The organism is Hymenobacter sp. UYAg731 (assembly GCF_054061335.1).
On record NZ_JBSSEC010000002.1, the window covers coordinates 1 to 230686 of the forward strand.

A 230686-nucleotide genomic window follows, 5' to 3' on the forward strand; every position below is an offset into this window, starting at 1 on the left:
GTTTCTTTCCTTTATTTCCCGTTCCTGCGATTGGGAGTGCAAAGGTAAGCAAAAGTTTTGAACTGACAAGCAAACAAGGAAAGTTTTTATTTTTCGTTCGTTTCACTTTTCAAGTCTTTCCGGCCTCCTATCGAAGCGGGGTGCAAAGGTAAGGTACTTTTTTCGACTTTCACAAGGGCTTCCGAAAGTTAATTTTCGAGGGCTTTGTGAAGCGGGCTCGGGGTGCCATCTTGGGAGGGCGGCCGGGCAGTTCCTCGTTTTCAATTTGCTGCTAGAGCAGTTGCTTTGGCAGAACCCGGCGTCCGGTTGACGTTTTGGGACTGCAAAAGTAGGAGGATTTTCTGGGCTTACAAGGGGTGGCGGGAAGATTAGAGCTTGGGCGCAGTTAGGTGAAGGGCGTTTGGGGGAATGGACTTTTAGGAATCAGGGACTTAGCGGGAGGAGTAATTTTAATAAAATTCAGCGGATGGGCTCAGGGGCGAAGAATTCGGTGAGGTTGGGGCGGTATTGGCGGGGGCGTTGGGCTTCGTATTGCTGGATTTGGCGGCCTAATTGGGCGAGGAAGGGCTGGCCGATGGTGTCGTATTCGTAGGCACCATCGTTGATGATGCCGTCCTGGTTGACGTAGAGGACGGCACTGAGGAGGAATTCGGACTGATGGAGGGAGTCGGCAAAGTAGGCGATATCGGCGAGAAAGCCGTGGGACATTCCGACGATGTTGTAGATACGGAGGGTGGATTGCTGGGGGATTTCAAGGTTGCGGCCGTAGTAGAGGTATTTTTTGTAGGCATCGAAGTAGCGGGCAGGTGCGTAGGCATGGAAGCCAGACTCGTGGGGGGTGGCGTGGAGGTAGCGCCGGAGGAAGGCGTAATCTGGGGGGGTGAGGCGGAAGCGTTGGTTGGCGGGGACGGATTCGGGGAAGATGATGCTTTGGAGAAGGGCGGTGATGTCGGGGAGCGGGAGGTGGTTGGCGGTGGTGAAATCGTAGGGTTCGGGGATGACGCGGCTGCCGGCCTGGTGGGCGCGGCCTTTGAGGACGCGGCCGAGGGGGCTGGTATAAGGCGTGGGGTTAAACTTGGCGGGCTCTTTATATAGGGTGTCGCCCTGGGGAGTGTGGAAGCTGATGGGGTTGGTGTGGCGGTTGGCGGCGGTGTCGCAGGGGGCGAAGCGGCGGGTGATGCGGGCGTTGGGGTAGCCTAATTCATGGAGGCGCTGGTTGAGGGGGCGCTGACCGAGGAATTCGTAGAGGCGGTTGTAGGCGAGGTTGTCGCTGACGAGGAGCATGCGCTTGACGTAGTTGCCGACGGTGGCGGTGCGGTCGGAATCGGCGGGGGCGGCGAAGGGAACGGGGGTTTGGCAGCGCCAGGCGGTGCCGGTGGCCATGATGATACGGCGGGTGAGGGCGGGGTTGTGGAGGTCGTTGAGCTTTTCGAGGGAGAGAGCGACGACTGGGAGTTTGACCAGGCTGGCTGGGTTGAAGTACTGGCGGGGGTTGAGGTGGTAGGTGTGGGGGGTGAAGGTGGGGTGGTTATGGGCGTCGCGGTTGATTTGGGTGTAGATAATTTGGAGCTCGTATTGGGGGTTATTGGCGACGCGCTTTAGTAGGGGGTTGGCGTTTAGGAGGGAATCTAGTAGTGGGGAGTCTGCGGGCGTTGACCTCACCCCACGGCCCCCGAAAAATGCTTGGTCGCATTTCCAAAAAAGAGGGGGAGCCAGACGAACTGCTTCAGCGGCTATGGTTATTGTCAATAAAAATGCTACTCCTATTATATAGTATAAGGAGGGGCGGGGTTTGGGAGGCGTTTTCATAGGATATCGAAATAAAAAGGGCCGTGATGTTGCCACCACGGCCCTGTGGGGCTGGTTTTATACGGGGTTAGTCGGCCAAGGGGACCTGGCGCTTGGCTAGGAGGAGGTTGGAGTCGGTTTGACGCCAGTTGTAGCCGGTGCCGAACGGGAGGGCTTTGGGTTTGTGGAGGGTGTCGCGGTAGGCGGCGGTGAGCTCGGGCTGGTATTGCTTGGCGAAGAGGTTGATGGGGCGGCGGTAGGTACCGTAGTAGTTGAACTGCCAAGCACCTTTCTGGAAGTACTTCATGGCGATACCGGAATCGTCTTGCAGGATGTAGCGGCTGCGGCGGAGGACGGTGCGACGGACCTGGTTGAAGTAGGATTTGTGCATGAGGTAGGTGGCCGACTTCACGTAGGTAGTGAGGGGGCCGAGGTGGCGCACAAATTCGAGGGGAGCTTTTTTGGCATTCAGCTTCCAGTCGCTGAGGTCGGCGGAGAAGTAGTAGACGGTTTTGGGCTGGCCGTCGGGGCTGCGCAGTTTCATTTCGACGCCGGGGATAGATTTCGGGTCGGGGGTTTGGGTGGTGTCTTTGGGAGCATCCTGGAGTGTGCCAGTAGCATCGAGCTGCACGGGGCGGATGGCGGTGATTTGGTTGCCGGTGCGGGCGGCGAAGAGCATCATGAGTGGCAGGGCACCATCGAGTTCCACGGATTTCAGGTCCACGGCCATGTCGTTGGTGCGGAAGAAGCTAAAATTGAGCACCGACCAGAGCGAGGTTTTGACGGCGGGCAGCAGTTTGGGGTTTTCGAGGGTGGTGCGGGCGGGGATGCTGCCGACGGGTTCGAGGCCCATCAGGACGTAGGTTTGGCTGGTGGGGAACATCGTGACGACGTTCAGGAAATCGGGGCCGCTGAAGGGGTAGAAGATGGTAGGGCTGTTGGCGTGGACTGAATCGAGCTCGGTGTTGGCCCACTGGGTCATGCGGGTGGTGTGGGTGGCGCGGTATTTCTCCCAGCTTTTGTCTTGGTCTTTGGCGAAGGCTTGCCAGGCGGGCGTGGCGGCCAGGGTGGCAAGGTCGCTGTGCTGGCTGGGCTGCTGACCGCCAAGGAACAGGGCCACGTCCTGGGCGTAGGCGGTATCGGGGGCGGTAAGGCGGTTGGGGCGCGGAGTGGCTTTATTACCGGCGGCGACTGGCGGTGCTGATTTGGTGGAATCGAGGGCATCGGCCGTGGTGGCCATGGTTTCTTCCTTAGCGGAAGTAGGGGTTTCGGTTTTAGTGTTCGACTCGGAGCAAGCGGAGAGCAAGAGCAGAGCAGCGGGCAGCAGCCGGAGCGCAGCGGTGCGGAGGGACATTATATATAGGAGTGATTGAAGGTGCAAGTTACGGAGGGGCTCGTTCGCCTGTAGCACATGCTTCAGCTTGTGCGTCGTCCGGCGGTTTTGTGCCAACGGGCACAAACTGAAGCATGTGCTATAAGCTGCTGCTGCGGCTCGAAGCTTCTGCAGAAACTGGACGGCCGATGCGCGTGGTAATGAAGTAGACCAATGCGCCTACGGCCAACGTAGCCAGTCCATATAGAGACTCCCAAGGCTTATCGCGCAGGATGAAGGCCAGGGTCCAGCCACTCAACCCCAGAAAAAGGAGCGGAGTGAAAGGATATCCCCACGCTTTATAAGGACGCGGCAAATCGGGCCGGCGGAAGCGCAAGACGAACAAGCCGAGCACTGTAAGAAAGGTGAACAGGTTCAGCACAAAGCCGGCGTAGACCAAGACTTCCTTGAACTTCGGCTTACTAATAAATACTAGCGTAATAGCCGTTTGCAGCAAAAGTGCCCGCACGGGGATACCAGCGCGGCTTTTGGGGGCGAGGAAGCGCAGGGCGGGCAGGTCCTCCCCCATCGTCTGGACGATGCGGGGGCCGGCGAAAATCATCGAGCTGATGGTGGAAACCAGTAGGGCAGCGATGACACCGCCCACCAGCCGGCCGCCGAGGGAGCCGAAAAGGGAAGTGGCAGCTACGAAGCCGACTTCGACTTGGCCTTTCAAGCCGGCTATGGAGGTGGAGCGAAGGAATACGAAGTTCAACCCTACATATAATAGGAGTACAATGGCGGTGCCGGCCAGCAGGATGCGTGAGAGGTTGCGCTTGGGGTTTTCGATTTCGCCGGTGACGTACACGGCGGCGTTCCAGCCGGAGTAGGCGTAGCTCACATACACGAGGCTCACGGCGAAAGCGGGACTGAGCAGGGCGCGCCAGCCGGCGGCATCGGGCAGGAAGCTGATAGGCTGCTCCTCCCCTACTACCATGCCCGCGCCGATAAAAATGACCAGCACGGCTACTTTAAGAGCAGTAATGATGATTTGGAGACGGCTGCCGACGCGGGTGCTGCTGCCGTGTACTACCGTGAGGGCCAGCACCACGGCCACCGACAGCCATTGCGGCTCCAGACCCGGCCACACGCTTTTGGCATATTGGCCCAGCGCCAGCGCGGCCAGCGCCGTGGGAGCCGCAAAGCCCACCGTGGCCGAAACCCAACCCGAAAGGAAGCCCAGCGCGGGGTGGTAAATCTGGCTCAGGTAATGGTATTCGCCACCGGAACGGGGCATGGCCGAAGCCAGCTCGGCGTAGCTTACGGCCCCGCAGAGGGCAATAAGGCCGCCCACCAGCCACAGCATCAGCAGCGCGAAACCACTTTCTATATCCATCACCTGGAAGCCGAGGCTGGTGAAGACGCCCGTGCCCACCATGTTGGCGATGACGATGGCCGCGCCGGTGAGGAAGGTTATTTTATATGGGGTATGGGTATTCTCTGGCATGGTGCAAAGATGCGAAGCATTATTGCGGCCATCTGTCATGCTGAACGCAGTGAAGCACCTTGCCGCGTCCGAACGACTTGTTCAAACGTGATAAGGTGCTTCACTGCGTTCAGCATGACAGGTGGAATCCTTGCTACTCCACGGTGCTCGCGGCTTTCGGTTTTTTGTAGAGCGGCACGGTGCTGCACGGCTCACCGTACATGATGCTGCTAGTGACGGGGAGCAGCTTTTGCATGATGGCCACGTAAGCGAAGGTGGGCACAGGCTTGTCGCCGCAGCCTTTCACCACCACTTTGCCATCGCGGTATTCTTCGATATCAATCGCGGCGATGGCTTCTTCGAACAGCGACTGCTCCAGGGCATCGAGGTTGCCGAAGACGTAGCGGTGGGCGTGGTTCTGGAGCTTAGTGGCGAGTAACATGTAGGCCCAGGTGGGCACAATGGCATCGGCCGAGCAGGTGATAGCGACATTTTTCTGGTCGTATTGCGTCCAGTCGTGGGTCTTTACGAACTCGCGGAAGTCCTTTTCGCGCAGCATGAGGCCGTGGAAAAGGTTATCCTTAATGTCATACACCACGCGCTCGCCGGGGTGCTGCAGTTCTTCCAGGTTGAGGGTAACGAGGCCAGAGTTGGCGACACGGTTGACGAACAGGGGTTCCATAGGATTCTATTTTTAGTTACCAGAACGTCATGCAGAGCGCAGCAAAGCATCTTTACCGCTGAAGTAATCATTTACTATTGCAGTAAAGATGCTTTGCTGCGCTCTGCATGACGTTTTACTACTTTGCTTTCGGCGTGGTCGTGTACACTTCTTTCAGATAAAATGGCTCGTAATACGCCACGTCCTGAAATTCCTGCCGATGATAAGCGGCGACGGCCAGCGCCCCCACTGCTACCGCCGATGGCTCGATGCCCGCTAGGAAACCGGCCTGCGCCGAATCCCCCAACAGCACCTGAAACTTCGCCGCGCCATTGCCGAAGAATAACACGAAGTGGTGGGCCAATTGTTCGGCCAGCGTATCGGCGTCGAGGAGGAGGGGCGTGGGCACGAGCAACTCCTGCCCATCGTGGGTATACAGCGCGGCGTACACCTCCTGCCGCCGGGCATCCAGCATGGGGCAAAACAGGAAATTCTCCGGCCGGGCAGTACCGGCCGCCACCTGCGCGGCCAGCGCCCGCAGCGTGCTTACGGCCACCAGCGGAATATCCAATGCGAAGCACAGACCCTTAGCCGCAGCGGCCCCGATGCGCAGGCCAGTGTAGGAACCGGGACCGTCGCTCACGGCCACAGCGGCGAGGTAGGCGAGCGCATGGCCGGTGTTGGCCAGCAGCTGCTCGATGAGGATGGTGAGGTGGGTGGAGTGCGACTTATCGAGCCGCAACTCGGATTGGCCGACTAAGGAGCCGTCTTCGAGGCGGTGCAGGGCCACCGAGCAGACGGGGGACGAGGTTTCGAGGGAGAGGAGAAGCTTAGGCACCTTTTTTTAACAGACTAGAAACCGAGTTGCCCCTGCGTTCCTCGTGGAATGTGCTCATGCACTTTGACCACTGTGTAAGATTTATTAATCCATGTGTTGGCAGCCTCATCGAAAATTTTGAGCGTTTGCAGTTCCACAATAAGAACGTCACCATTTGCAAACCGCTCCCCATTCTTGACTTTGGCTAGAAAATCTGAATCATTGACTTTAGCAGAAATCTTAATCCCTTTGTAGTAAAAAGACCAACCTGTCTTGTCCTCAAAAGAAAGCTTGTTGATATTGAGCCGGGCTTTTGTCAAATCAAAATTCTGATTCGAGCCGTTTGCAGGTAATGTAACTGGTTCGGCTAATTCAGCAAAGTCCTCCTTCTTAACTTCAACAAGTGCTTTGCCTTTAGAATCCGTAATCTCGAAGGCTTCGATTGAATCATCAGATGCTAGTGCGTCAAACTGCTTCTCCAATGCACTCGTGACAATAGGGTTTTGATAAACCCTGTACACAGTTTGGCTAATGGTTACCGTCCCACCGCTTATTTCCAGTTTGACACTACCATCTCCTTGAGAAATTTCTTTAACAGGTACAGTATCAATTTTATCGCCCTCCTTCTTTTTGGTTTTTACAAGCTTAACTAGCCCTATCACACCTGCAAGAGTAGCGACAACTTCTTTAGCTAAATCAACATTATCCTTAGTGAAAATTTGACTTATCTTTTCAAGTAACGAGAAATCCAATTCAAGATGAATCAGGAAGCTGCCTTTCTCCAACGCATTGATTTTAATATCTATTTTATGCTGAGGATTAAGCTCTTTATTAATTTCTTGGATGACAGGAGTCATCTGCATTAAGCTATTGAGAAGCGTTATAGCATCGATTTGATGCTGTTGCCCATCGTACTTGATTTTAAAATCGTTTTCGTACGAGTTTTCCATGAAATCTGCGGTAGAATCGGTATAAAAGAAATAGCCTAGCATAAGCTCAGAACGCCTTTAGTTTTACTAAAGTTTGTTCTGAGCTTATGCTAGGCAAAGCTAGCTTAATGCAAGCTACTTCGTCCCGGCCGACTTGCGGGCGCTGGCGGCCTGACCCGTGGGCTTCAGCAGGGCGGCGTAGCGGTTTGGGTCGTTCAAAACAGCGACGGCAGCAATGATATTGGGGTCGTCGTCAAAGCCGGCTTCGGTGCGGCCCTTCTCGAAATAGTAACGTGACACGATTTCCTGCTCCAGTAGCTCCTTGATTTCGGGCTTGAAGCGTTGCAGGTCGTTGGCCTTGTTCACGGTCACTTTCTTGCGGATGGCTTCGAGTTCCAGCTTCACGTCGTCGTAGTGCTTTTCCTCTTTCACCTTCTTGCTGAGGTCGGTGAGGGCCTTTTCGGCGTCGGTGCTGTAACTGATATTCTTGCCCTGCAGGTAGGCCACGAACTTCTGGTAGTCCACATCCGAGAGCTTGAACTGGCGGGCGGGCACGATGGTGGCGTGCTCGGCGCGGTAGCGGGTAGCGTAGTCGAAGAGGTAGCTTTTCTGGAGCAGGATGCGGGTGATGTCGGCGATTTCGCGGTCATTCACCTCCACGTCGGGGGCCACGCCGCCACCGTCGTACACGGTGCGGCCGGCAGTGGTTTTGAAGGCCGTGCGCAGCGAATCGGGGAATTTGCCCAGCGTGCCGTCTTCGCTGCGGTGGGCGTAGTCGATTTCCTGGATGCAGCGGCCGCTCGGGATGTAATACTTGGCGGTGGTCACCTTCAGCTGCGAGTTGTAGCTCAGCGGCCGGGTGGCCTGCACGAGGCCCTTGCCGAAGGTGCGCTCGCCCACCACCACAGCGCGGTCGTAGTCCTGCAACACGCCCGACACGATTTCCGAGGCCGACGCCGAGCGGCTGCTCGTGATAATGGCCACCGGAATCTGGGTATCGAGCGGTACGTCGAGGGCTTTATAGGTTTTGTTCCACTCCGTCACCTTGCCCTTGGTGCTCACCACGTCAAGACCCTTGTCGATGAAGAGGTTGGAGATATTCACAGCTTCATTCAGCAGGCCGCCGGGGTTGTCGCGGATATCGAACACGATTTTCTTCGCGCCCTGCTCCTTGAGCTTGCTCACGGCGGCGCGCACTTCCTTGCCCGCATCCACCGTGAAGCTGCCGAGCTGGAAGTACCCTACATCACCGGAAATCATGCCGGTATAAGGCACATTGTCGACCTGAATTTTATCGCGGGTGATGTCGATTTGCACCGGCTTGTCCTGGCCGTAGCGCGTCACCAAGAGCTTCACTACCGAATTGGCCTGGCCCTTGAGGAGCTTGCTAATGTCGCCGTTCGACTTTTTATCGACCACCACGCCGTTGATGTCGAGGATTTCATCGCCGGGGAGCAGGCCGGCTTTCTGGGCCGGGTAGCCTTCGTAGGCGCTTTGAACTACGGTTTTGCCATTGCGCTTCACCACCGAGGCTCCGATGCCGCCGTACTGCCCGGTGGTCATGGTGCGGAAGTCCTCGATATCGTCCTCCGGAATGTAGTTGGTATATGGGTCGAGCGAGCGCAGCATAGCGTCGATGCCCGTTTTCACCAGCTTGGCGGGCGTTATCTCGTCGACGTAATACGTGTTGACCTCCTTGAAGAGTGTAGCGAAAATGTCCAAGTTCTTGGCAATCTCGAAGTACCGCTCATTGTCGGAAGCGGCGCGGAACGATACCAAACCCAGCGTGCTCAGGGCCAGCGCGGCGAGTAGCTTTTTGCGGATAGTCATACGGAATACGGGTAGCGGGTCATCACGAATCTACGGGGCCGGCGGCGAAGCAGATGCTGCCTCAGGCGTCGTGCCCAGCAAACGATGGAAAGCGGAAATTAATTTTCTTTCCACCAAAGCCAAGGGACTTTTTTCCTTCCCCGTGAAGATAATACCCAGCAGAGCGATTTCGTGCCCGTTAGGTTGCTCCGTGAGCCGATATTTATTGAGCCGATACGCCTCGCGGATGAGGCGTTTGAGCCGGTTGCGGTCGACGGCCCGCTTGAAAGTGCGCTTGCTCACGCTGATGAGCACCTGCGGTGGAGCCGTGGTGGGCGCGGCCGCTTTTATGCAAACGATGCGCAGCGGGTAAACGCCAAAAGAGGAACTCTGTTTGCTGAACAGCTCTTCGATGAGCTTCTTGCGGCACAGGTGCTCCTCTTTCGGGAAGGTATATTTTCTCTTTGCCGTGGGCAGAGAGTCATTAGCAGTTAGCTCGTTCACAATGCGTACTTGTCGGCTGCCGCTTCAGCAGCAACAGCATCTTTGGGAAGGCCAAAAATAGCGAAGCCGCATTGCAGCGACAGAAATAAACCTGTCTCAGCAATGCGGCACTCGGCCAGCTAATAGCCAGAAGCTCTCAGCTAACGGCTAGTGAATACTAGCGCTTGTGCTTGCCTTCGTCGGATACGGTGAGGCGCTTGCGGCCTTTGGCACGACGACGGGCCAGCACGTTGCGGCCATTGGCGGATTCCATGCGGAGACGGAAGCCGTGCTTGTTCACGCGCTTGCGCTTCGAAGGTTGATAGGTGCGTTTCATCTTATGTGTAGTTTCAAGTTGGGCCGGCAAAGGTACGGAATCGGTCTGGAAAAGGCAAGGCCCTCAGCCACTTTTACGCGGGGGACGTTAGCGGGCAGTAGCTTTAGTCCCGTTTAACCCCGTTTTGGCAATGATTCACTACCACGTTTCCTACGAAAACCCGCTCACGTTTTACCTCCAAATCCAGTTCACGCTGGATGTAGCCACCGATGCGACTGCCCCGCTGGAACTCCAGCTACCCGCCTGGCGCCCCGGCCGCTACGAGCTGCAAAACTTCGCCCAAAAGATTCAACGCGTGGTGGTTGAAGATGCCGCTACCAACCAGCCCCTCCCCTATCGCAAGCTCACGAAGGACCGGTGGGCAGTGCCCAACGCCACCGGCCGCACCATCCGGGTGCGCTACAATTTCTACGCCCACCAGATGGATGCCGGCGGCTCCTGGCTCGATGAGTCGCAGCTGTACCTGAACCCCGTGCAGGCGCTGATGTATGCCGAAGGCCGGCAGCTTGAGGAATGCGAACTGACGTTGGCATTGCCGGAGGGTTGGCAGGTGGCTTGTGGGTTGCCGCAAACCGCACCGAATGTGCTTTCCGCGCAGAATTTTGACCAACTGGCCGACTCGCCGCTGATTGCCAGTCCCACACTCACGCACCAGCAATATGAGGCGGGCGGGCTACCTTTCCACGTCTGGGTGCAGGGCGAGGCGCTGGTGAACTGGCCGAAGCTGCTGGCCGATTTTAAGGCATTTTCGGAGGAGCAGCTGACAATGTTTGGCGGTTTTCCGGTGGCGGATTACCACTTCCTGAACCAGTTTCTGCCCTACAAGCACTACCACGGCGTGGAGCACAACAATTCCACGGTGATTACGCTGGGGCCGGCCGAGCTGATTATGAGCGAAGGACTCTATAAGGAGCTGCTGGGCGTGAGTTGCCACGAGCTGTTCCATACCTGGAATATCAAGAGCATCCGGCCGGCCGAGATGCAGCCCTACGACTACAGCCGCGAGAACTACTTCCGCACCTGCTTCATCGCCGAGGGAATCACGACCTATTACGGCGAGTACCTGCTGGCCCGCAGCCACGTCCGTACGCCCGCGCAGTATTTCGAGGAATTGAACATCGTGCTGCGCAAGCATTACGACGATGCGGGCGGCGACAACCTCTCGCTGGCCGATGCCAGCATGGACCTCTGGCTCGATGGCTACAAGCCCGGCGTGCCCGACCGCAAGGTGTCGGTGTATCACAAAGGCGCCTTGGTGGCCATGCTGCTGGATTTGACTATTCGGCAGCTTTCCGGCCACGCCCGCAGCCTGGATGACGTGATGCGGCGGCTGTACGAGGAATTCGGCAAGACTGGCATCGGCTACACCGAGGCCGACTACGTGCGTCTCGTGAACGAAGTGGCCGGGCGCGACATGCATGCCTATTTCGACAAGTTCATCTACGGCACCGCGCCGCTGCTGGAGCCGCTCAACCGGGTACTGCACACCGTGGGCTGCCAACTGCTGGTGGGCGAAAATGCTTCGGCGTCGGAAGGGCACTTCGGTTTCCGCACGGTGGTGAAGAATGAGCGCACGGAGGTAACGGCCATCTGGCCCAACTCGCCCGCCGCTGCGGCCCTGACCGTGGACGATGAAATAGTAGCCGTGAACGGCCGCCGAGTGGATATGAATCTGCAAAGCCTGCTAAGCAGCGGCGCGCCGGCCTACGAGGTGAGCGTGTTCCGCCAGAACCGGCTGCTGACGGTAACGCTGGCCGCCACGCCGGACATCAGCTTCGGGCAGCGTTATGCGATTGACAGATTGGAAACGGCCGATGCGGCGCAGCAGCGCGGGTTTCAGCAGTGGCTGGGGTGGGAATTCTAGCGGTTCAGGCCGGCACCATCAATTGCCACCGGCCTGAACCGGCCTATCGCTGAAACAGCGATACCCTATCGGTGGTCACCAGCCGTTTCTTGGCGGCTTGGCCCGTATACACGGCATTGTCTTCGGTATCTTGGGTGATGAGCGCGCACGACCCGATGATATTATGCTGGCCAATGGTGGTTTTTTCATGGATAATGGCCCCCATACCGATGAATGTGCTGTTGCCAACCGTCACACTGCCCCCCAGAATAGCCCCGCTAATGAGAACATGACTGCCAACAACGCTGTGATGGCCCACGATACAGCCAATAACCATCACATTGTCCCCAAGGGTTACGTATGGATGCACCATGGCGCTGGGGTCAATAAATGCATTTTCCCCAACCACCAAATCCGGCCAGATATCGGCTCTGGTTGAAATGTAGCTGGCAAACCGGTAGCCCCGGGCTTTGGTCGATTCAAAGATTTGCTGCCGGGCCTGAACTTGCCCAAGCGCAACATGCAAGTGGTAGTCCGATGGCGGGTAGCAGTTGCTCATCTCTTCAAAAGCTACCAGTGGCAATCCCATGAAAGTGGCGTTGGCAGACGGCAGATAGGCCGCATCTACACAAAAAGCGACGACCTCGTGGGGACTGTCGTGCGTAAAAAAATAATGCGTCAACTCGGCGTGTCTGCCGGCTCCGTAAATAACAATTTTCATAGGGCAGGGCTGTATAAACCGGGATTAAATGGGTCTCTGGCGAGGACTCCGGACCCAGCGGGCTACGACGCCAACGAAGCTTTTGAAATTCCGGGGAGTGTAGGAGCGCCACATCAGAGCGACTCTTTTGAGCGTGGTAGTGGCTTCCTGCGGGAGGCCGTGCTTCACGTAGCCATCGGCAGCGTCCAGGTATTGCTTATAGAATTTCCTTCGCAGCGTGGCCGCGTGGCGGGTGGGGGCATAATGCACCACCAGCCGCCGGTACATGGCCAGAAAGCGCTTTTGTTTCCATACGTGCGCGGCACTGCTCCAGCTGCCTCCCGGATGCACCCGGTAGCAACTCATGGTGTCGGGCAGCAGCTTGGCCTTGCCCTTCTCGGCATAGAGAGAAAAAAAGGGGAAATCCAATGGGTAAGTCCCAAATAACCAACCCGGAACCGGCCGAAGCACGTTACGCAGCATTACCGAGCTTGTTTGAAGAATGGTACGACCCAGAAAATCCTCAAAATCATAGACTTCCTTGGCGTGGCTGGTCACCGCATCCGCTACCGATGGGTCGGTATGAATAATTTTGACGGGGTGAAAGCAGATGCTGAAGTCCGGGTGAGCATCCAGCCATTGCACCTGTTTGGCTAGCTTCCGGGCGTCGGTCCAGTAGTCATCGCCCTCCACCAGCGCAATGTATTCACCGTGGCATTCCGCGAGGCAGGCCTGGAGATTGGCTCCGGGCCCCACGTTGCGCGCTTGGTAAATGGGTTTGATGCAGGCCGGAAACCGAAGGCGGTAAGCTTCTACCAAAGTGCGCGTTTGGTCAGTCGAGCAGTCTTCGCCCACAATAACCTCGTACGAAAACGCAACCTCTTGCCGCAGAATGCCTTCCAGGGCCTGCTCGACGAAGGCTTCGTGGTTGTACGTTAGCAACACAATGCTGACTTTGGGGCGCGGCACCGGCATTAGTTGGCATGCATGAAGGTTGGAACAGAGTCGGGGCGGGCCTGGGGTGCCAGTGCGGTCCGAATAACAGCGGCTATTTGCCAAACTTCCTCTACCGGCAAATCGACATAAAAGGGTAGGCATAGCACCTGCGTAACCAGCTTCTCTGAAATGGGGCAGTGGGCTCCCGTGTGGTAAGGAAGACGATTCAGGGAAGGAAAGAAATACCGACGGCTGCCAATGCCCGCCGCTTCCAGCTGCGCCTGCACCCCCACCATCTGAGCTTCGGTGGAGAATATAACCGGGAAATAGGCGTGGTTGTAATCCGTTCCGGGGGCTGAAGCCGGACAGTAAAGCGGCAAGCCTTCCAATGCCTCGCGGTAGGCCTCCCCTAGCGCGGCCCGCAGCCGGATAAACTCCGGCACCTGTGGCAGCAGGCAGAGCCCCATCGCCGCATGCAACTCCGAGAGCTTCGCGTTGGTACCCAGCACCTGTGGCTGGCCATCGACCAGGCCGGCAGCCTTCAACAGCCCTATTGCCTGATGCAGCGCTGGGTCATGGGTAATCAAGGCGCCGCCCTCGCCCGTATGAAATAGCTTGGTGGCGTGGAAGCTACAAGCCGTCACGTCGCCATACGCCAGTACCGAACGGCCATTCACCCGCGTGCCAAAAGCATGGGCACCATCGTAAATAACCTTGAGATTGTGTCGCCGGGCAATGGCTTCAATCTGCACAACGTCGCACGGATGGCCATACACATGTGTGGCCAGAATAGCCTGCGTACGTGGCGTAATGGCGGCCTCAATCTTGCTAGCATCCAGGCAAAAAGTATCGGTTTCTACATCCACAAATACCGGCTGGCAGCGTTCCCATAGAATGGCTGCCGTGGTGGCCACAAACGAAAAAGGAGTAGTGATGACTTCACCAGTCAAATTCAACGCCCGAATTGCCAGTTGCAAGGCAATTGTGCCGTTGGTAGTCAGCTGCAAATGCGCTACGTCCAGAAAATCACACAATTCCCTTTCTAATTGCTGCACCAGCGGTCCATTGTTGGTCAATTGGTGCCGCTCCCATATTCCGGTCAGGTAATGCGTGTATTCTGCTAGCGCTGGCAGTGCAGGCTGCGTAACGGGAATGGTGATGGTAGTAGAAACGTGAAGCATATATAAAAGCACGAGGTGATGAAAAAATAAAAAGTATTATATATAAATAATATATTTTTATTGCAACTCAAAAGGGTGTCAATAATCCCTTAGCAAAATTTATTCATTTTTTATTCTATTTTTTCAACGGTAAATATACGGCCGATGTAATGGTTTCAATCTCTATTTTCACGTTGCAACCAACGCCAAAATTATTAGCCCAAATAATTCGGCGGTATCGCATAAACATGTGATGTTTGACTAAAGCCGGGCATATATAACTCATAGAAAAGACCCCGCCGGACGAATCCGACGGGGCCTTTTCTATCAATTTCGCCGCAGCTAATTCCCTTTCTTGCCGGGGCCTTTGCCGCCGCTTACCGACATGGGCCGGTTACCGTTCGGGTTGCTGCGGATGTTGTCGACGCCATGGCCGGCGCTGTTGCCATCGGTAGTGTTGCCGTGAGCGGAAACGTCCATCGTGTTTGGGCTTTGCACCTGGGTGCTTTTCTTTTTGGTGTTGGCCGCAGGGTTAACGGACGTTTTTTCGTTCTGAAGGTCAGTGTCTTTCTTAGCGTGTCCCATGGCGGTATTTGGTTAGGTGGTGGATAAGAAGTTGTACCCATCCGCCGCCAAAAGGTTGCTTGGAAAAATGTTAAGCCGGCACATTGGCAATGGCCGAAACCGGCATCACTTTTACCAACTCGGCAAACTGGGCTTCGCGGGCTTCCACTTCCTCAGCTGAGAGGTTGAGCAAACGCTCGGTGCCGAACTTCTCGACGCAGAACGAGGCCATGGCCGAGCCGTGAATCACGGCGCGCTTCATATTTTCAAAGCTGATGTCGTCCGTGGCAGCGAGGTGGCCGATGAAGCCGCCCGCGAACGTGTCGCCGGCACCGGTGGGGTCGAATACTTCTTCCAACGGCAAGGCCGGAGCGAAGAAAATCTTGTTTTTGTGGAAGAGCAGGGCACCGTGCTCACCTTTCTTGATGATGAGGAATTTTGGCCCCATGGCCATAATTTTCTTGGCGGCTTTCACCAGCGAGTATTCGCCGGAAAGCTGGCGGGCTTCTTCGTCGTTGATGCTCAGCACGTCCACCATTTCGATGGTGGCGATGAGTTCTTCGAGGGCAATGTCCATCCAGAAGTTCATCGTGTCCATCACAATCAGCTTGGGGCGGTTCACGAGGCGCTGGATGACGAGGCGCTGTACCTGCGGGGCCAGGTTGCCCAGCATCAGGTACTTGCAGTCCTGGTAGGCGTCCGGGATAATGGGGTCGAAATCGGCCAGCACGTTGAGCTCGGTAACGAGGGTTTCGCGCGAGTTCAGGTCCTTGGAATAGATGCCCGACCAGAAAAACGACTTCTCGCCCTGCTTGATTTGCAGGCCTTCCACGTCTACGCCGTGCTCTTCGAGCAGCAGAATATCGGACTGCGGGAAATCATCGCCCACTACGGCCACCAGTTTCACGGGCTTCAGCGAATAGGACGCCGAGAGGCTAATGTAGGTGGCGGCGCCACCGATGATTTTATCGGTTTTGCCAAAAGGCGTTTCCAGGGCGTCGAATGCGACGCTACCGATGACGAGCAGGCTCATGCAGGTAAAGTGTGGTGAATAAAGCGGTTCGATTGGACCCGTATTAAAACGGAATTAAAACTAGCAACAAAAAAGTCCCCGGATAATTCCGGGGACTTTTCTGAGAGGGTAAATAATGGGGCTCGAACCCACGACCTTCGGAATCACAATCCGACGCTCTAACCAGCTGAGCTATATCTACCAGGTGTGTTTTGGTGGTGCAAAGATAGAAAAAGAAGCCGGAATGCGCAAAAAAAGTTCTGGGCAGGGGTTGTCGCATACACGAGGAACGTCCTGCTCATCTGGCGTTCTTTCATTGCAGAGAAAGGAAACGCGACGCAAAATCCCGACCTTTGCCGAATGGAACCCAATACCACCCCATCGTTTAACGATTTCAAGCTCAACAAACAATTCCTAACGGCCGTGGCCGATGCGGGCTTCACCGTGCCCACGCCGGTACAGATTCAGACTATCCCGTTATTGATGGCCGGGCACGACGTGCTGGGCATCGCCCAGACCGGTACCGGCAAAACCGCCGCCTTCGGCCTGCCGCTGCTCATGAAGGTGAAATATGCCCAAGGCAACAATCCACGGGCGCTGGTACTGGCTCCCACGCGGGAGCTAGCCATTCAGATTGAGAAGCACCTGAAGGCGCTGGCGGTGAATACGGACCTGCGCATTTTCGCCATTTACGGCGGCCTGGGACCAAAAACCCAGATTGAAACCATCTCCGCCGGCCTCGACGTGCTGATTGCTACGCCGGGCCGGCTGCTGGAAATCTACCTGAAGGGCGCGGTGCGGCTCACCGACCTGAAAACGCTGGTGATGGACGAAGCCGACAAGATGATGGACATGGGCTTCATGCCCCAGATTCGGCGCATCCTGGAAATTATCCCGCGCAAGCGGCAGAATGCGCTGTTTTCGGCCACCATGCCTGAACGCGTGACCACACTGAGTGAGGAATTCCTGGAATTCCCAGTGCGGGTGGAGGTGAGTCCGCCGGCCAAAACGGCCTCCACGGTATCGCAGGTAATGTATGAGGCCCCCAACCTGCTCACCAAAATCAACCTGCTGCACTTCCTGCTGCACCGCGACATTGATACGATGACGCGGGTGCTGCTCTTCTGCCGCACCAAGCAGCACGCCGACCAAGTGGCCCACTTCCTGGAGCGCAAGGCCCCAGCCGGCGAGGTGCGCGTGATTCACGGCAACAAGGGCCAGAACGCGCGCATGAACAGCATGGACTCGTTCAAGGCCGGCGAAGTGCGCTACATGGTGGCCACCGACGTGGCCGCTCGCGGCATCGATGTGCCGCAGGTGACGCACGTTATCAATTTCGATGTGCCCATTGTGCATGACGACTACGTGCATCGGATAGGTCGCACAGGTCGGGCGCTGCACACTGGTGCGGCCATCACCTTCGCCAACGAGGCCGAGATGGTACATGTAGCCGAAATCGAGTTGCTTATCAACCAGAAAATTGAACTGCTGCCGCTGCCCGAAGAAGTGGTAGTGGAGGAAACTCCCTTTGAGGAGCAGCAGAAAATGGGCCGCGAGCTAGACGAGCGCCGCAAGAAGCTGGACCCCACTTTCAAAGGCGCATTCCACGAGAAAAAGGAGTGGATTAAGCCCGGCGTGACGATTGACAAGCGCACCGGCAAACCCTTTGCCGAAGGCCAGAAAAAGAGCACCAAGGGCTCGAAGGCATTTGTGGGCAAAAAGGGTGGCTCGAACCCCGGTGTGAAGGCGCTAAAGCGGCGCGGGCGGTAGTCTTTAGTGGTTAGTAATTAACGGTTAGTGATTAGTGCCGTTCAGATAGAACAACACTAACCGTTAATTACTAACCACTATTTCCCGTGGTGGATGAGGTGCCCGAAGTGGATGCTGGCGAAGGTGAGGGCCGCGCCCCAGAATACCGCGCTCAAAAACATGTGCAGCATGATGCGCTGCCGGGGCACGCCCAGCAGCGTAGCGATGACCGTGCCACCGATGGGCGAGAGCAGAATAGGCGTGAGAAAGGCGATGCCGCCCATCCCAAACTTGCGGAACACCTTGATGATGTTGCGCGATTTCCTGGAAAATATGGGTTCGCGGCGCAGGCGGCGCTGCTTCTGGCGGTGCTGCATCCAGACGCGGCCCACGCCCGAGAAGATGAATACGCTCGTCATCATGCCCGCCACGGTGAGGCCCAGCGTGGGCCAGAAGCGCAGGCCCATGGAGGTGCCGGCCAGCGGACCGCCCAAAAACTTGACCGTGCTCAACAGGAACACGGACGCGCATTTAAGGGCGGGATGGAGCACGACGAAACGAAAAGGCAGGCAGCAGGTGAGAGGGAGACTACAACGCGGGGTGGGCGCATGGCAAAGATACCCCGTTTGGTGGGGCAGGGTTCCATTTTCGGTACCCGCAAATAGGGTACTACAGCTTGCTGCCGTAAGACAGGTCGCCGGCATCGCCCAGGCCGGGAATGATGTAGGCGTGCTCGTTCAGTTTTTCGTCGATGGCCGCCACCCAGAGCGTGGCTTCGGGGATTTCGCGGGCCACGTAGGCCAAGCCCTCGGGCGAGGCGATGACGGCCGCGATGTGAACCTGACGCGGCATCCCGAAGCGCAGCATGGCGCGGTAGGTTTGCACCAAGCTTTTGCCGGTGGCCAGCATAGGGTCGGCCAAAATGAGAACCCGCTCATCGAGGCTGGGGGCTGAGAGGTAATCGACCTGCACCTGCACCTGGGCCGTGCCCTCGATGCGGTAGGCGGCCACGAAGGCGCTGGGCGACTGGTCGAAATAATTCAGGAAACCTTGATGAAACGGCAACCCGGCGCGCAGCACGGTGGCCAGGATGGGGAAGTCGTGGAGCAGCTTGCCGGTGGTTTCGGCCAGGGGCGTCTGGATGGTTTTGTCGGTGTAGCTGAGGTGGGCGCTGATGCGGTAGGCAATAATTTCGCCCAGGCGCTGGAGGTTGCGGCGGAAGCGCAGGCTGTCCTTCTGCACGTCTTTGTCGCGCAGCTCGGCCAGGAAATGGTTGGCAATACTGGGCTCGGCGCAGACGACGTGGATGTTGGCCACAGCTTCGGCAGCATCGGGAGTGGCGGAGGCCGGAGCGGCGGAGGAAGAAAGCGGCGTGGCCATACGAACAGGATTTTGATGAAGGCGGCCAAGCAAAGTGCTCGGCCGGCACCCCGAAGTTGGCACAAAAACGGGCAGCAGGCAAGGAAACGGAGTGGAATTCGTCTTCGTGCCTGCGGTTCTGTGGCGGATTCGGGTGCAGTTCGATGCGGAGCAAAGGCGGCCCTCTCTCACCCGCCAACGGCTTGCTGCGTAGGTTTGTTAAAAAATGGTGATGCCTGGCTTTTGTCACGGAAGCAAAGCGTTGGTTTTATTCGGATTATCTGATTCTATGCATAAATCTCTGCTACTAACGGCTATTATGGCACTGCTGACCGGCGCGGCTGCGGCCCAAACACCGGCTGCTCCCCCAGCTGGTACGCCCACGCCCGCCGCTACCGAAAAGTCGCCCTGGTTAATTTTCGACCAGCCGCTGGATACGGTAGCCGCCCCGCGCGCCAAGCGCCAGCCCCGGGAAAAAGCCATGCGCCGCGCCGCAACGCCCCGCGCCCCGCGCACTACCGCACCACGCCCAGCCCAAGTTTCGCGCAACGGCTTTGAGGCCACGCAGGGCACAACTTACGTCCCGCTTGACCAGGACATTTACCGGCTGATTGACCGCTACGCCATCAAATTCGGTTCCGATTCGCTGCGCGACCCGCACACCAGCGTGCGGCCCTACACCCGCGCCGGCGTGGCCCACCTCGGCGAGCGCGTGCTGAGCCCGGACAGCGCCCAGGCCTACCGCGCCGGCAGCCTCTCCCGCGCCGACCGTTTCAACGCCCAGTACCTGCTGAAAGACAACTGGGCCAACTCGGCTCAGGGCACCGACCTGAACCAGAGCGCCCGGCCGTTCCTCAACTACTTCTACCGCGACCAGACCGATTTTTACCACGTCGATAACCCCGATTTCACGCTGCGCGTGAACCCGGTGGCGCTGCTGGCCGTCGGCAAAGACAGTAAGAACACCGACGGGGCCACCTACGTGAATACTCGTGGCGTGCAGATTGAGGGCACCATCGACCAGCGCCTGGGCTTTTATGCGTTCCTGGCCGATAACCAGGAAGGCGTGCCGCAGTACGTGCGCAACCGCGTGGAGCGCGATACCATTGTGCCCCACGAGGGCTACTTCAAGCCCTACAAAGTGGCCGTGCTGGGCCAGAACAACCAGTATGACTTCTTTTCGGCGCGGGGATACGTTACGTATGCGGCCACCAAGCATATCAACGTGCAGCTGGGGCACGACCGAAACTTCATCGGCAACGGCTACCGCTCGCTGATTCTGTCAGATTACAGCGCGCCGTATTTCTTTCTGAAGCTGAATACGCGCATCTGGAAATTCAACTACCAGAACCTGTTTGCGGAGCTGGCGGCCGAGAAGCGCAACGCCGACCAGGTGTACCCCAAGAAATACCTGGCGCTGCACCACCTAAGCCTGGATGTGACTGATAACTTCAACATCGGCGTGTTTGAGTCGGTGATAGCCGGCTCGGCCAGCAACCGTTTTGAGCTGCAATACCTGAACCCAGTCATCTTCTACCGGGCCATCGAGCAGAACGTGGGCTCGCCTGACAACGCCATGCTGGGCCTCGATTTCAAGTGGAACATTCTGCACACCGCGCAGCTCTACGGGCAGGTAGTGCTGGATGAGTTCAAGCTGAGTGAAATCCGCGCCGGCAACGGCTGGTGGAGCAACAAGCAGGCCGTGCAGATAGGGGCCAAGTACATCGACGTAGCCGGCATCCGCAACCTTGATTTGCAGGCGGAAGTCAACTACATTCGGCCTTATACCTACCAGCACGTTTCGTACTACACGGCTTACACCAACTACCAGCAGCCCCTGGCCCACCCCATGGGGGCCAACCTGACCGAGGTGCTGGGCGTGCTCAGCTACCAGCCGCTGCCCCGCCTGAACCTGGTGGCCAAGGCCATCTATACCGAGCAAGGGCTGGATTTTGGCTTGGATGCCGCCGGCAAGGTTATCACAACCGGCCCGCTGAGTAATGATGTTCCCGGAGCCGGAGTCACGCCCGGCAGCCTGGCCAACTACGGCGGCAACCCGCTGGTGCCCTACAACTCCCACCCGATGGACTTCGGCAACCGCACCGGCCAGGGCAACAAAAGCCGCCTGCTACACACCGATTTCACGGCCACCTACCAACCCCGCCTAAACCTGTTTCTGGACGCCAAGCTCATTGCCCGGCACCAGACCTACTCCCTTACGCCCGCGCTCAACGGCAACGAGGTGTACGCCTCGCTGGCCGTGCGCTGGAACATTGCCCAGCGCCTGCACGAGTTTTAGGCCATGCCTGCCACCACCCTCCTATACCGCCCCGTTAATCAGCAGGAGTTGGACCTGATTGCGGCCAGCAACTGGCGCAGCTTCCCGCCGCGCCTGCCGGAACAGCCCATTTTCTACCCAGTGCTAAACCAGGAATACGCCGTGCAAATCAGCCGCGACTGGAACGTGCCGTACTACGGCGTGGGCTATGTGGTGCGGTTCGCGGTTGATACCGAATACTTGGCGCAGTTTGCCGTGCAGAACGTGGGCGACCCGCTACACAACGAGCTTTGGGTACCAGCCGAACAGCTGGTTGAGTTCAACCAGCATATTGATGGGCCGATTGAAGTAATTGCCGAGTTCCGGCGTTCTTAACTGCGCCCGCCACCCTTGCTTATGAAAACGTATTTAAGAATCCTCAGCTACGCCCGGCCTTACGCCGATTTCGTGCCGCTGTACCTGTTGTACACCGTGCTGGGCATCTTTTTCAGCATTGGCAACTTTGCGCTCATCATTCCTTTGCTCAATGTACTGTTTGATAAAACCGGACAAATGCAGGCAAAGGCCCCCACCGCGCTGCCGCACTTCGCGGTGTCGCTGGATTATGTGACGCAGGCTTTCAACTACTACTTCTCCCAGATGATTACCGACCAGGGCAAGCTGGGTGCGTTGCTTTTTGCGTGCATCGTGCTGGTGGCCTCGGTATTTTTCAGCAACGTATTCCGGTACCTGAGCCTGCGGCTGGTGGCGCGGGTGCGGGCCCGCGTTATCCGCAACATGCGGCGCGACCTGTACCACCGCATCATCGGCCTGCAGCTGGGCTACTTTGCCAACGAGCGCAAGGGCGACCTCATGTCGCGCTTCACCAACGATGTGCAGGAGGTGGAGGCGTCGGTAGTGAACACGCTCCAGGCCGTGGTGCGAGAGCCGCTCACCATTGTGGGGTATTTCGCGGTGCTGTTTTACATGTCGGTGCCGCTCACGCTATTTACGCTGGTGCTGCTGCCGCTGTCGGGCGGCATCATTGCCACGCTGGCCAAGCGGCTGCGGCGGCAGGCCAAGCTGAGCCAGGGCACGCTGGGCTCCATGCTTTCGGTGATTGAGGAAACGCTGGGCGGCATCCGCGTCATCAAGGCGTTTAATGCGCAGGACTACATCAAGGGCAAGTTTGAGGAGCAGAACGACCAGTACGCCCGCACCGCCCGCCGCATCGACAACACGCGGGACTTGGCCTCGCCGTTTTCGGAATTTGCCGGGGTTTCGGTGGTGGCCGGGCTGCTGTATTTCGGCGGCTCACTCATTTTGAGCGGGCAGTCGACGCTGGAAGGGGCCTCGTTTATCACCTATATCGTCCTGTTTTCGCAGGTGCTCACGCCGGCCAAAGCCCTGTCCAGCTCCTTCGGCAACATCCAGCGTGGGCTGGTGGCCGGCGAGCGGGTGCTGAGCATCATCGATACCAAGCCCGCCATTCGCGACCGGCCCGATGCCACGGTGCTGCCGCCCTTCGAGCGCGAAATCGAGTTCCACAACCTGAATTTCAGCTACGGCGAAACGCCCGTGCTCTACGACATCAACCTGACCATCAAGAAAGGCCAGACCGTGGCCTTGGTGGGCGGCAGCGGCGGCGGCAAAAGCACCCTGGCCGACCTCCTCCCCCGCTTCTACGACCCCAGCGCCGGCCAGATTCTCATCGACGGCCACGACCTGCGCGCCTGCTCCCTGCACTCGGTGCGCGACCAGATGGGCATCGTGACCCAGGAAAGCATCCTGTTCAACGACACCATTTTCAACAACATCCGCTTCAATACCGCCGCCACCGAGGCCGAGGTGATGGAAGCCGCCCGCATTGCCAACGCCCACGAATTCATCATCGCCAGCCCCGACGGCTACCAGAGCGTCATCGGCGACCGGGGTAGCCGCCTGTCTGGTGGGCAGCGGCAGCGCCTGAGCATTGCCCGCGCCATCCTGCGCAACCCGCCCATCCTGATTCTCGATGAAGCCACCTCGGCGCTCGACACCGAGAGCGAAAAACTCGTACAAGAAGCCTTGCAGCGCCTGATGCAGAACCGTACCTCACTCGTCATCGCCCACCGCCTAAGCACCGTGCAGCACGCCGATGAAATTGTGGTGCTCCAGCACGGCCGCATCGTGGAGCGCGGCACGCACGACGAGCTGCTGCGCCGCGAGGGCGGCGTATACCAGCGCCTCAGCTCGATGCAGACCAACGCCGCACTGGTCTAAGAAACCTCTATCTTTCGCCCCAAACCAACTTTTTCCGCCATGCTCGCCCTCAAACGCATTGTCACCGTCGCCGTCATGATTTACCTGCTGCTGGCGCTGCTGTTCATCCTCGTTCCCGCCGTGCGCTCATCGGTGATGGGCATGGGTTCGGGCCTGTCGGCCATTGAGCAGGAACGGCAGTTTTTCTACGTCATGTTCGTGATTGGGGCCGTGGTAATGGCTTTGCAGCTCCTTACCGAAAACCTTGACAGCGTGTTGCTGCGCCGGGCAGTCAACCAGCACGAAGGCAAAATTAACGAGTTGAAAGCCAAGCTGTACGATTCGCAGCAGCGTAGCACGACTCCCGTGGGCGTGCCCGGCAGCCGCACCATCGACGGCCGACTGACCGAAGCCCCTGTGGCCCCGCGCCCCGTGGCTCCCAGCAACACCGAAAACCGCACGGCCGACCACCTGCCCCAGCCCACTTTCCCGCAGAACGACCCCAGCCTGAGCAACACCCCGCCCGCCGACCGGCCGCCGCTGGCTTAATGCTTCTGACTACCGAATACCACAAAAGTGCCTGACGCCACCCTCCCCGACCTCATCCGCGCCGAGCTGACTGAAGCCCGCGCCGTGCTCGACCGTTTCCTGGCCGACCCGGCCCACATTGCCAGCATCGCCGCCGCTGCCGAGCTCATTGCGGCCAGCCTCAAAGCTGGCGGCAAAGTTCTCACCTGCGGCAACGGCGGCAGCCTCTGCGACGCCCAGCACTTCGCCGAAGAGCTCAGCGGGAGATACCGCCAGAACCGCCGCGCCCTGGCCGCCATCGCCATCACCGAAGCCTCGCACATGACCTGCGTGGCCAACGATTTCGGCTTCGAGTTCGTGTTCAGCCGCTTCGTGGAGGCCCTGGGCCGGCCCGGCGACGTGCTGCTGGCCATCAGCACCAGCGGCAACTCGCCCAACATCCTCCGCGCCGCTGAGGCCGCCCACGAGCTGGGCATGACCGTGGTTTCCCTCACCGGCAAGGACGGCGGGCTATTGGCGGGATTGAGCGACGTGGAGATTCGCGCGCCACACTCCGGCTACGCCGATAGAATTCAGGAAATCCACATCAAGGCGATTCACATCATGATTCTGATGATTGAAAAGCTGGTGATTGGCTAGGCGTTGTTTCACGCAGTGCCCCGCAGGGTCGTTCAACGAAAACCCTGCGGGACACTGCGTGAAATCTTTTTAGCTTTACGGTCCCATCTCCTTCAATTCTACCATGCTTACCAAAACCTTCGGCTCGGCCGTGCAGGGCGTCAATGCCTACACCATCATCATCGAAGTGGTGGTTTCGGCGGGGACAGGGTTCAATGTAGTGGGCTTGCCGGATAACGCCATTAAGGAGAGCCAGCAGCGCATTGAGGCGGCGCTGAAGTTTCGGGGATACCGCATGCCGCGCACCAAAACGGTGGTGAACATGGCCCCGGCCGACATCCGCAAAGAAGGCGCAGCCTACGACCTGCCCATTGCGCTGGGCATCCTACACGCCTCGCAGCAACTGATGACGGAGCGCCTGCCGGAGTACGTAATTATGGGCGAAATGGCACTCGATGGCGAGCTCCGACCCATTCGAGGCGTGCTGCCCATTGCCATTCAGGCCCGCAAGGAAGGCTTCAAAGGCATCATCCTGCCGAAGGAGAATGCCGAGGAAGCCGCCATCGTCAACAACCTTGACGTGATTGCCGTGGCCAGCATGCAGGAGGCCATCGACTTCTTCGAGGGCCGGCTGGAAATTACGCCCACCACGGTTGATACCCGCGACCTGTTTCAGCACGCGGTGAACAAGTATACGGCTGACTTTGCCGACGTGCAGGGCCAGGAAAACATCAAGCGGGCGCTGGAAATCGCGGCGGCCGGCGGCCACAACGTCATCATGATTGGCCCACCCGGCGCGGGCAAAACCATGCTGGCCAAGCGCCTGCCCAGCATCCTACCGCCCCTGAGCATGCAGGAGGCGCTGGAAACCACCAAAATCCATTCCGTAGCCGGCAAGCTAGCCGGCGGCGGTCTGCTGAGCACACGGCCCTTCCGCGCCCCGCACCACACCATTTCGGACGTGGCGCTGGTAGGCGGGGGCAGCAACCCGCAGCCGGGCGAAATCTCGCTCTCGCACAACGGCGTGCTGTTTCTGGACGAGCTGCCCGAGTTCAAGCGCACCGTGCTGGAGGTGATGCGCCAGCCGCTGGAGGAGCGCCGCGTGACCATTGCGCGGGCCAAGCTCAGTATTGAGTTTCCAGCCAATTTCATGCTCATAGCCAGCATGAACCCCTGTCCCTGTGGCTATTACAATCATCCGGAGAAGGAATGCGTGTGCGGCCCTGGCGTGGTGCAGAAGTACTTGAACAAGGTTTCCGGCCCGCTGCTCGACCGGATTGATTTGCACGTCGAAGTCACGCCCGTGACGTTTGACCAGATGACGGAATCGCGCAGGTCCGAGACCAGCGCCGAAATCCAGGTGCGGGTGGATGATGCCCGGCAGGTGCAGGAAAAGCGGTTTACCGACTACACCGATATCCATTCCAACGCCATGATGCCGCCGCAGATGGTGAAGGACATTTGCCAAATCAGCGAAGACGGCCGCCAGCTGCTGAAAACGGCCATGGAACGCCTCGGCCTGAGTGCCCGCGCCTACGACCGCATCCTGAAAGTTGCCCGCACCATTGCCGACCTAGCTGGCACCGACGATATTGAGATTAACCATCTGGCCGAAGCCATTCAATACCGCAGCCTGGACCGGGAGGGCTGGGCGGGATAAATTGTCATGTATAAAGCTCTCGTCAAACCCCTCCTATTCAACCTCGACGCCGAGCGCGCCCACCACCTCGTTTTCGACAATCTGCGCCGGGCGGCCCTGGTACCGGGCACCAAAGCCCTGTTACGCAGCCTCTACAATTTCCAGCATCCCAGCCTGGAGCGTGAGGTTTTCGGGCTGAAATTCCCGAACCCCGTGGGGCTGGCGGCGGGGTTCGACAAGAACGCGGCGCTGACTGATGAGCTGGCCACGCTGGGCTTCGGCTTCGTGGAAATCGGGACCGTCACGCCCCGGCCCCAACCCGGCAACCCCGCGCCGCGCCTGTTCCGGCTGCCGCAGGACGAGGCGCTGATAAACCGCATGGGCTTCAACAACGACGGGGCAGCCGTGGTAGCGGCCCGGCTGGCCCGGCGGGCGAACCGCCAGCTCATCATCGGCGGCAACATTGGGAAGAACAAGGATACGCCCAACGAGCGCGCCGCAGAGGATTACGTGGCCGGCTTCGAGGCCCTGGCCGAGGTAGTCGACTATTTCGTGGTTAATGTATCGTCGCCCAACACGCCCAACCTGCGTCAGCTTCAGGAGAAAAAGCCGCTGATTGAGTTGCTCCAACAGGTGCAGCAGCGCAACCTGGCCCGCGCCATACCACGCCCGCTACTCCTAAAGATTGCGCCCGACCTGACGGATTCGCAGCTCGACGACATCCTGGAAATAGCACGCGAAACCAAGTTGAGCGGTTTGGTGGCGACCAATACCACCATCAGCCGCGATAACCTAAGCACCGAACCCGGTTATGTGGCCAGCCTGGGCGCGGGCGGCCTGAGCGGCCGGCCCCTGCGGGCGCGGGCCACGGAAGTCATCCGCTACCTGCACCGCAATTCTGATGGCGGGCTACCCATCATTGGCTCCGGCGGCATTCACTCGGCGGCCGATGCGCGGGAGAAGCTGGACGCGGGCGCGGCGCTTATCCAGCTCTACACCGGCTTTATTTATGAAGGGCCGGCGCTGGTGAGCCGGATAAACCGGAGCCTGGTGCGAGGTTAGCCCGCTGCGCCCGCACCCGCGCATGCCAATAGCGGATAAGTGGCACCCCCAGCACCGTGGGCCACAGAAAGTTGTAGGGGAAAGGAATGAAGTGCAGGCTGGTGACCGAAAACGCCGACACAGCCGCGATGTACGAGGCTAGGAAACCGGAAATGTGGTTCAGCAGCCATTGGTTTTTGGTCCAGTGCCCAGCGTTGGCATAGCCGCGCAGCTGGCGGAAGGCCGTCATCGCGCCCAGTGCGCCGAACACGCCGACCGGAATATTGCGGGCGAAAAACGCGAACCCCACCGTGCCAAGGAACACGGCCAGTCCCGCCCCGGCTACGGTCCAGTCGAACGGTGCTACGCGCGCATTCCAGGCCAGCTTTTTCAGAAACATGGAGCGGTAGCCGAAGCCTGCCATGTACAGGCTAAACACCGCCGTGAGAAGCAGAAAAGTGCTTTTAATGTGCTGTGAGCCCACAATGGCCGTAGTTCCGGCCACCACCATCGCCCAGAAAAATACTAATCCCCAGCGCCGGTGCGCCTCTCCGCCCTTGCGCACCGCCAGCGCCACCGGGGCCATAAAAAAGCCCGTGAAACCGGCGGCAATGTGTACCCAGCGGTTGATTTCGAAGAAGGTTTCCATGGCGCAGTCGGCAGGTGATGAATACGGCCGAAAGATGGCGTAATTCAGCAGCTTCGCCACGCAGGAATTACCCGAAGCATCGCCAACAGCTGTCGAAGCGACGAAATACCTTTCCGAAGGCGTTACCGCGTTAGCGTAAATCGGCGGCCGGCTCGGGCCGATGGCCGGGTAGCCGGGCTCCGACCTTGAACTCGATGACATCGGCCGCGCCGCGGTGGATTTTCAGGTCGATGGCCCCGAACACCACGTCGGTGAAGTGGTATTTCAGGCCTAGACGCTCGTAGTAGGCCGTGCTCGATTTGTAGGGCGCGTACACGTAGAAGCCCAGGTGCGACACAAACGCCAGCCGACCAAACAGCAACTCGTGGCCCACGAATACGCCCACTTTCTTCACGTCGGGCTGCGGGCCGCCAGCGCGGGTGGTGTCTTCCAGGGTAGCTTTTAGGCTGCGGTCGTTGAAGCCTTCCACGCCCAGCAGCAGGTTGGATTTGCGGTTGATGCGGCGGCCCACGGCCAGCGTCAGCGAGTTCACGAGGTACTTCTGCTTGTCGCCCTCGGTGCGCTGCTTGAAGCCCAGGCTGGTACTCACGTTGATGAAATTGGTCCCGATTTCGGCCGGCAGCGGCCCGCCCGCATTGAACGTGGGGGCCGGGCGCAGCTCGTGGTAGTTCAGGCCTAGCACCACCGAGGGCAGGTTTACGCCGAAGTTGGGCTTGGTGGTGGCCCCGTTGGAATAGTGGTTCAGGCCCGCGCCCACCAGCAGGCCCAAGTGCGGCGTGAGTGCATAGTCGTACTCGAACCGGAACTGCAGCGTGGCATTGAGGGCCGAGCTGGCGATGGTGTTTTTGTGGTTGGTTTCCTGGTTGTAAGGGTTGGTGAGGTAGGCCAGGCCCGCGCCCAGCCGGAAGCTAAAATCGTGCTTCGGCCCGCGCGAAAACGTCTTGCTGATGTAGGGGCTGGCCGCGAAAACATAGCCCAGCACCGGGTTATGAAAGTCGTAGTACGTGAGCGCCAGCCCCACTTTCGGGTACTTGTACCAGGCGTGCCACGGGGCCGCGCCGGTGGTCTGGCGCTGCAGGTTCACCTCGAAGCCCGTGGGATGGGAGGCCACCAGGTGCCGGATGGCGTAGGTGTGCGCCATGATGATGCTACCCTGCGCATACACGCCCACTATGAGCGGGGCGCGGGGTGCCACCTGCGCAACGGTATCCGGGGCCTGAGCCAGCACCCGAGCGGCCGTCAAGCCCCATAGCAGCACCGGCATTATGGTCTTCCTTACCTTCAAAATAGTATCACCCTTCATAATCATATCCTGGACCGACGTCAAAAATAAGCCCCTGTCATGCTGATTGATAGATTCGGCCCGAAAAAATAACGGTCCTTTTTCACAACCACCCATCCACTCCCGCCGATATACGCCTTGGTTTTGAGACAAAAACACAGATTGTCTTTAGAATTCAATTTATTATTCCCCCACTTATTGTAATGAAAAAAGTCATTTTATCTCTGGCCCTGCTTGCGGGCCTTACCAGTACTGCCCAGGCTCAGACCGGTCTCAAACTGGGCCTCAAAGGCGGTTTTAACGGCGCCACCTTCTCTGGCAACAACTCGAAAGGCAACCAATATAAGGCGGGCTTCGCGGCTGGTGGCCTTATCAACTACGGCTTTTCGGACCTGATTTCGGTGCAGGGCGAACTGCTGTATTCGCAGAAAGGCGCTTCCATCGACGGCATCAATTACGCTGCCAATTCGGCCAGCACCACCGACGGCACGTTCAAATCAACCATTGGCTACATCGATGTGCCGATTTTGCTGAAAACGACCATTGGGGAAGATGGCAAGGGTTTGTTCTTCGAGCTTGGCCCGCAGGGCAGCTTTGCCATCAGCAACCGTGACTTCATCGAAGATGGCGGCGGCAAGCAAATCAGCTCCTCCAACACCAGCACCGACGACCTCAACAAGGTGGTGATTGGCTACGTGGGTGGCATCGGCTATCAGCTCACCAGCGGCCTGGGCATCGGTATCCGTTACACCGGCGGCATCTCGCAGGTTTACAAGGACGGGGCTTCTAAAAACCTCTTCTCCTCGGCGGCCAGCGGTTTCAATGGCAACAACCCCAGTGTTCGCAACTCGGTGTTTCAGTTTCAGGCACATTATATGTTCGGCGGCAAATAGCCGGAGAGCATCCTGTAAAAAAGCCCGGCTCTGCCAAGAGGCGGGCTTTTTTATATTCGGGCGATGGCTGAATCAGCAACCTATTTCCGGCGCAGGCGGTATACGCCCCATCCCTATTTATGCAGCGCCTTAACGCTGAATATCAATATTTTCATCGTTTCTTCATCATGAAAAAGCTCATTCTTCCCATCGCGTTGCTGGCCAGCACCATTGGCGTGGCGCAGGCGCAGCAGCCCGCCAACAGCATCGGCATCAAGGCCGGCTACGGCATCACCAGCCTGTCGGGCAGCAGCGCCGGCTACTCGTCGGTGAATCACTCGGCCTACCAGGCTGGCCTCATGGGCGATGTGTATTTTGGCGAAGCCATCTCCTTCCACCCCGAAGCGCTGTACACCAAGCAATATTTTGACGCCACCGACTTGGTGAACCTGAGCCGCGACGTGGACTATATCAACGTGCCGCTGCTGGCCCGCTACCACGCCGATGGCCTGTTTTTTGAAGCCGGCCCGGAGGTCAATTTTGCCTTGGCGGGCAAAGACGAGGGCGGCGCGGACATCAAAAGCCGCGACGTGACGCCGGTGGCCATCGACTACGTGGTGGGCCTGGGCTACCAGCTCCCGGTGGGCCTCTCGCTGGGCGTGCGCTACGACGGCGGCATCAGCCACACCTACAAGGACACGGCGGGCAATGGCCTGGGCACCGGCAACCTGCGTTCCAGCACGTTTTGGTTCAACCTGGGCTACGCCTTCGGGGGCAGTAAGTAAGTCACCCTTTGATAACACAAAAAGCCCGGTTTCCGCAATGGAAACCGGGCTTTTGCGTTGCGGGAAGTGTAGCGCACTAACCGGACGGCTGGCAGGTTCACGCCCGGCCAATCGTAGCTTTGCGGCATCACCTATCTACTTCGCTTATGAAAAAGACTCTTTTCACCCTCGCGCTGCTGGCAGGGCTCACGGGCGCGGCGCAGGCGCAACGCAGCAACGTGTCGCTGGGCCTGAAGGCGGGCGCTACGTATTCTAACTTTGTGGGCAAGCAGGCGTTCAGCGAGGAAAGCATTTTTGGCTTTCACGCGGGGGTATTTGCCAATATTGGGCTTACCGACCTGTTTGCCTTTCAGCCGGAAATCATCTACTCCCAGAAAGGCTCCAACCCCAACATCACCGATTTTAAAAACCGCCTGCACTACGTGGATGTGCCCCTCGCCTTCCATGTGAACGCCGACGGCTTGTTTTTTGAAGCCGGGCCGCAGGTTGGGTTTCTGGTAGCGGCGCAGCAAAAAACGGGCAACACGTCCACCGACATCAAGGCGCGGTACAATACGATTGATTTCGGCTACCTGGCCGGCTTGGGCTACCAGCGCAAAACCGGCCTGGGCATTGGCCTGCGCTACAACGGGGGCTTCATCAACGTGCCCAAATCCTACACGGTAGGCAATGTGACGGTGCAGGACAACGTGCGCAACAGCGCGTTCCAGCTGTATCTGACGTATTCCTTCGGCGGATAATTGCCCGGGGGTAATCAGCAAAAGCCCGGCTTCCGTTGTGGAAGCCGGGCTTTTGCGTTTGATTTGTAGCCGCTTCCCTTATCCTCCTTTTCTTATGCCCAACGCCCGGCTTCTGATTGCTTTGTTCGTACTACTGGCCGGTGTGCCCGCTTGGGCACAGCGCACGGGCAGGGTGGGCCTCAAGCTGGGGGGCAGCCTGACGCGCTACCGGGGCGATGACACGTACGCGGGCGGTAGCAACCGGGGCGGCTTTTGCGGCGGGGGCGTGCTACACTTGCCCATAAGCCGGGTTTTTTCGGTGCAGCCCGAGTTTCTGTATTCGCAGAAGGGGGCCAGCAGCCAGGCTTTTGTGTTGCCGAATAACATGGCCGTGACGGGCAACCAGCGGCTGTCTTACGTGGAAGTGCCGGTGCTGGCCAAGCTGCGCAGCCATGCGGGCCTTTTCGTCGAAGCGGGGCCCACCCTATCCTACCTGCTGAGCGCCAGCGCCGAACTGAGCGGGCAGAACAATTACGACAACCGCGCTAATTTTAAAGACCTGGAGGTGGGCTACGCGGCTGGCGTCGGATATCAGGGCCAGGGGACCAAGGCCCTCCTGCTGGGCGTGCGCTACACTCGGGGGCTGACGCCGGTGTTTAAAGCCGGAGCTTACCGGGGCATCGGCGGCGAACCCGACATTTACAACCAGGCGTTTCAACTGTACGCCGGGTTCATTTTCTTTGGCCGGCCCCCGGCTGACTTCCCGCAGTAAAGCCCCGCTTTCGGGCGAAAACGGGGCTTTACTGCGGGAAATGGTGGGTTGCCGCTACTCGGCCATCGCGTAGTTGCGGTAGAAGTGCGGGATGGTTTCGATGCCTTTGAGGAAGTTGAACACCCCAAAATGCTCGTTGGGCGAGTGGATGGCGTCCGAATCGAGCCCGAAGCCGAGCAGGACGGTATCGAGGCCCAGTTCCGACTTGAACATGGCCACGATGGGGATGGAGCCGCCGCCGCGCGTGGGCACCGGGCGCTTGCCGAAAGTGGTTTCCATGGCATCGGCCGCCGCTTTATAGGCCACCGAATTGGTGGGCGTGACCACGGGCTCACCGCCGTGGTGGGGGCGTACTTCGACGGTGACGCCAGCCGGCGCGATGCGGGCGAAATGCGCCTGGAACAGGGCCGTAATTTCGGCCGAAGTCTGGTGGGGCACTAGGCGCATCGAGATTTTGGCGTGGGCCTGCGAGGCGATGACGGTTTTGGCCCCCTCGCCGGTGTAGCCGCCCCAGATGCCGTTCACGTCGAGCGTGGGCCGGATGCTGGTGCGCTCCATGCTGGAGTAGCCTTTTTCGCCATAACTATCGGGCAGGCCGATGCTCTTTTTGAATTCGTCCTCTGAAAATGGCGCTTTAGCCATTTCGGCGCGCTCGTCGGCGCTCAGCTCGTCCACGTTGTCGTAGAAGCCAGGGATGGTGATGTGGCCGTTGGCGTCGTGCAGGCTGGCAATCATCTCGCACAGGGCGTTGATGGGGTTTTGCACCGCGCCGCCGTAGAGGCCGGAGTGCAGGTCGCGGTTGGGGCCGGTCACGGTGACTTCGTGGTAGCTCAGGCCGCGCAGGCCCACTTCGATGCTGGGCGCATCGTTGGCCAGAATGCCGGTGTCGGAGATGAGGATGACGTCGGCTTTCAGCTTCTCCTTATTCGCTTTCACGAAGATTTCGAGGTTATTGGAGCCGATTTCCTCCTCGCCCTCAAACATGAACTTTATGTTGCAGGGCACGCCGCCCTGGCCGTCGCGCATCATCATCTCGAAGGCTTTGACGTGCATGTACACCTGGCCTTTGTCGTCGCAGGCCCCACGGGCGTAGATGTTGCCATCTTTGATGACGGGTTCAAAAGGAGGCGAGGTCCACAGCTCGTAGGGGTCGGCGGGCTGCACGTCGTAGTGGCCGTAAACGAGGACGGTTTTGGCCCCGGGGCTCACCATGTAGTCGCCGTACACGATGGGATTGCCGGCCGTGGGGCAGATTTCGAGGTTCTGCACGCCGGCTTCTTCGAGGCGCATTTTCAGGTAATCGGCCGCCTTCAGGATGTCGGCGTGGAACTTGGGGTCGGCCGACACGGACGGGATGCGGAGCCAGTCCATCAGCTCATCGAGAAAGCGGGTTTGGTTATCGGCGAGGTAATTGGCCATGCGGAACGGGATTTGGGATAGGTTGGGAATGCGGGGCAAAAGTAGCAGCCCGCCGCCTCAAAACTCCTTCTGGTAGAAATGCTCTTTGTCCAGGATGGCGCTGATGGCTTGCACGGCCGCGCGCACCTCGGCCACGGGCAGGCCGGCGTGGCCGGCAATGGTGCCGTTGGGCAGCACCACCAAGGCTTTGCTCACCTGGAAATCGTCCGAGGTGGCATTATTGGCGCAATTGGTCAGGCCCTGCTTTTCGGCCTCGGCAAAACCCGCCAAATCGAAGCGGTTGAGGTAGAGCACCACCTCCTGGCCCTGATGGAACTCGGGGCTTTCGGAAACGTGCAGCCGGTAGGTGCCAGTGGGGCCGTTCATGGTTTTCACCGTCACGGTCCCGGGGCTAAGCTGGCCCTGCCACACCTCGGTTACCTTCACTTGGTAAGTAGTGTGAAAGCACACGCGCCGGCTGGAATCGCCGGTTTCCTCGGTCACGATGCCCCGCACCACCCAGTCGGCAAACAGGGTTTCTTCCCGGTAGCCATACGAGCCGTCGATGAGGAGGCTGCGGTCCATTTTCTGCATGTCGACCCCCACGCGCCGCAATTCCCGGGTTTTGGTCACGTCGAGGCGGTTGCGGTAGAAGAAGGCGGGCCGCGAGGTATAGCCCTGCTTTCGGGCCGCCGCCAGGAAACTGGCCTGGTGCCGCACCGCTTCCGCTTCGGTGCGAAACGGCCCCACGGGCGCGGTCTGGGCCAGCACGGAAGTAGCCAGGAGGATGGGTAAGGCTAGGCCAGCGGCCAGCGGCAGGCAGGTTTTTAGCAGCATATAGATTTGGTAGGGCAGTGGCCCCAATGATGCTTCGGCCGGCACTATTGCACACGCGGGCCGGCTCACTGCCGCGCATCCAGCACCAATTCCCGCACCATCACCGCCCCCAGCGCCCAGGCAGCGGGCCAGTCTTTCTCGGGGCTTTCGAAGGTGAGCAGGTAAAGGGTATCGGTTTTGGCGTTGGCCAGGGCCAGCTGGTACACGATGCGCGGGTCGGCATCGGGCGGGGCATCGCGGTAGCGCACGGTCCACTTGTGCCAGTTGCCGTCCACGGAGGCTACCTTTTCCAACTGCTGCTGGCCCCGGCCGAAGCCCGTGCGCAGCATCAGCAGCTCGGCGTACTCGGCGGCGGGGTGCCGGGTGTGGGCCGTGGCCTTGCGCACCAGTTGCAGCGAGAGGCCCGTCTGAAACTCCCCGCTTTCCCCGATTTGGTCCTGGGTGAGGTAGTAGGTGGGCGCGCCCTGCTGGCCCTCGGCACGGTAGTACCAGCCGGCGGGGAGCAGCGCGGCGGCCTTGCCATCGGGCAGGGCCTGCCAGGCAAAGCCAGCGGGCGGGGCGGCCAGCGGCACGTTGTAGCGCTGGGCGGCGGCGGGCCAAGCCAGCAATAGCAAACCCAACAGCAAGCCAGTAGTGAACAAACGGTACATGGTCTAAAGGCAATCCGGCCCACGCCTACTCAGGGGGCGGCGCGGCGGCCAGCGCCTGCTCCAGTAGGGCGGCCTCTTGCTCCAGACCGGCAATGCGGGCGCGTAACAGCAATTGGGGGCCGGGGCCGCAGTTGTATTACAGCTCGCTCAAGGCTTCCTGTTCGAACCGGTCAATCCAGTCGCTGGCCTAGGCGGCATCCGGGTCGGGGCCGGTCCAACTCCGCAGGATGGGCACAGCCGCCAATCGTGCCTCGAAAGGTGGGGTACGCGCACACAGCGGCTCCAGCTCGTGCCGCAAGCGGCCAACATGGTAGCGGCACTGGCGCAGCTGCCGCTGCACCAGTGGCAAGGGGCAGGGTGGCAACGGCAGGGGCGGCGGCAACGGCAGCACCTGCCCGCTGGCATCTATCGCCCGGCTCAGGGCCGCCATATCCAGCCGCAACCCGCGCAGGTGCAGCTGCAAGGGCATACTGCGGTGCCCTCGCTCGGCGGTGGCAATGCTGCCACGCGGAATTCGCAGCCAAGCCGCCAACTGTTCCTGCGTCAGGCGGAAGTAGGTGCGGGTGCTGTTGGCCATGCGACGAATTTGCAACATTTTTTTTGCAACTATTTAAATTGTTGCAGGATTTTTGTTGCATTTGCGTAGCACGAAAGATTAGAGATACGCTGACATCAGCAAGAACTTGAATTTGGGTCTGCTCCCCGGCTGGCGTGCGTCTGTGACGCGCTGCCGAATGGGTTCGAGCCTGTGGCTCGGACATTAAGCAGTTGCGGGCTTTCGTTCAGCGGTCGAGTCAGAGACTCGAAGCCATTCGGCAGCGCGTCGCAGCCGCACGCCAGCCGGGGAAGCTGCGCAGGCGCTAGCAAAGCCACGCGCTATATATTCTTTGGCTTGGTCGTATCATACCTTGTCTCGTCCTCGTCATTCTCCTTTCCATCTAAACCGTTTCGCGGTGGGTTTGCAGGAAATGGCATATTTATTTCCAGCGGTTTTGGGTTAGCAAGGGGTTGTAATGGAACCCGGCCAACGAGGTCCTGCTGATTGCCGCCCCCGAAACTGATGCCTCCCAAGGAAGTTTCGCAATTGTACATCTCCCTGGCCAATTCTGTAATGCTGATTTCATTGATTAAATAAAGGTGCTTAGCGTAAAGCAGTTTGCGCCAAGCGAACCGGAAATTGTTTGCTCTTTCTACCAGCCTGAACGCAGTCAGGGACGTAATGGAAGCCGCTGACAAAAATGACACCCCTTTTATTATAAAATCGCCATAAGGAGCAGCCAAGCTCCCAGCGAAACTGGTAACAAACAAGGAAGAAAGGATTGATAAAATTCCGAGAGACACGACCCACCTCATGTCGCGCGAGGCCATCTTGTCCCATTTAATGACTCGGAGTTCTACGTCATTGAGCACTTTTTCGGGGTCGGGTGTAACTACGTTCATGGCAAGCAAAGGTCACGGCCTACTAATGTCGTTACATATGACCGCCAGCCTATTCATTTACATATGCAACTGCGCCATACTCTTAGCAATAATACTTTGGGGGACTTGGCAGGGTATCAGTGCTAGCACTGATTTTTGATTGGTCGTAGCGCTGCTTCACAAGCAGGCTCGAAGTTCAGTGGTCAAGTCAGAGACTCGAAATTAGGCAGCCGCGCGGCTGGGCTACTTGGCAAATACAGAATCAATGATTTCCCCAGTTTCAGGGTCGAGCGTGCAGCAAAAACAGTCCCAGGTAGTTGCCCGCAAGAGCCTACTGTCGTCCACAAAGCCGGTAAAGAAATCCCCAGCGCGCCGAGCTTGCGCTATCCAAATTCTTTCTCCTCCCAAGTCGTAAGCGTACAGATTGCGCACTGCTTTAGAATCCGGGAACTCCATCCAGTCATAAATCACCAGTAGAAGGTCGCCAAATCGTTGCGTTTCGAATACTTTGAACCCCATTTATTCACCTATCTACTTCGCCCATGGCAGCGGCACGCGGCTCTCGGTGCCGCTCCGCAACCTCCCGATGTTGGCCCGGTGGGTGTAGATGAGTAGCGCGGCCAGCAAAAACCCCACGTACACCAGAAACGGCTGTGCCGGCCGGAACTGGGGCAGCAGCTGGAGCAGCGCGAAGGTGACGCCCGCCGTCATGCTGGCCAGGCTCACGTAGCGGAACAGCAGCAGCATCACGATAAACACCAGCATGCACACGCCCACCGTGGCCGGGGCCACGCCCAGCATCATGCCCAGGATGGTGGCCACGCCCTTGCCGCCCCGGAACTGCGCGAATACCGGATAGATGTGCCCCACCACGGCCAGCGCGCCGCAGGCCAGCCGGTAGTACAATTCGTGTTCCGGCGCGATGGCACCCTGCGCCACCAGCCACTGCGGCAGGAAATAGGCGGCTACGAAACCCTTCAAGGCATCAACCAGCAGCACGAAGGAGCCGGCCTTGGGGCCGAGGACGCGGAAGGTATTGGTGGCCCCGGCGTTGCCCGAGCCATGTTCGCGGATATCGGCCAGGTGGAAGAAGCGCCGGCCCACCCACAGGGCCGTGGGAATAGAGCCCAGCAGATAGGCGGCCAGCAGGGCCAAGGCAATGTAGAGGATGGTCATGGGAGCGGGATAGGTGAGAAGAACGCAAAATAACAGAACGCCCGGCTGCGCGCAGCCGGGCGTTCTGGTTTCGGACTGAATAGCCTGACGGCTTTAGCTGTCGCCGAAGGGGTCATCCCCTTTTTTCTTCTTCTGCTTCTCGTCCTCCTTCTTCTTTTTCTCCTCCTCTTTTTTCGCCTTCTCCTCGTCCTTTTTCAGCTTGTCGGCTTCCTTGGCTTGGCGGTCGGCTTCCTTTTTAGCGGCGGCGGGGTCGGGTGTGGCATCTGCATCGGCGGGTGCGGTGGCGGCCGGGGCGGTAGTGGCGGCCGGCGTGGCAGTGCCCGGAGTGGCGGCAGCGGCGGCCGGAGCGGTAGTGGCCGGAGCCGGGGCATCGGCCGCTTTATCCCTCGCCTTCACCTTCTCTTTCACCACGGCCGGAGCCGGCGTGGGGTCGTCCATCACGCCATCGCCGAAGGGGTCGTTGGCCTTGGCCTTTTTCTTCTTCTTGGAAGCGGGCTCGGGGGCGGTGTCGGCATCGGCGGTGCCGGGGTTGGCGTTGGGGTCGGTGCCGAAGGCGTCATCGGCCTTGCCCTTTTTCTTCTTTTTGCCGCCGGTGTCTTCGGCGGGCTCGGCGAGGCCGGTGGGGGCCACGGTGCGGGTAATCTGCTTGCCGGTTTTGCCCAGGTAGTCCTTCTGGAAGTGCGTGCGGAAGGCGTCCACATCGGTCAGCGCCCCCAGAAACACGCCGTAACTGGTGGCGGTTTCGTAGTCGTACTTGGCCTTGCTGCTGATTTCGTAGTTGAAATTGTCGCTGGCCGAAGTTGTGAGCATCAGGTTGTTGGCATACTTGAAGTAGTACCAGCTTTGCGGCTCGGCTTCGAGGTAAATCTCGACCGTTTCGGCCCCTTGCTCGCGGCGAATTTCGACGCTGCCCGTCACCAGGGCGTTGAGCGACTGCTTGCCCACGCCGGCTATGCCAATCGGCCCCACCGAGTACCAGGCGTGCCGCTTCTCGTTCCACCGCAGGTTTACCTGGCTCAGCAGCAGGGTGTGGCCCGTGAGCTTGGGCGAGAGCTGCGCGATGGAGCCGGCACCTCCGCTGCGTGCGGCGTAGCTCTGCGTGGCCTTGTCGCCGATGAACTGGGCCAGCTTGTAGAGCTCGTTGGTAGCGCCGGTCTGGGCCTCGGGGCCATTCTTGGTGATTTTGGCCATCTCGCTCCCCATCACATCAATGGCCTTGGGGGGCATGGTGAAATCGATGCCCAGCAGGGCATCCACGGCGTAGCGGGCGCTGTCGGGGTTGGCCGAGCCCACGCCGCTGGCAATCATCTTGTAGTCCTTATTGGAGGCGATGAAGGACAGCGGCCCGCGAAAGGTGATGCGGTTGGTGGAGTCGCTATACGTGAGGGCCGCGCCCTCGTAGGCGTTCACGTCGCTGGGGTCGCTGCGCGAAATGGTGTACGTGGCCTTCTTATCGTCGTAGCGCAGGTCACCGTCCACCTTGAGCATGGTCAGGTCTTCGGGCGGAGGCGCAAGGGCCCCGTAGAGCGGGTAGAGCTTGCCGCTCTGCTCGGCCCGAAACAGGCCGATAACGAGCGGGGTATTATCGGGGGCCTTGAGGTCGCGGAGGTTGATGCGGACGTTTTTCGGGTCGATGGAGTCCTTCAGCGCTACCCAGGAAGAGTTGGTGTGGTCGTTGCCGAACTGTAGCTGCGCTTCGCCGGTGAAGGCGAAGCCACGCCGCCGGGAGTTCAGCTGCACATTGCCCCGGTAGCCGATGCGGTGCAGCAGCTGCACCTTGTTGCTCACGTTCACGGCGGCCGTGGCCACGGTGGCGGGGCCCTGCGCGGTGCCCTCGAAGGCGCCGTTGGCCGTTTTGGTACGGCGGAAGGGGTTGATGCCTCCGCCGCCGCTCACGTCGGTGCTGGCCATGAGGAAGGCCGGGTCGGGCTCGAAGTTATTGAAGCGCAGCGACACCGAGTCGTTGGCGGTTTTGATGACGTAGTCGGCGCTGCCGGTGAAGGCCGCCTTCGACACCACTTCGATGCTGCCCTTGGTGAGGCGGTGGAGCCGGGCCAGCGAGTCGAGCAGCACGACGGAGTTCTTGAGGCGCTGGATTTTGCCGTTCACTCCCACGTTCACGCGGCCCGAATCGGGCACAATCCAGGCATCGGCGGCGGCAATGTGGGGCACGCCGCTTATCTGCATCTGGTACTTGGCCAGGTCGTAGAGGCCGCTGGTGGCCTTAAACTTCAGGCCAAGCTGCACGGGGTTGGTCGAGTAAAAGAACGACTTAGTAGAGTCGGCCCCGTGGGCCATGCGCAGCTGCACCTGCTTCTTTTTGAAGTCCCAGTGCCCGTTGCTGAGCGTGGTACCGAACGTGGAGTACGGCAGCTCGACGCTGGCCTTGCTGCCCTCCTCCCGGGTAAAGTCGGCCGTGCCCTTCTTCATGTTATACTCGAAGGCCACGTCGTTGGCGGTGAGGGCGGGCTTGTTGGCTTCGGTCGATTTCACGCTCAGCGTGGCGTGCTTGCCGGAGTAGTGGTCGGAATTGAAGACAAAATCGTGCGACTTGATGAGCGACTGCGGGCCATCGAGGCGGCCGTCGCCGCCGGTGCCTTTGGGGGTGAGCAGCGCCGTGCCCGTGAAGTTGTAGCTGACCACGGTTTTCGCCTTGCGGTCGGCATTGGCGTAGAGGCGGGCCGGGCCGCCGCCGGGTGGCGTGGCCAGGAACATGGAGTCCTGCTTCACATTCCAGTGCATGAGGTAGTTGGGCGGCATGCTGATGCGCGGGATATCGACGGCGCCCTCGGTGCGGGCCGCGATAACGCCCGTGCGGCCCACGGCCACCACCGAGTCGCGATAGAACACGAAGGCATCAGAAGCAAAAGTGCCCGACTGGTACGTGATGCTGCCATCGGCCTGCAAGCCCCGGCCGTTCATCTTCACTTTATTGAACACCCGGCCCTTGCCCTTATAAAGCGGAAATCCATCCTTCGGCACGTCGTACACAAAGCCCAGCGAGCCATCTTCCTGTACCGTGAGCTTGGTTTTGAGGTCGGGCAGAATGCCGCCGCTGCGGAACGTGCCCGCGAAGCCCGCGCTCGATTTGCCGATGCCGTTGAGGGAATCGAGCCGGAAGGGCGGAATGTCGAACACCAGCGTGGAGTCGTACACCCCGCCGAGCACGTCCTGCTTGCCAAAATACACGTTGGCCCCGCTCTTGGAGTCGAAGGCCGGGTACTGGCCTTTTTTCTTGCGCCCCGATTTGTTCATGGGGTCGTTGAGGAAGAGGCGGCCGGTCGAGACGCTGCCCTTGTTGGTGAGGGCAAAGTCGGCGTGCTTGCCGGTGGCCTTGCCCTTGGCATTCTTGGTTTCGCTGCGAATGACGATGGAGTCAATCTTGGCCATGTCGATGTAGAAGCCGTCGTAGTCGAACGTAAAATCGCGCCCCTTGAAGCGCATGGCCGAGGCCACCACCGCGCCCCGGAAATTGATGGTGCGGTTTTTACCGATGCGGATAATGGCGCTGTCGGGCTTCACGTACACCGTGGCCGAGTCGTCGGAAAAGTTGAAGCGCTGCACGCCGCGCACCAGCAGCTCGTTGGTGTTCAGGTTGAGCGTGGCGTTGCGGCCCGAGCCCGACAGGGACTTGATGGCAATGTGGTCGTAGTCCTTTTTGTCGCGGGCCGAGGCCACGTAGTGCGCGCCCTTGGGCAGGATGGTGACGTCGCCGGTCTGGGGGTTCCAGGCCACGTAGCCGTCGCGGGCCAGGCCGGCCATGTCGGAGCGCATGTTGGGCACCGAGGTTTTCAGGTTCTCGGCCAGTTCGGTTACGTTGATGGTTTTGGCGTCGCCGTGAGACTGGCTGTAGCCCACCAGCATTTGCAGCGGGTGCAGCCGGTTGATGCTTTTGAGCTGCTGGTAGCGGTTGTTGGTGAAGTACTCCTTGCTCTCGAAATCGGCCGAGCTCTGGTTTTTCGACGACAGCACCGCGAAGTCGATAATGGGCTGGCGCAGGTTCCAGGTCAGGGCCTCCGTGCGGATGTCCATCTGGTGGTAGGAGTCGCTGTAGGGCGTATTTTTATACAGGCCTTCCTCGCGGGAGAGCTTCAGCTGCTGCTTGCCTTTCGAGTATTTGAGCTGCGCGCCGGGGTGCGTCAGCGAGTCCTTGGCCCCTTCGTAAATGGTAACCGAAGCCCGACTGGCCGTAATTACCGAGTCGCCGAGGACGTAGGCCCGCGAGGCGGCCTTGAACTTGGGCTTGCCGTCGAGGCTCACCATAAGGTTGGACAGCGAGCCATCGAGCGCCGCGCTGAGCACCCTGCCGCCGGCCATCGAAATACCGCCCTGGTACTTGATGTTGTCGCCCAGGTTCTTAATGCGGGCATCGTTGGTGAGGGAGATGAAGCGCGGGTAGCCGGTGTCGGGCGCGCCAGGCTTGCGCCGCACGCTCTTGTAGCTGAGGGCGCCTTTCACGGGGGCTTCCAGCACGGCCGGGTAGCTCAGCGTCACGGGCTGGGCCGTGAACTCGGGCTTGGTCATGTCGAAGTCGAAGCCTGCCAGCTCGGCCGTCACCAGGTTGGTTTTAATGGACCACACCAGCTGCCCACCCGTGGCAATGAAGCGGTTGGTGCCGGGCACGGCCATGCCGCTCACCTTCTTCACAAACACCGAGTCGCCGCCAGTGGCCATAAACAGGTCGGCATCCTTCACCACAATCACCGCGCCCCGGGCGGGCGGCGGCGCGTAGGCATCGTACACCGCCGAGGGCGTGAACGACGGAGCCGGCGCGTCAAAATTAGAAGATGCCGGGGTAGCTGCGGCGGATTTGGCGGCCGTGGCCGGGGTGGCTTTGGTGGCCGGCTTGGCGGCGGTGGCTTTTTTGACGGGCGCTTTCTTTACGGGCGCGCCCCAGCCGTCGTCATCGCCCCAGCCGCCGCCGGTGGGCGACGACCACACATCGGCCGTGTCCCAGCCGCTGCTGGATTTTTTCTTGGGCGCGGGCTTGGCCACTGCCTTTGCCACCGGCTTGGCGGTGGTTTTTTTGGCTACCGGTTTGGCGGCGGGTAGCGGCTCATCCTTGGGAGCGGGCGTGGGCGCGCCAAATTCCAGGTTCGACTCAGGCGCTGCGATGGGCGAGTAGACGAACGAAACGGTGCCGCCCACGGCGCGCAGCGTGTTGTAGCCGGAGCGGTAGAGATAGCCGCCGGTGAAGAAGCGGTTGGTGCTGACGAGGAATTTCTCGGTTTCCTGCGGGGCTTCCTTGTCCAAGGTCTGGTTCAGCACGTCGAGGTACTGGTCCATCTGCGGGTCCTTGAGCTTGGCCAGGTTTTTTCCGTTCACAATGCTGCCAAACAGCATCTCGAAGTGCGGCCGGGGCTTGAATTTCTTGGCCAGCATGGTTTGCGAAATCGCCACGATGCGCGCCTGCTGCGAGCTGGTGAGGCTGTTGGAGGCCCACAGCTCCTTCAACCGGGCGGCCGTTACACGGGCCACGGCGTTGTTGGTGCTGGCCATCATGGCCTGCACGTCGTTGATGTACTGCGCGGGGTCAGTGGAGAGCTTGCCTACCTGGTAGCGCGGTGTGGTCGCCGCCGGGGCCGCGCCGGTGGGTGGAGCCGGTTTGGTTTGCGCCAGCGCGGGCGTGGCAAAACCCAGCCACAGCCCCAGCCACGCGATAAAAATACCAATTACTTGCTTCATAAAGTCTGCATAGTTCAGTAACAATGACCCGTTGGTCCGGCTTTAAGCGGCGGCGAGCGGGCAGTGTCGCCCGGCGTCGCCCCGCCTGCTGCCCGCCCAGCCGCACGCTCAACCCAACGAGTGGTTTTTCCAACGCAAACGCCTGGCCCGAAGGATAGTGCCCGGCGCGGCGCATAAAAACCCGGTACAAGTTAGGCACAATCAAAAAAGCAATTCGCCAACGGCCGGGCTTAAAGCGTCTTGCCTTTTGATTATCCCGTTTTTTCCCAATTGCATCCTTTTTATTTTCCTTGGTCTGGCCCGGCCAGGTTATACATTTGACGCATGACTTCCCCCTCCCCTATTCGCACCGCGCTACTGGCCTACGGCATGTCGGGCAAACTTTTTCAGGCCCCCTTTCTGGCTGCCCACCCCGGCTTCGAGCTCTACGGCGTGGCCGAGCGTACCGAGCGGCGCATGCACCTCGATTATCCCACCATTCATAGCTACCCTAGCGTAGCTGAAGTGCTGGCCGACCCCACCATCGAGCTGGTGGTGGTGAACACGCCCAGCAACACCCACTTCGACCTGGCTAGCCAAGCCCTGCGCGCCGGCAAGCACGTCCTGCTCGAAAAGCCCGTAGCCACGTCCGTGGCGCAACTGCACGAACTGCTGGCGCTGGCCAAGCAGCAGGGCCGCTACCTGCTGGCCTACCAGAACCGCCGCTGGGACAGCGACTTCCAGGCCGTGCGGCGCGTGGTGGAAAGCGGCCAGCTGGGCCAGCTCTTCGAAGTGCATATCCGCTATGACCGGTATAAGCCGGCGCTGCATTTCAAGAAATTTAAGGAGGAGCCCGGCCCCGGCGCGGGCCTGCTCTACGACCTTGGCCCGCACATCATCGACCAGGCTCTGAGCCTATTCGGCCAGCCCCTGAGCGCGCACAAAACCTTGGGCAGCTACCGTCCTGGCACCCAGGTCGACGATTTTTTCTCGCTGCACCTGCGCTACCCCGCCGGCCTCAACGTGTGGGTAAGCTCGGGCCTGCTCATCGCCGACCCCGTGCCGGCCTACGTGCTGCACGGCACCCAGGGCAGCTACCAAAAAGGCCGCACCGATGGCCAGGAAGCGCAATTGCTGGCCGGCATATCGCCCCAAGCCCCCGAGTATGGCCACGAAAAGCCCGGCCAGGAAGGCCGTCTCACCCTGGCCGCGCCCGACGGCACCCTCACCGCCACGCCCGACCCCGCCACCCCCGGCGACTACATGGACTTGTTTGAGGCCGTGTTCCAAGCCATTCGCCACAATGTCCCCTACCCTATCAGCAACGAGCAGCTGCTGTGGCAAAATGAATTGCTGGAGCAGCCCGCCATGCTGTAGAGCTTATTTGCGTCTCGTCGTCAGGTGCCGTTGGACCAATCACTGTTCAACGACGAGACGCAAACATGCGTCTCTACGGTTTTTTCCCTACCACCAACTTATCCCCCAGCGCCCGCTGCAAGTCCGGCAAATCGTAGTGCCGCAGCACGCCGGGCAGCACTTCCGAATACACGTTTTTGGTAGTCGGCTGCGCCAGGAGTTCTCGGTAAGAGGGCGGCATTTTATCCACCATCAGGCGCGTTATTTCGGACCAGAGCACGGCCGCGTGCAGTACTGGCACCACGGCTCGGCCGCTGGCGCGCAACTCCACGGACGCGCTGGCCAGCGGGTCAGTGTTGCGCACGAATACCCGCAGCATGTCGATATCGGCCACGCGCTGGATGGGCAGCGGGCGGCCTTCGTGCAGGGCCAACAGGGCGTTGCGGTATTCGCGGTTGTAGTATTTGGGGTCGATGGCAGCGGTGGGGTCGGCGGTTTCGCCCAAGCCGCGCAGGTCGGCCAGCACCACGGCGGTGCCCTGCCGGAGGTAGGCCTGCATCTCTGCCGCGCTACTATCGAGAACGGCCGATTTGCCGCCTTCGGCCAGCCAGATGAGTACGCGGGCGGGCCGCGCCGGGCCGGCGGGCAGGGCCAGTAACAGGGGCAGCGGCGGTTCGCCTGGCCGGCGCAGCACGAATTTTTGCAGGGCAAAGCCCGCACGGCGCAGGGTATCCAAAGCCCTTATTTCTACCCGCGTGGGCTGGTGGTCGTTGGTTATTGCCGAGGCAAAGCTGCGTTGCTGCTGGCGCACCGATGCCACGATTTCGGCGAGCGTGGCCGGGCGGCGGGCGGCCAGCCGTTGAGCTTCGGCCAGATGCTGACTACTCAGCGTGGCCTCGTTCCGAAACGCAGTATTGACCTGGCCGGTAGCCGTGCATTGCAGCTCTTTGGTAGTTGAAACAGGCAAGTGTTCCTCTCGCACCGGCGCGGCATCGCCATAAAACCAGCGCCGAAACCACGCCACGGCCACCTCCCGCTTGGGCTGCGAAATGCCGTGGCCATCATCATAAGTGAATAAATCCAACTGCTCCGGCTTGCCTAGGGCGCGGTAGATGCGGCCGGTTTCGGCCGTGGCGGCTTCAATTTGGGTGTAGTCCACGAAATCGTAGCGCCCGGCCAGTATGAGCAGCGGCTTGGGCGCAAACATGATGGGCCAGTCGGCGAGGTCGAGGCGGGCGCGGCCGGCGCCGGGCAGCTGCACGCAGCCATCGGCGGGGCCGGTCAGCTCCAGGTTTTTCTCGCCGCTGGCCACGTAGCTGCACAGGGCAGCCACCTTCATGCGCGGCTCCAGAGTCATGAAGTAGGCCGTTTGGGTAGCGCCACCCGAGTTGCCGAGGCAGCCCAGCCGGGCGGTATCTACCTCCGGGCGGGTGAGCAGGTAGTCGAGGCTGCGGGCATTATCCCAGAACTCTTCGCCGGGCGTGGTCTGGCCCAGCAGGGCCGCGTCGGCGCTGAGAAGCGTGTGCTCGGTAGTGCCGCCCCGCGCCAGGGGCTTGCCGGCCGCATCGGTCAGCTGCATCCGCTCGCCCTGCGAGATGGGGTCAATCACCAGCACCACAAACCCGTGCTGCGCGAGCAGAATCGCCGTTTTCTGGTACGAAACCGTGGCTTTCGATTCCTGCTCGTGCCCGCAGAACAGCAGCACGCCGGGCTTCTTCCCCTTGCCTCCCGGCACGTACAGATTAGCCGTGACGTGGTGACGCGGCGTGCTTTCGTAGATGATTTTTTCAATATGAAAGCCCGGCCGTTGCAACTTGCCCGTCACCTGCGCCCGTAGCGGCGTGCGGGCTGGCAGCGGCCCCAGCACCCGCCGGAACCGCGCCCGCACGCTGTCGCGGTAGGCCGCCGCCACGGTGGCCGACTGCCCGGCGAGGTCCAGTTCGGCGGCGCGGGGCGCGTACTGCGCATGCAGCTGTTGCAGCAAGTAGGTAGTGAGGGTGGTTGGGGCTTTCCAGTCGAGCACGTTGGGGCCGGACTGCTGGGCGTGCGCCGAGCGCCCGATTAGCAGTGCCATCAACCAAACCAGCAGCCCGGTTTTTGCCCGCGTAGCCATGCTATCAGGACGCGGCAATGGCTTGCAGCTCCTTCACCAAATCGGCGGAGCCCACAAAGAGTGGCGCGCGCTGGTGCAGGTCGGCGGTGGGCGGCACGTCGAGGACGACATCGGCCCCGGTCACGGCCATGCCGCCGGCCTGCTCAATCAGGAAAGCCAGCGGGTAGCATTCGTAGAGTAGGCGCAGCTTGCCACCGGGCTTATCGACGGTGGGCGGGTAGAGGTAGATGCCACCTGTGAAGAGGTTGCGGTGGTAATCGGCTACCAGCGAACCCACGTAGCGGGCCGTGAGGCGACGCTCTTTGCAAGTGGTGAGATAGGTCCGCACGAACTCGGGGTAGTCGAACCAGTTGCCCTCGTTGCAGCTGAACACCGGACCGTGCTGCGGAATCCGGATATCGGGGTGCGAGAGGAAGAATTCGCCCAGCGAGTTTTCGTAGGTGAAGCCCGTCACGCCGTGGCCGGTGGTGTACACCAGCATGGTGCTGGAGCCGTACAGAACGTAGCCGGCCGCGATTTGCGCCCGCCCACCCTGCAAAAAGTCTTCCTTGCGCGCCGGCCCACCAATGCGCGACACCCGGCGATAAATGCCGAAAATGGTGCCGATACTCACGTTCACATCAATGTTGGACGAACCGTCGAGCGGGTCGATGGCCACCACGTACTTGCCGTTATCGTTGCCGGTCTGGATGATTTCCTCGTTTTCCTCCGAGAGCACCGCGCAGGCCTCGCCGCCATTGGTGAGGGCGCGAATGAAGCGGATATTGGCTTCCACATCGAGCTTTTGCTGGGCCTCGCCCTGCACGTTTTGCTCGCCCATGGCCCCGGTGATGCGCGAAAGGCCGGCCCGGTTTACCTCGCGGTTCACAATTTTACCGGCCAGGGCAATGTCGCGTAGCAACTGCGACAACTCGCCGGTGGCGTACGGGAACTCGGCCTGCTTGCGCATAATGTAGCGCTCCAGCGTGGTGCCCACGGGCGTAGCGAGGGCATTTTCGGTAGTTTGGGACATTGGGTGGGTCATGTAGCGCGGACTCTGTGAGTCCGCGTGTGGGCGGTTCGGATGGGGCAACACTTGGGCGAGGCACGGACTCGCAGAGTCCACGCTACAATTTCTACGAGGCTTGTTTCTGGGCTTGCCACAGCACTACCTGCCAGCCTTTCTTCTTGTCCTTTATCTGCACTACCACGTACTTGATGCGGACCACGCTGGTGCTGCCATCGGGCTTGGGCGGCGAGGTGATGCGGATAGTGCCGTTCACGACGGCCGTTTTGTCATCGTTGTAGGCGCGCACGTTCAGAGCGTCTATTTCGATGTTGCCGTACTGGCTTTTGCCGTCGCGGATGCTCTGGATGTATTCGGCTTTGGTGTTTTCATGGCCGTCACCGTGGGTGTACACGAGGTCATCACCCAGCACTTTTTCGAGCACGGCGTAGTCCTTTTTCACCTGGGCCTCGAAGCGCTGACGCTCCAGTGCTTCTACTTCTTTTTCGGCAGTCATTTTCCGGGAGCCAGAGGCCAGAGCGAAGACAAATAAGGGCAATACCAGCAACAGCGCCAGCAGTAACGGCCGCGTTTTCATATCCTTAAACAAACGTTGGAGAGAAGCCAAAACGGCGCGGCACTCGTGGCCACTGGCCCGAAAAAAGTACCGTGCCGTTTCGGGGGAATGGTTATTCGTCGTCGAGCTTGATGGGCTCCATCTTCGGCACCAGCGTAAACATCAGCACCCAGGCCAGCAGGTACGCCGCGCCACAGATGAAGAACATGATGTAGTACGCTTTGTCGATTTGGCCAATGCTTTCGTAGTGGACAAACATGCGCTTCTGCACCAGGGCCGTGAGGGCAATGCCACCCAAACCACCCGCCATGCCGCCAATGCCCGTGACCGAGCCCACCGCCCGCTTCGGAAACATGTCCGACACGGTGGTGAAAATATTGGCGCTCCAGGCCTGGTGAGCCGCCGCCGCAATACCGATGACCAGCACCGCCAGCCACATATTCAGCCCGCCAAGCCACTGCGCGAACACAATCGGAAACACGCAGCAGGCAATGAGCAGCATGGACGTTTTGCGGGCTTGAAACGCGGGCATGCCACGCTTCATAAAGCCCAGCGGCAGGTAGCCGCCACCCACACTACCGATGCTCGACAGGATGTACACGGCCGCTACCGGCAGGGCAATGGCCGTGCCCTTGAGGTGGTACTGCTTGCCCAGAAAGTCGGGCAACCAAAACAGGTAGAACCACCAGATGGGGTCGGTCAGAAACTTGCCCACCACGAAAGCCCAGGTTTGGCGAAAGGTCAACAGCTTGCCCCAGGAGGCTTTGGGCTTTTCTTCCGTTACGCCCTCGGCGGGCAGGCCCGCGGGAATGTCAGCGTTGATAAAGTCAAACTCGGCTTTGCTCAGGCGGGCGTGCCGGGCGGGCGTTTCGTAATACACCATCCAGAGCACCAGCCAGATAAAGCCTAGCGCGCCCGTGATAATGAAGGCCCATTTCCAGCCAATGGTTTCGGCAATGAGCGGCACCGTAAGCGGAGCCACGATGGCACCCACGTTGGAGCCCGAATTGAAGATGCCCGTGGCCAGTGCCCGCTCCCGCTGCGGAAACCACTCGGCCGTGGTTTTGATAGCGGCCGGGAAATTACCGGCTTCCGTGAGGCCCAGAAAGCCGCGCGCAATGCCGAAGCCAAACGTGCTGCTGACCAGTGCGTGGCCCATGGCCGCCACGCTCCACAGGGCCGTCGAAATGGCATAGCCCATCTTCGTACCCAGCTTGTCGATGATGCGGCCGGCACCCACCATGCCCACCGCATAGGCCAGCTTGAAGGCGATTTCAATGTTGGCATAGTCGCCCGAATTCCAGTGGAACTCTGTTTCCAGGTAGGGCTTCAGCAGCGAAATAACCGCCCGGTCGAGGTAGTTAATCGTGGTGGCAAAGAACACCAGGGCACAAATGGTCCAGCGGAATTTGCCCATCACGGCATTGGCCGTGGCCAGCGGAGAATCAGGCGGGGCCTGAGCGGAAGATGTCATCATCGAGTTCGGGAATTTGAAACCAGGGCACTACTCGGAATCAACTCAATGGCGCGCATGGCGCACCATCGGGCACTACTTTTTCAGGGTTTCGACCACCTGCATCAGTTGGCCGATGCTGGCGGCCAGGGCGTCGGTATCATCGGCATTTTTGAAGAGCTGTGAGCCCATGCCCACGGCATTCACGCCCGCGCCAAACCAGGCGCTGAGGCTGGCCTCGGTGGGCTCCACGCCGCCGGTCACCATGAGCTTGGTGTGGGGCATGGGGCCGCGCAGGGCCTTCACATAGTCGGGGCCGACGAGATTGCCGGGGAAGATTTTTACCACGGCCGCACCCAGCTCGCTGGCGTTGTAAATCTCGGTGGGCGTCATCGCGCCGGGCAGCCACGGAATGTCGTGGGCGCGGCACACCTCGGCTACCTCGGCGGTGGCCAGGGGCTGCACCACAAACTCGGCTCCGGCGGCAATGAACTGCTCGGCCTCCGCAACCTTATAAATGGTGCCGATGCCCAGAATCATATCCGGATACTGGTCGCGCACGAAATCCTGGAGCTCGGTGAAAACCGACAGCGCTTTTTCGCCCCGGTTCACAAACTCGAACACGCGGATACCGCCCGTGTAGCAGGCCTGCAAAATGCGTTGCGTGTAGGCCGCATCGGCGTGGTAAAACACCGGCACCACCGGGTAGCGGAGCAGCGTGGCAAGGGTTTCGGCGGGGGTATGGCGGGGCATGGTTGGTTGAATTTAGCGCAGCAAGCGGCCGCTGGTGTTGCCCTTCATGATTTCTTCCACCTCGGCCACGGTCACTAAGTTAACGTCGCCGTGGATGGTATGCTTGAGGGCCGAAGCCGCCACGCCGAAGGTGAGGGCCTGCTGCGGATTGTTGTAGGCCAGCGAACCGTAGATGAAGCCGGCCATGAAGGCATCGCCGCCGCCAATGCGGTCCACGATGGGGTTGATGTCGTAGGTGACGGTTTCGAGGAACTGCTGGCCGTCGTAGAAAATGCCTTTCAGGCCGTTGTGCGAGGCGCTGTGGGTTTTGCGGCGGGTGGTGATGACCTGCTTGATTTGCGGGAACCGCGCCATCACCTGCCGGGCGACGGATACAAACTTGTTATCGGTTCCGGGCTCGGGCACGATGTCGAACAGGTCCTCTGCGTCGTTCTCGGAGCAGACCACCACGTCGCAGCCGGCCACCAATTCCGCCATCACGCTCTGGGCGGTCTGGCCGTACTGCCACAGGTTGCGGCGGTAGTTCACATCGGCCGATACGGTGATGCCCAGACGGCGCGCGGCGGCAATGGCCTGGCGCGTGGCTTCAGCCGTGGTGGCCGAAATGGCGGGCGTGATGCCCGTCCAGTGCAGCCAGCCGGCGTTTTTCAGGATTTCATCCCAATTGAATCTGGCCGGGTCGAGGTGGGCGAAGGCCGAGTTGGCACGGTCGTACACCACTTTGCTGGGGCGCATTCCCGCGCCCACTTCCAGGAAATACAGGCCGAGGCGGTCGCCTTCGTACACGGTGGCGTCCATGTTCACGCCGAGGGCGCGGAACTGCTGGGCAGCGGCGTGGCCGAAATCAGTGGCCGGGAAGCAGGTGACGTGGGCGACGGGCACGCCCAGCCCGGCCAGCGAAGCGCCCACGTTGGCATCGCCGCCGCCGTAGGTGATTTCGAGGTGCTGGGTTTGCGCGAACCGGTAATTCAGCGGCGGCGAGAGCCGCATCATGATTTCGCCGAACGTGACAACTTGCTTCATTCTTTGGGGACTTATGTGTAGAAAAACGGTCATGCTGAGCGCAGCCGAAGCATCTCTACCGTTTAACTAATTCAATTTCGATTCAACGAAGCGGTAGAGATGCTTCGGCTGCGCTCAGCATGACGTCCTTATATCGTTAATTAAGCAGTTACGGCAGCAGCTTCCGCCACTTTGCCAAAGCCGAAATACTCCCTGGCGTTGCCGTAGCAGATGTTCTGCACGGTGCGGCCCAGCAATTCCATATCCGCCGGCAGCTCACCATTTTCCACGTCGTTGCCGAGCAGGTTGCAGAGCACACGGCGGAAATACTCGTGGCGCGGGTACGAAAGGAAGCTGCGCGAATCCGTGAGCATCCCCACGAAACGCGGCAGCAGGCCCATGTTACTCAGCGCGTTGAGCTGCTTCTCCATGCCGTCTTTCTGGTCGAGGAACCACCAGCCGGAGCCGAACTGCATCTTGCCGGCCACTGAGCCATCATTGAAGTTGCCAATCGTCGTCGCCATCAAGTCATTGTCGGCCGGGTTGAGGTTGTAGATGATGGTTTTCGCCAGCTTGTCCTGGCCGTCGAGCCGGTCGAGGAACGTGGAAAGGGCGCGGCCCTGTGGGAAGTCGCCGATGGAATCCCAGCCCGTATCGGGGCCGAGCGCGCGGAGCATCCTCGAGTTGTTGTTGCGCAACGCGCCGATGTGGTACTGCTGCGTCCAGCCCTTCTCCCAGTCCATTTCGGCCAGCAAAACCAGCATGGCGGCCTTGAACTGGTGGTTTTCAGCGTGAGTCAACTCGCTGCCGCTCCGGATTTTCAAGAAGATAGCAGCGGCTTCCTCAGCCGTGTACTCGGCAGCGTAGATGTGCTCCAGGCCGTGGTCCGACAGGCGGCAGCCCACGCTGGCGAAGAAATCATGGCGGCGGCGCAGGGCCGTTTCGAGGTCGGCGAAGGTGTTGATTTCCACTTCGGCGGCGGTGGCCAGCTTGTCGAGGTAGGCATTGTAGCTGCGGGCATCGTCCACCGCCATCGCCTTGTCGGCGCGGAAGGTGGGCAGCACGTTCACGCCGAAGCCGGCAACGGCAATGGCCTGGTGGTATTCCAGCGAATCGGCCGGGTCGTCGGTGGTGCAGAGGGTTTCGACCTGCATCTTTTTGAGCAGGCTTTGCACCGAGTATTCGGGGGTTTGGAGCTTGGCGCTGCACTCGTCGTAGATGCGGCGGGCGCTGTCTTTGTTAAGCAGCTCGGTGATGCCGAAGTAGCGCTGCAACTCTAGGTGCGTCCAGTGATACAGCGGGTTGCGTAGCGTGTATGGCACGGTTTCGGCCCATTTCTCAAACTTCTCCCAGTCCGAAGCATCGCCGGTAATGTAGCGTTCGGGCACACCGTTGGCCCGCATGGCACGCCACTTGTAATGGTCGCCGTAGAGCCAGATTTGGGTGATGTTCTCGAACTGCTTGTCCTCGGCAATCTGGTCGGGCAGCAGGTGGTTGTGGTAGTCGATGATGGGCATCTGCTTCGCATACTCGTGGTAGAGCGTGCGGGCCGTGGCGGTCTGGAGCAGGAAATCGTCGTTGAGAAAAGGCTTCATAATCAATCAGGAAGACAGAATCAGGGTTCTGATAAATTCTATAATCTCAGGAGTCGAAGGTAGGCCGGGGCGGGTGGCGTAGCCCTCATGGACTGTCCTGATTCCGGTATTTATTAGCGAAAACGGTTGCGTAAATAGTTTGGCAGGCTACAGCGACACGCCGCGTTTCCACGGAATGAAGTCGGTCTGGTCGTGGCGCACGGCGGCCACTTCCTCCCCGCTGGCCACCCGGATAACGTAGTCTAAAATGCGTTCGCCGGCCTGCTCGATGGTTTCCTCACCGTCAATCACGGTGCCCGTATTCACGTCGATGATGTCGGGCATGCGCCGGGCCAGGGCCGTGTTGCTGGAGACTTTGATAACCGGCGCGATGGGGTTGCCAGTCGGCGTGCCCAGGCCGGTGGTAAAGAGGACGATGTTAGCGCCCGAGCCCACTTCGGCCGTCGTGGATTCCACGTCATTACCAGGCGTACAAAGCAGGTTCAAACCCGGCTTGGTTACCAACTCGGGGTAATCGAGTACGGCCACCACGGGCGAAGAACCGCCCTTGCGGGCCGCGCCAGCCGATTTCATAGCATCGGTAATCAAGCCGTCGCGGATGTTGCCGGGCGAGGGATTCATGTCGAACCCCGAGCCGACGGCCACGGCGCTGTCCCCGTATGCCTTCATCAGGCTGCTGAAACGTTCGGCAGTTTCCTGGTTCACGCTGCGGTCTACCAGTTCCTGCTCCACGCCGCACAGTTCCGGGAATTCGGCCAGGATGACCGAGCCGCCCAGGGCCACCAGCATATCAGAAACGTGGCCCAAGGCAGGATTGGCCGAGATGCCGGAGAAGCCGTCGGAGCCACCGCATTCCAGGCCGATATTCAGGGCTTTGAGTGGCGCAGGTTCGCGGCGGGCCTGGTTGGCAATCATCAGACCGGCGAAAGTTTGGCGCAGAGCGGTACTGATGAGGGTTTCCTCGGTGCCAAGCTTCTGCTGGTCGAGGATATATAAGGGCTTGCTGAAGTTGGGGTCGCGCTTGGCGATTTCCTCCTGCAGCATGCTGGCCTGCGCGTTCTGGCAGCCCAGGCTGAGAACGGTAGCACCGGCCACGTTGGGGTGCGTGATGTAGCCGGCCAGCAGGCCGCACAGCGTCTGAGCATCCTGGCGGATGCCGCCGCAGCCGCCCTCGTGCGAGAGGAAGCGGATGCCGTCCACGTTCGGGAAAGGTCGGTTTTTTTGCGCTAAATCGGCGCTGGCTTCGAGGTCGGCGCTGAGGATTTCCTCCACCGTTTTGCCGGCTTGCATGAGCTCCACCAACTTGCGGGTTTCGGGCTGGTAGGTTTTGCGACGGGCATAGCCGAGGTCGGTAATCAGGGCATCCTGCAACACCTGGATGTTGCGGTTTTCGCAGAATACCAGCGGAATAACGAGCCAGTAGTTGGCAGTGCCCACGCGGCCATCGGCGCGGTGGTAGCCCTGGAAAGTACGGTCCTGCCAAGCGCTTACGTCGGGGGCCTGCCAGGCGGCGCGCTGGTGGGCGTGTTCGTCGTAGCTATTGGTAGCGTGCTGAATATTGGCCGTGGTGAGGCGGCCACCGGGGCGGATGGCCTCACGGGCGGTGCCCACGAGTACGCCGTACATGGTCACGGGCTGGCCCTGCGTCAGGCCCAGTGTGGCGAGCTTGTGCTTGGCCGGAATAGCTTCAGCAGTGGTAATAAAGCCATTTTCCCACGGCACTTCGGTACCGATGGGCAGGTCGGCAAGGGCGACGAGCACGTTATCGGCGGGGTGGATGCGGGCAACTTGGTGTTTCATATAAACGGATAATTATCGGGAATTGGTCGGGCCGAGAGCAGCCGCAGCATCTCTACCGCTTCGTTGCAGCGAAGGAGTTAATCTCGGGGCAGAGATACTTTGGCTCACTCACTCAGCATAATGTTCTTTTTGGGCTCCATCAGGAAGTAACAGCTGCGGCTTTGCGGGCGAAAAACGCGACCAGCGCAGCCGGCGCGCCCTCTTCTACTAGCTGCGTCAGGTAGTAGCTCACCTTATCGGCGAAGCCGGGCAGGCGGGTGAGGTCGTGGCCCCAGAGGGCGGTGTTGCGCAACGCAGCGGTGGTCAGTTCCTCGGGCGAGGATTTGGCCCAAAGCTCAGCGAAGTAGCCGGCGCGGTCGTCCTGAATGGTATAGGCTGCGCCATTGGCTTCGCCCTGGCCGGTGCTGGCCCCGGTGGCAGTATTGCGCATAAACAGCAGGTAGGCCGCGAAGCCCAGCGCCATGTAGTGCGGCACGGCATTGTGCGTCTGATAGTAGTGCAGCAGCGTGGGCACGTTGCGCATCTGCATTTTGGCGGTGCCCTGCATGGCAATGGCCAGCCAGCGGTGCTCCAGGTAGGGGTTGCGGAAACGGTCGAGGACCTGCATGCCGAAGCGCTGGCCCACTTTCTCATCTACCGCGAAGGGAATGCCGGGCAGCAAATCGGCCAGCATCAGGTTGTGGATGAAGCGCGCCAGGTCTTCGTTTTCCAACGACTCGCGCACGGTGGCGCAGCCGGCCAGGTGGGCCAGGCCGTAGCTGAGCGTGTGCGTGCCATTCAGCAAACGCAGCTTCAACTCACGAAACAGGGTAATGTCGGGCCGAATGACCACGCCCGTGGCCGCCGAGTGGAATGACAGTACCTCGCGCACCCGCTCGCCGCCCTCGATGGCCCAGAGCGAATAGGCTTCGGCCATCGTCAGCAGGTCGTCGCGGTAGCCCAGGTCGGCCTCCAGCGCTTCGTAGGCAGTGGGCTCGGGGCGGCCGGGTACGATGCGGTCGACCAGCGTATTGCAGAAATCGTTGGCTGCTTCAAGCCAGTCGATGAAGGCGCTGCCGAGGTCGTTGCGGTGCGCCAGCTCCAGCACAATGGCTTCGAGCTTGCGACCATTGTCGGGAATCAACTCGGTGGGCACAATGACCAGGCCCCGGTTTACATCGCCCTCAAAAGCCACGAAACGGGCATATAGTACGGCCAGCAGCTTACCCGGAAACGAAGAAGGCGGCGTGAGGTGAATGTCCTCATTCACTAGTTGAATGCCGACTTCGGTGGTATTCGAAATCACCACTTGCAGGTCGGGACTAGCCGCGAATTTCAGCACCTCCGCCCACTGGCTTTTGGCCGAGAGCACGCGGCTGATGCTGGCGCACACCACGTTTTCTTCCACGGGATGGCCGTCGTCGACGCCGCGCACGCACACGGTGTAGAGGTTGTTCTGGCGCTCGAAGGCCGAGGCGTCGCCGCCGTCGGTGCTTTTCACTACTACGATGCGGCCGTTGAATACGCCTTTCCGATTGGCCTCGTCAATCATGAAATCGGGGAGGCCGCGCAGCAGCACGCCGGTCCCGAACTGGAGCACCTTTTCGGGCAGCGCAAACAGCGCCGATGTGGGCCAGGACACGGCGGCCGAAGTGTGAGGGGTGGCCAGGGCCAGTTGGTGGGTGAGCGTGTCCATGTGAATGGGGCTGAAAATAGAATTGGTGGCGGAGCGAAGCTAGAATTTGGGACGGCTAGCGCCTTCCCGTACTCACCCGCTTCTGCCAAGCCGGATATTCTTTGGTTAATAGTTTTTCGGGCCAAACCCCGGCGTAGAGGTAGCCAGCGCGGCGCTCGTTTTCAATCTCGGTGAGCTGGTAATGAACCTGGCTGTCGCGCCCCACATAGATGGGGCGGTCGGTATCAAGCTCGTAGAAACGCGCCCAGAGGTCGGCCCCAGGCGTGGGCACGATGACACGGTCCAGCACTTTTTTGGACGGTGGCAGCGTCACCTCCTGCACGGCGTAGCCGTCCATTTTCACTTTCTCAAACCACGCCACGGCGCTGTCAATGGCCTTGCGCACGTCGGCCGAGGGCTTTTCAATGCCCATCAGAAACCGGACGATGTCCACCGACTCATCCCCGCTCAGCGAGGCCAACTCGAAGGCGCGGGCTTTGGCGGGCTGCAGGGTTTTCTCGTCGTACTGGGCGCACCAAGCCGTGGGCTGGCCCTTGCGCACATACTGCGTTTTCAGAATGCAGTTGATACCGCGCTCTTCCGCCTTCGCAGCCTGCGCCGTCAGCTTGGCATCGAAACCGGTGAAGGGCGGCTGCTGACGGGCCACTTTGCGCAACACCTCCAGCACCCGCACCATGGCGTTGTCGTTGTAGGTAATCTGGTGGCGGTAGATGTTGACGTCGGGGTAATACTGGGGAAAGCCGCCGTTGGCGTACTGCATTTTCAGCAGGTAGCGAATGCCGTTTTCGGCCCCGGCGCGGTAAGTCGGGTTGTTGGTTTGGTGATATGCCTCGGCCAGATAATTGATTTCGCGTGTTGTGGCGTTGTTATCAATCGTAGCGTCGCTGCGGTTTTTGTCCTTCAGGGTGCTAGCCCGCTCGGCGGCACTGAGCGGGTAGCGGTAGTCCACCTTGTGGGTGCCCACGGCTTTGGGCCAGCCGCCCACGGCCCGCTGAAACACCAGCATCTTTTCGGCGGTGCTGTCCTGCACCGGCGCTGCCTGGGCAGCCCGGAAATGCTCCGGACCACCCGTGGCTACTACTTCCTGTTGGGTCGGCGTAGTTCCAAGTCCCACCTTGCCCAGCCCTGCCAGCAGGAGCAGTATTTGCAGCGTCATCATGCGTTAGAATGTGAAGGCAGGGCCTTCGTTGAGTTGTCCTTAAGGATTGGGCCGCAGGCTAGTTGTAGCCGGGGTTTTGCGTCAGGTTTGGGTCGTTGTCGCGGGCAATCTGCGGAATGGGCAGCAGCTGCTTCGTGGGCGTGTAGCCGGCGGCCCAGTTGGTGGTCACGAAAGCCGTCGTGATGCTGGCCCGCCAGTCAATCGAAGTAGTGCCGGGGGGCACAGTGCTCGTGGATGGCCGATAGAACGACCGGGCCCAGCGCAGGCCCGTGGTGGAGCCCGGCACGGTGGTGAAATACATCTTCAGGGGCACGTTGGGGAAGCGGCTGGCTGCCGTCTGGTCGGCCATGGATAGCACGTCCAGCCGGGTCTGGACGATTTTGGCGGTCAGCAAATTCCAACGCACCAGGTCGAACTTACGGATGCCTTCACCGCCGAATTCCAACAGCCGCTCATTCACAATGGCATCAAAAAACACTTGCTTTGATGCCGCCGACACCGCCGGAAGGTTCGCGTTGTTGTAGCCGCGGCGGCGCACTTCCATCAGGGCATTCACGGCGGTGCTGGTGGGGCCGTTCAGCTCGTTTTCAGTTTCGGCATACATCAACAGCACGTCGGCGAAGCGCATCAGCACCCAGTCGAAGCTCAGGGACTGGAGCGTGACGCTGGACAGGGCCGGCGAGCGCCAGTCGCGGCGATACTTGCCATCGGTGGTGGCCGAGAGCTTGGCCCCACTTTGCGTGTCAGTGGCGTCGATGACGTAGGGTGTGATGGTCACGTCGCGGCGGGTATCCGTCGAATCGAAGGCGTAGAAGTAGGTGGGCACAATGGTGATGGCCCCGCTCGACTGCCCGTAGGTGGGCGAGCCCGTCAGGCGCGGGCCGTTGTAGTAGCCCAGCTTGGTGTCGGCGGCGCTGGCACCACCGGCACCCACGGCAAACATGATTTCCCGGTTGGCATCGGCGGCGTTCACGGCGGCCCCGTCCACGTTGGCGAGGCTGCGGAAGGTGGCGTCGAACTTGGGGTTGAGGTTGTGCTGGGTGCGGTTGCCCATCAAATCCAGGCACTCGGTACGCGCAATACGGTAGTAGTCGAGGTAGTCGGCGGCGCGGCGCTCCTGGCCGTTCATGCCCACCGACCAGCCGCCCCGGAACAGCGCGGCCTTGGCCCGCAGCCCCTTCACGGCTCCTTTGGTGATGCGCTCGTTGCTCGGCGTCACTTCGGTACGCCAGGGCACCAGGTTTTCGGCCACGGCCAAATCCTTGATGATGTGGGTATAAACCGAGTCGCGGTCGGTGCGGTAAAGCTTAAAGTCTTGGCCGGTGACCGAGGCCGTGCGGGGCTCGGGCACATCGCCCCAGTTGCGCACCAGCTCGAAGTAGTACTGCGCCCGTAGCGTCAGCGCTTCGCCATAAAGACGTTTCAGCGAGGTCTGCTCGGCGGCGGTGCCGCCGGTGTACTGCTTCATTTGGGGAATGAATTTGAGGCAGATATTGGCCCGCTCAATGCCTTGGTACAGGTTCACCCAGGGGGTGTACACTTCCTGGTTGGAGGGAATGGCCGCGTAGCGGGTCACGCCGCGCCGGGTGGCATCGGCCGCGCCAATGGCGCCCACCATTTCGTCGGTGTCGTAGGGATAGTAGCAGCTCAGGCGGTTGCCGTAGCCGGCATCGCCGGCCAGCATGCTATAGGCCCCCAGCACGGCGCTGGTGGCCCCGTCCACGGTGCTAAAAACCTCGTCTGACGTGTTGTAGGCCGTGGGGGTAACTTCGAGATAGTTGTTGCACGAGAGCAGGCTGGCACCGCTGGCGAGCAGCAAGGCGGCGGTCAGCGGCCGGATAATTGCGTTTTTCATCGGATAAGGCGGTGGGAATTAGAAGGAAAGGTTAACGCCGAGCAGGTAAGCCTTGCTGCGCGGGTAGCCGGCGTAGTCCACGCCGGGCGTGAGGGCGGTGCCGCGGCGGGTGTTCACCTCGGGGTCGAAGCCCGTGTATTTGGTCCAGGTATAGATGTTGTTCAGCGTGGCATAAATGCGGAACTGGCTCAGTTTGGCGCGCTGAATCAGGGCCTTGGGCAGGGAGTAGCCTAGGGTGACGTTGCTCAGGCGCAGGAAAGAGCCATCTTCCACGGCCCACGAGTGCGGCACGAGCTGGCGCGGGGCGGCCCAGATATTGGCATCCTTGTTCAGCGCATCCAGCGTGGCCACGTCGGTGATGGGTTGGCCCGTGTTCAGGTCGATGGTGCGGTAGCGGTTCTTCATCAGCTCCAGGCCGTTGGCAAACTGCCCGTTGGTGAGGTAGGTGGTGTACTCGATTTTGTTGTCGTTCCAGATTTTGTTGCCGTAGCTCCAGTTCATGAAGATGCTGGCATCAAAGCCCTTGTAGGAAAACTGCTGGTTGATGCCGCCCGTGTTCTGGGGGTTGGCATTGCCGATAACCTGGCGGTCGGCGTCGTTCACCGAGCCGCTGCCGTCCACGTCCTTCAGCTTCAGCTGGCCCGGCGATACGGCCGTGCCGATGATGGTGGCATCGGAAGCCACGCCGTCCTTCAGTATCCAAGTTTTGGTGGTGGTGTCGTAGCCCTTGAAGTCGGCAGTGGTGTAGAAGCCTTCGGTCACGTAGCCATACATCAGGCCCACGGGCTGGCCCACCAGCAGGGCGTAGTCGGCCGAGATGGCCGTGCTGGCCCAGCCGGAGTATTGCAGCGGGAACACCGCGCCGCCCAGGCTCTCCACCCGGTTGCGGTTGAAGGCGATGTTGGCGTTGGCCGTCCAGGAGAAATCGGGGGTGCGAATCACCGTACCCGACACCTGCAGCTCAATGCCGCGGTTGGAAGTGGAACCCACGTTGGCCAGCTGCCGGGTGTAGCCCGAAGTGGACGGAATAGCCAGCGGCAGCAACAGGTCAGTGGTCTTGTTGTAATAAGCATCGGCAGTCACCTGCAGGCGGTTGTCAAATAGGCTCACGTCGAGGCCTACGTTGGTCGAAGCCGTGGTTTCCCACTTCAGGTCCGGGTTGGCCAGGGCCACGGCCGAGGTGGCATTGGTCACCACGTGGTTCAGCGCGTACTGCGCGCCCGAGCCGAAATAGGTGTCGTACTGGAAGTCGTCGATGCGGTTGTTGCCCGACAGGCCGTAGCTGGCGCGCAGCTTCAGGTCCGTGATTTTGGTGAACTGCTTCATGAACGGCTCGCTCGAAATGCGCCAAGCCACCGAGGCGGCCGGGAAGTAGCCCCACTGCTTGCCGGGGGCAAACTTGGAGGAGCCGTCGGCCCGGAACGTGGCCGTCAGCAGGTACTTATCGCTGTAGGCGTAGTTCAGGCGGCCAAAGCCGGAGAGTAGGCGCGAGTCGACGGGCCGCCCGGTGGTGGATGCCGGCTGGATGGCCGTGGCCGAGGGCAATACGCCCTGGTTAATGTTGTTGAGTGCTTTTTCGGCCGTAATGGCGTCGGGCAGGAAGTTGGTCTGGATAGTCAGCGACTGCGTGTTCTGAATGTAGAGCTCGTGGCCAATCACGCCGTCGATTTTGTGTTCGCCCTTCTTAAAGGTGTAGGTCAGCACGTTCGAGTTGTTGAACGTGATGGGCTGGGCCGTGGCGATGGCTGCAGAGGGCTTGCCGGCCAAGGCACCGCGCACGTTGGGCGACTGCAGGCCGTAGAAGGTTTCGACGCGGTTGTTGTTGTTGTCGAAGCCCACCGTGGAGCGGAAGGTCAGGTTTTTGGTGAAGCTGTAGCTGCCGTAGCCGCTGATGTTGAACAGGCGGCGACGGTCGCGCTTGTACTCGTTCTCAATGGCAACCAGCGGGTTGATGAGCTGCGTGCTGGTGAAGAACGTTTCGTCCACAATTTCATCGCCGGGGGCAATGCCGTTGGCCAGCACGGCATCGATGGGCAGGTACTGGATGGCGCTACGCAGGCGTGAGGTGGTAGTGGAACCCACGCTGGACGTGCCGTTACCACTGATGACCTGGTCGTTAAAGCGCGTATTGAAGCCGAACCGGAAATTGTCCGTGGCCTTGGTGTCGAAGCGGAAGCTCACCAGATTACGCACGTAGGCCGAGCCCACCTGAATGCCATTTTCCTGGTTATTGGTCAGGCTCAAGTTGTAAGTCGTGCCCTTGCTGCCGCCCGATACCGACACGTTGTGGGTCTGGTAGAGCGCGTTGCGGCCAAACACCCGGTCCTGCCAGTCAATAAACGGCGCGTTCTTGTACTGAGTCAGCGTATCGCTGTTGTAGCGCGAGCTGCCGTAGCGCGACTTAAACGAGCTGAGGCCCGCGCTGCCCGCCTGGGCCGAACGCTCGAAGGAATATTCCAGGTAGTCGGCCGGCTTGAGCACGTCCAGCGTCCGCGTGATTTGGCGGATGCCCATGAAGCCATTGTAAGCCACCGAGGTTTTGCCTTCGCGGCCGTTTTTGGTGGTGATGATAACCACGCCGTTGGCCCCGCGTGCGCCGTAGATGGCCGTTGAGGAAGCATCCTTCAGCACGTCAATCGACTGAATATCCTGCGGCGAAAGCACCGACAGGGCATTTTCCACCTGCACCCCGTCCACTACATACAGCGGCGAATTGTCCTGCGTAACCGAACCACCGCCCCGCACCCGGATGCGGATATCGGCCCCGGGCGCGCCTTCCGAAGCCGTTACCTGCACGCCGGCCAGGCGGCCAGCCAGGGCCTCGGCGGCCGAGTTCACCGGTACGTCCTTGATTTGCTGGGCATTCACCGACGATACCGAACCGGTAACATCCTTACGGTCAATTGCCTGAAAACCAATAACTACTACGTCATCCAACTGCTTGCTATCAGCCGCCAGCGCCACGTTGATGGTCGACTGGTCGCCCACGGTCACCTGCTTCGATACATAGCCCACGTAGCTGAACCGCAGCTTGGTGCTGCCCTTGGGCAGGCTGATGGTATAGTCGCCGTTAACGCCCGTCGAAGCGCCGTTGGTGGTGCCTTCTACCAGCACCGTCACGCCCGGCAAAGTTTCGCCCTCGGCCGATTTCACAACGCCCTGAATCTGGCGGCTTTGCGCCGCCGCCAGCCCGATGCTCCCCAGGAGCAGCAGCCAGAGCAGGAGAAGATGTTTTTTCATCAGATAAATAAATTTGGGTGGGAGTTTTTGTTAATCAGTTGGTTAGCGCAGCGTGTCAAGGGGCACGGCGTCCATATCGGTGTATTCGCGGTTTTCGCCGGCCATGCCCCAGATGAAGGCATAGTTGCTGGTGCCACAGCCGGTGTGGATGGACCACGGCGGCGAGAGAATGGCCTGCTCGTTGCTCACCCAAAGCGGGCGGGTTTCGGTGGGCTCGCCCAGCAGGTGCAGCACGCGCTGGCCCTGGGGCATGTTGAAGTAGAGGTAAACCTCCATGCGCCGGTCGTGGGTGTGGCTGGGCATGGTGTTCCACACATTGCCGGCTTTGAGCTGCGTCAGGCCCATCACCAGCTGGCAGCTCTGGATGCCTTCGGCGTATATGTATTTGTAGATGGTGCGCTCGTTAGCGGTTTCCAGCGCACCCATTTGCACGGGCGTGGCTTCGGCCTGGGTGCGACGGGCGGTGGGATGCACCGCGTGGGCCGGGGCCGAAAGCAGATAGAACTTGGCCGGATTAGCCGCATCGGCACTGGCGAAGCTTACTTCCTGGCTGCCCATGCCCACATATAGGCAGTCCTGATTGCCCAGCTCGTACACCGTGCCATCCACCGTGATGGTGCCGGCCCCGCCCACGTTGAGCGCGCCCAGTTCGCGGCGCTCCAGGAAGAAGTTGGCCTTCAGCGACTCCGGGCAGGGCAGCGGCAGGGCCGCCGTGGTAGGCTGCGCGCCGCCCACCACCATGCGGTCGTAGTGCGTGTAGGTCAGCTCGATTTCGCCGGCCGTAAAGATGTTTTCAATCAGGAAATGCTCCCGGATTCCGCTCGTGTTGAGGGTAGCAGTTTCGCGGGGGCCAATGGCAAAGCGCTGAGTCATCAGGGTAATTATGAGTTATGAATTATGAGTTATGAATTGCTGCGGGAGTCGTTAAATCCGAGTGTAAAACTCATAATTCATAACTCACAATTCATAATTCTCTACCGCCCCATCCAACCGCCATCGACGGTGAGGATGGTGCCATGCACGTAGTCGGAAGCGGCCGAGGCCAGGAACACGGCCGGACCCTGGTAGTCGGTGGGCAGGGCCCAGCGGCCGGCCGGGATGCGCGAGAGGATGGCGGCGCTGCGCTCCTCGTCCTGGCGCAGGGCGGCGGTGTTGTCGGTGGCCACGTAACCGGGCGCAATGGCGTTCACGTTCACCCCTTGGCCGGCCCACTCGTTGGCGAGGGCTTTCACCAGGCTGCCCACGCCGCCTTTGCTGGCCGCGTAGCTGGGCACGTTGATGCCGCCTTGGAAGGTGAGCAGCGAGGCCGTGAAGATGATTTTGCCGCTGCCGTTTTTCAGCATCTGGCCGCCAATGGCGCGGGCGAGGCGGAACGGTGCGTCGAGGTTGATGCTGAGCACGGCATCCCAGTCCTCATCGGAATGCTCGACGGCGGGGGCGCGGCGGATGATGCCGGCATTGTTGAACAGAATGTCGATGACCGGAAAATCGGCCTGCACTTCCTTGATGAAGCCCTGCAGCTCGTCCAGCTTGCCGAAATCTGCCTGGTAGCCCCGATACTCGCGGCCCAGCGCCTGCACGGCCACTTCGGTTTCGCCGCCGGCGGGCATGTGCATGGATACGCCGATGATGTCGGCGCCCGCCTCGGCCAAGCCGAGGGCGATGGCCTGTCCGATACCCCGGTCGCAACCCGTGACGAGGGCACGCTTGCCGGCTAAGCTAAATGCAGAAGAGAATGCAGTCATAAAAAGGACGATGTTGAGACGATAAAGCAGCACCAACTCGCCTAAAAAAGCAACCGGGGCCGGTCCTGCTTCTTAAAGGTTTGGCGAAATCTCCGCGAAAAGCAAGAGTTGGACAATATTTTTTCGTGCAATCGTTGCCGGGAACGATGCCATGTGCCATAACCCACCCTATACTGTCGCTCAAAAAGGCCTTGCGACCTAAAAAATCAACAAACCGACACCAACTCAACTACCCGGCTCCGACACCAGCAATTATTGAACTTTACCAATAAATCAGCCTTTTGAACAGGCTGCCTACCCTTGCCGTAAATTACCGGCTTTATCAATCCAAAGCCCAAAAAAAGCCCCGGAAGCAGGCGCTTTGGAACAGCCAGACTCCCGGGGCTACCGGCAAATAATTGCAGAAATCAGCTTACTGCGGCACGCCCGGCACCCAGCCGCTCAGTACGGTTTCGCGGGTGTAGAAGGCGGCTTGCTGCGGCGTGAGCTGGTGCGACCAGAGGATGCGCGCCTTGGGCGCAGCCCCGGGGCCGATGGACTTAAACTCGCCGAAAAAAGCGTCCTGCTTATTACTTTCCTTGCCCCAATGGTCCCAGCCCTTGGGCGTGATGAGGTTGCTCAGCTCGCAATTGAGCAGCACGGTTTTGGCGGCGGGCTTCCAGGGGCGGGCCAGAAAAAGGGTGGCGGGAGCAGCCTCGCCCACAATCTTGCAGCGCTGGAGCACGAAGCCGTAGCGAATGCTGTCGGGCGTAGACGGGGCCATGATGACGGTGCCACCCGCCTTGCAAAACAGCGTGCAATCCTCGAACCACGCCGTGGCCGAACCCAGAATAAAATCGGTAGTGCCCTCGATGTAGCAGCTCTTATAATACTGCCGGCTGCCGTAGCCGTAGGGGTATAGTGTGTCGCGGGAGCCCAGGAAACGGCAGTTCTCGAACTGCGCTTTATCGCCGTATACCCACATGGCCGGCCCCTGGCCCACGGTGCCGGCGGTGTTTTCGAAGGTGAGGTTGGCGGCCGAAAAATCGTTGCCGAACACCCGGAAGCTGGCGGCCTCGGAGGTGCCCAAGGGTTCGCCGTTGGCGGGGGTGCGGCCGTTGTAGTCGTCATAGGTGAGCACGGTGGTGTTCACTTCCTCGCCCACCAGCCGCACGAAATTCTGCTTTTTGGCCAGGTTCAGCTTCTCTTTGTACACGCCCTTGCGGATGAAGATGGTGATGGGCGTGGTGCTGTTTTTGGGTACTGCATCGATGGCAGCCTGCACGGTGCGGTAGGCCTCGCTACCATCCTGGGCCACTACGAATTGCTTGGTTTGGGCAAAGCCGGAGCAGCTGAGCGATAACAGGAACAAGAGGAAAAGTGCGCGCATGGGTAGGGGTGGGATTGGGGAGGAGAAAGGCCGGCACGGGCAGCGCGTCCGGGCACTGCTAATTTATGACCTTATTCTCCACCAGTCCAAATCAACATTGCCCGAATCATTGTTCTTGCCTATTCGACCAAAAAATAAGTCAATTTTAGGGTTAAGACATTTCTCTTCCCGCACCCGAAAGCTGGTACTGATGGGCTTATGCTTCAGTCCGACGAGGCCAGGCATCGTTCCCAGTGCAGACTCCCGCATACTTCACGCAAGGTCACGCAGGGTTAAAAACACGAGGTCCCGCAGTGGCCCAATGGAAGGACAACACTGCGGGACCCTGCGTTTATTAACCCTGCGTGAAACCGCTCAGGCTCGGCCCTACCAGTAAATGGTATACAGCGTGGTGAGGATGACCAGAATAACGGCCGTGCCGATGGCAAAGCTGGGCTGCGGCTTGAACATGCTGCTGTCGATTTCCAGGCCGTTGGTTTTCACGCCGCGGCTCTTTTCGTACAGGCTGATGATAATCATCCCTATCACGCAGAAAATGAACACGAAACCCATCCGATCGAGGAAGGGAATTTCGTAGATGCCAGCGGAATTTTTGACGGCGAAACCGAACGGCGAGAGGAACGACAGGTTCATCAGGCCGGGCAGGAACTTGAGGAAAATCGAGAGCAGGAAGCCGCCGATGGTGGCAAAAAGCGCCGCGCTCGACGTCGTTTTCTTCCAGAAGAAGCCCAGGATGAACATGGCAAAAATGCCCGGCGACACGAAGCCCGTGTACTCCTGAATGTACTGGAAACCGCCTTTTTTATCGATGCCGAGGTGCGGCGCGATAAGCACGCCCAGAATCATGGCCACGACTACGGCGATTTTGCCGGTGCTCACCAGCGTCTTTTCGGAGGCAGTGGGATTGATGACTTTCTTGTAAACGTCGAGCGTAAAGATGGTGGCAATGGAGTTGGCTTTGCCGGCCAGCGACGCCACTACGGCGGCCGTAAGTGCGGCGAAGGACAGACCCTTCAAACCCACGGGCAGGATGTTGAGCAGCACCGGGTAGGCGCGGTCGGGGTTCAGCTCGCCGCCCGAAACCATGGCCTTGCCGAACTCGCCAAAAATATCCTGCTTATACAGCACGTAGGCCGCGATGCCGGGCAGCACCACAATCACGGGCATCAGCAGCTTAAGGAAGGCAGCGAATAGGATACCGGCGCGGGCGGTGGGCAAATCGGCCCCGAGGGCGCGCTGGGTAATGTATTGGTTGCAGCCCCAGTAGTTCAGGTTCACAATCCACATACCCCCGATTAGCACCGTGAGCCCCGGCAGGTCGATGTAGTTTTCGTTGTCGCGCTTGAAAATCATCTGGAAGTGGTCGCCGGCGTGCGTGGTCATCAGGTTGAAGCCGTTGAGGACGCCCGAGGAGCCGTAGTGCTCGGCTACCAGATTCAGGGCCAGGTAAGTAGTGGCCAGACCGCCGAGAATCAGGAAGAACACCTGAATAACGTCGGTAAAGCCAATCACCTTCATGCCGCCCAGCGTGATTACGACCGCGAAACCGGCCAGCATGTACATGCAGAACGTGAGGTTCAGGCCCGCAATGCTGCTGATGGCAATGGCCCCGAGGTAGAGAATCGAGGTCAGGTTGACCACAATGTAGAGCGCCAGCCAGAACAGGGCCATAATCATGGCCACCGTGCTGTTGTAGCGCTGGCTCAGGAACTGCGGCATGGTGGCGATGTTGTTCTTCAGGTACACCGGGATGAAGAACACGGCTACCACGACCAGCGTGATGGCGGCCATCCACTCATAAGTGGCAATGGCGAGGCCCATTTTGAATCCCGAACCAGACATGCCCACGAACTGCTCGGCCGAGATGTTGGAGGCGATGAGCGAGGAGCCGATGGCCCACCACGTCAGCGAGCCTTCGGCGAGGAAGTAGTCCTTGGAATCGCCTTCGAGGGTGCCGTCATGGCCGGTTTTGCGCCGGTAAATCCAGATGCCGTAGCTGGACACGATGATGAAGTAGACGAAGAAAACGATGTAGTCAATCGTGGCGAGCTGGTTCATTGAACGAGGAATGGGAATTTGGAGCGGCGCGACTGCCCGCACCGGCGGGCGCAGCGTGGCGAGGCTATGGTAAAGTAATGTTCCGGCAAAAAAACCGTTTCTGAAAGGAAAATCTTTGTTTTACCTGCGTAATCGTTTCCGAAACCGTTACCGATAGGCACTTGGCAAGTGAGCACTCACCAGCCTTCACCGCCCAAAACAAATCCGGCCGGGAAATTCCCGGCCGGCTTTAGTCGTCGCAATTATCATTCTGCTCTACTTGCCCAGCAGCCAGGTGGCCAAATCTTTGCCGGCTTGAAAATTCTCGAACGAAGCCGGGATTTTGCGGCCGTCGGTGTACTCATTATATAGCCACGGGTCGCCGAGGATAAATACCTTGCCCTTGCCCAGGCGGGCCGTAGCCATAATCACCTTGCCATTGTTAGTAACCAGCGGCTGGGCCGGTGCGGCCACCGACAGCACGGCCAGTTCCTTAACGTAGGCCGTAGTAGCGTTTTTGAACACGGCTTTGCCGGAAGTCAAATCCACTTTGCCCTGCTCGAACTGGGAGCCCTGCACCATGTTCACGCTCTGGTCGGTGAACTGCACGCCGAAGTTTTTGGCCAGCTCGTTGAAGTGCTTGATTTCGCAGTTGGCCGTGTCGTTGGCGAGGAGCACGAGGGTGCCGCCGCCCTTCACCCATTCGGTGATAACCTTGCTATCGGCGGGCTGCACGTAGTTGGGTTTGGGCGACTCTTTGCGCGAGTCCGGGTCGACGATGACGTACACGCTCAGGGACTTGAGGCTGGCAGCGGTGGGGGCCGTAGGCACGGCTACGGTTTTGGCGCCCAGCTCGCGGAACTGGTTGCCCCACAGCCAGAAGCCGCCGTGGGTGCGCTCCTCCCAGGTGTAGTGCCACTGCTCGGGCTCGCCGCTGACGGGGCTTTTGCGCATCTCGTGGTTGAAGAAATAGTCCAGGCCCACGGTTTTGCCCTGGCCGATGGCGTTTTCGGCGGCAATTTCCATCTCCGTGCTGGCCAGGATGAACGGGCCGACGCCCTTCAAGTCGTTTTTGCGCAGCGGCTCGGTGAGGTAGTACTCAAACGAGCCGTCGCGGTAGGGCTTGCCGCCCAGGCCGCCCACGCTCACGGTGCCGTTGAAGGCCAGCGCGCCGGTGGGCTCCGTGCTCACGAAGGTTTTCAGCAGGCCGTCGTAGCCTTTGCGGGCCACTTCGGCGTATTTTTTATCGAGGTAGCCCATTCGCACGCCCTTGGCCAGGGCGTACACGAACATGCTACTGCCGGAGGCTTCGGCGTAGTTGCCTTTGCGGCCTTCCTGGCCCATTACGAGACTCCAGGTGCCAGTTTTGGCGTCCTGGTACTTGGCCAGCGCGGGGGCCAGGCGTTGCAGGGCCTTGATGAGGGCGGGCCGCTGCGGGTGGTTGGCGGGGAAATAATCGAGCACATCCACCAGTGCCATGCTGTACCAACCAATGCCCCGGTCCCAGAAATTGGGGCTCTGGCCGGTGGTTTTATTGGCCCAGGCCTGCTCCTTGCTTTCGTCGTAGCCGTGGTAAAGCAGGCCGGTTTTGGCATCAACCAGATGATTTTCAATCAGCGCAAACTGCTTGGCCACGTCGTCAAGCCCGGCGGGCTGGTTGAACAGGCGGCTGTACTCGGCGTAGAATGGCTCGGCCATGTACAGGCCATCGAGCCACATCTGGTTGGGGTAGGTTTTCTTGTGCCAGAAGCCGCCTTCCTTGGTGCGCGGCTGGGTATCGAGCTGCTTGCGCAACACTTGGGCAGCCTTCACATACTTGTCGTTGCCGGGCACCGACATCTGGCTCAGCAGCAACAAAGCGTGGCCCGTGGTCACATTGTCAAGCTGAAATTCATCGGCCTTATAGGTGCGGATGCTGCCATCCTTCTGCACAAACTGGTCGAGGTCTTTCTGAATGTAGGTGAAGTATTTCGCGTCGCCGGTGCGCTGCCACACGCGCTCCAACGCCTTCAGCATCAGCCCCTGCTCGTAGTCCCAGCGGGCCGTTTTGCGATTGCCGATAACGATGGAATCGGGACTCCAACTGATGAAGGCATCGGCCATACGCTGGGAATACGGCACCGTTTGGGCCTCCGCCGTTGGGGATAGAAGTGGAAGAGCTAGGAATGGCAGCAGGAATCTTTTCATGTAATTCAAATTTTGTTTCACGCAGTGTCTCGGGGTGTTAAACCGCAGGGTTTCGCAGTGTCGTTCGTGAGGTGGGAGCACTGCGAAACACTGCGTGAAAATAGAACTAACGATTAGCGACGCTGACCGTTTTCTTGGACACTTTGTCGCCCAACTGCACGTCTTTCTTGGCCAGTTTAGTGTTTGTATTCACCAGGCGAATATCCTTGCTGCGGTCGCCGGTTACCCGGAGCAGCAGCTCCGCGCCGTTGGCGTATCGGATGCCGTCGAGCGTGATGTTGCGGCTGTTCTGCACCTCCATCACGGGCATGGTTTCGGTCGAGAGCAGAGTCACGTTTTTGAGGCGAATGTTCTCCGCTTCCTGGCACAGCAGGCCTTTTTTGCTTTCGAGCACCGCGTTTTCGATGCTGATGTCCTTGATGCTCATCTCGGGCAAACCCCGCACCAGAATTCCCGTGGTGGCCCCCTTGCAGGTAATGTTGCGAATGCGGAAGTTCTGGAACTGCGGCGTACCCGCGTTCAGCGGCTGCGCGGCAATGACGGGCGGCGCGGTGCTTTCGCCGGCCAGCGGCACGGGGTCCTTAGCCGCGTAGTACATGTCGAACAGCACAGCCTCGCCGGCAATGTCGGTCATGTCCACGCCGTCCACGAAGATGTTCTCGACCACGCCGCCGCGGCCCCGAGCCGTTTTGAAGCGCAGACCTACGTCGGTGCCGATGAAGGTGCAGTTGCTCACGTACATATTGCGCACGCCGCCCGACATCTCGGAGCCAATCACGAAGCCGCCGTGGGCGTGGTACACCCGGCAGTCGCGGATGATGAAGTTTTCGGTGGGCACGCCGCGCTTGCGGCCTTCCTCGTCGCGGCCCGACTTGATGCACAGGCCGTCGTCGCCCACATCAAACGTGCAGCCTTCCACCAGGCCGTTGCGGCACGATTCGAGGTCGATGGCATCGGTGTTCTGGCCGTACCAGGGGTTACGGGCTGTCACGTTGCGCACGGTGATGTCCTCGCACAGCAGCGGATGAATGGTCCAGGCCGGCGAATTCTGAATAACGAAGCTTTCCAGCAGCACCTGCTTGCAGCGCGTGAGGCTGAGCATGTTGGGCCGCAGGAAATCCCGGATGTCGTCAAAATCGGCGGGGTTGAGGCTCTTGCGCGGGGTGCCGGCCGCCGCCAGCATGTTGCCCTTCAGCGAGGCGGCCGAGGGATACCAGTAGTCCTTCTTCTCGCTGAGCACGCCGCCCGAGGCCACCAGCTTCTGCCACTGGCTTTCGTTGAGCTTATTCTTTTTCACGGGCCGCCAGGCATCGCCCGCGCCGTCAAACGTGCCGTTGCCGGTGACGGCGATATTGGTCAAATCCACGCCTGAAATCGGGGCCTGGCTGCGGATGGCCTCCTCCCCTTCCCAGGTCGTTTTGATGAGCGGGTACAGGCTGCGGTCGGCCGTGAACTGCACGAGTGCGCCGGTGGCCAAGTGCAGGTTCACATTGCTTTTCAGTACGATGGGGCCGGTGAGCCACAGGCCGCGCGGCACCAGCACGGTGCCGCCACTCACGGCGCAGGCCTCAATGGCCTTGCGAAAAGCCTCGGTATTGAGCGCCTGCCCGTCGGCCACGGCCCCGTATTTGACCAGGTTGAAGGTGTCCTTTTTGAACATGGTTTGCAGTACCACGGGCAGGTCGGCGGTGAGCTTGCCGTCATACACGGTGCGGCTGAGGTGGCTGGCCAGCGCGAGGTGCTGGGCCTGCACGTCCTCGGCCACCAGCTGGGCTACGCGGGTGGCGCCGTACTCCGAGAAGTGGGTGTTGTCGTTCTTGGCCGGGGCCACGGGGTTGGGCTGGTAGTAGCCGTTGAGGTAGCTCCAGAACAGCGGGCGGGTGCCGGTTTCGCCCATCGCCGAGTACATGGCCCAGCTTTTTTCGTGCAGGTCGATGAGCGGCACTTTCTGGGCTTTGGCTACTTCGCGCACCACGCCGGGGTACTCGCCGTGGTCGTCCTTGCGCTTGCCATTGTCATCAAAATAGCGGCGGCCCACCGGCGTGAGCAGCACGGGGTTCGCGCCTTTGGCTTTGGCTTCCTGCACAAATTTGGTCAGGAGCTGGCGGTACAGCGTCTGGGCCGGGGCTGAGCGGACGCTGTCTTCCACCTTCGAGTCGTTGTGGCCGAACTGGATGAACACCCAGTCGCCGGGCTTGAGGTCCTGCAGCACCTTGGTCCAGCGGCCTTCGCGCAGGAAGCTTTTGGTGCTGCGCCCGTTCACGGCGGTGTTGCGGATGACCACGCCGCCGTCGAAATACTGGCCGAATTCCATGCCCCAGCCGCGCTCTGGCTTGGTGAGGTCGGGCTTGTCGGCCATGGTGGAATCGCCGACCAGGAAAATCTGGGTTTTCGGGGCATCGGCCGGGCGAAAGGCTGCCGTGAGGCAAGTGGCCAGCCCTGCCAGCAACGCGACCAAGGTTGATTTCATCGGAGAGAAGAAAGAGTGACACGGACCCCAAACGGGCCACGCAGGCAGTATCGCCCTATACAATATTAGGCCGCTTCCGGACCGTTGCCCCCCTGTTCTCACCCGCTGAGGCGCTTTTTTTTGCGCAATCGTTGCCGGGAACGTTCTCGCATGGGCCAATGACGGCGGGCGAAAAGCTCAAAGTCCGGTTCTGGTGCGCAAAATCCGGCCGCGCCTCATCGGCAACCATCGGTTGATAACGTTCCCGGCAACGATTGCGCAACTAAAGTCGTCCTAATCCTTTGTTTTTGGTGATTGAAGCCACAGATTGCAGGAGTAATATCCCGCTTTAACTGTTTAAATTTACCCCAACGCAACGCTTCAACCTTCCATTTCAATCCCCAATCCCAAACCAATGAAAAAGAATCTACTTTCCACACTATTGCTATTAGGCGGCCTGGGCCTGGCCGAAAAGGCGGCGGCCCAAACCCCAGTGTTCGTGCAGTGGCCGCTGAAGCGTAATGCCAGCGACAGCGCGGCCGTGCGCTCGGCCGGTGTTACGGCGGGCACGCCCACCTTCAAGCGTTACGTCATCTCCAACGGGCAGGTACCCACCGGGGCAGCGGCATTTGCCCCTTACTCCAGTGTTGGGCAGGCATTTGGGGTTCAGGCCGATGGTAGCGGCTGGAGTTCAACGGCCCCGTCGACTGGTCCTGGCAGTGCTCCTAAGCGTATTTATTACGAGCAGTTCACGTTCACGGCCACGGCGGCGGCGCAAGTAGACTCGGTCATCTTCAGTGCCGCAGTAGCTAGCTCCGCCAATGGAAAAGTAGCCGTTGTGTATTCCCGCAGCAACTTCGCTACTGATTCGGCGGATGTAACGGGTGGCAAAGGCCCCAACGGGGCGCTGCCGAGCACCGCCAATGCTACGTTCGGATTGAGTTCCACTGGCGGAGGCGTCAATACAGCCGTCAACGGGGCTTTGCTTCCGCAGTACGTCATCGGCGCTCCAAACTCAGCCACGACTTTCCGCCTGGCGCTCAATGGTGCCACTGGCTTGGCCGTGCCTTCGGGACAAACCCTGTCTTTGCGCATCTATTTCGGCGTAGGGAGCACCGGCATTGGTCGTTACGTGCTACTGCGCAACTTTACGGTTAAGAGCAAGCAGGCGATACTGGCTACCCGTGCAGGCCTGACCAACACCAGCCTGGCCGCCTACCCCAACCCCGTACAAAACCGCCTGAGCGTGCCCCACACCGCCGCCAGCCGCGATGCCCGCGTGACGGTATTCAGCACCACCGGTGCCCGCGTGGCCAGCTTCAGTGCCCAGCCCGGCACTACTGAGACGGCCGTGGACCTGAGCAGCCTGAGCAGCGGCCTCTACTTGGTAGAGTACGCCGACGGCGGCCAGCGCAGCAGCGCCCGCATCACCAAAGAGTAGCACCCTACTGCTTAGTTATGGCAAGGCGTCTCCGGTTTGACCGGGGGCGCTTTTGCTTTTTGGGGCAGGCAGCGGCCTCATCGCCAACAGTTACCGTACCGCCAATAACCGGCCGCCCGCGCTACACTAAAACGGACTGATGCTCCCCGGCATCGTTGCCGGGAACGATTGCATAAGTATAAGTCCTGGCTTTCTTTTTTTACGGCCTGATAATTTGATACTTCGCTGCAACTTGACCTTTTCACTTCATTTCAACCCGTCAATTCCCACCCCATATGCTACAAAAAATACCCGTTTCCGTTGGAGCCAAAGCGCCCGGCCGGTCTGGCTTTTTTCGGCGAGCTACTCCCCGGCTGCTCACCTGCCTTTCGCTGCTTCTGCCCGGGCTGGCCTGGGGTCAGGTTCAAACCCCCACTACCATCACGCCCATTAGCCTGGGCACCACGGCGTACACGCAGGATTTGAACACGCTGGCCAACACGGCCACCAGCTCGACGCTGCCAACGGGCTTCGGCTTTGCGGAAACCAACGTTGGCACCGGCAACACGGCCAACACCACCTATACCGCCATCACCATCAGCGCCACGGGCTCGGGCAGCTCCGGCACCGGCGATACGTACAGCTACGGGAGCGGCACCACGGCCACCACCGACCGGGCTTTTGGCAGCGTGCGCAGCGGCACCCTGGCCCCGCAGTTTGGCTTTGGGTTCACTAATACCACCGGGGCCACCATCACCAGTCTGGTGGTGAGCTACACCGGCGAAACGTACCGCCTGGCGGGCTCGGCTACTCCCCGGGGCCTTTCCGACCGCCTGGATTTCCAATACAGCACCGATGCCACGTCCCTCACCACCGGCACTTTTACGGATGTGAACGCCTTGGATTACGTGGGCCCGGTGAATAACGTGACCACCAGCACGGGCTACGACGGCAACGACCCGGCCAACCGCACGGCGGTGACCGGTAGCATTACCGGGCTGAGCATTGCGGCGGGTGCCACCTTCTACATCCGCTACGTTGATTTCGACGTGTCCGGGGCCGATGATGGCCTGGCCATTGACGATTTTTCGATAACAGCGTCTTCCGCCGTGGCGTGTAACGCCGCGTTCAGCTACAGCAACGCTTCGTACTGCGCCAGTGGCACCAACCCCGTGCCGACGGTAACGGGTACGGCCGGCGGCACCTTCACCTCCACTACGGGCCTGACCCTTGATGCCACCACCGGCGCTATCACGCTCAGCAGCACTACGCCCGGCACCTACACCGTGACGTACACCGTAAGCCCGACTTGCAGCAGCACGGCTACCGTTTCGGTATCGGGCTCGCAGTCGGCCACCTTCAGCTACGGGGCTACGGCCTATTGCCGCACGGTGACGGCCAGCCAGCCGGTGGTATTGGCCACGGGCAGCAGCGCCGGCACCTTCACCTCCACCACCGGCCTGACCCTTGATGCCACTACCGGGGCCATTACCCCCTCGACTTCCACGGCCGGCACCTACACGGTGACCAACACCGTGGCGGCTTCGGGAAGCTGCGCGGCGGCTACGTCTACCACCACGGTAACCATCACGGCGCAGCCTACGGCCAACATTGGCTACGGGGCCAGCAGCTACTGCACCACCACCACGGGCAGCGTGGCGCTGGGCCTGGGCACGGGCAGCACGCGCGGCACCATCACGACGAACCCCACCACAGGCCTCATCATTGATGCCACCGGGGCCATCACGCCCTCGACTTCTACGCCGGGCACCTACTTCATCACCAACACGGTGGCGGCCAGCGGTGGCTGCGCGGCCGTAACGGGCGGCACCACCGTAACCATCACCGCACCGCAGACGGCCGGCTTCAGCTACGGCGCATCGGGCTACTGCACCAGCGTGACGGGCACGGCCACGGCCACACTGGCGACGGGCGCAACGGCCGGCACGTTTACCTCGACCACGGGCCTGACGCTGAATGCCAGCAATGGCACTATCACGCCCTCCACTTCCACGCCCGGCACCTACACCGTGACCAACACCGTGGCCGCCAGCGGCGGCTGTGCCGCTACTACCGGCACGGCTACGGTTGTCATCAACGCGGGTACGACGGCCGCATTCGCCTACTCGGGCGCAACGTTCTGCCTGAGCGGCACCGACCCTACGCCCACCGTTACGGGCACCACGGGCGGCACGTTCTCCTCCACCGCCGGCCTGAGCATTAACGGCACAACCGGCGCTATCAGCCTAGCCAGCAGCACAACCGGCACTTACACCGTGACTTACAGCGTGGCCGGTGCCTGCGCCAGCAGCAGCACCGCCACCGTTACGCTGAGCACAGCGCCGTCGGCCAGCTTCAGCTACGGCGCGGCTTCGTACTGCACTTCCGGCACTACGGCCCCGGCCCCGGCTTTCGCCACGGGCAGCAGCGCCGGTACGTTCTCCTCTACCACCGGCCTGAGCATTGATGCTACTACCGGCGTGATTACCCTCGCCAGCAGCACGCCGGGCACCTACACCGTGACCAATACCATTGCGGCGGCCGGCGGTTGCGCAGCGGCTACGGCCACGGCCAGTGTGACCATCGTGGCTCCGGCTACGGCGGGCATCAGCTACGCGGCGGCGGGCTACTGCACCACGACCACCGGTGCGGTGGCCGTGAGCCTGGGCACGGGCGCTACGAGTGGCGCATTCACGTCGACCACCGGCCTGACGTTGAACGCCACGACGGGCGCGATTACGCCTTCGACTTCTACGCCCGGCACTTACACCGTGACCAATACCGTAGCCGCTAATGGCGGCTGCGCCGCCGTAACCGGCACTACCACGGTCACCATCACGGCCGCGCCGCTGGCCAACATTGGCTACGGGGCCAGCAGCTACTGCACCACCACCACGGGCAGCGTGGCACTGGGCATTGGCACGGGCAGCACCCTGGGCACCATCACGGTGAACCCCACCACGGGCCTGACCATTGATGCCACCGGGGCTATTACACCCTCAACTTCTACGCCCGGCACCTACTTCATCACCAACACGGTGGCGGCCAGCGGTGGCTGCGCGGCCGTAACGGGCGGCACCACCGTAACCATCACCGCGCCGCAGACGGCCGGTTTCAGCTACGGTACTGCGCCCACCTTCTGCGTGAGCAGCGGCACCAACCCCAGCCCCACGCTAGGCACGGGCGCGACGGCCGGCACGTTTAGCTCCACCACGGGCCTGAGCATCGCCGCCAACGGTACCATCACGCTCTCGTCCTCCACGCCCGGCACCTACACCGTGACCAATACGGTGGCCGCCAGCGGCGGCTGCGCAGCCGTGACGAGCACCGCCACCGTAACCATTGCCCCCGTGCCTTCGGCCGCCTTCAGCTACGCCAACGCGGCCTACTGTGCCAACGCGGCGGCCGCCGCAGCTACCGTGACGGGCGCTACGGGTGGTACGTTCAGCTCCGCCACGGGCCTGACGCTGAATGCCAGCACCGGGGCCATCACGCCCTCCACTTCCATGCCCGGCACCTACACCGTGACCTACAGCGTGGCCGGTACCTGCACGGCCAGCAGCACCCGTTCGGTGGTGATAAACGCGGTGCCGGCTACGCCGACCATCACGGTTTCGGGCACGCCGGGCACGGGGCTGCTGCTCACCTCCAGCGCGACTACGGGCAACCAGTTCTACCTCAACAACGTGCTGGTACCTGGTGCCACGGGCCAGACGTACCTCGTGAACTCCGGCACGCGCAACGGCTCTTACACCGTGACGACGACCAATGCCGCCGGCTGCACCTCGGCGGCCTCGGTTGCAACATCGGTCGTAGTGACGGCCGCCCGCTCGGCCGCCAACGGCCCGGAGCTCAGCCTCTACCCCAACCCCACCACCGGCCTGCTCCAGGTAGCCCTGACGGCTCCTACCAAGGCGCTGGAGCTGTCGGTGCTCAATGCGCTGGGGCAGCGGGTGCTGGTGCGGAACATGGCCGCCGGCGACCAGCACCTCGTGCTCGACCTGTCGGCGCTGCCAGCGGGCGTGTATGTGCTGCAAGGCCGCACGGCTGATGGTGCCACGGTGCGGCGCTTCGTGCGGGAGTAACTGCTCCTGACCGGTTAAGAAAGGCCTGCCTGCGCGGCGGGCCCTTACCCAAAACTCAAACGCCCTTTCGGCCATGCGGCTGGAAGGGCGTTCTTGCGCGGTTGCTTATCCGGCTTGCTGCTTTTCAAACAGGCTAAGCCCGCGAGAAAGGACCTTGGCATTGTCCGGGGAAAGCCGGAAAAGTTCTTAAGCAAAAAGCCAAGCCAGGGGTTCCGGCTTGGCTTTTTGCTTAAATTGATGACAACGTGCGTGGGCAACCACAACCCAGCGCGGGGCATCCTTCGCCGAATTACTTCCCTTTCACCGTTAGGGTTCCGCTGCCCATGGCCGGCACGCCGTCCAGGCTCAGGCCCTCGGCCACGGCCTGGAAGGTGCCGCTGCCATCGGCGGTGAAGAAGTGCAGCTCGGCTTCGCCCTTGGCATTGGTCCGCACGATGGGGTTCCAGTACAGGGTGCTAATGCGTGGGTCGGCGGGCGGGTTGGTGAGCAGGGCATTGTAGCGGGGCTGGTAGAACTCGCGGGTTTCGGCGAAGCCAGCCATTTTCACAATGGCGATGCCCGGCGCGGGACCTTTGTCGGCCCCTTTGTAATTGGGGTCGGCGCGCTTGGTGTAGATGGCAATGGCCCCGCCCCCGCCGCTGCCGCCAAAAATAGCAGCCTCGGTGCCCTTGAATACTTCCACCGACTCAACATCGTTGGCCGGCATGTTGGCAATGAAGTCGATGTCGACCTTTTGCCCATCCAGGATAAAGAGCGGTGTGCCCGAGTTCCGAATCTGGACCGACAGGTTAGGAGCCTGGCCCGTAATCACGAGGCCGGCCACGCGGCCTTGCAGCAGCTGCAGCACGCTCAGTCCCGACTGTGCGGACGGAATATCGGTGAAGTCGATGACTGTGCCGCCCGTGGCCCCATAGAGACGACGGGGGTCGTCGACCGGGATTTTTATGCGCTTGGCTGTCACGGACACGTTGCCCAGGTTCACGGTGCGCATAGCGGCGCGTTCGGGGTGCAGGTCCAGCTCGGCGGACTGGGCCTGGCGGCTGCGGCGCACGAAGGCCGCCACCCCGGCCGGGGCCGCCGCCAGCGAGGGCAGCGGCGGCAGTATCTGGGCGGGCACCGCAGGGCCTTCATCGGGCCGAATGAGCACGTTGCTGCCGCCCTGCGACCGCCGCGCCTGGAGCGTGATAACGGCCGTATCGACCACCGGAATGCCCACGAAGCTAAAGTGGCCGGTGGCGTTGGTGGTGCCGGTGGTGATGTTCTTGGAAGGCCGCGTTTGCAGGAAGGTCAGCTGGCTATTGGGGATGGGGCGGTTGCCGTGCTCGCTCACCACCTGGCCCACCAGGCTGAGGTCGTGCTCAGGACTGAAGCGCACTACCGGGGCCTGGCCAGCCAGCACCTGCTTCCACACAAAGCGCCGCCAGCCCTGGGTGAGCAGCAGGTCGTCGAGGGTCAGCAGGGTGCCGGCCGAGGGATTGCGGAAGTAGTAGCCTGGGTTCTCCACGTAGCCCACCAGGTCGGAGGTCAGCAGCAGGTTCGAGGCGATGGTTTCGGCATTGGGGTCGAGGGCGCTGAGGCCGGCATCGCTCACGCCGAGCGAGAAATTGGTGGCCACCGGCTGGCCGGCGGCATCGGTCACGCGCACGGCCAGCTGCACCGGCATGTGCGGCCCGTAGCTGGGCTGGTCGGGCGTGATGCTGATGCGCAGCCCGACCGGGCCGTTCTGGGCAAACGCCAGCCGCTCGCACTGCGGCGTGCCCTCCGCATCGAACAAGGTGAAATGCACGATGCCGTTCGGGTAGTTTTTCTTGGGCATGCGCCACGCGGCGGGCACATCGCCGGCCAGGGTGCGGGAGCCCGGGTAGGCCACTACGCCGCGCACCTGCGTCATCAGTTGCACGGGGCCGGGTGCGGGCGCGCCGCCCACGCCCCGGTAGCGGGCCTCAACCAGAAAATTCTCGCCCCCGTCCACTACGTGCAGGGTGTAACCGCTGGGCTGCACGGCGGGCAGCGGGTAGTCGGTGGTGCTGCCGTCGGGCAGGGTGAAGTGGGCGTGGTAGCGCTGGCCGCTGCCGGGCACGAAGGCAAAGCGCCCCATGCCCGCGTGCCGGCTGCTAAAGGCGGGCACCACCACGGCATTCTTGTCATTGAGAATCTGGCCGCGCACGTCGAGGCTCCGGCCGCTGGCATCGGTGGCTTTGCAGGCCACCACGGCGGGCAGGCCCTCCACGAGGTAGCCGCCTTCGGGAAAAAACTGCACATCGGGGCGGGCGGCGGCGGCGGCCCGGGCGCGGGCAAAGGCCGTGGCGGGCACGGCCGCCACCCGCGGCTCCGGGCCAATGGGCGAAGCCGGCCACACGCTCAGCCGGCGGCTGTACACGAACTCGTCGCCGGCGTTGCGCATCCAGTTGGTGTAGGCGCGCAGCACGTAGGTGCCGGCGGCGAGGGTATCGGCAATGGTGAGGTCGCCGCTGGCGCGGCCGCCCTGCAGGCGCAGGGTGCGGCGGGCCACCACCTGGCGCTCGGGCGAGAGCAAATCGACGTGCAGCACTTGGTTGAGCGAATCCAGCTCGTGGCGGGAGGCATCCACCACGTAGGCGCTGAACCAGATGGTTTCACCAGTGCCATACACCGGCCGGTCGAGGTGCAGGTATACCTTTTCCTGCCGGGCGGCGGTGTAGAACTCGGCCACCTGCCGGGCAATGCGCGGCAGCAGCCCATCCTCGGGCGGGCGCAGCCGAAACGCGGTGAGACCAATGGCAACGGCGAGCCCGGCGGCCAGCATTCCTTTTTGCGCACGCACTACTTTCATGGTTGAATTCAGTCGAAAACCGCCGGCCCATACGCACGGGCCGGCCGCTAGATTACCGCACAAAGATGGCGACGGCATGAAGCGCCAGCCCGCACGAGTGCCCCGTTTGGGGGCAGCAAGCTACTCGCCAGCGCGCTACCGCCGGGATTTTAGCGGCCTGTTGGGCAAAAAATCGGTACTCTTGTAATAGATTTGGCCTGCTGAAGATTCCCCGGCGGCTCCGGTGGCCACGGCGGTAGCGCCCCCGCGCCGCCCGCATGGCCAACGCCGCGCCGCGCCGGGGAACCATTCAGCCCGATAATCCGGTAGTTAGCCGGGAGCCAGTGGCTCCGGCGGCGGCCGCCGATACTTGTACTTCCTTACCCTACGCGCTTGGACCCCGTCACCATCAAGGATATCGCGCACGCCCTGAACCTGTCGACCTCGACCGTGTCGCGGGCCTTGCGCGACAGCTACGAAATCAGCCCCGAAACCAAGCGGCTGGTGATGGAATATGCCGAGCGCCTCAACTACCGCCCCAACCCTATTGCCCTCAGCCTGAAGGGCAGCAGCAGCAAGGCCATTGCCGTCATCGTGCCCCAAATTGCGAATAACTTCTTTTCGCAGGCCATCAACGGCATCGAGGCCATTGCCTACAACCGGGGCTACCACGTCATCATCTTCCAGACCCATGAGAGCTATGAGCGTGAAATAGCCAACGTGCAGCAGGCCGTGTCGCGCCGCGTGGATGGCCTGCTGCTCTCGCTTTCCAGCGAAACCTCCGATGTGGCCCACCTCAAGGCGCTGGTCGACCAGGGCATGCCGCTGGTGCTGTTCGACCGCGTGGCGGCCGGGCTGGACGTGACCCAGGTGGTGGCCGACAACTTTGGCGGAGCCTACGCCGCCACTTCGCACCTGCTGCAAACCGGCCGGCGGCGCATTGCCCACCTCACCATTCCGCTCTACCTCAGCATTGCGCAGGAGCGGCTGGCCGGCTACCGCGCCGCGCTGGAGCAATACGGCGTGCCCTTCGATGAGAACCTGGTGCGCTACGGCACCTTCGGCCCCGACGAGGCCGGCACCCTCGTGGACGAGCTGCTGGCCCTGTCATCGCCGCCCGACGCGTTCTTCACGGCTAGCGACCGGCTGGCCCTGGGCTGCCTCGGCGCGCTGCGCCAGCGGGGCATCGACGTGCCCGGCGAAGTGGCCCTGCTCAGCTTCACCAACTCGCAGTCGGCCCACTTGCTGAACCCGCCGCTGAGCACCGTGACCCAGCCGGCCCAGGAAATCGGCCAGCTTGCCGCCGAGCGCCTCATCGAGCTCATCGAGCGCAAGCACAAGAGCACCGGCCCCAGCGTGATGAAGCTGCCCACCACCCTGGTCGTGCGCGAGTCATCAAACCCGCTCCCCAAGCTTGTTTGAGTTAAGAGTTAAAAGGGAAGAGTTGAAAAGGCCCACTGGTATCACCATACGGGCCTTTTCAACTCTTCCCTTTTAACTCTTAACTCAGTTATTCGTGCGCGCACTTGGCGGTCAGGCTCACGTTGGCATCAGTGTACACCAGCAGGTAGTTGCCCTTTGCCAAGTTGCCGAGGTTAACCGGCGTGGAAACGCCGCCCACTGCGGGCGTGAGCGTGGCCACGCGCTGGCCCACGAAGTTGTAGACCGTGAGGCGGGCTTCGGGGCCGGAGCGCGGGTGTTCCACAGTCAGCAGTTCGGCGGCGGGGTTCGGAAACAGGTGCAGGGGCTCCAGCACCGCACCGGTGGGCTTGGTGGACGTTGCCACGGCCACGATGCCGTTGAGGTAGTTTTCGAGGTTGGTATAGCCGTTGGCGGCAATGGCCTGGCGGTCGGCGGCGCTGTTGGGGTTGAGGCCGTTGGCCAGTTCGTAGGTGTCAGTCATGCCATCGTGGTCCGAGTCGGCGGGCGCGGGGCCGCAGCTGAGCGTGGGCCACGCGCCCTGCGAGGTGGCGATGGGCGTGTGGGCCGGAAAGCCGCCCTGCACGTCGATGAGGCCGCCGGTACGGTTCTGCACTTCGGTGATAATGCGCTGGTCAATGGCATCGCGCACGGGCAGAGTGCAGCCCACGCCTTGCAGCACCGAAGCATAGGCATCGGCGGCGGTCTGAGTGTTCAGCGGGGCAATGTTGAAGGGCGTCAGGGCTTTCGACTGCACGGTATCGGCCAGGGTGCCGCCCTGCATGGTGGCTCCTTTCCAGTTGGCATTCGTGACAATCGGGTTGCCGTCCACGTAGTTGCCGGCCAAGTAAATCTGGGCGTAGGGCAGCAGCGGCGCGGTAGTTTGCTTGTAGGGGTTCACCACTTTGGAGCGGGAACTGGTGCTGGTACCCGATGACGGCCCCCACTTGTAGTAGTTATTCACCATGTTATAGTTGCCACCCTCGCCGCCATACGCGTTGTTCGAGCCCCAGTCGTACAGCACGTTATTGCGAAAATCACAGTTTTCCGAGCCGATGGCCGCGCCGTAGCGGGTGCCGTTCCAGCGCGGGGCGCGGCTGTTGACGTGGGCAAACAGGTTGTGGTGAAACGAGGCCCGCCGGCCGCCCCAGATACCGCCGTAGCCATGGCGCTCGTAGTCGGGGTCGCCCGTTTCGAAGTGGTAGGAGTAGTTCAGCGGCTCCGAGATGAGGTTCCATTGTAGGGTCATCGAGTCGGTGGCCGCGCCGTAGAAGGTGAAGGCTTCGTCCTCGCTCCAGCTCATGGTGCAGTGGTCCACCACAATGTTCTTGTGGTCGATGCCATCGAACGCATCCTCGTCGCCGTTGCCATTCACTTTCCCGATGCCGGTTTGCTGCGGGTACCGGTCGCCGAGGCGGAAGCGCACAAAGCGCACGATGACGTTGTCGCCGGTTACCTGCACCTGGCGGTCGGCCAGGCAAATGCCGTCGCCGGGGGCGGTCTGCCCCGCGATGGTGGTATTGCGCGGAATGCTCAGGCGCGCCGTGAGGTGAATGGTGCCGCACACCCGAAACACGATAGTGCGGTACGCCGCCGTAGTAGCCGACTGGCTCAGCGCGTAACGCAGCGTGCCCTGCGTGTTGGTATCGGCAAGGCTGGTAACCTCATACACCGTGGTGGGCGTGGCCGCCCGGCCCCGGCCACCGCTCGTAAACCGCCCCGCCCCTTCCACACCGGGAAAGGACAGTTGCTGGGCCTGCACCGGCGCGCTGGCGGCCAGCCCGGCTACCACGGCCACGAGGCCCAAGCTAACCCGCGCCGCCGACCGGCCGGATGCAAAACGAAGCGAAGAAAATCGGGCGGAGAATAAAGTCATTGCGGGATATTTGGGAGTCCGATGGAGAATAGCCGAAGCAGCGCCGCTTTTCACTAGGCACGGCCGCCCGACAATTCGGTATAATAATATTACGTCCGCAATGGCCCGCAATATGCTTGCAAGGCCCTTTTTATTCGCGCAATCGTTGCCGGGAACGATGTCACCCGGCACGCCTCTACGCAAAACGTCCTGCTTCGGGGCCGAAGCAGGACGCTCTGTGCAACTGCGCGTTGCGCTATTCTTTCTCGAACACCGCCGACACCCAGCTGCGTAGCGTGCGGTGGCGCTGGTAGCGCAGGCCGTGCTTGCTGGCCTCGGCCTGAATTTTGGGCAGGTCTTCCTCGTAGAAGCCGCTGAACAGGATGGGCCGGCCGCTGGGCAGCAGACGGGCGTACTCGTGCATATCCTCCAGCAGCACGTTGCGGTTGATGTTGGCCAGAATCAGGTCGAAAGGTTCTTCATTGGCAAGGGTTTCCACGCCACCCAGGCGGCACTCGATGCCGTGGCACTGGTTTTCGGCGGCGTTGTCGCGGGCGTTTTCCACGGTCCAGGGCTCGGTGTCCACGGCCAGCACCTGGCGGGCCCCCAGCATTTCGGCCATAATGGCCAGGATGCCGGTACCGGTGCCCATGTCCAGCACGCGCAGGCCTTTATGGCTCACATCAAGCTGGTTTTCAATCATCAGGGCCGTGGTCTCGTGGTGGCCCGTGCCGAAGGACATGCGCGGCATTATCACAATGTCGTAGTCTACGCCGGCCGGCTCGGGGTGGAACGGGGCGCGCACCGACACCCGCTCGGCAATGATGAGTGGCTGGAAGTTCTTCTCCCACTCGGCATTCCAGTTCTGGCGGGTAATGACGCGGTGCGAATGGCTCAATTCGCCCTGGCCCTCGTAGCGGCTCATGATTTCGGCCACCGCGTCGGGGTTGAATACGTCTTCGGTGGTGTAGGCCTGAAAGCCCGCGTCGGTGTCCTCAAAGGTGTCGAAGCCTACTTCGGCCAGCTCGGCCACCAGAATGTCGGCCAGCTCGCGCGGGGCTTCGACGGTCAGTTCAATAAAATCCACTTGGTTGGGTTATGAGTTAAGAGTTAGAAGTTAAGAGTTGAAGGTTGGTTGTCGTGAATCGAAGCCAAATGGCAGCTCAACTCCTAACTCTTAACTCCCTCAATTGGTCTTGCAGCCGGCGAAGGAGCGCACCGTGGTGTAATGAATGCTGAAATCGGCGCGGCTGCGGTCGGTCACCACTAGCAGCACATAGTCGGCGAAGTCGCGGGCCGGCGCATCGGCCCACAGACCCGGCTTATCGGCAAACAGCTTGTTGTTTTCCTTGAAAATCAGCACATCGGCAAAGGCTTCTTCCGGCTCTACGTACACCGTGCCGTAGCAGTAGCTGCGCCGGCCGGGGTCGGTTTCGAGGTACACCGAACCGTAGATTTTGCACGGCTCCAGCGGGCCGGTGGCCGGACTTTTGGCGGGCAGCAGTGCCAGCAGGAACGTGAGGATGAAGGAGAGCATTCGGGAAGGGTTGGGTTTTGAACGTTGCGGGTTGAGGGTAGGATGTCAAATGCAATGCCGCGTTGCGCGTTCAACTCAACACTCAACCCTAAAAATTCAACCCTTCTTTAAAACGACTGGATAATCGTCATGAAATCGGCCGCTTTCAGGGCCGCGCCGCCGATGAGGCCGCCGTCCACGTCGGGCTGTGCGAACAGCTCCTTGGCGTTCTGCGCGTTGGCCGAGCCGCCGTAGAGAATGGTGGTATTGAGGGCGGCCTGCGCGTCGTAGGCGCGGGCAATCTGCTCGCGGATGAAGGAGTGGACTTCCTGCGCCTGGGCGCTGGTGGCAGTGCGGCCCGTGCCAATGGCCCAGATGGGCTCGTAGGCAATCACGACCTGCGCAAACTCCTCGTTGCTGAGGTGGAACAGGCCGTCGGTGAGCTGCTTGCCGATGTAGCTGAACGTCTCGTCGGCCTCGCGGGTATCCAGCGACTCGCCCACGCAGAAGATGGGCTTGAGGCCGGCGGCCAGGGCGGCTTTCAGCTTCTGGCCCAGCAGCTCATCGTCTTCGCGGAAATACTGGCGGCGCTCCGAGTGGCCCAGAATCACGTATTCGCAGCCCACCGAAGCCAGCATTTTGGCCGAAACTTCGCCGGTGAAGGCCCCGCTTTCTTTCTGGTGGCAGTTCTGGGCACCGAGGTGGAAATTGGAGGACTTGGACAACTGCTGGCCCACGCCGTGCAGGAACGGGAACGGCGGGCAAATCACGACGATGGGCGCGGAGGCCGAGCCCGCTTCGCCGGCGAGGCCCGTGATTTCGCCTACCAGGGCCAAGGCCTCGGGGTAGGTCAGGTTCATTTTCCAGTTGCCGGCAACAAGTTTTTGGCGCATAATCGGGCGGGTCAGGTATGGGGGTTGGGACTACCCGCAAAGCTACGGGCCAAACTGCCGGCTGCGCACCCACGCAGCGCCACGCGGCTACTCGGTGGCGCGCATGGCGTTGCGGGCGGCAATTTCGGCCTCAGCGGCGGCAGCGGCTTCGTCGCGCACCTGCCAGGGCGTTTTGCGGCCGCCCAGCCGCGAGAGCACCACGCCCGCAATGGCCACCACCGTCGCGCCAATCAGCGCGGCCCAGCCCAACTCGGGCACTTCGCGCAGCCGCACCACCCACACGGCCACCAGCGCCCAGGCCACCACCAGCGGAAACACCATGTCGCGGAACACGCGGCTCATAATCAGCCCTAGGGCGACCACCACAAAAATCAGCCCCAGCGTGAGGGTCACCGAAGCGCCTTCGGCCGTTTGCCAGCCCAACTGCCGCAGCCCGATGGTGATATTGATGACCGAAGCCACCGAAATCCAGCCCAGGTACAGCGACAGCGGCACGCCCGCCAGCGCCGGGGCAGCATCAGCAAAAATGCGCCGCCGCGCCCGTCCGTAGGCCACCACCAGACAGCCGAGGATGAGCAGCATCACGCCCACACTGGGCAGAATCATTTCGTTGGCAAACAGTACCACCCAGGCCCCCGTAGCCAGGCTGGCCAATGTGAGGGGCTTGGCCAGGGCATCGGGCAGCGAGATGCGCCGCTGGGCTGGCAGCAGCTGCCACACCGCATAAATGGTCAGGGCCAGGAAAATCAGCCCCCAGATGCTGAACGCGTAGCCCGCCGGCGTGAGCAGCGTGGGGTACTTCGCCGAAACCATGCCCATCGTTTGCCCGGCAAAGGGATGGGTGTTCGAATAATAGTTGAGGGCAATGTTGCCGACGATGGCCAGAGCCGTTAGCCAGCGCCAGAGTCGGCCCGTGCCCGACCGGTTAGCGGCAGCGTAGTGGTCCGGAGGCGTTGTAGCGGTGGACATAGTCGCGGGGGTGGGGTGAGAGGGGCGGCGAACTTACGTATTAATCTTTATGGATGGTTCTACGTTTTTTAGTCGGTCCTGATCCAGGCTTCGCGTTCCGCACCCACTGTTCTACAGACCAACGCCTTGGCCGGTATTCGGCTCACCAAACTGCCTTGGCGGACCCTGGCTGTATCAGGCCGCAAAGTATTGTTCAACTAACTCATCGGTCAATTCCCGTTTCAGCGTTTGCCCGTTGCGGGCTGGCGGGAATGCATTCCGACAAAAGCCCGCCATGCGCTGAAAGTCATACAGCGCATGGCAGTAACCATTGATGAGCAGGGCCGCCGCCGTACCGGCCACGTCCCAAAACACCTGTACCATCACCGGCACCTGCCGGTCCGCTACGTTGGCTACATCGTAGATATGCAGCGCATCGAGCAAATCCATTGGGCTGCCCGGACGGACGGCATATAAGTAGCCCGTCGTGCCATCATCCTCAAACACCACACCTATCGAGCCGGCCGCCGATGTGCTATCGATAAAGGTATCGGGCGTACCAATCGTAATTTTTGCTTCGGCACCGAGTTGCATGTCAGTAAAGCTTAGGAAACCTTTTCCGCCAGGAAGCGGGCCGTATGGTTGGTGTCTTTCAGCTTCACCATGTCTTCGGGCGTGCCTTCGAAGAGCAGGTGGCCGCCATTCAAACCGCCTTCGGGGCCGAGGTCGATAATCCAGTCGGCGCACTTAATGATGTCCACGTTGTGCTCGATGATGAGCACGGAATTGCCCTGCTCGATGAGTGCATTTAGTGCGCCCAGCAGCTTGGCAATGTCGTGGAAGTGAAGGCCGGTGCTGGGCTCGTCGAAGATGAACAGAATTTTATCGTGTTGAAGGGTAGCGCCTTTGGTGAGGAAGCTGGCCAGCTTCACGCGCTGGGCCTCGCCGCCGCTCAGCGTATTGGCCGACTGCCCGAGGCGGATGTAGCCCAGGCCCACATCCTCCAGCGGCTTGAGGCGCTCGGCCACTTTGGGCTGGCTTTTGAAGAACTGGACGGCATCCGAAACCGTCATTTCCAGCACGTCGTCAATGCCCTTATCCTGGAATTTGATTTCCAGAATGTCCTGCTTGAATTTGTGGCCGCCGCAGCCCTCGCAGGTCAGGTAAATGTCGGCCATGAACTGCATTTCGATTTTCACCTGGCCTTCGCCTTGGCACACTTCGCAGCGCCCGCCGTCCACGTTGAAGCTGAAGTGCGACGGTTTCAGCCCCCGCGCCTTGGCCAACGGCTGCTCCGAAAACAGCGTCCGGATGGCATCGTAGGCCTTCACATACGTCACCGGATTCGAGCGCGACGACTTGCCGATGGGGTTCTGGTCCACGAACTCGACGTGCGACACCTGCCCGTTCACGCCGGTAAGGCGGTCGAACTTGCCGGTGCTTTCGCCCACGCCGCCGCCCAGCATCTTCATCAGGGCCGGGGCCAGAATACGCTTGATGAGCGTGGATTTGCCCGAGCCCGATACGCCGGTTACCACCGTCATCACGCCCAGCGGCAGCTTCACGCTCACGTTTTTGAGGTTGTTCTCGCGGGCGCCGGTCAGCTCCAGGGCGTTGCGCCAAGGGCGGCGCACTTTGGGCACCGCCACTTCCATTTTGCCGCTCAGATAGAGGCCGGTGTAGGTTTCGGTGTCTTGCAGCAGCTCCGCCATGGTACCCTGAAACATGAGGTTGCCGCCGCCGCTGCCGGCTTCGGGACCAATGTCGATAATCTGGTCGGCGGCATCCATCATCTTCTCCTCGTGCTCCACCACCACCACGGTATTGCCGAGCTGCTGCAAGGAGCGCAGCACGCCGATGAGCTGCTCCGCATCCTTCGGGTGCAGGCCGATGCTGGGCTCATCCAGCACATACATGGAGCCCACCAGCGCCGAGCCCAGCGACGTGGCCAGCGAAATGCGCTGGCTCTCGCCGCCACTCAGCGTATTGCTCAAGCGATTCAAGGTCAGGTAGCCCAGACCCACGCGGTTGAGGTAGCCGAGGCGGTTGGTGATTTCCGTCACGAGGCGTTCGGCCACTTTGGCGTCGTGCTCGTTCAGGCTCATGTTCTCGAAGAACGTCAGCGCGTCGGAGATGGGCAGCAGCACGATATCGGCAATGCTGCGGCCGTCGATACGCACGTATTGCGCGTCTTTGCGGAGGCGGGTGCCCCGGCAGTCGGGGCAGGTGGTGCGGCCCCGGTAGCGGCTTTGCAGCACGCGGTACTGGATTTTGTGGGTCTGCTCGCTCACCCACTTGAAGTAGGAATCGAGGCCCTGGAAGTGCTTGTTGCCGGTCCAGAGCAGGCGCTGCTCGGCCTGGCTGAGGTCGTTGTAGGGGCGGTGAATGGGGAAGTCGAAGCGGATGCCATTTTTCAGCAGCGGCTTCAGCCACTCGCCCTGCTTCTCGGTGCGCCAAGGCGCAATGGCCCCTTCGTACACCGTCAGGCTCTTGTCGGGAATCACCAAATCTTCGTCAATCCCCAGCACCGAGCCGAAACCCTCGCAGGTCTGGCACGCGCCGTAGGGGTTGTTGAAGGAGAAAAAATTGACGCTGGGCTCCTCGAAGGTGAGCCCGTCGAGCTCGAATTTATCGGAGAAAGTGCGGGTTTCGTCCCCGTTCAGATGCAGCACGCAGGTACCGTGGCCCTCAAAAAACGCGGTTTGCACCGAGTCCGACAGGCGGAACAACAGGTCCTCATCATCGGGGCGCAGCACGGCGCGGTCCACCATAATGTAGACGTCGCCCTTCACTTCGGGCTGGCCCTCGCCTATCAGGTCCTCAATCTGGGAAGTCACGCCACCCACCACCACGCGGCTGTAGCCTTTTTGCAGCAGCAAATCCAGCTCCTTGCTCATGGCGCGCGTCTTATCGGCGCGGTGCAGCGGGGCCAGAATCATGGCCTTCGTGCCTTCGGGCCGGGTGGCCAGAAAATCGACCACGTCGGCCACGTTATCCTTGCGCACCTGCTCGCCGCTGACGGGCGAAAACGTGCGGCCCACCCGCGCAAACAGCAGCTTGAGGTAGTCGTAAATCTCGGTGCTGGTGCCCACCGTCGAGCGGTTGTTCTTGATGCTGACCTTCTGCTCGATGGCGATGGCCGGCGAAATGCCCCGGATGTAATCCACGTCAGGCTTGTCCATGCGGCCCAGAAACTGGCGAGCGTAGCTACTCAGGCTTTCCACGTACATGCGCTGGCCTTCAGCATACAAGGTATCGAAGGCGAGACTGGATTTGCCTGAGCCCGAGAGGCCCGTGACGACAATGAACTGGTTGCGCGGCAGGGCCACGCTGAGGTTTTTGAGGTTGTGAACCCGGGCGTTTTTGATGAGGATGAATTCGCGGGGGTCGAGATTATCAATGGCGTTGTCGGCGGGGGCCGAAACCTGCAAAGCGTCTTTTTTGGGCATAAACGAACTAACAGCGGAGAGGGGCCGGAAGGTTTCGGCCAAGGACATTTGCTGCGGGTACGAAGATACGGCCGGGGCGCAGGGGGATGGATACATCTTAATCCTGACTGAGTGCCTAACATTGCAGCCCACTTCGACCCGACTACTAATGTCTCCTTCCAGTCCGATTGCTGCCATCTACCAGGTTTTGCAGCATGTACAAGCCACTGCGCAAATCAATGCCAGCATTTTTCGCAAAAACGAAGCCGCTACCCGAGCCGCACTTATTGACCCCGTACTGCGGGCATTGGGTTGGGACACAGCCAATGTGCAGATGGTAGAGCCCGAGAAAACCCTCAGTAACGAATTGCGAATAGACTACTTATTGAATGACCCCACGGGAAAGCCTTGGGTAGTTGTCGAAGCCAAATGCCTCGATAGTAGCCTCGACAAATACGGCTATGTAGGCAAAATCCTGGGATATGCCCTGACGCTGAACGTTCAAACCGTTTGCATTACCGATGGCATTACTTGGCATCTGCACACTCATTTGCAGCACGGTAAATCTGAACCCATCGTATTCTCACTATCGGAAGATGACTTGCTGCCGGCAGCCAATGAGCTTATTCGTTGGCTCGATGCGGCTCAGAGTGGCCACGGGATTTCAACCCAGCAAATTGCTCAAGCCGCTCTGACGAGCCCTGAACCAGCCGCCGCTCCAAATAAAGTTGCCAAGCCGCTGCCGAAACTTAAGAAGCTAAAATCCGAATCGGCTAATTTTGTAGAAGTGAGTCAGTTGAAGTCGCTGGATTTACCCGCTGGTCAGAAACCCAAACTGTTGCGGCTGCCCAATGGAAGCGTCAAGCCAATAACTGTTTGGAAGGATATTCTACTGGAAGTTTGCCGGCTGGTGCTGAAAACTAATCCAAATTTGTCGATTCCTTTTCCAGATAAGGCAGGCAAATCCCGCTTCATGTTTTCGAACAATAAGCCCGAAAAAGGCTCTAGTTCGCTAAGCACTTATAAAGGCAAAGCTGTTTTTATTGGCACCCACTATAATGCATCGGATTGCCTTGCTAATGCGCTTTACGCATTGCAACAACTGCCCCCAAACCAAAAAACGACTACGCTTGCCGTGAGTTTCTAGGTGCGATAAATTGGAAAGTAAAATCTTTTATTTTTCATCATTTAGAAATTTGTCTAATTATCTTCGTACACTTGTAATGTCATTCACCTCGCCCCTATGAACCCGCTGACCTGCGCCCTCCTCACCGCCGCCGCGCTGCTGAGTTTTCCCAGCCTCGCCCAAAATGCACAGGCCAGCCTTACCGGCGACTGGGCGGGCACGCTCGGGCCGCTGGAGTTTACCGCCCACCTCACGGACCCGGCCGGCGGACCTCGCACCGCCACGCTGGATATTCCGGCCCAGCACGCCAATGGACTGGTCATGCAGTTCACCGCCCCCACCGACAGCGTGTACCTGCGCCTGCGCCAGCCAGCCGCACAATTCGCCGGCCGTCGCTCGGCCGATGGGCAGCAATTGACTGGCGAGTGGCAGCAGGGCCTGCGCTCGTTCCCGCTCACGCTCACCCGCGCTGCGGCCGGCGCTACCAAACCCGCCGCCGCGCCGCGCCCCCAGACGCCGCAGCCGCCCTTCCCCTACCAGTCGGCTGATATCACCTTTAAAAACGAGAAGGCCGGCATCACGCTGGCTGGCACCTACACCGTGCCCGCCGACATGGGTCCGTTTCCGGCCGTGGTGCTGCTCACCGGCTCGGGGCCGGAGGACCGCAACGAAACCATCCTCGGCCACCAGCCCTTCGCCGTGCTGGCCGACTACCTCACCCGCCACGGCATTGCCGTGCTCCGCTTTGATGACCGCGGCGTGGGCCAGAGCGGCGGCACGCTGGCCGGCACCACCAGCGCCGATTATACCACTGATGCCCAGGCCGCGCTGGCATGGCTGCGCGCCCAGCCCGGCATTCGCAAAAACCAGGTGGGCCTGCTGGGCCACAGTCAGGGCGGCACGGCGGCCATTGGGGCGGCTATTCAGCCGGCGGGGCCGGATTTCCTGGTGCTGCTGGCCTCCCCGGCCCTGCCCGGCGATGAGTTGATTGTGCAACAGTCGCTGGCCCTAGCCCGGCTGCAAACTTCAGATGCCGCCCAGCTGGCAACTACCGAGAAAATGCAGCGCGCCATGACGCAGATTGTGCAGCAGAACCCCGACAACGCCCAAGCCCGCACCAAGCTGCTGGCATACTATAACGGGATTAATCCGCAGCTAGCCGCCCAAATGGAACCGCAATTAGCTATGGCTACCTCGCCCGACTACCGCCACCTGCTGGCCGACCGCCCCGCCCAAACGCTGGCCAAAGTGAAGTGCCCGGTGCTGGCCCTCGGCGGCAGCAAGGACCGGCAGGTGCCCGCCACCGCCAATCTGGCCGCCACCACCGCCGGCCTGAAAACCGCCGGCAACCGCGACGTAGCCGTGCGGGAATTGCCCGGCCTCAATCACCTCTTTCAGACGGCCCCCACCGGCAGTCCGGCCGAGTATGGCACCATCGAAGAGACGTTTGCGCCAAGCACATTGGCCATCATTGGCGACTGGATTACCCTGCACACCAAAAAATAACGCCCCCCTACCTTCTGCTTATTGCTTGCTCAATGGCCGCTCCGCAAGGGCGGCCGTTTGCATTAGGAAGCAAGCCAATAAGCAGAAACCTGCAATTGAAGTAAAAAACATTTGTTGTACTTTTCGACCCCCATTTAGCTCCAAATCCCGTTATCTACTCGTTTTATATTTTGATTCCATGATAAGATTATTACTTGCCATCCTGATTTTTCTGGGTTTTACAGCCCAAATAACGGTTACGGCCATGGCCGCGCCGCCCGCATCCGCCCCGCTCAACGGCCAGTGGAAAGGCCCACTGAAGCTACTCGGCGGTGAAATCACCCTCATCATTACCATCGTGCCGCTCACCAACGGCACGTACTACGCCGCCTTGGATGCGCCCCAGCAGCGCATCAGCCGCATGCCGGTGGATGTGGTGCTGAAAGACGACAACCTGACCCTGCGCATCGAGCAGGCCGGCAGCAGCTTCGTGGGCAAGGTGCTGGAGGACGGTGCCACGCTCAGCGGGACTTGGAAGCAGCCCGGCGTGACGGCCCCCATGGTGCTCACGCGGGCAGTAGCCTCTGCCCAGGCCGTCACCAAGTTCAAGGCCACGCCGCCCTACCGCGAGTCCGACGTCACGTTCACCAACCCCGCCACCAAGAACCGGCTGGGCGGCACGCTTACCATCCCAGCCGGAGAGGGGCCGTTTGCGGGCGTGGTGCTGCTGTCCGATTCCGGCCCGCAAACCCGTGACGTGGACGTGAACGGCTACCGCATGTTTGGCCAGTTGGCCGACTACCTCACCCGCCACGGCATTGCCGTGCTACGCTTCGATGACCGGGGCGTGGGCAAATCGACCGGCAGCTACGCCAGCGCCACCACCGCCGATTTCGTGACCGATGCCCAGGCCGCCATGAGCTTTTTGCGAACCCAGCCGCTGGTGGCGGCCCACCGCGTGGGCCTGCTCGGGCACGGCGAAGGGGCCAACGTGGCGCTACTGGCCGCCGCAGCGCCGGGTCGGGCGCCGGCTTTTGTGGTGTCACTGGCCGGCTACGGGCAGTTGGGCAATGAGGTACTGCGCCGCCAGCAGGGCGAAATCATGCGCCTGATTGGGGCCGACCCCTCGCAGGTGAAAGCCGCCCAGGACGTGTACCAGCGCACGGTGGACGTCATTCGCCAAACGCCCGACAACGGGGTGGCCCGGCCCAAAGTGGCCTCGCTGCTGCTGGGGGCCAACATGGGCATCGACGCGCTGATGGCCCGCGCCCGCGCCGTGCAGCTCACCTCGCCGTGGTCGCGCTATTTCTTCGATTTCGACCCGCAAGCCAAGCTGCCCAACGTGCAATGCGCGGTGCTGCTGCTCAATGGCACGTCCGATTTGCAGGTATCGGCCAAGCGCAATATGACGCCCCTCTACAAAGCCCTACGCCACGCCAAGCGCACGGCCGATGAATACAAGCTCGACGGCATCAACCACTTATTCCAGCCCGCACCCAACCAGTGGCCCATGATAAACGGCACCCAGCAGGCAATTTTCTCGCCCGAGGGGCTGAAGCTGATTCATTCCTGGGTGGCCCAGGAAACCCGCCCGCCCGGCGACCCGCTGCCCGTGACGGTGAAGCGCCCCGCCGCCCAGCGCAAGGCCAGCCGCACACCCAGCATCAGCAAGGCCCGCAGCTAACGGACTCGGTAATTTGGCATTGCCGCCATTTTGCCTATACTTGTTTTTGCAAACCGCGCGGTCTTTCCGTTTCCGGCGGTTTGCGGCTACTTCCCTACGCTCTCCTACCCGATGGCTGCTCTACCCCCGCCGCGCCCAGGCTGGTCCTGGCTCAATTCCCGTCCTATCCGCTGGGTTCGTCATTATTTTGGCTATTCGCGGGGCGAAGCGCGGGGCATGATGGGCATTTTGCTGCTGATGCTGGGCTTCATCATCGCGCCCATGCTCCTGCGCCCGGAGCTACCAAAGTATCTGCCCGCTGCCGACCAGAAAGGCCTGAACGAGTTGGCCGCGCAGCTCAAAGAGCACCGCGCCACCGACCAAACCTACGCCAGCCGCTACCCCAAGCGGGAATACAAAAAGTTTGAGCGCAGCGGCTCGCGCTACCCTGCCGTGCCCCAGGTACGCCTCACGCCCTTCGACCCCAACGCCCTCACGGCCGAAGGCTGGGAGGCGCGGGGCGTGCCGCACTTCGTGGCCGCCCGAATTGAAAAATACCGCACGGCATCCGGCGGCTTCAAGGCCAAAGCCCAAATCAAGAAAATGTATGGGCTGGAAGATTCCGTATACCAGCGGCTGGCCCCGTTCATGCAGTTGCCCGATGAGGCACTCAAGCGCGACTATGCCGCCAACCGGCCCGGCCCCGATGGCAAGTTTCCGCCCTTCGCCAGCGCCGACGGCGCGCCCGCCAAATTCCCCCGCAAGCCCCGCAACCTCCAGCCCTTCGACCTGAACCTGGCCGATACCACGCAGTTGATGCAGATTCGCGGCATCGGCTCGGGCCGGGCCCGGTGGGTGGTGAAGTACCGCAACCAGCTCGGCGGCTACTTGCGCGAGGACCAACTGGACGAAATATTCGTGCTAAAAGACGCGCCCGACCTGCGCGACAGCCTGCGGAAATACACCTTCGTGGCGGTCAATTACGCCCCCAAAACGGTGAACGTGAACACCGCCAGCTTCGACGAAATGTACCTCCAGCCCTACATCGGCAAGCCCCGGGCGCGCATCATCGTGGCCTACCGGCAGCAGCATGGTCCCTTCAAAACGGTGGAGGATTTGAAGCAGATTCCCATCCTCAAGCCGGCTGATTGGGAAAAGATGCGGCCCTACGTGCGCTGCGAGTAGCGGGCTGCTTTGGAATATTTTCTCAAAAAAGAGGGGGCAGTAAGTAACTATTAGGAATGGTAGTATCGTAGTAAGTGGTTGAACTTAGTGAGCCTCAACGGCCGCGCTGGCTCAACCTATTGGGACCCGCACGGTTACCCCATAGCCACCTCCTACTCTCTTACCATGACGGATAACTTCACGCCCGATTCGGCCGCGCTGCCCGACGGCCCAGTTCCCAGCGACGGCCGCCGCTCGTTTATCAAACAAGCTGGTGGTCTGCTGGGCCTCGCTTTGGCTCCGCCGCTCATTAGCCAGGCCGAGCGCCTCACCGCCATGTCGCGCAAAGTGGAGGGCGTGAGCGAGATGCGCCTGAAGGTGAACGGCACCCTGCGCACCATCCAGGCCGAGCCCCGGGTGACGCTGCTCGACGCCCTGCGCGAGCGCCTCGACCTCACCGGCTCGAAAAAAGGCTGCGACCACGGCCAGTGCGGCGCCTGCACCGTGCTGGTGGACGGCCGCCGCGTGAACAGCTGCCTAACCCTGGCCGTGATGGCGCAGGGCAAGGAAATCACCACCGTGGAAGGCCTCGCCAAGGGCGAAGAGCTGCACCCGCTGCAAGCCGCCTTCATCGAGCACGACGGCTTCCAGTGCGGCTACTGCACGCCGGGCCAGCTCATGTCGGGCGTGGCCTGTCTGAAAGAAGGCCACGCCAAAACCGACGCCGACGTGCGCGAGTGGATGAGCGGCAACCTCTGCCGCTGCGGGGCCTACCCCAACATCGTGGCCGCCATCCGGCAGGTGGAACAAAGCGGATTTAAATCTTAACCTATTCGCTATGAACAATTTCACCTACCTCCAGGCCACGCAGGCAAAAGAAGCCACCGCTGCCGTAGCCGGCACCAAAAGCGCCGCCTTCATCGCCGGCGGCACGACTTTGCTCGATTTGATGAAGCTGAATGTGGAAAACCACAGCCAGCTGGTGGACATCAACATGCTCGCCTTCAAAGGCATTGAGCAAACCAGCGACGGCCTGCGCATTGGCGCGCTGGAGCGCATGAGCGACGTGGGCGAGCACCCGCTGGTGGTGCAGAACTACCCGGTGGTGTCGGAGTCGCTGCTGCTGGCGGCCTCGCCGCAGCTGCGCAACATGGCCAGCATCGGCGGCAATTTGTTGCAGCGCACGCGCTGCGGCTACTTCCGCGACACAGCCTTTCCGTGCAACAAGCGCGAGCCCGGCTCCGGCTGCCCGGCCCAAGACGGTGAGAACCGTGGCCTGGCCATCCTCGGCACCAGCAAGTCGTGCATCGCCACCTTCCCCGGCGACCTCGCCGTGGCCCTCGCCGCCCTCGATGCCGTGCTGCTGCTGGAAAATGCCAAGGGCAAGCAGCGCCGCGTGCCGCTGGTCGATTTCCACCTGCTACCCGGCACTACGCCCCAGAAGGAAACCGTGCTGGAACCCGGCGAGCTGACTGTTTCCGTCACGATTCCAGCCGCCGCGCACGCCCGCAAATCCACTTACCTGAAGGTACGCGACCGGACTTCCTATGCCTACGCGCTGGCCTCGGCCGCCGTGGGGCTCGATGTGCAGGGGGGCACCATCCGCTCGGCGCGAGTGGCGCTAGGCGGCGTGGGCACCAAGCCTTGGCGCTCATTAGCTGCCGAGAAAATCCTGACCGGCGCGCCGGCCACGGAGGCCACGTTCCGGGCTGCCGCCGCCGCCGCCGTGCGCGACGCCCAGCCCCGCGAGCAAAACCGCTTCAAAGTAGAGCTGGCCCAGAATACGCTGGTGCGCGCCCTCACCGACGTGGCCGCCAAATCCTAATCCTTCCGAGCCATGTACGACAACGAACCCGCTTTCTTCGAAACCTCTCCCACGCCCGGCGTGGTGGGCAAGCCCCTCAACCGCGTGGACGGGCGCGACAAGGTGATGGGCCGCGCCAAATATTCGGCCGAGTACCCCTTGCCCGGCCTCACCTACGGCGTACTCAAAACCAGCGACATTGCCAAGGGCCGCATCCAGAGTATTGACACCAGCGCGGCTCAAAAAGAGCCCGGGGTGCTGGCCATCTACACCCACGAAAACCTGCCCAAGCTGGCCAAGACGCCCAACGATGCCGACGGCAAAAAGGCCATCGGCGCGCCCATGGGCTTCCTGCCGATGACCTCGGACGTGATTTTCTACGCCGGCCAGCCGGTGGTGCTGGTGGTGGCCGATACCTTCGAGCGCGCCACCCACGCCGCCCGCCTGGTGCGCGTGACCTACGCCACCGAGCAGCCCATTGCGGCCTATACCGACCCCAAAGCCCAGCTTTTCAACCCCGAGAAAATTCAGGACGGCAAGGCCGACGGCTACACCCGGCGCGGCGATGCCCGCGCCGCCATGGCCAGCGCTCCGGTGAAAATGACAGCCGTGTACACTCACGCCATCAACCACCACAACCCCATGGAGCCGGGCGCGACCACCGCCATCTGGGAAGCGGCCGACCGCGTGACGGTCTATGAGTCGACCCAGGGCGTGACGCGCACGCAGAAGTCCTTGTCCACCATGCTGGGCCTGCCGCAGGACCAGGTGCGGGTCATCACGAAATACATTGGCGGCGGCTTTGGCTGCAAAGGCTCTTGCTGGCCGCACACCATCCTCACGGTACAGGCCGCCAAGGCCTTGGGCCGGCCGGTGAAGCTGGTGCTCACCCGCCAGCAGCAGTTCACGAGCATGGGCCACCGCGAAGACCAGACCCAAACCCTGAGCGCCGGGGCCACCCAGGACGGCAAGCTGCTGGCCCTGATTCACGAGAAAACCTCTACCACGTCGCCCTGGGACAACTACGCCGAAAGCAACAGCAAAATCATCAACCTGCTGTACGAGTGCCCCACGTTTGAGTCGCACTACGAGTTGGGCCGGGCCAATGTGATGACCTCGACCTTCACCCGAGCTCCCGGCGAGGCCCCCGGCTCGTTCGCCATCGAGTGTATGATGGACGACCTGGCCTATAAGCTGGGCATCGACCCCATCGAAATCCGCCTGCGGAACTACGCCGAGAAGGACCCCAGCACCGGCCAGGCCTGGAGCAGCAAGGGCCTGCGCGAGTGCTACGCCCGCGGGGCCGAGCTCTTCGGCTGGAGCAAGCGCAACCCCAAAGCGGGCGTGACCCGCGACGGCCGCCAGCTGGTGGGCTGGGGCATGGCCACGGCCAGCTACCCGGTGCATAACTCGCAGGGCACGGCCCGCGTGCGCCTTTACGCCGACGGCCACGCCGTGGTGCAGAGTGGGGCCACCGACCTCGGCACCGGCACCTATACCGTGATGACGCAGGTAGCGGCCGACTCGCTGGGCCTGCCACCCGAAAAAATCCGCTTCGAGCTGGGCGATACCAAGCTGCCCACCGCGCCCAACTCGGGTGGCTCGGTGGCGGCGGGCACGGTGTCGTCGTCGGTGTACATGGCGGCGCAGGATGTGTGGGAGCGGCTGACCAAAGTGGCCATTAAAGACCCCAAATCCCCACTTTTCAAGGCCAAGCCGGAAGAAGTGGTGATGGAAAAAGGCCGCCTTCAGCTGAAAGCCAACCCGGCGAAAGGTGAGGATTTCAAAGCTTTGATGAAGCGGGCCGGCATGGATGATATCGAGGGCAGCGGCCAGGGCAAGTACGGCGCGGGCTACGAAGCCGGCCAGAGCGCCGCCACCGCCGACCCCGCCCACAAAGACGAGGCCGGCAAGCACTCCATGCACTCCTTCGGCGCGCACTTCTGCGAGGTCCACGTCGACCCCGATTTGGGCACCGTGCGCGTGAAGCGCTGGGTGAGCGTACACGCCGCCGGCCGCATTCTCAACGCCAAAACCGCCCGCAGCCAGATTATCGGCGGCAGCATTTTCGGCATCGGGGCGGCCTTGATGGAGGCCACCGCCCGCGACCCGCACTACGCCCGCTACACCAACGCCGACCTGGCCGACTACCACATCCCCGTGAACGCCGACATCCCGGACATGACCGTGGAATTCATCGACGAGCACGACCCCTTCATCAACGCCATGGGCGTGAAAGGCATCGGCGAGATTTCGATGGTGGGGGTATCGGCCGCCGTGGCCAACGCCGTGTTCCACGCCACTGGTAAGCGCGTGCGCGATTTGCCCATCACCCCCGATAAAATCCTGGGCACGAAGGCCGTTTAACTCATGCTTTTGGATTCTTCCCCCCGCGCCACCGCGCCCGCTTCGGCCGGGCCGGTGGCGTTGCTGTTGCTGGCCGCCGGAGCCTCTACCCGCATGGGCCGGCCCAAGCAACTCCTGCCCTACCACGGTCGCACCCTCCTGCGCCACGCCGCCGAAACAGCAGTGGCCAGCGGCTGCGCGCCCATTGTGCTGGTGACTGGGGCACTGCACAAGGAATTATTGGCCGAGGTAGCAGGCCTGCCCGTCCAGGCCATTCATAACCCTGAATGGGAGACCGGCATGGCCTCGTCCATCCGCGCCGGCCTGGTCGCCCTTGCCGAAACCCGGTCCGCCGCCGTGCTCATCATGCTCACCGACCAGCCCCTGGTGACACCGGAACTGCTGCGGGAACTGATAGACCGCCAGCAACAAATGCAAGCCCCCATCGCGGCTGCTTCCTACGGCGACACGTTGGGCGTACCCGCCGTTTTCGCCCAATCCATACTGCCGGAGCTTCTTCAGCTACAAGGGCAGCAGGGCGCTGGGCGGCTCATTGCCAGCTTGGGCACGGCGGTGGGCCGGGTGCCCTTCCCGGCCGGTTTACTCGATGTGGACACGCCGGAGGACTATAATAACTTACAGCTGCTAAACACTGCGCCGCCGGTGGCGGGTGCCTCTTAGCCCGTCAAGCACGACCCGCCGCGCGCGGCGGGTGCCTCTTACCCCGTCAAGCATGGCCCGGCACCGGCGGCGGGTGCCACTTACCCGCCTAGGCATGGCCCGGCACCGGCGGCGGGCGCCTCTTAGCCCCTTAAGCATGGCCGGGCAGCGCTGCCGGGCTATGCTTAAGGGGCTAAGAGGCGCCCGGCAGCGCTGCCCGGTGCCTGTTTACTTCGTCCCCGATTCCAGCTGGCGCAGCTTATCGGCCTTCCAGGCCGTGACGGCCACCACCACCAGCGTCATCATCCCCCCAAACACGACGCTGGTCACCGTACCCATCAGCTTGGCCGCCGCGCCGCTCTCGAAACCGCCAATCTCGTTGCTGGAGCCGATGAAGATGTTGTTCACTGCCGAAACGCGCCCCTTCATATACTCTGGGGTGTAAGTATGGATGAGCGTGGAGCGCACAATCACCGAAACCGAGTCGAACACGCCTGTCAGGAACAGCAGAAACAGCGACAGCGCGAAGCTTTTCGACAGCGCAAAACCAATCGTGGCCAGCCCGAAACCCGCCACGGCCCACAGCAGCTTGCGCCCGGCCCGGCGTTTCAGGGGCGAATACGTCAGCCACACCGCCATCAGCACCGAGCCCACGGCCGGCGCGGCACGCAGGTAGCCCAGCCCATCAGGGCCAGTGTGCAGAATGTCTTTGGCGAAGATGGGCAGCAGCGCCACCGCCCCGCCAAACAGCACCGCAAACAAATCCAGCGACAGCGCCGCCAGCACAATCTGGTTGCCGAAAATGAAGCGCACGCCGCTCAGAATGCTCTCACCCAGGCTCAGCCGCTCGCCCTCGCGCACGGGCAGCGCCCGGCTGGCAATGCTCAGAAACAGCAGCAGCGAGAGCAGCATCAGCCCCGCATCCACGCCGTAGGCGAAGCCCTTGCCCATCTTCGCAAACAGCAGCCCGCCGATGGCCGGCCCCAGCACCGCCGCCGCCTGCCAGCTGCTCGAATTCCACGTCACCGCGTTCGAGAGCAGGCTACGGTCCGGCAGCAGCTGCGGCATAAACGAAAACACCGCCGGCCCCAGAAACCCGCGCGCAATGCCGCTCACAAACAGCACCACGTACAGCATCACCACATACAGCGGAAACGAGGCCAGCTGCTGGTTGGCAAACATGGCCATGCCCGCCGGCTTGGTCAATAAAAACAAGCTCAGCGAGCACAGAAACAGCACCACCATCATGGGCACGATGATGCGCTTGCGCGGCACCGAATCGGCCACGTGCCCGGCGTAAAGCGACACGGTAATGCTCGGAATGGCCTCGGCCAGCCCAATAAGGCCCAGCGCCAGCGGGTTGTTGGTAAGCTCGTAAATCTGCCAACCCACCACCACGCCCTGAATCTGGCTGGCAACGGTGAACAGCACGCGGGCCGACACCAGCCGGCGAAAATCGGGAACGCGCAGGGCCGCGTACGGGTCGTGGGCCGGCGAAGAATCAGCAGAAGGCAGCATAAGCACGTAAAAACCGCCTGTCCGGCGGCCAGCGGCAAAGGTAGGTCCGCCCCGGCCTTGCCGGTTGGTTTGGCCGCCCCTTTTCGCCTACCTTGCGCCCCCACATTCACCGCGCTTTCAGCTCCCGCTCATGCAAGATTTCGGCCTGGAAATAACCCCCCGCCCCGACTTGCCGGCCATTGTGGCCCGCTGGCAGCGCGAAATCACCGCGTCGGAGCTGCAGCACGGCTACCTCGGCATCCTGGCCGCTGGCGATGCCCTCGGCTGCTGGCGCTGGCTGCTCGACCTGCGCCGCCGCGAAGAGCTGGCCACCCCCGCCCTCACGGCCTGGGTCAATGCCGAATTCTTCCCCCGGCTCCCGCAGCGCTACCCGGCCCCCGTGCGCATTGCCTTCTTGGTCTCGCCCCTGCGCGCCGCCACCGAGCAATCGGCCAGCTCCGCGGCGGCCCTCAGCGTCGCTTCCCGCCCCGAGCAAGGCTACCAAACTGCCCTGTTTACCGACGAGGCTACCGCCTACCACTGGCTCGCCCAATGAGTTTTAACTCAGACTCCCCAAATTTTGTACGGGCTTCGGAAACTTTTTTTCAAAAAAACACCTAGATGATTCCCCCCCCAAAGTGGCCTAGATGAAGTTTTGAGGAAGGTTGCTTAAAATTGCCAAAAAGATTCTGGCATTTTTCCACCAATGCCTATTGCGTAAGTGGATTCCATTTCTCTACATTTGGTCTGATTCTAGCGGGGTAAAACCTACCGCCGCCCGTCGCTCCCAATTTTTTTCTCGGTAACTGCATACTATGGCCTAAAGCTCTACGTTCCCCTATTCCGTAGCCCTTTATGGACCTCATGCAACCGAGCGACTCCGCGCTCATCTCGCTCTACCTGGCCGGCCAGGAATCCGCTTTCGGCATCCTGCTCGAGCGGCATCGCAGTCGTGTGTTCACGACCATCCTCCTCATCGTGCGCGACGAGGACGTGGCTGAGGACCTGTTGCAGGACACGTTCATCAAGGCCATCCACACCATGAAAGGTGGCCGCTACAACGAGGAGGGCAAGTTTGCGCCCTGGATTTGCCGCATCGCGCACAACCTGGCCATCGACTCGTTCCGGCGCGGCAAGCGGGTGCCTCATATTAGCCTCACCGACAACGAACGTTTAAACAACACCCTGACCATTGCCGACGACGGCCCGGACGATATTCTCGCCCGTGAAGAAACCCACACCCGCCTTCGGGCGTTAATCCAGGAACTGCCCGCCGCCCAAAAGGAGGTGCTGCTCATGCGCCACTACGGCGATATGAGCTTCCAGGAAATTGCCGACGCCACCGGCGTGAGCATTAACACGGCGCTGGGCCGGATGCGCTACGCGCTAATAAACCTGCGGAAGAAAATGACCGCGAATTCCCTGCATCATTATGATTCAAACCTTACCCCATTCGACACTGCTCCAGTATGTGTACAACGAATTGCCGGTTGAAAGGCAGCGCGAGGTAGAGGAGGCGTTGCAGCACGACCCGGACTTGGCCGCGACCTGCGCCGACCTCCTTTTGGCCCAGCGGGCTCTCGACGGCGTCCGCCGCGAGCCCCGGCCCGAAACCTCCGAGGCCATTTTGCGCTACTCGCGCACTTTCTTGAGCAAGTCCTGAGCCCCTTCAGTTTTTTGTGGCGGCCGCTCCGCATCCCGCGTCGGCGCGGGTAATTGGTTCGCCAGAACAGTAAACCACGGTCATGCTGAGCGCAGCCGAAGCATCTCTACCGCAGCAGTAATCCTATCGATTGGATTTACTATTGTGGTAGAAATGCTTCGGCTGCGCTCGGCATGACCGTTCTATTTTTGATTGCTTTTCTCCCCACCGCATGACTCGCGCCAACCGGTTTCGCTACTTCCTCGATTATTTCACCACCAACTTCCCGGAGCCCAAAACCGAGTTGGCCTACGGCAACCCCTATGAGTTAATCGTGGCCGTAGTCCTCAGTGCCCAATGCACCGACAAGCGCGTGAACCTGGTGATGCCCGCGCTACTGGCCGAATTTCCTACCGCCGCGCACCTCGGCGCGGCCACTGCGGATGACATTTTTCCCTTCATCCGCAGCGTTTCCTATCCGAATAACAAGGCCAAGCACTTGGCCGGCCTGGGCCGGATGCTCACCGAAGAATTTGGTGGCGAAGTTCCCCGCCTGATTGAGGAGCTTCAGCGCCTGCCCGGCGTAGGCCGCAAAACGGCCAATGTGGTGGCTTCGGTTATCTACAACCAGCCGGCGATGGCCGTTGACACCCACGTTTTTCGGGTATCGCACCGCCTGGGCCTCGTGCCCAAAACTGCTACCACACCCCTGGCCGTGGAGAAAGCCCTAGTGCGCTACATCCCGGAGGAGTTAATCAACAAAGCCCATCACTGGTTGATTTTGCACGGCCGCTACATCTGCGTGGCGCGCTCACCCAAATGCAATATTTGCCCGTTGGCCCCTAGCTGCGCCTATTTTGAGAAGCATTTTGGTATGGCGCTGGCCTACGTTCCTATCCCGAAGACCTGATGCCCAACGGCTGGAAACACACTTTTGGGAGGCGCTTCAGTATTCAAAGTTCAATTGCAGGTTCTAGAAAGTACAAGGTGATTCTGTAGTAGCACAAAATTACTCGGCAGCCGCTTCCAGAATTTGCTGTACCTGTGCGGCCATGTGTTGGCGGTCGAATTCCTGCGCGGCTAAAGCATGGCCATTGGCACCGGCCCGGGCCAGCATTTCGGGCTGACGCAGCAAATTCTGTAGCTGCGCGGTCAGCGTCGGAGCATCGCCAGCCGGCACGTACCAGCCACAGGCGTGCTGCTCTACCAGCGCCTTGGTCCAGCCCCGGTTGGTGACAATAACCGATGTGCCAACGGCCAGCGAGTCGTATAGCTTCGCGGGCGAGTTGGAATCCAGTACTGGCAGTCCCAGAAACGAAACCACCGACACATCGGCCAGCGCAAACCACTTGAAAACCTCGTGGCGCGCCTGCCCCCGCACCAGCCGGATGCGCCCCGGCCAGCGTGCCGCCGCTGCCGCAATCAGCGGCTCAAAAAATCCGTGGCCCAAAAACAGCCAGACCACTTCTGCATCGTTAGCCGCCATTATTTCAGCGGCCGCCACCAGCGTCGGAATATCATTGGCCCGCCCAAAAGTGCCCGCGTACAGCACCACCCGCTTGCCCGCCAAGCCCTGCTCCCCCCGAAGTTGCGCTACCGCCGCCGGCGTAGCGCGCGCCGCTAATTCCAGGTCGGTACCATTGAGCACGGTCGTGACCTTCTCAGCTGAAATTCCCAAATCCGCCACATAGCGCGCCATATCCGGTGAGAGCGGCAGAATGTGCCGGGCACTTTTATACAGCCGCTTCTCCAGCTGGTAAAGCTGCTGCCGGGCCAGCGCCGTGGGTACCGCTCCCATCGCAATTGGAAACGCCGGCCACAAATCCTGCACCTCGAATACCCACGGCACCCGCCGCCAGCGCGCTACCTGCGCCGCCGCCCAAGCCGCCGTCAGCGGCGTGCTGATGCCCCAAATTACGTCCGGCTTATCAAGCCGCAGCCCCTCACGCACGGCCCAACCTGCATACTGTGCGAAGGCCAGCGCCCGCCGCACCGGCCCCATCGTATTATCATACCGCACATTGGCTTCGCGGATTTCCACCCCTTCCGGCACCCAGGGAAATTCCTGCGTCAGCCGCTGGCCTTTCCAGGCGGGCGTGGTCAGCAGCGTCACCCGGTGCGTTTTGGCAATATGGGCCAGCAACGTGTAGTGCCGGCTGGTAGCCGGGCAGTCAGGATTGGTGTGGTACTGGCTGAAAACGGCGATGTGCATAGAGTCAATGCGGAATGCGGAGTGAAGAATGAAGAATTAATGGACGTAGCAATTCCTCATTCTTCACTCCGCATTCTTCATTACCGCTTGGGCCGGTAGTGCGAGTCATTGAGGATGCGCTGGGCATTCTTCTCAGCCATCAGGCGGCCCAGCGTCACGTCGGGGTGCTCGGCCACGTACTTGCGGATAATCTGCAGGCCCACCCACTGGCCCACGCGGCCGGGGCAGGTTTTATCGATTTCGGGTACATTAGGCCGCTCGCCCACGTACTTCTGCAGCAGAAACGGCGTGGTGATGTAGAGCAGATTCTTCTCCAGAAAATGGCCCCACACCCGGCCCTCATTGGCATCCAGCCCCACCATTTCGCGCTTGGTGTAGCCCATCAATACCGAATCGGGGGTGCAGGGCAGTATCAAGCTGGCGAAATAGAGCGACTTACCGGCATGCACCATCGCGTCAAGCATAGTATTAGCCGTTAGCTCGTGTTTGTTGTACTTGCTGGCCACGTCCTGGGCCAGCAGCGGCATGAGGCCGGCGGGCGTGTAGCGGCGCAGCATGTACTGTGGCAGGTCGGGCCTTTTGCTGGCCCTGGGGCCGATAAACCAATCCAGGCTCAGCACCAGCAGGCTGTCATTCACATAAATATCCTTCGCCAGAAAGCCGCTGACGTAGGTAACCGTGGGCGGCACACGGAAATCGGGAAAGTAGTAATGCACTCGCCGGAACATCTCGCCCAGGTCGTGACGCAGCGCGGCGCTGTCGGGGAAGGCGGCGGCCGTCTCGCGGCCCACTTTCTGCAAGGCCGGGTTGGTGGCCAGCTGCACCAGGCTACCCTCCAGCTCTTTTTCCGTGGCCGGCTGGCGCCGCAAGTAGTAGCGCGCAAATGCCGGGTTGGCATTCATAAACTGCTGCGCCTGCGCCGGGGTTTTTAGCTGGAAGAAAGCCGGCTCCAGGCGCTGCACGCGCATGGGCACGGCCGCCGCATCCTCGGCCGCGTCGGAGCGGCAACCTTCGGCCGGGCCGCTTTTGCAGCCGGCAAAGCCGAAGCCGATTCCTAAAAAGAGGGGCAGCCAGCGCCGCCAGGCAAAATTATTCGTATCCACACACGTTACTTTGAAGTAAAATTAGCCAAAACCTAGTGGCTGCCGGCTGTTGCCGACGGCAATCGAACGATAAACCCACATGAAAAAACTACTGCTCGCACTTTTCACGCTCGCCGCTACCATTGGCAGCGCCTCGGCCCAAGTCGAAATCGGACTGAAAGTTTCCCCGTCTATCACCAGCCTGCGGGCCGAATCCACTTCCGATAACAACTTCGCCAGCGATGGCAGCAAAGTAAGCTTCGGTGGCGGCCTCGTGGTCGATTATTTCTTTGGCGAGAACTACGCTTTCAGTACTGGCCTGCTGCTCACGGGCAAAGGCGGCACCATCCGCTACAACGAAGCATCGCCTAGCACACTAGCTGTCCAGCAAAAAATCACCACGCAATATCTGGAATTACCACTCACGGTTAAGCTTTTCACCAACGAAATTGCGCCCGCCACGCGCCTGTACTTTCAGGTCGGCGGCTCACTGAATGTGCCCATCGGCACGCGCATCGGCGGTGAGAAATTCTACAAAGACCCCGCTACTGGCACCGAAAACAAGGCCAGCGACTACGTCTATTTCATCGATGCTGATGCTCTGGCCGCCATAGGAGCCGAGTATCAATTGGGCAAGAGCACCAAGATTTTTGCCGGTATCCGCTACAACCGCGGCTTGGTCGACATTGACCATTACTATGAAAGTAACCGCAAATTCAAGGACGTAACCATCAAGAACAGCGGCGTTGCCTTGGATTTAGGCATCAAGTTCTGACCGCAGATTCAACGGTTTTAGCGGATTGAACAGATTTCTTATGGTTCAATTCCCTTCAGCTCCCCCAAATAAAAAGCGGCTGCTCGATTGAGCAGCCGCTTTTTATTTGTTCCGTGAATTAGTGACAGCAATGGAGTGTAAACCACAAAAAACCCGTTCAATCCACTAAAATCCGTTGAATCTGCGGTCAGTCTACTATTTCTACCTCGCGGTCCTGCAAACGGCTCATGGCGGCGGCCGACGAACGCAGCTGGATTTCCTCGCCCCGCTCGTCTTCGATGCGGTAATCAGTGAGGCCCAGGCTGCTATCATTCACCACTTTCACCCACTTGTAGTACTTGAGGTACCACTTCATCTGGCGCGAAATCAGCCCTTTGGTGTAGTACGCATACAGGAACGGATGTACAGACAGCGTGATGCCCGACTGATTTTGGTTCACCAGCAAGTCGTCGATGCTATTGTCGATGTCGTCCGTCACCTGGATGGAGGCGGAAATTTTGCCCGTGCCGCCGCAGGTGGGACACACCTCGCCGGTCACGATGTTCTCGGCCGGCCGCACCCGCTGGCGGGTGATTTGCAGCAGACCAAATTTAGTGATGGGCAGCACGGTGTACTTAGCCTTGTCGATTTTCATCACATCGCGCACGGCATCTTCCACCTTCTTGCGGCTTTCGGCCGCACGCATATCAATGAAGTCAACCACGATGATGCCGCCCATATCGCGCAGGCGCAACTGGCGAGCCACTTCTTTGGCCGCCAGCATGTTAATCATCAGTGCGGTAGCCTCCTGGTCATTTTCCTGGTTGCTCTTGCTGCCCGAGTTCACGTCGATAACGTGCAGGGCTTCGGTGTGCTCAATGACGAGGTAGCCGCCACCGGGCACGGTCACGGTCTTGCCAAACAGCGTTTTCAGCTGTTTCTCAATCCCGGTTTGCTCAAAAATCTTGATTTTCGAGTTGTGCAGCTTCAACAGGCCCAACCGGTCCGGCGCAATTTTCTGCAAGTAGTCCCGCATTTCATCGTACATCGCCGGGGCATCCACGGTAATGCTGTCGAACGACTCGTTCAGCATATCCCGCACCATCGATGACGTGCGGCCCAGCTCACCAAGCACCTTGTCGTTGGGCTTGGCAGTGCGTAGCGTACTGTACAGCTGCTCCCACTTCGCCACCATGTCCTGCATGTCCTTGTCGAGCTCAGCTACTTCCCGTCCTTCCGCCACGGTGCGGATGATGACGCCGAAGTTTTCGGGCTTGATGCTGGCGATGAGCCGCTTGAGCCGGTCCCGCTCGGCTTTGCTCACAATTTTTTTGCTGACGCTGATGGTGTTCGAGAACGGCATCAGCACGAGGTAGCGCCCGGCCATCGAAATGTCGGTGCTCACGCGGGGGCCTTTGGTCGAAATCGGCTCCTTAATGATTTGGACAACGATTTGCTGACCTTTCTTGAACACGCTTTCCGCCTTCCCCACTTTTTCGAGGACGGGTTCAAACGTAAATTTTTCCAGCCCGGCGCTGGGCGCCCGGCCGCTCTGTACCGTGCGGGCCCACTTCGTGAACGAAGGGAATTGCTCGCCGAGGTCGCCGTAGTGCAAAAACGCGTCCTTTTCGTAGCCAATATCTACGAAAGCTGCGTTCAGGCCGGGCATCACCTTTTTCACGGTGCCCAGGAAGATGTCGCCTACTGAGTAGTTGGTGTCGTTGCGGTCGAAGTGGTATTCAATCAGCCGCTTGTCCTGCAACAACGCTATTCGCTCGCCTTCCTGAGTAGAATTAATGACTAATTCATTACTCAAAGCCTTGATTTAGTTAAGGTAACCTGCCGGTAATGCCGCCAACAGCCTACCCCGAAACCGGCAAAGGGAAGCCAGAACCTGACGGTTCTGGCTTCCCTCGCGAGCCACGGGAAAAGCATCTGGCGCGGCCCCACTCGGGAGGCTACGTGAGAGATAGGCAGCTGGCTCCCTTCCCGTTAGGAAAACTGCCGGCCGCCGCTACGCCCCGTGAGGCTTACTTCTTCTTGTGACGGTTCTTGCGCAGGCGCTTCTTGCGCTTGTGAGTGGCAATCTTATGACGCTTTCTTTTTTTACCGCAGGGCATGATGCTTGGGGGTTAAGTTGGTGATTGATTGTGTCGTAGCTATTTCAATTTGGCAATTTCCTCTTCGACCGAAGCGGCCAGCGCGGGGTCGTTGCTGAGGCTTTTGGCGGCGAGGAAGGCCTGTTTGGCTTCTTCCTTAGCGCCGGTACGGGCCAAAGTTACGCCGAGGTAGAATTGTCCGTTCACATTTTTCGGATTGACTTTCACCAAATCCTGGAAACGCTTCACGGCTTTGTCGTACTGGTTGCTTTGCACCGCGAGTATCCCCATGTTATACAGGGCTTTCTCGTTGCGGGGGTCGGCTTCCAGCACTTCGCGCAGATAGGTTACCCCCTGCACGGGGTTTTCGGAGGCCATGTAGGCCATGCCGAGGTTGGTCTTGGCATCGAGGTTGCCGGGTTGGTCCTTCAACACCTTTGTGTAGAGCTCCCGCGCCTTGCCACCGAGCAGTTTCACCCGCTCGTCGGTAGCCGCAAAGCTAAACGCCTGGAAGTAAGCATCAGCAGCCTGCTGCCAGTGTTGTGCGCTGGGCTTGGCCAGGGCCACCTGCTCCAGGTAATAGCCAGCGCTATCGAAACGCTCCACGTCGTTGTAGCGGCGGGCCAGGGTGGTGGCCACCGTGGCTTTGGCATCGGGCGTGGCAGCGGCCTCATATTCACCCAGCAACCGGGCCAGTTCCTGCCGTTGGGCAGTGGTGGTGGTGGTGTGAGGGGCGGCGTTGGGGCCTTTGTTTTCGGTAGCAGTGGCAGGTACCGGCCCCGAGGAAGCCTCGGTTTTGGAGCCGTTGGTAGCCATGCCACCGCCGTCACGGTTGGCTGTGGCGGCAGCGTCCTTGCTCAGCTCCGATTTGCTCTCTTTCGGCTTCATGATGCCCTTGGGCAGCACGTATAGCCCGCCAACCAGCGCGAGCGCGGCGGCGACGAGAACCAATTGATGCGGAGCAGTGCGAGTAGTAGCCATTAGCTGAAAAAAGCCGGCCGCCGGGCTTTCCCTCGCGGAAAAGACACCGGCGGCGCGGCCGGCAATTCATTGTTGTTAGAAAACCGACAGGAGGTTAATCCGCCTGCTTGTTTCTTAACAAACAAAATTAGGCTTTGGCCGCAACGGCTTTCACCTTCTTGCTGTTCTTAATTTTAGCCACGAAGGTTTTCGACGGCTTGAAGCTCGGGATGTAGTGCTCCTCGATGATGAGGGACGTGTTTTTCGAGATGTTGCGGGCTACTTTACGAGCGCGCTTCTTGTTTACGAACGAGCCAAAGCCGCGCACATAAATGTTGTTGCCCTCGGTCATCGAATCTTTCACGACTTTGAAGAAGGCTTCAACAGTCATCAATACATCAGCTTTCTCGATGCCGGTCTTCGTGGAGATTTCGGCGATTACCTCAGCTTTAGTCACGTTGGTATGGTACTTAGAATGTTTGAAAAAAATACAGTTTTAGGCAAAAAAGTCCTCAATTCCAGCGTAAGCCCTTGCCCGGTAAGCGGTTCGCCCTTGAATTGGGGCCACAAAGGTAACCCCATTTTTTTGTTTTACCAATCAACCCTTCTAAACTAGGTGTTGGCCCAAATTATTCGCTTTCAAAATTTTGACCGCAAAAACCGCTCACCCTTCCTTTCTGGCTTCGGCCTTACTGGCCTGGTACCCCCGCCATCAGCGCGACCTGCCCTGGCGCCACACCCGCGACCCGTACGCCATCTGGCTCTCGGAAGTTATTCTGCAGCAAACGCGTGTGGCGCAAGGCCTTCCGTACTACGAAACCTTCCTGGCCGCCTACCCTACCGTGCATGACATGGCCGCCGCGCCCGAGGCAGAAGTGCTGCGCTACTGGCAGGGCCTGGGCTACTATTCCCGGGCCCGCAACATGCACCGCACCGCCCAACAAGTGGTGGCCGAGTACGCCGGAAAGTTTCCCGGCACCTACGCCGAATTGCTGACGCTGCGCGGCGTGGGACCCTACACGGCAGCGGCCATTGCCTCGTTTGCCTTCGATGAGGCGGTAGCAGTGCTCGACGGCAACGTGTACCGGGTGCTGGCCCGCATTTTTGGCCTGCACTCCGATATCGCCGCGCCCAGTTCGCGCAAGGAATTTCAGGCCGTGGCCGACCAGCACATTCCCGCCAGCACGCCGGCCGATTTTAACCAAGCCATTATGGAGTTTGGGGCCATTCAATGCACGCCGGCTAAGCCCGACTGCCTGTTTTGCCCTCTGCAGCACCAGTGCTGGGCGTTTCAGCACGGGCAGGTGGCGCTGCTACCGGTAAAAAGCAAGGCAAAGGCGTCGCGCACGCGCTACTTCCATTACTTCGTGCTGCGCCACGGCGAGCAGACGTACCTGCGGGAGCGGCGCGAGAAAGACATCTGGCAGGGCCTATACGATTTTGCGCTGGCCGAAACCACCGTTGCGGAACTGCCCGCTGCGGAGTTGCAGCGCCACCTGGAGGCGTTGGGCGCGACCCTTGATATCAATCAGGTGGCTGAACCTAGCGCAACTTATCGCCATGTGTTGAGCCACCAGAAGCTGGAGGCGCGTTTCCACCCAATGGTGCTAGCGGAGCCACTGCCGCAAGCTGCGTTGCGCGATTTGGGCTTGCGGGCTTATTCTCTGGCAGAGATTGAAGCGCTGCCCAAGCCCAAGTTGATTGCTAATTATTGTGACCAAAACCTTTGAAAAGGCTCATCCCAATTAAATTAGATTTTTCAGCCTTTATTTTTAGTAAAAAAATTGCCTCGCAAATTTAATTTCTTATCTTTGAAACAGAGAAGGCCGGGTGGCTTTTTCAATTCTGTATTTCCTAACGTGCAATAATATGGCCGGAGTAAACAAGGTGATTTTGGTAGGCAACCTGGGCAAAGACCCCGAAGTGCGCCATTTGGAAGGCGGTGTGAGTGTGGCTCACTTCACCCTCGCCACCAACGACTATTACAAGGACAAGCAAGGCAACCGCGTGGAGCGCACCGAATGGCACAACATTTCGGCGTGGCGCGGTCTGGCCGACATGGCTGACAAGTATCTCAAAAAGGGTCAGCAAGTGTACATCGAGGGCAAGTTGCGTACCCGCCAGTATCAGGATAAGGACCAGCAGACGCGCTACATCACGGAAATCATCGCCGATGAGATTTCGATGTTGGGCGGGCGGCCGCAAGGCGCTGCTCCGGCCGCCGGCGAGGCCAATGGAACCGTTGTTGCGGAGCCGCAGCACAGCTTCCGGCAGGAGCCGGAACTGGACCAACTGCCGTTCTGACTGCTGGATGGGGGACTAACCGGCCTGTGGCTGCAACTGTCACGAGCGATGATTACGATGAAGCCCTGGCACTGCGCCGGGGCTTTTTTCGTTGCGGTGGCAGTTACCTTTGAAACTATGAAGGCTGGGCTGTTTTAGGGCCGGGGCCGCTTCTTGCATGAGATATCTTTCTATTTTGCCGGTGTTCACGGGGCTGAGTCTGCTGGCGGGCTGCTCGTCGGCACCGGATTTTACGCCCAAGCCTAAGGGTTACAACCGCATCGATTTGCCGGCGCACCACTACCGGATGCTACCACCCGGCCACCCGTACGAGTTCGAATACTCGACCCAGGCCGTAATTAAGCGGGATTCGTCGTACATGGCGCAGCCGCATTGGATTACTGTGTACTACCCCAAGCTGCATGCCAACGTGCAGATTACGTACATGGACGTGCAGCGCGACCGCCGCCTTTATAATAAAATGATGGAGGACGCTCGCAAGCTTACGGGCAAGCACGAAATCAAGGCCACGGCCATTGATGAGCGGATTTTGAAGACACCAAGCGGCATGCGGGCGTCGGTGTTTGAGTTGCAGGGTGAGGTGCCGAGCCAGTTTCAGTTTTACACCACGGACAGCACGCGGCACTTTTTCCGGGGGGCGCTGTATTTCCGCACGGCTACGGCTAATGACTCATTAGCCCCGGTGATTGAGTACGTGAAGACGGATATGGTGCGGATGCTGAACACATTGAAATATAAATGAGGAATGAAGAGTGGAGAATGGGGAATTGTCGACCTGATAATTCCCCGTTCTCCACTCTTCATTCCTTATTCTCAAAGGATGAGCAATTTTTTTAATACCCGGCTCGAATTCTTGCGCTCGGTGGGCAGCCTGCAACGGGCGCAGCTGCTGGGCAAAGAACTGGGCCTATTTACCTACGGCGACCTGATTCAGCGCTACCCGTTCCGGTACCTCGACCGGACGCAGGTATACAAGGTGGCCGACCTGAACGACGACCTGCCCTACGTGCAGGTGCGCGGCATGCTGCGTGGCAAAGAATTGGTGGGCGAAGGACCGAAACAGCGCCTGACAGCCAAGGTGGGCGACGGCACCGGTGAGTTGGAGCTGGTGTGGTTCAAGGGCGTGAAGTGGGTGCAGCAGTACACCCGCAACAACCAGGAATACATCGTTTTCGGTAAGCCGACGATGTTTAATGGGCGGCCGCAGATGGCGCACCCGGAACTGGAGGAAGTGACCGAAGCCAAGCCGGGCCAGAGCTTTTTGCAGCCGGTGTACAATACCTCGGAGAAGCTCAAGAACTACCACCGCGTCGATAGCAAGGCCATTATGCGGATGGTGGCCGAGCTGCTGAAGCTGGCGCCGCCCCATATTACGGAGTCGTTGTCGCCGGCACTCATTGAGCGGTATGCGCTGATGCCTAAGGCGCAGGCCATGCAGCAGATTCACTTTCCGCAGAGTGCGGAACTGCTGGCGGCGGCGCAGTTCCGGCTCAAGTTTGAGGAGTTGTTTTATATCCAGCTGAAGCTGCTGCGGCAGCGCGACCAGCGCAAGGTGACGCTGGCCGGCCAGATTTTCAATCAGGTGCCGACGCTGGTAGATTTCTATAAAAACCACCTGACATTTGATTTAACGGGCGCGCAAAAGCGCGTTATCCACGACATTTACAAGGACTTCTGCACCGGGCAGCAGATGAACCGGCTGTTGCAGGGCGACGTGGGCTCGGGCAAAACCATCGTGGCCTTCATCGCCATGCTGATGGCGGCCGACAACGGCGCGCAGAGCTGCATAATGGCCCCGACCGAGATTCTGGCCGACCAGCACTACGTGGGCCTGAAAGTGTACGCCGACGCGCTGGGCATCCGTATTGGCAAGCTCACGGGCAGCACCCGCACCGCCGAGCGCCGCGTGCTGCATGAGGCCCTGCGCGATGGCACCATGCACATGCTGGTGGGCACCCACGCGCTGCTGGAGGACGTGGTGCAGTTCCGCAATCTGGGCCTGACCATTATGGATGAGCAGCACCGGTTTGGGGTGGCGCAGCGGTCGAAGCTGTGGCAGAAAAACCCGCACGTCATCCCGCACGTGCTTGTGATGACGGCCACGCCCATCCCGCGCACGCTGGCCATGACGCTGTACGGCGACCTGGATGTGAGCGTGATTGACGAGCTGCCGGCCGGCCGCAAGCCCATCGTGACGGTGCATCGGTTTGATGCTAACCGCCTGAAAGTATTCGAATTTATCCGCGACCAGGTGAAGCTGGGGCGGCAGGTGTACATCGTGTATCCGCTGATTGAGGAATCGGAAACGATGGACTATAAGGACCTGACCGATGGCTACGAGAGCGTATCACGGGCTTTCCCGGAGTTTCAGATTAGCATCGTGCATGGGCGCATGAAGGCCGAGGAAAAGGACTACGAGATGCAGCGCTTCATCAAAAAAGAAACCCAGATAATGGTGGCCACCACCGTGATTGAGGTGGGCGTGAACGTGCCCAACGCCTCGGTAATGGTAGTTGAGAGCGCCGAGCGGTTCGGGCTTTCGCAGCTGCACCAGTTGCGGGGCCGCGTGGGGCGCGGAGCTGACCAGAGCTACTGCATCCTGATGTCGGGCTTCAAGCTGAGCAAAGACGCCCGCACCCGCCTCGAAACGATGGTACGGACCAACAACGGCTTCGAGATTGCCGATATCGACCTGAAGCTGCGCGGCCCCGGCGACCTGATGGGCACCCAGCAAAGCGGCGTGCTGGATTTGTTGATTGCCGACCTGGCCAAGGATGGCCGCATTCTGAGCGAAAGCCGGGCGGCAGCCCAGGCACTGCTCAGCGAAGACCCAAACCTGGCCAACCCGGAAAATGCCAACATCCGCCACCACATCGAAAGCCTGCCGGCCACGGCCGTAAACTGGAGCCGGATTAGTTAAACGTTTGTGTTGGGTGGAGGGCAAAAAAAAACGACTTTAAAAAGTCGTTGGGACGTTCCGGCTAGAACATCTCGGCAATGAGCCCGCTACCGCTTTGCTGCGGCTGGGTCTGTTGCCGGGCGGGCTGGACGGGCTCGGAGGTAAGCACCTGGTGAACCAAAATCACCGAAGATTCGGGCTTGGCAGTATGTTCAACTGTCTTGGCTACAGTGGGCGGGGCCGACTCTTTGACGAGCCTGCCGCCGATGATGAGGGCCGATAACAGCGTGAACTTGAGTAATGACTTCATAGGAATAGTAGATAATTGCGGGTGCAAAGGTACAGTGAAACAGAAGTTTGTTCAACAAATACGTTTAAAAGGCCAAATACCTCGACTAAGCGAACTGGTTACCAGCTGAAATTGAGAAGGGAATCAAAGGCCACTGACCGGTTCCGATTGAACCTTAAAAGCTGACACGAAGTAAACGGGCTCCCTGTACGGAAGTGACTGCGGGAGTGTTATGCTTGGAATACCTTTTTGTTAGCCGCGCCCCCTGTTGGCAAAGGTGTTGACTGGTAAAAAGCAAAGTCAAAACTTAAAAGCAGGTACTTTTGGGCACACCGGACCGTTGAAATCCACTTTTCTTATGTTTCCAATACGCCAAAATTTTATGTTGCAGCGCGCAGTAATAATTGGGTTAATGAGCGGAGCCCTGTTGGGCAATGCCCCATCGGCCGTGGCCCAGAAGGTGAAGTCGGCTCCCTTCAGCTACCTGCCCGAGCAGGGTACCGACCGCTACGATATGCGCGTGCCGCACAAGACCTTGGCCCTGGCCGATGGCTCGGGTTTTATCATTTTGGCCCACCAAAGCGCGGGCGGCTACGCGGTGGAACGCTACGATATCGACCTCAAAAAGCAATGGAGCACGACCATCCCCGTAGGGCCGGGCGAGACGCTGGAGGCTTTCGGGCGCGGCTCGCAGCAGGCGCTGGTGGTGCTGCACCACAAGGATGACAATGCCCAGAACCTGAGTGTGGTGCCCGTGAGCCTGCAAAGCGGCCAGAAAGGCGCGGCCAAAATGGTGATGAGCGCCCCGGCCCGCGACCGCCGCCCGGGCGTGAGTATCTCGCCCGATGGGGGCCGGTTGCTAGCCTTCCGCTACCTCACCAGCAACCAGCAGGTAAGGAGCATCGCGGCCACCCTCTTCGACCAGAACCTGACGCAGCTGGAGGAAAAGACGTATGATTTCCGGACGTTGAGCGACTTTTTCTCGCCGGCTGTGCATGTGGCTAATGATGGTACGCAGTATGTGACGCTCATCAGCGAGGGCATGAAGAAGCTGACGGTGCGCCGCTATCCGGCGGGGCCTTCCACCGAAATCAAGGTGCTGGGCGTGCCGGTGGGCGGCGTGTTTGGCGGCCGGCCGGTGACGGTGCGCGATGCCCGCTTCACGGTGCTGAACGATGGCAGCCTGTATGCCGCCGCGCTGTGCGCCGACTACCAGACCGGCGAATACTACAGCCTGAAAGTGGTGAAATACGATTTCAGCGGCAGCGGCGACATGAAGTTCTCGCCGGAATTCCGCTTCACGCCCGCCTACCTGACGGAGGTGAGCAAGGCCAGCGGGCTGGAGGCGAAACGCTTGGACGACATTTACTTAGATGAACTGTTGCTGACCCCGGAAAAGCAGCTGGTGGTGGTGGCCGAAAAGCACTTTGAGGAAGGCGGCAGCGAGGCCCCGGTACACGCCCGCGAACTGCATCTATTTGGCTATAATGAGTTTGGCGCGCCAACCTGGCACAGCATCGTGGCCAAAGACCAGGTGGCTCCAGCCGTGGATTCGTACACCGGCATTGGCTTTCGGGCGGCGGTATTTGGCGGCACGGTGCAGCTACTTACGCTGGAGAATATCAACAAGAAATCGGACCTGTACCTGCGCCGGGTGAACGCGCAAACCGGCGTGGTGAGCGCCCCCGAGCGCCTGAAACTGAACGTGGCCGACGACCAGCAGCTGGCTTACGTGAAAGATTTCACGACCTGGCTAAACGAAAAAACCATCATCGGCGTGAGTCGGCCCAGCAAGAAATCGGCGGCCTTGCAATTGGAGAAAATTGCGATAAAATAAGACGGGCTCCGTGGCCGATTGCGAGCTTATTCTGCCCGACGATTTGGCAGAAAGACAGGTAGCCGCAGCGGCATCGTTCCCGGCATCGATTGCGAGAATAAAGTTGAACGAGGGCATAGCGCTACGGTCGTGTTAAACGGACCTTGCCGGGCAGTCTTCTTTGCTGAAGATGCATTATCGCACCCTCTGTTCTTCTGTTCATGCTTAAATTTTTACTTGCTGCGGGCAGCGCTCCCATCCGGAAGCGCCGCTTTGGTTCCCATATCGCTCTGCTCTTGCTGGCCGGCTTTGGGCTGATGCCATCATACGCCCGGGCGCAGTCGCAAGTACTGGCCCAATGGGCCCTGACGAGCAGCAATGCCCCAACTTACGTGACCCCCACGGCGGGCATAACGGCCGGAGCGGCTACACTGAAGCGGCTGAATACGGCGAGCAGTACCTCGCCCTACTCCACTACGAATGGCCAGTCTTTTGCCCCGGATGCAACGGGCTTGTGGACCTCGGGGGCCGGGGGACCGGGCGGCACGCTGAACCGCAAGTACTATGAGCAGTTTACGGTGGCGGCCAACACCGGCACGGCGGTGGTCCGCCTGGATTCGCTCATCCTCACGTCGGCGTTCAATAACAGCACCAGCAACACGAAAGTGGCGGTGGTTTACTCAAAAACCGGCTTCACCACCAACGATTCGACGGAAATAAGCGGGGGCACGACGAACAACGGCACCGCGCTGACCGTCCCGGGCTCGGGCGTGGGCAACTTCACCAAAAGCTTTGCGTTGCTGAAAAACAGCGCCGGCCCCACCAACCCCATCGACAACTACCGCCTGGCCCTGAACGGAGGCACTGGCGTAACCCTGGCAGCGGGCCAGACCCTGAGCATTCGGCTGTACTATGCCTGCGGCAGCAGTAGCAGCGCTATTTATGCCATGCTCAAGAACGTGACGGCCAAAGGCCAGGCACTAACCGTTGGCACCGTTGCCACCACCACGGCCCAGATTTCCTTCAATACCCCGGCGGCCGGTGGCTATACCTACGCCATCAGCACGAGCCCGGCGGGCGGCATAGCCACCCAAACCACGGCCCCGGCGGTGGGCAATAACTACGTGGCTACCTATACCATTTCGGGCCTGACTGCGGGCACCGCCTATACGGCCACCGTGGCGGGGGCCGGCGCTACGGCGACCACCATTACCTCCCCCACCTTCACCACCAATGCGGGCACTTGCAATAGCCCGGGTACTCCTGCCATTGGCAGCATTGGGCAGACTTCGGCGGCCGTGAGTTTCACGGGCGCGGCGGGTAGCACGGGATACTCCCTCAAATACTACCCCACCGCCACGGGCACGCCCGTGCTGACGCACGCGCTTGGCGCAGCAGCTACTTCCGACAACCTCACCAGCCTGACCGGCGGCACCGACTACACCGTGACGCTGCAAAGCACCTGCGCGCTGGGCACAAGCACGCTGCTCAGCACCACCTTCACGACCCTTACCTGCGCCGACCCAACGGGCCTGACCGTGGCCAACGCCACCCGCACCAGCAGTTCGGCCAGCCTGAGCTTCGTGCCTGGCGCAGCCAATGCCAGCTATGTGGCGACGTATTATCCCACGGGCTCGCCCGGTTCGGCCGTCACCGTATCGCCGGCTCCCACAGCCTCGCCGGTGGTCCTCACGGGGCTGAACGCCAGCACCAGTTATACCGTGACGCTGCAAAGCGTTTGTGCCAACGGCGCGGTGGGCAACGTGCTCAGCACCACTTTCGCCACGCGGGTGGCCAATTCGACGGTGTTGCAGTCGTTCCCGCTCACAACCGACGCGGCGGATGATGCCGCCGTGCGCGCCGCTGGCGTAACGGCCAGTACGGGCACCCTGACGGGCCTGGTGGTGTCGGATGGCACTTCCAATGATGGCGAATCGACGGTGCTGCCGGCTTACTCCTCGCGCGGCCAGGGCGTGGCACCCAGCGGCAGCGGTGCAGGCTGGGGCGGCGGCGTAACGCTGACCCGCTACACGGAATTTGATGTGACAGCGGCGGCGGGCGGCAGCCTGCGGGTCGATTCGCTGGTGTTTAATGCCGGCGGCTACGGCTCCGGGGCCATGGTGTCGGTGGCGTATTCGACCGATAATTTTGCCAACAGCACCTTCATCCTGGGCAGTGCGACTACGGCCGTGGCCATCACCAAAGCCAGCAACCCTGGCTACTCGGTGCTGCGCCTGGCCCTGGCGGGCACCACCGGCGTTACGCTCAACGCGGGCAATACGGTAGCTTTCCGGCTGTACTTCGCCATTGGGTCGAGCAGCCAGCGCCACGCGCTGACCCGGAATCTCTTCGTGACGGGCACGGCAATGCCGGCTTGCCCCGGCGCGACCAATGCCAGCATTGGCAACGTCACCGCAACCCAGGCGCAGTTGAGCTTCACGCCCGGCGCGGGCAACACGGCCTACACCGTGAGCTACTTTCCCACCGGTTCGCCGGCTTCGGCCGTAGTCCTGAATCCCACGGCATCGCCCGTGAGCCTGACCGGCCTGAACGCCGCCACCGATTACACCGTGACCCTGCAAGCCAACTGCGGCGGTACGCCCGGCTACGCCCAGAGCCTGTACTTCACGACCAGCGCTGCCAGCTCGGGCAGCATTCAGCAGTGGCCCCTCACGGCCGGCAATGCCGACAACGCCGCTACCCGCTCGTATGCCGTGGTGGCCAGTGCGCCCACACTTAGCGGGCTGAATTTGTCCTATAATCAGGTGAATGCAACGCTGGGCACGCCGGCCATTCCCACTTATTCGGCTACTTACGGCCAGGCATTTTCGCCCGACAACTCCGGCCCGGCTGGTGCGGATGGCGGTACCAGCAACGGCGGCGGCTGGAGCAGCAACCTCAGTGCCGGCATCTACGAGCAGTTTGACGTGACGGCAGCGGCCGGCGACAACCTGCGCGCCGACTCGCTGGTATTCTCCACGGCCTTTTATGGCACGGCCAATGGCAAGGTGGCTGTGGCGTATTCCACCGATGGCTTCGCCACCAGCACCTTCATCAAGGGCACCTCGCTCACGGCCGCCGATGCGTCCCCCTTCTACAACAGCACCAACACTTTGACCACCTACCGTCTGCTCCTGAACGGCGGTACCGGCGTGGCCCGCACCAGCGGCCAGGTGCTGAGCTTCCGCTTCTACTTTGCCGCCGGCACGGCCAACCAGAGCCGCTACGCCTTCCTGCGCAACGTGTACGTGGCCGGCGAAGGATTCGTGAATGGACTGCCCAACCTCACCATTGGCGATACGCAGACCGTGCCCACCGGCACCTACGGTAACGTGACTGTGGTGAGCGGCGGCATGGCCACGCTCAGTGGCCCGCTGGTAGTGCAGGGCAATACCTTGGTGCAAAGCGGTGGGGTGCTCAGCACGGCTTGCCAGACGGTGACCGGCACCAACTTCACGCTGGCCGCTGGCGGCGAGCTGCAAATCTGCTCGCCGGCTGGTATCTCGGCTAGTGGTAGCACCGGTGCGGTGCAGGTGTCGGGCACCCGCTCGTTCAGCCCCGATGCCATTTATACCTACACCGGCACCCTCACCAACGGGGCCAACCAGCAGTCGGGCACCGGCCTGCCCGCCACGGTGCGCAGCCTGAAAATTACCCTGGCCACGGCCACCGACTCGCTACAGCTCAATAGCGACGTGACCGTGAACACCAGCCTCGCGCTCAGCCGGGGCGTGCTTAAGGGCTACCTGCCCGATGGCTCGGCTGCGCATCTGCTCACGCTGGGCCGCCTCGGCACCATCAGCGAAACCGCCACCAGCTTCGTGCTGGGCCAGGTGCAGTCGGCCACCCTCAGCTTCGTGGCCGATGGTAATTCCACCGGCTTTGGCGGCCTGGGCCTCACCCTCACGGCGCATACTGCCGGCGGCGCGGCCCTGCCCGGCAGCACCTACGTGGTGCGCACCACGGGCACGCCGGTCTACGGCGTCACGCCTACTGCCGGAGCCAATGCCGGCATCATCAGTCGCAGCATCCGCAGACAGTACCGCGTGGTGCCCACCACCGAAACCGGCCTCAACATGGCCCTGGTATTCGGCTACTCGCCAACTACCGCCGAGCTGAACGGCATACCTGTCGCCAACCTCCAGCTTTTCAGCCGGCCTATTGCCGGCGGCCTGTGGCGGCCCGAAGGCGGCACCAACAGCACCAATACCGTAACCCTGACCAGCCTCAACCACCTCTCCGACTGGACGCTGGGCAACAAGGCCGCCCCCCTGCCCGTCACCCTCACTCACTTCGAGGCCGAGCGCCAGGACCAGCAGGCCATCCTCACCTGGGCTACGGCCACTGAGCACAACAGCAAGGGCTTCGCCGTGCAGGTTTCGACCGATGGCCGCGAATTCCGCACCGCTGGCTTTGTGCCCAGCGCCAACAGCATGCAGGCGCAAGCCTACCGCTTCGTGGATGCCCCGGCCAACCCCACGGGCACGCGCTACTACCGCTTGCAGCAAATCGATTCGGACGGCAGCAGCACCTACAGCGTCGTTCGCACGCTCACGTTTGCCGAGGCCACCAGGCTGGCAGCCAGTCCCAACCCGTTCACCGACGTGCTTTTTATGAACACGCAAGCCACTTTTGCTGCGCCAACCACTTTTGTTTTTCTGGATGCTGCCGGCCGGCCGGTCCTGAAGCAGGTGCTTGCTGTACCAGCCGGCCCGGCCAAGCTCACGCTGGCTGGCCTGGGCCAGTTGCCGAGAGGCTTCTATGTGCTACGCTTCGAATTGAACAACAAGCTTCAGTACCTTAAGCTCTTGAAAGACTAACGGACTACTTCCCATAAAAAAGGGCCACTCCTGAATAAGGAGTGGCCCTTTTTTATGGGGACAACAGCTGGTTTCTCGTCGGCGCAACTTACCATTTCACAACTATGGCAGCACTCAGCCGCAAGGCATGGATTATCCTTTTTTCTTCTATCAGCTTGCGGCATAATCATTGCGGCTAAGCCATTTACGAAACCATATGGCTTGCGCGGGTTCAGGTTTACTTATCTCGGTTACGGTTTAACTCATGATGAAAACAACTACTATTTCCACTTTAGCCGGGGTTTTTAGCCGGGGTTTGTACAAGGTCTTTTCTGGCGATACTATTCCTGGTAATCGCCGTATCGGCTGCATCGCGAGCACAAGCGCCGGCCTGGCAATGGGCCGCTTCTACGAACGTAGCCCCAGGCCCCAGCGCATCCGCTCCCAATGGGGACATTTATACGAGCGGCACCCTGGGCTCTTATGCCACTTTTGGGTCATTGCCACTGGTAAATAACAGCGTTTACAGCAGCGATATAATGAGCTTCGTGGGCCGAATGAATGGCGCTACGCGACAATGGGCGTGGGTTAAACCATTCATTGGCCGGATTTTCCAGCTCACAACGGCCAGCGACGGCGGCCTGACAGCCGTGGGTGAGTTTCACGCTACCATAACCTTCGGGAGCTTTTCCCTCCAAAGCACTAGCCCGCACTGCCTATTCGTGGCTCACTGCAACAGCAGCGGCCAGTGGCAATGGGCTACTGCGGCTCCGCTCAACCTCAACCTCGGCAATGCCAACTACTACACCTTGCCCGCCACCAGTATAGCACCCAATGGCGATGTGGTGATGGCGGGTTTATTCCTTGGTACTGCCGCCTTCGGCACGCTGCCTCCCCTGGTGGCAGCTGGGTCGCAAGCCTATTTCGTGGCCCGCCTCAATGGCCAAACGGGTCAGTGGCTGTGGGCATCGCAGGCTTCAATCACTACAACGGCCCTCACCAATACCGTTAACGCTATTGCCTTGGCACCCAACGGCAACGTCGTCGTCACTGGCTCATTAAATGGCACCGTGACTTTTGGCACCTTGCCCGCCCAGACAACCGCCGGCACCAATTTATTGGTAGCCAGCCTGAATGCCACCGCCGGACAGTGGCAATGGGCGGCACGGGCCAGCCATACGGGCACGGGAAAAGGCTTGGCCGTAGCCATCACGAGCACCGGCGATGTCGTCGTCGCTGGCCAGGTTGCCGGCCCGGTAGCGTTTGGCACCCTCCCACAGCTGCCGGGCACCGGCGGAACCATGGTAGTGGCGGGCTTAGCGGGCAGCACCGGACAATGGCAATGGGCTACGCAAACCGGGGGGCCTTACGCCCAGGCCAATGCGCTGGCCCTCACGGCTACCGATGATGTTGTGCTGGCCGGCCAGGTTTCCGATACCCTGCGGATTGGGAATTTACCGCGTGAACCTTTCCTTGGGATTGGCTCCTTCGTTGCAAAGATGAACGCCCGGGGCGGCCCGTGGCGCTGGCAGGCCGTAGCCAAGCCCGTCATGCGTTCGGGCGGCTTCGCTTGGAACTTTGCAAATGCTTTATATCTCTCCCTCACAGCGGCCGACGAACCGTTGGTCAGCGGGTCAATGAGCTCACTCGTCTCGTTCGGCAGCAACATTTTTCTGTTGAGTGAAACGATTCCCCCAACGGGCCTCGATTATCCATCCAGCTCTTTCGTTGCTAAGCTGGCGGCGGTGCCGCTGGCAACGACTTCCGTTACGCTGTCGGCTCAAACGCAGCTTTACCCCAATCCTGCTACCGGCAGCTTTACGTTACGCCTGGCGGTTGCCAACCCGCTCGCCACAAGTGTCACCCTGCTCAATAGCTTGGGCCAATCTGTACGTCGTCAAGCCATACCCGCCCTTTCGCAAAGCGCAGCAATAGACGTAGTGGGCCTCACACCAGGCCTTTACACCCTTCTCCTGCCTCTCAGGGGCGAAATAATCAGCCGCCGCGTCACGGTCGAATAGCCCCTGTCTAGGTTCAAACACAAAAAAGCCGCTCCTGAACCCAGGAGCGGCTTTCTTTGGCTTCAATCTTCGGGGGGCGCGCCGGCGCTACTCTACGGCCAGGCGCTGGCTGGCGGTTTGGCCGCCGGCGGCTACCCGCAGGGTGTAGAGGCCGGGGGGCACATCGGCGAGGTCGAGCTGGGTGCGGGTTTCGCCGGCTTTCAGCAGCGCGATGGTTTGGGTGCGCACGGCCTGGCCCAGGGCGTTGAGGAGGGTGAGGCGGGCCTGGGCCGCGCCGGCCACGGCCGGCAGCACCAGGCTGGCGCTGCGGTGCGCGGGGTTCGGATACACCTCCACGGTGCCGGCCCCCAGGGCGGCGCGGGCCGCCAAAGCCCCCCGGAACACGAACGTGACCGGCGTGGAGCCAACGCCATAGGCGACGTTGCTGCCCGTGCCGCACCCGCTGATTACCCTGATGTAGTAGGTGCGGCCCGGCACCAGCCCGGTGAGCACGGCGGGCGAGGCGTTGGTAGTGACTACCGAAGAATCGGGGTACGCGTAGCTGATGATTCGGAAGGTGGCGTTGCCCGCGCCGGGCGTGAAGGTGACGGTGGCCGTGGTGGGGCTGGTGGCCGTCACCACCACGTTGCTGGCCGGGGCGCAGTTGTTCAGGTACGGCGCCGTGAAGTTGACCGTGGCGGGCGGCGACTGGTAGCCGCCGGTGCTGCAATTGCTGAAAATCTCGGCCGTGTAGCTGGTGCCCGGCTGCAGGGTGGCGAACACAATGGGCGAGCCCGTGGCCGTTTGGCGGTACACCATGCTGCTGCCCACCGCGTGGTACTGCGCAAAATACGAGGCCACCCCCGGCACCGGCGTGAAGCTCACCGAGGCCATGTAGCTGGTCGTAATGGTGCTCACGTTGCTGATAGCCGCGCAGCCCGGCGCTACGTACTGCGAGCTAAAGAAGCCGGAAGCCGCCGCCGATGGCCCACTGGCGCAGTGCGCCACGATGGTGAATCCGTAGGTAGCGCCCGCCGCCAGGCCGGTGAACACCAGCGGCGACCCGCTCACCGTCATCGTCCCGATGGTGGTGGTATCGTTGTACAAATGGTAGCGCACCGTGTAGTTCAGCGCCCCCGCCACCGGCGTGAAGCTAACCGTTGATGTGCTGGGGGTGGAGCTGACGTTCGACAGGTTGGTGACCGCGCCGCACCCCACCGTGCCCCCGCCGCTGGTGTAAAACACCGTCCAGGGCGAGGCCGTGGTGAGGCCGCCCGCGCAGTTGCTCACCACCGACACCCGGTAATACGTCTGCCCCCGCAGGCCCGTGATGGTGACCGGCGAAGTGGTCGTGTTGACGCTCATCACGTTCGTCATCAGCGAATCATACGCCCAGTAGTAGCGCACGGTGTAGCTGGTGGCAGTGGCCGAGGGCGTGAAGCTGACGGCGGCCGTGCCGGGGCTCAGGCTGCTGGCCACCACGTTGGTAGGAGCCGCACAGGTCTGGGCCTGGGCCAGGGGCCGCAGCCCAAGCAGGGCCATCAGCAGCAAGAAGCAGAGAGTAGCAATGCGTTTCATAAGGAGAGAGAAAAAAAGGGAAAGAGGAAACCAAACCCCGCCGCTGCGCCGGGCTTTTTTTCAGACCAGCCACGCCAGCAAAAGGTTGCCGGGGCCAGTCATCTTTTATTGATACGACCCAATTCATCAATGAGTTAACGCCCCTCTCCCCCCAGCCCCACCAACGCAAAAAGGCCGCCCCTGAACCCAGGAGCGGCCTTCTTTAATCATCCACAAAATCCGGAAAATCCGGAAAACCCGAGCGAATCCGTGGTCTAGACGGCGTACTCGTTGGCCGTAATCAGCTTGGCCGCGATGCGGCGACGGGCCTCTTTCACGTTCAGCAATTCGGTTTTGGTGAAGCGCTTCAGGCCCATGAGCAGCAGGCGCTGCTCGTCGCCCTCGGCCATGCTGCCGATGGCATCTTTGCCAGCTTTCTCCACAATGTCCACGGCATCAGCCAGGTACACGCGGGCAATATCAGCTTCCACCGACATGGCCTCTTCACCTTTGGCAGCGGCCTCCTTCTCCACGCGGAGCAGGGTGCTTTCAGCGATATAGACTTTGATGGACATGTCGGCGATGTTCATCAGCAGCTCCTGCTCCTTGGCGAGGGTGGCGGTGAACTTCTGCACGGCCGAGCCAGCCACCATCAGGATGGCCTTTTTCAGGTTGCCGATGGTCTTCATTTCCTTGCTGAACAGGCCGGTTTCCTCGTCCTGGCTCATGCTCGGGATGCTCAGCAGCTCTTGCTGCACGGCCTGGGCAGGGCCCATCAGGTCGATTTCACCTTTCAGTCCCTTCTTCAAAATCATGTCAACAGCCAGCAGGCGATTGATTTCGTTGGTGCCTTCGAAGATGCGGTTGATGCGCGAATCCCGGTAGGCGCGGTCCATCGGGTAGTCGGCCGAGAAGCCGTAGCCACCGTAAATTTGCACACCTTCATCCACCACGTAGTCGAGCACTTCCGAGCCTTCCACTTTCAGAATGGCGCACTCCACGGCAAACTCGCGGGCTGCGCCCAGCAGGGCCTCGTTCGAGCCTTTGCCTTCGGCAATGAGCTGCTGCTCCATGCGGTAGATGTCGGAGCCCGCACGGTAAATGGCCGATTCCACGGCGTAGATGCGGATGGCCTGCTGCGCCAGCTTGTAGCGAATCGCGCCAAATTTCGAGATGGGCATTTTGAACTGCACCCGCTCGTTGGCGTATTTCACGCTCAAATCAGCCGCCATTTTGGTAGCGCCCAGGCAGGCCGCCGCTAGCTTGATGCGGCCGATGTTCAGCACGTTGAAGGCGATGAGGTGGCCTTTGCCAATCTCGCCGAGCACGTTCTCCTTGGGCACCTGCGCATCGGTCAGGAACACCTGACGGGTGCTGCTGCCCTTGATGCCCATCTTGTGCTCCTCGTTGCCGAGGCTCAGGCCGGGCGTGTCTTTGTCCACGATGAAGCCGGTAAACTTGTCGCCGTCAATCTGGGCAAACACGATGAACACATCAGCAAAGCCGGCGTTCGTAATCCACATTTTCTGGCCGTTCAGCACGTAGTGCGTGCCTTCGGCATTAAGGACGGCTTTGGTTTTAGCCCCCAAAGCATCGGAGCCGGAGCCGGGCTCGGTGAGGCAATACGCGCCCATCAGGCTGCCATCGGTGAGGCCGGGCAGGTACTTAGCCTTCTGCTCGTCGTTGCCGAAGTACAGGATGGGCAGCATGGCGATGCCCGTATGCGCCGCAAATGCCACCGGGAACGAGTGGCCGCCGCCCAAGCCTTCGGTCACGCGCAGGGCCGTGGGGAAGTCCATGTCCAGTCCACCGAATTGCTCGGGAATGCTCACGCCGAACAGGCCGAGCTGGCCGGCTTTCTCCATCAGGCCGCGCATAAGGCCTTCCTCGTGGCTGTCGAGACGGTCGAGCAGAGGGGTAACTTCAGCAGCCACGAAGTCGATACACGTTTGGTGCATCATGTTCTGCTCTTCAGTAAAGTCGGCCGGGGTGAAGACGCTCTGGGCATCGGTCGGCTTGATAATAAATTCGCCGCCTTTCAGGCTGGCTTGCTGCGTTACTTCCATGACGGTTTGGGGTGGGGTGTGGAGTTGAAAATTGTTAGGCTAGCCTACTAGTTAGAGAAACAACGAGGCCAGCGGTTTAGTGTTGCAAGTTAAGAAAAAATGTTAGGCACGCCTACTATATCGGCGAAAGAAAACCCCGGTTGCACGGGGTTTTCTTTCGCCGATATAGTAGGCGTGCCTAAGGCAGCCTAAGTATTTTGGGACAAGTCGCGAGTATCATTTTAATTCCATCAAAGCACCGCTCTTGATTAGTGCTTGCTGGTCTTTGTATCGAAACTGCATAAAAGCTGAAATGGCTGACAAGTAAGCTAGCTGTGTAGCTTTAGGTAGCTGATGCTGCTTTAAGAAACTGTTGTAATCAGTCGTGATATCAGCTACTGACTCATTTCTCAGAATTACGATTCTGCCTTTTTGATTGATTAGAAGTCGGCCAGAATCATGAGAGCCCCAAGTGAAGAAATAGATGCCATCTGAAAACTGTTTCTGCGAACGGTTGAGTACATTAAAAACAGGGATGTACTGGTATTGACCTGCGAAGATTTTAAGATTGACGCCATCATGTAATTCGATATAATGGCGGATTTGGAGTTCGATTGGAGTGGGAATCTTAATAGCTTCTTTGGCCGCAAAATCAAACCGCTGAGCTTGCGCTGTTGAAATCCCTAGACTCACGAACATGAGCCAGCAAACTACAGCGGCTTTGTAGCCGATTGAAGCATCTATCCCACTACGTTGCAATCGGAACTGATTACTACAGTGGTAGAGGTGCTTCACTGCGTTCAGCATGATGTTCTTTTAAATAACTATAGCTACTTCAGCAGCTCGTAGATGCCGGCGACGCCCTGGCCACCGCCCACGCAGGCCGTGACGATGCCGTACTTCTTGCCGCGCTCGCGCAAATCATCGAAGAGTTGGATGCTGAGCTTGGCGCCGGAACAGCCCAGCGGGTGGCCGAGGGCAATGGCACCGCCGTTCACGTTCAGTTTCTCGGGGTCAATGCCCAGCTCACGGACCACGGCCAGAGATTGCGAAGCGAAGGCTTCGTTCAACTCAAACAGGTCGATGTCGTCGAGTTTCAGGCCGGCTTGCTTGAGGACTTTCGGCACGGCTTTGATGGGGCCCATGCCCATGATGCGCGGGTCGACGCCTTCGGTGGCGTAGTTCACCATGCGGGCGATGGGCTCCAAGTTCAGCTCCTTCACCATGCGCTCCGACATCACAAGCACGAAGGCCGCGCCGTCGGAGGTTTGGGAGGAGTTGCCGGCGGTCACGGTGCCGTTGGCGGCGAACACGGGGCGCAGCTTGGCGAGGGCTTCCACGGAGGTATCGGCGCGGGGGCCTTCGTCGGTATCCACCACGTAGGAGCGGTTTTTCTTCTTGCCGGTGGCCTGGTCCACATAGGTTTCCTCTACTGTGATGGGCACAATGCTCTTGGCAAACTTGCCGGCCGCTATGGCTTTGATGGCCTTCTGATGCGACTGGTAGGAGAATTCGTCCTGGTCCTGGCGGCTGATTTTGTAGTCGTTGGCCACGGCTTCGGCGGTGAGACCCATGCCCATGTAGTAGTCGGGGTGCGCCATCGCCAGCTTGTAGTTGGGAACGGTTTTCCAGCCCACGGTGGGCACCATGCTCATGCTCTCGGTGCCACCGGCCACGATGCAATCGGCCATGCCGGCCGAGATTTTACCCACGGCCATAGCAATGGTTTCCACGCCGGAGCCGCAGTAGCGGTTCACGATAAGGCCGGGGACGTTGATAGGCAGGGCCAGCAGCGAAATCAGGCGGCCCATTTGCAGGCCCTGCTCGGCTTCGGGCACGGCATTGCCGACGATAACGTCGTCAATCCGCGTGGGGTCGAGGGCGGGCACCTGGGCCACGAGGTGCTTGATAACGGCGGCGGCGAGGTCGTCGGGCCGGGTGAAGCGGAAGGTGCCGCGCGGGGCTTTGCCCACGGCCGTGCGGTAGCCGGCTACGATATATGCGGTGTTAGACATGTTCTTTATCGATTCAAAATGAATTAATTGCGCAGCGGCTTGCCAGTCGTCAGAATGCTCTGAATCCGCTCCAGCGTCTTGCGCTCGCCGCACAATGACAGGAACGCCTCGCGCTCCAAATCCAGCAGGTACTGCTCGCTCACTTCGGTGGGCGACGACAAATCGCCGCCGCACATCACGTAAGCCAGTTTATCGGCAATAAGCTGGTCGTGGGTCGAGATGTAGTTGCCTTGCTGCATGGCGTATACGCCGGTTTTGAACATGGCCAGCGCGCCTTTGCCGTGTACTTTGATGTTGGTTTTCTGCACGGGCTGGGTGTAGCCGGCATCGGCCATATCGATGGCGGCAGCCTTGGCCTGGGCAATGACGCGGTTGCTATTCAGCACCACTTCGTCGCCCCGGCGCAGGAAGCCCAAGTCGAAGGCCTCGGCGGCGGAGGTCGAAACCTTGGCCGTGCTGATGGTCATGTAGGTGTTGCGCAGCAGGTTGAATTCGGGCTCGCCGTCTTCGTACTTGGCGGCCGTGCGCAGGGTCATTTCCTTGGTGCCACCGCCGCCGGGAATCAGGCCCACGCCGAATTCCACGAGGCCGATGTAGGATTCGGCGGCTGCCACCACGCGGTCGCAGTGCAGGTTCAGCTCGCAGCCGCCGCCCAGCGTGAGGCCGTGCGGGGTGCCCACCACCGGGATGCTGCTGTAGCGCATCCGCATCATGGCCTGCTGGAACTGCTGAATCATCATGTTCAACTCGTCGAAATCCTGGTCCAGCGCCTGCATGTACACGAGGCCGAGGTTGGCCCCGGCCGAGAAGTTCGGCGCGTCGTTGCCTACCACAAGGCCACGGTAGCCGGCTTCCGCCATCTCCACGCCTTTTAGCAGGCCCTGGATAACGTCGGTTCCCAGCGAATTCATCTTCGAGTGGAACTCCACGTTCAGGATGCCGTCGCCGAGGTCGATAACCGAGGCACCCGAGTTTTTCCACAGCACCTTGCCGCTGGCCCGCAGGTTGTCGAGAATGATGAAATTCTCCACGCCCGGCACCGACTGGTAGCTTTTCGAGGCGATGTCGTAGAACTGGCGCACGCCAGCTTCAGACACTTTATAGAACGAGGTATTGCCGGCAGCCAGCATTTCCGCCACCCACGGGGCGGGAGTACGGCCGGCGGCCTTGGCCAAGTCGAGACCGGCTTGCACGCCCAGCGCATCCCAGGTTTCAAACGGCCCCATTTCCCAGCCGAAACCGGCACGGAGGGCATCGTCCAGCTTGTACAGTTCGTCCGATATTTCGGGAATGCGGTTGCTCACGTAGGAAAAGAGACTGCCGAAGCTTAGGCGGTAAAACTCACCCGCCTTGTCCTTGCCACTCACCAGCACCTTGAAGCGGTCAGCAAGCCTTTCGATGGTTTTGGTCATCTCCAGCGTGGCGAATTTCACCTTCTGGCTCGGCTTGTACTCCATCGTACTAAGGTCGAGCGCGTGGATTTCCGACTTGCCGCCTTCACCCTTCACTTTCTTGTAGAATCCCTGGCCGGTTTTGTCGCCCAGCCACTTGCTCTCGCCCATTTTCTGCACGAAATCGGGCAACACGAACACGTCTTTGGCCTCATCATCCGGCAGACCCTGGGCCAGGCCGTTGGCCACGTTGATGGTCGTATCCAAACCCACCACATCCGAAGTGCGCAACGTGGCCGACTTGGCGTGGCCAATCACCGGGCCGGTCAGCTTGTCGGTTTCCTCCACAGTCAGGCCCAGCTTCTGCATAGTCTGCATGGCATCGAGCAGGGCGAACACGCCCACGCGGTTGGCGATGAAGCCGGGGGTGTCCTTAGCCAAAACCACCGTTTTGCCCAGGTACAAATCGCCGTAGTGTTGCAGGAAATCCAGCACCTCCGGCTTGGTGTCCGGCGTGGGAATGATTTCCAGCAGCTTCAAATAGCGCGGCGGGTTGAAGAAGTGCGTGCCGGCGAAGTGCTGCTTAAAATCCTCCGAGCGGCCCTCGGCTAGCAGGTGAATGGGGATGCCGCTAGTGTTGCTGGTAATCAGCGTGCCGGGCTTGCGAAACTGCTCTACCCGCTCGTAAAGGCTCTTTTTGATATCGAGGCGCTCGATTACCACCTCAATCGTCCAGTCGCAGGTAGCAATTTCTTTGAGGTTATCGTCGAAGTTGCCGGTTTTGATGCGGCTGGCGTCGGCCTTGCGGTAGAGCGGCGAGGGGTTGGCAACGATTGCGGCCTGCAACGCGGCATTCACAATGCGGTTGCGCACGGCGGGAGCCTCCAGTTTCAGGCCCTTTTTCTCCTCGTCAGGCATCAGCTCTTTGGGCGCAATGTCGAGCAGCAGCACCTGTACGCCAATGTTGGCAAAATGACAGGCAATGCGCGAGCCCATAACGCCGGAGCCGAGCACGGCCACTTTCTTGATGGTTCGATTCATCCTCTTTCTCTTTAAGGGGTGGTGAGGTGGGTTGGTTATGAATAATAGAACGTCATGCTTCGGCGGCGCTCAGCATGACGTTCTTTATGGTATTGTCGCGTGGCTTAAGATGCCGAAGATTCGGTGCGCAGCGGTTTCAGCACGAATTCCTCGAAGAGGGTTTTGCCCTCAATCATGCTCGTAATCTGGGCCGAAACTTTGAAGAAAACGTCCAGTTGGCTTTGCGATATTTTTTCCCGGATTTTCAGGTTGAAGTGGCGCACCGTCTGGCGCGAAACCTCCTTTTTCTCCAAGCCCAGTTCGGTCAGGAAAATGCGAACCGAGCGTTTATCCACGGAGTCGGCCTGCTTATAAATCAGTCCTTTTTCCTCCATGCTCCGCAGGATGCGGGTGAGACTGCGGGTTTCGAGGCCCAGCAGTGGGGCGATTTTGGTGGCCGGCGTGCCGCGCTCTTGGTCGATATTCAGCAGCACGAAGCCAATGCTCGTGGTAATATCGTTCTGAGCTGCCTGGGTGTTGTACATCCGCGAAATCGCGTGCCAAGCCACTTTTATGTTGTAATCGACGGTTTCTTCGGGTTTCATGGGCGGGCTGATAGTGCGGTAAACTTACGAAAAATTTGTTAGGCTTGCATACTATATCATAAAAAAAGAGGCACCCGGTGGGGTGCCTCTTTAGCCTTTCTATCAACCGCGCCGGTTACGGCACAATGAACGCAACCTGATTAGACGAAACGGCCGTGAGGCCGTTATAAGTGAGACGGCCGGTCAGGGGGTCAGTAAATGTCGTGAGCACAGCGGGCGCACCGTACACCACCATGTACACCGCGGTGCCACTGGCAAAACCGGCACTGTTGAAAGTTGCTTTGGTAAACCCAGCAATTAGGGGACTGGAACTAACTGAATAAATAGTTAGTAGCGAGCCGTTGGCAGCCGTTACACCAGGACTGCTGCTGGCGTAAATAGCCAATCGGGTGAACAATCCACTGGGCGTGCCAGGGTTGGTGTAAGGGATGTTTAACGTAACGCTGGTAGCGCTCTGGCCGCTGACCGAAAGGTTACCGAGCGTGGTCGTAGAAGGAGCCGAAATGCTATTGGTGCCGAGGAATGTCGGCTGGTCTCCGCCTACGTGGGCTACGCCAAGGCGGCGCACGGTTGCCAAGCCGGTGCGGGAGAAGCTCAAGTTGTACGTACCGTTGCGCAGGTTAGTGAATTCGTAGCGGCCGTCGGCATTGGTAGTTGCGGTAGCAGCGGGCGTCACACCTTCCAGCGTCACCGTAACGCCGCTTTTGGTCAGCAAATTGCCATACTCGTCGCTAGGTGCAACGAAGCCGAATAAAGTACCCGTCAGGTTTTGGCCGGAAGTACCAGCTGTACCGGCTGTACCGGTAGCTCCGGTAGCGCCCGCTGCCCCGGCAGGTCCGGGGTCCCCGTCTTTACCTTTGCAGCCGTTTAGTAGGAGTGCTGCGCTCAGTGCGAGGCAGGCGAATTTGGAAAGGTTACTCACGTATGAAGGTGAAATAGATGGTGGAAAATAAAGGAGCAAAGCTAAAACAAGAAAGCCCCCGCCTGATACAAGCGGGGGCTTTTTTTTCATTGCTTCTTCAGGCTACGAATACATCCCCTCAATGGCCTGCTTGTGATTTTCGGTAATAACCTTGCGCTTCACCTTCATGGTGGGGGTCATTTCGCCGGTTTCTACCGTCCAGAGCTCGGGCAGAAGGGTGATTTTTTTCACTTGCTCCCACTGGGCAAAGCTCTGATTGTATTTCTTCACCAAGCCCTCGTAGAGGTCCACGATTTTGGGGTTTTTCACCAGCTCCTCGTTCGGGCCATCGGGCACGCCGTTGCGCTTGCACCAGCCTTTGAGGTCGGAGAAAGACGGAATGACCAGCGCGGAGGCATACTTCATATCGGCCCCCACCACCATGGCCTGCTCAATGAGGGGGTCTTCCTTGAGCTTGCCTTCGATGACCTGCGGGGCAATGTACTTGCCGCCCGAAGTCTTGAACATCTCCTTCTTGCGGTCGGTGATTTTCAGGAACTTGCCGTTCACCAGCTCGCCAATGTCGCCGGTGTGGAACCAGCCTTCCTCGTCAAATTCCTTGGCCGTGAGCTCGGGCTGGTTGTAGTAGCCCTTCATTACAGAAGCCGATTTGGTCAGAATCTCCCCGTCGGCGGCGATTTTCACCTCCATGTTGTCGATGAGCGGGCCAACGGTGCCAATCATGTTATTCTCCGGCTCGTAGCCGCCCACCGCAATTACGGGCGAGGTTTCGGTGAGGCCGTAGCCTTCCATCACCCGAATGCCGGCGGCCCAGAACACGCGGGCCAGGCGAGGCTGCAAGGCCCCGCCGCCGCTCACGATGCAGCGCAGGTTGCCGCCCAAGGCCTCACGCCATTTGTTGAAAATGAGCTTGTTGGCCAGCGCCAGCTGTGTATTATAGAGAAAGCCCTGGTCCTTTTGGGTGTCGTATTTCAGGCCTAAATCCAGGGCCCAGAAGAACAGGCTTTTCTTGATTCCCTCCAGTTCGTGGCCCTTCTGCACGATTTTATCATATACTTTCTCCAGCAGGCGCGGCACAGTGGTGAAGATTTCGGGCTTCACTTCGCGCAGGTTATCGGCGATGACGTCCATGTTTTCGGCGTAGTAGATACTCACGCCGTTTATCATGTACAGGTAGGTCACCATGCGCTCAAAAATGTGGCAGAGCGGCAGGAAGCTCAGGGCCTTATCATTCTTCGTGACGGGCACGAAGCGTTGCGAGTTGCGGCAGTTGCTCAGGATGTTATCGTGCGTGAGCATCACGCCCTTGGGCTGGCCGGTGGTACCACTGGTATAAATGAGCGTGAGCAAATCGTCGGGCTCCACGGCAGCTTTCAGGGGCTCCAGGTCGGCGGCCTTGCCTTTTTGGCCCATTTCCAGCAGCTCGCTGAAATGGCGGGCACCCGCAACTTTATCGAAGGTGAAAATATTTTCGGCGGGAATATCGAGGCCTTCAGTGGCTTCGTGTACCTTGTCGAACAGCTTTTTATCGGCTACGAACACGGCCCGCACGCCAGCATCGGTGAAGATGTACTTGTAGTCCTCGACGGTGATGCTTGGGTACATCGGCACGCTGGTGGCCCCTATTTGGGAGATACCGAAGTCGGCCATCATCCACTCGGGGCGGTTCATGCTGATAATGGCTACTTTATCGCCGCGTTTGAGGCCGAGCGAAACCAAGCCGAGCGACACCAGATTGACCTGGTCCAGCAGCTGCTGGCTGCTGATGGGCACCCATTTACCGTCGATTTTGGAGGCCAGGGCGTCGGGCTTGGGCGACTCGGCAATTTGGTGGGTTAGGATATCAAAGGCGCGACGAACGTCCATGGGTGGGGTCAGATAAGGCGAATGGCGTGAATTTCAGCTTAAATAAAGCGCTTTTTTTGGGGCTGCGCGATGGTGAACACAATCCCGGCCGCAGCAGGCAGATTACGGGGCAGAACCAAATGAGTAGCAAAAACGCTCAAAAAGCCCCAAAAGCCGGCTTTTTTGGGTGTAATTTTGGGCTCTAGCATTCCCGCTCCCAATGAATCTGGCCCTGTTTTTTGACCCGCTGCCGGAAACGCTGACCGAGGCCGCGCCCGCGCCAACCACGCTGGCGGCCTACGCCACCCGCTTCACCGAAACGTTTCCCGACTGGCGCACCGCCGACCTGGCCCTCATCGGGCTGGATGAGTGGCGCGGCAGCGCGGCCGGCCCCCCCAATGCCCGGCGCCACGGCCCCAACGAAGTGCGCCAGCGCTTTTATCAGCTGCAAAAAGGCTCGGGCCTGCTCCGCTTAGTTGACCTTGGCAACCTGCGGCCCGGTCTCACTTTAGAAGACACCTACCAACGCCTGCGCGAAATAATTGGGGCGCTGCTGGAAGAAAACACGGTGCCCATCCTGCTCGGCGGCAGCCACGATTTGGACTATGGCCAGTTTCTGGCCTACGAGGTGCAGAACCGCACCATCAACGTGACGATAGTGGATTCGCGGCCCGACATGGCCGAGCCCGGCCCCGGCACCCCACCCGAAGAAAGCCACCTGCGCCGCCTGCTGGTGCATGAGCCCAACATCGTATTCAGCCTGGCCCACCTCGGCCACCAGCAATACCTGGCCCCGCCCGAGGTGATGGTGGCCCTCGAAAAGCTGCATTTTGACACCATGAGCGTGGGCGAGGTGCGCGCCGACCGCCGCCTGGCCGAGCCGCTGGTGCGCCAGGCCGATTTTATGAGCGTGGACATTGCCGCCATCCGCTGGCAGGACTCGCCGGGCTACTACCCCGCCAATCCCTTCGGCCTGGGCAATGAGGAAGCCACCCAGCTCTGCTGGTATGCCGGCCACAACGAGCAGCTTAGCTCTTTCGGCCTCTACGGCTACCGCGCCGATGTGGACGCTAACGGCCTGGCCGCCGCCACCATTGCCACCATGCTCTGGTATTTTGTGGAAGGCTTTTACCACCGCAAGCCCGAAACCGGCTTCGGCACCTTCCGCTTCCTCACCTACACCGTGGTGTTGCCCGGCAACCCCGATAAGCTGGTGTTCTACAAATCGCGCCGCGCCGAGAAGTGGTGGATGGAAGTGGAGCGCCTCGGCGACAATGCCACCAAGCGCGTGGTGCCCTGCACGTATGAGGACTACCTGAACGCCTCGCAGGGCGACCTGCCACAACGCTGGATTCGCCTGCAGGCGCTGCTGAGCTAGTGATTTGATAATGGAAATTTCAGCCATCCCCACCTACACCATTCGCCAGCTTGCCCTGCGCAACGGTCAGGACCGCGACGAAATCTGGGTGGCGTATCAGGGGCAGATTTACGACGTGAGCCGCTCCCGGCTGTGGCGGCGCGGCAACCACTACGAGCACTGGGCCGGCCAGGACCTCACCGCCGAGCTGGACAAAGACGCGCCGCACACGGCCAACGTATTCGACAATTTTCCCGTTGTGGGACAACTGCTGTAGCACATGCTTCAGCTTTTTCACCGCCTGACCTACTCCTTTTCCTGAACAAGCCAACGCCTGTTCTACTCGCAATGATGACCACCGAAGCCCCCTCCGAATTCAACAATCTTGAAACGCTGTCGACCACCGAGCTGCTGGCCGGCATCAACCGCCTCGACCATACCGTGCCCGTAACGGTGGCGAAGGCCCTGCCGCAGATTGAGGCACTGGTAGAAGCCACGGTGGCCCGGCTGCGCGAGGGCGGGCGCTTGTTCTACATCGGAGCGGGCACCAGCGGGCGGCTGGGCGTGGTCGATGCCTCGGAGTGCCCGCCTACTTTTGGCGTGCCCGCCGAGATGGTGGTGGGCCTGATGGCTGGTGGCGACGGGGCCATTCGGGTAGCCGTAGAAGGCGCCGAGGACGACGCCGAACAGGCCTGGAAGGACCTGCAAACCCACAACATCACCGCCAAAGACGTGCTGGTGGGCATTGCGGCATCGGGCCGCACCCCCTACGTTATCGGCGGGCTGACGCGGGCGCGGGCGGCGGGCCTAGCCACCGGCTGCGTGGTCTGCAACGCGGGTTCGGCCGTGGCGGCGGCGGCAGAGTTTCCGGTGGAAGTGGTGACCGGGCCGGAGTTCATCACGGGCAGCACGCGCCTCAAAGCCGGCTCCGCCCAGAAAATGGTGCTCAACATGCTCACCACCGCCACTTTCATCCGCCTCGGCTACGTGCGCGGTAATAAGATGGTCGACATGAAGCTTTCCAACGTGAAGCTGGTGGACCGCGGCGAACGCATGCTGATGGACGAGCTCGGCATTGAGCAAGCCGCAGCCGCCCGGCTGCTGAAGCAGCACGGCAGCGTGCGGGCCGCCCTGGAAGCGCGCAAATAGTCCTGGCACCCCATATGGCCGGCCTTAAAATTGGGATTGGACTGCTCAGCTTGCTTCAGGTACTGCTGCTGATGTGCCTGTATCAGCCGCTCCCGGAAATGCTGGATAAGCCGTGGTTTGATGCGATTTATAATGTCGTTTTCGCGGCCAGCAGTATCCTGCTGGTACTGCTGGCGTATCGGGCTTTTGTCCAGCACCGGGCCTTGCTGGGCCTGCTGGCGGCAGTGCTGGCTTTCCCGGGTCTGATGTTCTGGGCTACCATCCTGACCAGCCTTTTGGCGAACCGCAGCGCGGAATAATGGGTTAGCAGAAAACACCTTTTGCTTCTAAAGCGGCAGCCGTTTCGGAAACGGATACGGCTGTCCCCTCCCCTGCCAGCCCATGCACACCATCGAGCCGCACTACAACTGGATTGAGCAATACTCGGCCTCCGACGACCCGCGCTCTCCCCTTTTCGAGGCCGAAAACAGCCTCGACACTTACACCAATACCATCTACGGCTACTACATCCACCCGCAGTGGGACAGTCTGGGGTCGGACACGCTGTTCTTCAAAATACTCTTTGCCGACTACGAGCTGGGCATTGCCGTGCTCGAATTTATTGGCGAGTGGAACGACGCCATCGAAAACGACATCATGGAGCTCAAGCGGAATATCATCGATATTCTGGTGCATGAGGGCATCCGCAAGTTCATTCTCATCGGCGAAAACGTGTTCAACTTCCACGGTGCCGAAGACGATTATTATGAAGAATGGTACGAGGACGTGGAAGACGGCTGGATTGCGGGCATCAATTTTCAGGAGCACGTGCTGCGCGAGATGAAGCAGTACAACGTGGACAACTACGTCAACTTCGGCGGCCAGCTCGACGACCTGCCCTGGCGCACCTACGAGCCGCGCCGGCTGTTTGAAGTAGTGGATGGCTTGCTGAACCGCCGCCTGGGGCTGCCCGAAACCGCGCTGTAAACTATTAAGCATTAAACGCAAAAAAGCCTCTCCGTTGCCGGAGAGGCTTTTTTATTAACCAGGAGGCAAGAATTACTTCTTAACTTCTTCGGTCGTGGTGGTCGTGGTGGTAGCGGGAGCACCAGCAGCGTCCATTTTGTCAGCGTTGTCCTGGATGGCTTCGCCTTTGGCATCAGCCGAGTCACGCACCATGTCAGCCTTGTCTTCCATGGCATCAGCTTTGGCTTCGCCAGCGTCTTTCACGTTTTCGCCAACCTGCTCTTGTGCATCTTCTTTCTTGCTGTCGCACGAAGTGAAGGTGAACGAACCGAGGGCCAGGGCGAGGAACAATACTTTTTTCATCTTGGGGTTTGTTTTAAATGTGGTTGATTTTCAAGCAAGTTTTAAAGGTTTGGCCGAAGCTTACCTTCAAATTCGGGGCTTTATACCTCCTCTTAAAGAAGGTAACCCGCTACCTGAAAAAAATTGTGAAGAATTTATGAGGCCGCACCAGCCCGCTTACTTCTTGCGGAACAGGATGCCGATGGGCACGCCCGTGAAGTCGAAATGCTCGCGCATCCGGTTTTCGAGGTAGCGCACGTAGTTGGTCTGCACGTACTGCGGCAGGTTGGCGAAGAAGGCGAACACGGGGTTGTGCGTGGGCAGCTGCGTCACGTACTTGATGCGAATCATTTTGCCTTTGAGGGCGGGCGGGCCGTACTTCTCAATCTCCTTCAGCATGATGTCGTTCAACTGCGAGGTCGGGATTTTGCGGCGCTTGTTGTGGTACACTTCGATGGCCGTTTCGATGGCCTTATGTACGCGCTGCTTGTTCAGCACCGAAATGAAAACGACGGGGATATACGCAATGGGCGCAATCTTTTCCAGAATTTTCGCCTCGAACTCCTTAGAAGTATTGGTTTCCTTGTTTTCCACCAGGTCCCACTTGTTCACCAGAATCACGATGCCCTTGCGGTTTTTATCGGCCAGGGTGATGATGTTCACGTCCTGCGCCTCGATGCCGCGGCTGGCGTCCAGCATCACGATGCAGACGTCGCACTCTTCCAGGGCACGCAGGCTACGCATGTTGGCATAGAATTCCACGTCCTCACTCACCTTGGCCTTGCGGCGCAAACCGGCCGTGTCCACCAGAATAAACTCCTTGCCGAAGGCATTGTAGCGCGCCGAAATCGAGTCGCGGGTGGTGCCGGCAATTTCGGTCACGATGCTGCGGTCTTCGCCGAGCAGCAGGTTCACGAGGCTGGATTTGCCCACGTTGGGGCGGCCTACCACGGCAATGCGCGGGATTTCCGACTCCGGCTCTTCCTCGCCGGGCTCGTCAAAGTTGGCCACCACGGCGTCCAGCAATTCGCCGGTGCCGTGGCCGTTGGCGCTGCTGATGGCGTAGATTTCGCCGTCGCCCAGGCCCAGCGAGTAGAACTCGCCCACGCCGTTGGCGCGCAGGTTGGTATCGGCCTTGTTGGCCACCATATAGATGGGCTTCTTGCTGATGTAGCGGCGCAATACGTGCGCAAACTCCTCATCGAGGCCGTGTACGCCGGCTTCGGCGTCCACCATGAACAGGATGACGTCGGCCTCTTCAATGGCCAGCTTCACCTGCTTGTTTATTTCGCCCTCGAAAATATCTTCCGAATTATGCACGTAACCACCCGTGTCAATCACGGTGAAGTTCTTGCCAATCCAGTCGCCGTAGCCGTAGTGGCGGTCGCGGGTGACGCCGCTCTCGTTGTCCATAATGGCCTTGCGCTGGCCCACGAGGCGGTTGAATAGCGTGGATTTGCCCACGTTGGGCCGCCCCACGATGGCGATGGTGTTCTGCTTTGACATGTTGTGTGGCCCCAGCCGCCGACCCGACCTAGATTCGGCAGTGCCCGGGGTTATTTAGTTTTAGATGGTCGGAAATATTGTAGCGCGGACTTTGTATTCCGCGAATTGAATAATTGTTGGGTCGCGGACTACAAAGTCCGCGCTACAGGCTATTGGTAGCCAAACCGGCTCAATGCTTTCGCGTCGGTGCGCCAGTTCTCGTTCACTTTCACGTACATTTCGAGGAAGACTTTCTTCTGGAAAAACTTCTCCATTTCCTCCCGCGCCCAAGTGCCGACCTTTTTCAACGCCTCGCCGCCCTGGCCGATAACGATGCCTTTCTGGGAGTTGCGCTCAACGTAAATGATGCCGCGAATGCGGATGATATCTTCCTCTTCCTTAAACTCTTCGATAACGACCTCGCAGCTGTAGGGAATTTCTTTTTTATAGAGCTTGAAGATTTTCTCGCGCACCATTTCGGCGGCGAAGAAGCGCTCGGGCTTGTCGGTTAGCTCGTCTTTGGGGTAGTAGGGCGGGTGGATGGGCAGGCGCTCCATCACGAGCTGCAGCACGCCGTCGGTACCGAACTGCTTGAGGGCCGAGATGGGAAGCACTTCGGCGGCGTTGGGGAGCTGCTCTTTCCAGTAGACCAGCTTGGCGGCAACTTCTTCCTGGTTGGCCTGGTCAATTTTGTTGACGAGGAGAATGATGGGGGTATCCACCATTTTGCGCAGGCGCTCCACTACGGGCTCCTCGTCGTGCTTCTCGTAGATATCGGTCACGAAGAGCACCACGTCGGCATCTTCGAGCGACGAATACACGAAGCTCATCATGGCGTTGTGCAGCTCGTATTTGGGCTGGATAATGCCGGGCGTATCGGAATAAATCAGCTGGAAATCATCGCCGTTGAGAATACCCAGGATGCGGTGACGCGTGGTCTGGGCCTTGCTCGTGACGATGCTGAGCCGCTCGCCCACCAGCGCATTCATGAGCGTGGACTTGCCCACATTGGGCTTGCCAATGATGCTCACGAAGCCGGCGCGGTGGGGTTTAGTTTCGGGGTTCACGATGGATGGGTTTGATAATCAGGGCCGCAAAGGTACGGCTTGCGGGGCGGAAAAGCTAGGATGGGGCCGAAGAAGGAAGCCAGTCCGGCATGCCGAGCGTAGCCGAGGCATCTCGCGTGCCACTACTAATGCTCTTGCCCAGCAATTGAATTACTACCTCACGCGCGGTGCCTCGGCTGCGCTCGGCATGCCGGACTGGTTCGCTCACTGAGGCCCGCAGAATTTCGCTTTTGGTCAATCCGATTTGCGGGAATTGTCATTGAGGCCGCCGGGGCCGGGCCGGACCTTTGAGCCCTACTTCACCCTCATTCCAAAACCATGAAAACTCCCTCGCAAACCCGCGTGCTCGTGCTCGGCGGCACGGGCAGCATTGGCCAGGCCGTGGCCCTCAACCTGCTGGGCAAAAGCTACCGCGTGACACTGCTGGCCCGCACGCCCGCCAAAGCGCGGGCGCTGTTTGGCACGCCCGCCAACCTCACCATTGAAGCCGGCGATGCCGAAGACCTGCCGCGCCTGTTGGAAGTGAGCCGGGGGCACGACGTCATTTTCCACGGCATCAACTACCCGTACCACCAATGGGAGGGCACGCAGGAGCGCATGACCCAAAACGTGATTGAAGCCGCCAGCCAGGAGCAGGCGCTGATTGTGTTCCCCGGCAACATCTACAATTTCGGCCTGACTACGCCCATCCGGGAGGATTCGCGGCCTGCGCCCATTACCAAAAAAGGGGCAATCCGGGTGCGGCAGGAGCTGCTGCTGGCCCAGGCCGCCCGCGCTGGCCGCTGCCGCGTCCTGAACGTGCGGATGCCTGATTTCTGGGGGCCAACGGTGGTGAACGAGGGCACGATTCCGATTTTTGAGGGGGCATTGCTGGGCAAGGCGATGCCGTGGCTGGTGACGGCCGACCTGCCGCACCAGTTCGTGTACACGCCCGATGCCGCCGAAATCATCAGCCGCCTGCTGGCGGAAGGCCCCCGCGAGGCCTACGAAGTGGTGAACTACGCTGGACAAACCACGCCGTCGGTGCGGGCGTTTTTCACCCGAATCAGCCAGGTGGCCGGACAGCCCACAGCGCGGGTGCGGGTGCTGCCGCGCTGGCTATTCACGGTGCTGGCCCCGTTTATGCCGATGATGAAGGCCATGAAAGAGATGCTGTACCTCTACGACCAAAGCATTTTGGTGGATGACTCGGCGTTGCGCCACCGCCTGCCCCAATGGCGCGAAACGCCCCTCGATGAGGCCATTGCTACTACCCTGCGGTGGTTTGCCGAACACCGGCTGCACCGGGTATTTGAGCCGGCGGGCGGGGCTACGCCGCCTGCCGCCGAAACGCGCCCGGCGTTCGTCCCGTCCATTTTTTGAAGGAGCGGACAAACACGCTGGGTTCCGAATACCCCAGCAGGTAGGCAATGTCGGTGGTGCTGATGTGGGGCTCGCGCAGGTGGCGCTGGGCCAGGTTCTGGCGCACCTCGTCGAGCAGCTGCTGGTAGGTATGGCCCGCTTCCCGGAGCTTGAGCTGCAACGTGCGCACGCCCAGGCACAGGTGGTCAGCCACGGCGGCCAGCGTGGGGGCTTCACCTTTGAGCCGACGCACGATTTCAGCCCGCACCTGCTCGGGCAGCGTGGGCAACTGGGCCGACAGCTGGGCCAGCAGCGCCGTGGCGTGCTGCTCGAATAACGGAAACAGGGCGGGGTTGGCGTGGCGCACGGGTAACGCCAGCGTCGCCGCATCGAAGGCTACTCCCGAAACCAGCGCGTTGAATGCCAGCGCCTGGGTACCGAATGCCTGCTCATGCTCTAGCGTATTGGCGGGGGGCGGGTAAGCCAGGCGCACAGCACGCGGGGCCACGGGCTGGCCGGTGAGCACCGCCAGGGCCGCGATGTAGAGCGAAAGCTCCGAGTTGAGGACGTACTGCGGATAGATGATGTCGGCGCTGGTTAGCTCCAGCGTCAGCCACGCGCCGCCTGGCCATTCGGCGGCTGGCTGCAGACGGGTACGCACGCCTTCACAAGCTAAATCCTGGTAGCGGCACAGCTGCGCCAGGGCAGCGGCTACCGTGGGGGCGTGCATCATGACGTAGGCCAGGGTGCCGGCGGTGGCGAAATTGACGAGGCGGCCGAGGTGCAGGTCGAGGTACGGGTCGGCGGTGGCGGCGATAATGAGCGGCCACAGGCGCTGGATGGTGGTGATGGGCACCCGGTCATCGGGCCCGGCGGCGGGGTTGGGGTAATAGCCCACGGCCCGGCACAGGGCCGGCACGTCTGCCCCGCGCTGGGCGGCCGCTCCAAGCAGCAGGTTCAGCGACGAAACGGCGAGGGTATTGGGCGGCGTCATGAGGGGCAGCGGGTGAATCCGACCGCAAGTACGGGCCGGCGGCTAAACCAAGCGGCGGGCCGGGTGGTTTGTCAGACTCACGCCTCTGCTACTGATGACGATTCTTGCTTTTTCGGGCAGCCCTCGGCCGGGCTCGGCGGTAGGCCAGCTGCTGCACGCGGCGGCAGCCGGGGCACCGGCGGGCGTAGCGTTTGCTTTTTACGAAGCCATCCTCGACCTACCCCTGTTCAGTCCCGACCTCGACGGTGCCGGCGCGGTGCCGCCGCCCGCTGTGTTCGCCCTGCGCGCCCAAGTGGCGGCGGCCGATGCCGTGCTCCTCGCCACGCCCGAGTACGCCTACGGCATGCCCGGCAGCCTGAAAAACGCCTTGGACTGGTTGGTATCAGCCGGCAGTTTCTATGGCAAGCCAACGGGTGTGCTCAGCGCCTCGCCCTCGGCTCTGGGCGGCGAGCGGGCTCGTAGCAGTCTGCTCCTGACGCTGGAAGCACTGGGCGCGGCCGTGGTGCCAGTCGCCGCGTTTGCCGTGCCGCTGGTGCGAACGAAACTCAACGCGGCCGGTATGGTAACCGACCCAGCCCTGGCCGCGCAGCTCCGGGTGGCCGTGGCGGCGCTGGCGGCAACCGTACCGGCTGCGCCCGCCGCCGCTTAATGTGACTTCATTCCTTCGGACCTTTGCCCTATGACTCCTTCTGTTGCCCCTGCTCCTGTTACCGCGCCGGTTTCGATGGCCCGCCGCATCGGCGTGCTCCTCGTGAACCTTGGCACCCCCGACTCGCCTAACACGCCCGACGTGCGCCGCTACCTCAACGAATTCCTCACCGATGGCCGGGTGGTGGACATGCCGGCTGCTATTCGTTACCCACTGTTTCAGGGACTGGTGGTGCCGCTGCGGGCCCCCAAATCGGCCAAGATTTACAAGGAATTGTGGACGGAGCGTGGCTCGCCGCTGCTCTTCCACGGGCTTGACTTACAGGAAAAGGTGCAGGCCGAGTTGGGCGAGGGCTACGTGGTGGCCTTCGGGATGCGTTACCAGAAACCCAGCGTAGAGAAGGCCTTGGAGGAGCTGCGGGCCGCCAACGTGGAGCGCATCATTGTGCTGCCGCTGTTTCCGCAGTATGCGTCGGCCAGCACGGGCTCGGTGCAGGAGAAGGTGATGGACATCGTGAAAGACTGGTGGATTGTGCCCAGCATCAGCTTCATCAGCCAGTTTGCCACCGACCCCGGCTTCATCGCCACCATCGTGGCGCGCGGCCGGGCCGAGATGGACAAGCAGCACTACGACCACGTCGTGTTCAGCTACCACGGCATCCCAGAGCGCCACGTCAAGAAGGGCGACCCCACCAACTACTGCCGCTTCGGTAGCTGCTGCGACACGCTCACGCCTACGAATCAGTATTGCTACCGTGCCCAGTGCTTCGCTACCTCGCGTCTGGTGGCGGCGGGCCTGGGCCTACAATCCGAGCAGTACACGGTAGCCTTCCAAAGCCGCCTGCAAAGCCGCCTGCGCGACCCGTGGCTGCAACCCTACACCGATGAGGCGCTAAAGCCGATGCCCGCCAAAGGCATCAAGAACGTGCTGGCCTTCAGTCCCGCCTTCGTGGCCGACTGCTTAGAAACGACCATTGAAGTGGGCGAGGAATTCAAAGAGTTGTTTGAGGAAGCGGGCGGCGGCCATTGGCAGTTGGTGCCTTCGCTGAACTCGGAGCCGCAGTGGGTGGAGGCCGTAGCCGACATGATTCGGCGGAATTAGGGCGCGGATAATGGCGTGGCTGGGGAAGGCGCTGTTGAGCTTGGCTCAGTAGCGCCTTCTTTTATTTTTATATTTCTATGAACGGCACCTTATATAACTTTAAGGTTTCGTTCTTAAAAAAATTCCCACGTAGATGCGCTTTCACTACCCTTTAGCACTTGCCTTTGCCCTGCTCGCCAGCACTCAGGCCCGGGCTCAGCAGGCCGTTAAAATATTATTTGACGCGACCAAAGCCGAAACGGCCGGCAACGCCGATTGGGTGATTGATGCCGACGTTTCGGGCAGCCCGCAGCGCCTGCCCACACCGGCGCAAAGCACCGTCACGGCCAGCACACCCGAGGGCTACTGGACCGGCGCGCTTTCCTCCTGGGGCATTGCCCTGGTGAAGCGCGGCTACCAAGTGGAAACGCTGCCCGGCAGCGGCCGCATCACTTACAACGATGCCACCAATGCCCAAGACCTGCACTACTACGCGGCCTACATCGTGGATGAGCCCAATACGCGCTATACTGCCGCCGAAAAAACGGCCATTCTCAACTACGTGCGCAACGGCGGCGGCCTGTTCATGATTTCGGACCACACCATTTCCGACCGCAACAATGATGGCTGGGACTCGCCCGCCATCTGGAACGACCTCATGGCCTCGGCCAGCCCCGCCAATCCCTTCGGCATCACCTTCGACCTTAATAATCTCTCCTTCACCACTGGCGTGGGCGCGGCCGTCACGCCCACCGACTCGCTGCTGCACGGCCCCGCCGGCAACCCCGTGGCCATGGAATACCACAACGGGGCCAGCCTCACCCTCGCTCCCACCGCCAATGCCAGCGTGCGTGGGGCCTTGTTCAAGCCCGGCGCGGCCACTACCGGCACCACCGGGGCCATTGTGGCGCACGCCCGTTACGGCCAGGGCCGGGTGGCCGCCCTCGGCGATTCGTCACCGCCCGACGACGGCTCGGGCGCGCCCGGCAACAACCTGTATGATGGCTGGGCGGCCGAAGCCAACGGCGACCACGCCCGCATCCTGCTCAACGCCACCATCTGGCTGGCCACGCCCAACCGCACCGCTACCGCCACCCGCCGCGCCACCGAGGCAGATTTCAGCATCTATCCCAACCCCAGCACCGATGCCATTTTCATCAGCGGCAATGTGCTGCCCACTGACATCCGCTGCCACAATGCCGTGGGGCAGGAATTCGTGGTGACCAGCACGGCGGCCGGGGCGGGTGCCCTGCGCGTGCAAACGGCCGGGCTGGCTCCGGGCCTCTATGTGCTCAGCCTGCGCCTGCCCAATGGCCAGGTGCTCACGCGCCGCATCGCGCGGCAATAATCTCCGGCCGGCTCAGGAGGCCCGGCGGCGATTATAAAAGCTGTTGGCGTCAAACGAATCCTGCTTGTAAAAGAGGGAGTTAGCCGGGGCAGCCCCTTTGCCCAGCGCCCGCAGCATGGCTTCTTCGTACTCGCGGGTAATCTGGAGTTCGACGTAGTGCGGATAGTTCAGCACCGACTCGGCATTGAGCGCGGGCACGAATACATTGTCGCCGTCCTCATCCAGCGAAGCCGCCCCAATGGGCAGTAGAATATGATTTTCGTGCTCGTCGACGTTGAATCGGGCATCCAGCTCCACATCCAGGTAGCGCACTTTCATGGCCTCGGGCTCCACAATCAGCTCGAACACGGTGCCCAAGGCCTGGCCGTCGCTGCCGCGCACGGTCCAGCCGCGCACGTCGGGATTGCCATCGGCTACTTCGAAATCGGTGAGGTCGCGCAAGCGGCGCAGGACGGGAGTTTCCATGAGGCAATTTATATCCAGTAACGGGTATTCAGTAGTCAGGCCAGTTAATCAGGCTAGATGGGCACCTGACCACTGGCTACCCAATGCCCATTACAGCTTTTATTGTTTCGGCTCGCTGAGTACCCGGACGGCGGCGGCGGCCTGGGTCAGGAATTGTTGGTTCTGGCGCTGCTCGGCCGCGGTAGTGCTGCGGCCGGACAGCTGGCCCGCGAGGCTTGCCAACGCATTGGCCTGGGTTTCCAAGTCGGGGTAAGCCTTTTGCTGCATGGCCCGAATAAGGCCCGCCGCCGCCACGAAGCCGGGGCGCAGGCTGGTATTGGGCTCGCCGAGGCGGGCGGTGGCGCTGGTCAGGTTGTCGCGCTGCTCGGTGGTGGTGGCGTCGCGCAGGTCGTCGCGGTCGGTGAGTGACACCAACACGCCAGTCAGTTTTTGCAGGCCATTCAGGGCATAGCCGGGCGCGGCGGGGTCGGAGGCGGCCTGCGTGGCCAGGGAAGCGGCGGTTTCGGAGCTACCGGCTGAAGTTGCCTCTTGGGCAGTATCGCCCTGCGGAATGCCATTGATGGCGGCGCGGCGCGTAGCCTGGTCCACGGCAGCGGCGGCGGCCAGCGTGTCCGGGGCAGTAGCGGGAGCGGCGGCCTCCGGGATGGCAACGGGCGGGGCGGGCTCATCGGCCGGGTCGGGGCGCAGGAAGAAATAAGCGGCTACCGCTACTATTACGGCCGCCAGCAGCACCAGCAGCCACGGGCTGGGAGCCGATTTTTTACGTTGAATATTGATGTCAGCCATACCAGCAAGGGGGAGAATGGCTCGAATCTACGAAGTGCGGCGAAAAACAGCCAGTTTTCCCCGCCATTGGCGTACTTGCGGCCGCGCCCTCCATCCGAAGGCCATCGTACCCAGCCAATGCCTGCACCGTCCTCCTCCGCCTTTTATCTGGCTGACTTACAATCCCGGGGGCTGCTGCCAACGGACCAGGCCGCTACCATCGCCGCCAGTGAGGCGGCCCAACCCTTTTCGCTGCACTACGAGCTGCGGGCGCTGCTTTACCTGGGAATCACGCTACTGGCCGGCGGGCTGGGCATCCTCATTTATCAAAACATCGACAGTATTGGGCACGGCGTCATCATTGCCGTTATTGCCGCGCTCACGGCGGCTTGCTTCACCTACGCGGCGCGGCACCGCGCCCCCTTCACATGGGCAGCGGCCCCCAAAACCTCGGTTGGGGCCGACTACCTGCTGCTCCTCGGCTGCCTGCTATTTGTGGTGCTGGAGGGCTACGCGCAGTACCAGTACGGCCTGTTTGGCAGCCGCTACGGCCTGGCTACGGCGGTGCCGGCCCTGGTTTTTCTGCCGCTGGCTTATTGGTTCGACCATCGCGGCGTGCTGGCTATGGGCCTCACGGCGCTGGCCTTGTGGGTAGGCCTCACGGTGGCACCGCTGGCCGTGCTCACCGAAAATAATTTTTGGAATGACCAGGTTCGCAGCGCCGCCATTGGCCTGGGCCTGGTGCTGATGATAACCGGATTTTATTCGGAATACCGGGGCCGCAAGGCGCATTTCGCGTTCACTTACCTGCTGTTGGGGAGCAATCTGGCATTAGCCGCGCTGGCTACGTCGCTGTTTCGGGCCACTTTTCATGAGCAGCCGGGCCTGGGCCTGAGCTACGTCATAATCATGCTGGCGCTGTGCGCGGGGCTATTCTGGTACGCACGGCGGGTACAGTCCTATTGGTTTCTGGTACTGGCGGCGGGCTACGCCTATTTTGCGGGCTGCTGCCTCTTGGTGCAGTTGGCCCTGCTGCTGCCCGATGCCCTGATGCTGACTTTCGCCACCATTTTCTTTCCCCTTTCGGCCCTGCTGGTGGTGTATTTCTTCGTGAGCCTGAAGAAAATAATGCGCGGTCCGACCAACAGTACGAGTCAAGCTGCTCATCCCCCGCAAGCATGAAATGGCAAGCTTATAATCCGGATTGGGCTTTCAACACGGCTTTGCGGGCCCAGGCGGCATGCTGGCAGCGGCAGCTGCTGGTGAGCCCGGCCCAACTGGCGGCCATCGAAGCTGCGTACCCGCTTGGTTACTACCGACCTGCTTGGCCGCTACGCGTAGGCCTGTTCATTTTTACGTGGATTGCCCTATCCCTGCTGGGCGGGTTTTCGGTGTTGATTACCGGCGGCGAGGCCCCTGTTGCCATCGGGCTGATTTATTGCGTGGGGAGTTTCGGGATGCTGGAGTTTCTGCTCATGGAGTCGCGCCTGTATCACGCTGGCCCCGACAATGCGCTTCTGTATTCGGGCCTGGGCAGCGCTATCGGGCTTCTCTACTATTGTTTCGCGCAGTACGGATGGACCACTTACTACGCCCACCCCGACTTGGGCAACAGCTTTCTGTTCCTGCTACTGGCGCTGGGGCTGCTGGCAGTAGCCACGTTGCGCTACGCCGATGCCTTAGTAGCCGCCGCCGCCTTTATTGCGTTGCTGCTACTGGCCGCCTTATTCGGTATGCAGAGCCCTTTAGGCCAGGCCCTGCTACCCTTTCTGCTAATGGCCACGGCGGCCGGCACACTGTTTTTGTATCGTGCATTGACCCGGCGGATAGCCGGCACCGCTCTCGCCGATTATTACGCCATCTGCCTACTCATGCTGAAAATACTGGCGCTGGTGGTGTTTTACCTCGGCGGCAACTACCTCGTGGTGCGCGAAGGCAACGCCGAGCTGCACAACTTAGCCGGGTCCGAGCAGATACCTTTTGCGCTGGTATTCTACCTGCTCACGGCCGGCGTACCATTCCTGTACATTACCCTGGGCCTGCGCCGGGCCGACCGCCCCACCCTGCTGCTGGGCCTGCTGGCACTGGCGTTTTCACTGTTCACATTGCGGCACTACCGTTCCCTCATGCCCCCGGAAATAGCGGCCGTAGCAGCCGGCACCGTGCTCACGATAGCGGCGGGGATGCTGTTGCGCGCCCTGCGCCCCGCCCGTTTCGGCCTCACCTCCCTACCCGACGACGAGCCGCGCCACTTCAACCTCGAAAACCTGATTCAGGCCCAGACGGCCCACGCGCCCGCTGCCCCGGCCGGCGGCGGCTTCGAATTCGGTGGCGGGCAGTCGGGCGGCGGCGGGGCCACCGGGCAGTTTTGAGGGTTGAGGGTTGAATGGGTCATGATTGCTCTCACTCAACCCTTAAAACCCAACCCTCCAATCTAAACCGCTACCGGCCGGTACAGCTTGGCCAGCACGGCCACGGCGTAGTCTACTTCGGCTTCGGTGTTCATTTTGCTCATCGAGAAGCGCACGGTGGCGCGGCCGGGGTCACAGCCCAGGGCCTCGAGTACGTGCGAGCCGGCCTGCGCCCCGCTCGTACAGGCCGAGCCGCCCGAGGCCGCCACCTTGCTGATATCCAGGTTGAACAACAACATCTCGCTGATGGCCGACGGCGGCAGGCTCACACTTAGCACGGTGTAGAGGCTCTTATCAGCGTATTCCGACAGGCCGTTGAACTGCACGTCTTCGATGTCGGCCCGCAGCTTTTCGATGAAGCGGGTTTTCAGGGCCTGCACCTGCGCATGGTGGGCCGCCACGTCGCGCACCGCAATTTCCAGCGCCTTAGCCAAGCCCACGATGCCGTACACATTCTCGGTGCCCGAGCGCACGTTACGCTCCTGCGCGCCGCCGTGAATGAGCGGGCTCACCCGCAGGCCGCTGCGGGTGTAGATGAACCCCACGCCCTTCGGCCCGTGAAACTTGTGGGCCGAACCCACCAGGAAGTGGTTTTTCAGCTGCTGCACGTCGTGCCGGTAGTGGCCCATCGTCTGCACCGTATCGGTGTGGAAAACGGCATCGTACCGGGCGCATATATCGCCGATGGCGGCAATGTCATTCAGGTTGCCGATTTCGTTGTTGGCGTGCATCAGGCTCACGAACGTGCGCGACTGCGCAGCCAGCAGCTCCTCCAGGTGGCCCAAATCCAGCGCGCCCTGCGCGTCGTGTTTCACGTAATGCAGCTCAACCTCGCCGCTTTTAGCCAGCGCCTGCAAGGGGTGCAACACGGCGTGGTGCTCCAGCGGCGAAGTGATGGCGTGCTTCAGCCCCAGCGTCCGCACGCTGCCAAAGGCGGCGTAGTTATCGGCCTCAGTGCCCCCGCTGGTGAAAATAATTTCGGCCGGCGCGGCATTCAGCAGGTGGGCCACCGTCTTGCGGGCATTCTCGATGGCGGCGCGCACCTGCCGGCCGGGGCCGTGCAAGCTGCTGGGGTTGCCGTAGTGCTGGCTCAGAAAGGGCATCATGGCCGCCAGCACCTCCGGGTCGAGGGGCGTGGTGGCAGCGTTGTCAAAATAAACGAAAGCGGGGGTGATGGGGGAAGCGGCACTCATAGAATCAGGTAAAAAGCCAGAAGCCGGGCGTGGGTGCACCCGGCTTCTTCGGAGTTAACACGATACAAACTTCGGGTTTTTGGCCCACATCTGCTGCCGTCCGATGCCCGTCAACAAGCTCGGCGCTTGCTTAGGCCTTTGAGGCGATAATTTCCTTGATGTCGCCAATGATTTTCTGAGCTAGATAGTCGGCCGTGGAGTTAGTGTCCGACTCGGCGTAGATGCGGATAATAGGCTCGGTGTTGGACTTACGCAGATGCACCCACTCCTTATCAAACTCAATTTTCACGCCGTCAATCGTGTTCACCGGCTGCTTGGCGTAGCGCTGCTCCATCTTGGCCAGCACGTCATCGGTGTTGATATCGGCCGTCAACTCAATCTTGTTTTTTGAGATAAAGTAACTCGGGTAAGAGTTTCGCAAACGGCTCACCGTGAGGCCCGTTTTAGCCAGGTGCGTCAGGAACAAGGCAATGCCCACCAAGGCATCGCGGCCGTAGTGCAGCTCAGGGTAAATGATGCCGCCGTTGCCCTCGCCGCCTATTACAGCGTTGGTTTCCTTCATCTTAGTCACCACGTTCACCTCGCCCACGGCGGCGGCCGAGTAGCTGCCGCCAGCTTTCTCGGTCACGTCGCGCAGGGCGCGGGTGCTGCTCAGGTTGCTCACAGTGTTGCCGCCGCCCAGTGCTTTCAGCACGTAGTCGGCCACGGCCACCAGCGTATATTCTTCACCGAACATCTCGCCGTTTTCGCTCACCAGCGCCAGGCGGTCCACGTCGGGGTCCACCACGATGCCGAGGTCGAAGCCGCCTTTTTCCAGCAACTTGGCAATGTCGCGCAGGTGCTCGGGCAGCGGCTCGGGATTGTGGGCAAAGTCACCGGTAGGCTCGCAGTGCAGCTTTTCAATGGTCGTCACGCCCAACGCCTCCAGTAGCTGCGGCACCGCAAATCCGCCCGAAGAATTCACCGCATCCACTACCACCCGGAAGTTGCGGGCCTTAATGGCCTCCACATCCACCAGGGGTAGCGCCAGAATGGCTTTGATATGCTTCTTGAGAAAAGTAGCGTCCGTGGTGTACTGGCCCAGCTTGGTCACGGGCGCAAAGTCGAAGTCTTCGCTTTCGGCCGAAGCCAGTACCTGCTGGCCGTCGGCTTCGGAAATAAATTCGCCGGTCGCATTCAGCAGCTTCAGTGCGTTCCACTGCTTAGGGTTGTGCGAGGCCGTGAGGATGATGCCGCCGGCCGCTTTCTTGGCAGGTACCGCCATTTCCACGGTGGGCGTGGTGCTCAGGCCAAGGTCGCACACGTCGAGACCCAGTCCTTGCAGGGTAGCGGCCACCAAGCGGCTCACCATATCGCCCGAAATGCGGGCATCACGGCCGATGATAATCAGCTTGCTATCGGTATTCTGGGTTTTAACCCAGGTGCCGTACGCGGCGGCGTACTTCACCACGTCGAGCGGCGTGAGGCCCTGGCCCACCGGCCCGCCAATGGTGCCACGGATACCGGAAATAGATTTTATTAAAGTCACGGAGGTAGTTAATTTGAAAGACCAAAATTAGGCATTAGCAGCCGGTTGGCGGCACGGAGTTTTATCTTTGGAATAATGGAAAACCTAACGCCCCCCACTAGTTCCCTCTTAGCCAGCACGCGTCGCCCAGCCCAGCTAGAAGCTTTCAGCCGCCTGCTCGACGTGCTCGACCGCCTCCGCACCGAATGCCCCTGGGATAAAAAACAAACCCTGCAAACCCTGCGGCACCTCACCATTGAGGAAACCTACGAAATCAGCGACGCCATTCTGCGCGACGACCTTCCCGACCTGAAAAAGGAGCTCGGCGACGTTATGCTCCACCTGATTTTCTATGCCCGCATCGCCGCCGAAAGAGGGGCTTTCGACATTGCCGATGTACTTAATGCCCAGTGCGAAAAGCTCATCTATCGCCACCCGCATATCTACGGTGACGTGCAGGCCGACGACGAAGAGACCGTAAAGCGCAACTGGGAACAGCTCAAACTCAAAGAAAAAGGCAATACCAACGGGGTACTTGGTGGCGTGCCCACCTCGCTGCCCGCACTGGTAAAGGCCATGCGTATTCAGGAGAAAGCCCGGGGCGCGGGCTTCGACTGGGAGCAGCCCGAGCAGGTATGGGACAAAGTGCAGGAAGAATTAAATGAATTTGGAGTAGAGTACAGCCACGGCAATCCCGACCGGATGAATGCCGAAAAAGCAGCCGACGAATTCGGCGATTTGCTCTTTTCGCTGGTCAACTTTGCCCGCTTCGCCGGCATTAATCCCGAAGAAGCACTAGAGCGCACCAACCGCAAGTTTATCAGCCGCTTTCAATACTTGGAAATGGCCGCCGCTGCCAATAATGAGCGCCTCGCCGACCTCACTTTAGCCCAGATGGACGTGTACTGGGAAGAAGCCAAACGCCGCCCAACTCAACCCAAAGGCGCGGTTTAGCGTTGGGGAAACTTCACCCAACTTTCATTACCATTCTGGTGGGCATGGGCAAGTTTTCTTTGGTCAGGCCACTCTTTTTGGTTAGGTTTGCCCAACTAAGACGGCTGAGCGGGTAGTTTAGACTTCGGTAAGTACTATTTTAGTCCTCTCGTTACGGGATTATCGATTGTCTTTTTGCCGTTGTTTGCATCCCCAACCAACTTTTTGCATTTTCTTTACCCACTCAATTCAACTACTTCACTCAACAACCCCAAACACTCCGGCACAATGGAACAGAAAAATGCCATGAATACGAGCCCACGGCCCGCCGCAACGGCCGCCAAAGCCGAAGCCCAAAGCAGCGGTGGCGCCTCGCTGTTTTCCGTCATAGTTATTATCCTGGCTTTTATCGTCAGTGTTATTGTTTATAAATTTGTCTTGGGTAGCGGCAGCCACTTCCAGGGCGGGGACAATAAAAACAATCCTCTGCCCGGTGACTACCTCGGGATTGTATACAAAGGCGGTGTTATCGTGCCCGTGCTGATGACCATGTTGCTCTGCGTAATTACGTTCTCCATCGAACGGATGCTCACTATTGGCAAAGCCAAGGGCAGCAAGAGCATCGAATCTTTTGTACGCACCGTTCGCCAGAAACTGAACGCCAACGATATCAACGGCGCTCTGGCTGCTTGCGACCAGCAGAAAGGCTCGGTAGCCAACGTGGTGAAAGCCGGCCTGATGAAATACAACGAAATGTCGCGTGAAACCAGCATGGCCACGGACCAGAAGGTACTCGCCATCCAGAAGGAAATCGAAGAAAGCACCGCTCTTGAGTTGCCCATGCTGGAGAAAAACCTGGTTATCATCTCGACGCTGGCTTCCATTGCCACGCTAACGGGTCTGCTCGGCACCGTATTCGGTATGATTAACGCCTTCGCCGCACTGGCACAGGCCGGTAGCCCCGATGCAGTAGCTCTGGCAAACGGTATTTCGGAAGCCCTGATTAACACGGCGCTCGGTATCGGTACTTCGGCCCTCGCCATTGTAGCCTACAACTACTTCACCAGCAAAATTGACGAGCTGACCTACAGCATCGATGAAGCTGGTTTCAGCATCATCCAGACCTTCGCTGGTCAGCATGGCAGCAACGCGGGCCAATCGGTTCGGACGGTTTAATTCAGTATTTTACTGATGCACTAAAATGCGGGGCTATTCGTTTAGGGAAACCGGACGAGTAGCCCCCTTTTAACCCCCATCTCGCAATGCCTAAAGTAAAACCGCACCGTACCTCGCCGTCGCTCGATATGACGCCGATGGTGGACCTGGCCTTCTTGCTGGTGACGTTCTTTATGCTCACCACCAAGTTTGCCCCCGAAGAGACGGTCGTAGTGGATACGCCTTCGTCTACCTCAGAACTTAGATTGCCAGAGAGTAACGTCATTACGCTCACCATCGACAACAAAAAACGGGTGTTTTTTGGAGTTGACGACACCAAAACCAAGATTCAAGCCTTGCAGAAGGTGGCTGCCAAATACGGTATCAACTTCACTGCGGCGCAGGCCAAGGAGTTTGGCAACCTACCCAACTTCGGCTTGCCCATCAATCAGCTCGGCTCTTACCTCAACGTTGAGAAAGAAGAGCGCAAGCAGCTAAATGCTCAGCAACCTGGTGTTCCCATCGATTCGCTCAATAACCAGCTTATTGATTGGGTATTGGAAGCTCGCAAGGCAAATCAGGCTCTCTTTAAAAAACCTACCTACATTGCTATTAAAGGCGATGGCAACGCCGATGTACCGACGGTGCAGGCAGTTATCAAAATTTTGCAGGAGCGCGACATCAACCGTTTCAACCTCATTACGGACCTGGAGAATAAGCCGGTAGCAGCCGCTCGGTAAATTTGAGCAGGCCGCGTGAGCTAATCATTTCCCCACCCATTTACTTCAGTAAATTCCATGGCAGAAATTCAAGGAAAAGCCGATTCCGGTGGGAAAGGTGGGAAGAAGCGAGCCAAAAAAATGTCGACCAAAATCGACATGACACCGATGGTGGATTTGGCCTTTCTACTGCTCACCTTCTTTATGTTGACTACTACCTTCGCAAAGCCTAACGTGATGCAGCTCACGATGCCAGTGAAGAAAACTGACGACGTAGAGGACACCAAAATCAAAAACTCGCAGGCTATGACTATCCTGCTGGGTAAGGATAACAAGGCGTATTACTACTACGGCATGAACACACCGACCGACAAAACGGTACCGAAGCCGGAGTTGAAGGTGACGAATTATTCGGCCAGCGGCATCCGTCAGATTATCATGACGCGGCAGCGGCAACAGCCGGAACCTATTATTCTCATCAAAGCAACCGCCGACGCCAAGTATAAAAACATGGTGGACATTCTGGACGAGATGAACATCACGAACCAGAAGAAGTACGCGCTGGTGAAGATACCGCAAGTAGACCTGGACCTTATTAAAGAATCCGCCTTATGATGGATAACGCGCAAATTTCAAAGGCCAGCTTAAACGACATCGTTTTTGAGGGTCGTAACAAGGCGTACGGGGCATACGTGCTGCGTCGCTTGTACCAGCGGCATGTCACGCGGGCTCTGATTATTGCTACGGCGTTGTTCTTGCTGCTGATTGCGTTTCCGCTTATTTCGCAGTACCTGAAAGACAGACTGCCAAAAGAGCCCGCGAAGAACCTGAAGGAGAACGTGCTGATGGATGCGCCTCCCTTGGATGACACCAAGCCGCCGCCCCCCCCGCCCCCCCCCGAAGCTCCGCCCCCCCCGCCCCCCAAGCTTACCACCATCAAATTCACTCCTCCGGTAGTGAAAAAGGATGAGGAAGTGAAGAAGGAAGAGGTTCCGGACCAGGAAGAGCTGAAGGATAAGACGGTGGCAACCGTAACCGTAAAAGGCAACACGGATGCTCCAGACCTGTCTGAACTATCAGGCACCGGCGACAAAGTGGTTGAAGAGGTAGTTGAGAACAAAGTCTACACTTACGTAGAGCAAATGCCTCAGCTGCCCGGTGGCGGTGGAAACGGTGCCATCGTAAATGCCATCCAGAAGGCGGTGAAATACCCTCCTTTGGCGCTTCGCAACCAAGTTGAAGGTCGCATCTTCGTTAGCTTTACGGTGAACCCGCAGGGCGACGTTTCGGATGTGAAGGTGGTAAAAGGCCTTGGTTCAGGTCTTGACGAGGAAACGATTCGGGCGGTGAAAACCCTGCCTAAGTTTATTCCCGGTAAGCAGAACGGCCGTGCAGTAAGCGTTTCGTTTACCGTACCGATTACCTTCAAAATTCAATAGGTTTTTAATTCGGGATTGATTCCGAATTAATCAAAACCCTGGATTGAGCATCATGGCTCGGTCCAGGGTTTTTTATTGCATAGTTATAAACACTATGCACTTCTCGATACTGTTTAAAGACGATTAATCGTTACAATAGTCTATTGATGGGGCACTAATCGCATTAACTTTCCGATTATTGGATATTCTCATCTGGAAGTGTATAATGCCGCGAGCCGGTTGAGGTCCGCGACTGGCGGGACTATATGGAAAGCAGTTGTTTTTTTAGCTTTTTTGCAGCTTTGTTCTGTAGCCTCGTTTCAGCCGGCCGAACCTTTACCCATCATAACCGGGTTTGTTATATCTCCATTTCTGCATTTTTCCTCTTATGCTCAACTTGCCTACTACCGAGGAACGGCTCGGGAAGTCACCCCAACGACTAGTGCGTTACTTTGTGCTTCTGATGGCCTTGGTTTATATGGGGCTCGGAGCATGGTTGTGGTGGTCGGCCAGTAGTCCTTCTACCGGTGGCCTGATTCAACTAGGCCCAATAGCCCGCCGGGTTTTGGGCTCCGTCTTCATCCTCTATGGATTGCTCCGTTTTGGGCGGGGCTATCAGGCGCATTTTCGCCAAAAATCTACTTCTGACTCTGACCATAATGACTAAGCGCGCTCATCTTTTAACTGCTGGCGTTACGGTGTTGGCTGGGGCTATTGCCATTGCCTCCTGCAATGCGCCAGGTTCGCCAGGAGCCCAGGACACCCCTACCAGCGGAAACGTCGCAGTGAGCGTCGATGAAACGTTTGCGCCCATTCTGCAAGCGCAAGTTGATACGTTTTCGGAGCTCTATCCGAATGCCCACGTCAAAATGAGTTTTCAGCCGGAGGAGAAGGTAATGTTGGACCTTATCAACGACAAAGTGAAGCTGGCCGTGGTATCGCGGGAGCTGAATGCGGAGGAGCAGGCCGATTTTGCCAAGCAAACCATTGTGCCGCGCACTACGCGCATTGGTATCGATGGATTGGCCATTGTTGTGAATCGCAGCAACCCAGATTCGCTGCTGACGGTAGCGCAGTTGGCAGATATTTTCACGGGCAAAACCAGCAACTGGAGTCAGATTAGCGGCAAGAAGGGGCTGGCGGCTATCAATGTGGTATTTGATGCGAACCGGAGCAGCACGACGCGTTTCGTGCGCGACTCGGTGACGCATGGTGCCGCGCTTACCGACCGGGTCTTTGCCGCCGCATCGAACCCGGCGTTGCTGGACTATGTTGCAACGCACCCCAGCGCTATTGGGGTGGTGGGTGTGAACTGGATTTCGGACCGGGACGACCCAACCGCCATGAAATTTGCCAATAAAGTGCGGGTGGCTAGCATCACGGCCCGCCCCAATCCCAAGCCCAACGACTATATCCAGCCCTACCAAGTATACTTGGCTGAGAAGAAGCCGGAGCAACTGGCGCAGGACCCGGATTTGCAGAATTACCCACTCCGGCGCAACCTTTACATCATCAGCCGAGAAGCGCGGGCAGGATTAGGCACAGGGTTTGCATCTTTCGTGGCAGGCAAAAGCGGGCAGCTAATTTTTCAGAAGTCGGGCTTGCTGCCGGCTCAGATACAGGCCCGAATTATTACCACGCCTAAACTGTAAACACGCTTTTCGCGTAACAATTTTTCATTGCTTTTTCATCCTTTTTCTTCTCCTATGAGTTTCAAGCCCTGGAAACAGCCGCTGCTCGCTGCCGTCGCGATGGTAGCAGGTACTACGGCGGCCACCGCCCAAAACGTGCAAACCGCCCAACGCGATATTGAATTGGGCCGGTACAACGAAGCCCGTGCCATTCTGCGCCCCGGTTCCTCGCCCGAAACGGCTTTCGAGTTGGGTCGTCTGTATCAGATGCGTGATATGCCCGACTCAGCAGCTTATTTCTTCAATAAAGCAGCTGGCTCGACTCCTTTTGGTCAGGTGGCAGCCGGCCGTGCGTTGCTGGCCAAAGGCCAGATTGCGCCAGCAGAGGTCCAGTTTGATGCTGCCGCCAAGGCAACCAAGAACAAAGATGCCAAGGTGCTGACAATGATAGCCCAGGCGTATGGCGAAGCTGACGGCAAGAGTACCGGCAAAGCCCAGACCTACATGGACGCCGCGCAAGCCGTTTACAAAAAAGATGACCCGGCCCTGATGGTAGCCCGTGGCGACGTGTTCCTGCACTCCGACCAAGGCGGTGGCGAAGCAATGACCAGCTTTGACCGCGCCATTGCTGCCAACCCTAGCTACGCCCAGGCTTATTACAAAAAAGGTGCTTTGAGTGTGCGTTCGCGCAACTTCAACGCCGCGCGTGAGAGCCTGAATAAGGCGGTGGAACTAGACCCCAGCTATGCTCCGGCTTACCGGGAACTGGCCGACATGTACTACTACGCCGGCCAATATGACCTGGCGCTGAGCAGCTTTCAGAAGTACACCAGTCTGGCCGAGAAATCGCCGGCTACCGACGCGCAGTACGCTTCGTTTCTGTACCTGACCAAGAAATATCCGGAGGCGCTGACCGAGGTAAACAAGGTCCTACAGGTCGACCCGAACAACATTACCATGAACCGCCTGCGGCCCTATCTGATGTACGAGACCGGCGACTTCGCTGGTGCTTCGACGGCTATGGATACGTACATGAAAATAGCTCCGGCGGACAGGGTTATCTCGGAGGACTTGGCTTACAAGTACAAAATCATGAGCAAAACCGGTAAGGGCAGCGAGGCCATTACCGGTATTAGCGACATCATTAAGAAAGACCCGAGCAAAGCTTGTGACTTCCAGAATGACTTGGCCAGCATTTATGCTAACCAGAAGAATTACAAGGGTGCTATCAGCGTGTATAAGTACAAGTTGAACAAATGTAGCGGCGACCTTACCGACCAGTTCCGTTTGGCTACGGCTTTCAGCAGCGATAAGCAGTATGTGGAGGCTGATAGCGTGTACAACATCATCAACATCGCCAAACCCACGTATGCTCCGGCATACCTGTACCGAGCTTCGGTGAATGCTCAGCGCGACCCAGAGGGCAAGCAGGGTCTGGCCAAACCGAGCTACGAGAAGTACATTGAGTTGTCGAAAGCAGCTGATGCCGAACCGGCTAAATTCCGCGAAGGCTTGGTACAAGCCTATGGCTACCTGGGCGTAAACTCTTTCCAGCAGGGTGATAAAGCCGGAGCCAAGTCATACTTCGAGCAGGTATTGGCCTTGGACCCTGAGAATAAGGGTGCCAAGAGCAACCTGGATATCATCACTGCCAAGCCCAAGGCAGCGGTTAAGAAACCTGCTCCAAAAAAGAAGTAATTCTTATATGGCGCTTATGCAAAAAGGTCCCAACGCAATTCGTTGGGACCTTTTTGTTTTTACGTAATGGGCTTGATTTCAAGTAGCAGCCCAGTTGCGCCATTTTTCCAGGACTGCCGCAAAATCTTCGGGCAGTTCGGCTTCAAATAGCAATTGCTCGCCCGATGTTGGATGCACGAAGCCAAGCGAGCGAGCGTGCAATGCTTGGCGCGGCATCAATTGGAAAGCATTTTCTACAAATGCCCGGTAGGTTCCATTGTTCTGGCCCACGCGGATGCGGTCGCCGCCATACGTTGCATCAGAAAATAAGGGGTGGCCGAGGTATTGCATATGGGCGCGAATCTGGTGGGTCCGGCCGGTTTCGAGTACGCAGCGCACCAGTGTGACCGGGCCAAAGCTCTCCAGCACCTCGTAGTGCGTCACAGCAGGCTTGCCTTGCTCGCCGCCGGGGTACACGGCCTGCACTTTACGGTCGCGCACGCTGCGGCCAATATGGCCCGTTATGGTGCCGGTGGGGCCAGGCGGGGTACCCCACACCAAGGCCAGGTAGCTGCGCTGAATGGTGTGGTGGAAAAACTGCAAGGACAAATGCGTCATGGCAAATTCAGTTTTGCCAATTACCAGCAAACCCGACGTATCCTTATCGATGCGGTGTACCAGACCGGGCCGGATTTCCCCATTACGGCCCGTTGGCAGGTTGGCGAGGTGATGGGCAAGCCCATTAACCAACGTGCCCTGCCAATGGCCATAAGCCGGATGCACGACCAGACCGGCTGGTTTATTCACGATGAGCAGTTCGGCATCTTCGTAGCGAATATCCAAGGGCATCTCCTCGGGTATCACCCGGCCTTCACGCGGTGGTTCGGGTAGTGTGACAGTGATAATATCCTGCGGCTTGACCCGATAATTGGGCTTTACAGCCACCCCATTCACCTCCACAGCCAGCGCCCGGATGGCTTCCTGTACTTTATTGCGCGAAGTATTTCGCAGCCGGCTGTGCAGGAATTTATCAATCCGTAGCATTTCCTGTCCCCGGTCTACGGTGATGCGGTGATGCTCATAAAGCTCATCCCCGCCTTCTTCATCGGCCTCGCTGTCGAGCAACTCATCCGCCTCAAATTCGTCGTCTATCATTTCCCAAAGTAGTGGTATATGAAAAAAGCCGGAGCGAGTGCTCCGGCTTTTTTAGGCAGGCGGCGGTTGCCGCTTACTTTTTGGTCTTGGTCTTGGTCTTGTTCACACCAGGCGCAACCGGTGCGCTGGTAGCCGGCGAGGCCGGACCTGATTTGATAGGAGCCCCCGCGCCGGGCGTAATGCCCATTTTCTTCAGCACGAGGTCCGAAATGTCGCCCTCTTTAGGTGCATGCAACAGCAGCGGGCTGCCGCCACCATCGGAGTTGAACACGTAGGTGAAGCCGTTCTCGTCGGCTACCAAGTCAATGTTCTTTTGCAGCTTGTCCAACGCGGGCTTCAGCAGCGTCTGCTGCTTTTGCTGCAACGACTGCTCGGCCGTGCGCTGGAATTCCTGAATGGACTGCTGCAGCCGCTGCAACTCCTTCTCGGTATCCGCTTTCACTACCTCGGTCATGGTGCCGGATTTCTGCTGGTAGTCCTTCACCTTGGTTTCGAATTCGGAGCTTTTGCTTTTCAACTGGGCCGCGAGCTGGTCGTTGTAGGTTTTGAGTTCCGACTCAATCTGCTTGCTTTCGGTCATTTGAGATAACACGTACTGAACGTCGGTGTAACCAATTTTCAGGGGGGCCTGGGCCTGCGCGGAAGTGGCAGCCAGGGTTCCGGCGGTCAACAGAGCGGCGGCGAGCGTCAGACGAAAGATTTTCACGAGATTCATCAAAAAGAAAAAGGGTCAGAAAAATGTTGGGACAAAGGTAATTACTTCTTCTTTGTCGGACGCGCTGGCTTGGATGCCGGCTTGGCAGTCGGCGCAGCTTCGGGCGCGCCCGAGTCCGATTCAAAGTTAGGGTCTACTGGCGTTTTTGGTGGGGCCACCGTTTTTACCGCGCCTTTGGGGCCGGGCTGGTTGCGGTCTTCAGCGCCCAGACCCAACTCTTCAAGCACAAATTCGGTGTAATCGTGCGCAGGATTGGTGTAGAGCATGGTCAGGTCCCCGGATTTATCAAAAACCACGGCCAGCGTCTTCTTCTTGGCTACTTTTTCCACAGCCTCAAACACCTTGTCCTGCACCGGCTTATTCAACTCTTGGCGCTTCTTAAACAGTTGGCCTTCGTAGCCAAACTGCTTGTTGCGGTAGGCTTTCAATTCCTGCTCTTTGAGCAGAATTTCGTCCTGCCGCTTCTTCTTCATGGCCTCCGTGAGCACCACTTCTTCGTTCTGATAGTTCCGATGCAGCTTGTCGAGGTCTTTTTGCTGGGCTTCAATCTCCTTCTGCCAGGTATCCGACAGCAGGTTCAGTTCCTGCTGAGCCTTGGCGTACTCCGGCATCTTGGCCATGATAAACTCCGAATCGACCCAGCCAAACTTCTGGGCGTGGGCTTTCGGGGCAAAATTCAGCAACAAAAAGGCCAGTAGCAGGCCACCAAAGTTCTTCATACGGGAGGAAACGTGAAACTCCGTTCGCTAGTGCCTTGCTAGCGAATTTGCTGGCCAATGATGAAGTGGAAGTGGTTGGGGTCCTGCTTGGTGCCGGCAGGCGTACCTATCGGCGGTATCACGGAATCGAAGCCGTGGCCAAAGTCGAAGCCCAACAAGCCAAAAGCCGACATAAAAATGCGGGCACCTACGCCAGCCGACCGGTACAGCTTGTAGGGGTTATAGTTCTGGTAAGAGTCGAAGGCATTGCCTGCTTCGGCAAAGCCCAACACGTACACCGTAGCAGCCGGGTTGAGGCTGACGGGGTAGCGCATTTCCAGCACGTACTTGTTGAAAGCAATGCCACCGGCCTGGTTGGCCTGCGCCGTGGGAATGGCGAAAGTGGCGTTAGGGTCATCATAACCGCGCAGGCCTACGTAGTCGGTACCCACCAGATAGTTGCCGCCGCCGTTGTAGCCCAGGCCCGCACCGCCCATTTTAAATCGCTCAAACGGTCCAATGTCACGCTTCGAATTATAGGTACCCAAGTAGCCGAAGTGGGCGCGGGTATTCAGCACGAGCTTGCCCACAATTGGGGTAAACCAAGACGCATCAAACATCCATTTGTGGAATTCAATCCACTGGTTGTTGCTGGGATGGTCAGGGTTAATCAGCGAATAAGGGGGAGTCAGGTTTACGCTCAGGCTCAGCGATGAGCCCCGACGAGTGTAGGTCGGGTTGTCGATGCTGTTACGGGCCAGCGTAGTATTCAGGGTAATGTTATTGAACGTACCCGAAGATGCCCCTGCGATAACGGCATAGTTCTGCGTCTGGTACTGGCTATACGACAGCGAGTTGCTGAGCGTGAAATAGTCATCCGGCACGCGCAGCTGGCGGCCCAGACCCACGGTGGCACTGTTTACCTTAATAAACTGGTCCGAAGCAGCATCCAGCGCCGCCCCCGTGCGTTGCACGCTATGGTTCAGGCTAAACGAGAATGAATTCGGCCGCCGGCCACCCAGCCAAGGCTCGGTGAAGGACAGTGAATAAGCTTGGTACTGCAATCCATTGGCCTGCACGTTAAGCGACAGGCGCTGGCCGTCGCCAGCGGGCACGGGCGTCCAGTTGCGCAGCGTACCCGCTTTGCGGAGCGAGAAGTTATTAAAAACCAATCCTACCGTACCGATAAAGCCGGCATAACCGCCCCAGCCACCCGACAGGGTCACCTGGTCCGAAGGCTTTTCTACCACCGTGTAGTTGATATCAACCGTGCCATCGGCCTGATTGGGGATTGGATTTATACCGATTTTCTCCGGGTCGAAATAGCCTAAGGTAGCAATTTCCCGTTGCGAACGGATAAGCAATTCCCGGTTGAATTTATCGCCGGGCAGCGTGCGCAGCGTACGGCGCAGCACATGGTCGCTGGTTTTGGTATTGCCCGAGATATTGATGTCTTTGATGTGCGCCTGCACGCCCTCATTCAAGCGCATTTCAATATCAATCGAGTCGCCTTCTACCTTGGTTTCCACCGGGTCGATGGTGAAGAACAGGTAACCGTCGTTGAGGTACAGCGAAGAGATGTCCTGCCCGGTCGGATTGTAATTCAGGCGCTTATCCAGTATCTCCTTGCTATAGGTACTGCCGGGCTTGATGCCCAGCACGTTGGCCAGCGTCTTATCGTCGTACAGGTAGTTGCCGTTCCACGTAATGTGGCGGAAGTAGTATTTTGGACCCTCGTCCACCGTGATGCGCAGAGCCAGGCCTTTTTCGTCACGCACCAGGGTATCGCTCACGATAGTGGCATCGCGGTAGCCTTCGGAATTATAAAACTCCAGCAGCTTCTTCTTATCCTCCTCATACTCACTACGCTGAAATTTTCCAGGAGTCAGGAATTTATAAGGCTTCCGCTCCTTGGTTTTCTTGAGCTTACCCTTCAGCTTACGGTCCGTAAATGCCTTGTTGCCCTCAAAGGCAATTTCATGGATGCGCACTTTCGAGCCCTTGTCCACATCAATGCGCAAGGCCACGCTGTTCGACAAACTGGAGTCGGCAACTTGCACAATGTTTACCTTGGTATCGAGATAGCCCTTGTTGACAAAGAACTTGCGCACTTGGGTCCGCGCATTGTTCATCAGGGCATCTGTTACCACTTTGCCCCGAATCAGCGTAATCTTTTTAGTCAGGTCCTCCGTTTGCCCCTTTTTGATGCCGGTAAACGTGAATTTCGATAGCCGCGGCCGCTCCTTCAGGTTATAGTCGAGAAAAATCTTGTTGCCCTCGATGCGGGCCACTGTCACGCTCACGTCGCCAAGGATGCCCTGCGCCCATAGTTTGCGGATAGATTTGCCAATCTCCTCACCCGGAATGCTGATGGGGTCGCCTACGCGCAAACCAGTCAGGCCAATCAGGGTGTTGGGGTCGAGGTACCGGGCACCGCTGATAGTGATACCGCCCAACTCGTACTTTTTGGGCTCATCAGCTCCGGCGGCTCCTGGTTGCTGTGCCTGCACATGCATTGGGTGGGCTACTAAGCCTGCCAATACCGCTACCACAAGCGCACACTTGATAAAAAAATTATGCACAATAGACATTACAAAGATTTAAGATACAGTGATTTGTTCACTGGTTTTACCAAACCGCCTTTCCCGACGCTGATAAGCCCGAATGGCTTCCTGGAAATGCTGTTTCCGAAAGTCCGGCCACAGCAAATCAGTGATATACAACTCAGTATAGGCCAGTTGCCACAGCAGGAAGTTGCTAATCCGCTGTTCGCCGCTAGTTCGGATAAGCAGTTCCGGGTCCGGCATTTTAGCTGTCACTAAGTAGCTCGCTACCGTGGCTTCGGTCACCTGGCTGGCCTGGAGCTGGCCCGTGGCCACATCGGCAGCCATGCGCCTGGCCGCTTGGGTAAGGTCCCAGCGGCCGCTGTAGCTCAGGGCAAGCACCAGCGTCATGCGGCTGCCATGCTTGGTGAGCTCCATTGCCTCGGCCAGCTCCCGCTGGCAGCTTTTGGGCAAGGTTGCCAGGTCGCCGATAGCTTCCAGACGAATACTGTTTTTGAGCAACGTGGCGGTCTCCTGCCGGATGGTATGCACCAGCAGTTGCATCAGGGCTATCACCTCCAGCGCTGGACGGTTCCAGTTCTCAGTCGAAAACGCATACAGCGTCAGGAAGCGCACACCTAGTTCGGCGGCTTCTTCCACAGTTTCACGCACCGCCGTGATGGCGCTTTGGTGACCAAACACGCGCAATCCTCCACGCTGCTTGGCCCAGCGCCCATTGCCGTCCATGATGACAGCTACATGAGCGGGAATATTTTGAGTATCTATTTCGGCCTTGCCGGTCATCTTTGCGGTTTCGCTAAAAGAGCCCGCAAGTTACGGAAATGGTTGCATTTAGCAGCCGAACGTCAATAATGACCTTCCCCTATATGCCGTTCTGAGTTATACTGAAACCAGTTGCCATCAGAAAGCTAACTACTACTTTAGCAGCGTCTTATTCTTTTTATACTGGTCAGGGCAGCGGATTTTATAGAACGTATAGGATAAGCTGACCCCGCTATAATAATACCAATCCTGGTCATGAACATTTACCAAGAGCGGGTCTTGCGTGCTCAAATGGTCGAGCTGGTCGGTAAATGTCTTACGCACCCCAGCTTCCAGCCCCAAGTTAAGGTGTTCCGAAAGCGCGTACTTTATGCCTGCTCCGGCCGGGATAGCCAACCCCAACATACTGCCTTTCTGGTTAAAGCTGGCCTGTAGGAGTGGGTTATTGGATACTGTGGTGGTATTGGCATAGAATGCGGCCAGACCCGCAAACAGATACGGGGTGAAATGCACCTTATCTGTCCGGTAATGATAGTCGAGGAAGTTATATTCTACTACCGCCGATGCTTCGAGTACGCTGCCTTTGGTGTTGGCCTGCCGGTAGTTCTGGAGCGGAGGTACTCCCCCATTGACGCCCGTCACGTTATCATCGGCACCCCGCAGGAAACCGGCCATAATGCCTCCGCGCAGTGTGATGGGCACCGACACATCTTTGCGATAGAAGGCAGTGAAGGCGGGCCTGCTGTTTTGCAGCTGAAAATCGGGAGATATTTCGCCCCGGTAGTTTGTGGCACCAATACCAATCCCTATTTCACTGGTATTCTGAGCGTTGGCCGAAGCGCAAAAAAACGTACTCCCCGCCTGCACAAAGCAAGCGAGGAGTACGTTTTTGAAACCTGAATTCGTCATTTAGTAATTGCTGACTCGGGAAAAGAAACCTAAGCCAACAGTCGCTGGCTAGCGGAATTTGGGGTTCTTGATGCGGGGCGTCAAGATGTAGTTCAATGTTACACCTGTTACGATGTACCAGTCGGTTTTATTGCCATTGTCGCCACGTGCCTCCCCTTTGTTGGTGAAGCCCGTAAAACCTCCTTCGGTTACGCTACGGGTGATATCATTACCGAAATACTTTTGAACACCCGATAGGTTATCAGCGCCAGCGTATTTACCACCTACGTCGTCGATGTAGTCAGTAAATGTTTTGCGCCATCCGATTTCGAGGCTGGCATCAAAGTTACGATTGATGCGGTAGCGAATACCACCACCGAAAGGAATCGAAATTTGTGTTTTGCTATAAGCGGTGGCTTGGCCTTCTGTTTTCAGGGGCTGGAGGTCAATGTAGTTACCGTTCTTGTCAAGTCCTTGAGGACTATTATAGAAACCGGCGACACCAACAAACACATACGGCACAAAGTCGGGGCGCTTGAGGTAGTTGTTGCGGTTTTCGATAAGGTCGATAATAGCCACAGCAGAAGCTTCCAGAATGTCATTCCGGAAATTCATGTTGCGGTTGTACCGGAACTTAGAATCAGTACCGTTCTGGTCAGCTGCCAGCGCATCATCACCCGAAATACGGCCATAAGACAGACCAAAACGGCCCGACAAACGTGGGTAGAACCGACGGGTTATAGAAACGCCTGCACCAACACGAGTAGCTCCTGCACGCAAGCTTGAGAAGTTGGTAGTCGGCGTTATATCGCCGAAGTAGTTCATCGCGTTCAGGCTGAAACCGATGGAGTTATACTGTTTCCGCTTGCTGAACTGCTGAGCATCTGCTTCCGGCGTAGCCACCAAGGCCAATCCGAGCACAAAGGCCGTGGAATAGGTGAAAATATTTTTCATAAGGCAACTAAAAATGAGGAGACTTGGTGCAGTGGTTGAGAGCAGTGCAGAGAGCGCACAGTTTCAGACGGTGACAAAAGTAGGGCTAATCGGGAACTTAAAAAAGTTTTGACAATTTTTTCAGCAAAAAACTCTGTTTTCAGACCTGAATACCAGCGGGATTGCGGCGGTCGAGGCCCCAGTTTAATTTGCTGCGCAAGGTACTGAGGAAGTTAACGTGGTTGAGTTTTACTAGACGAGCATTGAAAGCTTCTCGGCGAACGGCAATCTGGACGGACGCTTCGACGGGCAGGGAGCGGGAGTCGAGTGCCAACATGTAACTGGAGCTGCGGCCTTCAATTTCGAAAGAAATCACGCTCTGGTCGGACACTACCAAGGGGCGTACGTTCAGATTGTGGGGGCATACGGGAGCGATGATAAAATTGTTTGTCTGGGGCAGCATTACCGGGCCGCCGCAGCTGAGGGAGTAGCCGGTGGAGCCGGTGGGTGTGGCCACGACAAGGCCATCGGCCCAATAAGAATTAAGGTATTCGCCGTCGATGTAGGTATGCACAACAATCATGGACGAGGTATCGCGCTTGAGTACGCTGAACTCATTGAGGCCAAAATTGAGGCTACCGAACACGTCGGGGTCGGTGTCGACCCGAATCAGGCTGCGCTCTTCGATGGTGAAATGCCCTTTAAAAAGGGCGTCGATGGCTTGGGCGATGCGGTCGGGGGTGATGGTGGCCAGGAAGCCCAGGCGGCCGGTGTGAATGCCGAGAATGGGAATCTGGAGGCTGCCGACGTAGGTGACGGTGTCGAGCAGAGTGCCATCGCCGCCGATGCTGAGCACGAACTGGACGCCACGCAACGAGTCGCCGCGGTGAAGCTCAGTAGTGCCTTCGGGCAGACGCAGGCGGTTGTCGAGGAAGGTGCGGAAGGCTTCGCCAATGCGGACTTCGGCCCGGCGGGCGGCCAAGTCGTCGAGCAGGGCCTGAATGGCCGGGGCAGCTTCGTCGTCGAAAGGCTTACCGAAAATGGCGATTTTCATGCGGAAGGGAAAGCGGATTACGTAATACGGCGGACGGCTTACGTAACAAATAAATAATCCGGGTGGCGGGGCTGCAAGCGTTAAATAGGGAATTCGGCCCGGAAAAAGTAGCCGGTTTGCCCCAATCCGTTGAGCGTATATTCAGCGGTGAACACCCGGTCGTAGTACGTGACGAGGTGGAGGCCGAGGCCAACGGCGCTTAAAAACTGATTGGGCAGGCGGTTCTGGGGCACTGAATGAGGGGCGATGACGTAGCCGGCATCGGCAAAGATATTGAGGTAGAGGGCGAGCGGGATGGTGTTGACCTTGGGATTGTCGATGGATTGCAGCCGGATGGGTCGGGGCCGCAGTAGCGGGTACGACAGCCCTTGCTGCACTAGGGCGTAGTGGCGGCCGTCGATAACGTACTGGTCGTAGCCGCGCACCAGGTCGTCGTAGCCGAGGGCGCGGCTGTCGGCATAGGCGAGCTGCCGGGTGAGGCGGGCCTGCCCGCTGAGGCCGACGCTGTAGTAGAATTCACGGCCGAGGGCCAGATAGCGGGTGTAGTTGAGGTGCAGGGTGGTGATGCTGGGGGTGGTGCCGTCGAGGAAAACCCGGTGCGTGAGCGCGGCCTGGGCATACTTGCCGGTGAGCGGGTAGGCGAAGGTGTTGCGTTGGTTGCGGGTGCTGGTGAGGTTCAGGTCGAGGTATTCGCGCTGGGTACGGCCGAGATAGTAGGTGGGATTATAATAATTGACGGAGTCGCTGATTTGCTCGCGGTGGTAGGACACGTTGATGGCCGTGAGGAACTGCACGGTGTGCCGGAAGCGCAGCCCGCCCGTGACGTAGAACCGCTGGATGGGAAACCCGTCATCGGCCCGAAGCGGGGTGAGGCGGTCGGCCACGGTGATGTAATCGAGGGAGTGGCTTTGAAAGTAGGACGCGCCTACGCCGAGTCCCAGCCGCCGGTAGTGGCCCAAGCCTGGGGCTTCGTAAAACAACTCGTATTTGCGGTTGAAGCCTAATTGGAGGTTGGCAATAAGCTGTTCGTTGCGGCCCCGGAAATTGCTGCGCACGAGGTGGACGCCGTAGTCGACGCGCCGCCAGCGGTCGGCGCGGTCGAGCCAGGAGCGCAGGTTGCGGTCGGCTAGCGAGAGGATGGGCACTGGGAAGGTGTACCACCGCTCCTGCACTCCGAACACGATGAGCAGCCGCCCACCAGTGCAGCTGGACTGCACCACCACGGCGTGAAAAAGCTGGAGATTGAATAGCCGGCGACGGTTGGCTTCGAGGCGGGCCGGCAGGTCGGCCAAGGTCAGGGTATCGCCTTCATGGAAGTCGAGCTCGGCCCGCAGGATGCGGTCCTTGGTGACGGCATTGCCCGTGAAAAGGATAATACCAACCGGTGCCCGGGCAATGCCGGGGCAGGGCACTATCCGCACAAGCGTGTCGGCGGGAGCCACCACGGGGCGCAGCGGGTGCGGCAAAGTATCGGCCTGAGCCGGCCCTAAGCTGGCCAACAGCACCCGCAACGTGAGAAGGAATCCGAACAGCACCCGGCTTTACACGCTCAGGTAGCGCAGGAGGGCATCGTAGCGCTCCTGCTCATCGTCGTTGGCTACGGCGGTACCGCTGAACTGGGCCGTGACGACGTAGCCAAACCGCTCCAGCGTGGCCGTGATACGGGCCAGATTATCTGTGTTCAGCTTCAAGGTGAGACGGATGCGGTGGGGGTCGACTTCATCCTGAGCAACCAGGGCACTCATTATTTTGGCGTTATTTTCCTCGACGTAGCGGCTGATTTGGGTGAGCGAATAATCACGCTCGTCCATGGTGAGGACGATGATGCCGCCCTGCCCGCCGGCCGGCTGCTGCCCAAAAGCGGCCAGCGCATCGGCAATGGTCACGACGCCGGCATACTCGTGGCGTTCATCGACGACGGGGACGAGCTGAATTTTATTCTCGATGGCCAGCTCCATCACGCGGTAAAAGTGCTGGTCAGGGCGCACGAACGCGTCGGCGTAGCCCAGGGGCATTTCGGAGAGGGGGGTTTCGGGGTCGTCGAAATCGGCAAGGTCGGCTTCGGTAACGAGGCCGCGGTAGTGGCGGTTATCGAGCACGGGCAGCTGGGCCACATGGAATTCATCGAGCCAGCGCGCTGCCTTGCCCGCCGAATCGGTGCCCTTCAGGGGCGGAATCATTTCGTTGAGGAGGTCTTCGGCAAGCAGGGCGGGCATATGCGTAGCAGTTTAGGAGGGATGAGGGATAGATGCCGGATTGGATGAAAAGAAATAAGAGAAAGGCATAAAATATCACCGGGCGGGTGATGGAATAGTTAGCAACAATCGGGCCGGCAGAAAGGATACCGCCGTTTAGGCAGCTACGGCAGTCGCGGCTTCGGTAGTACGCAGGAACCGGCGCAGGTAGGCATTGAAGCCGGCGGGGCGCTCCATCATGGGGGCGTGGCCGCAATGGTCGAGGAAGCGCAGCTCGGCGCGGGGCAGCAGGCGCTCGAACTCGTGGGCCACGGGCGGCGGGGTAATGGTATCGTTCAGGCCCCAGACTAGTAGCGTGGGTACCGTGATTCGGCCCAGTTCCTTGCTCAGGTTGTGGCGCTGGGCCGAGCGCGCGATAGCGATGATGCGCAGGCACTTGGCATTGGAGTTGGTTACGTTGAACACCTCATCGACCAATTCCTGAGTAGCTACTTTGGGGTCGTAGAAGGTATAGCCCACCCGTTCCTGCACGTAGGCGTAGTTGCCGCGCTTGGGAAAAGAGCCGCCCATGCTATCCTCAAACAAACCGCTGCTGCCGGTGAGCACCAGCCGGCTGACGCGGTCCGCGTTTTTGAGCGTGTAGACCAAGGCAATGTGTCCGCCGAGGGAATTGCCGAGCACCGTGAACGTGGCCGGTAACCCAAGCGCCTTCACAAAGCCTTCGACGTAGGTAACCAGACCCGGTACGCCGGCTTGCGTGAGGGGCATGTCGTAGATGGGCAGCAGCGGGATAATAACGCGGTAGTCGGGCGCGAACTCCTGCACCACGTCCTGCCAGTTGCTGAGGGCACCGAACAGGCCATGCAGCAGCAGCAGTACCGGCCCCTGGCCCTCATCCACAAATTCGTACCCGTGCTGGTGTTCGCGGCGCAGTTCCATCTCGTTTTTCGTCAATTACCGGCGGTTTTGGCAATGATACAACAGCGGAGCCAATTGCCCAAAATTGCCAGTCCGTGCGGGGTGAGCAGGGCTTCGGGATGAAACTGGACGCCGTAGAGTGGCAACGTGCGGTGGCGCAAGGCCATAAGCTCGGGGATGGGGCCGGTGGTGTGGGCCAGCGGCTGAAGCACGGCCGGTAGGGGCTCGCTGATAATGAGCGAGTGGTAGCGCGTGACGGGCTGCACGGCCGGCAGGCCGGCAAAGAGCGGCTCACTGGTATCGCAGCGCATGTCGGTGACTTTGCCGTGCATGGGGCGGGTGGCCCGAACCACTGCGCCCCCAAAAAACTCGCCCAGCGCCTGGTGTCCCAGGCACACGCCCAACATGGGTATTTGCTGATGAAACGCCCGAATGACGGCCGGCATCACGCCAGCTTCGGCCGGGGTGCCGGGGCCGGGCGACAGCACGAGGCCATCGAACGCGGGCACACTTAGTTCCGCCAGCGGCACGTCGTTGCGGCGCACCGCCACTTCGGCCCCCAGCTGGCGCAGGTAGTCGGCCAGGGTGAAGGTGAAGGAGTCGAAGTTATCGAGGAGCAGCAGGCGCATGGTCAGCCTTTAACAAACGCTGCCCGCATCCGTCCCAACAAATCCTGTGCGACTGGCAGCACGTAGCCCGTGATTTGCAGGGCCAGCGGGGTGGCCTGTTGCACGATGGGCAGCACCTCGGAGCCCGCCACCAGGTGCGGCGAGAGCAGGTGCAGGCCGGCCAGGCCGGTGCCGTGCAACAGCAGGCTGAGGCCGAATATCCACTTGAGGACGCCGGCCGCGCCGCCCAGCAGGTTGTCCAGCACGCCCAGCGGGGTGAGGTGGACGGCGGTTTTGAGCAGGCCGCCCAGCAGGTGTACGCCCCACATAATGGCCACGAACACCAGCACGAACGAGAGCAGCGGGAGCATCCCAAAGGCATCGCCCACGTACTGCCGCACCAGCGGCACGGCGGCCGAGAGCAGGCTCAGCCCGCCCACCACGGCCAGCACGAAGGCCAGCAGCGACACCACCTCCAGCACCAGCCCGCGCCGGTAGCCCTTCACGGCCCCGATGCCGAGGGGGAGGAGCAGGAGGATGTCGAGGGCCGTCATGGGATGATTAAGAGGAAATGTAAACCGTCATGCGGAGCGCAGCGAAGCATCTTGCCCGTCACTAGTAATTTTACTATTGCGGTAAAGATGCTTCGCTGCGCTCTGCATGACGTTCTTAATATTTCCTTACAGGTTCGTGTTGTTCAGCAAATGCCCTAGGACGTCGGAGATGCGCTTGCCGTCGGCCTGGCCGGAGAGCTCGCGGGCGGCCACGCCCATCACCTTGCCCAGGTCGGAAGGGCCGGTAGCACCCACGCGCTGGATGATGTGGACCAGCTTCTCGACCAAATCGGCCTCGGTGAGCTGAGCGGGCAGGTATTCTTCGATGATGGCCAGCTCGGCGAGCTCGGTTTCTTCGAGGTCGGAGCGGAACTGCTCTTTGTAGATGGCGGCGGCGTCGCGGCGCTGCTTGGCGGCTTTGTTGAGGAGCTTGAGCTCGGCTTCGGGCGTGAGGCCGGCTTCGCTGGCCCCCTCAGCGGTTTCGGCCAGCATGATTTGCGATTTGATGCTGCGCAGGGCGGTGAGGCGCACCTTGTCTTTGGCGAGCATGGCTTGCTTGATGGCGGCGTCGATGGTGGTTTTGAGCATGGAGAAAGTAAATAGGCGCGTTGGCGCAGGTAAAAGATTCAGGAGCGAAGGGCTGATAAGGCATTCAGCAGGATTGTGGGCTGGTCGAGATAGAGAACCAGACGGCGGGCCGGGCGGTGGATGCCATACGGTCCGGTTACGGATACCGGGGCGGCAAAGGTCAGCATTACATTGGGAGCCGTCAGCAGAGGGCGCGCCAGATTCAGGGTTTCGGCATCAGCCGCGAAATCGCCCCGCAGCAGCTCGGCGCTGAGCCAGCTGCCGCGCGGCACCGCGACGTGCCAGAAAAACCCGACCCGCACCAGGAGCGCATCGGCGGTGAGCACGGTAGGCTGCAACCGAACCGCGTGGCCGTGGGCAATGAACAACAGCAACACGTACCCGTCCCCTACCAGCAGCCAGCCGGCGGCCACCGGGCTCCACATTCGGACCAGCAGGTGCAGGGCGGCACTCTCAATCAACAGACCAAAGCAGGCGACTACCAGCAACGCCCCAAAGCCCGACTCGCGGTGGCTGGCAAAAATGGCCTCGCCCGGCGAAATGGCCGGTTCGGGCTCCCACCAGCCCAGCAGCGCATAGCGGAGGATGTTGAGCTCGGCTACCAGCAGCACGCCGGCTTTGCCCAGCACCTGCCCGGCGGCCAGCCGCAGGCGGGGTAGTGGCCGGGTTTCGTGCGCCCCGGCGGCCCGGTAGGCGCGCAGCAGTGCCCGGCCCCGCGTAGCCAGGGCCACTAGCGTGAGGCCTTCCAGGCCGATGGGCAAGAGCCTGAGTAGCGGCAGCTGCTGCCATTGAGGCGCAGGCAGCAGCCAGTACACCAACCCCAGGCAGGCACCAACCACGGTACCCAGCACCAGGGGCGACAGCTGGTAGCGGCGCACGAGCAGCACATAGAACACCAGCGGCAGGCCCACCAGCAGGTCGAACAGCACGGCCCACGACAGAGCCGGATGCTGCGGAAAGGCGGGCAGCCGCACCACGGCATGTTCGATGCCCACCACCAGCAAAGCCAGCGCGGCAAATGCCAGCGCCGGCCGGAGCCGAATAGGTAGGGAAAGAGTAGTCGTCATAACAGGACTCCGGATGGACAGCGGCAGCGGGCGTATTTTTGCCCCGAAGCTACGGTAACCGGCCGATGTTGCCGGTTGGCGGTTGTGCTTCTTTCAGCTCCCAAGCCCTCCCCTCCCGTGACCAAACTCAGCGTCAACATCAATAAGCTGGCTACCCTGCGCAATGCCCGGGGCCACAACCGCCCCGATATTTTGCAGGCCGCCCGCGACATCGAGCGCTTCGGGGCCGAGGGCATCACCGTGCATCCGCGCCCCGACGAGCGCCACATCCGCTACCAGGACGTGCGCGATTTGAAGGGCATTGTGACGACCGAGCTGAACGTGGAGGGCAACCCCACCCCCGATTTCCTGGCCCTGTGCCGCGAGGTGCGCCCCGAGCAGGTGACGCTGGTGCCCGACGCGCCCGATGCCATTACCTCCAACGCCGGCTGGGACGTGGTGACGCACCAGCAGTTCCTGCGCGAAGTGGTGGCCGAGCTCAAGTCCTTCGGCGCCCGCGTGAGCATCTTCCTCGACCCCGATGTGAACCTGGTGGAGGCCGCCGCCAGCACCGGAACCGACCGCATCGAGCTCTACACCGAAGCCTACGCCGGGCAGTACCTCGCCGACCGCGAAGCCGCCGTGGCCCCCTACCGCGCCACGGCCGCCCGCGCCGGCCAGCTGGGCCTGGGCGTGAACGCCGGCCACGACCTCGACCTCGACAACCTGGCCTGGCTGCACCAGCAGCTGCCCGAGTTGGCCGAGGTGAGCATCGGTCACGCCCTGGTGTGCGACGCCCTGTACCTGGGCCTCGAAAATACGGTGCAGCTCTACCTGCGGCAGCTGAAGTAACACCCGCCGCCGGCGGCGGGCCATCCCCAGGGAGGTAGGTAGCACCGGACGCCGGCGGCGGGCCTATTCCAAGGGGGTAAGCAGCACCGGACGCCGGCGTCCGGCCTTCTCCAGGGGAGTAAGCGGTACCGGACGCCGGTGGCGGGCCATCCCCAGGGGGGTAAGCAGCACCGCACGCCGGCGTCCGGCTTATCCCAAAGTTAGCCAGTTCTTTTCTCTCTAAATACGTACATCTCCGCCATGCCCCGCCACTCCCTCGCCGAATTCGACACCCTCCCCTACCCGATTCTCGACGTACGAGCCCCGATTGAGTTTGTGCAGGGCCATGTGCCGGGCGCGGTCAACCTGCCGCTGTTCAGCGATGAGGAACGGGCCAGCATCGGCACCACTTACAAGCAGGTGAGCCAGGAGCGGGCCGTCCACCTGGGCCTGGAGTTTTTCGGGCCGAAGATGTCGGGCATGGTGAAGCAGGCCCAGCGGCTGGCCGGCGGCAAGGAAGTGCGCCTGCACTGCTGGCGCGGCGGCATGCGCAGCGGCGCGGTGTTGTGGCTGCTGGAGCTGGCTGGCTTCAAAGTCCATCTGCTCGACCACGGGTATAAGGACTACCGCCGGGCGGTGCTGGCCTCGTTCGCGCAGCCCCGGCAGTGGCGGGTGCTGGGCGGCCTCACGGGCAGCGGCAAGACCAACGTGCTGCACGAGCTGGCCGCCACGCCTGGCCAGCCCGTGCTCGACCTCGAAGGGCTGGCCCACCACAAGGGCTCCGCCTTCGGGGCCATTGGGCAGCCAGCCCAGCCCACGCAGGAGCAGTTCGAGAACAACCTGGCCGCCGCCCTGGCCGCCCTGCCCGCTGATGCGCCCATTTGGGTGGAAGACGAAAGCCGGCAGATTGGCCGGCTCACCATTCCGCCCGCGCTGTTTGCCCAGCTGCAGGCCGCCCCGCGCTTCGTGCTGGAGGTGCCCCGCGCCGCCCGCGTGGCCAAACTGGCCGCCGAGTACGGGGCCGAAGCGCCCGCCGAGCTGGCGGCCGCTATCGAGCGCCTGCAAAAGCGCCTCGGCGGCCTGGCCACTCAGCAGGCGCTGGCCGCTGTTGAGGCCGGCAATTTTCCGCTGATGGTGGAGCTGGTACTCGATTATTATGACAAGACCTACACCTACGGCCTGGCCCCCCGCCCCGGCGAGCCCCCCCGCACCCTGGTGCCCGTGGCCGGCTGCGATGCCGCCGCGAACGCGGCGCAGTTGCGGCAGGCTACCGCAATCCTAACCGCCTCAGCGTCGCTGGAATAAGGTTACCAGTCGATATTTCGGGCGCATTCCGGTGCAATGTTGTAATTTGTCGGCAGAATCAGGCTGGCTTTTTTTGATAAGCCCCTGGCCATCGGATTTCACACCCATTCTATTACCTTTTTACCTTTTCTTATTTCCCACTTTTTCCCTCTTTTCATGTTAGCAAACTTACAGAACCGGCTTAAGCGTGCCGGACGGTTGTTGCCGTTTGCGGTACTGCCATTTGCGGCTTACGCCCAAGCTCCGGCCAATGACAACCCTTCGGGGGCCATTGCACTGACGCTGGGCACGACTTGCACCCCTTTGAGCACCACCAACACGGGGGCCACTACAACCGCAGTTACGGGCTTGGGCTATACCAACCCGGGCTGTGGCATTGCGGCAAATCCAAAGGATGTGTGGTACACATTCACCACAAATGCGACGGGCGCGGGTAGTACGGCGGCAGTTATTCAGGTGGCCGGCACGGTGGCCGGCCAGGTCCGGGCATTTAGCACCACGAATGGCGCTACTGGTCCGTTCACGTCCATCGGCTGCGCGGCCGGTACTACCAACAATACCCAGGCAGCACCGCTGGCCTTGTTTAATCTTACCCCCAGCACTACTTATTACGTCTTCGTATCAGGTTACGGTTCGGCTGATACGCAGGGGGCATTCACCATTTGCGCCACCACGGCCCCTAATAATGATGCGACGGTAACGACCATCCAAACCTTGGGGTCGGTATCGAGCACGTACGGGTCGCCGGTAACGGTGAGGGCCGTAGTCCGGAACGTAGGCGGTAATACCCAGACGGCCCTGCCCGTTACCTTGGCCGTAGCCGGGGCCAACACCTTTACCAACACCCAGACCGTGGCCAGCCTGGCCCCGGGCGCCAGCACTACGGTAACCTTTACGGCTTACCCGGTCACGGCCGCTGGCGTAAATACACTCACGGTATCCGTACCAGCCGACGATAATACCACCAACAACTCGCTGCCTTACAGCCAGACCGTATCGGCGGGCACGATGGGCTACGTTGATACCACGCAGCCTTTCTCGGCCTCCGCAGTGGGCGTCGGGCTGGCCAACGGCGTGTTGGCCGCTCGCTACACCAGCAACAGCGCAGCCGCCATCACGTCTATCACGCCCACTTTCCAGGGTGCTCCCACCGCCGCCACCACGTATCAAGTGCAAGTGTACGGTGCTACCGCCGGCGTTCCCGGCGCGTTGCTCTACACGTCGGCTACCCTTACCCGGCCGGCTACCAGTGGCGCAGTACCGACGGCCATCCCCAGCATCCCAGTGAATGGCGACTTCTTTGTAGCTATCAAAGAACTTGACAACAACGTACTACTGGCCAATCAAGTGGAAAATCCATTGCGAGCCGGCACATTCTTTTTTACAACCACTGGCGGCACCACTTGGACCGACGTCAATACGACCACGCTCAGAACCCGCCTAGCACTCGACGTGACGCTGGGAGCACCGGCTTCGTGTGGCATCGCCACGGCCGTGACCACTACCAGCATCACCACTACTTCGGCTTCGGTTGGCTTCACAGCTCCTTCGGGCGCTACCAGCTACACCGTAACGTACACGCCCACCGGCGGCACGGCTACCACGGTAACTCCTGCTCCTACGGCTTCGCCGGTTGCCCTTTCCGGCCTCACGCCCAACACCACCTACACGGTAAGCATCACGACTAACTGCGCCGCCGGCCAGACTTCGGCCGCCGTTACCACTACGTTCACGACGCTGCCCACCGCGCCGGCCAACGATAACTGCGCCAACGCCATTGCCCTCCCGGTTGGCGCTACCTGCACCAACACACTCGGCACCAATCAGGGCGCTACCGCCAGCACGGCTCCAATTCCGGCTCCTTCCTGCGGCGGTGCCGCTCTTGGTCCCTTGGCCGATGTGTGGTTTACCGTAACGGTACCCACCAGCGGCAACGTAACGGTAACGACGAGTGCCGCCACCGGCAGCCTGCTGGATGACACCGTTCTTGAGATTTACTCGGGTACCTGCGGCACTCTCACTTCGCTGGGCTGCAACGATGACAATCCCGCCGGCGCAGATGGTTTCTCAACGCTGAGCCTGACCGGGCAAACTGCGGGTGCCGTGCTGTACGTGCGTGTTCGCAGCTATAATGCCACGGCTACCGGCCAGTTCAATATCTGCGCTACCAACCCGGTTACGTTGGCCAACGACAATCCCAGTGGAGCCATCACGCTCCCGGTTGCCGCCACCTGCACTCCAACCAACGGCACCAACGTAGGCGCTACCACGACTACGGTAAACGGCTACCTCAATCCCGGCTGCGGCATTGCTGTCAACCCGAAGGACGTATGGTTTAAATTCACCACGGCGGCTACCGGTCTGGGCAGTACTTCCGTTAGCATCACGGTGACCGGTGCCCCCGCCGGGCAAGTACGGGTATTCTCGGCTACTAGCGCTGCTGGTCCTTTCACTTCTGTAGGCTGTGCCGCCAGCACTGCCATTAACACCGTAGCGCCAGCCCTGCGCGTAGATGGCCTTACTCCAAGCACCACCTATTATGTCTTCGTATCGGGCTACGGCTCAAACGATACCCAGGGGGCATTCACCATTTGCGCCACGGGCTTAGCGCCACTGGCTGCGCCTGCTTATGTCACGCTGCCCTACACAGAAGGCTTTGAGGCTACCTGGGTAGATGATGCCTTGGCAATTCGCGATATACCAACCGCTAACTGGCGCAACACCCCCGCTACGGGCAACAACTCGTGGCGTCGTGAAGACGACGGGTTTACCTCGCTAACCGGTTCCTCGGCAAACTGGAGCTACCCCGACAACGAGCAGCCCACTGCTGCTTTCCCCATCCCTCCCTACGTAACTCGTTCCAGCGTAGGCAGTCATTCGGCCCGTTTCCACTCGTTTGGTGCAGATAATACAGCCGTAACCGGTAAGTTGGACCTGTACGCCAACCTGAGCGGCACGAGCAGCAAGCAACTGAGCTTCGACTTCATCAACCCAAGCGGCACTGATAAAGTGGAAGTTTTCGTCAGCACCGACGGTGGCACCACGTTTGGCACCACGCCTATTCTAACGGCTACCACCAACACTACTTTTACCAACAAAACGGTTGCCATCGCCGGCAACTCGGCCACTACGGTTATTCGTTTCCAAGCCACTTCGGACTACGGCAACGATGACATGGGCATCGACAACCTGCGCCTGAGCGTGTTGACGGCCACCACCAACGCGGCCCTGGCCGCTACCGTGAGCCTGTACCCCAACCCGGCGCACCAAAGCTTCCAGCTCAGCGTGCCTACCGGCCTGCGTGCTGCTTCGGCCACGCTGAGCAACGCCCTGGGCCAGGTAGTAGAGTCGCGTCAGCTGAACCTGCCCGCCGCCGGCGGCATCGCCAATTTCAACGTGAGCAGCCTTGCTCCCGGCGTGTACACGCTGACGTTGAAATCGGGGGCTGACCTGGTTGTGAAGCGCGTGGTAGTGGAATAACCACCTCCCGCTTTGCACGAAAAAGGGCTGACCGCATGGTCAGCCCTTTTTTATTGTCCTTGTCCCATTATAGCATTTAGCTGATGGGCACCTTCCGCAAAATGGCCTCAATCAAATCCTGGGTCCGAATGCCGTCGGCCTCAGCCTCGTAGGTGAGCAGAATGCGGTGGTTGAGCACATCGGCCGCCACTTCCTTGATGTCTTCGGGCAGCACGTAGTCGCGGCCTTCGAGGTAGGCCACGGCCTTGGCCCCCCGGTGCAGGGCAATGCTGGCCCGGGGGCTGGCCCCAAACTGCACGGCCTGCGCAAATTCAGGCAGGTCGTAGTCGGCCGGTCGGCGGGTGGCAAACACCAGCTCGATGAGGTATTTTTCCAGCGTATCCGAAATCTGAACCTGATTGATTTGCTGGCGGATGCCGAAAATATCGTCCTTGGTCAGAATGGGCTGCACGTCTTCCACGAAGCTAAGGTTGGCCATGCGGCGCATCACCTCCAGCTCGTCGGCCTTTTTGAGGTAGTCGACATGCACCTTCAGCATGAAGCGGTCTACCTGCGCTTCGGGCAGCGGGTAGGTGCCTTCTTGCTCCACAGGGTTTTGGGTGGCCAGCACCAGAAAAGGAAGGTCGAGTGGGTACGTGGTATCGCCAATGGTGACCTGCTTTTCCTGCATGGCTTCGAGCAGGGCGCTCTGGACCTTGGCCGGTGAGCGGTTGATTTCGTCGGCCAGCACGAGGTTGGCGAAAATCGGCCCCTTCTTCACTTCAAAAACCGACTGGTTCTGGTTATAAATCATGGTCCCCACCAGGTCCGAAGGCAGCAGGTCGGGCGTGAACTGCACCCGCTGAAAGTGCAGGTGCAACACCTTGGCCAGCGTCGAGATGGTGAGGGTTTTGGCCAGGCCCGGCACTCCCTCCAGCAGGATGTGGCCGCCGGTGAACAGCCCAATAAGCAAGCGGCTCAGCAGGGGCTGCTGCCCCACCACCACCTTGCCCATCTCCGCAAACACCTGGCGGATGAGCGGGTGGTAGTCGACGGGTGCCGCCGGCACGGGGGTATCAGAAACAGGGTTCATACGGAGGATAATGGGCAAAACAGTGGCTGCAAGGTAGGCACAAGGCCGGTGCCGGCCGGCAGTAGCGCGTCAGACTTATCCGGGCTTGCCCTGTGCGCCGCAGTACGGCCCGGACCGAGCCAGGCAATGCATTTTTACAACTTATTATCCCGAAAACAAGCCATTTGCAGAGCAATACACGTACTAGGCGGCAAAGGCTGCACATAATTTGGCATGATTTAGAGGTAGAATTAAAAGATTCTTCTACTTTTACAATCTCCCGCTTTAGGGTGTGTTTATTGTATTTGCCTCACTATTTGGCGTTTTTTCTATGAAGTCACTTCTCCTCAAGCGTTTACTGCCGGCCTTAGCGCTGGTAATTACCTCCAGCGCCATTGCCCTGGCGCAGGCCCCCAATGGTGGCCCAGGTGCCGACCCGGACCCGGACCCCACAACAACGCCCATTGATGGCGGCGTGTCGCTGCTGCTGGCCGGCGGTGTGGCCTACGGCGTCAAGCACTTGCGGGCGCGGCGCAAAAAAGCGTAACTAATTTATTGCCTCATTAGCGCCGGAGGCCTACGCTATGCAATGCCCCGTCGCTGGTCAGGGGCACCGCATAGCGTGGACCTGCCAGCTTGTACTTGGTCCTATGCCTGCTTTTCCAGCCGTTCGTGATTCTGGCAACCGGCAGCTGCTGCGCTTTTTGCTGCTAACCGGGGGCATGTACCTGGTCTGGTTTTTTGGCTATGAACAATGGCTGGCCCTCGATGGCCGCCTGGATACGGCCTTGTGTGCCAACATTGCCCGGGCCAGCGCCCGCGTACTGCAAACCGCCGGTTTCGACGCGGCCGTGGCCCCAAACAATGTGTACTTGCTGCTGATGAGTGGCCACCCCTCCGTTATTGTGGGCATTCCCTGCAACGGGCTGGTGCTTTATGCATTGTTCGGAGGGTTTGTGCTGGCTTTTCCCGGCCCTTGGCGGCGCAAGCTGTGGTTCATTCCGGCAGGCATCGGGCTCATTTGGATGCTAAACGTGGTGCGCGTAGCGGCGCTGGCCATCAACCACCATTATGCCCACCAATCCGTCGATTTCAACCACCACTACACCTTTACTTTCGTGGTGTACGGCTGTATTTTTGGCCTGTGGATGCTGTGGGCCAAGCGACTGGCCGGGCGTGGCAACCAACTCCTGGTGCCTTCAACCAGCTTTGCCGGTGCCTGATTTACGCTCTGCCCGGCCCGTAGCCCGCTCCCGGCAAGCCGGGCGCTGGGCCCTCATGGCGCTGCTGCTGCTGGCTCTGCTGCTCATTGGCGTGTACGATGAGCAGGCCCTTTCCTTGCTGACGGTAACGTGGAAGCGGCTGCTGGCCGCCACTGGCCTGCACCGCTTAGCGGCGGCTATGCAGCAAGGCATCAATGGCGGCATTACCAAGCGCCTGCTGCCGGCCGTGGCTACCTACGCGGCCCTTTATATTGGCATCTGCCTACTGCTGTTGCGGCTGGTGCTGGCCCCGGCCCAATGGCGCATGGCCCTGGCCCTGTATGCCGGCACGCTGGTGGTGTACGTGGCCATCATTCTGGTGGGCAAGCTGGCCGGGGATGCGGTGTGGGCTTACCGGCTCAGCCGCCAGATTCTGGATTTCGTGGTGAGTCCGCTGCCGGTGGCGGGGCTATATGTGCTGTTCCGGACGGGCTTTGGCCCCCGGGCCACCCGCACCTGAGGCAAAGCATTTGCGCGCCGCATTACGAATCCGGGCTTGTGCTCAAGCAGGAATAACCAAAAAAGTCGGGTTCTTATCACAAAAACTTCAATGCGAAAGCACTGAGGCTACTTGTGTTTGAATAAAACAAAAAACCGGGGTTAATTTCATCTTTTTGGAACCAAAATTGTGCATTGCATAAATGCCTTAAAATGCGCCTATTACCAATATATAGGCTCGCCTGCCCCATCTTACTGACGGAGGGTGCCCAATACTGTTTCCCTCATTCTCTTTCTATTCAGCATGAAGACAACCTTACTTGTGGCCTTCCTTTTCATGGTTAGGGTAGTCTGCTTGTGGGGCTTGGGCCAGCACACGCCCCACACCTATTGGGGGCCTGACCTACACCGCGCCGGGCAACAACCAGTACCGCGTCAATTTGCGGGTGTACAACAAATATTCGGGCATCCCAAACCCCGCCTACACGCTCGAATGCCACAATGGCGGCTGCAATGCCACGGCCAGTATGAGCGTGGTGCTCACCGGCTACCACCAGCTCCTCGAACTCAAGGTGCTTGATGCGCTGGGCCGCACGGTGAGCCACGCCGCCATCGACAGCCCCACGCAAGGCACCACGCGGGCCTTGGACCTGGCGCGGCTGGGCACGGGTTTGTTGCTATGTGCTGCAAGTACGCATGGCTCCCAGTCGGGAAACCCGCCGCATTGCGCGCGAATAATTGCGGGCGCTGCCCAGTAAGTAGCCGGGCGTTTGCAGTGCCCGGCATTGGCTATGCATGGCACCCTCTGTTATAACCTTGAAATTCATCTATATATTACCCCCGATTTCAATCACCTTTTTCCTTCCACTTTTTTCAATTCTTACCCATGAAGAACCGTTTACCCTTTGTTCTATTCATCCTGCTGCTGGTGGGTGGCCTGCTGGGCGGGCTACCGTCGGCGCGGGCCTCGCACTTGCTGGGCTGCGACATGACCTACACCGCGCTGGGCAACAACCAGTACCGGGTGAAATTCCGCCTCTACCGCGACTGTTCCGGTATTCAGGCATCGCCCTTCACGCTGGAGTGCCGCAACGGCGGCTGCAACGCCAGCGCAACCGTATCGGCCCCGCTCGTGCAGCAGGGCGCTACCATCGTAGCCACGCCTCTGGGGCCGAATACGCCCGGCTCGTGCGCCAGCCCGTCGTCCCTCTATCCGCTCTACGACTTTACCAACTACGAAGCCACCGTGACACTGCCCCCCGGGCAGTGGACGATGAGCACCAGCCAGGGCTCGCGCCCTATCATCGCCAACATTACGGGCTCGCCCGACCTCTACGCCGAGGCTTACCTCGACAACCGCAGCAGCGGCGCCACCACGGTGGCCAACACCTCGTCCCAATTCGACCCGCAGGACATTCCGATTCAGTATTCGTGCGTGAACCAAAGCAACTCCCTGGGTTTTTCCTCCATCGAGCCCGATGGCGACTCGCTGGTGTACGCGCTGGTGGCCCCGCTGGGGGCCTGCGGCATGCCCATTTCGTATGCGCCCTATCTCAACCAGCCGGCTCCCGTGCTAATTAATACGAATCCGGTCTGCCTGTTTAGCCCGGTAGCATCGGGCAGCAATAATTTCTCCCCCACGCTGCCTCTCCCGGTCGCAATGGATACGACCGGCAGCTGCCCCCTATTAACCGGGCGCCCGCGCTTCAAACTCAACCAGACGGCCCGCACCATTACGTTCACGCCCAACGTGTACAGCCCGGCTATGTCGGCCGCCGATGGCCGCAACAAGTACCAGGTAGTAGTGGAAGTGACCGAGTACCGCCGCATCAACGGCGTGCGCCGTGTGGTGGGCCGCGTGCGCCGCGAGGCTGTGATTATCGTCATCGACTGCGGGGCGAACAACGTTCCCAAGCCGGTGGTGGCCGTGGCCCGCACCGTCAACTCCGGCACCAGCACCTACAACACCGTCGATTCCACGCAAATTGACATTGCGTCGTGCAGCTACTCCCGCGTCACGCTCAACTTCACCGACCCCGACAACCTGCGCACGCCCAGTGCCCACCAGCAACTCACCGTCACGCTGCCGGCCGATATCAACACCAATCCGCTGTTGCTGGCTTCGGGCGACATCGGCACGTTCTCGCTCACCGGCAATGGCGGCGAAAGCCCGGTTGGCACGCTGTATCTCCAGCCTTCGCCCAGCATGGTGGGCCGGCTCATTCGCCTCAACTTCCGGGTTGAAGACAATGCCGCGCCAATTAAAGGCGTGCAAACCCGCGTGGTGGTCGTGCGGATTGTGCGCAACAACGCCGCCTCGCTGGTAACCGCCGGGGTAGCCGGCGGTGGTTCGGCCGACCTATGTGCCGGCGGCACGCTACTGCTGCAGGCCAGTGCTATGCGCCCGGACTCGGTGCGCCGCCTCGCCAACGCCACCACCGTTCCACAAACCTATGCTTACCTCTGGACGGTGCGCGGCGACGGCCTGAACCAGGCCCAGGCCACCAGCCCCACCATCAGCGTGGCCCCCACGCGCACCAGCCGCTACAGCCTGGCCGTTTCGCCCCTCACGGGCTTCGGCACCAGCTGCGGCGATACCACGTCGGTGCTGGTGCGGGTGCTGCCGGCCGCCGCCGCGCCGGTGGTCACCCGCAGTGGCCTCGTGCTCACCAGCAGCTACGCCACGGGCAACCAATGGTACCGCGACGGCCTGCCCATTGCCGGGGCCACCGCCCGCACTCTCACAGTTGCCGCCAACGGGTCGTACTCGGTACAGACTTTGGTGTCGGCCAGCAATCTTGGAAGCTGCCTGTCGCCCTTCTCCTCGGCCCAAACGGTACTATCGGCGCAGCGGGCCTTAGCCGGCAGCAGCCTAAGCGTAGTACCCAACCCCACGCCCGATGGCCGCATCAGCGTAATCCTCATTGGCTACAATCAGCCCGTCGAGCTTGCGCTGTTTGATGCCTTGGGCCGCATCATCGCGCGCAAATCGGTAGCCACGCCCAACCCTCAGGGCACTACCCAGCCGCTGGACTTGAGCAATGTGGGTGCCGGAGTGTACGTGCTGCAGGTACGCACCGCCGCCAGCCTCGAAACGCGCCGCGTAGTACACGAGTAGCGTAGCTCAAGACACAAAAAAGCCGGCTCACTTCGCGAAGTGAGCCGGCTTTTTTGTGTCTTACAACTTGTACCGGAGACGGGGCTCGAACCCGTAAGCCCGTGAAGGCAAGGGATTTTAAGTCCCTCGTGTATACCATTCCACCACTCCGGCAGGTTCGGCGAATGCCAAAACTACTCTAAAAAATCTGGACTCTGTTTAAACAAAAAACGCTGCCCGAGGACAGCGTTTTTTTGTTTTGGAGCGGGAGACGAGGTTCGAACTCGCGACCTCGACCTTGGCAAGGTCGCGCTCTACCAACTGAGCTACTCTCGCAGGAGGTTCAGAACAAATTTCGTTGTGCTGAATGGTGCGACAAAGGTAAGGCGATTTTTTGGAGACGCAAGTGCGAGGTGTGGAAATTCTCATTCCAGAGGCCTTTCTGCTTCATTTTCAGGCCGAAAAAATTAACTTTTCCCTAACGTCAGCTTCAATTCGTTCAATTTCATCAGCGCTTCGATGGGCGTGAGCGTGTTCACGTCGAGGTGCTGGAGCAGCTCACGGATACGTTCCAGGGCCGGGTCGCTGGGCTCGAAGATGCTGAGCTGGGCGCGGGGTGCAGTGGCCACGGCCGTGGTGGCGCGGGGCCGTGGCTGGGCGGGCTCGCGGGGCGGCGGCACCGCAATGCCGGCGCGGGTGGCGCCGCCGTTGGGCTCGATGCCGGCCAGCACGTCGTCAAACTCGGTGAGCACGTTGTCTTCGGCCCCGGCGCTGGTGCGCTCCACTTCAAGGTGGTGCATGATTTCGTTGGCGCGGAGCACTACCGAGGTAGGCATGCCCGCCAGCCGGGCTACGTGAATGCCGAAGCTGTGCTCGGAGCCGCCGGGCTGCAGCTTGCGCAGGAAAAGAATGCGGCCGTCGGCCTCCTTCACGGCCACGTTGTAATTGCGCACGCGGGGGCAGTCGTCGGCCAGTTGGTTGAGCTCGTGGTAGTGGGTGGCGAAGAGGGTTTTGGCCCGGGCTTTGGGGTTGTTGTGCAGGTGCTCCACAATGGCCCAGGCAATGCTGATGCCGTCGTAGGTACTGGTGCCGCGTCCAATTTCGTCCATCAAAACCAAGCTTCTATCCGAGAGATTGTTGAGGATGGAGGCGGTTTCGGTCATCTCCACCATAAAGGTGCTTTCGCCCTTGCTCAGGTTATCGGAAGCGCCCACGCGGGTAAAAATCTTGTCGATGATGCCGATGGTGGCGGCTTCAGCGGGCACGAACGAACCGATTTGGGCCAGTAGCACGATGAGGGCCGTCTGGCGCAGCAGCGCGGACTTGCCGGCCATGTTGGGGCCGGTTATCACCACAATCTGCTGGTCGTCCTGGTCGAGGCAGATGTCGTTGGGGATGTAGCTTTCGCCGGGCGGCAGCTGCCGCTCAATGACCGGGTGGCGGCCGGCTTTGATGTCGAGCAGGGTGCCGTCGTTCACCACGGGCTGCACGTAGCGCTGCTGCCGGGCCGTGAGCGCGAAGCTGGCCAGGCAGTCCATCACGCCAATTGCGCGGGCATTCTGCTGAATCTGGGGCACGAAATCGAGCGCGGCCAGCACTAGGTCGTTGTAAATGCGCTGCTCAATCACGAAGAGCTTTTCCTCGGCGTTGAGGATTTTTTCCTCGTAAGTTTTCAGCTCCTCGGTCACATAGCGCTCGGCGTTCACCAGCGTTTGCTTGCGAATCCACTCGGCCGGCACCTTGTCTTTGTGGGCGTTGGTGACCTCGAGATAATAGCCAAACACCTTATTATAAGCCACTTTCAGCGACGAGATGCCAGTATTGCGCTGCTCCCGCATCTGGAGCTGCAACAGGTAGTCTTTGCCCGAGAAAGCCAGCGCCCGCAGCTCGTCCAGCTCGGCATCAATGCCCGAGTTCAGCACGCCGCCCTGGTTGGTGAGAATGGGTGCGTCGGGCTTGATTTTGGCAAAGATTTCCTGGCGCAGGTTGGCGCAGGGGTTGAGCTGCTCGGCCAGCTTCACCAGCGCCTTCACGCCAGAAGCGGCCAGCCGCTCGCGCATCGGCGCGACGGCTTCGAGGGCGCGGGCCAGTTGGATGAGCTCGCGGGGGTTCACGCGGCGCACGGCCACTTTGGAAATCAGCCGCTCCAGGTCATTGATTTGGCGCAGGTGCTGGGTGAGGTCGCCGAGCAATTCCTCATCAGCCACCAGCGCAGCTACCGTATCAAGGCGGCGTTGAATCTGGCTTACTTCTTTGAGGGGCAGCACTATCCACTTGCGCAGCAGGCGGGCACCCATTGGCGTGAGGGTCTGGTCGAGCACGTCGATGAGGGGCACGCCGCCGGGGTGCTGGGCATAGACCAGCTCCAGGTTGCGCACCGTGAAGCGGTCGAGCCAGACGTATTTGTCCTCTTCCAGCCGGCCCAGGCTGGCAATGTGCTGGATGTCGGTGTGCTTAGTTTCGGCGAGGTAGTGTAGGATACAGCCGGCCGCAATCACGCCTTCCCGCAGGTTATCGACGCCGAAGCCTTTGAGCGAGGTCGTTCGGAAGTGGCGCGTGAGGGAATCGTGGGCGTAGTCGGCCCCGAAAACCCAGTCGTCCAGCGCATAGGTGCAATAGTCGGGGCCGAAATGCTGCTCGAACTCGCTCCGGTTTTTCTTGCAGAACAACACCTCGGCGGGGCTGAAATTCTGCATCAGCTTGCCCAGGTAATCGAGCGTGCCCTGCGCGGCCAGGAACTCGCCGGTGCTGATATCGAGGAAGGAAATGCCGGCTTCGGTTTTACCGAAGTGAATGGCAGCCAGGTAGTTGTTCGAGCGGCGTTCCAGCACATTGTCGTGCATGCTCACGCCGGGCGTCACCAGCTCGGTGATGCCGCGCTTCACCAGGCCTTTGGCTTCCTTGGGGTTTTCGAGCTGGTCGCAGATGGCCACGCGCTGGCCGGCGCGCACCAGCTTGGGCAGGTAATTGTCGAGGGAGTGGTGCGGGAAGCCGGCCAGGGCCACCTCGCTGCTGCTGCCGGCCCCGCGCTTGGTGAGCGTGATGTCGAGAATGCGGCTGGCCGTGACGGCATCCTCGCCGAAGGTTTCGTAAAAATCGCCGACCCGGAACAGCAGCACCGCACCCGGATGCTGCTGCTTGAGTTGGTAATACTGCTTCATCAGCGGCGTTTCGGTCACGGCCGGGATGGGCACGGTGAAGTGGTCGGGGCCGACGGATTTAATGACGAATTCTTTTTTGGGTGCAGGCAAGGCAAGTAGCGCGAACTTTGTAGTTCGCGTTTGTGGCGAGTGAATAAATAACGGAAGCCCGAAAACCGAACCGTCGTGAGCCGCGTCGGCTGAACTTTAACCAACGACGCGAACTACAAAGTTCGCGCTACTGACTATGCGAAAACTCACAATGGCCGAGTTGAACCGGGCCTCGGTTGATGAATTCAAAAGTACGCCCAAAAGCCCCGTGGTTTTGGTGCTCGACAACGTGCGGAGCATGCACAACGTGGGGGCCATCTTCCGCACGGCTGATGCCTTCGCGCTCTCCAATATCTGGCTCTGCGGCATCACGCCGCGCCCGCCGCACCGCGAAATCACCAAAACCGCACTGGGCAGCGAGGAGTCCATGGCTTGGGAATACGCGGCCGAAACCGTGACCGCCGTGGCCGCGCTCAAAGCCGCCGGCTACCAGGTGGCGGCCGTGGAGCAGACCACCGGCAGCGTCACGCTGCCCCAGTTTCGGCCTGAAATCGGGCGGCCGCTGGCGCTGGTGCTGGGCAATGAGGTGTTCGGGGTGGAAGATGCGGTGCTGGCACTATGCGATTTGGCGGTGGAAATCCCGCAGTTCGGCACCAAGCACTCGCTGAACGTGGGCGTGGCGGCCGGCGTGGTGCTCTGGGACGCGCTGGTGAAGCTGGGCGTGGTATAGCGGCAACCATTGGCGGGCGCGGCGGTTTTCCTGCTTTCGCCCGCCATGTCCGCTACTGAATTTTCCCGGCCCGATGCGGCCTTATTGGCACTGCGCCCCGTCATCACCACCGAAGCGACCGAAGCCGACGGCGCTGTTGGCGCTTTCCTGCACGCCACGTTGCGCCCGGTGCTAAAGCTACAAAACCACCTGTTGCTGGCCCTTGTGGCCGATTTCGTGCGCGACCATCACATCATCCTGCGCCCCACCGACCAGCACCACCAGCTCACCGAGCTAGTAGGCCGCAACACCAAGCTACGCTATACCGTGGTGGGGCTGATAACCGGCGTTTTCACGGCTAGCGAGCACGCCTTCTACCGCCAGCACCGCCCGGAATTGAACCGCCGCCTGCTGGAAATGGCCCAGCGCCGCGTACTCGACCAGGCCGGGGCGGTGGTGACGCTGGCTTCGCCAGTATAGACTCAGCGGAGCGGCATGACGGTAGCAGCAAGCGCTTCTGGGTAAACCAAAGCCCTGGCGGGGCGGCACTCGTTTGCCGAGTGTCGCCCCGCCAGGGCTTAAAAAAAGGTTTCCGGCAGTGCTGCCGACATGCCGCCCCGCTTGGGCTACCCGCTAGTCGTACTGCGAGTCGCGCAGCTGCACGGGCTTGGTTTTTTTGCGCAGGCGCAGGTTCAGCAGCTCCACAATCAGCGAGAAGGCCATGGCGAAGTAGAGGTAACCTTTTTCCACTTCCTTGTGGGCGGCTTCCATCACCAGCATGAAGCCAATCATGATGAGAAACGACAAAGCCAGCATCTTGATAGTGGGGTTGTTGTTCACAAAATTGGCCACCACCCCGCTGAAGCTCAGCATGATGCCCATGGCGCAGATTACGGCCGCAATCATCACCAGCACGTTGTCCACGAGGCCCACGGCGGTAAGGATGGAGTCGAAGCTGAACACGATGTCAATCACCACGATTTGCGCGATGATGCTCATCATCGAAGCACCTTTGCCGCCCATGGCTTCCTCTTCTTCCTCGCCCTGCAGTTTGGTATGAATCTCGGTGGTGCTCTTGTACATCAGAAACAGGCCGCCGGCCAGCAGAATGAGGTCGCGCCCCGTCACGCCAAACGGCTTGTCTTCCAGCCACGGAAAATTGGGCAGGTTGAACAGCGGATTGCGCAGGCTCACAATCCAGGAAATGCTCAGCAGCAGGCCGATGCGGAACACCAGCGCCAGCAGCAGCCCAATGGTGCGGCCCCGCGCCTGCTGCTCCTTCGCCAGCCGGTTTACGACGATGGAAATGAAGATGATGTTGTCAATCCCCAGCACGATTTCCATGAACGTGAGGGTCAGCAGACTTATCCAGGTGGCGAGGTGAGCAAAGGCTCCGAAATCGTACAAGGCAGGGAATTTGAATGGGTGGACTGATAAATTGCTGAATTTCTGAATGGGAAAATCCGGGAGTGATGAATCGGGGAATGGCCCGACATATTACACGCACTCCCGGTTTTTTTGAGGAGTTGCTTGCTAAAAGCCCTTCAACCACTCACCAATTCAGCCATCCGGCAATTAGCTTTTCATGTTCACAAATTGCAGCGGCAGGCCGATATCGGTCCTGCGGAGCACGGCAATGGCCGCCTGCAAATCGTCAATTTTCTTGGCCGTTACGCGCACCTGGTCGTCCTGCATCTGGGCTTCCACCTTCACCTTGGCATCTTTAATGGCCTTGATGATTTTGCGGCCGAACTCCTTGTCCACGCCGGCGCGCACCTTGATGGTTTTCTTGATGAGCTGGCCGCTGGGCTGCTCGTCGGCCGAGAAATCGAGGCTGGTACCATCGATGCCCTGCTTCACCACGCGGCCCAGTAGGATGTCCTCCAGCGCCTTCACGCGCATGGAGTTTTCGGAGGACAGGAGAATGGTATTGTCCTTTTTATTCAACTCGATACCGCCTTTGGTATCGCGCAGGTCGTAGCGGGTCTGGAGTTCTTTTTGGGCCGTATTTACCGCGTTTTCGAGGGTTTGCGGGTCAACTTTACTCACGATGTCGAAGGATGCCATAGCGGGTGGGGCGTATTTTTGAGAAGGTTAAACCGGCAGTGGCCGGGCCGTAAAGGTAACAAGCCGCACCGGCCCGGGTTACGCCCACGCTTCACTCTTCGCTCATGAATCCAGCCGCCCCCGTTCAGCCACCCCGCACGCCCGCCGAGTGGGCCGCCTACTACGCCCTGCGCTACGCTGTGCTGCGCCAGCCCTGGCAGCAGCCCCCCGGCTCGGAGCGCGTGCTGGCCGACGACGAGCCCGGTACCATCCACGCGCTGCTGCGGGCCGAAGCTGCGGGCGCGCCCGAGGCGCTGGCGGTAGGCATGTTGCAGCCTACCGGCAACGGGCAGGGCCAAATCCGCTTCATGGCCGTGGCACCGGCGGCGGCCGGTCAGGGCCTGGGCCAGCGCGTAGTAGCATACCTGGAAGCGCAGGCGCGAACGGCCGGCATCACCGAAATCGTGCTGCATTCCCGCGAAGCGGCCGTTGGTTTTTATGAAAAGCTGGGCTACGCGGTGGTCGAGCCATCGCACTTGCTGTTTGGCGTTATTCCGCACTTTCTGATGCGGAAGCAGTTTTAGAACTTCTCGCGGCCCCGCCACAGGTCCACGTACATCCGGAAATCGCCTAGCATTGAAAACCACGGGTGCTGGAACGTAGCCGGCCGGTTGTGCTCCACAAAAAAGTGGCCGACCCAGGCAAAGCCATATGCCGCCACCACACCCGCCGCCAGCCAGTTCCAGTTGCCGGTGCGCAGCAGCATCGCCAGGCAGATGATGAACAGCGTGGTGCCCACAAAATGTAGCACCCGCGTGCCCCGTCGGCTGTGCTCGAGCAGGTAGCGGGGATAAAACTCGGCAAACGTGAGCGGCTGCGTGGACATGATGGGAAGCGTAAGAAGGTGAAAACCCGGCTTTTCGGCCCCGGAAATGCCGCCTCCAACAAATGAAGCAAATTTTTCGGCAAACTTGCCGGTCTATTCCCATCCTCGCCCATGTCTGATAAAGCCCCTGCACGCCCCAACCTCGCCACCATGGTGGCCGCCTACAACCAGATGAACCACTACGGCCGCACCAACGGCATGGTGCTGACGGTGAGCGCGCCCGGCCAAATCGAATACCGCATGCGCATCCGCGATGAGCACCTTTCCTCACCCAACACCTGCCACGGCGGCGTGCTGGCCGGCCTGATGGACGCCGCCCTGGGCGCAGCCGCCCTCTCCCTGGCCTTCACCAAGTTCGACTTAGTATCCACCGTCGAGTTCAAGATGAACTACCTGCACGCCGTGCATCTGCACGACGAGCTGGTGGCGCACGGCACCGTCGACCACAGCGGCAACTCACTGGTGGTGAGCAGCTGCGTGGTCTACCGCACCAAGGAAGGCCACGACGATGTGGCCGTGGCGCGCGGCTTGGGCACCTTCAACCGCTACCCGGCTTCCAAGCGCGATTTTGCGCAGTTGCTGATGGAATAAATAGTAAACGCCAGGACGTAAAAAAGCCCGCCGGATAATTCCAGCGGGCTTTTTTGCGTTTTGAGGCTTAACCAGCCTACAGCTCGGCCGTGGCGTGTACGCCAACGGGCTCGTACTCGTCCTCGCCATCGGTCATTTGGGGGGCGGGCACTTTGCGTACGTTGCGGGCGCAGTCCTCATCGCGGTGGTTGCGACCCACGGTGAACTCCACCCAGTCGCCTTCGCGCAGGTCGTTGAAATCGCCTTCGGTGAGGTCAGCGTAGCTGAAGAACAGATTGTTCGGGGGCATTACCACGAAGCCGAAGCCGTTTTTCAGGTTTTTGATGGTGCTCATGCCGAGCGTGCCCACGGGGCCGGCGGCGGTGGGGCCGGTGGGGCGGGCCAGCTTGGGCGCGGCGGCGGTGCTGGGCGCAAAAGCAGCGGGCTCCGACTGGCTCACGAACATGGCTTCCACCACTTCGTCCTGCTGGGCAAGGCCGCGGTCAATCACGTCGTGCATGGCCACTGGGTAGGTCACCTGCTCCAGCAGTTGCTGCGAGGCGCGCGTGACGCGGGTTTCACCCTTGAAATCTTCGTACTTGAAGTCCCAGTTCAGCAGCATCACGCGGGTGCCTACGGTGTTGAGCTTGCGGATGAGGGGCACGTAATCCGAGTCGCCGGCGATGAGCACGACCACGTCGAGGGTTTTGTGCAGGGCCAGTTCGAGGGCTTCGAGGCTCAGCCACACGTCGATGCCTTTTTCCTGGAGGCGGCCGTCGCGGGTTTTGAGGGCCATGTAGTGCGTTTGCACGCCCAGGTTCATCAGAATGTCGTCGAGCAGGCGGTCGTGGAAGAGGCGGTCCTTGTCGCGGGCTTCGGTGGCCGAAAGGCGGCCCCGGAAAAAGTGTGCATCGGTAATTTGCGCCAGGCGCACGTCTACATCCTCTTCCTCAGCCACTTGGTGGCGAATGTACTCGTGTAGGCCTTCGAGGCTGATACGGGCTTTGCGCTCGTGCTGGAAATAATAATAGTCGCTAATTTTTAAAAAATAGTTGCCGTCATAAAAGACACCAACCCGAATCAAGGGGCTGTTCATCTGGTTCATGGGATGCGTTAAGTAAAGTTAGAGAAGTGTTCTGAGTGGGACGAGGAGTGTGAATCAAGGAGGAATGCCGAAACCACACGCAGCGAATTACTCGTCACCTGGTCCAGCTTTCGGTATATCAGTAGAATAACCCCGGGCGAGGCAGCGCGCTAAAATGCGGCGGCTGACGGGGTTAAAATGTAGTTTAATTGATTTTTAAGAATACCAGTTGGCGAAAACGATTGAAAACGCAGAATAATAACACGATTCAATGCCAAATCGACCCTAATTTACCAGCATATCTGCTGCGAAGCTAACGGTCTTAGCTGACTTATGCAATAGCGCCCTTAATCAACGCGGATGGCGTTTCTGATACCGCAACGCCAATCGCCCGGATGTGGGCCGGCTAAGAGCCCATGTGCCCCACCACCAGCCCCAGCACCAGCAGCGCATAGCCCACGCAAATGCCTACTTCCAGCATGTTGCCGCTGGCCGAGCCGGTGCTGATAAGCGGCACCTTAAAGGAGAACTCGGAGATGGGCAAAAACCACCGCACGCCTGATTTGGTGAGCGTATCGGCCACCAGATGGGAGGCGTAGCCGCTGCCGGCGTACAGGGCCACGCCGCGCCAGCCGAGGTGCTGGTCGGCGAGGTAGCCGATGTAGGTCCAAAGCGCGGTGGCCCAGATGGTATGCGTCCAGGAACGGTGCGATGTGAAGGGGGCCAGCGCCACAAACGTGCCCAGCAGGCTCAGCCACAGCTGCTCGGTGTAGAGGCCGGCCACCACCGTGCCCAGGCCCGTGAACAGCAACGCCAGCCGCCGGGCCGAGCCGCCCTGCATGCCCACGCCAATGAGCCCGAAAGCCAGCGCGGCCGTGTAGTAGAGGCGCTGCTCGGAGCCGGGAGCGCGCTGGAAATAGGCGAAAGCGGCCAGCGCCAGCGCCCCGGCGGCGAAGGCCCAGCGCACGTAGTTCTGGGTGAATCCGAGGCGCTTGCTGAGGCGGCTTTCGGGGTGGTCGAGGTCGGGGGCGAGGCTGGAAAAGCCGGCCAGGGCAATGCCGGCCAGCGAGAACGGAATGCCCGGGGCCAGCCCGGCTACGGCCACGCCGGTGATGAGGCCGATGGCCAGATGGGAAGAGCCGCGCATGAACGGGGAAATAGCGAAATAGTGAGCGTGTGGCACAAGAAGCCGGTGCGAAGCTACCAGATTACTGCGCCAGCAGCCCATCGCGGTGTCCGGGAAACGGCCGGTGGCCAGTTAAAGAGTATCCAATTCGTTGCTTCGCTTAGAATGAGCAAGCCGGCCGGAAACCTTCGCCACCTTTGCCGTGTATTTACCCCGCTGCCCGACCGGATTTTCATCTGGCCGGGCTGATTCATTTGCCCCCCTAGCCTGATTTCCTGTGCAAGTAGCTGATTTTCTTCGCCTCTACCGTCTATCGCCCGAGTTGCAGGTGCTGGCCTCGCGCCTGCGCGAAGCCGCCCGGCCCGACCCCAGCCGCCTGCGCCTGCACCTGCGCGGCCTGGTGGGCAGCCAGGATGCCGTGGTGGCAGCCGCCGTGGCCCACGCCCAGCACCCGCACGTATTCATCATGCACGACAAGGACGAGGCGGCCTATTTCCTGGCCGACTTGCAGCACCTGCTACCCGAGGGGCCGGAGGTATTGCTGTTTCCGAGTTCCTACAAGCGGCCGTACCAGTTCGACGAAACGGAGAATGCCAACGTGCTGATGCGCGCCGAGGCGCTGAACCGCATCAACACGACGCGGGCAGCCGGCACGGGCAATAGCGTGTTTATCGTGACGTACCCGGAGGCGCTGACGGAGAAGGTAATTAACCGCCAGAGTTTGGTTAAGAATACGTTCAATGCGAAAACGGGCGATAAGCTGGACGTGAATTTCCTGGGTGAATTGTTGGGCGAGTACGATTTTGAGAAAACGGATTTCGTGTACGAGGCGGGCCAATACGCCGTGCGCGGTGGCATTGTGGACGTGTTCAGCTATGCGAATGAATTGCCGTTCCGTCTCGAATTATTCGGCAATGAAATTGAAAGCATTCGGACCTTTAATCCCGAGACGCAATTGTCGGTAGAAACGCGGGCCAGCATCAGCATTATTCCGAATGTGCAGACCAAGATGCTGACCGAAACGCGGGAGGCATTCCTGGATTTTCTGCCCCGCACGGCCTGTATCTGGGCCAAAGACGTGCGCCAGACGCTGGATGTGGTGAACGAACTATTCGAGAAAGCGGAAGCGAATTTTCAGCAAATGCTGAGTGAGAGCGGCGGCATGCAAATCGTGAGCAAGCCCGGCGATTTATTCGAATCGGGTAAAAGCTTTAAGAAATTATTTGATGAATTCGCGGTGGTGGAATTCGGCAAGCGGTTTCATTTTAAAAACGCGGATAATTTTCAATTCAGTGCCAAACCGCAGCCGAGTTTCAACAAGGAATTTGAGCGGATGGTGAAGAATATTAAGGAAAATCAGCTCCGGAATTTCACCACAATAATTACCGCCGATACCGTGCGCCAGGCCGACCGGCTGCGAACGATATTTGATGAGCTGGACAACAACGTGCAGTTCCAGCATTTGCTGATGGCGTTGCGGGAAGGATTTATTGATGAGCAGCTTGAGCTGGCCGTTTATACCGACCACCAGCTATTTGAGCGGTATTACCGGGCGCAGGAAGCGCGGAAATTCTCGAAGAAAAAGGCGCTGACGCTGCGCGAATTAAAAACGCTACAACCTGGCGATTACGTGACGCACCAGGATTATGGAATTGCGCGTTTCGCCGGGCTGACGCAGGTGGAAATTAACGGGCAGATTCAGGAGGCTATTCGGCTCGTTTATCGGGATGATGACTTGCTGACGGTGAGCATTCACTCGCTGCACAAGATTGCCAAATACAGCGGCGCGGAGGGCTCGCCGCCCACGATGAGCAAGCTGGGCTCGCCGGAGTGGGAGAACAAGAAAAAGTCGGTAAAGAAGAAGGTGAAGGACATTGCGGCCGACCTTATCCGGCTGTATGCCAAGCGCAAAACCGCGCCGGGCTTCGCATTTTCCATTGATGGATTTTTGCAGGCCGAGCTGGAATCGAGCTTCATTTATGAGGACACGCCTGACCAGGCCAAGGCCACCGAAGACGTGAAGCAAGACATGCAACAGCCCCACCCGATGGACCGGTTGATTTGCGGCGACGTGGGCTTTGGCAAGACCGAAATTGCCATCCGGGCGGCGTTCAAGGCCGTGGCCGATGGCAAGCAGGCCGCCGTGCTGGTGCCCACCACCATTCTGGCCATGCAGCACTACAAGACTTTCCGCGACCGGCTGGCTACGCTGCCGGTGACGGTGGAATACATCAACCGCTTCAAATCGACGAAGCAGATAAAGGAGACGCTGGGGCGCGTGGCGGAGGGCAAAACGGATATTCTAATTGGCACGCATCGGCTTACCAATAAGGACATTAAGTTTAAAGACCTGGGTATTCTGATTATTGATGAAGAGCAGAAATTCGGCGTCAAGACCAAGGACAAGCTGAAGGAGCTGAAGGTGAACGTGGATACGCTCACGCTTTCGGCCACGCCGATTCCGCGCACGCTGCACTTCTCGCTGATGGGGGCGCGCGATTTGAGCGTGATTGCCACGCCGCCGCCCAACCGGCAGCCGGTGAATACGGAATTGCACGTCTATGACGAAATTCTGATTCGGGACGCGGTGGCGCGGGAGCTGAAGCGCGGCGGGCAGGTGTTTTTCGTGCATAACCGCGTGAAGGACATCGAGGAAATGGCGGCCACGATTCTGCGGCTGGTGCCGGATGCGAAAATCACCTTCGCCCACGGGCAGATGGACGGCGAGATGCTGGAAAAGCGCATGATGAAGTTCGTGGAAGGCGAATACGACGTGCTGGTTTCGACCAACATCATCGAATCGGGCCTCGACATTCCCAATGCCAACACCATCATCATCAACCGCGCCCACCTGGCCGGCCTGAGCGACCTGCACCAGATGCGCGGCCGCGTGGGCAGGTCCAACCGCAAGGCCTACTGCTACTTACTGACGCCGCCGGTGGCCCAGCTGCCGGCCGATGCGCGCAAGCGGCTGAGTACGCTGGAGGAGTTTTCAGACCTCGGCGCGGGCTTCAACGTGGCCATGCGCGACCTGGATATTCGCGGCGCGGGCAATTTGCTGGGCGGCGAGCAGTCGGGCTTTATTAACGACCTCGGCTACGAAACCTACCACCAGATTCTGGACGAGGCGGTGACGGAACTCAAGGAAACCGAATTCCGCGACCTGTTTTTAGGCGACTCGAACCAGCGCCTGCAAATGGCCGCTGGGGCCAGCCGCGCCCACGAGTGCAACGTGGAAACCGACCAGCAGGTGCTCATCCCCGAGAAGTACGTAAGCAACGTGTCGGAGCGCCTACAGCTCTACGCCAAGCTCGACCGCGCCCAGAAGCCGGAGGAATTGCGCAAGCTGTTGGCCAGCATGGTGGACCGTTTCGGGCCGCTGCCGCCCGAGGTGGAGCAGCTGGCCGACATCGTGCGGCTGCGCTGGCAGGCCTGCAAGGTGGGCTTTGCTAAAATCACGCTCAAGCGCGACACGCTGAAAGGCTACCTGCCCGCCGACGACGACCACAAGGCCTACTTCCAGGGCGAGCAGTTCGGCACCATCCTCAACTACGTGCAGACGCACCCGCGCACCGCCAAACTAAAGGAGCACAAGCAGCAGCTGATTGTGACGTTTGAGGAAGTGCGGTCTATTCAGCAAGCCAAGCTGGTGCTAAGCGAGCTGGGCAGCGAGGAGGCAGTGGTGGCGTAGGTTTCGTCCTCCGCTTACCCATAACACCTCTTTCATGAAGCCATTCCTCGCCCTCCTTCTCCTCGCGCTGCTGCCCCAACTCGCCGCCGCCCAAACGCCGCAGAACCCCCGCTTGAAGCATGAGTTGGACAGCATTTACGCCGTGGACCAGCGCTGGCGCAGCATGATGTTTGACCCGCGCATTGCGCGCCGGCCCGATTCGCTGGCCCGGGCGTTGGGCGTGACGCGTGAAAGCCTGCCTACCTACATTCCAGGCCAGATGCTGCACACGGATTCGACCAACCTGGTGCGGGTGCGGCAGGTTTTGAAGCAGTATGGCTACCCGGGCAAGACGCTGGTGGGCGGGCCCACGAACGAGACCGCGTGGTACGTCATCCAGCACTCCGACGATATCAACCAGTACCTGTCACTCATCAAAAAGGCCGCCGGCAAGGGTGAATTGTCGTTTTACCTGTATGCCCAGATGCTTGACCGCCAGCTCATGCGCGCCGGCAAGGAGCAGCTTTATGGCACGCAAGCCATGGGCTACAACGTGCTGAACCCCCAAACCGGCCGACGTGAGGCCCAGCCGCCCTTCGTGTGGCCCATTGAGGATGCGGGCGGGGTGAATGAGCGCCGCCGCAAAGCCGGCTTCGCCAATACGGTGGAGCAGAATGCCGCCAGCATGGGTATTCCATACCGCGTGCTGACGCTGAAGGAAGTAGCCAAAATGCCCAAATAAGGCAGCCAAAAGCATCCCCTACCGGCTAGGAAAGGCGTATCTTAGCGAAGGATTACCAACAGCCCATATGATGAATTATAATGAGCGTTTCGGCCAGATTGAAGCCATGCTAGCCGACCTGCTGCGCCGGATGGACCGCCAAGCCGCGCAAATGGACCGTCAGGCCGAGCAAATGGACCGTCAGGCTGAGCAAATGGACGATGTTATCAACATTCTGAAAATCTCGGATGAGCGGCAAAGCCGCGCCGAAGAGCGCCAGGATGCCACGCTGGCCGAAATGCGACGCGGCTTCGATGAGCACAACCAGCGCCTTGTGGAGCAGGGCCGCCGCACCGATGCCGTGCTTGATACCCAGATGCAAATGCTGGAGCTGATGGGCCGCCAGGCTACCCGCACCGACGAGCTGGAGCAGCGCGTACCCACCATTATGGCCTACGAGAGCCGCATGCGGCGGCTGGAGGAGGCGGTTTTCAACAAAGCCAGCTAAGCCCCCGTTTTCCCTTATATGACCATTCGCTGGCACTGCCTTCCCTTCGAATCCCTACCCGCCCTCATTCTCTACGACCTGCTGCGCCTACGCTCCGAGGTGTTTGTGGTGGAGCAAAACTGTGCTTTTCAGGATATTGACCGTCAGGACATGGATGCCCATCACCTGCTGGGCTACAACGAAGCCGGCGAGCTGGCCGCCTACGCCCGCCTTTTTGCGGCCGGCAAGAGCTACGAGCAGGCCAGCATCGGCCGCGTCATCGTGGCGCAGCCGTTCCGGCAGTACGGCCTGGGGCGCGAGCTGATGCGGCAGGCGCTGGCGTATTCGGATGCCTTATTTGGCCCGCAGGCCAATAAAATTGGCGCGCAGCAGCACTTGGAGGGTTTCTACAACGGCTTCGGCTACGAGCAGTGCGGCCCGATGTACGTGGAGGACGGCATTCCGCACATTCCGATGCTGCGGCCCGCGTAGCCAAATTGGTAGAATCTGCGTATTTCGCACTCCATTATCGCCGCCTTTACTTCTGAGCTATGCCCGCCCTTGCTTCGGACCTGTTATCCATTTTTAGTGCCTTGCCCAGCGCCTGCCTGCTGCTTTCGCCCGAATTCGTGGTTGAGGCGGTCAGCGACACTTACCTGAAGGCAACCGCCACGCAACGCGCCGACCTGCTGGGGCGGTACGTATTCGACGTATTTCCTGATAACCCCAACGCACCGGAAGCCCACGCCGTGCGCGATGTGCGCGCTTCGCTGGCGCAGGTACTGGCCACCGGCCAGCCGCACGAACTGCCCCTCCAGCCCTACGACCTGCCCGACCCCGCCCACCCCGGCCAGTTTGTGGAACGCTACTGGCAAACCCGCAACGTGCCGGTGCTGGACGCGCAGGGCCGCGTGACGCACCTCATCCATGAGGTAACCGACATCACGGCGCAGACGCAGGCCGCCGCCCAGGCGCACGATTCGGAAGTGCGTGAGCAGGCCGCCCGGGATGCCGCCGAGTGGCAGCGCGGCGAGCTGGCGCGTATTTTTGAGCAGGCGCCGGTGGCCATTGCCACCTACCGCGGCCCCAACTTCGTAATTGAGCTGGCCAACCCCATGGTGCTGGCCCTCTGGGACCGTACCCCGGCGCAGGCTATTGGTACGCCTCTGTTTGAGCTGCTGCCCGAGATTACGGGCCAGGGCTTTGATGACCTGCTGAACGAGGTGATGACGACTGGCGAGAACTATGTGGCCAAGGAAATGCTCTCGACCATCGTTCGCAATGGCCAGCCCGAATCTGTTTATTGGGATTTTGTGTACCTGCCGCTGCGCGAAGACGATGGCATCATCACGGGGGCCATGGTGGTGGCCACCGAGGTGAGCGAGCAGGTGCAGGCCCGCCAGCAAATTCAGGTCCTCAACGACCAGCTGGCGTCCGTGAACCGCGCCCTGCACGAAAGCAACGCCGAGCTGCTGAGCAACCAGGAAGAGGTACTGAAGGTGCAGCAGCTGCTCGAAGGCCGCGTGGCCGAGCGCACCCGGCAACTGGAAGCGGCCCTTGCCCATGCCGAACAACAGCGCGCCAGCGTGGCCGAATCCCGGCAAGCACAGCCGCGTGCCGGCACAACAGAGGCGGCAGAGTAGCAGAGTGGCAGAGCATAGCCCCCAAGCAGAACGTCATGCCTGGCTGTGCCGAACCTCGGTTCGACTTCGCTCAGCATGACGTTCTTTTCATTGATTGCCAATTTGTTCAGGCACTATATTTCGCAACCGTCGGGGCCGCAGGCGTCGCCGTCGGCCACCATGGTCAGGGCCGGCCTGGCGGGCTTGAATTCGTCGTATACCTTCTCCAGCACCTCAGCAAACAGCTCGCTGGGCTGCGCGCCCGATACCGCGTATTTGTCTTCAAACACGAAGAAGGGCACGCCGCGCACGCCGATTTGCTGGGCCTGGTACTCGTCGAGGCGCACGGCTTCGGCGTAGGTACCGGCCAGCAGGGCAGCGCGGCTTTCGGTGGCATCGAGGCCCACTTCGATACCGAGCTTCACCAGATTGTCGAGGTCGCCGATGTTCTCGCCTTCGAGGTAGTAGGCGGCCATGAGGCGCTCCTTGGTGGCATCCTGCCGGCCGTGGTGCGCGCCGAGGTGAATGAGCTGATGCGCCAGGAAAGTATTGGCCGGAATGGCTTTATCGAACTGATAGTTGAGGCCGACCTCTTTAGCAGCCTCGGTCATGTAGTCGTTCATTTTGCGGCCTTCTTCCGCCGAAACGCCCTTTTTCTTGGCCAATGACTCGTGGATGCTCTCGCCGGGAATGGGCTGAAAGTCGGGCGTGAGCTGGAAGCTGTGCCACACCACTTCCACTTCGTCGCGGTGCGCAAAGTCCTTGAGGGCATTTTCAAACTTGCGCTTGCCAATGTAGCAGAACGGGCAAACTACGTCGGACCAGATTTCAACTTTCATATCGTTGGGGAGATTTTTCAGGAGTTACGGAAGAGGCTATAAGAAGCGGGGGCGGCGAAAAGTTTCGGGATGAGAAAAGGTTTAAGGGAGACCGTCATGCTGAGTGTAGTCGAAGCATCTCTACCACGAGAGGAAATAATTGCTCTCACAACGAAGCGGTAGAGATGCTTCGACTGCGCTCAGCATGACGGTCTGAATTATTCCCGCCACAACCTTCGTCTCCAAAGCCCGGTTAACAACCCCGGCCCCAATGCGGGCACTTCCCCTTCACCAGACCAACCACCCTCATGGAATATCAAAGATTAGGCTCCTCCGACGTTTCTGTTTCGCGCATCACCTTTGGCAGCTGGGCCGCCGGCGGCTGGATGTGGGGCGGCACCGAGCAAAACGACGCCGTGGGCGCCATCCACGCCAGCTACGAGCTGGGCGTGACCAGCATCGACACCGCGCCGGTGTATGGCATGGGCTTCAGCGAGGAAATCGTGGGCGAAGCCATCAAAACCCTGCCGCGCGACAAGGTCCAAATTCTCACCAAATTCGGCATGCGCTGGGATTTGGCCCAGGGCGATTTCGCCATGAAGACCAAGGATAACCAAGGCCACGACCTCGACGTGTACAAGTACGCCGGCCGCGACAGCATCATCAAGGAATGCGAAGACAGCCTGCGCCGCCTCGGCACCGACTACATCGACCTCTACCAACAGCACTGGCCCGACGTGACCACCCCAATTGACGAGACGATGGAGGCCGTGAGCCGTCTCATCGAGCAGGGCAAGGTGCGTGCCGCCGGCGTGAGCAACTACTCGGTGGCTCAGATGCAGGAAGCCGAAAAGACGCTGAACATTGTTTCCAACCAGGTACCCTACAGCATGCTGCGCCGCGACATTGAGGCCGACGTGGTGCCGTATTGCGCGGACAATAACAAGGCTATTCTGGTATACAGCCCCTTGCAGTTGGGCCTGCTCACCGGCAAAATGAAGCCCGGCCAGGAGTTCGGCGCTGGCGACCTGCGCAACGGCAACCGCTTTTTCACCCCCGAAAATGTGAAGCGGGTAAACGCCGTGCTCAATAAAATCCGCCCGCTGGCCGAAACCAAAAACGCCACCCTCAGCCAACTCGTGCTGCGCTGGACGCTGGCGCAGCCCGGCATCTCGGTGGCGCTGGTGGGTGCCCGCAACCCCGAGCAGGCCGTGCAGAATGCCCGCGCCATGGACTTCAAGCTGACGTTTGAGGAGGTGGATTTCATCAATAAGCAGCTGCGGGAGCTGGCCCTCGCCACCGCCTAACGCCCCAGCACAGCCCCGCCCGCCGAATCAAACGAGTTGCCCCCGGACCCAAACCAGTTGGGTTCCGGGGGCAACTCGTTTGGTCGGGGCAGCGGGCACATCTTTGCAGGGTTCTTGCTGTTTCGCCCATGTCCCTCCCCTATCGCCGCCTCGTCGTCAAAATCGGCTCTAACGTCCTCACGCAGGACAACGGCCTACCCGACCTTGCCCGCATGGCCCACCTCGTGGACCAGGTTGTGGCGCTGAAAGCCCAGGGCTTGGAAGTCATCGTCGTTTCATCGGGCGCGGTGGCGGCGGGGCGCAGCCTCATCACCGTGCCCGCCCAGGCCGATGCCGTGCGCAGCCGCCAGCTGTTGGCCGCCGTGGGCCAGGTGAAGTTGCTGAGCACCTACGCCGAGCTGCTGGGCACCCACGGCCTGCTCTGCGCCCAGGTGCTGGTGACGAAGGAGGATTTCCGCGACCGCCAGCACTACCTGAACATGCGCAACTGCTTTCAGGAACTATTGCAACAGCAGGTCATTCCCATTGTGAATGAGAACGATGTGATTTCCGTCACGGAACTCATGTTCACGGATAACGACGAGCTGGCCAGCCTCATTGCCGCCCAGCTCGATGCCGATGCGCTCATCATTCTTAGCAACGTGGACGGCATTTTCACCGGCGACCCGCGCCTGCCGGAGTCGAAGCTAATTCGGGAAATTGCGCCGACCGATACCGGTTTTGAACAGTTTATTACGGCGCAGCGCTCGCAGTTCGGGCGGGGCGGCATGCTCACCAAGTGCCACATGGCGCACAAGGTGGCCAAGCTGGGCATCAGCGTGAACATTGCCAACGGCAAAACGGCCGATATTCTGCCCGGCGTGCTGGCCGGCACGGCGCTCAGCACCTGGTTTCGGCCCAGCAAAACGGCTTCGGGCAAAAAGAAGTGGCTGGCCCACGCCCACAGCGCCGTGAAGGCCACCGTGCGCGTGAATGCCGGTGCCCGCGCCGCCCTCAGCACGCCCGGCAAAGCCGTGAGCCTGCTGCCGGTGGGCATTCTGGCCATCGAGGGAGAATTTCAAAAAGGCGATATTGTGCAGCTTGCCGATGAAGCCGGCCACTCGCTGGGCCTCGGCATTGCCGAATACGGCCTGGAGAAGGCCCTGGAGCGTCTGGGCCATCAGCACCAACGCCCTCTGGTACATTACGATTATCTGTTTTTGAACCCTGACATTCAGAGTTAGGAGTTAACGGTTAAGAGTTATGAGTTGCCAGAACGACAGCTCCCAACTCTTAACTGTTAACTCCTAACTCTTAACTCCCCCACCGTGGACCTGAGCCTCCAATTTGAAGCCACCCGGCAGGCCAGCCGTACGCTGGCCGCTTTTGCCCCCGCCGCCACCGATGCCCTGTTGCGCGACCTGGCCGATACGCTGGTGGCCGAAACCAGCTTTCTGCTGGCCGAAAACGCCCGCGACCTGGCCCTGATGCCCGCCACCGACCCGCGCCACGACCGCCTGCGCCTCACGCCCCAGCGCTTGGCCGGCATTGCCACCGACCTGCGCACCGTGGCCGGCCTTCCCTCACCGGTGGGCGAAACCATAAGCCAGAAAACCCTGCCCACTGGCCTGCACCTGAGCAAGGTGCGGGTGCCGCTGGGCTTCATCGGAATTATTTACGAAGCCCGGCCCAACGTCACCATCGACAGCCTGGCGCTGTGCCTGAAAACGGGCAATGCCTGCCTGCTGAAGGGCGGCTCCGACGCCGCGTTTTCCAACGCCGCGCTGCTGGCCGTGGCCGCGCCCGTGCTGGCCCGCCACGGCCTGCCGCCCGCCGTGGCCACGCTGCTGCCGCCCGAGCGCGCCGCCACCGAGGCGCTGCTGCGGGCCGTGGGCTTTGTGGATGTGGTGATTCCGCGCGGCAGCCAAGCACTCATCAGTTACGTGCGGGAAAATGCCCGGGTGCCCGTCATCGAAACCGGGGCCGGCGTGGTGCATACTTTTTTCGACGAAACCGGCGATTTGGCCAGCGGCGCGGCCATCATCGCCAACGCCAAAACCCGCCGCGTGAGCGTGTGTAACGCGCTGGACTGCCTGCTCATCCACGCCCGCCGGCTGGCCGATTTGCCGGTACTGCTGGCCCCACTGGCCGCCGCCGAAGTCCAGCTTTTTGCCGATGCGCCGGCCCACGCCGCGTTGGCCGGGCACTACCCGCCGCTGCTGCTGGCCCACGCCACGGCGGAGCATTTCGGTACCGAATTCCTCTCGTTGAAAATGGCCGTAAAAACCGTGGCCGCACTGCCCGGGGCGTTGGAGCACATCGCCCGGTTTGGCTCAAAACACAGCGAGGCCATTATCTCGGAAGATGCGACCAACCTCGAAACCTTCCTCAATGCCGTGGATGCGGCGGCCGTGTACGCCAACGCCTCCACGGCCTTCACCGATGGCGCGCAGTTTGGGTTGGGGGCCGAAATCGGTATCAGCACCCAGAAGCTGCACGCCCGCGGGCCAATGGGGCTGGAGGAACTAACCAGCTACAAGTGGCTGGTGCGCGGTACCGGGCAAGTCCGAACCACTTAGCAGCACGCCGTGTAGCGCGCAGCGCAGCACGACTGTCAATAATTCTCCCATGACACTCCCCATTCATTTCCGCGCTGTGCTGGAGCCGGGCGGCCCCAGCTTCATGCCCACCCAAACCATTGTGGTGCCGGCCGAGGTGCTCGAAGCCCTTGGCGGCAAGGCGGCGAAGCGCGTCATCGTCGGCATTCGCGGGCACGCGCTGCGGCTGGGCCTGCTGTTGCTGGAAGGCGGCGGGCGCTACCTGATGCTCAACAAAGATGTGTGCTACGCCGTGGGCATCGAGCTGGGTCAGGCGCTGGAAATCAGCATTGAGCCCGACCCAAACCCCGACCATGTGGACCTGCCCGACGAGTTGGCCGAAGCCCTGGCCGCCTGGCCCGAGGCCGAAACCGCCTTCAACCAGTACAGCGGTTCGCACCGCCGCGCCATGGCCCGGCTGGTGGCCGAGGCCAAACAGCGCGAAACCCGTATCCGCCGCGCTGTGACGCTCACGGAGCGGCTGGCGCGCGGGCTGCACCCGTTTCGGGGTGACTAGCCCGCGACGACTAGCGCTTCTCGATGCGCTGCACCGTGCTGCCCACCTTCAGCACGTACAGCCCGGCGGGAATGCCCGTGAGGGAAACCTCCTGGAGCTGCCCGCCCGCCAGGGTTTCGTGCCGCAGCAGCTGGCCCGTCAGGCTGAACAGGCGCACCTCGCAGGGCGCGGCTGCCACGGCGGTCAGGTCCAGGGTGAGGCGGTCGGTGGCGGGGTTGGGGTAGAGGCCGATGGACTCGTAGCCGGCCTTGCGGCTCACGGTTACGACCGGTGAGTATTCGGCGCTGCCATCCAGGTCCACCTGCCGCAGGCGATAGTAGCTCAGGCCGGCCAGGGGCGCGGCATCGGTAGCCGCATACGTAGTGGCGGTGGTCGAATTCCCCTGGGCCGCCACATCGCGCACGGCGGCAAACTCTGCGCCGGTGGCGCTACGCTCTACCACAAACTTGGCGCTGTTGTGCTCCGTGGCCGTGTTCCAGCGCAGCTGCACTGCTCCCTTCACGGCGTCGGCCGTGAACGAAGTGAGCTCAACGGGCAGCGGCCGGAGCGAGCAGAATGTGGTGTTGGCCCCCACGGTGCCGGACGGCACATCGAATCCCGCTTTGGGCTGCGTATCGGTATCACAGAAATCGAGGCGGCCCGTAACCCCGAAGATGCCATAGTTGCGGGTGTAGCCACCGGCCGTAATGCTGCCCCGCAACGGCGCGGCCGGCCCCGAAATCACCCCGCTGCTGTTGTTCGTGAAATTGTCGGATACCGCAATGATGCCGCTATTGTCTACGCGGCCGTAGTTGATAAACTGGCCCGTGACCCGAAATGTGGCTCCACGATTGTTGGTGAGGAGCGAGCCGGTGCTCAGGTCGCTCATGCCGCGGGTCAGCGTCATGGCACCGCTGTTGGTGATGGTGATGGTCGCGTCCATTCGCAGGTAGCTGTCGAGGTTGGCAATGGCCCCGGTGGCGTTGTTGAACGCATTGGGGCCGGGCGTGGGGTAAATAATCCCCTTGTTCCAGATGGCACTGTTGTTCACCACCAGCGAGCCCGAGCCGGAGATAATGGCCGTCCAGGTTCCGCTGGTGTGGTTCACGGTAAGCGGGCCGCTGTAATTTATCTGCGCGGTCCACTGGCCCTGGTTATTAACCGTAATCGGCGCGGTGCTGGTAAAGGTCGGCTCCTCTGACCAGTTGCCGGTGCCAGTATTGGTAATGGTGAAAGTGGCCGCTTTGCCATTGGTTTGCAGATGCCCGCTCCAGCGGCCTTCATTCACCACGGTCAGGTTGCCGGCATTGGTGAGGTCGGGGGTCCAGGTCGCGTTCTGCTTGTTGGCGATAGTGCCCCCCGGCAGGCCCTGAATCTGGGCCGTCCACAACGCATAGTTATTAACGGTGATGGCAGCCTTGAAGTCTTCGCCCACGTAGCCCGTCCAGCTAGCGCCGGCTACCACCGTGGTGCCGCCGTCGCGGCTCCCGTTGTTGATGATGACGGGCGAATTCAGCGTGATATTTTGCGAGGGCACCGCGCCCAGGTTGTTTATCAGCGTGCCGGTAATGCCGGTGTTGACGGTCAGCCTGGCGCTACCTGCGATGGTGCCGTTGTTGATAATCGTCACATTGTTGCCCCTCACCGTCAGCTGACCCGTGTAGCTGACCCCGGTGGTGATGGTGAGCGTCTCGCCTCCCACCAGCACGTAGTCGGCATTGGCATTGGCACCGGTGATAGAAATGGTGCAGATGGAGCACTGCGCCAGAGAAGCCTCGGCACTGGCCACCATAAAAATCAATGTGCCAGCCAATACCGTCAGCGCGTGCGCGAGAGGGCCTTTGACACCAAATAAAGTAGCGTATGATTTTTTCATAACACAAAAAAGAAATAGTAGGAAAAAAGCATTTATAAAGTAAAGCTAAATCATTTTTATTGAATGTAACAACATTCATATTAAATTTAATCATTGCCTGATTTAGTAGTCATTGAAAATGCAGCCTTCGGCCGGCTTTCGCCACAAGGCATAAAAAAAGCCGCCGCTGCAAATGCAGCGACGGCTTAGCTTTTTGGTTGGCCGCACAAGCGGCCCCGGCTTCTAGTCTTTCAGCACGATGCTCACCACTTTGCCGGGCTCATCCACCGTGAACTTGCATTCATCGAAACCGGGCGCGGCCATGGTGGGGCGCACATTGTTGGAGAAAGCATAGGGTTCGGTGGGAATGCCGAGGAAGTTTTTGTCGATTTTATCGTTGTTGTTCAGGTCCTGGGTGATGGCCACGGCCCACTCGCCCTTGGGCAACTCGACCGGCAGCGTGAACCCACCCTTGCTCTGGGGCTTCACCGATTTGGAAAACGCCCATTTGCCGCTTTTCAGGAAGCCTTCGCGGGTGTTGTAGAAATACAGCCGGACGTAGGCCGTGCCGGATACCAGCGACGAAACCACCACCGTGACCGAAGAGGTTTCGGCGGGCGGCGGGGCGGGCACGGCGGCCCCCAAAAAGCTGCTGCCAATCAACAACGAGCAAAGCGATAACACGTTCATAAGCGAATTATTGACGGGTGACGGATGGGAGACAATACGGACCCAACGCCCCTGCTTACGCAAAGGGTTCGATAACAACTGATTTCGCCCAGTCAAATCGGCTCTTCGCCGAGGTTCTGCTACCCTGTACGGCAATACTGCCCAACTTATTCGTTTTCCTGCTATTATTGTGTTCCCACGCCTGCTTACTGTTCCGATGACAACCCGCCGCCTTTTCCCTCTGGCTTTGCTGATGACTTTCGCGCTGGCCAGCTGCGAGAAAGACGAGGCCGCGCTGCCGGCTCAGACTTCCGCGCTGCTGCAAAGCCACTGGCAGCTGACGCAGATTGATGCCATGCCGGTGGTGGCTTCCAGCTACGCCGAAACCAGCAAGGCCTACCTCGAATTTGTAGAACTGGGCACCTGCACCGTGGGCCTGGGGCCGTGCAATAATTTCAGCGGGCGCTATAGCCTGGCGGGCGGCGGACAGGAGCTGCACATCACGCCCCAGATTGCGACCCGCGCCACCTGCCCCGTGCAGGACCTGGAAACGCGCTACCTCGACAACCTGGCCCTGACGGCCCGCTACGAAGTCAGCGGCGACGAACTGCGGCTGTATGATGCCACCGCGCCAGCCCCGCGCCTGCTGTTTCGGCGCACGGCGCAGTAAGCCGGGCAACCTGCGGCCGGCAAAGTAGGTAAGCAGCCTCAATGGTGGGCCACCGTCTGGCCCGCATCTTTACCGCATGGAAGGGTTAACGAAAATTGACGACCTCGGCAAGCCGCGCGTGGTGATTGTGGGCGGCGGCTTCGGCGGCCTGGAGCTGGCCAAGGCCCTGGCCGATGCACCGGTGCAGGTGGTGCTCATCGACAAGCAGAACTACCACGCGTTTCAGCCGCTGCTGTACCAAGTTGCCACGGCCGGGCTGGACGAGGGCGACATCGTGTCGCCGTTTCGTAAAATTCTGAATCAGCAGGAGAATTTCTACTTCCGGCTGGCCGAAGTCACCAGCGTCGACCCCGAGGCGCAGGTGGTGGAAACTAGTATCGGCCTCATCCGCTACGACTTTCTGGTGCTGGCCACCGGGGCTGAGCCCAACTACTTCGGCGATGCCGAGATGGCTAAAAACTCTATCGCCATCAAGAGCGTGGAAGACGCCCTGGAGCTGCGCAACACGGTGCTCTCCAACTTCGAGCAGGCCCTACAACTCGGCGACTATGAGCAACTGAACAGTATGCTGGATTTCGTGATTGTGGGCGGCGGCCCCACGGGCGTGGAAATAGCGGGCGCACTGAGCGAGCTGCGCACCCACGTTTTCCCGAAGGACTACCGCGAAATCGACTTCAAGGAAATGGATATCCACGTAGTGCAGAGCGGGCCCGTGCTGCTGAAAGGGATGTCGGCCAACGCCTCGGCCAAGTCGCTGGAATACCTGAAGAAGCTGGGCGTGCAGGTGTGGCTCGATACGCGGGTGAAGTCTTACGACGGCTACACCGTAACGCTGAACAACGGCCAGCAGCTCATTGCGCGCACCCTGATATGGGCGGCGGGCGTGACCGGCGCGCCCATTGCCGGCCTCAGCGCCGACTGCCTGCTGGCCGGCAACCGCTACCTGGTGGACGGCTACAACCGCGTACACGGCTACGAAAACGTGTTTGCCATCGGTGACATCGCCATCATGAAAACCGAGGCCACCCCCGAGGGCCACCCCATGGTGGCACAGCCCGCCATTCAGCAGGGCGACCACCTGGGCCGCAACCTGAAACGCCAGCTCAACAACCAGCTCATGGAGCCGTTTGTGTACCACGACAAGGGCGCGATGGCCACCATCGGCCGCAACCACGCCGTGGCCGACATCAAGCTCTTCGGCCGCGAATACCACCTCGACGGCTTCATTGCCTGGCTGGCCTGGAGCTTCATCCACGTCATGTCGCTGGTCAGCTTCCGCAACCGCGTGGCCGTGTTTCTGAGCTGGAGCTGGAATTACTTCACCCAGGACAAGGGCCTGCGCTACATCATCGGCAAAACCAAGGCCCCGCTGGTGGAGAAGGATATGGAGGAGAAGGCCATTGTGTAGTGGTTGAATAGAACGGCTTGTACACCCGTCATGCAGAGCGCAGCGAAGCATCTTTATCGCGCAAGTAATTCAATCGAATGAGTTTACTATTGAGGTAAAGATGCTTCGCTGCGCTCTGCATGACGTTCTTTTAACTTCAACGCCACCTCCTCTCCACCCCATGCCCCTCGCCGGTACGCTCAGCATCCTCACCGATATGTTTGCGCCGGCGGTGCTGGTGTCGGCCTGCGCCTCGCTTATCCTCACCACCTCGCAGCGCCTGAGCCGTAGCGTGGAGCGGCAGCGCGAAGTGGCCCGGCTGCTGCATCACCACCAGCGCCACCAACCCGCCCCGGAGCCGGCCGAGCGCACCCACCTCCGGCTGCAATTGTCGTTTGCCATTCGGCGGGCGCGGCTGCTCCAGCAGGCCATGACGGTGCTGCACCTCACGCTGGGCGTGTTCATCGCCAGCATCCTCAGCATCGGCGTGTTCGAGCTCACCCATAGCGCCGCCACCTGGGTGGTGGCCGTGCTCAGCGTGCTGGGGGCCGGGCTGCTGCTCGTAGCCAGCGGGCTGCTCATCCGCGAATCCCGCCTCGCCCTGGCCGATGTGGCGGAAGAAACGGCGTATCTGACGCGGCTGGAGTAGCGAGGGGCATTGGGGGCCAGCATGCTTGCCGGTGTCGAAAGTATTACATAAGTTGAATGTATATATTTGACACCACTCCCGAACCTCATCCCACTAGCCCATGAAACGCCTTGAAAACAAAGTCGCCGTCATCACGGGTGGCAACAGCGGCATTGGCCGGGCCACCGCTGAGGCCTTTTTGGCCGAGGGTGCCCGCGTAGTCATCACCGGCCGCAGCCAGGCCGCCCTCGACCAGGCCGTGGCCGAGTTGGGCCCCAACGCCTACGGCGTGGTATCCGACACCGGTAGCCTGGCCGACATCCGCCAGCTCCCCGCCCTCATTCAGGCCCACGTCGAGGGTGTCGATATTCTGTTCATTAACGCTGGCCTGACCCGGTTTGCGCCGTTGGCCGAAATGACCGAGGAGCTGTTCGACGACACCATGAACACCAATTTCAAGGGGGCCTACTTCACGCTCCAGGCCCTGCTGCCGCTGCTCCGCGACGGCGGCAGCATCATCCTCAACGCCTCCGTGAATGCCCACATCGGCCAGCCAGGCGCTACCGTGTACGCGGCCAGCAAAGCCGCCCTGCTGTCGCTGGCCAAAAACCTGTCGGCCGAGCTGCTGCCCCGCCGCATTCGCGTCAACGCCATCAGTCCCGGCCCGGTGCGCACGCCCCTGCACACGGCCGCCAAGCTGGGCATCAGCCCGGCGCAGCTGGCCGAGATGGACGCGGGCATCATCGCCCACATTCCCATCGGCCGCTACGGCCTAGCCGAGGAAATTGCCAAAGCCGCCCTGTTCTTCGCCTCCGATGATTCCTCCTTCGTGCTGGGGGCCGAGCTCATCGCCGACGGCGGCATGATTACGCTGTGAGCGGCGACCGTTAGCGCAACGCCGCCAGGCCTTCGCAGAAGTAGTGAAAGCTAACCGACTCGTTTCGGGCGGGCATCAGGTGCTGGGCAATGTTTTCGGACCATTCTATTTTGGACTTGCTGGTCAGGTAATACCCGCCTTTTTGCAACACCCGATGCAGGGTTTCCCATGTATCAGTGATGGCGTCGGGGTCGCGGTCCAGCCCTTTAAAATGGTGGGAATGCACCCGTGGATACGCCGCTTGAATGGCTTCGCGGTCGCCCAAAAACCAGGCTTCCAACTCCGAAATTGCCAGCCGGGTCAGTACGCGAAATGGCGCGTTGGCCGGTGCGGTGGTTTTGGTGAGCAGGTGTGCGGCGGCCACCAGTTTTTCCATTTCTGCTTTCGCCTTTCGGCAGTCGGCGTCGGCATCCATCAGCACAACCACCCGCAAATCGGGTTCGTGCGGCATTCGGCTGGCATACGTTTTCAGCAGCGCTGGCAGGCGCATTAGCAGCGCATCTTTTCCCCGGTGCGGCACACAGCGCCACGTATCGGCTGGCAGCAACCGGGGCAATAACTGATTTAACGCGGCTTCGGCCGAAGGCTCTTCCAGCAAAAACTCAACGTGCATTGGAAGCCGGGTTTTGGGGTGCCAAAGGGTCGCCAACGCTGAAGAAATTGCTGGTCCATAAGTAGCCCAGGGGCGAGCCGTCTTCTACCATTTGCTTCACATGCGGGATATCGGCCGTGCGCGTGGCCTGCGTGTAGCCGTCGGCCCCCCGGTGCAGAATCCACACCTGCTCCGGCTCCAGGCCATCGAGCAAAAACGGCGAATGCGTGGCGACCAATAACTGCCGCTTCTCCGTGGCCTTGCCTAATTCTTCGGCCAACCGGGGCAGCAGGCGCGGGTGCAGCTCATTTTCCGGCTCCTCAATACCCAGTAGCCCCGCCGCATCGGGCTCGTACAGCAGCGTGAGCAGCGCCGCCAGCCGCATGGTGCCGTCCGACATATACTGCGCCGGCAGCGGCTTCTCAAATTCGGCATCCCTGAACCGCAGCAGGATTCGCTCATCCGACGTTATTTCCGGCACCACATCGGCTAAGCTCGGCACCCATTTTCGCATTTGCGCCGTGATTTTGGCGAGGGTTTCCGGGTGCCTGGTGTGCAGGTAATAGAGGACGTTGGGCAGGTTGTCGCCGTTGGGCGAGAGCTTTTCGCGCGGGCCGGCGTCGGAATAGCCTTTTAGGTGGTCGTCGGTGAGGTGGATGTAGCGGTAGGAATCAAGCAGTGAAAAAACCCATAACACCTCTTCTCTAATAGTAGATTTTGTGCCTTTTAGATATGGGAGAAATGTATTGCTCTCTAAAGCAAAAAACCTGTCTTCAACACGTGAGGTAGGACCTTCAAATGCGTCATCGTAATTATCAGGAGAATCCCAGTGTTTATTTTTAAACAAGGTAATAGACCTCATATAACCCTCTGGGTCGTCTGGTGAGCCTTCAACAAAATATAACGGATGGTACCTGCCATTTTCAGAAGGCACACATAAGCTTTCCTCTAAAACAAAAGGTTTATCATCCTTCTCAGTGATTTCAATAGTGTAGCGAAGAAATGTGTTGTCTGTAGGATAAGATATTTTTAATTCAAATTCTATACTTCCCTCACTCCCCCGCGTCCGCATTCCCTGAAACCGGTTCCGCTTCTCCCACGCCCCCACCAGATTCCCCCGCACCGCTTCCGCCAGAAAATCCAGCGCATCCAGCACCGTGGATTTGCCGCTGCCGTTTGGCCCAATCAGCACCGTGAGCGGCGTGAGGTCACGAAACTCCACGTCGCGCAGGGCGCGGTAGTTTTTGATGCGCAGATATGTGAGGCGGGGCACGGCCGGAGCCTGGGCGCGGGTAGGCATAAGCAAACGGGTTGGCAGCGGGGGTTTCCGCAAAGTAAGGCCGTAGCCCCGTAGCACGACGACACCCCAACGCCCTGAATGGCGCAAACGCCCCGCCCGCTCCCATTCGCCCTACGCCAGTGTGCTGCTCATCCGCGAGTCGCGCCTCGCCTTGGCCGATGTGGCCGAAGAAACCGAGTACCTGACGCGGCTGGAGTAGCGGGGGAATAAGCTATAATCATTATGCCAAAAATATTAGTATGTTTGGGAAATCATTGTAACTTTAGTAAAATGTATAACAAGTTTGGAGGAGAATGGACCGAGGACAAAATGACTGTCTTCATGAAGTATGTGAAAGCCTTTCTACAAATCATGAAGAACCAGCGCTTTTACAAGCTGCTCTACTTTGATGGATTCGCTGGGTCAGGTAGTATAAGTCAGAATGACGATTTTGAAATAATTCAGGGAGTCGCAACACAAGTATTAAGCATTGACGAACCCAGAGAATTTGATATATACTATTTTGTTGAGAAGAACAAGAAAAATGCCGACCACCTTCGAAATTTGATAAGCCAACGATTCCCAAATAAAAAAGCGTTTGTAGCACAAGATAATTGTAATCAAAAAATAATTGATTTGGCAGATTTTTTAAATAAAAAAGAAAATAAAAACTATCGAGGCCTTGTATTTATTGACCCGTATGGAATGCAGCTTCAATGGGCAGCAGTGCAAGCACTAAAGGGAATAAATGTTGATGTGTGGCTATTATTCCCCTCTGGTATCGGCGTAGGACGACTACTTCGCAGAGATGGAAAAATTGAATCAACTTGGATGAATAGACTAATAGAATTTACTGGCATGACTGAAGAAGACATTATGGCTTATTTCTATAGAACCGAAACAACAAATACACTTTTCGGCGAGGAGTTAACCATATACAAAGAAAAGAAGGCAGTCGAAAGAGCTGTTGAACTGTATAAAAAACGAATACAAGAAGAGAGTCTATTTAAATATGTCTCTGAGTCTTTGGTATTGAAAAACTCTATTGGATTCACTATGTACGACTTTTTCATGTGTACTAATAACCCAATAGCGCTTAAAATAGCTAATGACATCAATAAACTTCATCGCAAATAATTATGGCACAATCGAGCATTGAGTGGACTGAGATGACTTGGAATCCCACCACAGGCTGTACTAAGGTATCCGCTGGCTGTAAGTTCTGCTACGCAGAGGTAATGACCCGCAGGCTACAAGCAATGGGACTAGCGAAATACGCTGATGGATTCAAGGTAAGAACCCATCCTGAAGCTTTGTCAATTCCTTATTCATGGAAAAAGCCCAAAGTTGTTTTTGTCAATTCCATGAGTGACTTATTTCATCCTGAAGTCCCGCTGTCATTTGTAAAGCAGGTCTTCAAAGTCATGAATGACAATCCCAAACATATATTCCAAGTCTTGACAAAGCGTGCAGAACTGCTATTCCAATATAGCCCTGAGTTGCACTGGACAGATAATATCTGGATGGGCGTATCGGTTGAAAGTGAAAAGGTGACCGATAGGATAGAGTTTTTAAGAGCTACAGGTGCGAAGACAAAATTCCTGTCCTGTGAGCCACTAATCGGTCCGTTACATAACCTCAACCTTAATAACATCCATTGGGTAATTGTGGGTGGCGAATCAGGTAATGGAAACATTCGTGTAATGCAGGAAGATTGGGTATTGGACATCAAGGACCAGTGCCGAGCGCAAGGCGTACCCTTTTTCTTTAAGCAATGGGGCGGTAAAAACAAGAAGTTGACCGGCCGCCTTCTGTTAGGTGAAACTTATAGTGAAATGCCTGTTCACGCCTGATGCGTAAGGCCAGTAAGCAAGGGGGCATTTTCAAGTAACTCCATTCTCCCGAATCCTCCCTACCTTCCCACACCCTTCTCCACCATAATCCCACCCCTAACCCCCATTCTACCCGCTGCCACCGGGATGCTCCATTCCCCGACCGTCGTGCTCTCCGACCCCGCTACCGTGCTTGCCAGCCCGGCGGGGAGGCTAACCGACCCGGCAACATGACATGACGTCACGGCAATGATGCTCGCCACCTCGGCAACATGACATGACGTCACTGCCGCCATGCATGTCACCTCCGCTGCTATCGTAGCCAGCCCGGCCGGGGTGCTTGTCGGCTCCGCAGCATCGTTCGCGGCGGCGGCCGGCATTGTTGTCGGCCCGGCCGGCATTGGGCGGGCGGTTTCTTTCCTTGTTTTTTCCATTTTCACCATTCACCGATTACCCGCATGAATGATAAGCAACGGGCCAAACTGGCCATGTTCCAAACCACGCTGCTGGTGCTGAAGGCCCACGCCGCCACCTACGCCGCCAACAAGGCCCTGACGGCCGCCGTGGCCACCTTCCAGACCGAAGTCGACATCCTCGACCCCGAGCACCAGGCCCAGCGGCCCGAGTCGGGCGGCCTCACCGCCGTGAAGAAGAAAACCCGCCTGCGCGTGGCCGCCGCTGCCCACAACATCGGGGCCGCCCTTTTCGCCTTCGCCGCCGACCCCGCCCACGAAGACCTGCCCCTGCAAGCCGCCGTCGACTACACCCAGCGCACCCTGGAGCGCAAGTCCGACGCCGACCTCGTGCGCCTCGCCCGCCTCATCTTCGACAAAGGCACCGAGCACGCCAAAGACCTTATCGACCTCGACATCGCCGCCCTGGACCTCACCGAGCTGCGCGACGCCCTCACCCAGTTCAAGACCGAACAGGCCGCCCCCCGTGCCGCCCGCTCCGAAGCCGCCGCCGACACCAAGGAGCTGGACCGCTACTTCCGCGAAGCCCAGGCCCTGCTCGTCACCCAAATCGACCGCCAGGTGGCCCGCTACGAAACTCGGGCTTCCGAATTCTTCGCCGCCTACCAGTCGGCCCGCAAGCCCAACGCCACGGGCGGCCGCAGCAAAAAGAAGATGTCAGCAAAGGCATAGCGGGGTTTGCAGGCCAAGGCGAGAGCCGGACCAGAACCCCAAAGGCCGTCATGCTGAGCGCAGCCGAAGCATCTCTACCGCAGTAGTAATCCAATCGAATGGTTTACCTGCACGGTAGAGATGCTTCGGCTGCGCTCAGCATGACGGCCTTTTTTGATGGGCTGTTATTCCCTATTCCCCGCCCGCAACTGCGCCGCGCCGTAGCTTACGGACCGCAAAAGCCCTCCGCCCCCATGTCCGACCTCACCGTTTCCTTTATCCAGACCGCGCTGCACTGGCACGATGCCGCCGCCAACCGCGCCGCCTTCGACCAGTTTCTGGCCCAGCAAACCATCCCGGCCGATATCATCGTGCTGCCCGAGATGTTCACCACCGGCTTCAGCATGGAGGCCGCCGCCCAGGCCGAAACAATGCAGGGCGAAACCGTGGCCTGGATGCGCCGCCGCGCCGCCGACCACGATGCCGTCATCACCGGCAGCGTCATCATCGAGGAAGACGGCCACTTCTACAACCGCCTGCTCTGGGTGCGCCCCGACGGCACCCTGAGTTGCTACGACAAGCGCCACCTCTTTACGCTGGCCGGCGAGCAGCACACCTACACCCCCGGCCAGGAGCGCCTGGTGGAGGACTGGCGCGGCTGGCGCATCTGCCCGCTGGTGTGCTACGACTTGCGCTTCCCAGTCTGGAGCCGCAACCAGCCCACCGCGCCCTACGACCTGCTGCTGTACGTGGCCAACTGGCCCGCCGTGCGCCGCACCGCCTGGCGCACGCTACTCCGCGCCCGCGCCATCGAGAACGTAGCCTGCGCCCTGGGCGTAAACCGCATCGGCGAGGACGGCCAGGGCCACGCCTACTCCGGCGACTCGGCCCTGCTTGATGCCAAAGGCGGTTATTTAGTAGAAGCCCACGACCAGAACGGCATTTTCACTCACACGCTGAGCCGGGCCGAGCTGGATGATTTCCGCGCCAAGTTCACCGCGTTGAATGAAGGGGACGCGTTTGAGCTGCTGGGGTAGCGCCTTTGTTCAAAATGCTTATTTAGCTTTCCCGCAGGGTGCGCAGTGAAAAAGGGCAGTGTTTCGCAGTGTTTTCCATTGGACGACACTGCGAAACACTGCTCTTTTTCACTGCGCACCCTGCGGGAAATTTCGGCTGAACAGCCCTTACCGCACCAGCAGGCGCTGCACGGCGGCGGCACCGTCCGTTCCTTCGGCGCGCACGAGGTACACGCCGGCGGCCAGGCCGGTAAGCGTAAGCGCGTGGCGGCGCTGGGCCGCATCGGCGGCCAGCACCACGCGGCCCGTGAGGTCGAGCACCGAAATGCGGGTGGGCAGCGCGGTTTCGACGGTGGCCATGGCGGTGGCGGGGTTGGGGTAGATGCTCAGGGCCAGGGCGCGGGCAGCCTCGGTGCGGGTGGCCGTGACGGTGCGGTTGCGGGTACCGTAGCTCAGCAGGCCGCCGGCCTCGGTGCCCACGAAAAGCTCGGGCGCGCCGTCGCCGTTGAGGTCGTTGGCGGCCAGGCCGTAGTGCGAGTAGTCGCCCAGGCCCAGGCGGGTGGGCTCGTAGAGCGTGGTGAGGGGGTTGTACTGCAAATCGGTGCGCTCCGCGAACAGGGCCGGCGTCTGATTGCGGTAATCGGAGAACAGACGCAGGTAGCCGGTGGCATCGGCCGTGAGCAGGTCGGGGCGGCCGTCACCGTCGAAGTCGGCCACGGTGGGGCTCAGGTTGGACGGCCGGTCGCCCGAGGCGGTGCGGATGTGGCCGTAGTCGTTGTTCACCAACACGAAAGCGCTATCCAACGGCCCCCGGCCGCGGTTGCGGAAGTAGCGCAGGGCCATGCCCGGCTCGCGCACCTCGTTGGTACCGACGAGCAGGTCGACATAGCCATCGTTATCCACATCGGTGAAGCAGGGCATATCGTCCTTCGCGTAGGGCAGCAGGCCGGTGCCGGTAGTAGCACCCTGCGGCTTGAAGTTGATGGCATTGGCCGCGCTGAAGGCCACGGGCTGGCCGGCGGCGGCCGTGTTCAAAATGTAGTAGAGGATGTTGGCTCCCCGGTCCCAGGCGGCGTAGGCCAGGTCGAGGGCTCCGTCGCGGTTCAGGTCCACGAGCACGGGCTTGAGGCCTTCCAGGCGCAGAGCGGCCAAGCCCAGGTAGTCGCTGGTCACGAACTGGAACACCGGCCGGGCACGGGTGCCCACGTTGTGGTAGTAGGTGAGATTGGCGCGGTACACGTTGTTCACGCGGTCGGCCCGGTTGCCGATGAGCATATCGGGCAGGCCGTCGCCGTCGATGTCGCCGAAGGCAGGCGCGGCCCCCTCGCTCACGTCAATCATGTCGTTTTGCAGAAACCCGGCCGGTTGGTTGGTATAAACCGGCGCGCCGCTGGCCACCGAGTTGGTGAACAGCTGCACGTTATTACGCATGCTCACCAGGTCCGACACGTTGTTGAGCATGTTGGGGGCCACCACCAAATCCAGCTTGCCATCGAAGTTGGCATCGAACTGATAGCCGGCCGGAAACACCGGCACCCGCGCCGGCGCAGCCGCCGACGGAAAGCTGGCGCTGATGCCGGCCTGCGTAATAACGGGCACCGCCGTAGTGCCCAGATTGAGCAAACGAGCCAGCTCGGGGCAGTTGTCGCGGCCGTCGAGCAGGTCCTGGTCGCCGTCGCCGTCGAGGTCCACCAGCAGCAGGCTGTGGCCGCCGGTGTGGGTGGGTTTGGCGGCCGTGAAGCACTGCTGGCCGTTAAGCTTGAACTCGGCACAACCGCCGCAGGCTTGAAAATCGCCCCAATGGTCGGTGGTGAGTGTGAAGGTGAGGGCGCTACCGCAGGTGCCGGGGCTGGTGTTGATGTACTGCTCGATGAACGACGCGCTGATGAAATCATACGTCATGATGTCGAGCTTGCCGTCGCCGTTCACATCCTGAATGGCCGGCAGGTTGTAGCCGCCGATGGTGAGGTTGGCGGAGCCCGTGAAGTTGCCGGTGAAGCGAATCTGGTTGGTGGCTAGGGCGAAGTTGGGCCGGCCATTCACCAAAGCATTACGAAACACCCGGATTTCGCCTCCGTTGATGTAAGTGAACAAATCGGGGCGGCCGTCGCAGTCATAGTCGCGCAGCAAGGCCCAGCCGCGCAGGTCGGTGGGGAACAGGCTTTCGTACTGCGGGGCGTACTGCCAGCGGCGGCCGTTGGGGGCGGTGGGCGCGGCCACGCTCAGGAAAGTGTAGCAGCGGCTGCTTTCGTGGTCGAAGGCGAACAGGTCCGGCTGCCCGTCGTTGTTCAGGTCGATGGTGCTAAACTGGGGCGTGTTGAAGCCACCGGCCCAGGCATTGCGGAGGGTATCGGTGCCCTGCACTACTTTGGCCGTGGCCCGGCTTTCAAACCCAAAGGCCGCACTGCCCGACTGCGCCCGGGCCACCCCGGAAAAAGCCAGCGAAGCCAGCACCAACGCGTAAAAACGATTCATCAGCAAGGGAGGAGCTACAGGTGAAAAAGGATGCGCGGGGCGCGGTATAAAAATCACGCCCACCTTTGCAGCAAGTTACACCCGGTTTGCTTTTCCAGCTCAACAGTATGTTGCTCTATTCCCGTTATTTGGCCGCCGGCGGCCTCGTCAGCACCGATTCGCGCCAGCCCCAGCCCGGCACCCTGTTCTTCGCCCTGAATGGCCCCAGCTTTCGCGGGGCCGACTTTGCCCCGCAGGCGCTGGCCGCCGGTGCCAGCCATGCCGTGGTCAATGATGTGCTGCTGGCCGCCTCCGACCCCATCCACTACACCTACGCGCCCGACCCGCTGGTGGCGTTGCAGGAGCTGGCGCGGCACCACCGCCGGCAGTTCCGCATCCCGGTGCTGGCCATCACGGGCTCCAACGGCAAAACCACTACCAAAGAGCTGCTCACGGCCGTGCTGGCGCAGCAATTCAAGGTGCTGGCCACGATAGGAAACCTCAACAACCACATCGGCGTGCCGCTCACGCTGCTGCGCCTGCGCACCGGCGAGCACGACTTTGCCGTGATTGAGATGGGGGCCAACCACCGGGGCGAAATCGCGGCCTACTGCGAATGGGCCGAGCCCACGCACGGCCTCATCACCAACATCGGCAAGGCCCACCTCGAAGGCTTTGGCGGGGCCGAGGGTGTGGCCTTGGGCAAAGGCGAGCTGTTCGACTACCTGACCCGCACCGGCGGCACGGCCTTCGTGAACACGCTGGACCCGCGCCTGCCCAGCCTGGCCGCGCAGGTGCCCGTCACCCGTACCTACCCCCGCGTGATGGATAACTACCCGGCCACGCTGCTCTCGGCCGCGCCGGCCGTGGCCCTGCGCCTCGGCGACAACACCGAAGTGGTGGCTCAGCTCACCGGCGACTACAACTTCCCGAACTTGGCCGCTGCCGCCGCTGTGGGCCAGTATTTCGGGATTCCGACCGGTAAAATCGCCGCCGCCCTGGCCGGCTACAATCCGCAGAACAACCGCTCGCAGCTGGTACGCACCGCCGCCGGCAACGAGTTAGTGCTCGATGCCTACAACGCCAACCCCAGCAGCATGGGCGCGGCCCTGCGCAGCTTCGCGGCCCGCCCGGTAGGAGCGGCCGGCCAAACCAAGCTGGTAGTGCTGGGCGACATGTTTGAGCTGGGCGACGAGAGCGCCGCCGAACACCGCAACCTCGGCCAGCTGCTGGCGGAGCTGCAATTGCCGCAGGTGCTGCTCATTGGCCCGGAAATGGCGCGGGCGGCGGCGCTGGCCGGTTCAGCCCAACATTTCGCCACCAAAGCCGAAGCGGCCGAATGGCTGCACGCCAACCCCGTGCGCGGCCGGCAGGTGCTGGTGAAAGGCAGCCGCGGCATGGCCCTGGAAACGCTGGTGGAGCTGCTTTAGGCAATGGGTGAATGGATGAATGAGCGAATGACCCTTGCCACATTCACCCATTCAATTCATTCACCCATTGAATCAGAACGGGCTCACGAAATCCTTGAATGCCGGCAGCTCATTGTCCTTGCCTGATACGAGCGGGTGGACTTCGGTGCCCCAGTTGATTGCCAGGTCGGCATCGTCCCAGCGCAGGCCGCCTTCGGTAGCGGGGGCGTAGTAGTCGGAGCACTTGTAGATAAAGATGGTATTGTCTTCCAGAGCCATGAAGCCGTGGGCAAAGCCGGCCGGAATGTAAAGCATATTAGCCCGCTCGGCCGACAGCTCCACCATCTGGTGCTGGCCGTAGGTGGGCGAAGCCGGCCGCAAATCCACGGCCACGTCAAGGGCGCGGCCCTGACCCACGCGCACCAGCTTGGCCTGGGCGTGGGGCGGGCGCTGGAAATGCAGGCCCCGCAGCACGCCTTTTTTGGAGTTCGACTGGTTGTCCTGCACCCACTGGGCGGCGGCCCCGGCCTCGGCCATGAGGCGCTCGCAGAAGGTTTCGAAGAACACACCCCGGTCGTCGGCGAACACGCGGGGGGTAAACTCAATCAGGCCAGCAATTGGGAACGTTTTGACTTCCATTAGAACAAAGGTAGAAGATTGGGGAGGATGGTTTGGTGCGGTTGAGCAGTAAAAAGAACGGTCATGCTGAGCTTGTCGAAGCATCTCTACCGCAGAAGTAAACCAATCAATTGGATTGCATTGAGCGGTAGAGATGCTTCGATAAGCTCAGCATGACCGTTCTTTTGCTTCTTCCTCAGTTACTTCCGTTGCACTGCCGCCACGGCGGCAATGTACTTATCGAGCACCAGCCGCTCATCAAACTTGGTTTCGGCCAGGTAGCGGCTGTTCTGGCCCATACCCTGCAGGTCGGCGTCGGGTAGGCGCAGCACTTGCAGCATTTTGGCGGCCAGGTCCTCGCCGCTGCGCACCTGGCAGAGGTAGCCGTTGCGGCCGTCGACCACGGTTTCGCGGCAGCCGGGTACGTCGGTGGTCACGATGGGCTTGCCCACGGCCGCCGCTTCGAGTAGGGTTTTGGGGGTGCCTTCGCGGTAGCTGGGCAGCACCACGCAGTCGGCTTTGTGCAGGTGGGCGGCCACATCGTCGGAGCGGCCCAAGTATTCGATGTCGCCGCTCAGCAGCCACTCCTCAAACGTGGCACGGGGCACGCCCACGCCGCCGGCCTCATCGAGGCCGCCCAGCAGCTGAATGCGGGTGCCGGGCACGGCCTGCCGGATGATTTTGGCGGCCTCAAAGTATTCGACCACGCCCTTCTCATAGAGGACCCGCGCCACCATCAGGAACACGAACGGGGTTTGGCGCACGAACCCGGCGGCGGGCCGAAACCTGATGGTATCGACGCCGGAGCCGGGCAGCAGGTCGGTGATGCCACGCTTCACCAGGCCATTGTCCAGGAATAGCTGCCGGTCGTCGCCGTTCTGGAAAAACACCTTGGCCGGGAAGCGGAACGCGAAGCGGTAGAGCCCCAACGCCACCTTGCTCACGAAGTTTTTGATGATGAACACCGTGCCCAGCCCGCTCACGTTGTTGATGCTGGGAATGCCCGCGATGCGCGCCGCGATGCTGCCGTAGATGTTGGGCTTGATGGTGTAGTGCAGCACCACGTCGGGCCGCTCGCGCCGGTAGATGCGGTAGAAGCGCCGCGTGAGGGCGGCATCCTTCACGGGATTGGTGCCCTTGTTCTCCATCAGAATGGGCACGAAGCGGCAGCCCAGCTCAGTTTCGAGGCGCGCCGAATAGTCATCGGGCGGGGCAATGGCCAGCACTTCGTGGCCGGCAGCCTGCAAGGCGCGCACAAGGCTGGCGCGGAAATTCCAAATGTTCCAGCTGGTGTTGATGACGATGGCGACGCGCAAGACGGTGAGGGGTAAGGGGTGAAATAGTGAGTTCGGGGGCAAAGGTCGGCCTTACGGATTTTACCCGCACCCGTTTATCCAGACGCTCACAATTTCACCATCTCACTATTTCACCAAATACACCGGTACTTTGTGGGCTCCTTGCGTGTTGTGCTGGCCATGAATCTTCGACTTTTCGCTTTTTTGCTGCTCCCGCTTCTACTGCCGCAAGTAGCTGCGGCCGCGCCGCCGGCGCTGCCGGGCCAGGCCATTTTCCAGAAAAACTGCGTGCGCTGCCACGGCACCAACGGCAAGCGCGGCCTCAACGGCGCGCACGACCTCACCAAGAGCAACCTCAACGAGTTTGGCCGCACCTACCTCGTCACCAACGGCATGGGCAAGATGCCGGCTTTCGGCAAGATGCTCACCCCGGCGCAGGTGCAGCAGGTAGTGGCCTATTCGCTTACTTTGAAGTAGTGAGCAGTTGAGTTCACATCTGTCATGCTGAGCGCAGCCGAAGCATCTCTACCGCGCAACTAATTCAATCGAACTAACGAAGCAGTAGAGATGCTTCGACCGCGCTCAGCATGACGTTCTTTTTGGCTGGATTTGCGTTTACAGTCGAATCCACTCCCCATCCAGCCCATTCAATACTGAAACAATAAAATCCCATGGCAAATACCCAATCTGGCGGCCGCAAGCCCGGCAACAGCACCCGCCACGTCGGCGCCGTCGATGGCGTGAAAGGCCGCGCCGGCCGCATTCTGCTGAAGGCGACCGATAACGGCACCTACGAAACCGCCAAGGAGCACGAAACCGCGGTACTCATCTCGGTGCCCCCGCGCCGGCAGTCCGAAGCCCAGACCACCGAATACCTCGACGAGCTGGCGTTTCTGATTGAAACAGCCGGCGCGACCGCCACCAAGCGCTTCGTGCAGCGGCTCGAAAAGCCCGACATTCGCACCTACGTGGGCGAGGGCAAACTGGCCGAAATCAAGGCCTACGTGCAGCACGAAGGCACCAGTATGGTTGTGTTCGATGATGACCTGTCGCCGTCCCAACTGCGCAACCTGGAGGCCGAGTTGCTGGTGAAAATTGTGGACCGCTCGCTGCTCATTCTGGATATTTTCGCGCTGCGGGCCAAGTCGGCCACCTCGCGCACGCAGGTCGAGCTGGCACAGTATCAGTATTTACTGCCCCGCCTCACCGGCCTCTGGACTCACCTGGACAAGCAGCGTGGTGGCGTGGGCATGAAAGGCCCCGGTGAAACGGAAATCGAAACTGACCGCCGCATCGTGCGCGACCGGATTGCCTTTCTGAAGGAGAAACTCGAAGACCTCGACAAGCAGAGCCACACCCAGCGCAAATCGCGCGGCGGCAACATCCGGGTGGCGTTGGTGGGCTACACCAACGTGGGTAAAAGCACGCTGATGAACGTGCTGGGCAAGGCCGACGTGTTTGCCGAAAACAAGCTGTTTGCCACCGTGGACGCCACCACCCGCAAAGTCGTGCTCGAAAACACGCCATTTTTGCTCTCTGACACGGTTGGGTTTATCCGCAAGCTGCCCACCAGGCTCATCGAGAGCTTCAAGAGCACGCTCGATGAAATCCGCGAAGCCGATTTGCTGCTGCACGTCGTGGATATCTCGCACCCCAATTTCGAGGAGCAGATTCAGGTAGTGAACGATACACTGGTCGACATCGGCGCGGCCGACAAACCCACGCTGCTGGTGTTCAACAAAATCGACCAGTACAAGCACGACGACGTGGAGCACGACCCCTTCGGCGAAGTGCTGGATGCCGAGGACGACGGCACCGCGCCGCGCCCGCCGCTGGCGCAGCTGCAAGCCACCTACATGGCCAAGCTGCACGACCCGGTGGTGTTCATCTCGGCCCAGGACCGCACCAACATGGAGGAGCTGCGCGAATTGCTGGGCAAGCGCGTGGCGGCCCTGCACCAGCAGCGCTACCCCTACCAGGCCAACACCTGGGCCAGCGAATAGCCCAAGCGGCCCGGCGGCATTATCAAATTGTTGCCGGCCCGCTTGGGCATGAACGTTACGTGAATATTATCGTAAGGGCGAAGGCCGGGCTATATCAGGCCTGGCCTTTTCTGTTATGATTCAGGTCCGTTTTCTTCGTTTGGGTGCTCTGCTGCTGCTGGGCTTAGGCCGGGTGGCCGCGCAGGATATTCCCGTGTACCCGCCGCCCGCGCCGCTCGACACGACGGGCGTGGGCCGCACCGATGGCCAGACGTTTGCCAACTCGCAGGTGGTGGGCATGGGACCAAGCAAGGGCCTGATTGTGAAATACGAGCGGATTCCGAGCAACTTCAGCCTTAAAAGCACGGCCGTGGGCGGGGTGGGCGACTACAACACCACCGTCAGCAAAAACGCCAACCTCGTCATTAAGGCTTACGCGCCGCTGCTCAACCACCCGCACCTCAAGCTCATTCTGGGCCTGAACTACGACCGGCAGGAATTCCAGTTCAGCACGCCCGCTACCACCGACCAGTACGGGCTGTACAGCAACATCGAGAACAAGGGCCTGAGCGTGATTGGGGCGCAGCTGGCCGTGATTCGGCCCGTGGACGCGGTGCATTGGTACCTCTTCCGCACCAAAACCGAGCTCAACGGCGACTATAATTCCGGCGAGCTGAACGTGGGAGACTACCTCAAGGTCACCTCCGAGTTTATCTACG

At 60.2% G+C, this 230686-nt stretch carries 192 protein-coding genes and 3 tRNA genes (1 of these 195 cut by a window edge); 88 read left to right on the forward strand and 107 right to left on the reverse strand.

Translation table 11 applies throughout. The features are described 5' to 3' along the window. Positions 1–459: 459 nt before the first annotated feature. The 9 genes from ACVWYF_RS04585 to rpmH all read right to left on the reverse strand — a co-directional run bounded on the left by ACVWYF_RS04585 (position 460) and on the right by rpmH (position 9622). Positions 460–1662 carry a serine hydrolase gene (locus tag ACVWYF_RS04585; RefSeq protein WP_457065098.1) on the reverse strand — a complete coding sequence of 401 codons (1203 nt, stop codon included), beginning with the start codon at positions 1660–1662 and terminating at the stop codon, positions 460–462. A 214-nt stretch (positions 1663–1876) separates the two neighbouring features. Next, positions 1877–3142: a hypothetical protein gene (locus tag ACVWYF_RS04590; protein ID WP_457065100.1), complete on the reverse strand. Its 1266-nt coding sequence runs from the start codon at positions 3140–3142 to the stop codon at positions 1877–1879. 118 nt (positions 3143–3260) lie between these two features. Further along, positions 3261–4607, reverse strand: coding sequence for an APC family permease (locus tag ACVWYF_RS04595; protein ID WP_457065102.1), 1347 nt, complete (start codon positions 4605–4607; stop codon positions 3261–3263). A 133-nt stretch (positions 4608–4740) separates the two neighbouring features. Next, entirely contained in the window at positions 4741–5268 is a 528-nt protein-coding gene (locus ACVWYF_RS04600) for a DUF2480 family protein (RefSeq protein WP_457065104.1), read from the reverse strand. Between the two features lie 118 nt (positions 5269–5386). Continuing rightward, positions 5387–6085, reverse strand: a complete 699-nt coding sequence (tsaB, locus tag ACVWYF_RS04605; RefSeq protein ID WP_457065106.1) for a tRNA (adenosine(37)-N6)-threonylcarbamoyltransferase complex dimerization subunit type 1 TsaB — start codon at positions 6083–6085, stop codon at positions 5387–5389. 14 nt (positions 6086–6099) lie between these two features. After that, the gene (locus ACVWYF_RS04610; protein WP_457065108.1) at positions 6100–7014 is read right to left on the reverse strand and encodes a hypothetical protein; all 915 of its coding nucleotides are present in this window, start codon (positions 7012–7014) and stop codon (positions 6100–6102) included. A gap of 114 nt (positions 7015–7128) precedes the next feature. Beyond that, a complete protein-coding gene (locus ACVWYF_RS04615; protein ID WP_457065110.1) occupies positions 7129–8823 on the reverse strand; it encodes a S41 family peptidase in 1695 nt (564 codons plus the stop codon). A 30-nt stretch (positions 8824–8853) separates the two neighbouring features. Then, positions 8854–9306, reverse strand: a complete 453-nt coding sequence (locus tag ACVWYF_RS04620; RefSeq protein ID WP_457065112.1) for a ribonuclease P protein component — start codon at positions 9304–9306, stop codon at positions 8854–8856. 157 nt (positions 9307–9463) lie between these two features. Further along, complete coding sequence (gene rpmH, locus ACVWYF_RS04625) at positions 9464–9622, reverse strand: 50S ribosomal protein L34 (protein WP_035563087.1); 159 nt, start codon at positions 9620–9622, stop codon at positions 9464–9466. Positions 9623–9752: 130 nt separating this feature from the next. Here rpmH and ACVWYF_RS04630 point away from each other — a divergent pair, with 130 nt between their 5' ends. Further along, positions 9753–11486: a M61 family metallopeptidase gene (locus tag ACVWYF_RS04630; protein WP_457065114.1), complete on the forward strand. Its 1734-nt coding sequence runs from the start codon at positions 9753–9755 to the stop codon at positions 11484–11486. 43 nt (positions 11487–11529) lie between these two features. Here ACVWYF_RS04630 and ACVWYF_RS04635 read toward each other — a convergent pair whose 3' ends face one another. The 6 genes from ACVWYF_RS04635 to ACVWYF_RS04660 form a co-directional block, all read right to left on the reverse strand. Beyond that, positions 11530–12186 (reverse strand): acetyltransferase, encoded by a 657-nt coding sequence (locus tag ACVWYF_RS04635; RefSeq protein ID WP_457065116.1) that lies wholly within the window; start codon positions 12184–12186, stop codon positions 11530–11532. 24 nt (positions 12187–12210) lie between these two features. Then, positions 12211–13140, reverse strand: coding sequence for a glycosyltransferase family 2 protein (locus tag ACVWYF_RS04640; RefSeq protein WP_457065118.1), 930 nt, complete (start codon positions 13138–13140; stop codon positions 12211–12213). Then, on the reverse strand, positions 13140–14282 hold the full coding sequence (locus ACVWYF_RS04645) for a DegT/DnrJ/EryC1/StrS family aminotransferase (protein WP_457065121.1): 1143 nt from the start codon (positions 14280–14282) through the stop codon (positions 13140–13142). Before ACVWYF_RS04645 ends, ACVWYF_RS04640 begins: the two co-directional genes overlap by 1 nt. Before the next feature lie 321 nt (positions 14283–14603). Beyond that, the gene (locus tag ACVWYF_RS04650; protein WP_457065123.1) at positions 14604–14846 is read right to left on the reverse strand and encodes a hypothetical protein; all 243 of its coding nucleotides are present in this window, start codon (positions 14844–14846) and stop codon (positions 14604–14606) included. Between the two features lie 70 nt (positions 14847–14916). Further along, entirely contained in the window at positions 14917–15858 is a 942-nt protein-coding gene (locus ACVWYF_RS04655) for a PfkB family carbohydrate kinase (RefSeq protein WP_457065125.1), read from the reverse strand. Between the two features lie 107 nt (positions 15859–15965). Beyond that, a tRNA-His gene (locus tag ACVWYF_RS04660) sits at positions 15966–16039 on the reverse strand. Positions 16040–16197: 158 nt separating this feature from the next. On the opposite strand from ACVWYF_RS04660, the gene ACVWYF_RS04665 reads away from it, so the two are divergent. Continuing rightward, positions 16198–17607: a DEAD/DEAH box helicase gene (locus tag ACVWYF_RS04665; RefSeq protein ID WP_457065127.1), complete on the forward strand. Its 1410-nt coding sequence runs from the start codon at positions 16198–16200 to the stop codon at positions 17605–17607. A 77-nt stretch (positions 17608–17684) separates the two neighbouring features. Here ACVWYF_RS04665 and ACVWYF_RS04670 read toward each other — a convergent pair whose 3' ends face one another. Next, positions 17685–18137 (reverse strand): hypothetical protein, encoded by a 453-nt coding sequence (locus tag ACVWYF_RS04670; RefSeq protein WP_457065130.1) that lies wholly within the window; start codon positions 18135–18137, stop codon positions 17685–17687. A gap of 118 nt (positions 18138–18255) precedes the next feature. After that, the gene (gene upp / locus ACVWYF_RS04675; protein WP_457065132.1) at positions 18256–18966 is read right to left on the reverse strand and encodes a uracil phosphoribosyltransferase; all 711 of its coding nucleotides are present in this window, start codon (positions 18964–18966) and stop codon (positions 18256–18258) included. A gap of 268 nt (positions 18967–19234) precedes the next feature. Here upp and ACVWYF_RS04680 point away from each other — a divergent pair, with 268 nt between their 5' ends. From ACVWYF_RS04680 to ACVWYF_RS04710, 7 genes are all read left to right on the forward strand, one after another. Next, positions 19235–21244 carry a capsule assembly Wzi family protein gene (locus ACVWYF_RS04680; protein ID WP_457065134.1) on the forward strand — a complete coding sequence of 670 codons (2010 nt, stop codon included), beginning with the start codon at positions 19235–19237 and terminating at the stop codon, positions 21242–21244. A 3-nt stretch (positions 21245–21247) separates the two neighbouring features. Next, the gene (locus ACVWYF_RS04685; RefSeq protein ID WP_457065136.1) at positions 21248–21598 is read left to right on the forward strand and encodes a hypothetical protein; all 351 of its coding nucleotides are present in this window, start codon (positions 21248–21250) and stop codon (positions 21596–21598) included. A 21-nt stretch (positions 21599–21619) separates the two neighbouring features. Continuing rightward, positions 21620–23464, forward strand: a complete 1845-nt coding sequence (locus tag ACVWYF_RS04690; RefSeq protein WP_457065138.1) for an ABC transporter ATP-binding protein — start codon at positions 21620–21622, stop codon at positions 23462–23464. 39 nt (positions 23465–23503) lie between these two features. After that, the gene (locus ACVWYF_RS04695; protein ID WP_457065140.1) at positions 23504–23992 is read left to right on the forward strand and encodes a hypothetical protein; all 489 of its coding nucleotides are present in this window, start codon (positions 23504–23506) and stop codon (positions 23990–23992) included. A 27-nt stretch (positions 23993–24019) separates the two neighbouring features. Continuing rightward, positions 24020–24610, forward strand: a complete 591-nt coding sequence (gene lpcA / locus ACVWYF_RS04700; RefSeq protein WP_457065142.1) for a D-sedoheptulose 7-phosphate isomerase — start codon at positions 24020–24022, stop codon at positions 24608–24610. 103 nt (positions 24611–24713) lie between these two features. Beyond that, the gene (locus ACVWYF_RS04705; protein WP_457065143.1) at positions 24714–26249 is read left to right on the forward strand and encodes a YifB family Mg chelatase-like AAA ATPase; all 1536 of its coding nucleotides are present in this window, start codon (positions 24714–24716) and stop codon (positions 26247–26249) included. A gap of 6 nt (positions 26250–26255) precedes the next feature. Further along, positions 26256–27290, forward strand: coding sequence for a quinone-dependent dihydroorotate dehydrogenase (locus ACVWYF_RS04710; RefSeq protein WP_457065145.1), 1035 nt, complete (start codon positions 26256–26258; stop codon positions 27288–27290). Here ACVWYF_RS04710 and ACVWYF_RS04715 read toward each other — a convergent pair. Together ACVWYF_RS04715 and ACVWYF_RS04720 are read right to left on the reverse strand one after the other, a co-directional pair. Then, complete coding sequence (locus ACVWYF_RS04715; protein WP_457065147.1) at positions 27232–27918, reverse strand: hypothetical protein; 687 nt, start codon at positions 27916–27918, stop codon at positions 27232–27234. The two genes, ACVWYF_RS04710 and ACVWYF_RS04715, sit on opposite strands and share 59 nt — an antisense overlap. Positions 27919–28048: 130 nt before the next feature. After that, positions 28049–29182 carry an acyloxyacyl hydrolase gene (locus tag ACVWYF_RS04720; RefSeq protein ID WP_457065149.1) on the reverse strand — a complete coding sequence of 378 codons (1134 nt, stop codon included), beginning with the start codon at positions 29180–29182 and terminating at the stop codon, positions 28049–28051. Between the two features lie 221 nt (positions 29183–29403). Here ACVWYF_RS04720 and ACVWYF_RS04725 point away from each other — a divergent pair, with 221 nt between their 5' ends. The 4 genes from ACVWYF_RS04725 to ACVWYF_RS04740 all read left to right on the forward strand — a co-directional run bounded on the left by ACVWYF_RS04725 (position 29404) and on the right by ACVWYF_RS04740 (position 32348). Next, positions 29404–30093: a porin family protein gene (locus ACVWYF_RS04725; protein ID WP_457065151.1), complete on the forward strand. Its 690-nt coding sequence runs from the start codon at positions 29404–29406 to the stop codon at positions 30091–30093. 167 nt (positions 30094–30260) lie between these two features. Beyond that, on the forward strand, positions 30261–30857 hold the full coding sequence (locus ACVWYF_RS04730) for a porin family protein (RefSeq protein ID WP_457065153.1): 597 nt from the start codon (positions 30261–30263) through the stop codon (positions 30855–30857). 146 nt (positions 30858–31003) lie between these two features. Beyond that, positions 31004–31597, forward strand: coding sequence for a porin family protein (locus ACVWYF_RS04735; protein ID WP_457065155.1), 594 nt, complete (start codon positions 31004–31006; stop codon positions 31595–31597). Between the two features lie 94 nt (positions 31598–31691). Then, the gene (locus ACVWYF_RS04740) at positions 31692–32348 is read left to right on the forward strand and encodes a porin family protein (protein WP_457065157.1); all 657 of its coding nucleotides are present in this window, start codon (positions 31692–31694) and stop codon (positions 32346–32348) included. 54 nt (positions 32349–32402) lie between these two features. Here ACVWYF_RS04740 and ACVWYF_RS04745 read toward each other — a convergent pair whose 3' ends face one another. The 7 genes from ACVWYF_RS04745 to ACVWYF_RS04775 all read right to left on the reverse strand — a co-directional run bounded on the left by ACVWYF_RS04745 (position 32403) and on the right by ACVWYF_RS04775 (position 43513). Further along, entirely contained in the window at positions 32403–33767 is a 1365-nt protein-coding gene (locus ACVWYF_RS04745) for a dipeptidase (RefSeq protein ID WP_457065159.1), read from the reverse strand. A 57-nt stretch (positions 33768–33824) separates the two neighbouring features. Next, a complete protein-coding gene (locus tag ACVWYF_RS04750; protein ID WP_457065161.1) occupies positions 33825–34583 on the reverse strand; it encodes a hypothetical protein in 759 nt (252 codons plus the stop codon). A 65-nt stretch (positions 34584–34648) separates the two neighbouring features. Beyond that, the gene (locus tag ACVWYF_RS04755; RefSeq protein WP_457065164.1) at positions 34649–35233 is read right to left on the reverse strand and encodes a hypothetical protein; all 585 of its coding nucleotides are present in this window, start codon (positions 35231–35233) and stop codon (positions 34649–34651) included. Positions 35234–35420: 187 nt separating this feature from the next. Next, positions 35421–35828 carry a hypothetical protein gene (locus ACVWYF_RS04760; RefSeq protein WP_457065166.1) on the reverse strand — a complete coding sequence of 136 codons (408 nt, stop codon included), beginning with the start codon at positions 35826–35828 and terminating at the stop codon, positions 35421–35423. A 281-nt stretch (positions 35829–36109) separates the two neighbouring features. Next, the gene (locus tag ACVWYF_RS04765) at positions 36110–36673 is read right to left on the reverse strand and encodes a hypothetical protein (RefSeq protein WP_457065168.1); all 564 of its coding nucleotides are present in this window, start codon (positions 36671–36673) and stop codon (positions 36110–36112) included. A 510-nt stretch (positions 36674–37183) separates the two neighbouring features. After that, on the reverse strand, positions 37184–37828 hold the full coding sequence (gene plsY / locus ACVWYF_RS04770) for a glycerol-3-phosphate 1-O-acyltransferase PlsY (RefSeq protein ID WP_457065170.1): 645 nt from the start codon (positions 37826–37828) through the stop codon (positions 37184–37186). Positions 37829–37921: 93 nt separating this feature from the next. Then, a complete protein-coding gene (locus tag ACVWYF_RS04775; protein WP_457065172.1) occupies positions 37922–43513 on the reverse strand; it encodes an SPOR domain-containing protein in 5592 nt (1863 codons plus the stop codon). Between the two features lie 324 nt (positions 43514–43837). Here ACVWYF_RS04775 and ACVWYF_RS04780 point away from each other — a divergent pair, with 324 nt between their 5' ends. Next, positions 43838–44869 (forward strand): Gfo/Idh/MocA family protein, encoded by a 1032-nt coding sequence (locus tag ACVWYF_RS04780; RefSeq protein WP_457065174.1) that lies wholly within the window; start codon positions 43838–43840, stop codon positions 44867–44869. Between the two features lie 73 nt (positions 44870–44942). Here ACVWYF_RS04780 and ACVWYF_RS04785 read toward each other — a convergent pair whose 3' ends face one another. From ACVWYF_RS04785 to ACVWYF_RS04870, 18 genes are all read right to left on the reverse strand, one after another. Continuing rightward, positions 44943–46922 carry an alpha/beta hydrolase family protein gene (locus ACVWYF_RS04785; protein ID WP_457065176.1) on the reverse strand — a complete coding sequence of 660 codons (1980 nt, stop codon included), beginning with the start codon at positions 46920–46922 and terminating at the stop codon, positions 44943–44945. A gap of 43 nt (positions 46923–46965) precedes the next feature. After that, positions 46966–47973, reverse strand: a complete 1008-nt coding sequence (gene fbp, locus ACVWYF_RS04790) for a class 1 fructose-bisphosphatase (RefSeq protein WP_457065178.1) — start codon at positions 47971–47973, stop codon at positions 46966–46968. 103 nt (positions 47974–48076) lie between these two features. Beyond that, entirely contained in the window at positions 48077–48463 is a 387-nt protein-coding gene (locus tag ACVWYF_RS04795) for a nuclear transport factor 2 family protein (RefSeq protein WP_457065180.1), read from the reverse strand. Between the two features lie 172 nt (positions 48464–48635). Next, positions 48636–50000 (reverse strand): MFS transporter, encoded by a 1365-nt coding sequence (locus ACVWYF_RS04800; protein ID WP_457065182.1) that lies wholly within the window; start codon positions 49998–50000, stop codon positions 48636–48638. Positions 50001–50072: 72 nt separating this feature from the next. After that, a complete protein-coding gene (locus tag ACVWYF_RS04805) occupies positions 50073–50729 on the reverse strand; it encodes a bifunctional 4-hydroxy-2-oxoglutarate aldolase/2-dehydro-3-deoxy-phosphogluconate aldolase (protein WP_457065184.1) in 657 nt (218 codons plus the stop codon). Positions 50730–50741: 12 nt separating this feature from the next. Then, positions 50742–51752, reverse strand: coding sequence for a PfkB family carbohydrate kinase (locus tag ACVWYF_RS04810; RefSeq protein WP_457065186.1), 1011 nt, complete (start codon positions 51750–51752; stop codon positions 50742–50744). A gap of 140 nt (positions 51753–51892) precedes the next feature. Beyond that, complete coding sequence (gene uxaC / locus ACVWYF_RS04815; protein WP_457065188.1) at positions 51893–53326, reverse strand: glucuronate isomerase; 1434 nt, start codon at positions 53324–53326, stop codon at positions 51893–51895. A 147-nt stretch (positions 53327–53473) separates the two neighbouring features. After that, positions 53474–55126: a UxaA family hydrolase gene (locus tag ACVWYF_RS04820; protein WP_457065190.1), complete on the reverse strand. Its 1653-nt coding sequence runs from the start codon at positions 55124–55126 to the stop codon at positions 53474–53476. Positions 55127–55265: 139 nt separating this feature from the next. Next, entirely contained in the window at positions 55266–56801 is a 1536-nt protein-coding gene (locus tag ACVWYF_RS04825; RefSeq protein WP_457065193.1) for a tagaturonate reductase, read from the reverse strand. A 55-nt stretch (positions 56802–56856) separates the two neighbouring features. Next, positions 56857–57960, reverse strand: a complete 1104-nt coding sequence (gene pelA / locus ACVWYF_RS04830; protein WP_457065195.1) for a pectate lyase — start codon at positions 57958–57960, stop codon at positions 56857–56859. A 58-nt stretch (positions 57961–58018) separates the two neighbouring features. Beyond that, a complete protein-coding gene (locus ACVWYF_RS04835) occupies positions 58019–59815 on the reverse strand; it encodes a RagB/SusD family nutrient uptake outer membrane protein (RefSeq protein WP_457065197.1) in 1797 nt (598 codons plus the stop codon). Between the two features lie 18 nt (positions 59816–59833). Next, positions 59834–63055, reverse strand: coding sequence for a SusC/RagA family TonB-linked outer membrane protein (locus ACVWYF_RS04840; protein WP_457065199.1), 3222 nt, complete (start codon positions 63053–63055; stop codon positions 59834–59836). Between the two features lie 42 nt (positions 63056–63097). After that, complete coding sequence (kduI, locus tag ACVWYF_RS04845; RefSeq protein ID WP_457065201.1) at positions 63098–63928, reverse strand: 5-dehydro-4-deoxy-D-glucuronate isomerase; 831 nt, start codon at positions 63926–63928, stop codon at positions 63098–63100. Between the two features lie 101 nt (positions 63929–64029). Then, positions 64030–64800 (reverse strand): 2-dehydro-3-deoxy-D-gluconate 5-dehydrogenase KduD, encoded by a 771-nt coding sequence (gene kduD / locus ACVWYF_RS04850; RefSeq protein ID WP_457065203.1) that lies wholly within the window; start codon positions 64798–64800, stop codon positions 64030–64032. Positions 64801–65212: 412 nt separating this feature from the next. Then, positions 65213–66169, reverse strand: a complete 957-nt coding sequence (locus tag ACVWYF_RS04855) for a pectinesterase family protein (RefSeq protein ID WP_457065205.1) — start codon at positions 66167–66169, stop codon at positions 65213–65215. 366 nt (positions 66170–66535) lie between these two features. Next, on the reverse strand, positions 66536–68227 hold the full coding sequence (locus tag ACVWYF_RS04860; RefSeq protein ID WP_457065207.1) for a sodium/sugar symporter: 1692 nt from the start codon (positions 68225–68227) through the stop codon (positions 66536–66538). Positions 68228–68482: 255 nt separating this feature from the next. Continuing rightward, positions 68483–70393 (reverse strand): glycoside hydrolase family 88 protein, encoded by a 1911-nt coding sequence (locus ACVWYF_RS04865; RefSeq protein ID WP_457065209.1) that lies wholly within the window; start codon positions 70391–70393, stop codon positions 68483–68485. A 106-nt stretch (positions 70394–70499) separates the two neighbouring features. After that, positions 70500–72863 (reverse strand): glycosyl hydrolase family 28 protein, encoded by a 2364-nt coding sequence (locus tag ACVWYF_RS04870; protein WP_457065211.1) that lies wholly within the window; start codon positions 72861–72863, stop codon positions 70500–70502. 394 nt (positions 72864–73257) lie between these two features. On the opposite strand from ACVWYF_RS04870, the gene ACVWYF_RS04875 reads away from it, so the two are divergent. Together ACVWYF_RS04875 and ACVWYF_RS04880 are read left to right on the forward strand one after the other, a co-directional pair. Next, complete coding sequence (locus ACVWYF_RS04875) at positions 73258–74283, forward strand: T9SS type A sorting domain-containing protein (protein ID WP_457065213.1); 1026 nt, start codon at positions 73258–73260, stop codon at positions 74281–74283. A gap of 275 nt (positions 74284–74558) precedes the next feature. Further along, complete coding sequence (locus ACVWYF_RS04880; RefSeq protein WP_457065215.1) at positions 74559–78347, forward strand: beta strand repeat-containing protein; 3789 nt, start codon at positions 74559–74561, stop codon at positions 78345–78347. Between the two features lie 289 nt (positions 78348–78636). Here ACVWYF_RS04880 and ACVWYF_RS04885 read toward each other — a convergent pair whose 3' ends face one another. After that, positions 78637–81159 (reverse strand): MG2 domain-containing protein, encoded by a 2523-nt coding sequence (locus ACVWYF_RS04885; protein ID WP_457065217.1) that lies wholly within the window; start codon positions 81157–81159, stop codon positions 78637–78639. Between the two features lie 372 nt (positions 81160–81531). Here ACVWYF_RS04885 and ACVWYF_RS04890 point away from each other — a divergent pair, with 372 nt between their 5' ends. Next, a complete protein-coding gene (locus ACVWYF_RS04890; protein ID WP_457065219.1) occupies positions 81532–82560 on the forward strand; it encodes a LacI family DNA-binding transcriptional regulator in 1029 nt (342 codons plus the stop codon). Positions 82561–82648: 88 nt separating this feature from the next. On the opposite strand, the gene ACVWYF_RS04895 is transcribed toward ACVWYF_RS04890, so the two are convergent. The 7 genes from ACVWYF_RS04895 to uvrA form a co-directional block, all read right to left on the reverse strand. After that, entirely contained in the window at positions 82649–84433 is a 1785-nt protein-coding gene (locus ACVWYF_RS04895) for a T9SS type A sorting domain-containing protein (RefSeq protein ID WP_457065221.1), read from the reverse strand. Positions 84434–84668: 235 nt separating this feature from the next. Beyond that, complete coding sequence (prmA, locus tag ACVWYF_RS04900) at positions 84669–85499, reverse strand: 50S ribosomal protein L11 methyltransferase (RefSeq protein WP_168671167.1); 831 nt, start codon at positions 85497–85499, stop codon at positions 84669–84671. 99 nt (positions 85500–85598) lie between these two features. After that, the gene (locus tag ACVWYF_RS04905) at positions 85599–85949 is read right to left on the reverse strand and encodes a DUF6150 family protein (protein WP_457065223.1); all 351 of its coding nucleotides are present in this window, start codon (positions 85947–85949) and stop codon (positions 85599–85601) included. A 107-nt stretch (positions 85950–86056) separates the two neighbouring features. Continuing rightward, positions 86057–86821 (reverse strand): triose-phosphate isomerase, encoded by a 765-nt coding sequence (gene tpiA / locus ACVWYF_RS04910; protein ID WP_457065225.1) that lies wholly within the window; start codon positions 86819–86821, stop codon positions 86057–86059. An 87-nt stretch (positions 86822–86908) separates the two neighbouring features. Continuing rightward, positions 86909–87790 (reverse strand): hypothetical protein, encoded by an 882-nt coding sequence (locus tag ACVWYF_RS04915; RefSeq protein WP_457065227.1) that lies wholly within the window; start codon positions 87788–87790, stop codon positions 86909–86911. 174 nt (positions 87791–87964) lie between these two features. Continuing rightward, positions 87965–88363: a DUF2251 domain-containing protein gene (locus ACVWYF_RS04920; RefSeq protein ID WP_457065229.1), complete on the reverse strand. Its 399-nt coding sequence runs from the start codon at positions 88361–88363 to the stop codon at positions 87965–87967. 11 nt (positions 88364–88374) lie between these two features. Beyond that, positions 88375–91218: an excinuclease ABC subunit UvrA gene (uvrA, locus tag ACVWYF_RS04925; RefSeq protein WP_457066497.1), complete on the reverse strand. Its 2844-nt coding sequence runs from the start codon at positions 91216–91218 to the stop codon at positions 88375–88377. Positions 91219–91366: 148 nt separating this feature from the next. Here uvrA and ACVWYF_RS04930 point away from each other — a divergent pair, with 148 nt between their 5' ends. From ACVWYF_RS04930 to ACVWYF_RS04965, 8 genes are all read left to right on the forward strand, one after another. Further along, entirely contained in the window at positions 91367–92344 is a 978-nt protein-coding gene (locus tag ACVWYF_RS04930) for a hypothetical protein (RefSeq protein ID WP_457065231.1), read from the forward strand. A gap of 96 nt (positions 92345–92440) precedes the next feature. Further along, complete coding sequence (locus ACVWYF_RS04935) at positions 92441–93829, forward strand: alpha/beta hydrolase family protein (protein WP_457065233.1); 1389 nt, start codon at positions 92441–92443, stop codon at positions 93827–93829. A gap of 178 nt (positions 93830–94007) precedes the next feature. Continuing rightward, on the forward strand, positions 94008–95492 hold the full coding sequence (locus ACVWYF_RS04940; RefSeq protein ID WP_457065236.1) for an alpha/beta hydrolase family protein: 1485 nt from the start codon (positions 94008–94010) through the stop codon (positions 95490–95492). A 111-nt stretch (positions 95493–95603) separates the two neighbouring features. Continuing rightward, on the forward strand, positions 95604–96656 hold the full coding sequence (locus tag ACVWYF_RS04945; RefSeq protein WP_457065238.1) for a ComEA family DNA-binding protein: 1053 nt from the start codon (positions 95604–95606) through the stop codon (positions 96654–96656). Positions 96657–96821: 165 nt separating this feature from the next. After that, positions 96822–97463: a (2Fe-2S)-binding protein gene (locus ACVWYF_RS04950; RefSeq protein WP_457065240.1), complete on the forward strand. Its 642-nt coding sequence runs from the start codon at positions 96822–96824 to the stop codon at positions 97461–97463. Positions 97464–97473: 10 nt separating this feature from the next. Further along, entirely contained in the window at positions 97474–98460 is a 987-nt protein-coding gene (locus tag ACVWYF_RS04955; RefSeq protein ID WP_457065242.1) for an FAD binding domain-containing protein, read from the forward strand. Between the two features lie 12 nt (positions 98461–98472). Beyond that, positions 98473–100806 carry a xanthine dehydrogenase family protein molybdopterin-binding subunit gene (locus ACVWYF_RS04960; RefSeq protein ID WP_457065244.1) on the forward strand — a complete coding sequence of 778 codons (2334 nt, stop codon included), beginning with the start codon at positions 98473–98475 and terminating at the stop codon, positions 100804–100806. A gap of 9 nt (positions 100807–100815) precedes the next feature. Then, entirely contained in the window at positions 100816–101466 is a 651-nt protein-coding gene (locus tag ACVWYF_RS04965) for a nucleotidyltransferase family protein (RefSeq protein ID WP_457065247.1), read from the forward strand. A gap of 207 nt (positions 101467–101673) precedes the next feature. Here ACVWYF_RS04965 and ACVWYF_RS04970 read toward each other — a convergent pair whose 3' ends face one another. After that, on the reverse strand, positions 101674–102963 hold the full coding sequence (locus ACVWYF_RS04970) for an MFS transporter (protein WP_457065249.1): 1290 nt from the start codon (positions 102961–102963) through the stop codon (positions 101674–101676). Between the two features lie 130 nt (positions 102964–103093). On the opposite strand from ACVWYF_RS04970, the gene ACVWYF_RS04975 reads away from it, so the two are divergent. The 4 genes from ACVWYF_RS04975 to nth all read left to right on the forward strand — a co-directional run bounded on the left by ACVWYF_RS04975 (position 103094) and on the right by nth (position 105494). Next, entirely contained in the window at positions 103094–103498 is a 405-nt protein-coding gene (locus ACVWYF_RS04975) for a hypothetical protein (RefSeq protein WP_457065250.1), read from the forward strand. A 299-nt stretch (positions 103499–103797) separates the two neighbouring features. After that, positions 103798–104436, forward strand: coding sequence for an RNA polymerase sigma factor (locus ACVWYF_RS04980; RefSeq protein ID WP_457065252.1), 639 nt, complete (start codon positions 103798–103800; stop codon positions 104434–104436). Next, complete coding sequence (locus tag ACVWYF_RS04985; protein WP_457065254.1) at positions 104414–104605, forward strand: hypothetical protein; 192 nt, start codon at positions 104414–104416, stop codon at positions 104603–104605. The genes ACVWYF_RS04980 and ACVWYF_RS04985 overlap by 23 nt, the downstream gene beginning before the upstream one ends. Before the next feature lie 211 nt (positions 104606–104816). Further along, positions 104817–105494 (forward strand): endonuclease III, encoded by a 678-nt coding sequence (gene nth / locus ACVWYF_RS04990; protein WP_457065256.1) that lies wholly within the window; start codon positions 104817–104819, stop codon positions 105492–105494. A 99-nt stretch (positions 105495–105593) separates the two neighbouring features. On the opposite strand, the gene ACVWYF_RS04995 is transcribed toward nth, so the two are convergent. Continuing rightward, positions 105594–106796: a glycosyltransferase family 4 protein gene (locus ACVWYF_RS04995; RefSeq protein WP_457065259.1), complete on the reverse strand. Its 1203-nt coding sequence runs from the start codon at positions 106794–106796 to the stop codon at positions 105594–105596. An 80-nt stretch (positions 106797–106876) separates the two neighbouring features. Next, entirely contained in the window at positions 106877–107899 is a 1023-nt protein-coding gene (locus ACVWYF_RS05000; protein WP_457065261.1) for a gliding motility protein GldB-related protein, read from the reverse strand. Between the two features lie 79 nt (positions 107900–107978). Here ACVWYF_RS05000 and ACVWYF_RS05005 point away from each other — a divergent pair, with 79 nt between their 5' ends. Further along, on the forward strand, positions 107979–108653 hold the full coding sequence (locus tag ACVWYF_RS05005) for a porin family protein (protein WP_457065263.1): 675 nt from the start codon (positions 107979–107981) through the stop codon (positions 108651–108653). A 187-nt stretch (positions 108654–108840) separates the two neighbouring features. On the opposite strand, the gene ACVWYF_RS05010 is transcribed toward ACVWYF_RS05005, so the two are convergent. The 3 genes from ACVWYF_RS05010 to ACVWYF_RS05020 all read right to left on the reverse strand — a co-directional run bounded on the left by ACVWYF_RS05010 (position 108841) and on the right by ACVWYF_RS05020 (position 112181). Continuing rightward, on the reverse strand, positions 108841–110448 hold the full coding sequence (locus ACVWYF_RS05010; protein ID WP_457065265.1) for an Rne/Rng family ribonuclease: 1608 nt from the start codon (positions 110446–110448) through the stop codon (positions 108841–108843). A 343-nt stretch (positions 110449–110791) separates the two neighbouring features. Continuing rightward, positions 110792–111712, reverse strand: coding sequence for a tetratricopeptide repeat protein (locus tag ACVWYF_RS05015; protein ID WP_457065267.1), 921 nt, complete (start codon positions 111710–111712; stop codon positions 110792–110794). A 127-nt stretch (positions 111713–111839) separates the two neighbouring features. Next, positions 111840–112181, reverse strand: coding sequence for an HU family DNA-binding protein (locus tag ACVWYF_RS05020; RefSeq protein WP_457066499.1), 342 nt, complete (start codon positions 112179–112181; stop codon positions 111840–111842). Positions 112182–112338: 157 nt separating this feature from the next. Between ACVWYF_RS05020 and mutY the strand changes: the two genes are divergently transcribed. The 4 genes from mutY (at position 112339) to recG (ending at position 116915) form a co-directional block, all read left to right on the forward strand. Further along, positions 112339–113421, forward strand: coding sequence for an A/G-specific adenine glycosylase (mutY, locus tag ACVWYF_RS05025; RefSeq protein WP_457065269.1), 1083 nt, complete (start codon positions 112339–112341; stop codon positions 113419–113421). A gap of 139 nt (positions 113422–113560) precedes the next feature. Further along, on the forward strand, positions 113561–113995 hold the full coding sequence (locus tag ACVWYF_RS05030) for a single-stranded DNA-binding protein (protein WP_457065271.1): 435 nt from the start codon (positions 113561–113563) through the stop codon (positions 113993–113995). A 157-nt stretch (positions 113996–114152) separates the two neighbouring features. Continuing rightward, the gene (gldD, locus tag ACVWYF_RS05035) at positions 114153–114737 is read left to right on the forward strand and encodes a gliding motility lipoprotein GldD (RefSeq protein ID WP_457065273.1); all 585 of its coding nucleotides are present in this window, start codon (positions 114153–114155) and stop codon (positions 114735–114737) included. A 78-nt stretch (positions 114738–114815) separates the two neighbouring features. Continuing rightward, the gene (gene recG / locus ACVWYF_RS05040; protein ID WP_457065275.1) at positions 114816–116915 is read left to right on the forward strand and encodes an ATP-dependent DNA helicase RecG; all 2100 of its coding nucleotides are present in this window, start codon (positions 114816–114818) and stop codon (positions 116913–116915) included. 61 nt (positions 116916–116976) lie between these two features. On the opposite strand, the gene ACVWYF_RS05045 is transcribed toward recG, so the two are convergent. Continuing rightward, on the reverse strand, positions 116977–117204 hold the full coding sequence (locus ACVWYF_RS05045) for a hypothetical protein (RefSeq protein ID WP_457065277.1): 228 nt from the start codon (positions 117202–117204) through the stop codon (positions 116977–116979). 391 nt (positions 117205–117595) lie between these two features. Between ACVWYF_RS05045 and ACVWYF_RS05050 the strand changes: the two genes are divergently transcribed. The 3 genes from ACVWYF_RS05050 (at position 117596) to ACVWYF_RS05060 (ending at position 125819) form a co-directional block, all read left to right on the forward strand. After that, a complete protein-coding gene (locus ACVWYF_RS05050) occupies positions 117596–119020 on the forward strand; it encodes a hypothetical protein (RefSeq protein ID WP_457065279.1) in 1425 nt (474 codons plus the stop codon). Between the two features lie 200 nt (positions 119021–119220). Beyond that, on the forward strand, positions 119221–123819 hold the full coding sequence (locus tag ACVWYF_RS05055; protein WP_457065281.1) for a beta strand repeat-containing protein: 4599 nt from the start codon (positions 119221–119223) through the stop codon (positions 123817–123819). Between the two features lie 701 nt (positions 123820–124520). Further along, positions 124521–125819 (forward strand): T9SS type A sorting domain-containing protein, encoded by a 1299-nt coding sequence (locus tag ACVWYF_RS05060; RefSeq protein ID WP_457065283.1) that lies wholly within the window; start codon positions 124521–124523, stop codon positions 125817–125819. Between the two features lie 87 nt (positions 125820–125906). Here the strand turns inward: ACVWYF_RS05060 and ACVWYF_RS05065 are convergent, their stop codons facing one another. From ACVWYF_RS05065 to ACVWYF_RS05100, 8 genes are all read right to left on the reverse strand, one after another. After that, complete coding sequence (locus ACVWYF_RS05065; protein WP_457065285.1) at positions 125907–127376, reverse strand: fibronectin type III domain-containing protein; 1470 nt, start codon at positions 127374–127376, stop codon at positions 125907–125909. Positions 127377–127630: 254 nt separating this feature from the next. Further along, the gene (locus ACVWYF_RS05070; RefSeq protein WP_457065287.1) at positions 127631–129421 is read right to left on the reverse strand and encodes an acyl-CoA dehydrogenase family protein; all 1791 of its coding nucleotides are present in this window, start codon (positions 129419–129421) and stop codon (positions 127631–127633) included. Between the two features lie 216 nt (positions 129422–129637). After that, positions 129638–130195, reverse strand: a complete 558-nt coding sequence (locus ACVWYF_RS05075) for a hypothetical protein (RefSeq protein ID WP_457065289.1) — start codon at positions 130193–130195, stop codon at positions 129638–129640. 35 nt (positions 130196–130230) lie between these two features. Then, a complete protein-coding gene (locus ACVWYF_RS05080; RefSeq protein WP_457065291.1) occupies positions 130231–131415 on the reverse strand; it encodes an acetyl-CoA C-acyltransferase in 1185 nt (394 codons plus the stop codon). Between the two features lie 23 nt (positions 131416–131438). Beyond that, complete coding sequence (locus ACVWYF_RS05085) at positions 131439–133847, reverse strand: 3-hydroxyacyl-CoA dehydrogenase NAD-binding domain-containing protein (protein WP_457065293.1); 2409 nt, start codon at positions 133845–133847, stop codon at positions 131439–131441. A 104-nt stretch (positions 133848–133951) separates the two neighbouring features. Continuing rightward, a complete protein-coding gene (locus ACVWYF_RS05090; RefSeq protein WP_457065295.1) occupies positions 133952–134431 on the reverse strand; it encodes a MarR family winged helix-turn-helix transcriptional regulator in 480 nt (159 codons plus the stop codon). A 115-nt stretch (positions 134432–134546) separates the two neighbouring features. Then, positions 134547–135443 (reverse strand): carboxypeptidase-like regulatory domain-containing protein, encoded by an 897-nt coding sequence (locus ACVWYF_RS05095; RefSeq protein WP_457065297.1) that lies wholly within the window; start codon positions 135441–135443, stop codon positions 134547–134549. A gap of 12 nt (positions 135444–135455) precedes the next feature. After that, a complete protein-coding gene (locus tag ACVWYF_RS05100) occupies positions 135456–137219 on the reverse strand; it encodes an AMP-dependent synthetase/ligase (protein ID WP_457065299.1) in 1764 nt (587 codons plus the stop codon). A 199-nt stretch (positions 137220–137418) separates the two neighbouring features. Between ACVWYF_RS05100 and ACVWYF_RS05105 the strand changes: the two genes are divergently transcribed. The 5 genes from ACVWYF_RS05105 to ACVWYF_RS05125 all read left to right on the forward strand — a co-directional run bounded on the left by ACVWYF_RS05105 (position 137419) and on the right by ACVWYF_RS05125 (position 140670). Further along, complete coding sequence (locus ACVWYF_RS05105; protein WP_457065301.1) at positions 137419–138576, forward strand: formimidoylglutamase; 1158 nt, start codon at positions 137419–137421, stop codon at positions 138574–138576. Between the two features lie 10 nt (positions 138577–138586). Next, positions 138587–138832: a cytochrome b5 domain-containing protein gene (locus ACVWYF_RS05110; protein ID WP_457065303.1), complete on the forward strand. Its 246-nt coding sequence runs from the start codon at positions 138587–138589 to the stop codon at positions 138830–138832. A 74-nt stretch (positions 138833–138906) separates the two neighbouring features. After that, entirely contained in the window at positions 138907–139704 is a 798-nt protein-coding gene (gene murQ / locus ACVWYF_RS05115) for an N-acetylmuramic acid 6-phosphate etherase (protein WP_457066501.1), read from the forward strand. Positions 139705–139718: 14 nt separating this feature from the next. Further along, positions 139719–140003, forward strand: coding sequence for a hypothetical protein (locus ACVWYF_RS05120; protein WP_457065305.1), 285 nt, complete (start codon positions 139719–139721; stop codon positions 140001–140003). 82 nt (positions 140004–140085) lie between these two features. Then, complete coding sequence (locus ACVWYF_RS05125) at positions 140086–140670, forward strand: hypothetical protein (RefSeq protein WP_457065307.1); 585 nt, start codon at positions 140086–140088, stop codon at positions 140668–140670. A 72-nt stretch (positions 140671–140742) separates the two neighbouring features. On the opposite strand, the gene ACVWYF_RS05130 is transcribed toward ACVWYF_RS05125, so the two are convergent. The 3 genes from ACVWYF_RS05130 to era form a co-directional block, all read right to left on the reverse strand. Then, entirely contained in the window at positions 140743–141012 is a 270-nt protein-coding gene (locus tag ACVWYF_RS05130) for a hypothetical protein (RefSeq protein ID WP_457065309.1), read from the reverse strand. A gap of 156 nt (positions 141013–141168) precedes the next feature. Further along, positions 141169–142497: a ribosome biogenesis GTPase Der gene (gene der / locus ACVWYF_RS05135; RefSeq protein ID WP_457065311.1), complete on the reverse strand. Its 1329-nt coding sequence runs from the start codon at positions 142495–142497 to the stop codon at positions 141169–141171. A gap of 149 nt (positions 142498–142646) precedes the next feature. Further along, the gene (era, locus tag ACVWYF_RS05140; RefSeq protein WP_457065313.1) at positions 142647–143543 is read right to left on the reverse strand and encodes a GTPase Era; all 897 of its coding nucleotides are present in this window, start codon (positions 143541–143543) and stop codon (positions 142647–142649) included. Positions 143544–143861: 318 nt separating this feature from the next. Between era and ACVWYF_RS05145 the strand changes: the two genes are divergently transcribed. Then, entirely contained in the window at positions 143862–144905 is a 1044-nt protein-coding gene (locus ACVWYF_RS05145) for an NAD-dependent epimerase/dehydratase family protein (protein ID WP_457065315.1), read from the forward strand. Here the strand turns inward: ACVWYF_RS05145 and ACVWYF_RS05150 are convergent. Continuing rightward, positions 144853–145878 (reverse strand): AraC family transcriptional regulator, encoded by a 1026-nt coding sequence (locus ACVWYF_RS05150; protein WP_457065317.1) that lies wholly within the window; start codon positions 145876–145878, stop codon positions 144853–144855. The genes ACVWYF_RS05145 and ACVWYF_RS05150 overlap by 53 nt on opposite strands. 94 nt (positions 145879–145972) lie before the next feature. Between ACVWYF_RS05150 and ACVWYF_RS05155 the strand changes: the two genes are divergently transcribed. The 3 genes from ACVWYF_RS05155 (at position 145973) to ACVWYF_RS05165 (ending at position 148955) form a co-directional block, all read left to right on the forward strand. After that, complete coding sequence (locus ACVWYF_RS05155) at positions 145973–146527, forward strand: NADPH-dependent FMN reductase (RefSeq protein WP_457065319.1); 555 nt, start codon at positions 145973–145975, stop codon at positions 146525–146527. Between the two features lie 30 nt (positions 146528–146557). Next, a complete protein-coding gene (hemH, locus tag ACVWYF_RS05160; RefSeq protein WP_457065321.1) occupies positions 146558–147628 on the forward strand; it encodes a ferrochelatase in 1071 nt (356 codons plus the stop codon). A 133-nt stretch (positions 147629–147761) separates the two neighbouring features. Beyond that, complete coding sequence (locus ACVWYF_RS05165) at positions 147762–148955, forward strand: T9SS type A sorting domain-containing protein (RefSeq protein WP_457065323.1); 1194 nt, start codon at positions 147762–147764, stop codon at positions 148953–148955. A gap of 12 nt (positions 148956–148967) precedes the next feature. On the opposite strand, the gene ACVWYF_RS05170 is transcribed toward ACVWYF_RS05165, so the two are convergent. Beyond that, complete coding sequence (locus ACVWYF_RS05170; RefSeq protein WP_457065325.1) at positions 148968–149420, reverse strand: PRC-barrel domain-containing protein; 453 nt, start codon at positions 149418–149420, stop codon at positions 148968–148970. Between the two features lie 99 nt (positions 149421–149519). Next, the gene (locus ACVWYF_RS05175) at positions 149520–150206 is read right to left on the reverse strand and encodes a hypothetical protein (protein WP_457065327.1); all 687 of its coding nucleotides are present in this window, start codon (positions 150204–150206) and stop codon (positions 149520–149522) included. Positions 150207–150323: 117 nt separating this feature from the next. On the opposite strand from ACVWYF_RS05175, the gene ACVWYF_RS05180 reads away from it, so the two are divergent. Beyond that, positions 150324–151367, forward strand: a complete 1044-nt coding sequence (locus ACVWYF_RS05180; protein ID WP_457065329.1) for a DUF2157 domain-containing protein — start codon at positions 150324–150326, stop codon at positions 151365–151367. Beyond that, entirely contained in the window at positions 151364–152557 is a 1194-nt protein-coding gene (locus ACVWYF_RS05185) for a hypothetical protein (protein ID WP_457065331.1), read from the forward strand. The genes ACVWYF_RS05180 and ACVWYF_RS05185 overlap by 4 nt, the downstream gene beginning before the upstream one ends. Positions 152558–152619: 62 nt before the next feature. On the opposite strand, the gene ACVWYF_RS05190 is transcribed toward ACVWYF_RS05185, so the two are convergent. Together ACVWYF_RS05190 and glmM are read right to left on the reverse strand one after the other, a co-directional pair. Beyond that, positions 152620–153789, reverse strand: a complete 1170-nt coding sequence (locus ACVWYF_RS05190) for a cysteine desulfurase family protein (RefSeq protein WP_457065333.1) — start codon at positions 153787–153789, stop codon at positions 152620–152622. Positions 153790–153919: 130 nt separating this feature from the next. Beyond that, complete coding sequence (glmM, locus tag ACVWYF_RS05195; RefSeq protein WP_457065335.1) at positions 153920–155317, reverse strand: phosphoglucosamine mutase; 1398 nt, start codon at positions 155315–155317, stop codon at positions 153920–153922. Positions 155318–155392: 75 nt separating this feature from the next. Between glmM and mazG the strand changes: the two genes are divergently transcribed. The 7 genes from mazG to ACVWYF_RS05230 all read left to right on the forward strand — a co-directional run bounded on the left by mazG (position 155393) and on the right by ACVWYF_RS05230 (position 162850). After that, the gene (gene mazG / locus ACVWYF_RS05200) at positions 155393–156250 is read left to right on the forward strand and encodes a nucleoside triphosphate pyrophosphohydrolase (protein ID WP_457065337.1); all 858 of its coding nucleotides are present in this window, start codon (positions 155393–155395) and stop codon (positions 156248–156250) included. A 267-nt stretch (positions 156251–156517) separates the two neighbouring features. Continuing rightward, the gene (locus ACVWYF_RS05205; protein ID WP_457065339.1) at positions 156518–157405 is read left to right on the forward strand and encodes a MotA/TolQ/ExbB proton channel family protein; all 888 of its coding nucleotides are present in this window, start codon (positions 156518–156520) and stop codon (positions 157403–157405) included. Between the two features lie 86 nt (positions 157406–157491). Next, positions 157492–158124, forward strand: coding sequence for an ExbD/TolR family protein (locus ACVWYF_RS05210; RefSeq protein WP_457065341.1), 633 nt, complete (start codon positions 157492–157494; stop codon positions 158122–158124). 120 nt (positions 158125–158244) lie between these two features. Beyond that, the gene (locus ACVWYF_RS05215; RefSeq protein ID WP_457065343.1) at positions 158245–158718 is read left to right on the forward strand and encodes an ExbD/TolR family protein; all 474 of its coding nucleotides are present in this window, start codon (positions 158245–158247) and stop codon (positions 158716–158718) included. Continuing rightward, on the forward strand, positions 158715–159542 hold the full coding sequence (locus ACVWYF_RS05220; protein WP_457065345.1) for an energy transducer TonB: 828 nt from the start codon (positions 158715–158717) through the stop codon (positions 159540–159542). Before ACVWYF_RS05215 ends, ACVWYF_RS05220 begins: the two co-directional genes overlap by 4 nt. Before the next feature lie 638 nt (positions 159543–160180). Further along, the gene (locus ACVWYF_RS05225; protein WP_457065347.1) at positions 160181–161173 is read left to right on the forward strand and encodes a PstS family phosphate ABC transporter substrate-binding protein; all 993 of its coding nucleotides are present in this window, start codon (positions 160181–160183) and stop codon (positions 161171–161173) included. A 54-nt stretch (positions 161174–161227) separates the two neighbouring features. Then, a complete protein-coding gene (locus ACVWYF_RS05230) occupies positions 161228–162850 on the forward strand; it encodes a tetratricopeptide repeat protein (protein ID WP_457065349.1) in 1623 nt (540 codons plus the stop codon). 78 nt (positions 162851–162928) lie between these two features. Here ACVWYF_RS05230 and ACVWYF_RS05235 read toward each other — a convergent pair whose 3' ends face one another. The 15 genes from ACVWYF_RS05235 to ACVWYF_RS05305 all read right to left on the reverse strand — a co-directional run bounded on the left by ACVWYF_RS05235 (position 162929) and on the right by ACVWYF_RS05305 (position 177528). Continuing rightward, positions 162929–163984, reverse strand: a complete 1056-nt coding sequence (locus ACVWYF_RS05235) for an RluA family pseudouridine synthase (RefSeq protein WP_457065351.1) — start codon at positions 163982–163984, stop codon at positions 162929–162931. Positions 163985–164057: 73 nt separating this feature from the next. Further along, positions 164058–164699 (reverse strand): OmpH family outer membrane protein, encoded by a 642-nt coding sequence (locus ACVWYF_RS05240; protein WP_457065353.1) that lies wholly within the window; start codon positions 164697–164699, stop codon positions 164058–164060. A 41-nt stretch (positions 164700–164740) separates the two neighbouring features. After that, positions 164741–165418, reverse strand: a complete 678-nt coding sequence (locus ACVWYF_RS05245) for an OmpH family outer membrane protein (protein WP_457065355.1) — start codon at positions 165416–165418, stop codon at positions 164741–164743. A 38-nt stretch (positions 165419–165456) separates the two neighbouring features. Beyond that, positions 165457–167913, reverse strand: a complete 2457-nt coding sequence (gene bamA, locus ACVWYF_RS05250; protein ID WP_457065357.1) for an outer membrane protein assembly factor BamA — start codon at positions 167911–167913, stop codon at positions 165457–165459. Between the two features lie 84 nt (positions 167914–167997). Then, positions 167998–168744, reverse strand: coding sequence for an isoprenyl transferase (locus ACVWYF_RS05255; protein WP_457065359.1), 747 nt, complete (start codon positions 168742–168744; stop codon positions 167998–168000). Between the two features lie 132 nt (positions 168745–168876). Further along, a complete protein-coding gene (porG, locus tag ACVWYF_RS05260; protein ID WP_457065361.1) occupies positions 168877–169632 on the reverse strand; it encodes a type IX secretion system protein PorG in 756 nt (251 codons plus the stop codon). Between the two features lie 48 nt (positions 169633–169680). Beyond that, positions 169681–170565 (reverse strand): DUF6089 family protein, encoded by an 885-nt coding sequence (locus ACVWYF_RS05265; protein WP_457065363.1) that lies wholly within the window; start codon positions 170563–170565, stop codon positions 169681–169683. Between the two features lie 139 nt (positions 170566–170704). Further along, positions 170705–171598, reverse strand: coding sequence for an NAD kinase (locus ACVWYF_RS05270; protein ID WP_457065365.1), 894 nt, complete (start codon positions 171596–171598; stop codon positions 170705–170707). Between the two features lie 80 nt (positions 171599–171678). Further along, positions 171679–173133, reverse strand: coding sequence for a BamA/TamA family outer membrane protein (locus ACVWYF_RS05275; RefSeq protein WP_457065367.1), 1455 nt, complete (start codon positions 173131–173133; stop codon positions 171679–171681). 6 nt (positions 173134–173139) lie between these two features. Further along, positions 173140–173814 (reverse strand): CBS domain-containing protein, encoded by a 675-nt coding sequence (locus ACVWYF_RS05280; RefSeq protein WP_457065369.1) that lies wholly within the window; start codon positions 173812–173814, stop codon positions 173140–173142. A gap of 135 nt (positions 173815–173949) precedes the next feature. Then, positions 173950–174732, reverse strand: a complete 783-nt coding sequence (locus ACVWYF_RS05285; protein ID WP_457066503.1) for an alpha/beta fold hydrolase — start codon at positions 174730–174732, stop codon at positions 173950–173952. 11 nt (positions 174733–174743) lie between these two features. Beyond that, a complete protein-coding gene (locus ACVWYF_RS05290; RefSeq protein ID WP_457065371.1) occupies positions 174744–175340 on the reverse strand; it encodes an anthranilate synthase component II in 597 nt (198 codons plus the stop codon). 2 nt (positions 175341–175342) lie between these two features. Continuing rightward, positions 175343–175873, reverse strand: a complete 531-nt coding sequence (locus ACVWYF_RS05295; RefSeq protein ID WP_457065373.1) for a CvpA family protein — start codon at positions 175871–175873, stop codon at positions 175343–175345. Positions 175874–175999: 126 nt separating this feature from the next. Next, positions 176000–176461 (reverse strand): GatB/YqeY domain-containing protein, encoded by a 462-nt coding sequence (locus ACVWYF_RS05300; RefSeq protein WP_342297065.1) that lies wholly within the window; start codon positions 176459–176461, stop codon positions 176000–176002. A 38-nt stretch (positions 176462–176499) separates the two neighbouring features. After that, positions 176500–177528, reverse strand: a complete 1029-nt coding sequence (locus tag ACVWYF_RS05305; protein ID WP_457065375.1) for a hypothetical protein — start codon at positions 177526–177528, stop codon at positions 176500–176502. A gap of 117 nt (positions 177529–177645) precedes the next feature. On the opposite strand from ACVWYF_RS05305, the gene ACVWYF_RS05310 reads away from it, so the two are divergent. From ACVWYF_RS05310 to ACVWYF_RS05320, 3 genes are all read left to right on the forward strand, one after another. After that, positions 177646–178359 (forward strand): pyridoxine 5'-phosphate synthase, encoded by a 714-nt coding sequence (locus ACVWYF_RS05310; RefSeq protein WP_457065377.1) that lies wholly within the window; start codon positions 177646–177648, stop codon positions 178357–178359. A gap of 240 nt (positions 178360–178599) precedes the next feature. Then, positions 178600–179643, forward strand: coding sequence for a tRNA 2-selenouridine(34) synthase MnmH (gene mnmH, locus ACVWYF_RS05315; protein ID WP_457065379.1), 1044 nt, complete (start codon positions 178600–178602; stop codon positions 179641–179643). Positions 179644–179799: 156 nt separating this feature from the next. After that, positions 179800–183123: a T9SS type A sorting domain-containing protein gene (locus tag ACVWYF_RS05320; RefSeq protein WP_457065381.1), complete on the forward strand. Its 3324-nt coding sequence runs from the start codon at positions 179800–179802 to the stop codon at positions 183121–183123. A gap of 76 nt (positions 183124–183199) precedes the next feature. On the opposite strand, the gene ACVWYF_RS05325 is transcribed toward ACVWYF_RS05320, so the two are convergent. Next, a complete protein-coding gene (locus ACVWYF_RS05325) occupies positions 183200–184195 on the reverse strand; it encodes an AAA family ATPase (RefSeq protein WP_457065383.1) in 996 nt (331 codons plus the stop codon). A gap of 310 nt (positions 184196–184505) precedes the next feature. Between ACVWYF_RS05325 and ACVWYF_RS05330 the strand changes: the two genes are divergently transcribed. The 5 genes from ACVWYF_RS05330 (at position 184506) to ACVWYF_RS05350 (ending at position 188992) form a co-directional block, all read left to right on the forward strand. Next, on the forward strand, positions 184506–184721 hold the full coding sequence (locus ACVWYF_RS05330) for a PID-CTERM protein-sorting domain-containing protein (RefSeq protein ID WP_457065385.1): 216 nt from the start codon (positions 184506–184508) through the stop codon (positions 184719–184721). 103 nt (positions 184722–184824) lie between these two features. After that, the gene (gene xrtX / locus ACVWYF_RS05335) at positions 184825–185397 is read left to right on the forward strand and encodes an exosortase X (protein WP_457065387.1); all 573 of its coding nucleotides are present in this window, start codon (positions 184825–184827) and stop codon (positions 185395–185397) included. Then, on the forward strand, positions 185390–185896 hold the full coding sequence (locus ACVWYF_RS05340) for an XrtX-associated membrane protein (RefSeq protein WP_457065389.1): 507 nt from the start codon (positions 185390–185392) through the stop codon (positions 185894–185896). The genes xrtX and ACVWYF_RS05340 overlap by 8 nt, the downstream gene beginning before the upstream one ends. A 424-nt stretch (positions 185897–186320) precedes the next feature. Further along, positions 186321–186632 carry a hypothetical protein gene (locus tag ACVWYF_RS05345; protein WP_457065392.1) on the forward strand — a complete coding sequence of 104 codons (312 nt, stop codon included), beginning with the start codon at positions 186321–186323 and terminating at the stop codon, positions 186630–186632. 128 nt (positions 186633–186760) lie between these two features. Further along, positions 186761–188992, forward strand: coding sequence for a T9SS type A sorting domain-containing protein (locus ACVWYF_RS05350; RefSeq protein ID WP_457065394.1), 2232 nt, complete (start codon positions 186761–186763; stop codon positions 188990–188992). A 70-nt stretch (positions 188993–189062) separates the two neighbouring features. Here ACVWYF_RS05350 and ACVWYF_RS05355 read toward each other — a convergent pair. From ACVWYF_RS05355 to mutS, 3 genes are all read right to left on the reverse strand, one after another. Continuing rightward, positions 189063–189145, reverse strand: a tRNA-Leu gene (locus tag ACVWYF_RS05355). A gap of 86 nt (positions 189146–189231) precedes the next feature. After that, positions 189232–189307 (reverse strand) — tRNA-Gly (locus ACVWYF_RS05360). 131 nt (positions 189308–189438) lie between these two features. Then, a complete protein-coding gene (mutS, locus tag ACVWYF_RS05365; RefSeq protein ID WP_457066505.1) occupies positions 189439–192132 on the reverse strand; it encodes a DNA mismatch repair protein MutS in 2694 nt (897 codons plus the stop codon). Positions 192133–192358: 226 nt separating this feature from the next. Here mutS and ACVWYF_RS05370 point away from each other — a divergent pair, with 226 nt between their 5' ends. Further along, complete coding sequence (locus tag ACVWYF_RS05370; RefSeq protein ID WP_457065396.1) at positions 192359–192892, forward strand: RNA methyltransferase; 534 nt, start codon at positions 192359–192361, stop codon at positions 192890–192892. Between the two features lie 45 nt (positions 192893–192937). Next, positions 192938–193351, forward strand: coding sequence for a hypothetical protein (locus ACVWYF_RS05375; RefSeq protein ID WP_457065398.1), 414 nt, complete (start codon positions 192938–192940; stop codon positions 193349–193351). Positions 193352–193504: 153 nt separating this feature from the next. Here the strand turns inward: ACVWYF_RS05375 and ACVWYF_RS05380 are convergent, their stop codons facing one another. Both ACVWYF_RS05380 and ACVWYF_RS05385 read right to left on the reverse strand, forming a co-directional pair. Next, entirely contained in the window at positions 193505–194278 is a 774-nt protein-coding gene (locus ACVWYF_RS05380; protein ID WP_457065400.1) for a TerC family protein, read from the reverse strand. A gap of 168 nt (positions 194279–194446) precedes the next feature. Continuing rightward, a complete protein-coding gene (locus ACVWYF_RS05385; protein ID WP_168671249.1) occupies positions 194447–194938 on the reverse strand; it encodes a YajQ family cyclic di-GMP-binding protein in 492 nt (163 codons plus the stop codon). A gap of 104 nt (positions 194939–195042) precedes the next feature. Here ACVWYF_RS05385 and ACVWYF_RS05390 point away from each other — a divergent pair, with 104 nt between their 5' ends. Then, positions 195043–195501, forward strand: coding sequence for a GNAT family N-acetyltransferase (locus ACVWYF_RS05390; RefSeq protein WP_457065402.1), 459 nt, complete (start codon positions 195043–195045; stop codon positions 195499–195501). Here ACVWYF_RS05390 and ACVWYF_RS05395 read toward each other — a convergent pair. After that, entirely contained in the window at positions 195498–195803 is a 306-nt protein-coding gene (locus ACVWYF_RS05395; protein WP_457065404.1) for an Mpo1-like protein, read from the reverse strand. The genes ACVWYF_RS05390 and ACVWYF_RS05395 overlap by 4 nt on opposite strands. 111 nt (positions 195804–195914) lie before the next feature. Here ACVWYF_RS05395 and ACVWYF_RS05400 point away from each other — a divergent pair, with 111 nt between their 5' ends. Beyond that, positions 195915–196394: a PaaI family thioesterase gene (locus ACVWYF_RS05400; protein WP_457065406.1), complete on the forward strand. Its 480-nt coding sequence runs from the start codon at positions 195915–195917 to the stop codon at positions 196392–196394. 76 nt (positions 196395–196470) lie between these two features. On the opposite strand, the gene ACVWYF_RS05405 is transcribed toward ACVWYF_RS05400, so the two are convergent. Next, positions 196471–197478 carry an NYN domain-containing protein gene (locus ACVWYF_RS05405; RefSeq protein ID WP_457065408.1) on the reverse strand — a complete coding sequence of 336 codons (1008 nt, stop codon included), beginning with the start codon at positions 197476–197478 and terminating at the stop codon, positions 196471–196473. Between the two features lie 385 nt (positions 197479–197863). Then, positions 197864–198604 carry a metal-dependent hydrolase gene (locus tag ACVWYF_RS05410; RefSeq protein ID WP_457065410.1) on the reverse strand — a complete coding sequence of 247 codons (741 nt, stop codon included), beginning with the start codon at positions 198602–198604 and terminating at the stop codon, positions 197864–197866. 256 nt (positions 198605–198860) lie between these two features. On the opposite strand from ACVWYF_RS05410, the gene mfd reads away from it, so the two are divergent. From mfd to ACVWYF_RS05435, 5 genes are all read left to right on the forward strand, one after another. Next, positions 198861–202274, forward strand: a complete 3414-nt coding sequence (gene mfd, locus ACVWYF_RS05415) for a transcription-repair coupling factor (RefSeq protein ID WP_457065412.1) — start codon at positions 198861–198863, stop codon at positions 202272–202274. A gap of 34 nt (positions 202275–202308) precedes the next feature. Next, complete coding sequence (locus tag ACVWYF_RS05420; protein WP_457065414.1) at positions 202309–202995, forward strand: DUF6624 domain-containing protein; 687 nt, start codon at positions 202309–202311, stop codon at positions 202993–202995. Between the two features lie 67 nt (positions 202996–203062). Next, a complete protein-coding gene (locus ACVWYF_RS05425) occupies positions 203063–203482 on the forward strand; it encodes a hypothetical protein (protein WP_457065416.1) in 420 nt (139 codons plus the stop codon). A gap of 18 nt (positions 203483–203500) precedes the next feature. Next, on the forward strand, positions 203501–203953 hold the full coding sequence (locus ACVWYF_RS05430) for a GNAT family N-acetyltransferase (protein WP_457065418.1): 453 nt from the start codon (positions 203501–203503) through the stop codon (positions 203951–203953). Positions 203954–204012: 59 nt separating this feature from the next. Further along, positions 204013–205104, forward strand: a complete 1092-nt coding sequence (locus ACVWYF_RS05435; RefSeq protein WP_457065420.1) for a PAS domain-containing protein — start codon at positions 204013–204015, stop codon at positions 205102–205104. A gap of 113 nt (positions 205105–205217) precedes the next feature. Here the strand turns inward: ACVWYF_RS05435 and ACVWYF_RS05440 are convergent, their stop codons facing one another. After that, positions 205218–205922: a DsbA family oxidoreductase gene (locus tag ACVWYF_RS05440; RefSeq protein WP_457065422.1), complete on the reverse strand. Its 705-nt coding sequence runs from the start codon at positions 205920–205922 to the stop codon at positions 205218–205220. A 287-nt stretch (positions 205923–206209) separates the two neighbouring features. On the opposite strand from ACVWYF_RS05440, the gene ACVWYF_RS05445 reads away from it, so the two are divergent. From ACVWYF_RS05445 to ACVWYF_RS05460, 4 genes are all read left to right on the forward strand, one after another. After that, positions 206210–207208: an aldo/keto reductase gene (locus ACVWYF_RS05445; RefSeq protein WP_457065424.1), complete on the forward strand. Its 999-nt coding sequence runs from the start codon at positions 206210–206212 to the stop codon at positions 207206–207208. A gap of 128 nt (positions 207209–207336) precedes the next feature. After that, on the forward strand, positions 207337–208431 hold the full coding sequence (gene proB / locus ACVWYF_RS05450; RefSeq protein ID WP_457065426.1) for a glutamate 5-kinase: 1095 nt from the start codon (positions 207337–207339) through the stop codon (positions 208429–208431). A gap of 84 nt (positions 208432–208515) precedes the next feature. Next, positions 208516–209766, forward strand: a complete 1251-nt coding sequence (locus ACVWYF_RS05455; RefSeq protein ID WP_457065428.1) for a glutamate-5-semialdehyde dehydrogenase — start codon at positions 208516–208518, stop codon at positions 209764–209766. A gap of 49 nt (positions 209767–209815) precedes the next feature. Continuing rightward, complete coding sequence (locus ACVWYF_RS05460; RefSeq protein ID WP_457065430.1) at positions 209816–210301, forward strand: YdeI/OmpD-associated family protein; 486 nt, start codon at positions 209816–209818, stop codon at positions 210299–210301. A gap of 10 nt (positions 210302–210311) precedes the next feature. Here the strand turns inward: ACVWYF_RS05460 and ACVWYF_RS05465 are convergent, their stop codons facing one another. Beyond that, positions 210312–212156 carry a T9SS type A sorting domain-containing protein gene (locus ACVWYF_RS05465; RefSeq protein WP_457065432.1) on the reverse strand — a complete coding sequence of 615 codons (1845 nt, stop codon included), beginning with the start codon at positions 212154–212156 and terminating at the stop codon, positions 210312–210314. Between the two features lie 222 nt (positions 212157–212378). Beyond that, complete coding sequence (locus ACVWYF_RS05470) at positions 212379–212825, reverse strand: DUF2141 domain-containing protein (RefSeq protein ID WP_457065434.1); 447 nt, start codon at positions 212823–212825, stop codon at positions 212379–212381. A gap of 232 nt (positions 212826–213057) precedes the next feature. Here ACVWYF_RS05470 and ACVWYF_RS05475 point away from each other — a divergent pair, with 232 nt between their 5' ends. The 4 genes from ACVWYF_RS05475 (at position 213058) to ACVWYF_RS05490 (ending at position 216366) form a co-directional block, all read left to right on the forward strand. Beyond that, positions 213058–213474, forward strand: coding sequence for an META domain-containing protein (locus ACVWYF_RS05475; RefSeq protein WP_457065436.1), 417 nt, complete (start codon positions 213058–213060; stop codon positions 213472–213474). Positions 213475–213550: 76 nt separating this feature from the next. Beyond that, entirely contained in the window at positions 213551–214882 is a 1332-nt protein-coding gene (locus ACVWYF_RS05480; RefSeq protein ID WP_457065437.1) for an NAD(P)/FAD-dependent oxidoreductase, read from the forward strand. Positions 214883–215042: 160 nt separating this feature from the next. After that, a complete protein-coding gene (locus ACVWYF_RS05485; RefSeq protein ID WP_457065439.1) occupies positions 215043–215510 on the forward strand; it encodes a DUF2721 domain-containing protein in 468 nt (155 codons plus the stop codon). A gap of 100 nt (positions 215511–215610) precedes the next feature. Beyond that, positions 215611–216366, forward strand: coding sequence for an SDR family oxidoreductase (locus ACVWYF_RS05490; protein WP_457065441.1), 756 nt, complete (start codon positions 215611–215613; stop codon positions 216364–216366). Between the two features lie 10 nt (positions 216367–216376). On the opposite strand, the gene ACVWYF_RS05495 is transcribed toward ACVWYF_RS05490, so the two are convergent. Both ACVWYF_RS05495 and ACVWYF_RS05500 read right to left on the reverse strand, forming a co-directional pair. Beyond that, a complete protein-coding gene (locus ACVWYF_RS05495) occupies positions 216377–216979 on the reverse strand; it encodes a DUF4276 family protein (protein ID WP_457065443.1) in 603 nt (200 codons plus the stop codon). Then, a complete protein-coding gene (locus ACVWYF_RS05500) occupies positions 216969–218258 on the reverse strand; it encodes an AAA family ATPase (RefSeq protein ID WP_457065445.1) in 1290 nt (429 codons plus the stop codon). The genes ACVWYF_RS05495 and ACVWYF_RS05500 overlap by 11 nt, the downstream gene beginning before the upstream one ends. Positions 218259–218528: 270 nt before the next feature. Here ACVWYF_RS05500 and tcmP point away from each other — a divergent pair, with 270 nt between their 5' ends. The 4 genes from tcmP (at position 218529) to ACVWYF_RS05520 (ending at position 222230) form a co-directional block, all read left to right on the forward strand. After that, positions 218529–219374, forward strand: coding sequence for a three-Cys-motif partner protein TcmP (gene tcmP, locus ACVWYF_RS05505; RefSeq protein ID WP_457065447.1), 846 nt, complete (start codon positions 218529–218531; stop codon positions 219372–219374). A gap of 2 nt (positions 219375–219376) precedes the next feature. Further along, positions 219377–220090, forward strand: coding sequence for a DUF5131 family protein (locus ACVWYF_RS05510; RefSeq protein ID WP_457065449.1), 714 nt, complete (start codon positions 219377–219379; stop codon positions 220088–220090). Between the two features lie 437 nt (positions 220091–220527). Then, positions 220528–221214: a hypothetical protein gene (locus tag ACVWYF_RS05515; protein ID WP_457065451.1), complete on the forward strand. Its 687-nt coding sequence runs from the start codon at positions 220528–220530 to the stop codon at positions 221212–221214. Positions 221215–221447: 233 nt separating this feature from the next. Continuing rightward, positions 221448–222230 carry an amidohydrolase gene (locus tag ACVWYF_RS05520; RefSeq protein WP_457065453.1) on the forward strand — a complete coding sequence of 261 codons (783 nt, stop codon included), beginning with the start codon at positions 221448–221450 and terminating at the stop codon, positions 222228–222230. Positions 222231–222377: 147 nt separating this feature from the next. On the opposite strand, the gene ACVWYF_RS05525 is transcribed toward ACVWYF_RS05520, so the two are convergent. After that, the gene (locus ACVWYF_RS05525) at positions 222378–224684 is read right to left on the reverse strand and encodes a T9SS type A sorting domain-containing protein (RefSeq protein ID WP_457065455.1); all 2307 of its coding nucleotides are present in this window, start codon (positions 224682–224684) and stop codon (positions 222378–222380) included. Between the two features lie 107 nt (positions 224685–224791). Between ACVWYF_RS05525 and ACVWYF_RS05530 the strand changes: the two genes are divergently transcribed. Continuing rightward, positions 224792–226093: a UDP-N-acetylmuramoyl-tripeptide--D-alanyl-D-alanine ligase gene (locus tag ACVWYF_RS05530; protein ID WP_457065457.1), complete on the forward strand. Its 1302-nt coding sequence runs from the start codon at positions 224792–224794 to the stop codon at positions 226091–226093. Positions 226094–226165: 72 nt separating this feature from the next. Here the strand turns inward: ACVWYF_RS05530 and rfbC are convergent, their stop codons facing one another. Together rfbC and ACVWYF_RS05540 are read right to left on the reverse strand one after the other, a co-directional pair. Next, the gene (rfbC, locus tag ACVWYF_RS05535; RefSeq protein WP_457065458.1) at positions 226166–226711 is read right to left on the reverse strand and encodes a dTDP-4-dehydrorhamnose 3,5-epimerase; all 546 of its coding nucleotides are present in this window, start codon (positions 226709–226711) and stop codon (positions 226166–226168) included. A gap of 179 nt (positions 226712–226890) precedes the next feature. Beyond that, complete coding sequence (locus ACVWYF_RS05540) at positions 226891–228006, reverse strand: glycosyltransferase family 4 protein (protein ID WP_457065460.1); 1116 nt, start codon at positions 228004–228006, stop codon at positions 226891–226893. Between the two features lie 183 nt (positions 228007–228189). Between ACVWYF_RS05540 and ACVWYF_RS05545 the strand changes: the two genes are divergently transcribed. The 3 genes from ACVWYF_RS05545 to ACVWYF_RS05555 form a co-directional block, all read left to right on the forward strand. Next, entirely contained in the window at positions 228190–228462 is a 273-nt protein-coding gene (locus ACVWYF_RS05545; RefSeq protein ID WP_457065462.1) for a c-type cytochrome, read from the forward strand. Positions 228463–228656: 194 nt separating this feature from the next. Continuing rightward, a complete protein-coding gene (hflX, locus tag ACVWYF_RS05550) occupies positions 228657–229988 on the forward strand; it encodes a GTPase HflX (RefSeq protein ID WP_457065464.1) in 1332 nt (443 codons plus the stop codon). Between the two features lie 115 nt (positions 229989–230103). Then, positions 230104–230686 carry the 5' portion of a hypothetical protein gene (locus ACVWYF_RS05555; protein WP_457065466.1) on the forward strand. It continues 515 nt past the right edge of the window, so the window shows 583 of its 1098 coding nt (coding positions 1–583); the start codon lies at positions 230104–230106; its stop codon lies off the right edge, out of view.

Coding starts and splice junctions, on each gene's coding strand:
- ACVWYF_RS04590 (WP_457065100.1), bottom strand. CDS start 3,142: ATGTCCCTCCGCACCGCTGCGCTCCGGCTGCTGCCCGCTGCTCTGCTC.
- ACVWYF_RS04595 (WP_457065102.1), bottom strand. CDS start 4,607: ATGCCAGAGAATACCCATACCCCATATAAAATAACCTTCCTCACCGGC.
- ACVWYF_RS04600 (WP_457065104.1), bottom strand. CDS start 5,268: ATGGAACCCCTGTTCGTCAACCGTGTCGCCAACTCTGGCCTCGTTACC.
- ACVWYF_RS04610 (WP_457065108.1), bottom strand. CDS start 7,014: ATGGAAAACTCGTACGAAAACGATTTTAAAATCAAGTACGATGGGCAA.
- ACVWYF_RS04615 (WP_457065110.1), bottom strand. CDS start 8,823: ATGACTATCCGCAAAAAGCTACTCGCCGCGCTGGCCCTGAGCACGCTG.
- rpmH (WP_035563087.1), bottom strand. CDS start 9,622: ATGAAACGCACCTATCAACCTTCGAAGCGCAAGCGCGTGAACAAGCAC.
- ACVWYF_RS04630 (WP_457065114.1), top strand. CDS start 9,753: ATGATTCACTACCACGTTTCCTACGAAAACCCGCTCACGTTTTACCTC.
- ACVWYF_RS04635 (WP_457065116.1), bottom strand. CDS start 12,186: ATGAAAATTGTTATTTACGGAGCCGGCAGACACGCCGAGTTGACGCAT.
- ACVWYF_RS04640 (WP_457065118.1), bottom strand. CDS start 13,140: ATGCCGGTGCCGCGCCCCAAAGTCAGCATTGTGTTGCTAACGTACAAC.
- ACVWYF_RS04645 (WP_457065121.1), bottom strand. CDS start 14,282: ATGCTTCACGTTTCTACTACCATCACCATTCCCGTTACGCAGCCTGCA.
- ACVWYF_RS04650 (WP_457065123.1), bottom strand. CDS start 14,846: ATGGGACACGCTAAGAAAGACACTGACCTTCAGAACGAAAAAACGTCC.
- ACVWYF_RS04655 (WP_457065125.1), bottom strand. CDS start 15,858: ATGAGCCTGCTCGTCATCGGTAGCGTCGCATTCGACGCCCTGGAAACG.
- ACVWYF_RS04665 (WP_457065127.1), top strand. CDS start 16,198: ATGGAACCCAATACCACCCCATCGTTTAACGATTTCAAGCTCAACAAA.
- upp (WP_457065132.1), bottom strand. CDS start 18,966: ATGGCCACGCCGCTTTCTTCCTCCGCCGCTCCGGCCTCCGCCACTCCC.
- ACVWYF_RS04680 (WP_457065134.1), top strand. CDS start 19,235: ATGCATAAATCTCTGCTACTAACGGCTATTATGGCACTGCTGACCGGC.
- ACVWYF_RS04685 (WP_457065136.1), top strand. CDS start 21,248: ATGCCTGCCACCACCCTCCTATACCGCCCCGTTAATCAGCAGGAGTTG.
- ACVWYF_RS04690 (WP_457065138.1), top strand. CDS start 21,620: ATGAAAACGTATTTAAGAATCCTCAGCTACGCCCGGCCTTACGCCGAT.
- ACVWYF_RS04695 (WP_457065140.1), top strand. CDS start 23,504: ATGCTCGCCCTCAAACGCATTGTCACCGTCGCCGTCATGATTTACCTG.
- ACVWYF_RS04705 (WP_457065143.1), top strand. CDS start 24,714: ATGCTTACCAAAACCTTCGGCTCGGCCGTGCAGGGCGTCAATGCCTAC.
- ACVWYF_RS04710 (WP_457065145.1), top strand. CDS start 26,256: ATGTATAAAGCTCTCGTCAAACCCCTCCTATTCAACCTCGACGCCGAG.
- ACVWYF_RS04715 (WP_457065147.1), bottom strand. CDS start 27,918: ATGGAAACCTTCTTCGAAATCAACCGCTGGGTACACATTGCCGCCGGT.
- ACVWYF_RS04720 (WP_457065149.1), bottom strand. CDS start 29,182: ATGCCGGTGCTGCTATGGGGCTTGACGGCCGCTCGGGTGCTGGCTCAG.
- ACVWYF_RS04725 (WP_457065151.1), top strand. CDS start 29,404: ATGAAAAAAGTCATTTTATCTCTGGCCCTGCTTGCGGGCCTTACCAGT.
- ACVWYF_RS04730 (WP_457065153.1), top strand. CDS start 30,261: ATGAAAAAGCTCATTCTTCCCATCGCGTTGCTGGCCAGCACCATTGGC.
- ACVWYF_RS04735 (WP_457065155.1), top strand. CDS start 31,004: ATGAAAAAGACTCTTTTCACCCTCGCGCTGCTGGCAGGGCTCACGGGC.
- ACVWYF_RS04740 (WP_457065157.1), top strand. CDS start 31,692: ATGCCCAACGCCCGGCTTCTGATTGCTTTGTTCGTACTACTGGCCGGT.
- ACVWYF_RS04745 (WP_457065159.1), bottom strand. CDS start 33,767: ATGGCCAATTACCTCGCCGATAACCAAACCCGCTTTCTCGATGAGCTG.
- ACVWYF_RS04750 (WP_457065161.1), bottom strand. CDS start 34,583: ATGCTGCTAAAAACCTGCCTGCCGCTGGCCGCTGGCCTAGCCTTACCC.
- ACVWYF_RS04755 (WP_457065164.1), bottom strand. CDS start 35,233: ATGTACCGTTTGTTCACTACTGGCTTGCTGTTGGGTTTGCTATTGCTG.
- ACVWYF_RS04760 (WP_457065166.1), bottom strand. CDS start 35,828: ATGTTGCAAATTCGTCGCATGGCCAACAGCACCCGCACCTACTTCCGC.
- ACVWYF_RS04765 (WP_457065168.1), bottom strand. CDS start 36,673: ATGAACGTAGTTACACCCGACCCCGAAAAAGTGCTCAATGACGTAGAA.
- plsY (WP_457065170.1), bottom strand. CDS start 37,828: ATGACCATCCTCTACATTGCCTTGGCCCTGCTGGCCGCCTATCTGCTG.
- ACVWYF_RS04775 (WP_457065172.1), bottom strand. CDS start 43,513: ATGAAGCAAGTAATTGGTATTTTTATCGCGTGGCTGGGGCTGTGGCTG.
- ACVWYF_RS04780 (WP_457065174.1), top strand. CDS start 43,838: ATGACTTCCCCCTCCCCTATTCGCACCGCGCTACTGGCCTACGGCATG.
- ACVWYF_RS04785 (WP_457065176.1), bottom strand. CDS start 46,922: ATGGCACTGCTAATCGGGCGCTCGGCGCACGCCCAGCAGTCCGGCCCC.
- fbp (WP_457065178.1), bottom strand. CDS start 47,973: ATGTCCCAAACTACCGAAAATGCCCTCGCTACGCCCGTGGGCACCACG.
- ACVWYF_RS04795 (WP_457065180.1), bottom strand. CDS start 48,463: ATGACTGCCGAAAAAGAAGTAGAAGCACTGGAGCGTCAGCGCTTCGAG.
- ACVWYF_RS04800 (WP_457065182.1), bottom strand. CDS start 50,000: ATGATGACATCTTCCGCTCAGGCCCCGCCTGATTCTCCGCTGGCCACG.
- ACVWYF_RS04805 (WP_457065184.1), bottom strand. CDS start 50,729: ATGCCCCGCCATACCCCCGCCGAAACCCTTGCCACGCTGCTCCGCTAC.
- ACVWYF_RS04810 (WP_457065186.1), bottom strand. CDS start 51,752: ATGAAGCAAGTTGTCACGTTCGGCGAAATCATGATGCGGCTCTCGCCG.
- uxaC (WP_457065188.1), bottom strand. CDS start 53,326: ATGAAGCCTTTTCTCAACGACGATTTCCTGCTCCAGACCGCCACGGCC.
- ACVWYF_RS04820 (WP_457065190.1), bottom strand. CDS start 55,126: ATGAAACACCAAGTTGCCCGCATCCACCCCGCCGATAACGTGCTCGTC.
- ACVWYF_RS04825 (WP_457065193.1), bottom strand. CDS start 56,801: ATGGACACGCTCACCCACCAACTGGCCCTGGCCACCCCTCACACTTCG.
- pelA (WP_457065195.1), bottom strand. CDS start 57,960: ATGATGACGCTGCAAATACTGCTCCTGCTGGCAGGGCTGGGCAAGGTG.
- ACVWYF_RS04835 (WP_457065197.1), bottom strand. CDS start 59,815: ATGAAAAACGCAATTATCCGGCCGCTGACCGCCGCCTTGCTGCTCGCC.
- ACVWYF_RS04840 (WP_457065199.1), bottom strand. CDS start 63,055: ATGAAAAAACATCTTCTCCTGCTCTGGCTGCTGCTCCTGGGGAGCATC.
- kduI (WP_457065201.1), bottom strand. CDS start 63,928: ATGACTCAGCGCTTTGCCATTGGCCCCCGCGAAACTGCTACCCTCAAC.
- kduD (WP_457065203.1), bottom strand. CDS start 64,800: ATGACTGCATTCTCTTCTGCATTTAGCTTAGCCGGCAAGCGTGCCCTC.
- ACVWYF_RS04855 (WP_457065205.1), bottom strand. CDS start 66,169: ATGCGCGCACTTTTCCTCTTGTTCCTGTTATCGCTCAGCTGCTCCGGC.
- ACVWYF_RS04860 (WP_457065207.1), bottom strand. CDS start 68,227: ATGAACCAGCTCGCCACGATTGACTACATCGTTTTCTTCGTCTACTTC.
- ACVWYF_RS04865 (WP_457065209.1), bottom strand. CDS start 70,393: ATGAAAAGATTCCTGCTGCCATTCCTAGCTCTTCCACTTCTATCCCCA.
- ACVWYF_RS04870 (WP_457065211.1), bottom strand. CDS start 72,863: ATGAAATCAACCTTGGTCGCGTTGCTGGCAGGGCTGGCCACTTGCCTC.
- ACVWYF_RS04875 (WP_457065213.1), top strand. CDS start 73,258: ATGAAAAAGAATCTACTTTCCACACTATTGCTATTAGGCGGCCTGGGC.
- ACVWYF_RS04880 (WP_457065215.1), top strand. CDS start 74,559: ATGCTACAAAAAATACCCGTTTCCGTTGGAGCCAAAGCGCCCGGCCGG.
- ACVWYF_RS04885 (WP_457065217.1), bottom strand. CDS start 81,159: ATGAAAGTAGTGCGTGCGCAAAAAGGAATGCTGGCCGCCGGGCTCGCC.
- ACVWYF_RS04895 (WP_457065221.1), bottom strand. CDS start 84,433: ATGACTTTATTCTCCGCCCGATTTTCTTCGCTTCGTTTTGCATCCGGC.
- ACVWYF_RS04905 (WP_457065223.1), bottom strand. CDS start 85,949: ATGCTCTCCTTCATCCTCACGTTCCTGCTGGCACTGCTGCCCGCCAAA.
- tpiA (WP_457065225.1), bottom strand. CDS start 86,821: ATGCGCCAAAAACTTGTTGCCGGCAACTGGAAAATGAACCTGACCTAC.
- ACVWYF_RS04915 (WP_457065227.1), bottom strand. CDS start 87,790: ATGTCCACCGCTACAACGCCTCCGGACCACTACGCTGCCGCTAACCGG.
- ACVWYF_RS04920 (WP_457065229.1), bottom strand. CDS start 88,363: ATGCAACTCGGTGCCGAAGCAAAAATTACGATTGGTACGCCCGATACC.
- uvrA (WP_457066497.1), bottom strand. CDS start 91,218: ATGCCCAAAAAAGACGCTTTGCAGGTTTCGGCCCCCGCCGACAACGCC.
- ACVWYF_RS04930 (WP_457065231.1), top strand. CDS start 91,367: ATGTCTCCTTCCAGTCCGATTGCTGCCATCTACCAGGTTTTGCAGCAT.
- ACVWYF_RS04935 (WP_457065233.1), top strand. CDS start 92,441: ATGAACCCGCTGACCTGCGCCCTCCTCACCGCCGCCGCGCTGCTGAGT.
- ACVWYF_RS04940 (WP_457065236.1), top strand. CDS start 94,008: ATGATAAGATTATTACTTGCCATCCTGATTTTTCTGGGTTTTACAGCC.
- ACVWYF_RS04945 (WP_457065238.1), top strand. CDS start 95,604: ATGGCTGCTCTACCCCCGCCGCGCCCAGGCTGGTCCTGGCTCAATTCC.
- ACVWYF_RS04950 (WP_457065240.1), top strand. CDS start 96,822: ATGACGGATAACTTCACGCCCGATTCGGCCGCGCTGCCCGACGGCCCA.
- ACVWYF_RS04955 (WP_457065242.1), top strand. CDS start 97,474: ATGAACAATTTCACCTACCTCCAGGCCACGCAGGCAAAAGAAGCCACC.
- ACVWYF_RS04960 (WP_457065244.1), top strand. CDS start 98,473: ATGTACGACAACGAACCCGCTTTCTTCGAAACCTCTCCCACGCCCGGC.
- ACVWYF_RS04970 (WP_457065249.1), bottom strand. CDS start 102,963: ATGCTGCCTTCTGCTGATTCTTCGCCGGCCCACGACCCGTACGCGGCC.
- ACVWYF_RS04975 (WP_457065250.1), top strand. CDS start 103,094: ATGCAAGATTTCGGCCTGGAAATAACCCCCCGCCCCGACTTGCCGGCC.
- ACVWYF_RS04980 (WP_457065252.1), top strand. CDS start 103,798: ATGGACCTCATGCAACCGAGCGACTCCGCGCTCATCTCGCTCTACCTG.
- nth (WP_457065256.1), top strand. CDS start 104,817: ATGACTCGCGCCAACCGGTTTCGCTACTTCCTCGATTATTTCACCACC.
- ACVWYF_RS04995 (WP_457065259.1), bottom strand. CDS start 106,796: ATGCACATCGCCGTTTTCAGCCAGTACCACACCAATCCTGACTGCCCG.
- ACVWYF_RS05005 (WP_457065263.1), top strand. CDS start 107,979: ATGAAAAAACTACTGCTCGCACTTTTCACGCTCGCCGCTACCATTGGC.
- ACVWYF_RS05015 (WP_457065267.1), bottom strand. CDS start 111,712: ATGGCTACTACTCGCACTGCTCCGCATCAATTGGTTCTCGTCGCCGCC.
- ACVWYF_RS05030 (WP_457065271.1), top strand. CDS start 113,561: ATGGCCGGAGTAAACAAGGTGATTTTGGTAGGCAACCTGGGCAAAGAC.
- gldD (WP_457065273.1), top strand. CDS start 114,153: ATGAGATATCTTTCTATTTTGCCGGTGTTCACGGGGCTGAGTCTGCTG.
- recG (WP_457065275.1), top strand. CDS start 114,816: ATGAGCAATTTTTTTAATACCCGGCTCGAATTCTTGCGCTCGGTGGGC.
- ACVWYF_RS05045 (WP_457065277.1), bottom strand. CDS start 117,204: ATGAAGTCATTACTCAAGTTCACGCTGTTATCGGCCCTCATCATCGGC.
- ACVWYF_RS05050 (WP_457065279.1), top strand. CDS start 117,596: ATGAGCGGAGCCCTGTTGGGCAATGCCCCATCGGCCGTGGCCCAGAAG.
- ACVWYF_RS05055 (WP_457065281.1), top strand. CDS start 119,221: ATGCTTAAATTTTTACTTGCTGCGGGCAGCGCTCCCATCCGGAAGCGC.
- ACVWYF_RS05065 (WP_457065285.1), bottom strand. CDS start 127,376: ATGAAACGCATTGCTACTCTCTGCTTCTTGCTGCTGATGGCCCTGCTT.
- ACVWYF_RS05070 (WP_457065287.1), bottom strand. CDS start 129,421: ATGGAAGTAACGCAGCAAGCCAGCCTGAAAGGCGGCGAATTTATTATC.
- ACVWYF_RS05080 (WP_457065291.1), bottom strand. CDS start 131,415: ATGTCTAACACCGCATATATCGTAGCCGGCTACCGCACGGCCGTGGGC.
- ACVWYF_RS05085 (WP_457065293.1), bottom strand. CDS start 133,847: ATGAATCGAACCATCAAGAAAGTGGCCGTGCTCGGCTCCGGCGTTATG.
- ACVWYF_RS05090 (WP_457065295.1), bottom strand. CDS start 134,431: ATGAAACCCGAAGAAACCGTCGATTACAACATAAAAGTGGCTTGGCAC.
- ACVWYF_RS05095 (WP_457065297.1), bottom strand. CDS start 135,443: ATGAAAAAAAAGCCCCCGCTTGTATCAGGCGGGGGCTTTCTTGTTTTA.
- ACVWYF_RS05100 (WP_457065299.1), bottom strand. CDS start 137,219: ATGGACGTTCGTCGCGCCTTTGATATCCTAACCCACCAAATTGCCGAG.
- ACVWYF_RS05105 (WP_457065301.1), top strand. CDS start 137,419: ATGAATCTGGCCCTGTTTTTTGACCCGCTGCCGGAAACGCTGACCGAG.
- ACVWYF_RS05110 (WP_457065303.1), top strand. CDS start 138,587: ATGGAAATTTCAGCCATCCCCACCTACACCATTCGCCAGCTTGCCCTG.
- murQ (WP_457066501.1), top strand. CDS start 138,907: ATGACCACCGAAGCCCCCTCCGAATTCAACAATCTTGAAACGCTGTCG.
- ACVWYF_RS05120 (WP_457065305.1), top strand. CDS start 139,719: ATGGCCGGCCTTAAAATTGGGATTGGACTGCTCAGCTTGCTTCAGGTA.
- ACVWYF_RS05125 (WP_457065307.1), top strand. CDS start 140,086: ATGCACACCATCGAGCCGCACTACAACTGGATTGAGCAATACTCGGCC.
- ACVWYF_RS05130 (WP_457065309.1), bottom strand. CDS start 141,012: ATGAAAAAAGTATTGTTCCTCGCCCTGGCCCTCGGTTCGTTCACCTTC.
- der (WP_457065311.1), bottom strand. CDS start 142,497: ATGTCAAAGCAGAACACCATCGCCATCGTGGGGCGGCCCAACGTGGGC.
- ACVWYF_RS05145 (WP_457065315.1), top strand. CDS start 143,862: ATGAAAACTCCCTCGCAAACCCGCGTGCTCGTGCTCGGCGGCACGGGC.
- ACVWYF_RS05150 (WP_457065317.1), bottom strand. CDS start 145,878: ATGACGCCGCCCAATACCCTCGCCGTTTCGTCGCTGAACCTGCTGCTT.
- ACVWYF_RS05155 (WP_457065319.1), top strand. CDS start 145,973: ATGACGATTCTTGCTTTTTCGGGCAGCCCTCGGCCGGGCTCGGCGGTA.
- hemH (WP_457065321.1), top strand. CDS start 146,558: ATGACTCCTTCTGTTGCCCCTGCTCCTGTTACCGCGCCGGTTTCGATG.
- ACVWYF_RS05165 (WP_457065323.1), top strand. CDS start 147,762: ATGCGCTTTCACTACCCTTTAGCACTTGCCTTTGCCCTGCTCGCCAGC.
- ACVWYF_RS05170 (WP_457065325.1), bottom strand. CDS start 149,420: ATGGAAACTCCCGTCCTGCGCCGCTTGCGCGACCTCACCGATTTCGAA.
- ACVWYF_RS05175 (WP_457065327.1), bottom strand. CDS start 150,206: ATGGCTGACATCAATATTCAACGTAAAAAATCGGCTCCCAGCCCGTGG.
- ACVWYF_RS05180 (WP_457065329.1), top strand. CDS start 150,324: ATGCCTGCACCGTCCTCCTCCGCCTTTTATCTGGCTGACTTACAATCC.
- ACVWYF_RS05185 (WP_457065331.1), top strand. CDS start 151,364: ATGAAATGGCAAGCTTATAATCCGGATTGGGCTTTCAACACGGCTTTG.
- ACVWYF_RS05190 (WP_457065333.1), bottom strand. CDS start 153,789: ATGAGTGCCGCTTCCCCCATCACCCCCGCTTTCGTTTATTTTGACAAC.
- mazG (WP_457065337.1), top strand. CDS start 155,393: ATGGAAAACCTAACGCCCCCCACTAGTTCCCTCTTAGCCAGCACGCGT.
- ACVWYF_RS05205 (WP_457065339.1), top strand. CDS start 156,518: ATGGAACAGAAAAATGCCATGAATACGAGCCCACGGCCCGCCGCAACG.
- ACVWYF_RS05210 (WP_457065341.1), top strand. CDS start 157,492: ATGCCTAAAGTAAAACCGCACCGTACCTCGCCGTCGCTCGATATGACG.
- ACVWYF_RS05215 (WP_457065343.1), top strand. CDS start 158,245: ATGTCGACCAAAATCGACATGACACCGATGGTGGATTTGGCCTTTCTA.
- ACVWYF_RS05220 (WP_457065345.1), top strand. CDS start 158,715: ATGATGGATAACGCGCAAATTTCAAAGGCCAGCTTAAACGACATCGTT.
- ACVWYF_RS05225 (WP_457065347.1), top strand. CDS start 160,181: ATGACTAAGCGCGCTCATCTTTTAACTGCTGGCGTTACGGTGTTGGCT.
- ACVWYF_RS05230 (WP_457065349.1), top strand. CDS start 161,228: ATGAGTTTCAAGCCCTGGAAACAGCCGCTGCTCGCTGCCGTCGCGATG.
- ACVWYF_RS05235 (WP_457065351.1), bottom strand. CDS start 163,984: ATGATAGACGACGAATTTGAGGCGGATGAGTTGCTCGACAGCGAGGCC.
- ACVWYF_RS05240 (WP_457065353.1), bottom strand. CDS start 164,699: ATGAATCTCGTGAAAATCTTTCGTCTGACGCTCGCCGCCGCTCTGTTG.
- ACVWYF_RS05245 (WP_457065355.1), bottom strand. CDS start 165,418: ATGAAGAACTTTGGTGGCCTGCTACTGGCCTTTTTGTTGCTGAATTTT.
- bamA (WP_457065357.1), bottom strand. CDS start 167,913: ATGCATGTGCAGGCACAGCAACCAGGAGCCGCCGGAGCTGATGAGCCC.
- ACVWYF_RS05255 (WP_457065359.1), bottom strand. CDS start 168,744: ATGACCGGCAAGGCCGAAATAGATACTCAAAATATTCCCGCTCATGTA.
- porG (WP_457065361.1), bottom strand. CDS start 169,632: ATGACGAATTCAGGTTTCAAAAACGTACTCCTCGCTTGCTTTGTGCAG.
- ACVWYF_RS05265 (WP_457065363.1), bottom strand. CDS start 170,565: ATGAAAAATATTTTCACCTATTCCACGGCCTTTGTGCTCGGATTGGCC.
- ACVWYF_RS05270 (WP_457065365.1), bottom strand. CDS start 171,598: ATGAAAATCGCCATTTTCGGTAAGCCTTTCGACGACGAAGCTGCCCCG.
- ACVWYF_RS05280 (WP_457065369.1), bottom strand. CDS start 173,814: ATGCCCGCCCTGCTTGCCGAAGACCTCCTCAACGAAATGATTCCGCCC.
- ACVWYF_RS05285 (WP_457066503.1), bottom strand. CDS start 174,732: ATGGAACTGCGCCGCGAACACCAGCACGGGTACGAATTTGTGGATGAG.
- ACVWYF_RS05290 (WP_457065371.1), bottom strand. CDS start 175,340: ATGCGCCTGCTGCTCCTCGATAACTTCGACTCCTTCACCTTCACCCTG.
- ACVWYF_RS05295 (WP_457065373.1), bottom strand. CDS start 175,873: ATGACGGCCCTCGACATCCTCCTGCTCCTCCCCCTCGGCATCGGGGCC.
- ACVWYF_RS05300 (WP_342297065.1), bottom strand. CDS start 176,461: ATGCTCAAAACCACCATCGACGCCGCCATCAAGCAAGCCATGCTCGCC.
- ACVWYF_RS05305 (WP_457065375.1), bottom strand. CDS start 177,528: ATGACGACTACTCTTTCCCTACCTATTCGGCTCCGGCCGGCGCTGGCA.
- mnmH (WP_457065379.1), top strand. CDS start 178,600: ATGCCCCGCCACTCCCTCGCCGAATTCGACACCCTCCCCTACCCGATT.
- ACVWYF_RS05320 (WP_457065381.1), top strand. CDS start 179,800: ATGTTAGCAAACTTACAGAACCGGCTTAAGCGTGCCGGACGGTTGTTG.
- ACVWYF_RS05325 (WP_457065383.1), bottom strand. CDS start 184,195: ATGAACCCTGTTTCTGATACCCCCGTGCCGGCGGCACCCGTCGACTAC.
- ACVWYF_RS05330 (WP_457065385.1), top strand. CDS start 184,506: ATGAAGTCACTTCTCCTCAAGCGTTTACTGCCGGCCTTAGCGCTGGTA.
- xrtX (WP_457065387.1), top strand. CDS start 184,825: ATGCCTGCTTTTCCAGCCGTTCGTGATTCTGGCAACCGGCAGCTGCTG.
- ACVWYF_RS05350 (WP_457065394.1), top strand. CDS start 186,761: ATGAAGAACCGTTTACCCTTTGTTCTATTCATCCTGCTGCTGGTGGGT.
- mutS (WP_457066505.1), bottom strand. CDS start 192,132: ATGAAGCAGTATTACCAACTCAAGCAGCAGCATCCGGGTGCGGTGCTG.
- ACVWYF_RS05370 (WP_457065396.1), top strand. CDS start 192,359: ATGCGAAAACTCACAATGGCCGAGTTGAACCGGGCCTCGGTTGATGAA.
- ACVWYF_RS05375 (WP_457065398.1), top strand. CDS start 192,938: ATGTCCGCTACTGAATTTTCCCGGCCCGATGCGGCCTTATTGGCACTG.
- ACVWYF_RS05385 (WP_168671249.1), bottom strand. CDS start 194,938: ATGGCATCCTTCGACATCGTGAGTAAAGTTGACCCGCAAACCCTCGAA.
- ACVWYF_RS05390 (WP_457065402.1), top strand. CDS start 195,043: ATGAATCCAGCCGCCCCCGTTCAGCCACCCCGCACGCCCGCCGAGTGG.
- ACVWYF_RS05395 (WP_457065404.1), bottom strand. CDS start 195,803: ATGTCCACGCAGCCGCTCACGTTTGCCGAGTTTTATCCCCGCTACCTG.
- ACVWYF_RS05400 (WP_457065406.1), top strand. CDS start 195,915: ATGTCTGATAAAGCCCCTGCACGCCCCAACCTCGCCACCATGGTGGCC.
- ACVWYF_RS05405 (WP_457065408.1), bottom strand. CDS start 197,478: ATGAACCAGATGAACAGCCCCTTGATTCGGGTTGGTGTCTTTTATGAC.
- ACVWYF_RS05410 (WP_457065410.1), bottom strand. CDS start 198,604: ATGCGCGGCTCTTCCCATCTGGCCATCGGCCTCATCACCGGCGTGGCC.
- ACVWYF_RS05420 (WP_457065414.1), top strand. CDS start 202,309: ATGAAGCCATTCCTCGCCCTCCTTCTCCTCGCGCTGCTGCCCCAACTC.
- ACVWYF_RS05425 (WP_457065416.1), top strand. CDS start 203,063: ATGATGAATTATAATGAGCGTTTCGGCCAGATTGAAGCCATGCTAGCC.
- ACVWYF_RS05430 (WP_457065418.1), top strand. CDS start 203,501: ATGACCATTCGCTGGCACTGCCTTCCCTTCGAATCCCTACCCGCCCTC.
- ACVWYF_RS05435 (WP_457065420.1), top strand. CDS start 204,013: ATGCCCGCCCTTGCTTCGGACCTGTTATCCATTTTTAGTGCCTTGCCC.
- ACVWYF_RS05440 (WP_457065422.1), bottom strand. CDS start 205,922: ATGAAAGTTGAAATCTGGTCCGACGTAGTTTGCCCGTTCTGCTACATT.
- ACVWYF_RS05445 (WP_457065424.1), top strand. CDS start 206,210: ATGGAATATCAAAGATTAGGCTCCTCCGACGTTTCTGTTTCGCGCATC.
- proB (WP_457065426.1), top strand. CDS start 207,337: ATGTCCCTCCCCTATCGCCGCCTCGTCGTCAAAATCGGCTCTAACGTC.
- ACVWYF_RS05460 (WP_457065430.1), top strand. CDS start 209,816: ATGACACTCCCCATTCATTTCCGCGCTGTGCTGGAGCCGGGCGGCCCC.
- ACVWYF_RS05465 (WP_457065432.1), bottom strand. CDS start 212,156: ATGAAAAAATCATACGCTACTTTATTTGGTGTCAAAGGCCCTCTCGCG.
- ACVWYF_RS05470 (WP_457065434.1), bottom strand. CDS start 212,825: ATGAACGTGTTATCGCTTTGCTCGTTGTTGATTGGCAGCAGCTTTTTG.
- ACVWYF_RS05475 (WP_457065436.1), top strand. CDS start 213,058: ATGACTTTCGCGCTGGCCAGCTGCGAGAAAGACGAGGCCGCGCTGCCG.
- ACVWYF_RS05480 (WP_457065437.1), top strand. CDS start 213,551: ATGGAAGGGTTAACGAAAATTGACGACCTCGGCAAGCCGCGCGTGGTG.
- ACVWYF_RS05485 (WP_457065439.1), top strand. CDS start 215,043: ATGCCCCTCGCCGGTACGCTCAGCATCCTCACCGATATGTTTGCGCCG.
- ACVWYF_RS05490 (WP_457065441.1), top strand. CDS start 215,611: ATGAAACGCCTTGAAAACAAAGTCGCCGTCATCACGGGTGGCAACAGC.
- ACVWYF_RS05495 (WP_457065443.1), bottom strand. CDS start 216,979: ATGCACGTTGAGTTTTTGCTGGAAGAGCCTTCGGCCGAAGCCGCGTTA.
- ACVWYF_RS05500 (WP_457065445.1), bottom strand. CDS start 218,258: ATGCCTACCCGCGCCCAGGCTCCGGCCGTGCCCCGCCTCACATATCTG.
- tcmP (WP_457065447.1), top strand. CDS start 218,529: ATGTATAACAAGTTTGGAGGAGAATGGACCGAGGACAAAATGACTGTC.
- ACVWYF_RS05510 (WP_457065449.1), top strand. CDS start 219,377: ATGGCACAATCGAGCATTGAGTGGACTGAGATGACTTGGAATCCCACC.
- ACVWYF_RS05515 (WP_457065451.1), top strand. CDS start 220,528: ATGAATGATAAGCAACGGGCCAAACTGGCCATGTTCCAAACCACGCTG.
- ACVWYF_RS05520 (WP_457065453.1), top strand. CDS start 221,448: ATGTCCGACCTCACCGTTTCCTTTATCCAGACCGCGCTGCACTGGCAC.
- ACVWYF_RS05525 (WP_457065455.1), bottom strand. CDS start 224,684: ATGAATCGTTTTTACGCGTTGGTGCTGGCTTCGCTGGCTTTTTCCGGG.
- ACVWYF_RS05530 (WP_457065457.1), top strand. CDS start 224,792: ATGTTGCTCTATTCCCGTTATTTGGCCGCCGGCGGCCTCGTCAGCACC.
- rfbC (WP_457065458.1), bottom strand. CDS start 226,711: ATGGAAGTCAAAACGTTCCCAATTGCTGGCCTGATTGAGTTTACCCCC.
- hflX (WP_457065464.1), top strand. CDS start 228,657: ATGGCAAATACCCAATCTGGCGGCCGCAAGCCCGGCAACAGCACCCGC.